Genomic DNA, 229916 nt, shown 5'->3' on the forward strand with positions numbered 1-229916 from the left:
ACCCGCGCACCGGAGAACTGCTGTCCACCGTGAAGTTCATGGTGCAGACCCTCGCCGCCGCCGGCGAACTCCAGCGCGACCTCCAGCGGGAGCTGACCTACGACGGACTACGGGCCGCCGAGGCCAAGGGCAACAAGGGCGGACGCCGCCCGGCCGTCCCGGCCGACAAGACCGCCGACGTACGCGCCGCGTACCTGGACGGTCAATCCATCGCCAGTCTCGCCCGTGAACACGAGGTCAGCCGCGGTGCCATCCGTACAGCCGTCGCCGACCTCATGCCCGAGCACACCGTCGTCGACCACGGCGCCCCGGCTCCGGAGCTGCCGGTCGTCCTCGACATGCCGGGCAAGGTCGCGGACTTCCTCCGAGCGGCCGAGCTGGAGCCCGCCGAGCGCGCCACGCTCGCCCAGGGCGTGACCGTACGGCGCGGCCAGGGCTACACGCTGCGCGTCAGCGCCACCCCCACGGTCCACCGCCAGCTCCTCGCCCGCTGCAAGCCCCTCGACGGCACCCCCAACGCCCCGGCGATCCCGACACAGCGCAAGGCCCGCCGCGAGTACGAGAACCGCATCAACGCCCTCAACAACGGCATCTGAAGGGAACGGGGAGTATCCCCAGGTCAGGGACTACTCCGTTGTTTTCTCGGCGAGTACTACTGGGACCCCTCCAGGGGGCCGTCGGCGAGAACCGTGTCGTGGTCATCGACCTCGGTGGGCTGACGTTCTGCGACTGCACGGGGCTGAGCGCGCTGCTGGCAGCTGCCCGCACCGCTCAAGCCGGTGACGTCGAGCTGCGGCTCTGTGCCGTCTCGCATTTCCTCGCTCGCATCCTGCGACTGTCCGGCACACACAGTGCGTTCACCATCGAAGAGGCACGGCCAGACATAGAGCCTGGCCTGGACCAGCACTACCGCCATCCGCTGCCCCGTCGGTCCCCACGGCCGGGCCCCCAGGTTGGTGAGCGCAGTCGGTACCGCCGCCTTGGCGCTACCGGGCGAGAAGGGCGCTTACGGTCTTGCCGCCGGACGGCTGGCGGGTCACTGCGGTGGCGCGGGCGAGGCGGTTGACCATGGGCCAGCCGAAGCCTCCGGTGCCGCCGTTGAGGTCGGGGGTGCGCATGCGCGGCGCCTGCGAGCTGGGGTCGTCGACAGCCACCTCGATGGTGTCGGGGTGGGCGGCCAGGCGGAGGGTATAGGTGCCGCCGCCGTGGCGTAGGGCGTTGGTGACGAGTTCGGAGACGACTAGGACGGCGGTGTCGGCCGCTTCTGGGTCGACGGTCGGCTGCCGGAGGGCTTCGAGGACGGCCCGGGCGGTCTCGCGCGCGTCGGCGACGGCGGTCGCGGAGCCGGATGGTCGTGGCGCCGACGCACATCGTGTCCATCAGGTTCACCCTGGCCTCTGGCTCGTCAATGCCCGGTCCTGCCTACCCGTCCCTCGTGCCCCGCCCAGCGCCCCAAACCCGGCAGGGCCCGATTACTTCACCGTCGAACACGCGGAAATCTATGTCGGCCGGAGTAGACATTGAGTGGTGGTGTGGTTATGGTTTCTCTCGTAGCCGAGATCAGCAAGGCCCGGCAGAGATGAACTGCCGGGCAGCAGTACACGCAGTTGCAGTGCGCAGGACGGTGCGGTGGTGGAGTTCCGAAGCCAGAGCGGTTGCAGGACGGCGACGGGACTGACGACCGGACCGGGTGGCCCGCAGTGATCAGGGGCCGCCGTGAGCAGTACCCGGCAGTGAAGAGTGAGCAGCACCTCGGTGAAGGCGTCGGCTGCGGACGCGCGCACCGGGAAGTTCGGCAGTGGGGTTCTAAGCCAGAGCAGACGCAGAACGGGCGACGGGGCTGGCTGCCGAAGAGTGGCGCTCTCACAGGCCACAGAGCAGTTCGCATCACCAGCAGTAGGTAAGTGATTGATCCCAGAGGGAAGAAACGGAGGAGCCAGGCGCCATCAGGATCGCCCGGGCGGAATCACTGAGCTCGGGTACCGCAGGACATCGATAGTGAGGTGGTCTCCGGTCAAGCAACCGCGATCCCCGCACCCCCGACAGCATTCAGGTCGGGTCTGCGGAAACAGAAGGCCGGCGCAGTACCAAGGTCGGCAGATGGTGTAGCAGTTCCTTCGGGGCCCTGGTGCCATTGGCGCCAGGGCCCCTCCAAGCGTTCCACAGAGAGGTGCAATGACAGCAGACGACTCGTACGACCGTCTCGATGACGACGACTACCCCGCCTACACCATGGGCCGGGCCGCCGACATGCTCGGCACCACCCAGGGCTTCCTCCGCGCCATCGGCGAAGCCCGCCTCATCACCCCGCTGCGCTCCGAGGGCGGCCACCGCCGCTACTCCCGCTACCAGCTGCGCATCGCGGCCCGCGCCCGTGAACTCGTCGACCAGGGCACCCCCATCGAGGCCGCCTGCCGCATCATCATCCTCGAAGACCAGCTCGAAGAAGCCCAGCGCATCAACGCCGAATACGGCCGGGCCGCCGAATCGGCGAATCCAGCGGCCCCGGCCTGAGACGGCTGGGACCTGCGGCTTTTGTCAAGCACTTCAGCCTTTGCCCTGGTTGACGGCGACGATCGGCAGGAGTGTCGCGGTCGCCGGAACGCCGATCTCGCGGGGTGTCGTCCCGGCCGGCGTGGGGACGTCGACCAGTCGTTCCAGCAGCTGGTCGAGCGCGGCCCGGCCGTCGTCGACGGCGGCGCGTTCGGCGTCGCTGAGCGGGACGCTGGCCAGCATTGCGGGTGCCGATAAATCATCCGCGCAGCTCAGGCGGCGTGCTGGTACTGGTGGAGGGTTCCGCCGAGCCGGTCTCGTCTGTGGACTTCCAGGTGGGTGAGCTGGGCTTGTTGGGTGATGGGTGCGGGTAGTGGGCGGCATGGGGCGGCGTTTTTCAGTGCCCGGTGCGGGCGGTGTTCGTTGTAGAAGGCCTCGTACTCGCGCAGGGCGTGGAGGAGGTGGCTCTGGTTCCAGATCAGGGTCCGGTCCAGGAGTTCGGTGCGGCAGGTCTGTATCCAGCGCTCGATGAGGGAGTTCATCCGGGGTATCCGAATGCCGGTGGTGAAGACCTTGAGATCGGCATCGGTCATGAGGGCGTCGAAGGCGGCTGTGAACTTTGAGTCGCGGTCGCGGATCAGGAACTGTGCCCTGCTGCCCGCGTCCTCGAGGTCCATGAGGAGGTTGCGTCCGAGCTGCACGATCCAGTCTCCGGTGGGGTGCGGGGTGGCGCCGAGGATCCTGATGCGACGGGTGGTGTGCTCGATGACGGCGAAGACGTACAGGCGCGCCCCCGTCAGCGTGCGGACTTCGAAGAGATCGCAGGCGAGAAGGGCCTCGGCCTGGCCGCGGAGGAAGTCGGCCCAGGTCGTGCTCTGCCGTTCGGGTGCGGGTGGGATGCCGTGCTCGCGGAGGATCTCCCAGACGGTGGAGGCGGCGACCTTGATCCCCAGTGCTGCGAGTTCGCCGTGGATCCGGCGATATCCCCACGAGGCATTTTCCCTGGCCAGACGCAGGACGAGGGCACGGATCGAGCGGATGGTGCGTGGGCGTCCACGCCGCTTGGGCACGCAGGTCGCGGCATGGCGCCGACTGAGCAGTTCACGATGCCAGCGCAAGACCGTCTCGGGGCGGACCAGCAGTAGAAGGTGCCGCAGTCTGTCTTTGGGCAGGTGGTGGAGCAGTCCGGCGAGGACAGCGCGATCACTGTCGGTGAAGGCAGGCTTGCCGACCTGACGCTGCAGGACCAGCAGTTGGTGCCGGAGTACGAGGATCTCGATGTCCTTGTCTCTGTCGCTCATCGGCAGGAGGCGTAGGAACGCCAGGGTGTTGGTCGCGGCGAGGTAGGCCAGGCGCAGCAGCACGACAGATCATGATGCCGTCGGGGCCTTGCACAGGTGAAGACGCCGGGGTGAGCGTCGGCCAAAGCCGAAGATCTCTGAACAAGCTCTCACCTGCGTGGATGATTTACCGGCACCCGCAGGCCTCGGCCAGGGCATCGCGGTCGCCCTCGGTGTCAAACTCGCCACCCGCGAGCGCCCGGTGGTGCTCACCATCGGCGACGGCGCCTTCACCTACAACCCGGTCATCCCGTCGTACGACGCGGCGAAGACGTACGAACTGCCGTTGCTGATCGTGGTGTTCAACAACCGTGTCTACAAGTCGATGAATCTCAACCATCGTCGCTTCTACCCCGAGGGCGCGGCGGCCGAGACCGGCGAGTGGCTCGGCACCGATCTGCACCGGCTGCCCCGGCTGGCCGCCTTCGCCGAGCCGTTCGGCATGCACACCGAGACCGTCGACGCGCCCCATGCCCTCGCGCCCGCCCTGGAGCGCGCCCTCAAGGCCGTGGCGGACGGTACGACCGCCGTCGTCGACGTCCTCGTCACCCGCTGACCCAGGAGACTTCCGCCACCATGTCCGACACCCCAGCACCCGAGCCAGCCAAGGTCGTTGTTCCTGCTGAGGACCTGCGTACCTTCGCCGCCACCCTCCTGGAGAAGGCGGGCCTCGGCCCGGAGCACGCCCGCACCACCGCCGACGTTTTCGTCTGGTCCGCCGAGCGCGGCATCGACTCCCACGGCATCGCCCGCGTCCCCGCCTACCTCGAACTGCTCGCCAAGGGCGTGGCCAACGCCCGGCCCGACATCAAGATCGAGTCCACCACACCGGCCGCCGCCGTCCTGGATGCTGACCGCGCGCCCGGCCCGGTCGCCCTCACCGCCGCCGCCGAGGAAGCCGTACGGCGGGCCAGGGTGACCGGCATCGCCTCCGTGGGCGTACGCCGCACCGTCCACACCGGCGCCATCGGCCACTACGTGTCGAGGATCGCCGAGCAGGGTTTGGTCGGCATCGGCTTCGTCGCCGGCATGCCCAACATGGGCTACACCGGCGTCAAGGGCGCCGCCGTGGCCACCAGCCCGCTCGCGATCGCCGTACCCGCCCGCGAGCACGCGCCGCTGCTCCTCGACATGGCCACCGCCACCATCGCCCTCGGCAAGATCCGCCAGGCCAAGGCCTCCGGCACCCCACTGCCGGAAGGAGCGGCCGCCACCGCGGACGGCACCCCCACCATTGACCCGGAGAAGGCGGTCATGCCCCTGCCGCTGGGCGGCGCCAAGGGCTCGGGCATGTCGCTCGCCTTCGAACTGCTCACCAGCGTGCTCGTAGGCGCCCCCATCCTCTCCGCGTTCCACTCCGACGACCCCCAAGGACGCAAGCACCGCCAGAACGCCCTGCTCATCGCCATCGCCCCCGGGGCGTTCGGTGACCCAGGCGGCTTCACCGAGGCCGTCGACACCACGCTGAGGACCCTGAAGGGGCTGCCGGTGGCGGACGGCGCCGCCGGCGTGTTCTACCCCGGTGAGCGCAGCGCCGCACTGGCCGAGGGCCGGGCGGCAGACGGGGTGCCCGTGGTGCCGAAGGTGTGGCGCGAACTGGTGCAAAGCGCCGATAAGTTGGGCATCACGCCGCCTAAAACCCACACGCCCGAATGAGAGCTCGGTGAACCCTGACTGGGAGCCGCCGTCTCTGCCGGCCGTTCGAGTAAGGACGGCCGGCGGCCCCCGCCGGGATCAGGCCGCATGGGGTGTCTCCGCATATGCAGCGGGTCACGCGGCTTTCGACGGCCAGCCGCTGAGGTGCCGTGTGCCGTGTCGGCGGGCCGGCTGACCTGCCCTTCCTGCCCAGGCTTTCCAGCAACGCGTTCACGCCGCCAGGGTCAGTGACGTCGAGGGCGGCGACGCGCAATCCGGCGGCGGCCAGGTCGGCCATGGCCACCGTCTTCAGCCCGGTCGCGTACACGGTGCGGCCACGGCGGTGCAACTCCCTGGCCAATCCCTTGTCGATGCCGGAGTCGCAGCCGGTCACCACGGCCACGCCTCACGTGTCGTCGGCGGCACGGCGCGGATGCGCACCGAGGGTGCTGGTCAACGTGACAGGCTCCCCGGCTCCCAGCTCGAGCTCGAGGCGAACCTCGTCGCCCGGACGGGGGAAGCGGCGCATTTCCAGCCCACAGCAGCCCGGCAGAGTGCCGCTGGACAGAACGTCGCCGGGGCCGAGGGACTCGCCGCGTGCGGCATAGGCTACGGCTGCCCCCAGGTCATGCAGGGGTGAGGCGGTGCTGTTCTGCGCCCATACCTCCCCGTTGACCAGCACTCGGCCGGTCAGCTCGCGCCATCGGGGCAGTACTTCGTCGGCCGTCACCACAACCGCCGACATGGCGCCAGCGAATGTCTTGGCCTTCACCACGCCGCCGAACGTGCCGCGGCGGGTGTCGTTTTACTGGGTGTCGCGGGCGCTCCAGTCGTTCATGACGACGAAGCCGCCGATGGCCGCCCGTCCCTCGGTCGGCGTGCAGTCCCTGGTCTCGCGGGCGATGACGACGCCCAACTCCAGTTCGAAGTCGAGGACCTGGGCGAACGACGGCCAGGCCACCTCGGCTCCGTCCGGCAGCACCGAGCGGTGGTTGCCCATGTAGAACTGCGGCTCGCGGTAGTAGTTGGCCCTGGGGCGCAAGGGGAGCAGGATGCGACCGGTCACTCTCTCGAATCCCCGCGCCAGCAGGCGGACGCCCGGGGAGCCGAACGCGGCGACCATGCCCCTCGCCCCATTGATCATGTGGGACTCCCACAGAGCGAACGCGCGCAGCGAAGCCGGCGCGAACGGCAGCCCGCTCCGCGCCCGTCCCGAGACCCGCTCCGGATCAGTGAACGTGTGCTCGGCATCACGCACCGCTTGTTCACCGTCGGCAAGGAAGGCCAGGAGGTCGTGATTCCACGGCTCACCGACTACGACCCACTCCTTGCCGTCGGGCTCCCACGCGACCAGCGACCCGCGATCCATGCCCAGTCTCAAGCGAGACTCCCAGTACAGCAAGGTTACGAAGGTGTCTCCATCGAGGACATCGCCCGTGCCGCCGGCGTCAGCCGCCCGGTCGTATATCAGCACCACGGATCACAAGAGGGCATCTTTGTAGCCTGCGTGCGAGAGCCCGGCAGGAATTCGAGAGCTCCCTTGTCACGGCGATCTCGACAGCCAGCGGAGACATGGACGAGTTGATCACCGCCGGAGGCCGCGTCTTGCTCGAACTCGTCGCCACCAGCCCACGACGGTGGGCGCTGCTGTTCACCTCCTCCTCCGGTCTCGGTGGCGACATGGCCGAACAGCTGATCAAGCTCCGCCGGCACACCATCGAGCGCATCGCCGACGTTGCCTCGCCCCATACCGTCGGTGTCGACCGACCAAGCCTCCTGGCAGCCGCCCACGTCATCTCGGGTATCGGCGAGCAGCTCGGCCACTGGTGGCTGACCCACCCCGACGAGGACCTTGACCACGTCCTGCGGATGTACGTCGCTGCCGTCGGCGGCGCGGTGCGCGGGTTGCTCACCGTGTACGAGGACCTCAACCGCCCCTGAGGCGCACCGGCGGCTGCGTCGGGCACGTCGAAGGGCCCCACCGCGAACGGTGGGGCCCTTCGACGTGCCCGATGAGGCACTGGCGGAGCGTACGAATCAAGGTGTACGTCAGTTGATGGCCTGGTGGGCGAAGGAACACCGCGGCGCCGAGCCCGGCTGTGCGGAGGGGCTCGGCGCCGTGCTGGATGGTGGATGGAGGGCTGCTCCTGGTGGGCTACTTTTTGTGGCCGGTGACCTTGGCGACCCACTTGATGAAGTCGCCGGGGTCTTCGTTGGTGGCGTGGCCCTGGTCCCAGTAGTACGAGTGGTTGACGTCGTCGCCGAGGTTGTCCACCGCGGCGGCGAGGTTGGCGGAGATGACGTGCGAGGTGTCGGTGTCGCTGGTGCCCAGGCGGATCCACCAGTGCTTCGAGCGGTTCGGGTTGCGCTTGACGAGCAGGTGGTACATCGGATTCATCAGGTTCAGCAGCTCGGGGATGTCGCTCGCGACCCGCTTGGTGCTGAGACCCGTGCTGTCGTTCTTCGCGCTGTACGCGGTGAAGTGGCGGGACTCGGTCGTACCGGTGCCGAACTCGTTGTTCTCGCCCGCGGACAGGTCGAAGGCGTCGAAGGCCGGGGTGGTCTTCTTCCGGGCGCCCACGTGGGTGAGGTAGTCCTCCCAGGTGAAGATCGCCTTGCCGCCGGACCAGGTGATGAACGTGTTCTTGGCCAGGTAGGTCTCGCGCTCGGAGTCCGACAGGTCGGTGAGGTACTTGGTCGCGGACGCCTGGAGGTAGGTCGTGAGCAGGTAGTCGTCGTAGTTGCGGGCCGTCAGGGCGCCGTAGCCGTTCAGACCGCGCAGCTTGAGGGACGCCTGGTACTCGGCGAACTGCGACTGGAGCTCCTTCGACACCGTGTGGTCGACGACCTTGCCGGTGGACTGGGTGACGTTGGTGCCCCAGTTCCACTCGTAGGCGCCGTCGGCGTGCTCCAGGTCGGTGATCGGGCACCAGGCGCCGGTCGCGAAGATCGAAGCGGAGGCGTCGGCGGCGCCCGCCTCCTTGAGGTACTTGGCGTAGATCTTGCTGTCGCCGGACGCGCCCAGCAGGGCGGAGACGGCGCCGCCGGCGCTGGTGCCGGTGGAGACGATCCGGTCGGTGTTGCCGGGGATGCGGCCCTTGTTGAACTTCACATACCGCACGGCCGCCTTGAGGTCGACGATGACCGCCGGGGCCGTGCCGTAGTACGCGCCGGAGGAGTCGGTCAGGCTGCGGCCGCGCGTGCCGGGCTCCACGGCGACGTAACCCGCCACCAGGGCCAGCTTCGCTAGGTTGACCATCCCGTTGATGGCCCCCGTGCCGCCCGACGGCATACCGCTGGGCATTCCGGAAGGCATTCCAGAGGGCATTCCGCCCGTCCCGCCGCCGATGGAGCCCATCTCCAGCGCGGCCTGGCCCACACCGGTCGCCTTCGCGACACTCGACGGCATGTAGGCGCCCACCGCGTTCGCCAGGACGATCGGTGCCTTGGAAGCGTCGACCGCCTTGCCATCGATCTTGACGGGGACGCTGACCACCAGGCTCTGGTGGTCGGAGTCGCTCGGGTTGGTGACGTAGTTGCGGGGCTTGTAGAAGTGGTACGTCACCGAGTGCTCGGCGCCGTCCGCGTCCGCGATCGTCTCCGTCAGCTTGGTGTAGTCGTCCTTGTCGAAGACCAGGGCGTCGGAGGACGTCGTGGAGTCCTTCTTTTCTCCGGACGCCTGAGCCGTCAGTGCGACGCCGCCGACCGCCGCGACACCGGCGGTCGCGCCGATCCCGATGACGACGTTCCTTCGCTTGATTGCCCTGTGCTGCACGGTCTCTCTCCTCATCACGCGGCTCACGCTGCCCTTTGTGTTGGCATTTGTGAACCTAGTGAAGTTTCGCGAGGATCGTTAACATACGCCGCACCAACCTGTCCCTCGTGCTCCGGTACATCGAGGCTCACGGCCCCTGTGCGCGCACCGAGATCGCCGCCGCCACCGGACTGGTCCACGCGTCGGTGACGGCGCTGATCGCGGATCTCGTCGGACGGGGTCTGGTGGAGGAGGCCGGCGCCACGGTCTCGGGCGGCCGGGGACGCCCGCGCCGTCTGCTGCGGATCGTTCCAGGGCGGGTGTGGACGGTGGCCGTGCAGGTGAACCGGTGGGATATCCGGCTGAGGGCCGCGGACCTCGCGGGCTCGGCCGTCCACACCGAACGTGCCCCGCACCGGGCTCCCGCCGGTGAGCCCGAACCGGTGGCCGAGGTGATCGCCCAGGTCGTCGCACGCGCCGTCGCCCAAGCCGACGGCGCGCACCTGGGGCGGGTGGTGATCGCGGTGCCCGGCCCGGTGATCGGGGGCTTGGTCGCCGCAGCCATCCCCTTCGGCTGGGGCACGACCGACCTGGCGGCCCTCGTCGCCGAGCATCTGCCCGACCTCCCGTGCCCGGTCGAGCTGGTCAACGACGCCAACATGGCCGCGCTGGCCGAATACCACGCCCTGGCCGTCGCGGGCACCACCCACCCCGACACCGTCGCCTACGTCAGGGCCGACGTCGGAGTCGGTGGAGGCCTGCTGATCGGGGGCCGCATCCATTCCGGCAGCCACGGCATGGCCGGCGAGATAGGACACATCCCGGTGTCCCTCGACGGACCTCCCTGCAAGTGCGGCTCCCGCGGCTGCCTGGTCACCTACCTGGGCCTCCAGGCCCTGGCCACCGCTGCCGGCCTGGGCGCATGCACGCCGGGCCAGGACGCCGCAGCCGTCCGTGTCGAACTGGATCACCGGCTCCGGTCCGGGGATCCGCGCGCGCTCGCGGCCCTCCACGACGCCGGCCACGCCCTGGGCGCCGCGATGCTGGCCGTCGCCAGCGCGGCCGACGCCGGCGAGGCCATCCTCGGCGGCTACCTCGCCGACTGGGCGCCCTGGCTGACCCCCGGCATCGACACCCGGCTCACCGGGCGCCGTACCGCTATGTCGGCCGTGGGGTTCGCCGTGTCCGTGGGCATCCTCGGCGCCGACGCCACGCTCCACGGGGCCGCCCAGGTGGGCCGAGACCGGATCCTCGACGACCCGACCGCCGTGCCGACAGGAGGCAGCGTCGCGCCGGCCACGGTTGCGCACTGCCTGTGAACATCGGCCACTGACCACCGGCCGTTGATTATCGGTCAATGTATCGGTCGACAGAATTTCAAGGTACCCGGCGCTCCCAATGGATACTCGCTCAACGAAATCCTGTGGGGACTGCCACTTTTCCCGTACATGGACATCACCGTCACGCCGCTCGCCCAGCATCCGTCCGCGCTCCACTGACATTCAGCGGAGTGGCGCCATCCCGCTCCATCACTTCGCACAGCGCAGCCCCCACTCCAAGGGGCTGCGCTGACGAGACTGCGGGTCCAACAACTGCAGACGATGCACCCGGCAGACCTCGCCCGGTACCTGGGCACGTACTCGGCCGTAAGTTCGCTTTCCGGCTCAGGCCCGTCCTCCGCGGTCAGGGAAGCGCAGGGGACGTGGACTATCTCGCGGTGTACGTGCTCAAGTACCTCGGAAAGGACAACAAGCGCACTCCGCAGTAGCGGATCACCAAGTGGATGCGAGCAATGAACGGCCTGTCTGCCGCAGGGCAGGCATGGGTGGAGGACGCCACCCGGACTGCATGGACCTTGGTCAAGCGCTATCAGCTTGCCACGCTGGCGGGCCTCCCGGAACACGCCCGGTGACGCCTGGCGCACAGCCTGACGACTGAGCCGCGAGACCTGCTCCGCGGACGCGGCCCGAGCGGATGGCGCCGTTCACCGGAGTATCCGGTACCGGCGCCTATGTTGGGTCGGTGAGCAGTTCTCCGGCCCCGGCGGGGCGACCCGCGCGCAAGGAGCGGGTCCGCACTCGTCGGACGGACTATGCGGGTGCGGTCTATGGTTCGCTGCTCGCGGCATCGGTGGTGGCCACCGCCGGTGCGGCCGGCGACTTCCCGCGGCTTCAGCTGATCGTGCTGCTGCTGGTGACGGGCGTGGTCTTCTGGGCAGCGCACGTGTACGCGCACGTAGCCGGTGAACGGATCGTCGGCAGGCCGATCAGCCGCCGGGAGGTGCGGCGCGTGGCCCGGCGCGAGTGGCCCATCGTGGAGGCCGCGGTGCTGCCTGCGGTGGCGGCGGCGCTCAGTCCGGTGCTCGGCCTGGGCCTGTCCGGCACGGCCTGGCTGGTGCTCGCCGTCGCGATCGCCCAGCAGGTGGCCTGGGCGACCCTCGGCGCGATCAACGCGGGCGCGTCCCGCCGGATGGCGGTCGGCGAGGGCGTCGTCAACCTGCTACTCGGTCTGGTCATCGTGGCCGCCAAGGCCGCTCTGGGGCACTGACCCCCGCCCGGCCTCAACGGCCATTCAATCTCGGCGGCACTTCCTCTACTGCAACTACTCACACCCGGCTATCGGGCGGCCCCTCCCGCGACAGTGGAGCGGGGGGTGCGGTTCAGGCGGCGCTGGTCGACCGCGAGCGTGGCGCCGAGGCCGAGGATGCGGTCGACCTTGGGGCGGTTGCGCTGGGTGATGTACTGGCGTACGAAGGGCGAAAGGCCCTCCAGGTACCGCAGTTGGGCCTCGCTGTGCAGGGTGTCGATGGCGAGTGAGGTTTTGCCGCTGCCGCTGCCGCTGACGCCGGTAAAGGCGACGAGCCGGCCTTTGGGGATGCTGACGGACACGTCGCGCAGGTTGTTGGTGCGGGCACCCACGACGTCGATGGTGTCGCGGGTCTTGCCGGCCCCGGCGGCGTGTGGGGCTGGCAAGCGCGTGTCCGGTGTCACGCCTCGTCCGCCTTCCCGCCGAGCTTGGCGAGGTTGGGGGCGAACACGGCCATCCACTGCGGATGCAGCCGGTAGAAGACCACGTCGTTGTCCCAGTCGAAGGCGTCGTCGCCGTAGAAGTCCCGGAAGTACGCGAGCAGGTCCGGCCAGTCGGCAGCCGGTTCGCCGCGGTGGGGGTTGAGGGTCTCCGCGGTGCCGTGTGTGAACACGCCCAGGTCCTCCCCGCGCATGTGCGCGGCGCTGACGGCGGGCCGGGCGGCGAGGTGCCGGGCCTTGGCGGCGCCGCGCGCGGTGCCGAAGTGCCATTTTCCGTGTAGGAAGTGCCCGTCCACGCCGCTGATCCGCGGCTCGCCCTTCGCCGTCACGGTGGACAGCGCGAGCGTGCACATGCCGGTGAGCACGCGAGTGAGCTGCTCGGCGGTGAGTGTGCGCTTGCTGCTGATGATCGACCGCAGGTGCGCCGTGGAGCGGGAGAGCGAGGCGTCAAGGAGGGCTTGGAGCCGGTGGAGGTCGTCGGGTGTTTCGCGCATGAGGGTCCTTGTCTGTCCGTTGTCCCGGCCCGCGCCACCACGACACCGACCGGCGCCCCCACTGTCTCCACAAAAACCGACATCCTCTGTCGTATTTCTTGCGGTGTCCTCTACACCCTGCCGCCAAGCGACGACCGGCTGCGCACGCCGCGCCCCTACGCCGCGCCTGCGGGGGCCACTCCTGGGCGCTGCAGGACGCGGGCACCGGCCCCGGGACTGGTGAGCTCGCATGTTGAGGTGTCGCGTATTCGCGGCCGCTGGACGCCCCGCACACGGTGAGTGATCGATTCGGGCAACGTGGCGGCGGTGAGCAACTACCAGAGCCAGCGATCGAGGAACTCGGCCCAAATGAACCCGATGTAGCCGTCGAAGGCAGGGGGATCGATCTTCTTGAGTTCGTCAGCCAGCACACCGAGCTCAGCCAGGGCTTCGTCCTCACGGTCATCCGGATCGCTGAGGATCTCGGACTCGCTGACGTGCAAGCCGTAGTGGTGCAGGGTCCGCAGCCACAGGCCGATGGAGGAGTTGGCGAACCATGCCTCGCCTTCGGGGAGAACGTAGTAGACCGTCCCCGTGCCGGGTTGGACGCCGAACGACCATTGCAGTCCGGGCACGAGGTCGCCATGGTGATTCTGGGTGAGGCGGTAGAGCCACCCGTCGGCTGACGTCTGAAGTATGGGGGCCGCCTCCACCTGGAACGGTACGTATTCGATCAACTGATCAACGATAGGGACCCCGACATCGACCAGTAGTGCCTTCTGCTCCTCGGGGATCCGCCAGCCCGACACGACCGCCGGGTCTGCTCTTGTAACGTTCCCGGCACCGGCCCAGGCGGTGAGCTCTTCATGCGGCGTCATGTGAGAGTCCTTCCGGGACTGGCTGCGGATGCGGACCCTCTCGAGCAGGGCTGACAGGCGGGTGGCCAGACCGTGGATGACATTGTGGGTGCCGAATCTTACGTCCATGCTGGTCAGCGTCGGCTGATGGTGCAGGGCAAGGACCTCCGCGTCCTTGTCCCGGTCGCTCATCGTGGGCAGGCGCGGCATTCCGAGCGCGTTCGTCGTAGTCGGATAAGCCAGTGGCGGCATTGCGAGCGATCATCGTGACGCCGCGACTCCGGCTGCGTGAGAGGGCCGACTCGACCGACCACGGTCGGCAATCGTGAGACCGGGTGCCCTGGGGCCCACCGGGACGGTTGGGATTTCCGGCAAGGCGGGGCCTCTGCGCCGGCGATGATTCTGCACCCCCTGGCGCAGTCTGTGTGCTGGCACGCCTTTCCTTGAATGGTTAAGGTTGACCTTAACGAAATTCGTTAGGGCAGACCTTAACTAGGTCGGAGGGTCGTTGGATGGGAGAGATCGGCAAGCCGGGGCGGCTGTTGGACCGTGATCATGAGTGGCGGCTACTGAACGGCTTTCTCGCAGATCCCTGTGGGGCTCGGTTATTCATCGCTGCTGGTCAAACGCCACCACCGGCGCGCAGAGAGCTGCAACCATGTGTGGATGATCGTGTCGCTTCTGTACCAGGTGACTCGACGTCTTCTCGCCGTCCCGGCGGTGCTTGTGCGGCGGGACACCTCGAAGGAGGCTGAGCTTCTCGTCCTGCGCCATGAAAACGCCGTGCTACGACGCCAGCTGCAAGGGCGAGTACGGTACGAGCCCGCCGACCGCCTGTGGTTCACGGCCCTGTCCTCGCTGATCCCCCGCCACCAGTGGGCCAAGGTCTTCCCGATCACACCGAGCACGCTGTTGGCCTGGCACCGCAAGCTCGTCGCCCGCGGATGGGACTACTCCCGACGACGCCGAGGTCCTGGACGGCCGCCCACCCAGGCCGCCATCAAGAAGCTCGTGCTGCGCCTCGCCCGCGAGAACAGCCGATGGGGCCATCGCCGGATCCAGGGCGAACTGGCCCGGCTCGGACACCCGATCGCCGCCTCGACCGTCTGGCAGATCCTCCACACCGCAGGCATCGACCCCGCACCACGCCGCACCGGCCCAACCTGGCGCGAGTTCCTCTCCGCACAGGCTACCGGCCTGACCGCCTGCGACTTCCTCCACATCGACACCATCAGCCTGCAGCGTCTGTACGCCCTGATCTTCCTCGAGCACCACACCCGGCGCCTGCACGTCGCCGGCGTCACCGCACACCCGACCGCTGCCTGGGCCACCCAGCAAGCCCGCAACCTCGCCATCGACCTGGGCATACGCATGGACTCGCTGCGGTTCCTCATCCGAGACCGCGACAGCAAATACACCGACGCCTTCGACGCCGTGTTCCAGGCCGAGGAAATCGAGATCATCAAGACGCCGGTCCGCGCACCCAAAGCCAACGCCCACTGCGAACGAGTCATCGGCACCCTCCGCCGGGAAGCCCTCGACCACATACTCATCCTCGGCAAGGCTCACGAGCGCCACGTCCTAGCCGAATACCAGAGGCACTACAACGCACACCGCCCCCACCGGGCCCGACGCCAACTACCTCCCCAAGCCCAGGAACAACCACCTCCAGTCCTGGAGCCAACCAGCCGCAAAGTCCTGCGCACCCACGTCCTCGGCGGCGTGGTCAACGAGTACAGGTATGCCTCTTGAGTAGGAGCAATGATTATTCGAGCCCCACAGGCGCTGATCGAATCGGGCCTCACCATGAATCGGGCGACAGAGTCGCTCAGGGCCCGCGCGGCGCTGGTGCAGGGCGTCGCCGTCAATCCTCCCTCGGCTACCTCTACCAATCGACTTCGAGCAGCAACTGATCACATCACGTAAGCTGCAACTCACCGCATGAAACGCGGTGTCCACCCCCGGGGATCAATCTCACCGTCTCCCTGGCATCCCTCCGGGTGTCACAGTGTAACCGCGCCGGTCACGACCGCCGCTATTCCGGTGAGCAGCAGGATGATGATAAAGCCGATGCTCTTCTCGCCGGAGCGGCGGTCGGTTGCGAGGGCGGTCGAGGGACAGACCCGGGTCGGCGATGCCGTCGAGGCACAGGGTAGTGACGTAGGTGCCCTCGTGGGTGGTGAAGGCGACGACGGGAGCGTGGTTGACGATGTCGTCGCCCTCCCCGTCGGTGTAGATGTCCTTGGTGACGGCCACGACACGCGCCGGGACGGCGAGGGCCGAGGCCAGCAGGGCGTCGCGGGCGCGCGCCAGGCGGATGTCGGGGCTGACCGCCGCGAGGGCGGTCAGCAGGCTGCCGAAGCCGAGCAGCGCCCACGGGTAGCCCCAGGCAACGGTCGCATGGATCACCAGCCCTACGAGCAGCAGGAAGACCGCGCAGTTCGGGCCGCTCCGTCCGCTCTTCTCGCCCACGGTGTTCATCACGATGCGGAACCGGTGCGGCTGCCCGGGTGGGTAGCGCACCTCAAGCTCCCGGCCCACCCAGGCTTCGCGGACCGCGTCACCGTGCTTGCCCGCGTTCGGCAGGGTGAACTCCTGCCCGGTGGCTGGGTCCTGGAAGGCGACCGTCACCGGTATCCCGGGCCTCTTGGAGTCGCCGTGGGTCGGCTGCTCCACCCGCACGATCCGCGCCGTCACCCATACCGCCCGCTGGGCCCGGGTCAGCCCGGCGAGGGAGAGCCCGTACCCGAGCAACGCCAGCCCTGCGGGCACCACCCACCACAGACCCAGGACCTCATGACCGCCCATCCGAATCCCTATCTCTCAGGCCGGCTTCGCGCCAGCCGGTCCGCGAGGGCCCGCAGGCCGTCGAGCCGGTGCGGGTCGTAGCCAAAGGAGTGGCATCCGCCCTGCCCCAGGACGATCGTCAGCCAGGGATGTCGGCCGTGGCTGAACTCCAGATGGGGTTCCTGCCAGATGTGGTAGCGGTGGGTGTCGGTGAGGCCGAACACCTCCAGCACCCGGCCGTCGAAGGTGAGCAGCACGGAATCGGTGGCCGGCGCTTCGTGTAACGGTGTCGTCACGGTGTCACGCCGTCCCCGGCGTAGAGGTAGTCGCCGGGCCGGGCGGGGTCGGAGAGCAGCAGCACCTCGTCGCCAGTGCGGGGGATCCGCAGTTTGGAGACGATGCTTTGGAGGGCGATCCGGTCGGTGGTTCCGGACGGCTGGAGGACCAGGTCGACGATCGGGTCGAAGTTGACCAGTTTGCCGGTGTCGCTGATCGATACCACGACGGCGGATATGGTCGGTGCCCCCATGGCGAGCAACTGCTGGACGTTGAGGCCGGAGCTGTACGCGCCGATCGACTGCTGGACCCTGGCGAAGTCCTCGCCGCCGAGGAACGCGCGCGTGGTGCGGCCGTAGAAACCTTTGCCGTCGGCCACCTTGCCGGCGATCTCGGCGGCCCGCTCTTCGCGGCTCTTGCGACGCTTCCTGAAGATTCCCATGACGGTTTTCCCTTCTGTTGATGTCCGGCGTGATTCAGGTGCAGGGGTTGGCGGGCAGCCGGAGGACGACCTTGTTCCCGGCGTCCGGCAGGTACGAGACGGTGACGACGCGGCCGGCCTGGAGGCAGCCGATCAGGCGGGCGGGGAAGAGCCGTTGGACGGCTACCTCGTACGCCTCGTACGACGATCCGCGGGTGCGGCTGATGAGGAGCGAGACCGGCAGCTCGGGGTTGCCGTCGGCGATCCGTCCGGTCGGGCGGACGGAGGCGATTGCGGCCGCGGCCCGCAGGCCGGGGGCGGCGATGTCGAGATCGCGACGGTTGCTGAGCCCCCGCCGGGCCCGGACCTCGTCGTGCACGCCCGACAAACACGTCCCGGTCGGTGCCGAGGTCGAGTTCGACCTGTCCGGTGCGCCCGGTCCGGTACCGCACCGGCAGAACGGCACCGGGTACGACGGCGGCCAGTTCGGTAAGGCGGACCAGTTGCTTGGCGACCGAGTCGAAGGTCTCACCGTCCACAGTGCGGACCGATGTTGTCCAGCCACGGACTGGCGTGCCCGGCAGCGGTTGGGTGAAGCCGAGGCGTACCAGCCGAGTGCGCCGGACAGTCCCGCGGGCAGTATCGCCCGGTTGATCGTCTTGGCCATGGATCCCCTCCTCGCCGTCGGCCCTGCCTGACGGTGTGGACGGTAGGCGGCCGGGTGGCGCCTACCGATCCCAGGTTTTCCCGCCCGTTCCCGGACGACGTAATCTCGTGTCATGCCGCCCCCGAGCCAGCCGACCGGCGAGCGCCGTCCGCGCGCCATGGTCATCGACAGTGCCTGGCGCGCCCTTGGGCCGGGGCTGGAATCGCTGAGCGGCCCCGGTGGCGCGCCGTTGACCCGGACGGTCAAGCTGATCGTGCTGCCGCTGATCGTCAGGCCGGCGCTGCGTCCGGAACTCGCGGCCGATTTCCTCACATCGCGGGAGGCCGCACGCCTCGACGCGCTGATCCGGGAGTCGGGTGCGCGCCTTGAGGCGACGGCACAGTGGTTCACGCTGCTCAAGAAGACCCGCCGGGCTCTGGGCATCGTGGCGGGCAACCCCCAGGATCTTTACTTCCAGCGCTGCTTCGAGCTGGCCACCGAACACGGAGCGCCCTCGGCCGGTGCGGACGCGGTGGCCAGGGCCGTACTTGCGGACGTCGCGGGCGCGGCCGGCGGACGCACGGTGGAAGCGCTGAAGGATCACCTGGCGGACGCCGACCGGCGCTCCCGGCTCGACGGGGAGCTGGCCACCGCGTGGGAGAACCGCCAGCAGGCCCCGGCCGCTGACGCGGCTGCGGCAGCCGCGTCAGCGGCCGAGGTCCTGGAAGCCTGTGGCGCGCCGGGTCCGGCGAGGAATTCCCCGGAATACACGTCCATGGTCAAGGACGGATACGGAAGCCTGCTCGGCCAGGCCCTGTGGGCGCACGCGAGCGGTGTCTGGGGACGCGACGATCTGCCGACGCATCTGGGGCTGACCGCGCGGCAGGTGCCGCCGCGTCCGGAGGTCGGCCGGGGCGCCTCGACCGCCACGCTTCCTGCGCCGCTCGACCGCACGCTCTTCGAGCGGCTCTTCGTCGTGCTGCAGTCGTCGGCCCGGCGCGAGGAACTGCCGACGGTGCCAGAGCTTGTCCGGCGGGAGATCGGCCGTAGTTGCGCTCCGCTCGGCCTGTACGACGAGAGCCTGCGCGTCGCCGTGGTCCTCGGCGGCCGGCTCGCGGTCGGGCTCGACCCACTGGGCAGCGGTGTATCCATGCTGGGGCGGACAGCGGCGCACCGCACCGTCAACAGCCGCTGGCAACGGGAGGCTTCGGCACTTCGCGCCCGCAGAATGACCGTTTCTCCCCACCCCGACCCGGACGGCGGCGTGCTGGACGCACTCGCCCAGGACCTCCGCACCCCATGGACCGCCTACATGCGGCGGCTCTGGGTGCGGCTGCACGGGCGGGATGTCCGCGAGGCACCGTTGGACGACATCGCGTCGGCCTGGGCAGTGCTCGACGGGGTCGCCCGCTCAGTGATGATGGACCACCGTGCCAGGGTCCGGTCGGCACTTCGCACACTGTCGACGACCGCCGCGGAAGCGGCCGAGCCGAGGAGCGCGTGATGGCGGAGGCCGATATGGACGTCCATGTCACGCAGGCCCAGGACGGCACGATCCGGGTCGCCGCCGGCCCCGTCGGCCCCGCCTTCACCCGGGCCGTTCTCGACGTCGCGGGCGCGGTTCTGGCCTGGCCCGTCCTCGGGGATCCGAGCTTGCCGGTGGCGGAGGTCCATGACGCGGGGCGGGCACAACAGTGGCTGTGGGCGGTCTACGGCGAGCGCACCGCTGCCGCCGTGCATGCCTGTGCGGCGGGGGAGCCGGTCGGCGTACGGGTGAGGGCGGACATGACCGCTCTCGCGGGCAGCGTCGCCCGGCTCGGCTTCGGGCACTGGGCGTTCCGGTGGTGGCCGGCGTCGCACATGGACGGGATCCCGGCGCTCCAACCGGACGTGCTCGGCCTGGAGCTGGCCGCGCTCACCCACCGGTGCCAGCAGCTGTTCGACGACTTCGGCGATCAACCCGATGACTGCGTGGCCGAACTGATCGAGGAGCATCAGACGGCGCTCGACCCGCTGATCCAGTGGTGGCGCGCGGCACCGCAGCCGGCGGATACGGCGCGCCACCTGGAGAGCGTTCTGCGGCTGATCGACGAAGCGGCGGACAGCGCCGGGCTGGACGGGCAGGCTCTGCGTCGCCTCCGGTCGTCCCTGGACGAGCGCCATCCGGTCGGCACGCCGGTCGACCTCGGCGCGCTGTTCGCACGGCACGGCGACTACGCCCTCGCGGCAGGCGATCCGATCGTCGCGGGCGGCCGGGTGATTGCGCGGGGCTCGGGGACCAACGACTGGCGCCGCTACCCGCCCGGCTTCGTCGACGCGGCCGAGAACGCGGTGTCCTGGACCGCTCGTGCGCTCGGCGCGCGACGGCAGATCGAGGTCGAGGTCGTCGCGGACGTCGCGGCACCTGCCGCCGGTGTGCCCCTCGTCGCGGAGGTCCGCGTGGACGGTGGCCAGGCGAACCGGGTGCCCCTCGCCCGACGGGACGATATGTGGGCCGGCCGGGCGGACCTGGACCTACCGGCTGCGGCGATGCCGCCGCGTATCGAGGTCGGTGTCCTGCTGCCCGGCTTCGACCCGGGCCCCGGCGCCTTTGACGAAGTCGAAGGCCGCGCCGACCGCGACGCGATCCGTGACCTGGTCCGGCGGCGGCTGGCGGCCGTGGCACAGCCTCTGCCGCATGATGCGTTCGCGGGGCCGTTCCTTGCCGAGATCGCCGCCGCTTCCACCGGTGAGGATTTCTAGCGGATGCCGGACGAGGAGGCGGTGGTTCCGCTGTACGGAGAGCCGTTCGACAGCGGCCTCGCCCTGGCCGAGCGCCATCAGCTGACCCCGGATCTTGCCGCCGCGCGCACCGTCTACGAGGAGTTGCTCACCGCGGCCGAGTCCATCGAGGACTCTCCCGACGTACGATTCCTGCGGGCGCACCTGCTGTCCAACATCGGGACGGTCCAGCTCACCGCCACGGACCTGGCCGGGGCGGCAGCCGTCATCGAGCGGGCCCTCGGCCTGCTGCGCGGCATCGAGTCCGTGCCCATGGGACCGCTCGGTCGGCAACTGTGGCTGGAAGTCCTGCTGAAGACGCTGCTCGGCAAGGCCGACCTGCTGCGCAGGACTGGGCGTCTGGACGAGTCGCTGGCATGTCTCGACGAGGCGGCGGCCCGGCTGCCTGAGTTCGACGATCCCGAGGGCATGCGCACCGCCGAACTCGGCCTGAGCCGGGTGCATCTGCTGATGGAACGGGGAGAGTGGGGCGCGGCCGAAGAACAGGCCTCGGCGATGCTGCCCACCACGCCCGCGACCGTTGTGCCGACCGCGCCGCGGCTGCTGACCAGCCTCGGGCTCATTTGCGCCTCGACCGGACGGTTCGACCTCGCCGAGGACTACTTCGCCCGCGCGGAGGACGGCTTCCGGGCTACGGGCGATATCGGTGAACAGCAGCAGTTGATCGCACACCGGGCATACGCCGCGATGCGCCGCGGTGACCTCGACCGCGCGGAGCGGCTGTACGACGAGGCGTCCGCGATCTTCGAACGACAGCGGCAGTTCGGCGACCTGGCGGTCTGCGAACAGGCCCGTGCCTTTCTCGCCGGCCTGCGCGGTGAGGCCACCGGCGCGGACGACCTGATGACATCGAGCCTGGCCCGCTTCGAGCGGTTCGGTGCCGAGATCGCCGCCGCCGACACCGTGCTGCTCGCCGCCCAACAGGCTTACCACCGTGGCGACATCACCGAGATGAAGCGCCTGGCCCAGGGAGCGCGCGATGTGTACCAGGCGAGGGGGGTGTACGAGCGGTGCGCACAGGTGGACCTGATGCTCGCGGAGACCCTTGAGGACAACCTGAACCGGACGAACCACGGAGACCACGAGAAGGCGTCCACCAGTACCGCGATCTCCCTCGCTCTGCCCGCCGCACTGGCCCTGGAGGCGGCACGCTACGACTTCGTCACCGCCCACGCGCGCAGCCAGTGGCTGGAACTGGCGGATGACGCCATGCGGCTGGTCTTCCGCCTCGCCGTACGCCGTCAGGATCAGGGATTGCTCTTCGAACTGGTGGAACACCGCTGCGCGGGCGCCTCGCTGGCGCTGAACCGTACGCCGCCGTCGGCGCCGCGTGCCCTGTCCTCGGTGGCCTCCGGGTCTTCCGAGGACGCAGCGACGGTCTTCCCGAGTGCCGCCATGAAGGCGTACGGGCACATCGGCGGCCCGATGATGCTCGGGGGTGTGGCGGCGGAGGCCGCCGCCTCCGTCGGCCTGCGCGTCGCGCCGCCGCCCAAGGTGCGGATGTCGCCGGAATCCGGCCGCACCGCGCTGCAGGAGTACATCGCGGCGGCCGAATTCCGCTATCACCGACGGATCGTGAGCGAGGAAGAGGTGCCGTTCTGGTCGCCGACGACCTGACAATCCGCCCGGTGGTCCAGGTCCGGCTGGCTGACGCCGGCGACCTGTTCATGACGTGGACGTGGACGAGCGGGGCCCGGGGGTTCGGCACCGGGCACGCACCCAGTGACGAGGTCGACCAGGCGGTCCGTGCGCTGGCCGCCGCGCTGCCGGGCGCGGGCGAGGGGATGCGGCGCGCGTTCGGCTCGGGAGCGATGGCCGATCACCGGACCGAGCACCGCCTCGCGCGCGTGCTGGCCGAGGCGCTGTGGCCGGTGGGGCTGACAGCGCAGATACGCCACGTCTCGGCGGACGGCGCCCGCCCGCTGATCCGGATCCAGCCGTCGCCCCGGGTCGCCCAGGTCCCCTGGGAACTGCTCGCCGTCGACGACGACGCCCGGATCATCGAACTCGCGGACGTCGTGACCACCACGCCGGTGTCGTTGCGTCCGCCGGGTCCCGCCGCGCGTCCGGCGCCGGACGCCGACGCGGACGCCGTCGTTCTCATCCTCGACCCCCGGGTGCCCGGATTCCGGGCCGACTCCCCGCTCGGTTCGGTTCTGGGACCGCCCGGCTCGGACCCGGAGCTGCTGTCGCTCGTCCAGAGCCGTCTCGACGCAGGCGCCGTCGAGCCGCGCCTCGCCACCCCGACGGAGGCATTCCGCCGCACCGACCTGGACCGGGACTGGCTGAGTGACGTGCTGCGCAAGGGGCCGCGCAGGCTGATGTACGTCGGGCACGTGAGCGGTGCGCCGGTCGAGGGCGGGCAGAGCGAGGACATAACTCTCCATCTGTGCTGCGGTCCACGGACCGTCGGCCTGGCCGAGGTGGTCCGCACCCATCGGCCGCTGTCGGCCAAGGACCTCCTTCTGGGCACTCTCCCCCTGCGGGCGGACGGGGCGCCGGGGGCGCGGATCTGGCCCGCGCCGCCGCGCGTTGCACTGATCGCCTGCGAGAGCGGCGGCGATCTGCGGTTCGCCGAGTCGTTCGGCCTGGCGACGGCGATGATCCATAACGGTGCGGAGCTGGTCACCGCTACCCGCTGGGCGCTGCCGACCAGCTTCGCGTTCCATCGGCTGGCCGGCCTGGCCGAGTCCGTACGCCCGCTGTCGGAGGCGATCATTGCCGTCGACGCCGCCCACGAGCACCGCGACCCCGTCCACCGGCTCGGCGTCTGGCAGCGGGAACAGCTGGACCGCTGGCGCACCGTCAACCGGATCGAGCACTCGCCCCTGTTGTGGGCGGCCATGACCTGCATCGTCAGGTGACCGGCAAGCGATCCGGGACGGGTATGTGCGGTGTCAATGGATCTGTCCCGTAATCGGCGGTGGCTGTGCGTCACTCTGTGCGACTCTGCTGGTCGATGTGATCTTGGTTTTTGTCGGTCAGGCCGCGTGGCTGAGGACAAGTTGTTCGTAGTGGGTGTGGGTGCCGGAATCTGGGCTCTTGCAAGATTTTCGTGATGCGGTGACGGTGGGTGAGCGTTGTCAGGTGAGTAGGGCTCGTTTGCGGAGGAGTGCGAGGCTGGCGCGGCCGTAGGTCTGGCGTTTGAGCATTTTGATCTTGTTTTCGGTGCCTTCGACCATGCCGGAGTTCCAGTCGAGGGTGAGGCCGGCGGTGACGGCGTTCCAGTCCTTGTCCAGTCCGGTCGCGAAGGCTTTGAGTGAGGGGAGGTCTTGGTTGCGGACCTGGTGCACCCAGGTGTTGAGGTGTCGGCCGTTGCGTCTGGTCATGATCTGGGCGAAGGCCTGGACGTGCTGGTGCAGGGCGTTCAGCTCGGGGCAGGCTGCCAGTGCGGTCTTAAGACGCTGCTGGTCATCGGGGTTCAGGGTGGCGGGGTGGCGCATGATCCAGCCGACGAGCCGTCGGGTTGGAGGCGGGGCAGGTTCCGGGGTGGGCAGGGCTCCGTTCGCTCGGAGGGTGCGCAGGTAGCGGGTGACCAGCCGGATGCTGCACTGCAGGCCCCGCTGGGTGAGTTCCTGGTGGAGTGCTGTGGGCGAGTGGCACCCTTCGGCCCATCGCTGGTGCAGGTAGTCGCGGTGTGGGTCCAGTTTGCTGGGGCGACGACCGGCGGCGTGAGCGAGGAGTTCTTCCACGTGTTCAGCCCGGGCGAAGGTCTGCACGGTTTTGTGGTTCAGCCGCAGCTCACGGGCGATCTCTTTCAGCGCCCAACCCTGCTCCAGCAGGGCATGGACCTCGCGGTAACGGCGGCGGGTGCGCGCCTCCAGCGCTCCTTGAGCGGACAGGGCCTGCGCAGGCAGATCTTCGAGTCCGGTCCGGTCTGCAGGTGTTCGGTCCGTGGCCGCTCGGTGCAGGCATCCGCGGTGGCGGGCGATGTCCTTCTCCACGTGTTGTCCGAGGTTGCGCCACAGGTGCCAGCGGTCCGCGACCTGCACGGCTGCCGGCGCGGCGCGGGTGGCAGCCTCGGCATAGGCACCTGCCCGGTCACGGCAGATGACCCGCACCCCAGGGTGATCCCGGAGCCACGTGGCCAGCGGCTCGGCGTCCCGGCCGGGCAGCAACTCCAGCACCCGCCGCGTTGTCCCGTCCACCAGCACCGTGTCCCACACTCCGCCCCTACGCAGAGCGAAGTCGTCGACACCCAGTACCCGGGGAACCTTCCAGTCCGGGTCCGGCAACGCCATCACCAGCGCTAACAGGGTCACCCGGCTCACCGCCATGTGCAGGACCGCCAGCAGCCTCGCCCCGGCGGACCCGGCCAGTGCCAGCCCCACCGCCTGGAGCAGCCCCAGCAGCAGCGGCGTATAGCGCCCATACCGCACGGACAGCCCGTCCACCTGCTCGGCGAACGTCTGCCGCGGACAGCCAGGCTCATCACAGAACATGCGTCGCACACCGAGATGGATCACGACGGGACGGCCACCGACCGCCACATCGGCCAGACGACGCCGATAGCGACTGTGCACCCGCGTCGACAACACCCCGCAGTCCGGACACGGCAACGCGACACCCTCCCGGGTACGCGCCCAAACCTCGACCTTCTCACCCTCAAGGCTCACCCGCTCCACCAGCACCTTCTCCAGGTACGGGAACACGATGCCCAGCAGCTCGTCACACACTCCGCACGATGACACCAAGATGACGCACTGTCACCCCATCACGAAAATCTTGCAAGAGCCGGAATCTGTGTCACCCTATGCGACCTGCGAGTATTCGTGGATGAGGCCGCCGAGTCGATCGCGTCGACTGATCGAGTGTTGTCCCTGGCGATGGGCGGCTCGGGGTCGGTGAGTCGGTCTGGTGCCCGTTGTCCGAGGGATCGATGCGGCCGGTGTCTGTCGTAGTGCTCCGCGTACTCGCCGATGACGAGGTGGAGGTGGCGTTCTCCGGTGATCAGGATGTGGTCGGTTGCCTCGCGTCGGCATGAACCGATCCAGTGTTCGGCGATGGCGTTCATCCGTGGCACGGCGGGCGGGGTAGGTATCACGCGTCTGCCGGCCGCCTGGAAGGCGTCGAAGCTGTCGGTGAAGTAGGGGCCGCGGTCCCGGATGAGGAATCTGGTCGACTCTGCGTGGTCACCGAGGTCCATGAGGTAGTTCCACGCTTGCTGGGTGATCCAGGGGCCGGTCGGGTGCCGGGTGACGCCGGCGATGTGCACGTGGCGGGTGCCGTGGTCGATGAAGAGCAGCACGAACCAGCGCCGCAGGAAGACCGTGTCGATGTGGAAGAGGTCGGTGGCCACGATCGCGGAGGCCTGGGCTTTGAGGAAAACGGCCCAGGAGCAGCCCACACACTGTGGCGATGGGTCGATCCCTGCTTGCTTGAGAATGGACCAGACGGTGGAGGCGGCGACCTTGCGGCCCAGGCCGAGGAGCTCTCCGTGGACGCGGCGGTATCCCCATCCCGGGTTCTCGCGCGCCAGACGCAGGACCAGTTGGCGCAGGGCCTCTGGTTTCGGTGGTCGGCCCGGACGACGGGATGGGTAGGTCCACTTCCAGGCGATGAGCCGTGCGTGCCAGCGCAGCACTGACCGTGGAGAGACCAGCAAAGCCAGCTGTGATCGCCGCTTTGCGCTGACGAGTGGGAGCAGTGCCGCCATGACGGCCCTGTCGCTCCAGGAGAAGCGGGGCCGTGGCTGGGCACGGCGTGCGATGGCCAGTTGATGCCGGAGCATCAAGATCTCTGTGTCCTTCGAGACATCCGAACGGGCGAGCAGGGCAAGCCATCGGAAAGCTTGGCAGCCGAACCAGCATGCCGCATGACCTGCACGGATGAGGTTATCGGCAAGCGCACCCTCAGCGAGAAGGAAAAAGCGCAGGGCGGCGAAGCAAAAAGCACGTGGGTGCTGCGTTCAATATGGGGGCGCAGGGATCAGCCCTCAGAGGCGTTCCATAGCTCGCTGAGTTCCGCCCAGTCCGGAGCCGGGCTCTGCAGCGCGGTGGGCCCGTCGGTGGTCGACGTGCGCAGTCCGGCGAGGATCAGGTCCAGGTACCGCAAGTGGAGCGTGGTGGCGCGTTCGTCGGTGACGGGGATCCGCGCGGTGAGGTGTTCGAGCAGCAAGGGGACATCGGCGGAGGTGAAGTCGGCGCGCAGCACGCCTGCGCGGTGGGCGCCGTCCACCAGGTCGTCGAGGGCGGCCCGGAGCCGGCTGGAGGCGGCCACGATCTCGTCGGTGGCCGGAAGCCGGCCGCCCACCAGCGGGAGCAGCGGGCCGCCCGCACCCTGGGCCGAGAGCGCGGTCCGCAGGAAGCGGGCGAAGGCCGCCCAAGGATCGAGCTCCTCGGCGAGGGCTGTGCGGGCCTGGGTGACGAGCTGTTCCATCCCCACGATCCGCATCCGCTGAGCCAGCAACGCCTTGTTGGGATAGCGGCGGTAGAGGCTGCCCATGCCGATGCCGGCCCTGCGGGCGATCTCCGAGACGGGGGCGTCCCAGCCGAGCTCGGCGAAGACTTCGCGCGCAGCCTGCATGAGGCGAGCGTCGTTGCGGTCTGCCTCCCGCCGGCGGCCGCGAGGTCTGCCGGTCTGCGTGTCACCCATGGACAGGCATTCTGCTCTACCGCCGTGCCACGCCGTGCCCACCGTCGACGGTGAGCACCTCGCCGGTGACGAAGCCGGCCTCCTCGCCGACGAGCATCGCGATCACCCGAGCCACGTCCTCCGGCTCCGCGACACGCCCCAGGGGCGTGTTGTCCGCCAGCCGCCGCTGGAACTCCTGCGGCATGCGCGCGCTGCTCTCGGTGCGGACGTAGCCGGGTGCCACGACGTTGACGTTGACGCCAAGGGGACCGGCCTCGTAGGCGACGAAGCGGGCGAAGGTGTTGAGGGCGGCCTTGGCGGTGCCGTGGGCGGCCATGCCCGGGGCGGGCGGACCGTCGGCCACGGCGCTGGAGACGTACACGATGCGTCCCTGTCCCTGGGCGCCCATGAGCTCCAGTGCCCGCTGGGTGAGCGTGTAGACGGATGAGAGTTCGCCCGTCACCTTTGTCCTGAAGTCGTCCCAGGCGAGGGTCTGCACGGGGGTGGGGGTGAAGCGGGCACCGGCATTGCAGACAAGGGCGTCCAGGCGCCCGTCGACCGCAGAGCGCTCCAGCAGCTCGGCCGCCTGGGCGGGGTCGTACACGTCGGCCTGCACGGCGAAGGCTTCGCCGCCGTCGGCCTCGATGAGCTTGACCACCTGGTCGGCCGCCTCGCGGTTGGAGAAGTAGTTGACGGCTACGCGGTAGCCGCGAGCCGCCAGTTCCCGCGACGTGGCAGCGCCGATTCCCCGGCTGCCGCCGGTCACCAGGGCCGTCGGCTTGGTCGTGGCGTTCATGTGTCCTCCCGCGTCGGCTGATCCGTCGCCCCAAACTTATCGGAGCGGAGCGCTCCGCTCAAAAAATTACCCGCGAGAGGGAATCGGTCCTTCCGGCACCGTGTTGTCCTCCGACATGAGCGAAGCAGTAGTAGCGCGTGCCTACGGTGGTCCCGAGGTACTGTCGGTGATCGATGTCGCCGTAGCGGAGCCCGGGCCGGGCCAGGTGCGCATCGAGGTCCGCGCCGCCGGCGTCAACCCCTTCGACCACAAGATGTACAGCGGCGCCTTCGGAACCGACCCGGCCAACATGCCGATGCGGCTCGGCGCCGAAGCGGCTGGTGTGGTGACCGCTGTCGGCGCCGACGCGACCGGCCCCGCCGGCCCGATCCAGATCGGCGATGAGGTGATCGCGTACCGAGCGCCCGGCGCGTACGCCGCCGAACTCATCGTCCCGACGTCCTCAGTGGTGCCCAAACCCGCTGCTCTCTCCTGGGAGCAGGCCGGAGGACTGATGGTCACGGGCGTCACCGCGGTGCACGCCCTCGCGGCGATCGGCGTGCGCGAGCACGACTCAGTGCTGATCCACGGCGCCGCGGGAGGCGTCGGCCTGATGGCCGTACAGCTGGCCGTCGAGCGCGGCGCCAGGGTGCTGGGAACGGCGAGCCCGGCCAAGCACGACGTACTGCGCGACCTGGGGGCGATTCCGATCGCGTACGGGCCGGGGCTGGCCGACCGGGTACGGGCCGCAGCGCCGCAGGGCGTCCACGCGGCTGCCGACCTGGTGGGCACCCACGAGGCGGTGGACGTCTCGGTGGAACTCGTCGCCGACCGGTCCCGCATCGCGACCGTCGCGGCGTTCGAACGCGGGGCCCGAGCCGGCATCAAGCTCCTGGGCGGCGGGCCTGGCGCGGACCCCGGCACAGAAGTCCGCGCCGCCGCGCGCCTGCAGCTCACCGAAGCTGCGAGGGCCGGGCGACTGCGCGTCCTGATCGCCGCCAGCCATCCGCTGCGCGAAGCCGCCGCGGCGCATCGGCAGATCATGACCGGGCATACGACGGGGAAGATCGTCCTCGTCCCGTGACCCGGCCCCTGACTGCACCGGCAACTTCGTTCGGATGACCGTGACCGGCCGACGCACGAGTCCCGACGGTGGTGTACCCGTGACGTCACGACGCAGTGAGAACAGAGGAGGGAGTGTCCGAGGCGGAAGCGGTGAGGCAAAGAAGCTCTGCCCCCTTGCTCGCGGTGGTGGGGACCGCTGGGATCTGCGGCACGCACCTGCTTCAGGCGGCAGGGCGCGCGGTTCAGTGCCGCCGTGCACACCGACCGGGCGTGGACGAGGTCGTCGTGCCGATGTCGACCTTGAGGCGAGGGCGGTGGACTGGGCGGAAGCACCGCTTGCGCCCGGCGTGGCCGGCTCTCTACTCGGTCCCTCGAGCGAGTGGTCGCTGCTTTCGCTGCGGCCTGAGCGGTGCCGCGGTCGGGCGGAACCCCGCTGGCGGCGGCATACGATGCGCCGAGACCGCCGGGGAGAAGCCGGCGTGCGCCGTGCCAAGGCCCCCGACGCGCAAGCGTGTCCTTGACCGGCCGACGGGCTCAGGCGTTGCGCACCGTCTTGCTCACCTGGTCGAGCAGCATCCGCAGCTGCGCGCTCTGGTCCGGTCCCAGGCCCTCGGTGATGTGACGCTCTATGTCGGCGATCACCTGGTCGGCGGCGCGCAGCGCTTCTCGTCCGACGTCGGTGAGGTGCAGTTCCTGCACGTGGCGGTGTCGCGGATGCTCGCGCCTCTCCAGCTGCCCACGGCCTTCCAGGCGTGCCACCAGCGAGGCGACGGCCTGGGGGGTCACATTGAGACGGCGGGCCAACTCGGCACCGGCCAGCCCTGGTTCGCTGTGCACCGACATCAGCAGGGTGTAGTGCGAGGCGGCCATGCCCAGCGGGCGCAGCCGCTGTTCCTTGAGTGTCTGCACCGCCAGTTCCGCGCGGCGCAATGCCCAGGTCACCCGGTCAAGCGCGCCGAGCCCGACAGGCTCCTCATCATCGCGTATCACCCGCCAAGGGTACGACACTTCATAAGTGTCAAGCGTTTGACGGTTAGCTAACGCTTGAGGCATGCTCGGGGCATGACTCGTGCTGTCGCGCTCATTACCGGCGCTTCCTCTGGCATCGGCGCCGAATACGCCCGTCTCCTGGCGGCCGACCACGACCTCGTCCTGGTGGCGCGCCGCGCGGACCGGCTCGGCGACTTCGCAGGGGAGCTCCGCGCCCGGGGTGCAGCCGTGGAGGTGCTGCCCGCCGATCTCGGCACCCACGAGGGCATCGCCGCTGTCGCCGGTCGCCTCGCCGCGGGGGACGTGCGCCTGCTGGTCAGCAGCGCCGGCGCCGGCGGCTACGCCCCGCTTGTCGACGTCGACCCCGCCGACATCGACCGCCTGCTCACCCTGAACGCCGTGGCCCCCGTTCAGCTGGTCCGCGCCGCGCTTCCCGGAATGCTCGCCGCCGGAGAAGGCGCGATCATCACGGTGGCCTCGCTGCTGGCCTTCAGCGGGGGTCTCAACGATCCCCGCGCACCTCGACGCACTCTCTACGCGGCGGCGAAGGCCGCCACCGTCGCCTTCACCCGGACCCTCGCAGGTGAGCTCGCCGACACGCCCATCCGTACGCAACTGCTACTGCCCGGCGTCGTGGCCACGGAGTGGAACGAAGGCGTCGGCCGCGACATCCCCTGGGCGATGACCCCGCAGGACGTCGCCTCGGCCAGCCTTGCCGGCCTGCGCCTGGGGGAGACCGTGTGCACACCTGGTCTGGAGGACCAGGCCGCAGCCCTTGACGCACTGCTGGCCGCGGAGTCCGCTCTGGTCACCGGCGGCAACCAGCCCACCCCCGCGGCTCGCTACCGCGGCCCGCAGGCGTAGAAGCGGGTGCTCCTCGGCGCTGCCCCGACCCGGCCGTGGGTCGCCTTCCGACGGCTGCGCTACGTCCGCCCGCCGAGGGCGCTTCCGGATATGCGGCTACTCGTGCCCAACTGTCAAACGTTTGGCATGGCACACGTTCTCAATGATCTCGTCCGTGCAGTCCCTCATGTCGGCGCGCGCCGACTGAGTCCAGCGGCCACTCGTGCCGAAGACCACGTCCGCCACCCTCACCTACGGGTGCGGCTCACGCGGGCGGCCGTAAGAAAGTAGGGGAAGACCTATGACCGACAACATTCCGACGATCACACGTGACGGCGTCATCGGATACGACGCGACCGAGATCGTCACCATCGACCAGGCCACCGGAGCCGAGTTCGCGCGATACCCCGTGGCCGGCAAGGAAGAGGCGGCCGCGGCCGTCGCCGCCGCACGCTCGGTCACCGGGGCCTGGTGGGACCTCGGCTTCGAGGGCCGTGCGGAGTGGCTGCGCGCGTGGCGGCGGCAGATAGCTTCGAGCGGTGAGGAGGGCGCCGCACTCATTCACGCCGAGAACGGCAAGCCCCTCGACGACGCCCGCGTGGAGGTGCTCGGGACTCTCGAGCACCTGCAGTACGCCGCTGACAACGCCGCGCGCGTTCTGGGACGCCGGGAGGTTCCGGCCAGCCCCACCACGCCCAACCAGCGTGCGTGGGTCGAGTACCAGCCCTACGGCGTGGTCGGCGTCATAGGCCCGTGGAACTTCCCCCTGCTCACTCCCGCGGCCATCCTCGCCGACGCGCTCGCGGCCGGGAACGCCGTAGTCCTCAAGCCCAGCCAGATCACGCCCGGCGTCGCTGACTGGCTCATCCGAACTTGGCAGCGTGCCGTTCCGGAGCTGCCGGCCGTCCTGCAGAACCTGAACGGATACGGGGCCACGGGTCAGGCGCTCATCGAGGCCGGCCTCGACAAGCTCGCGTTCACGGGCAGCGTTGCCACGGGCAGGACGGTGGCCGCCCAATGCGCGCAGACCTTGACCCCCGTTCTGCTGGAACTCGGCGGCAAGGACGGCGTCATCGTCGCCGAGGACGCTGACCTGGACGAAGCCGCCGCTCACATCGTGTGGGGCTCCATGCAGAACACCGGGCACGGTTGCATCAGTCTTGAAGTGGCCTATGTCGTCGAGTCGGTGCACGACGAGTTCGTTGAGAAGATCAGCGAGCTTGCCGGGCAGGTACGCGTCGGCAGCGACGAGGATGCGGAGATCGGGCCGGTTCCGCTGCCGAGCCAGACCTCGATCATCCGGGAACACATCCGGGACGCTCTGGAGCACGGCGCGACAGCCACCGTCGGCGGCCTCGACGCGGTGGGTGACCGCTATGTCGCGCCCACCATCCTGGTCGGAGTGGCCCCCGACGCCCTCGCGGCGACGGAGGAGACGTTCGGGCCGACGCTGGCGGTCATCAAGGTCGCCGACGCCGATGAGGCCGTCGCTCACATCAACGCCGGCCGGTACGGACTGGGCAGCGCCGTCTTCAGCCGCGACCGCGGCGAAGCCATCGCCCGTCGCCTCCGCGTGGGAATGACCAGCATCAACGATGCACTGGTGTTCTCCATGAACCCCGCGGTGCCTTTCGGCGGTCGCGGCGACAGCGGTTACGGGCGCAAGCAGGGGGAGGAGGGACTGCGGGAGTTCGCCTATGCGCACTCCTTCACCGCCAAGACCGGCCCCGCCCGGTTCTCCAGCTCGACCTTCGGCAGGCCCGCGGGTGCCATGGCGGGAGCCCTCGCCGGCGTCCGTAACAGGATCCTGGCCGAGAGCGGCGAGAAGTCGGACTGATTCAACTCACGGGCGCCGACGGACGTTCCGGGCCGAGCCCGGCCCGCCATACGTGCCCTCACGAGGCAGGCCATCGGCCCGCCCGGCACCCGGGTTCGAGACGCTGCACCGTCCTGGACCCGGGTCCCGGACGCCGCGCCGATGTCGGGGCGCATGGGAGAGCTGCTGCTCCTCTCCTGCAACGCGCGGTCGTTGCGTACCGAGCTGAGGATTCGCTTCAGGGTGCGCCGGATCGGACATCACTTCTTCAGGCGGCTCCCGAACGGCTTGGAGTTCGCCGCCTGCCCCGTTCAAGCGATTCGCCGGGTGCGGGCGCGGGAGGCGGGACCCCCACCACTTCCCTGAACCTCGACGCCTGACCCCCTTCGGTCCGGGCGTGGGTCTGCTCACCCGCGGGTCAGGCCCAACTCGCCCGCGCGCACCCTGGCCTTGGAAGCGGGAGTCCGCGCCCAGGGCGACGAGGAGTTCGGCGACTCTGCGGCGGTAGGTGCGCAGCGACATGCCCAGTTCGCGTGAGGCTGTCACGTCGGTCATTCCGGAGCCCCGTGCGTACAGCACCTCGCGGGATCGCGCGTCGATCCGGGGCCGGTCGGGGTCGAAGAAGGCCGCCAGGTCGGTGGCCGTCTCCCACGCGGCTTCGAACAGCGCGTACGCCCCGCTGACCAGGGTGGGTTCGGCACTCATCGTGTACGTACGGTGCCGGGGACCGTGAGCGGGCGAGGCGAGGACGCGGGATCGGTCAGGAACATGGTTCGCCGGTCGATGAAGACCGTTCCCTGAGGCAACGGGGTGGTGGTGATCCGCACCTGCATGCCGTGGGCGGCCATCTCGCGCAGTACCTCCCGGTCGCGCTCGTCGGCGAGCGCGGCGGGACTGTACAGCTTGCGGGCCTGACGTGCCCCGTCACGTCGAGTCCGCAGGCGGGCGGACTCGCGGGCTTGCCACAGCCTCGTCAGCAGGTTGCGCGCCGTGCAGGCTGGCCCCGTGAGTAATCAATTCCGTCTCGGAGGCGACCTGGCCGTGAACCGGCTCGGCTTCCGTACAATGCGCCTGCCGTCCAAGGAGGGCATGGGTGGGCCGGCCCGCGACCCCGAGACCGGCCGCGCCGTACTGCGCCGCGCCGTCGAGCTGGGCGTCAACCATATCGACACCGCCGACTTCTACGCCTCCGCACGGGGAGTCGCTCGCCGAGCGCTTCGAGGCGCTCGCCGCGCTGCGGGAGGAGGGCCTGATCCGTCACCTCGGCCTCAGCAACGTCGACACCGCCCATCTCGCGGAGGCCCGCGCGATCGCCCCGGTCGTGGCAGTGCAGAACCAGTTCTACGCCGCCAAGCGCGACGACACGGAGCTGCTGGCCGCCTGCGAGGAGGCCGACATCGCGTTCGTGCCCTTCTTCCCGATGGGTGGCGGCAGGGAACTCGACGACGCACGGCTGGCCAAGGTCGCGGCCCGTCACGGCGCCGCCGTGTCGCAGATCGGCCTGGCCTGGCTGCTGGCCTCCTCGCCGGTGACCCTGGCCATTCCTGGCACGGGCTCTCTGTCGCACCTGGAGGACAACATGGCCGTCGCCGGGATCACCCTCAGCGAAGATGACCTCGCCGACCTCTCCTGACATCCGAGGGCTGTCGAAACCCCTCAAGGAGAACCGCCACGAGCATCGTCGTGATGATGGGGGCGACCGCAGGAAACGGTATGTACGCTGCCCGTCAGCTCGCCGGCCGGTCCAGCACCGACCGGCGCAGTGTCGGTGACCATGGGGTGACCTTCGTCGTCGTCAACCCTCTCGTCCACTGCCTGTCGGCACGGCTTCTCCTCGCCATGGCGGACCGCGGACAGCTGCTCATCGTCAGGAGCGCCACAGACGACCCGGCCATGCCGCCGATGCCGCCCAGGACGCTCCATCCGCGGGCCTTCGCGCATCTCTCGCCCCGGGCCGTGGCGCACATCGTGCGTTCGACGACCCAGCAGCAAAGCCCATGTCGGTGCCGTGCGATTGTCCTCATTCGGCGATCGGAGGCCGGACGCCACGTTCTCGAGGAAGGACCGCGCCAGGTCGTGGTCATCGTCTTCTTCGTCATCGCTCAGCCGTGCGTGGTGGTGGGTCAGCTGCGTCCGTTCGAGCGCGGAGCGGGCCCAGTGCGCCGCGGACGCCGGGGCGCCGGGTGCGGCGTGGGTGGGTCGTCCTCCGCGGCGGCCGGATGCCTGCTGCGACCACGGCGGAGCCGACGAACACGGAAAGCACCGCAGGTGGCGCGTAGTACCGCGGTACCACGCGTACGGCGCAGATCAGCCTCCCGGTACCACCGGATCGGGGTGATTCGGCACCTAGCGTTGCCGGTGCGGCGTCGAAGTGACGGACGCCGGAGCCCGACAGAGAGAACGCAAATGATCGAGTCACGGCAGTTGACCAAGAGGTACGGCGAGAAGACAGCCGTCGACGGGCTGGACTTCGTCGTGAAGCCGGGCACGGTGACCGGCTTCCTGGGGCCCAACGGCGCGGGCAAGTCCACGACCATGCGCATGATCGTCGGACTTGATGCCCCGACGAGCGGCTCAGTCACCGTGAACGGCCACCGATACGCCTCGCACCGGGCGCCGCTTCAGGAGGTTGGTGCGCTCCTGGAAGCGAAGTCGATCCACCCCGGCCGCTCGGCGTACAACCACCTCAGGGCCCTCGCGCTGACGCATGGCATTCCGGGCCGCCGGGTCGACGAGGTCATCGACCTCGCCGGACTGGGCAGCGTGGCGAAGAAGCGGGCCGGCGCCTTCTCCCTCGGGATGGGTCAGCGGCTGGGCATAGCGGCGGCGCTGCTGGGTGATCCGCAGACGGTGATGCTGGACGAGCCGGTCAACGGGCTGGACCCGGAGGGTGTGCTCTGGATCCGCAACCTGCTCAAGGGGCTGGCCGACGAGGGCCGGACGGTGTTCGTGTCGTCGCACCTGATGAGCGAGATGGCCCTGGTGGCGGACCACCTGATCGTCGTGGGGCGTGGCCGGCTGCTGGCCGACACCACCGTCGCGGACCTGATCCGCGAGGCGGGCGGGGACACGGTGAAGGTGGTGACGCAGGACCCGGCGCGGCTGCGGGACGTGCTGGCAGGGCCGGGCATCGACGTCACCGGCCAGGTCGGCTCCGAGGAGCTCCAGGTGACAGGGCTGACCGCCCGCGAGATCGGGTTGAAGGCGGCCGAGCGCGGGATCGCCCTGTTCGAGCTGAGCGCGCGGACCGTGTCGCTGGAGGAGGCATTCATGGACCTGACCAGGGATGCCGTGGAGTACCACGGCTCCACGACCGGCATCGAGACCCTCGGGAGGCTCGCATGAGCACCCTCACCGCAACCGCCGAGGAACCCCGGACCACCCCCGCCCGCCCCGCCTACCGGGTGACCGGACGGCGCGTGCTCTCCTCCGAATGGGCCAAGTTGTGGTCCCTGCGCTCGACCTGGATCACCTTGGGCCTGGGCCTGCTGTTCGTGGTGGCCTTCGGCCTGATCGCCGCGAGCCGCTACAAGTCGGGGATCGACTCCGGCAACCTCGACTCGGACTTCGCCGATTCGACGACCGTGAGCCTGTCTCTGTTCGGTACGAACTTCGCCCAGCTGGCCCTGGGCGTGCTCGGCGTGCTGATCACGGCGGGGGAGTACTCGACCGGCATGATCCGCTCGACGCTGGCGGCGGTGCCCCGCCGACTGCCCGTGCTGTGGTCAAAGGCGGCCGTGTTCGGGCTGGTCGCGCTGGTGGTGGGGACGCTGGGGGCGTTCGTCACCTTCCTGATCGGGAGCGGAATCGTCTCGGGCACACCCGCGGCCATGAGCCTCTCGCACGCGGGTGTTCTGCGTAGCCTGCTGGGCGCAGGGCTCTACCTCGGCCTGGTCGGGGTGATCGGCGCCGCCCTGGGCGCACTGCTGCGGTCGGTGGCCGGCGGGATCTCGGTCCTGGTGGCCACCCTGATGCTGATCGCCGGACTGATCTCACTGCTGCCGAGCTCCTGGCAGAACGACATCAGTCCCTACCTGCCGTCCAACGCGGGGGAGGCGATGTTCGCCCTGACCCACGACTCCACGACCCTGTCGCCGGGCGCCGGACTGCTGGTGTTCCTGTGCTGGACGGCGCTGGCGCTGGGCGGCGCGGCGTACCGGCTCGTGCGCAGTGACGTCTGACGCCCGCACCATGGACAGGTGACGTCCGTGACCACCGATGACATCAGCGGAATGGGACCGCTGGTCGCCCGACTGTCCCGGGGTGGCCAGCGGCTGCGGCATGCCGACCGGACACATCCCTGGGTGCTGGACACCGCGGTCGTCGTCCTGGTCTTCCTGATGTTCTGCCTGCCCGACCTGATCCACGGCGGTGTGGACGACGGCGACAGCCCGCGCCGGTTCCGGCTCGCCTTCACCCACCTGCCCGTAGCGGGAATGCTGGCCCTGCAGGCTGGCCTGGTACTGCCCCTGCTGTGGCGGCGGCGCAAGCCCGCGGCGGCCTTCGCCGCCATCACGGCGGTGTTCATCCTCCAATGGTCCCTGGGCGCCGCACTGCGTGCGGACATCGCCCTCTTCGTCGCGCTGTACAGCCTGGCCCTGCACGGGCGACTGCGACAGCTGCCGTGGGCCTGTGCGGCCACGGCAGGCGCCATGGCGCTGGTCGCGGTCCGCGCGTCCTCGGCCGTGTCCGTCGGGGACGCACTGTTCTTCCTGCTGAGCACGGCGACCGCGGCCCTCGCGCTCGGCCTCATGGTACGAATCCGCCGGGCCCAGCTCGCCGGACTACGGGAGAGGGCCGCCCGGCTGGAAATCGAGCGCGACCAGCGCAGCAGGCTGGCCACGGCCACCGAACGCACCCGCGTCGCCCGCGAGATGCACGACATCGTCGGCCACAACCTGTCCGTCATCATCACGCTCGCCGACGCCGGCGCCTACGCCACGGACATCGCACCCGCACGAGGCAAGGAGGCCCTGCAGCTCATCGGCGACACCGGCCGACAGGCCCTCGGCGAGCTGCGACGCGTGCTCGGCGTGCTGCGCGAGGCCGCCGACGGTCCCCCGGACAGGCCCGAACTCAGCCCGCAGCCCGGCATTGCGGACATCGAAGCGTTGCGCGCCAAGGTGCGCGCAGCAGGACTGGAGGTTCTCTACCGGACCTCCGGCGACGTGAACGCCCTGGACAGCGGGGTGCAGCTGACGGTGTACCGCATCGTCCAGGAAGCCCTCACCAACACTCTCAAGCACGCCGCCCCCGACACCCGGGTACACCTGGCGATCCTCGTCGAGGACAGCCGGCTGACCATCAGGGTCCAGGACACCGGCCCGGCCGTATCGTCCGGACCGCCGAACGAGGAAGGACATGGCCTGGTGGGCATGCGGGAGAGAGCGGCCTTGTACGGCGGCACCGTCAGCGCGGGACCGGCGGGCGGCGGAGGATGGTGCGTCGAGGCCGTCCTCGACCTCACACCCGGAAGTGGCGGTGACCGATGACCACCGTGCTCATCGTGGACGACCAGCCTTTGCAACGCTACGGCTTCCACCTGCTCCTGGACTCCGTCCCCGAGACCGACGTCGTCGGCGAGGCCGCCCACGGCGCCGAGGCCGTCCGCAAGACGGCCGAACTGCGCCCCGACGTTGTCCTGATGGACGTCCGCATGCCTGGCATGGACGGCATCGACGCCACCCGCCGCATCGTCGCCGCCGGCGGCCGCTCGCGCGTCCTCGTGCTCACCACCTTCGACCTCGACGAGTACGTCCACGCAGCCATCCGCGCCGGCGCCAGCGGCTTCCTCCTCAAGGACGCCCGCCCCGAAGAACTTCTTGCGGGCATCCGCGCGGTCGCCTCCGGCGACGCCGTCATTGCACCCGCTCTCACCCGCCGCCTCCTTGACGAGTTCGCCCAGTACGTCCCCTCCCACAGAACTGACCCCTCCGAGGTCCCGAGGCTCACCTCCCTGACCGACCGTGAGCGCGAGATCCTCGTGGCTGTCGGCAAGGGCTGGACCAACGGGGAGATCGCCGCGCGGTTCGTTCTGTCCGAGTCCACGGTCAAGACGCATGTCGGCCGTGTCCTGACCAAGATCGGAGCCCGCGACCGCATCCAGGCCGTGATCTTCGCCTACGACCACGGCCTCGCCCGGCCCACCGTGGACTGAACCGACGAGCGGCGGCCGCCTGTGATCCGGGAGCCCGTCAGGTCGAGGGTGATGGGGTTCGCGCTCATCGGACGGTCCGGTATGGCCTGCCGCACCACCGGAGAGATCGTCGTCATGCCGTAACCCATCTCCGTGAGCCCATAAGGACCCATCTCAGGAGCCCGCCCGCGCGATGACCCCTGCCAGCAGGTACCGGATCAGCTCGTGGGCGGGGCGCTGACGGGAACGGGGCACGTTCGCGCCTTCGAACACGGCGACGGCCAGATCCGCGATCATCTCCCTGTCCACTGGGTGCGGGCACCGGTCGAGCACCTCGTACACCATCGACCGCATCCAGTGCAGGAACCGCTCGTGGGCCTCCCGCACGGCCGATGAGTGGTCGAGTCGCTCGTGCAACGCCCGATGCAGCGAGCGGAAAGTGGGCATGGCCACGAGACTCCGTGTTAGCGCGGTGAGCGGATCGCGGTCACGGAGTTCGCTGTCCAGCGCCTGGATCTCGCGGCTGAGCATCCCGTCCATCACCGCGGCGAATATGTCGTCCTTTGACGAGTAATACCCGTAGACATTACCTCGGGCGACACCTGCTGCCGCGCTGATGTCCGCCATTGCCGTGCCGGCATAGCCGCGGGCCAGGAACAGTTGCGTCGCGGCGGCGAGCAGCTCCGAGGCACGTTCCTCGCGCTGAACGCGCCGCCTCTTCCTCGGCAAAGGATCTCCAGGGACTCCTCGCCGGGGACCGGTGGTCACAGCACTCCTTCCTCCTGAGCAGGGCGCGGCCGGCCAGGTGTCTACACTCACGTGAGGTGTGGTGAACTCATGGGAGGAGTCGGGATGCCGCGGAACCGCCAACAGATCCCCCGGGAGGAGCGCACGGGTGATCTGCTAGCCGCGGCCACCGAGCTCTTTCTGGCGAAGGGCTACGTCAAGACCACGATGGCGGACATCAGTTCCGCCGCCGGCGTGGCCCGGGGCAACGTCTACTGGTACTTCGACTCCAAGGACCACATCTTCGCCGCCGTCATGAACCGCATGCTCAGTCGCGAGATCCGCATCCTGAACGAGGAGCAGGCCGGTGCCGACCCACTGAGCCGCCTGGTGCGCGGGCTGTCCGACATGCGCTTGTACCGGCCGCTGCACCAGGCCATGCACGACCGGCTTCCCCATTCGGAGGCAGTCCGCGAGGCCCACAACACCTTCCTGAACTGGATCGTGGGACTGGTCGACGAGCTCATGGCCGAGCGCGGCCTCGATCACGCCCCTGGCATCGATGCCGGGCTCGTCCGCGATGTTGCGGTCGCCGTGTTTGAAGGGGCGAACGTGCCCAACGACCGGAACAGACCGGCCCACGAGATGATCCGGTTCCTGATGGAGTCCGTCATGGCCAGGAGTGCGGGGGCCAAGGGACGAGAGCGCTGAGCGCGGTACCTCAGACGAGATGAGCCCCGACTCCCGTTGATACCGCCCGCGCCGCACCGGGCGCTTTCGCGTCCGGAGGCGGGACCGTCGCCCCGCGCAACACGTCGAGCACGGCGACGGGATCCGCGGGAGCCTGCCGGCCCCGCCAGCCGACGTGACCGTCCGGGCGGACGAGCACCAGCGGCCGCTCGTACAGCTCCGCGGCGGCCGGTTCGGCGAGGCGCAGCACCGTCAACGGCACTCCACCCAGGTGCGCGGCCTCCACCAAAGGCGTCGGGTCCGCGGAACCCGAGACCACGAGAGTGAACCCGCGCCCGAAGCGGTCGAGCACCGAACTGCCGTCGGGCAGCCAGACATGCGGTGCGCGGCAGCCGGGCCACGTCGACGGTACGTACTCGTCCGGCTCGTCGGGCGGCTCCGGACTGCCGTCCGGCACGCAGATCGGGGAACCGCTGTAACGGTAGCCGAGCTGGACACCCGTGCAGCGGAACTCCTTGGCCCTGGACCGGCGGATCTCCTCGCCCATCTCACGTCGGAGCCGTTCGCCTTCCGTGTCCATGCGTTCGAGCACTGGATCGGGGACGAGCTGCGCGTCGGCCCTCCAGTTGCTGGAGGCTTCCGTGACGTTGCGGGCGGCGATCGGCCGCCGCTCCTTTTCGTAGCTGTCCAGGAGCGCCGGGCCTCCCCATCCTTGGAGGGTCGCGGCGAGCTTCCAGCCGAGGTCCACGGCGTCGCCGATCCCGGTGTTGGCGCCGAAGCCTCCCTTGGGCCACAGCAGATGCGCCGCGTCGCCCGCGAGGAACACCCGCCCCTCACGGTAGGTGCGGGCCACGACGCAGTGTCCGCTCCAGGGCTGCGCTGCGAGGATCTCCACGTCGATCGGCGCACCGACGGCCTCGCGTATCCAGGCGACCGCGTCGTCGGGGTCGGGCTCCTCGTCCAGGTAGACCGAGAGCCGCCACTCGTCCACGCCGTTGACGACCGTGATGTACGGCCTGCGCACCGACGACAGGGTGTGGATCTGCACCGCGGGGCCGCCCAGCCGCTCCCGCAGCAGGTCCAGCAGCTGCGGCGCACGGAAGTGCACAGCGAAGTTGTGACCCTGGGCGAACATGCCCTCGAAGTCGATGCCGAGCGCCCGACGTATGCCGCTGCGGCCTCCATCACAGGCCACCAGGTACGTGCCGGCCAGCGTCTCGGTGGCACCGCTCGCCACGTCGCGCACCACGGCCAGGACACCCTCGGAGTCCTGCTCCAGCGTCTCCAGGCGGGCGCCGTACCTGATCTCGACTCCTGGCAGTTCACTGGCCGTGCGTGCGAGCAACGGCACGAAGGAGAACTTGGACAGAAACGCGGGACCCTCCGGCGTCAGCGGGGTGTACACGCCCGAAGACCGGTTGGTGACCCCGTAGTCGAAGTCGGTGAGGACGCGCCCCGTGGCGGAGGTGGCGAACACCGTGCGGTGCGGGTAGTCCGGGGCCGGTGCCGACTCCGTGCGAGCCTCTTCCGCGCAACCCCAGCGGCGCAGGTGTTCCATGGTGCGGGAAAAGATCGCCTCGCCTGCTGGAAAGGGCACGCGACCGTCGCCCTGATCGATCACGGTGACCGGTACACCACGCCACCCCAACTCGGTCGCGAGCGCGAGGCCCACAGGCCCCGCTCCCACGACCAGGACGCGCCGAGATCCGGCTCTCTCGTGCTGGTCAGACATAGAAGATCTGCCTTCCTGAGCAAGGGTCGGACCGCTCATGGCCCCACCTCTTGAACGGGAGTCAGAATTACACGCGCGTGTCGCTGTATGGAAGACCTGGAAAAACACAAGACTTTTGACCGATCATGTGCGGTGCTACGCTCATCTCAGGTTCAAGAGACAGGGAACGCCATGGCGACTCCTGCTGATCAAGACGATGCCGGGAGCCACTGCCTGGCTCTGGCTGTCGGATACCACCACGACGTCGACAGAGGCCGGGCCACTGCCGGGATCGACGTGTTCGCAGACGATGCCGAATTCGAGGCCCACGGCAGGGTCTTCCGTGGGCGCAGCGAGATTCTCAACTTCCTCCGTGCGCGGGAGGCCGACACGGCGCGGCAGACCGTCCACGTGCTTGCCAATGAGGTCACCACGGTCCAGGCCGGCGGGCCCCACGGTAAGTCCGTCCAGTTGGAGGCGCTGATCCTGCTGCACGTGCGGCAGCCCGATGGTGCCTACGTCCTGGACCGCGTCCTCAACACGACCCACCAGTTCCGCCGTACCGGCGGCAAGTGGCGCATCGCGCGCCGCGCCTCAAGGTCGCTGCACCCCACCGTTTGACGGGCAAGGAGGCCCTCACGATGACGACGACCCCCCAGACCGAGGCCGGGACAGGGGCCGGCGGGACGCAAGCCGTCGCGCTGCAGCTCTCCGAGCTGGTGCTCAAGACCGCGCGCTACGACGACATGGCCGCCTTCTACGCCCACGTCCTCGGGCACGGCCCGTTCTACGAGCGGACCCCTGACCCGGACGCCCCGCCGCGCCCCGCCGACATGCCCGAGCGGGCGGTCGACGTCCGGCTGGGCTTCTTCCGCATCGCAGACGCCCCGCACAGCCAGGTTTTCGCCCTGTTCGGCGTCGAAAGCCTGAGCGAGACGGAGTCCTTCGGACCCGGTCTGCACCACTTCCAGTTCGGCGTCAGCACCCTGGGCGAGCTCATCTCCCAGCACGAACACATGGCCTCCATCGGCGTGCGCCCGCACCGTGCGGCCAACCACGGACAGGCCACCAGCTTCTACTACCGCGACCCGGACCGGAACATCGTCGAGTTCTCCTGCCCCAACTTCGCCACGGTCGAGGAGGAGGTGGCCTTCATGTCCGGGCCCGTCTTCGCCGCGAACCCCTCCGGGCTGGAACTGGACCCCGACCGCTTCGCCGCCCGCTACCGCGCCGGTGACTCCGAGCGCGAGCTGCTGCGTCTCGACAACCGGGCGGTGGGCCTGTGACCAGGTTCGTCAGCACGGTCAAGGGAATCGGCAGGCTGGAGGACGACGGCGAGACCATCGCCTTCCTCGACGTCGATGCAACCGACCTCGGTACGGCTCTGCAGGGCGGCCCCGGCCTCGGTGCCCTGGCCATGGCCGCGGTCCGCGACCGTATGCCTACGACGCAGATCCAGCTCCTCGCTCCCGTCCCCCGGCCCTCGAAGATCTGGGCGGTGGGCTACGCCTACGCCGACCACCGCACCGAGGTGGACTACAACGGCGTGGCGGAGGAGCCGGTCGTCTTCCTGAAGGCGCCGTCCTCGGTCATCGGCACGGGCGAGCAGATCCGCTTCCCGAAGGCAGCCCCCGACGAGGTCGACTACGAAGGCGAGCTCGCGGTCGTCATCGGCCGACGCGCGACCGATGTGTCCGAGGCGGAGGCGTACGCGTTCGTCGCCGGCTTCACGATCGTCAACGACGTCAGCGCCCGTGACGTGCAGAAGGGCCGCATCCCCGGCCGTGCGGCCGATGTCACCGCCGCCAAGAGCTTCGACACCTTCACCCCCATGGGGCCGGCCCTGGTCACGCTCGACGAATTCACCGACCCCGACGACCTGCGTCTGCGCACCTGGGTCGATGACGAGCTGCGCCAGGACGCACGCACCTCGCAGCTCATCCACCCTGTTCCAGCGCTGGTCTCCTATCTGTCTCGGCAGACGACCCTTGAACCCGGCGACGTGATCAGCACCGGGACCCCGGTCGGCGTCGGCCACAGGCAGGGGCTCTTCCTGCGGTCCGGCACCGAGGTGCGCATCGAGATCGAAGGCATCGGCGCCCTTGTCAACATCTGCGCTTGATTGACCGGGCGCGTCGGGGCGGTATTCCAGCCGGAGGAACGGCGCCCTCACCACACGATTCCGGCAGGCTACGGAGGACATGACGACATGAGTACGGAAACCAAGGACAGCTTCGGTGGCGGAGACCCGTGGGGATACATCCAGCCGTGGGACGAGGAGCGTTTCGGCCCGGAGATCCGCGACATCAACCTGCGGGCGAAATGGGAAATGGCCATGGCCATCGCCGGTGGCCTGCCGTACATCTGGCAGGAGCTGGCCCGGCCGATCTCCGAGATCGTCTACGGTCTCCTCGAACTCCGTCCCGGGGACCGGGTTCTGCTCATCGGTGAGGGTATCGCGCCCTCTGGATGGGTCGAGGACATGCGGGCCCTGGTGGGACCGGAGGGTGTCATCGACACCGTGGAGATCATCAAGGACGGACGAAACGCCGTCCTCGGCAAGGTCCCCGGCCGGAACGGCCAGATCGGCTGCTGGCGCTGGTCGTACACGGAGTCGGTGGACGACGAGGCATACGACTGCGTCGCCGTGTTGCAGGCGACCCAACACTGTGACGACTGGCATGAGACGGCTGCGGACCTGCTGCGGGTGATGAAGCCCGGCCGGCGCATCGTGCTGGCCGAATCGGTCTTGAAGGGAGCGACGTTCTTCTCCCGTATCAACGCCGACGTCCACCTTCGGCAGTGGTTCGACAAACTCTTCGCGCACGTCCCCGTGGACGACATTCCCTACTACTCCGGAGAGCAGATCCGCGAGGCGTTCGGGGACAAGGTCGACAGCCCTCAGCTGATGGAATGGAAGGGCATCGAGATGTACTGGGGTCGAAAGAGGTGACCACTGCCACGGGCTTCAGGCAACAGGCTGCGGCACACGCCCCGTCACCCGAGTCGATCCACTCATTCGCCCAAGGACAAGGAGGTCCCCGTGAGTGTCGTTGAAGACGTCATGGTCTTGGGCTCCGACCATCCGTTGCGCAGCATCGTCCGCGACGAGCACCTGTTTCTCTCGCTGCCGCATCCCCCGAAGGTGCCCGTCAAGCTGTGGGCGGAGCACCCGCCGCTGACCGTGGTGCACTACCCGCAGCAGTACGAGCCGGAGGCATACGCCCCGCCGCGCGGCGTCTATGAGAACGACGAGATCCGCGTCGAGTGGCAGAAACTCGACGGCCGGCAGCCGTTCTACCATCGCAACTGCGACGTCGACGAGATCTCCTACCAGATCGGCGGCGAGCGGACGCTGATGTCCGAGCTCGGCGTGATCGAGTTCCAGCCCGGCGAGTTCTCCCGTATCCCGCGCGGCGTCGCCCACGACAACTACTGCCGCGAGGACAGCCACCTGCTGTTCTACATCCCCGCGCCGGTTACCGAGCTGGCGCCTGCCCAGCGGGAGTCCGGGGCCATGTTCCCGCCGTTCCCCGGCTGGCAGCCCGGCGAGGCCAACGAGGCGATCACTCAGTGCATGGCTGCGCTCGGCCACGACATCACCGTCTTCGGGGTCGACGAACAGCTCCTGCTCGAGCAGGTGCACCAGGAGGACCGGCGGATGGCGGTGCTGCGGGCCGATCCCGGTCAGGACGTCACTTGGCTGTACACGACGGATCGCATCCGCCTGGGCATGGTCACCACCATTCCTGGCGGACAGCGCCGCTACCGGCGCACCCTCGACGCCGACGAGATCCAGTACCAGGCCCATGGTCACCGCACGCTGATCACCCAGCGGGGCGTCGTCGACCTCGAGCCGGGCGACTTCGTGCGCATCCCGCTCGGCATCTCCCACACCAGCGTCGTGACCGAGCCCGGTGACTACGTCAGTCTCCTCTCGCACCAGGAACTGCCCCAGGTCGCCGAGACCACGCGTACGGCGGATGCCTACACGCCCGAACGGCTCCCGAGCCTCACCGTGGAGGTCCGCTGATGGCCACAATGCTTGCCCTGCGAGCGCACCAGGGCGCCGAAGCACTCGTCCTGGACGAGATGCCCGTGCCCGAGCCAGGTCCGCTCGACGTGGTCGTGAAGGTCGCCTCCGCCGGCCTGGCGCCGGGGATCATGCGCCTGCTTCGGATGGGGGCGCTCAAGCATCTGCCCACCACCCTCGGCCACGAGGCCGCAGGCGTCGTCACGGCCGTCGGCCGCGACGTCACGGGCCACGCGGTCGGCGACCGGGTGCGGGTCCACCCCCTGCTGAACTGCCGTGAGTGCGACTACTGCCGTACCGACCGGGACATGATGTGCGCCCAGCAGGCCATGCTCGGCCACGCCGCCTTCGGCGATGCCCCGATGCCACTGTACGAGCAGTACCACGACGGCGGACTCGCGGAGTACATCCGCGCCCCGCACTGGCTGATCGATTCCCTGCCGGACTCCGTCGGCTTCGACGTCGCGGCCAAGGTTCACGACCTGGCCAACGCCGTGCGCGCACTCAAGTGCGCCGACCTTCCGGAACGGGCCACCCTCGTGGTCACCGCCGCGACCGGCACCATGGGAACCGCGACGGTCAAACTCGCGGAGCACTTCGGAGTCGCCCGTCTGATCCTCGTCGGCCGCGACACCGAGCGCCTCCACCGCGTCGCCGGGCTCGCCGGCGGCATACCGGCCAGCGTCGTCGCACTCGACGAACTCCCTGAGAACTGGTCGACCGACGGCACTCTCACCCGTCGGCTGCGCGAGCTGGCACCCGAGGGAGCCCATGCCGTCATCGACTTCATCCCGGAGGGACCCGCCCTCGGCCAGACCATGGCCGGCATGGCCACCGGCGGCACACTCGTGCACATGGGCGGCAACTCCACCCCGCTGCCGCTGGCCCCCATCGCCCTGATGATGCATTGTTGGCGCTTCGTCGCCACTCGCGCCTACACCCGCCAGGACGCAACGGATGTCCTGCGTCTGCTCGCGGCGGGCACCCTCACCGCCGACGAGCTCATCACCCACCGGTTCCCGCTCACCGAAGCGCTCAAGGCCATGGACGCGATACAGCAACGTGCCGACAACCCCATGTGGATGACCGTGATCAACCCCTGACCCGACGCACGAGCGCGGCACGGCTCCGCGAAGCCACCTCAGAACAGCGAGAGGAAACCGGGAAAGTGTCCGAATCACAAGCCGTACGCAGCCAGGAGCCGCCCCTGATCGCGGTGATCGGCGCGGCCGGGCTCTGCGGTAGGTACGTGCTGGAGGCCGCGCTGCGAGCCCCCTTCCGGGTCCGGGCCGTGGTGCACGGCCCGGCAGGGCGGGAACGAGTGGCTGCCCTGGGCGTCGACGACATCGTCGAGGCCGACCTGGAGAAGCCGGACACCGTCCGTCAGGCGCTGCAGGACGCGGACTTCGTGTTCATGATCGCGCCGGCGTTCCACCCGGAGGAAGACGTGCTAGCGATCAGGGCGCTCGAGGCGGCTGAGCACGCGGGCGCGCGCCGATTCGTGTACCTGTCCGTCCTCCATCCGCACACCCCCGGGCTGCGCCACCACCTGCGCAAGGCGAACGCCGAGGCCGTCGTGCGGGCCTCGCGGCTGAACTGGACGATTCTCCAGCCCTCGATGTTCGCGCAGATCGTCCTGTCGACGTGGGGGAGGGCTCCGGCCGGCCCCGTCGGGGTGCCGTTCAACGTCGACAACGAGTTCTCGTTCATCGACTTGCGCGACCTCGGGGAAGCCGGCGTCAAGGTGCTCTCCGAGCAAGGGCACGACTCGGCGACCTACGAACTCGCTGGACCCGCCCTTACTTTGGCCGAGGCGGTGCGCTTCGCCGGGCGTGCCCAGGGAGTGGACCTGGAGGCGAGGACGGTGGACTGGGCGGACGCACCGCTCCCGCCGGGAGTGGCCGACTCTGCGTCCCGGGCCTCGGACATGCGCGCCATGTGGCAGGACTATGACCGGCACGGCCTACGCGGCAACAGCAACGTCCTGCGGATGCTGCTCGGCCGTGAACCCGCGTCCTTCGCGGAAGCGGCCACCGCGTTCGCCGCGCGAGGCTGAGCGCTCCCGACGCAGTCGGGGGGTGTCCCCCCAATGGAGGGGAGACACCCCGCGTAGGGACAACGGAAAACCACCACCGCGCCAACGGCTGCTCGGTATGCGGCGGCACGTGACCTGCGGGGTGACGCCGTCCAGCGAATGCGAATGTTCTCCTCAGACAAGCGGCCGGGGCGCACCACCATGTCGGGTTCGCGCGCCCACCGGGTGCGGTGCGGCGGACGCGGGTGGCAGCGGCCGCGCCCCCCGTGCCTACGCGTTCAACTGCGTGGAGAGCTGACAGGCCGTAGGCCATCGAGGACGGTGTCGACGATCTGTTCGGGCAGTCCATCCGGGAGGTCGGGGTCGTGGCGTACGAACGTGCGGATGAGCAGGGGGCCGACGAACATGTCGATGGTCAGTTCCAGGTCGATGCCCGTACGGAGTTCCCGGTTCAGCTGGCCTCGCCGGAGGATCTCCAGTCCGAGGTCGCGCCGGGGAGTGATCACGCCGGAGTGGTAGGCGGCCCATATCTTCGGGCTGCTTCTCATCTGGGTGTGTGCGGTGTGCAGGATCGCCGACGAGCGGCCGGCCAGGCTGCGTTGGCGCAGTGACTCCAGGAGAACGACCAGGTCGTCCCGCATCGACGTACCGGGGAGTTCGCGCTCAGAGGGCTCGGCGGCGCGGATGACGTCGATGAAGAGGTCCTCCTTGTCGCTCCAGCGGCGGTAGATGGCCGCCTTGCCGACGCCGGCGGTGCGGGCGATGTGGTCGACGGAGAGATCGGCCAACGGGACGCCGTCCTCGAGAAGCATCAGCACCGCTTCCAGGATGGCCTGTTCCACGGCCTTGCTGCGGGGACGACCACGGGTGGAACCGTACGACGGCGGACGGCTCTCGGTACGGCTCATGGCTTTCCGTCCTTTCGCTCGCGGCGCACCAGTGAACGTCGCGCGGTCCGCGTGGTGACTCCGTCCCCAGTGCAGCACTCACCTGCGCCTGACGACCTGTGTCCCGCTCGTCCTTTTCACGTCTCTTCCTCACGTCGACGCGCCGGATCCGGAAGTGGCATCCGCTGGACGGCCAGGGCTAGTTCAGTGATCGAGTGTCGATGGCGAGGGCGTCGGGGTTCAGTTCCTCGACCAAACGGTAGAGCAGACGGTGAATGGCGTCCTTGTCATCCGGAGAGAGCGGCGAGGTCGTCTCCCGTTCGATCCGCCTCGCGATCGACGTGGCACGAGCGGCCGCCGCGCCTCCCTCGGCGGTCGCGAACAGGCGCATGCTGCGGCGGTTGGTCGGATGCGGCTCCCGTCGCAGCAGTCCTCGCTCGACGAGCTGGCTCACCGCGGCTCCCATGGACTGAGCCGTGATGCCGGAGCGGCGCGCGATCTCCGCAGCGGACACCCCCGGCGTCCAGAGGACCTGCTGCAGAGCGTTGTGCTGCGCCAATGTGAGGTCCTCCGCGCGCAGTGCCCGCTCCAGTCGTCCGGCGATGATCTGGGAGAACTGCCAGGCGAGGTATCCGGTGGTGGGGAACGCGGCGTCGGTCACGGCCGCAGTCTACGAGAGTGAGGTGCGCTGCTTGCGAGTGTGTCACCGGTCAGTGGAGCTGGGCCTCCGCCGTGTCACGGACCGTGGGCCGATGCCGCCTTCCTGTCCCACAGGCGGCATGGGGGAACGGCACTCGGCAGGCTGACGGGTCAGTCGGCGGCCGCGCGACGTGGTCCGCGGGCATCAAGCCAGAAGAGCACCACGGCGGCGACGAGGATCCACGCCACCAGGACGACGACGCCCGCGGTGAGACCGTCGTTGTTGAAGTGGGACAAACCTTGGACGGCTCGTACGCCGACTCCCACCGGGAGGATCTCCGAGAGCGGATGCAGCCAGTCCGGCAGGTAGGCGGTGGGCAGCGTGCCACCGCTCGTGCTGTTGCCGAAGGTCAGCAGGACCACGGCGGCCAGCGACATCCCGGCGCGGCCGAAGAGGCGCATGAACATCATGGTCGCGCTGCCGACGGCCGCGGCCATCAGTGCGATGACCCCCGCGATGCCCAGGAAGGGGCCCGGCAGTGCCGAGAAGCCCAGGCTGCCGGCCATCGCCGCCACGAGGACGCCGGCGAGGATGCTGAAGGAGGCCAGGCTGGCCAACCTCCACCGGTACTCCAGTCGCGGAGCCATCTGGTAGGTCATCATGCCGAACAGGAATCCGGCCAGCACGACGCCGAACCCGGCGTAGAACACCGACATACCGCGTGTGTCGCCCGCCGAGGCCGGCACGACGTCCTGCACGGTCAGCCGGTCTCCGTTCTCCTTGGCGACACCGGAGAAGGCACCGGTGACCGTCGAGGTCACCGAAGGGCCGTTGGCTCCGGCATACAGCAGCTCGGCGGACTTCCCGGGGCTGGTGACATAGGCGGCGTACACCTTTCGGTCCTGCAGCGCGTGGCGGGTCGCATTCGCGTCGGGGTAGCGCTTCACCTCGAATCCGCCGGGCAGCCCGAGTTCCAGCCCGCCGGCGATCTGTTCAAGCCGTTGGGGCGTCCCGACTACGGCGACCGGTAGGTCGTGAGGCCGCGGGGCGTGAAATGCGGCCAGGAACACGCTGACGAAGATCGAGCCGATGACCAGCACGATCGCGACGGGGAGCAGAACCCCCTTCATCCCGGTGGCGCCCTGCGGCGCTGAAGCGGTGTCCATCGCGTGGTGATGGTGCGCATGGCGCGGCTCGGCGGAAGTGGTCGGTGGCGTGGACATGTGAGGGGCCCTCTTCATTTCTATTTGTAAGGTACCTTCTAAGGTACCTTCTATTTGTACCATAGAAGTATCAGGCACCTTACTTTTGGAGTTACTGATGGGGCGTCCTGACGCACAGCCCTCGACGCGCATGGGCTACCTGGCGTGGCAGGTGGTGCACGTGATGGGGACGCGTCTTGAGAGAGCGTTGCGCTCGCTCAACCTCACGGCTGCCCAGCACAACGCTCTGCAGCACGTCGTCTGGACCCCAGGCATCTCCGCTGCGGAGATCGCGCGTCGGACCGGCTTCACTCCCCAGTCCATGGGCGCCGCTGTCAACGCGCTGGTCGACCGCGGCCTTCTGGCTCGCCACGACCACCCTTCGAGCCGCAGGACCGTACAGCTGACCATCACCGACAGCGGCGCGAAGCTCGCCGAGCGGGCGCGGGGTGTGGTGGAACGTCTCGACGAGGACGCGCTTGCGGTCCTCGCCCCCGCCGAGCGGGCAGTCGTACATACCCTGCTGCTCCGGATGCTTGCCGAGCTCAATCCCGATGCTTTGCCGACGCGTGGCACGAGCTGAGCGCGCTGTGCCCACATCTGGGTGAGGGCCAGGCAGAGCCTGTTCGCACGGTCAGTGCAGCATTTCCGCGGCCTCTTCCCTGATCTGGCGAAGCAGGTCGCTCATGCGGCGGAGATGGGTCCGGCTCGTGTGGGTGACCACTGCCGGCCGCCGGTTACGTCGCCCTCGGCCCCTCCGGCACCGGCTGGCTCCTGCTCGATCGCCTTGTCCACCCGGTCCCAGGCCATCGCGGCCACCGCCACCGTGGCCATCGCGATGCGAGTGGGCGGCGCCTTTCGATGTCCTGCGCGCTGACCTCGCGCGCACGGTGCGCAGCCGGTCCTGACCGGCTGCAGCGTTGAGTCTCGGCGTGCCTGCCCAACGCGCCCTGCCCGTCCTGACCGGGCGTGCCCGGCGGTTCACCGGCCTGATCGGTGGCGCCGTCGAGGACAGGGCGTTCGGCCTGCCGGCATCGCCACCCTCGCAGACACGACCCCGTTCGCGGCGACGTGCCCGCGTTGCCTGGCACGGTGGTGGTTACCCTCGTCGTCGTCGTCGTCGACCTGTTGCTGGACAGCGTCTGAACGCACACCACGGGTGGGGCCACGCAGCGAACAGCGGCGGGCCCCACGACTGCCCGCAATCCCGCGGCAGGCGAAGGCATGATCGTCACCGTCGCCCAGCTCCCAGGGGGTGGCGGCCTTCGCGGCGACGTACAAAGTGCGCCGAGGTCCTCGCGGGTCCATGAGACCCGCGCTGGAGGCTGGTGGCCACCCACGGCAAAGGCGGTCTCCGCGGTGAGCAAGGCGTCCAGGGCGGGGGCTGACCCTTCAGGCCCGAGGCACAGACGGTCTCACCAAGGCGCAGCCCAGCCAGGCCGGCGAGGGTGCGGGTGAAGAGTCCACTCGCAGCTCGCTAGAAGGATCCGCGGGCTCAGGGCGGTAGCGGCCGAGGGGCATGCTCAGCCCGTGGAGTGTGAACTCCGCACACCGCGGACAGCTTGAAACCAAGTAACTCGGCTCCACCCAACCTGGGCAACTCACCTGTTCGGCGGTTGGCTGGGGTGTTGGGGCAGGAGGAGTACTTTGCCGGTCTGTTGGTGGCTTTCGAGGTAGGCGTGGGCTTCGGCGGTTTCTTCCAGGGGGTAGGCGCGGTCGATGATCGGGTTGATCTTTTTGTCTGCCAGCAGTTCCAGGCACAGTTGCTGGTCGCGCAGGGTGGCGCCGCGCACGCTGGCGATCCTCACCTGCTGGCCGATGAGGGCGAGTGCGTCCAGTTCGAGGCGGGATCCCTGGTCGGTCGGTGTGCCCAGGACGATGACGGTGCCGCCGAGCCGTGTGCAGGAAAGGGAGAGCTGGAAGAAGTCGTTGCCGCCGACGCAGTCCCAGACGGCGTCGGCGCCCAGGCCGCGGGTCAGCTCCCTGACCTGTGCGGGCAGTCGGGGATCGGTGGAGTGCACGATGTGGTCGTAGCCGAGCTTGCTGAGCGCTTCGTCGCGGTCCGGCTTGGTGGTGGTGCCGATGACGGTGGCTCCGCTCAGCTTGGCCAGTTGTGCGCAGGCGATCGCCATTCCGCCGCTGGCGCCGGTGATGACCACCGTGTCGCCGGGGCCGACGGGTGCTTGGCGCGCGCAGTTGAGGGGGGTGGTGTAGGTCCACATGGTGGCTGCGGCCGTCTGGAAGTCGACGTCGTCGGGGATGGGCAGGATGGCGTCCTGGCGGCGCACGACGTACTGGGCGTATCCGCCGAAGATCTGGTGTCCGGGGTAGGCGGTGTCCACGCACAGGTTTTCGAGTCCGCGTACGCACAGGGCGCAGTTACGGCACGGCGGGTGCGGGAGCTGCACCGCCCTGTCGCCGGGGCGCCACCGGGTGACGTTCTCGCCGGTGGCGACGATTTCACCGGCCGCGTCCCGGCCGAGCTGGAACGGCAGGGGCCACGGCGGCCGTCCCGGGAGAGGCTGCGGCAGGTTGCCCGCGCGGTAGCGGAGATCCCAGCTGTTGACGGCCGTGGCGTGGACGCGCATCAAGACGTCGTCGGGGCCGACCTCGGGAATCGGCGCCTCGATGTACTTGAGCACCTCGGGCCCGCCGTGTTCGAACAGGCGGACCGCCATCATGGTCTGTTCCACTTTCACGTTCCTTCAGATCGTTTACACGGTTCATCGGGGGCTTCATAGAGCCGTCCTGCGCCTCGCCCGCCCCGGTGGGCCCGTGTGCGAGCGGACCTCGATCAGGCGGCTTGCCAGGGTGGATCAGGAACTGAAGGGTCCGACGATCCGAGTGGCCGGTCGCGTGGCCTGACCGCGGCTGTCGGCCCAGGTTGGGAGACTACCCGAACTCTTGACTGCGAGTCATGAGAAGGGGCCCGGATACATCTGGCTTCCTTGCTCGTGTTGACTGGAAAGTACCCTGGAACTAGCTTGACTCTAGTTCAAGAGTGTAGAAGTGGGCGGCCCCGCATCACCCACCGCAGGGTCCCGCGCCGGCAGGCGGGCCGCGCCTGGCAACCGTGTCTCCACGACGGCCCGCGGCGTCCAGGGAACCGCCCACGAGCAGCCGACGTCAGGTCCGCCGACACGACCCGAAGGCGACGGCTCGAAGCACCACCGGAATACATCGGAGGAAAAGTGCGCATCGTGGCCGTGGAAGAGGCGTTCTCCATTCCTGGAGTCATCCGGCAGGAGGAGGCGATCCGTCAGCACATGGAGGTGCCGGAGGCGATCAAGCAGGAGTGGTTTCGGCGCTTGGACGATCTGACCGAGCTGCGGCTGGCGGACATGGACGCCAACGGCGTCGATGTCCAGGTCCTCTCGTATTCCACGCCGGGTCTGGAAGTGATCGAGGATCCGGCGGAGGCGGTGGCCGCCGCGCGGCGGGTCAACGACTATCTGGCCAAGGCGGTCGCCGGGCATCCGACGCGGTTCGCGGGCTTCGCGGCCCTTCCGCTGCAGGACCCGAAGGCCGCGGTCGTGGAGCTGCGTCGGGCGGTGGAGGAGCTCGGGCTCAAGGGCGTGCTGTACAACGACCATGTGCGGGGGCATTACCTGGACGAGCCGCAGTTCAGGCCGCTATGGGCCGAGCTGGAGCGCCTCGGAGTGACGATGTATCTGCATCCGGCTGTTGTTCCGGCCGACAACTGGCGTGTCTTCGACGGGTATCCCGTGCTCGTCGGGCCGTCGTGGGGTTGGACCGCGACGGTGGGTGCTCATGCGCTCCGGCTGATCTATGGCGGCGTGTTCGACGAGTTCCCGGGCGCCTCGGTGACGTTGGGGCACATGGGCGAGCTGCTGCCGTTCCAGATGGCCCGGCTCGACAGCCGCTACGACCAGGTGCCTGCTGGACACAGGGTGCAGCACCTGCCCTCGTACTACCTGCGGAACAACGTGTACGTCACCACCAGCGGAGTCATGTCGCATGCCGCACTTCTGGGAGCCGTCCATGCCGTCGGTGTCGACCGGGTGCTGTTCTCCATCGACTACCCGTTCGAGTCCAGCGCCGAGGCGGTGGGCTTCCTGCGTTCCGCACCGTACGCACCGGCCGACCTCGAGCGCATCGCGCACGGCAATGCCGATCGCATTCTGGGGCTGTGAACGACCGAAAGCCTGCGTAGACCCGCCTTCTCTTCACCCGCAGTGAGATCAGAGGAGTCACGATGGCGAAAGCAGTGCGATTCGCGGAGTACGGCGGTATCGACGCACTGAACGTGATCGACGTCGAACGGCCCGAGCCCGGTGAACGGCAGGTACTCGTCAAAGTGGTGGCTGCCGGGATCAACCCGGGCGAGGCCGCGATCCGGCAGGGGTTCCTGCACGACAGGTTTCCGGCGACCTTCCCGTCGGGCCAGGGCAGCGATCTCGCCGGGATCGTCGAGGAACCCGGCGCAGGAGTCACCGGGTTCGCCGTGGGCGATGAGGCGATCGGCTTCACTGACCAGCGGGCCAGCCACGCCGAGTACGTGATCGTCGACGAGGACCAGCTCATCCACCGACCTGCGGGCGTCCCCTGGGAGCAGGCCGGCGCGCTCTTCGTCGCCGGTACCACGGCGTACGCGGCGGTACACGCCGTCAAGGTCGGGCGTGGCGAGACAGTCGTCGTCTCCGGGGCCGCCGGCGGGGTCGGCTCTCTCGTCGTACAACTCGCGCGGCACGCCGGAGCCACCGTCATCGGTCTGGCGAGTGAGCCCCACCACGCATGGCTTGCCCAGCACGGAGCGATCCCGCTGACCTACGGAGAGGACGTCGGCGAGCGCATCCGCGCCGCGGCCCACGGCACGATCGACGCCTTCATCGACACCTTCGGCGCTCCCTACATCGAACTGGCGCTGGAACTGGGCGTACCCCGCGAACGAATCAACACGATCATCGACTTCCCGGGCGCGGCGAAGCACGGCACCAAGGCGGAGGGCAGCGCGGCGGCGGCAAGCGCCGATGTCCTGCGGGAACTCTCCACGCTGATCGCCGACGGTGATCTGGAGATCCCCATCGCCCATGTCTACCGGCTCGACGAAGTCCGCGAAGCCTTCCGAGAACTGGAACGTCGGCACACGAGGGGCAAGATCGTGCTCAAGCCCTGACGAACCCTCATTCCTGTTTATGACCTTCGCATACGAAGCATCCGCCCGAGGCAGATCCGAACGGAGCATGACGTGGCGGCATCATCCGATCCGGCAGGTGTTATCCGTACCCGGTGGTCGTCCGAGGACCTCGCTGATCAATTCACCCTCGAGAACCCGGCCACTGGTGCGCCGTTGGCCGTCGTCCACGGTGCCGGCGACAAGGAAGTCGACCTGGCCGTACAGGCGGCCCACGAAGCGCACTTCGCATGGAAGGCCCGCACGCCCCGCGAGCGTGGCAGCTGGCTGAGGAAGATCGCTCAGGCGCTGCGCGAGAACGCCGACGAGATAGCGGCCCTGGAAACCAGCGACATGGGCAAGCCCCGGTCCCAAGCGCGCTTCTTCGATGTGGAAGCGGCGATCGGGATCTTCGAGATGTTCGCGAGTCTGTGCGAGGCAATGCCGAACCAGCTCCGCGACGCGGGGAACATGCTGGACCTCTCGCTGCTCGAACCCTACGGCGTCATCGCCGCTATCGTGCCCTTCAACTGGCCGCCTGTTCACACCGCGAGCAAGCTCGCTCCGGCGCTGGCCGTCGGTAACGCGGTGGTGCTCAAGCCGCCGGAGCAGGCCCCTCTGTCGGCCATGCGTGTCGTGCAGATCGTCCAGTCGGTCCTGCCCGACGACGTCGTACACATCCTCCCCGGCACCGGCAGGATCGGCGCGCGGCTGGCCGGACACGATCTGGTCGGCAAGATTTCGTTCACCGGCTCACCCGTCACCGGTGCCACGGTCATCAAGACCGCGGCCGACCATCTGACCCCGACCCTGATGGAACTCGGCGGCAAGAACCCGTTCATCGTCTTCGACGACGCGGATCTCGACTCCGCCCTGACGTGGGCGGTCGAGGGCGGCTTCTTCAACCAGGGTGAGGCGTGTACAGCGGCGTCCCGCGTTCTCGTACAGGCCGACGTCCATGACGAGTTCGCGCGCCGCTACGCCGAAGCGGTACGAGGACTGCGTGTTGGCAACGGCGCCGCCCCGGACACTCACATCGGTCCCATGGTGACGGCCGCCCAGCAGAAGAGGGTGCTGGACTACATCGACATCGGTGTGAAGGAGGGCGCCACGATCGCCGCCCAGGCAGCGCTGCCGGACGACCCGGCGCTGGCCGACGGCTACTACGTTCCGCCGACCTTGTTCACCGGCGTGCACAGGAACATGCGCATCGCGAAGGAGGAAATCTTCGGACCGGTCGTGACTTTGATCCCCTTCCACGACGAGGAGGAGGCGATCAGCATCGCCAACGGCACCGACTTCGGTCTGCTCGCCGGCGTGTTCACGCGGGATTGGGAACGCGCCCTGCGGGTGAGCCGGGCAGTGCGGGCCGGGGCCGTCCTGGTGAACAACTACAACCGCGCCTTCACCGGGATGCCCTTCGGCGGCGTCGGTGCGAGCGGATACGGTCGCGAACTCACGGTGGAGACCCTGCACGAGTACGCCTACACGAAGAGCATCCGGCTGCCCTCCGGCACAGGCGAGATCCCCCGCTGGGCCCCCTCCGCCGAAGCCACGGGACGAGCCCAGTGAACAACCGGGTCCGGGAGGCCCTGTGAGGGTCCTCAAGGCCGGTACGGCGTGCGACGCCGGGTGGTCACGGTGTCGCACGCCGCTGTCCGTCACAGTCCCTGACCGATGTCCTGCACGGTGGCGAGCAGAGGTCGGGACAGTTCTGTTAGCCGCGCGCGGGTGCAGCGTACGGATGGAGCAGCAACGGCTACCGCGGCTACGGCCGTGCCCGTGCGATCGCGGATGCATGCGCCTACGGCGTGCACTCCGCGCTCGCTCTCCTGGAGGTTGACGGCGTAGCCGTGACGGTGCACTGACACCAGCTCATTCATGAGGCGCTCGACGTCCTCGGAAGCCTTCGCCCGGCCCCCGGGGAGCCCGTTGGGGTAGAGAGCCCGGAGCCGGTCCGCCGGCAGTGCTGCAAGCAGGGCCTTGCCGCCCGAGGCCACGTGGGCGGGAAGGAGTGTCCCGGTGCGGTAGCTCACGCGCAGAGCCTGCGGGCCCTCCACTCCGTCCAGGAAGCGGGCTCCGTTGCCCTCTAGCACCATCAGGTGGGTCGTCTCACGGACGGCGTCCGCCAGTCGTCGCAGGTGGGGGTGGGCGATGGTGATCAGATCGGGGGGCGGGGACGCCTGGCTTCCCCGGATCGCCTGTAGGGCCGGTCCTGGCCGGTACACCTTGTGGCGGTCCTGGACCGCGAATTCCTCGAAGACGAGCATCGCGAGGATCCGGTGCGCGGTCGAGCGCGCGACACCGAGCCGGTCGGCGACGTCCATCACCCGAAGCTCGTCGAGTTCGTGCAGCAGCCGGACGACGCGCAAGGCATTGCCGGCGGCGCTCACCGGATACGAAGGGCCGGACGCGAGGCCCACGGAATTCTCCATAGCAGAATTCTACCAGGCAAGAATTCCCCTCAGGGGAAACCTGAGCGTAGCTTCATAGCCAGCGCCGAATCGCGCGCTTCTGGCGGTCGCCGAACACACGACGTGGAGGTTTCCGTGACCGATACCACCAGCGAACAGATCGAGCAGAAGCTGCTCGACGAGCTGTACACAGACTTCGAGGACGCGGGCCTGATACCGCTGTGGACCCAAGTGGGCGACCTCATGCCGATGTCGCCCAAGCCTGCCGCCGTCCCGCACCTTTGGCGATGGGCGGAGCTGCTGCCCATCGCACAGCGCTCCGGAGAGCTGGTGCCGGTGGGGCGTGGTGGCGAGCGCCGCGCCATGGCCCTGTCGAACCCCGGACTTCCGGGCCTTCCTTACGCCACTCCGACCCTGTGGACCGCGATCCAGTACCTGGGGCCGCGTGAGGTCGCCCCCTCGCACCGGCACAGCCAGGGAGCCTTCCGGTTCGTGGTCGAAGGCGAGGGCGTGTGGACCAACGTCGACGGGGACGCGGTGGCGATGCGGCGGGGTGACCTGCTGCTCACGCCGAGCTGGGCCTTCCACGAGCACCAGAACGTCACCGATGAGCCGATGGCCTGGCTCGACGGCCTCGACATCCCGCTCGTCTCCCAACTGGACGCCGGTTTCTTCGAGTTCGGCCCCGACGAGCTCTCGACCCGGGACACCCCCGAGCGCTCTCGCGGCGAGCGGCTGTGGGGCCATCCGGGGCTGCGACCGATCAGCCAGCCGGATCGTCCCAACTCCCCGTTGGCCGCTTACCGGTGGGAACACACCGACGCCGCCCTGTCCGCTCAGCTGGAGCTGGAGAGCGAAGGAGTGCCTGGTGTGATCGAGCCGGGCCACGCCGGAGTCCGCTTCTCCAATCCCACCACCGGCAAGGACGCCCTGGTCACGATGCGCACCGAGATGCGCCGGCTGCGGGCCGGCACGCGGACCGTCCCGGTGCGCTCGGTCGGCTCGGCGGTCTGGCAGGTGTTCGAGGGCGAGGCGGTCGCCCACGTCGGCGACAAGGTCTTCGAGATTGCCGGGGGCGATCTGTTCGTCGTCCCGTCCTGGTGCGAAGTCTCGCTGTCCGCCCGCACCCAGGTCGACCTGTTCCGTTTCAGCGACGAGCCCGTCTACGAGGCCCTCGGCCTCGCCCGTACTTCCCGAGGAGAACACAAGTGAAGCTCGCCACCATCCGGGTCAACGGCACCACGCGCGCCGTCCGCGTCGACAACGAGAAGGCAGTAGACCTCGGCGAGAGCGACCTGGTGGCCTTCCTGCGCCACAGCGACTGGGCGACGCGTGCCGCGGACGCGGACGGTGAGACGTACGAAGACGCCCTGGACTACGCCCCCGTGGTCGTCGCGCCGGAGAAGGTCGTGTGCGTCGGCCTCAACTACCGCACCCACATTCTGGAGATGGGCCGCGAACTCCCCTCGCACCCCACGCTGTTCTCCAAGTTCGCGCGGGCGCTGGTCGGTGCGTACGACGATGTGACCCTGCCCGCCTCCTCCACGCAGATGGACTGGGAGGCCGAGCTCGGCGTCGTCATCGGTGCCGAGGTCCGGCACGCCGACACGGAGCAGGCGCGGGCCGCGATCGCCGGGTACACCGTGCTCAACGATGTCACCGCCCGCGACTGGCAGTACCGCACCACCCAGTGGGACCAGGGCAAGACCTTCGAGGCCACCACCCCCATCGGGCCGTGGCTGGTGACCGTCGACGACCCCGCGGTGTCCGCTCAGGGGCTGAGCCTGACCTGCAAGGTGGACGGCGACACGGTCCAGAAGGCCGACACCGGTGACCTCGTCTTCGACCCGGCCACGCTGGTCGCCTACCTGTCCGAAATCGTCACCCTGGTGCCCGGCGACGTGATCGCCACCGGTACTCCGGGCGGGGTGGGCCACGCTCGCAAGCCCGCCCGCTATCTGCAGGACGGTACGCGCCTCGTCACCCGGATCGAGGGAATCGGCGAGACCCGCAACACCTGCCGCCGGGAGACGCGGTGAGCGCACGCCCGGCCGCGATGCTGGAGCGGGCGGCCAAGGGCACGGCGGCCTTCGAAGCCGCCGTGCACTGGCTGACCGACCCGGGATTCACCAGGCCCTCGTACCTGCCGGGCTGGAGCAGGGCCCACGTCATCGCCCATGTCGCCCGCAACGCCGACGCGCTCGTCAACCTGCTGACCTGGGCACGTACGGGTGTGGAGACGCCCATGTACGCAAGTGGCGACCAGCGTGCGCGCGAGATCGAGGAGTGCGCCCGGCAGCCGGCCGAAGAGCTGCGTGCGGAGCTGCTCGCGGCCGACAGCCGTCTCGCCGAGGAACTCGCCGCGCTGCCCGACGAGTGCTGGGCGGCGACCGTGCGCACGGCGCGAGGGCGTGAGGTGCCCGCCTCTCAGGTGCCCTGGATGCGGGTGCGCGAGGTGTGGGTCCACGCCGTCGACCTCAACATCGACACCACTTTCGACGACGTCCCGCGCGAGGTGTGCGACGCGCTCCTCGACGACGTGACTGCCGCCTTCCGGGCCCGCCCGGACTGTCCCCTCGTCGAGCTGCGGGCCGAGGACGCTGACCGCACCTGGCTCCTGGGCCCGCCCGGCAGCGCGGAGCCGGTCGTGGTGAGCGGTGACCTGCCCAGCCTGGCCGCCTACGCGACCGGGCGCCCCGTGCCCGGCCCCCTGTATCCCGCCGGCGGGGGAGCCCTGCCGAAGCTGCCCGCGTGGCTGTGAGCGCGAAGGAAAGATGATGAAAGTTGCCTGCATCGGCGCAGGTCCCGGAGGACTGTTCTTCGCCACGCTGCTGAAGCGGAGCCGGCCCGGCGCCGAGGTCGTGGTCTTCGAACGCAACCGCCCCGACGACACGTTCGGCTTCGGCGTGGTCTTCTCCGACGCCACACTCGACGCGATCGACGCCGCCGACCCCGTCCTCAGCGAGGCGCTGGACAAGCACGGCAGGCACTGGGACGACATCGAGGTCCGTGTGCACGGCGCCCGGGAGCGCGTGGGCGGCATGGGCATGGCGGCAGTCGTACGCAAGACGCTGCTTAGCCTGCTGCAGGACCGAGCCCGCGCCGAGGGCGTGCACATGCGCTTCCAGCACGAGGTCCGCGATCCCGCCGAGCTGGACGACTTCGACCTGGTCGTGGTGTGCGACGGCGCCAACAGCCGCTTCCGCACCCTGTTCGCCGACGACTTCGGACCGACCGCCGAGGTGGCGAGCGCGAAGTTCATCTGGTTCGGCACCTCGCACATGTTCGACGGTCTCACCTTCGTTCACCAGGACGGCAGGCATGGTGTCTTCGCCGCCCACGCCTACCCCATCAGTGACTCGCTGAGCACCTTCATCGTCGAGACCGGCGCGGACTCCTGGGCCAGGGCAGGTCTCGACGCCTTCGATCCGTCGGCCCCGCCGGGACCGAGCGACGAGAAGACCAAGAGCTACCTGGAAGACCTGTTCCGCGAGCAGATCGAGGGGCACCCTCTGGTCGGCAACAACTCCCGCTGGGCCAACTTCGCCACGCACAGGGCCAGTTCGTGGCGGCGCGGGAAGTGGGTGCTGCTGGGCGACGCGGCGCACACCGCGCACTTCTCTGTCGGGTCCGGCACCAAAATGGCCATGGAGGACGCGGTGGCGCTGGCGGAGGCCCTGAGACAGGCGCCGCACAGCGTGCCGGAAGCACTCGACCTGTACGAGGAGCGCCGCCGCCCCAAGGTCGAAAGGATCCAGAACTCGGCGCGGCCCAGCCTGTCCTGGTGGGAGCACTTCGGCCGCTACGTCCGTACGCTCGACGATCCGACGCAGTTCGCCTTCCACTTCCTCAGCCGCAGCATCCCGCGCGGCAAACTCGCCGTGCGCGACGCGGCGTACGTGGACCGCGTCGACGCATGGTGGCGGGACCGTCATCAAGCGCTGCCCTTGGAGACACCTTTCCGCGGCGGGCCGTTCCGGCTTCCCTCACGCCGGGTGACGGTCGGCGACGACCTCCTGACCGGGACGGACGGCACCGACATCTCGATGCTCCCCTTCAGCGGTGAGTCGTCGCGCGCGGGCGTGTGGATCGACGCCCCGGACACGGAGGAGGGGTTGCCGCTCGCCCTCGACCAGGTGCGCGAGGCAGCAGAGGCGGGCGCCCCGCTCATTGGCGTTCGCGGTGGTACGGCGCTGACCCGTGTGCTCATCGCGGAGGAAGCCCGGCTCGCGCGCGGCCTGCCCGCCGCGGTCATCGGCGCGTACGACGACGACACCGCGACCACGCTCCTGCTGTCCGGGCGGGCCGACCTCATCGGAGACATCAAATGACTGCCTTGGACGCACTGTTGGCGCCCCGCGCCATCGCCGTGCTCGGCGCATCGGCCACGCCCGGGAAGCTCGGCGCGGCTATGACCGACTCCCTGGCCTACTTCCCGGGGCCGGTGATGAAAGTCAACTCCGGCCGCCCGCACCAGGATCGGGGCTTCTTCCCCACCGTCGGCGAGGCCGCCAAAGCCCACGGCGTCACGCCGGACCTGATCGTCTCCTGCATTCCGGCCGCCGTGACCGCCGACGCCCTGCGCGAGGCGGCAGCCGTCGGTGCCCGCGCCGCACTCGTCTGCGCCGGCGGGTTCGCAGAAGCCGGGGGTGACGGTGCGCTGTACCAGCAGGCGTTGGCCGAGGTGGTGAGGGACACCGGCATCCGTGTCCTCGGGCCGAACACCTCGGGCTTCCTCGCCCCCCATCGACGGCTGACGGCCAGTTTCGTTCCGGGCGTGGCCGACCTGGAGCCGGGTCCGGTGGCGGTCGTGGCGGCAAGCGGGGGCGTGAACCACGCGCTGGCCTTCGCTCTGGCCGAGGCCGGCGTCGGCCTGCGCCTCGGGGTGGGGCTGGGCAACAGCCTGGACGTCACCCAGGCCGACGTCCTGGGCCACCTTGCCGAGGACGACGCCGTACGGGCCGTCGCCCTGCACGTGGAGACCGCCGCGGAAGGCCGCCGTCTCACCGAGGCGGTACGACGCCTGACCGGTCGTGTCCCGGTCGTGGCCCTGGTCGTGGGCCGCAGCGACATCGGCGACTTCGCCCGCTCCCACACCGGCGCTTTGGCCACCTCTTGGCGCGTGACCAGGACAGCTCTGCGTCAGGCCGGAGCCGTCCTCGTCGACGACGAACGCGACCTCGTCGACGCCGTCACCGCCCTCAGCCGCATACGGCTCCCCGCCAACGCACGCCCGGGCATCGGCCTGGTCACCGCACAGGCCGGACCCGGACTGCTGCTCACCGACGACCTGCGCTCCCACGGCATCCAGGTTCCGCCGCTGGTCGAACGGACGGTGAAGGAGCTGCGCGAGCTGCTCCCGGCCCTCACCTACTTGAACAACCCCGTAGACACCGGCCGCCCGTCGCCCGTGCTCACCCAGGTGGTGGAGCGGGTCTCGGAGGACCCCGGCATCGACGTCACCGCCGTGTACGGGCTGTTGGAACCCACCGCCGTGGACATCGCGGCCGCGTTGGCCGCCGCCCGCACGGCCACCCCGCTCGTCGCCGTCGTCGGCGGCCCCGTGGAGCAGGCCCGGCAGAGCCGCCGCGAACTTGGCGAAGCAGGCATCCCCTGCGCGGCCACACCGGCCTCCGGATCGGTCATGGTCCGCGCGCTCGTCGAGGACGCGGCGGCCCGCGCCCGCCTGAAGGCCGCCGAGCTCACCGCGCCGGGTGCACCCGTACTGCCCGTGTCCGGCCCCGTCGACGAGCACACCGCCAAGGGCGTCCTCGCGGACCTTGGCATCCCTACGCCCGTACGCCGCGTGTGCGCCGACCCCGCCGCGGCGCACACGGCTCTCGACGAGCTCGGCGGACCGGTCGTCGTGAAGATCCTCGACGCGGAGGTCCTGCACAAGACGGAAGTCGGCGGGGTCCAGGTCGGCATCCGCACGCACGAGGAGGTCGACGACGCCCTCGCCCGCATGCCCGCAAGCCCCGCGCTGCTGGTCGAACAGATGGCCCCCGTGGGACCCGAACTCATCGTCGGCGTACGCCGCGACCCGGTCTTCGGCCCCGTGCTGGCTCTGGGCGCCGGGGGAACGGCCGCCGAAATCCTCGGCGACGTCTCCCTGCGCCTCGCGCCCCTGTCCCCGCACGAGGCCCACGCGATGCTCGACGAGCTCGCCACCCGCCAGATGTTCCTCGGCGCGCGCGGCGCCATCCCGGTCGACCGCGCGCGACTCACCCACGTGCTGCTCGCCCTCGCCTCCCTCGCCACCGAAAACGCCGTGGCCGAGTGCGAGATCAACCCCCTGCGCGTCCTGCCCGACGGCGACGTCGTCGCGCTCGACGCCGTACTGCTGTTGCGTGACTCCCGGGATCAAGGAGGATCCGACGATGCGTGAGGGATTCGTCCCCTGGCCCAAGGAAGCGGCCGACCGCTACCGCGAGGCCGGGTACTGGCGTGGCAGGCCGCTGGGGTCGTACCTCCACGAATGGGCCGAGACCTACGGCGACGCGTTGGCCGTCGTCGACGGACACACACGTCTGACCTACCGTCAACTCATCGACAAGGCGGACGGATTGGCATGCCGACTGCTGGACTCCGGCCTCAACCCCGGTGACGCGATGCTCGTCCAGCTGCCCAACGGCTGGGAGTTCGTCACGCTCACCCTGGCCTGTCTGCGGGCCGGAATTGTCCCTGTGATGGCGCTGCCCGCACACCGCGGTCATGAACTGCGCTACCTGGCCGCCCATGCAGAGGTCACGTCGATCGCCGTACCGGACGGGCTGGGCGACTTCGACCACGAGGCTCTGGGGCGGGAGGTCGCCGAAGCCACGCCGAGCGTCCGAAAACTGCTCGTCGCGGGCGGCACGGTCGGCCCCGATGCCACGGATCTGCGCGCGCTGGCCGACCCGGCCGACGACCCGATCGCCGCACGGGCCCGGCTCGACCGGATCGCCCCGGACAGTGGCGACATCGCCGTCTTCCTGCTCTCCGGCGGCACGACCGGACTGCCGAAGCTCATCACCCGCACCCATGACGACTACGAGTACAACGCGCGGCGCAGCGCCGAGGTCTGCGGCCTCGACTCCGACACCGTCTACCTGGTGGCACTGCCCGCCGGACACAACTTCCCCCTGGCCTGCCCCGGGATCCTGGGCGCCCTCATGAACGGTGGCCGCGTGGTCCTGGCCCGCACCCCGGACCCCGACAAGGTGCTGCCGCTGATGTCCGCCGAGGGCGTGACCGCCACCGCGGCCGTGCCGGCCGTCGTCCAGCGCTGGATCGAGGCCGTGGCCTCCGGCCGTCACCCCGCCCCGCCGGCACTACGGCTGTTGCAGGTGGGCGGCGCCCGCCTGGCCCCGGAGGTGGCCCGCCGCGCCGAACCGGTGCTCGGAGGCACGCTCCAGCAGGTGTTCGGCATGGCAGAGGGACTGCTGAACTACACGCGTCTGGACGACCCCGACGACATCAAGATCGAAACCCAGGGGCGCCCCATGTGCCCCGACGACGAGATCCTCGTCGTCGACGCCTCCGACAACCCGGTCCCGCCCGGCGAGATGGGCGCCCTGCTCACCCGCGGCCCATACACCCCACGCGGCTACTACCGGGCCGCCGAGCACAACGCCCGCGCGTTCACCCCCGACGGCTGGTACCGCACCGGCGACGTCGTCCGGCTGCACCCGTCGGGCAACCTCGTCGTCGAGGGGCGCGACAAGGACCTCATCAACCGGGGCGGCGAGAAGATCTCCGCCGAGGAGGTCGAGAACCTCATCTACCGCCTGTCCGGTGTCGCCCATGTCGCCGCCGTCGCGAAGCCCGATCCGGACCTGGGGGAGCGGGTGTGCGCGGTCGTGGTCGTCGAATCGGGGACCCACCTGACCCTCGAATCGGTCCGCGCCGCCCTCACCGCGATGCAGGTGGCCCGCTACAAACTCCCCGAGGACCTGCTGGTCGTGGACGAGTTGCCGCTGACGAAGGTCGGCAAGATCGACAAGAAGCGTCTACGGGATGTCGTCCGTGGCAAGGCAGACTCCGTCGAGGCGGTGTGACGGCGCTCCCCGCCGCGGAGGGCGGGCCGATGACGTTGCGGTGACGCTCCCGCTTCCCCGGAGGGAGTCAAACGGCTTTGCCGGCCTTCTGGCGGTACCTGGGGAAACAGCTCCAGGTACCGCCATCACCGTCGACCCGTCCCGACCGTCGCACCAACAACGGGAGGTGCCCTCTCCTGGTGACCAGCAATATGCGTCCTCGCGTACGTCCTGCCGCTGAGTTTCCTCTGCGCGGAACAGGCCGAGCACTTCGAGCAACCGGCCGGTCGGTCAGAGGAAACAGATCGGCGTCATCGGCACGAGCCGGCGGCTGACCAAGGACTGCACGTCGCCACACGTCGTGTGCGTGGCGAACGGCAGCCCGGAATCGCGTAGCGGTCGTCATTCCCCTTCGCAGACGCCCTCGACAGCGAACTTCTGGTACAGGTGCGGGTACGCGAGGGTGCCGGCAGGGTAGCGCCCCAGGTGCGAGGCGAACTCCGGCGTGCCGAGTGCTGCACGGAGGTGCTCGGTGGATTTCCAGACTGCGACGTTGGTGAAAAGCCGGCTGCCGCCGATGCCCCGGTACAGCTGCACCGAGAGGAGGCTCCCCGACTTCTTCATGTACTCCGCGTCGTCCGTCCAGGCGGCCACCACCTCGTCCTCCTTACCTTCCGGGGCGACAAAGGTGTTGATGATGGTGATCGGCCCCGCCTTCTCCTTCTGCTGGTCGTGGAAGTGGGTGGACTCGTCGAGGTGGCCGAACGTGAGCATGATTTCTCCAAGAAATCGAGGGGGAAGTGGGTCTACGAACCCACAGAGATGCAGGTGATCCGGGACCGGGAGGCGGCCCAGTTGGCTGTTGGTGAGTCGTGATCGATGGGCGGTCCGGGTGAGGGGCTACGCCGGTGTTCGCCGCGTGGCCCCGCTCGTGGTGTGCGTTCAGGCGTGGTGCTCGTCGAGGAAGTCGGTGATGAGCTGCAGCCACTCGTCGGTCCGCTCCAGCATCGGCAGGTGGCCGGTCGCGATTTCCGCGAGTTGGGCGTCGGGGATGGTCTCGGCGAGCTGGCGGTGCAGTGCGGTGGAGGTGAGCCGGTCGTCGGTGGTCGAGACGACCAAGGTGGGGACCTTGATGCCGGCGAGGTCGTCCCGGACATCGACCTGGCCGACGAGGTCGGTCTGCTCGGAGCTGCCGTCGGCCGCGGTGGCAGCCGTGTAGCCGAGGGTCTGCCGCAGCTGCTCGGCCGGCATCGACTCCAGCGCCTGGGCGCCGAGGGCCATCATGAGCAGGAATTCGGCGAGCAGCTCTCGGTCACCGGACGCGGCGATCTTGCTCCAGACCGAAGTGGCGAGAGCGAGCCGGTTGTCTCGGTGCGGGAAGGCGGCGGTCAGGACGAGTGCGGTGACGCGTTCGGGGTGGCGGGCGGCGGCTCGGATGGCGACCGGGCCGCCGAGGGAGAAGCCGGACACTGCGAAGCGGTCGAGGCTCTCTGCGTCGGCTGCGGCGATGAGCTGGTCGGCGAGGTCGTCGACGGACAGCGGGGTGGTGGAGCGGGGGGTGTCGCCACTGCCGGGGTAGTCGATGCCGACGACGGTGTGGCGGGCGGCGAGGGCTTCCAGGACGGGGCCGTAGGTGCCGGCCAGGCTGCTGCCGGCGCCGTGGGCGAGGAGCAGGCCGGGGCCGGAGCCGAGGCGAGTGCGGGCGAACGTGGGTGTGAGCAGGTTGTGAGGTGACATGACTGTCTGCCTTTCGAATGCGCCGACACGCGAGAATCATCCAGTGCGTGTGATTACCCTCCTAGGTCTATCACACGAGGCGTATGATTAGCGCCTGTGGCATCAATCACACGCGCCGTATGATGTACCGGTAGGGTGGGCGGCATGAAGCAACCCCTCCACCGCCGTCAGCCGACCCCGGGCAACCCGCGGGTGCAGCGCACCCGCAACCGCGTGCTGGCCGTCGCGCGAGAACTGCTGCCTCAGGTCGGACCGGCCGGGCTGACCTATGCCCTGCTGGCCGAGCGGGCAGAGGTCACCCGTCAGACCCTCTACCGGCACTGGCCCACCCGATCCGCGCTGCTCTTCGACCTCGTCCTGGAAGGCCCCGACCTCGGCACCTACCCGGAACCGGGCAGCGACGTGGGCGCCGTGGCCACCGCCTGGCTGAAAAGCCTGCGGGCCGGCGTAAGCGTGCCGGCCGTGCGAGCCGCGGCGCTGGCCGTCACCGCCCAGGCCGACCACGACCCCGACAGTGCGCGGGCGCTCGTCCGCATCGGCGAAGACCGCTACGTCGGCTTCAACAGGCTCCTGGAGCCTTCGGGCATCCAGATCAGCGACGACGAGTTCACCCTGCTGTACGGGCCCGTCCTCGCCCGGCTCTTCCTCGACCGCGGCCAGGTCACCGACGCCTTCATCGACGCCGTCGTGGCCCAATGGCTCACCACGCTGCAGCCTGCCGACACACCGCAGGACTCCCGGTAATAGTCACCGAAAGCTCCTGACAGAGGGGAACAACCGCGTTCAGGCAGCGAAACCGGACTCGTGTCAACCCGTCATCGCCCCCCGCCGAGTGAGCCTCGCCCGCCCCGCTGCCGAGCGCTACTGCACACCCGGCATGGCCTCCGGCCAACTGCCCGCGTCCACATGTGGAGCGCCGTCAGGTACTCCCGGACGTGCTCGCCGACCCTTGGTTGGCCGAGCCGGTGTGATCGACCACCGACCTGAGCGAGGCCCTGCACCGGTACGAAGCTCTCGAAGGCATGGGCGCCACTCCGGCGATTGGCTTCATGGAGGCTTCATGTGCTGAGTGGTACGTGCTTTATGAGGCGGCTGTTGTCTGGCGGTCATGCACGTACTCCTCGTCCCGCCGGCGGACAACGTTGATCACCCTGCTGTGCGGCACCTGACTACGGCGGTTGGCACCGCGCTGTCCGGTTCCGTCGTGATCGGCGCGTTCCTTGGTCTGGGGTCGGCCAGGCACGTGGACCCCGCTGGGCACGAGGTCGGCGATGACACGCTGCATGAAGAAACCGCCGGCCTGTTCACCTTGGTGGGGGCAGCGGCGGCGGGGTCGGCGGCGTTGCCCGCGGGTCCGCTCCCCAGCCGACCGCCGGCCGACGCGGCTACGTCGGCGCCATGGGGTTCCCACGCCTGAGCGCCGGATCGACCTGTTGGCGGCAACCGGCCCGGCCCGAGGGGCGACTTGGCCGCTTGCGCTCCCCGATCGGCCTGGACCGCGCGCACGCGCGCCCGTGGAGAGAGCGGTCTCCACTACCGAGGGGACCATCGCCCTCCTGCGCAGGCCCTGCCGGCCTGACGACGGCGCCGTGACGCACGCACATACGACCTGACTCGCACGCAGAATGAAGAGGGGAACTGAATTGAACCTGCGACGGAACATCTCGCGCCGAAGGATGATCGAAGGGGCATCGGCCGCGGCGCTTGTCACGACGGCTGCGGCCACGGTGCCTGCTGCCATGGCCAGTCCGGAGGCGGCAGCGTCCGGGCCGGGGCTGCCGAAGGGTAATTGGCGTATTGATACCCACGCGCACTACTCCCCCGACGTGTACAACGACTACCTGAAGCGCTACGGCCTCCTCGGCGCCATTACCGGGGCGTACGGTCCGTGGTCGGTCGATCGGCACCTGGCCTTCATGGACCAGTACCGAATCCAGGCCAGCGTCCTGTCGTTCGGCGACCTCCAGGTCACCGTCGGCCCGGTCGACGACCGGCGCGCCACCGCCCGCGCGGTCAACGACTACGCCCGCGAACTCGTGCAGACCCGTGGTGACCGCTTCGGGATCTTCGCGGTCACCCCGATGCCCGACATCGAGGGCTCGGTGGCCGAGGTGGACCGCGCGCTCGGCGAACTGGACCTCGACGGCATCTGCCTGCTCACCAACTACAAAGGCACCTACCTGGGGGATCCTTCCTTCGCGCCTCTGTACGAGATCCTCAATGACCGCGGTGCCTACGTCTACGTCCACCCGACGGGTCCGGAGGTGAACCCGGCCCCAAAGCTCTGCTTTGGTCCCGACATCCCAGCCGGGAACAACGTCTTCGAGTACACGTTCGATGCGACCCGTGCGATGACGAGCCTGATCTACAACGGTGTCCTGCGGGACTACCCGAACATCCGCTGGCACTTCACGCACAGCGGCGGGGCACTGCCGTTCCTGGCCTACCGGCTCGCAACCCGGCACTCGGCCTTCCCGCCGTTCAACGAGGTGCTGCCGGAAGGCCCCCTCACGTACCTCTCGCGGATGTACTTCGACGACGCACAGGCGTTCACCGCCGCGCAGTTGCAGCCGCTGTCGTCGCTGGTGCCCGCCGACCACATCATGTTCGGCAGCGACTGGCCGGCGACCCGCCACCTCTACGCGGCCGACAACGCCGAGACGATGCCCTTCCTCAAGGGCAGCCTGCCGCTTCTCAAGGCAGGCGACCCCGAACCGACCGTCGACGAGGTCTACAGCCGTCGCGAGCGGATCGCTCTCGAGCGGACCAACGCCCTCGAGCAGTTCCCGAAGCTGCGAGCGCGTATACGCCGCTCCGGCTCTCGCTGAACCGCGACCGTACACCGGCCCGGCCCGGCCCGCCGCCCGCTGCCCCGCCGAGGGGCGCAGACGGGGCTCTGTGCAAAGGCCGGCGCCGGCCGACGGGGGAGGCCAGCGACGGAGATCGACGTCGCCTGGCCGGGCGAACGCGGCACGCAGGACGGGGAAGCCGGTGCCTGATCTGCCCGGCGGCGGAGGCCGGTGCCGGGACCAGCGTGGAGAAGGGGATCACGGTGCACCGGCTGGCCGCCCACCGCACCTCGTTCCATCCCGCCTTCCGCGTCTGCTGGAGGAGATCGGCTCCGACGTCGTGCACATCCCGTCCCACTTCGCCGTCTGCCGGAGCCTGGCGGCCGCCCCGCGCCGACGAGGGACACCGGTGGCGGCCACGAACCACTTCATGCCGGAGAATTTCCTGGGCTACACCCGGCTTTCGGCCCGACTCGCGGGCGCGGCTTCCCGGTTGGACTGGCGGGACCTGGGGCACGTGGCCCGCCGCGCCCGCGGGGTCACCGCGCCCCCCAAGGGCGGTCCAACTGCTGCACACAACGGGCTGGCTTCCCCAGTCCGCGCCGTCCTCCTGCGGACTTGACCTGGAACGCTTCTCGAAGACGGCCAGGAACCATGACAAGACCCGCGCCTGCGTCCTGTTGGTGGGCCGACTCGACGGGGAGAAGAACGCCTACGAACTGCTGCACACAGTGGCGGTCCTGCCCCAGCACGCCTTGGAGCATCTGGCGGACGAGTTCGGCAGCCGGGACCGCGTCACCCTCCACGGCCTCGCAACCGACCAAGAGGTCCTGTACTTCTGTGTCCGCTGCGACGTCTTCTGAATGCCGGCACCGCGGAGCCGCAGAGCCTGGTCACCTTGAAGGCCATGGCCGCGGGCAAGCCTTCGTCGCGGCCGTCGCGACGGCGCTGCCACACCTCGTCCTCCCCCGGCCGCAACGGCTACCTTTTCCTGCCCGGTGCCGTGGGCGCCCTTGCTGACCCTCAGCTGCTCGGCGACCCGGCGGCGCGGCGCTCGTTGGCAGAGGCCGGCCTACAGAGCGTCGCCGACCACGACAGACACCGTACGCTGGCGGCATTCGAGGCCCTCTGCCTCCATGCCGCCGGTGCCCCCGCGGCCATGACGGCCTTCCTCCCCCCTCTTCTTATCTCGGCGATGGAAAGCGAGCACGATGAGTACGCAGCGCGTTCTGGTCGTCGATGACGAGCCCAAGATCCGCATGACCGTGCGCGGCTACCTGGAGGCGGACGGGTTCGACGTCGTCGAAGCCGCGGACGGACCGTCCGCTCTGCAGGCGGTCACCCGCGACCGGCCGGACCTCGTGGTGCTCGACGTGATGCTTCCGGGCCTGGACGGATTCCAGGTTCTGCGCCGCATCCGGGAGGCGAGCCAGATTCCGGTGATCATGCTCACCGCCCGGGACGAGGAGGTCGACCGGCTGATCGGCTTCACCACCGGCAGTGACGACTACGTCACCAAGCCGTTCAGCCCCCGCGAACTGGCACTACGGGTGCGCGCCATCCTGCGGCGCACCGACAGCCGGTCCGAGGCGGACCACGAGGACGGCGTGCTGCGCTTCGACGGACTGGCTGTCGATCGCGTGACGCGGACCGTGCTGGTCGATGCCGACCGGACGGTGGAGCTGTCCGCTCTCGACTTCGATCTGTTGTTCGCGATGGCCCGTGTCCCCGGACGGGTCTTCACCCGGCGCGGCCTGCTGGCCCAGGTGTGGGGCGATGACTTCTTCGGCGACGAGCGCGTCGTGGACGTGCACATCCGCACTCTGCGGCGCGCGCTGGGCGACGACGCGGGTGCTCCCCGGTTCGTGGGAACCGTCCGCACCATCGGCTACCGGTTCATCGGGCGCCCCGCCTAGCGGCCAGGAAGGACACCCACCCATGCCTGCCTCCCGCTTTCCGACCTACCACCGGTCTCGTGCGCGGCTGCGCCGAATCAAGGAGCGTCTGTCGCTCCGCAACCGGCTGGTGCTCTCGCACGTCATGGTGCTCCTCCTGGCACTGGCGGCCATGGCGGCGATCAGCGCGCTGATCGAGGTGTGGCTCGGTTTTGCCGACGTCGAAGGCGACGTGGTCCTGCAGGTCGGCCTTTTGTTCGGAGGGGCCGCGGCATTCCCGGCGTCCGTCGCCCTGTCCCGGTTTCTGCTGCGTCCGCTCGACAGGGTGCGCGCCGCCACGCGCCGGCTCGCCGAGGGACACTACGACGACGTCCTCGAACTTCCCAGCGAGCCGGGCCTGGCAGCGCTGGTCCAAGACGTCAACACGCTGGCGGCCGCCCTCGCCGACACCGAGCGCCGCCGCGCCCGGCTGATCTCCGAGGTCGCCCACGAGATGCGCACCCCCATCACCATCCTTCGCGGCCAGATAGAGGGCATCGCCGACGGCATCTTCACCCCCGATGAGGCGATGTTCGCCTCCCTCGCCGACGACCTCGACCGGCTGCAGCGCCTGGCCGGCGACCTCTCCAGCCTGTCCCGGTCGGAGGAGGGCGCCTTCGATCTTCGCCGCAAGCCCACCGACGTGGCCATGCTGGCTCGGAGCACAGCCGAGCGACTGCGCCCCCAGTACGACGACCAGATGGTGACCCTGGTCGTTGACGCAGGCACACCCGTCGCCGCTCTCTGCGACCCGGACCGGATCACCCAGGTCCTGGTGAACCTGCTCGGCAACGCACTGGCCGCGTGCGATCGGCACGGGCATGTGGCACTGTCCGTGCACACCGAACCGTCTCCCGCGCACCACGTGATCGTCCGCGTCATGGACGACGGCATCGGCATCGCCGAACACGAGCGGGAGCGCATCTTCCACCGCTTCGAACGCCTTGAGCATCCCGGCCGACCCGCTGCCGCCGGCGGCAGCGGCATCGGCCTGACCATCGCCCGGGGCATCGCCCGAGCTCACGGCGGAGACATCACCGCGGAATCCGCCGGCCTGGGCAAGGGAGCGACGATCACCTTGCACCTACCGCAGGATCACGTTCCCGGGGGCGACCTGCCTCCGGTCTCCCCCTGACCCATCGGCCCCGCAGCGGTTGTGACGAGCACGTCGCGGTCGCGAAACGCCGAGCAGTGCGCTCAGTGCGCCCTCGCCAACTCCGGAGACACGGCCGGTGTCTCACAGGACCCCGGCCGGCGACGCTCGGATCACATCAGCGATCGGGGCCATGACCACCAGCGGCGCCGGCCCGTCCCTCACTCCCGCTGTCCTTTCAGCCGCCAGAACCTACGAAGGACAGGGGGAGTGGCACCGCGCCTGCCGAAGATGGAGGCGTCGTCCGAAATCCCCCACGGTGGCGCTACGCACAGGACGGAAGGTGTCAGGCATGAAGACCATCCTGTACGAGGAATTCGGCGGCTCCGAGGTCCTGCGGCTCGCGGAGATCGAGGAGCCGCACGCCGGCCCCGCCCAGGTCCAGCCGTAGGCATGGCTGTCCGCGTCAACAGTTCGGACCGCGGAGTCGACAGCGGCTGGCTGCAGCCCTTGCTCCCCGCTAGCTTCTCCGTCACCCGGGCTCGGAATCGGTCGGCCCCGACGATCTCCGTGAGGGCGCCACCGGCTTCTCGGTCGGGAGAAGGGAGCGCCAGTGGGGAGAGCCCGGCTTCATGGAAGCTTCATACGCCGAGTGGTACGGGTTTTATGAGGCGGCTGTTGCCTGGTGGTCATGCAGCTTTCCTCGTCCCGCCTTCGATCACCATGTTGTGCGGCACTTGGCTACGGCGTTTCACACCGCGCTGTCCGTTTCCGCCCCGCTCGGTGTACTCCTCCCTCTTCCGTCGCGCGGACCCGGGGATCCGGCTCGACGCATGCTCAGCGAGTACGCGCTGCATGAGGAAACCGCCGACCTGCGCACGGTCTGTGCGGGGACGGCGGCGGATTCGCGGCGCGCTCGCGGGTTTGCTCCGCAGCCGACTGCCGACTGCCGACTGCCGACCGCCGACGTGGTCGCGTCGGCTGTGCCGAGCGTCGGGTGCGTCGGACTCGGTCCCTGTTGCGTTTCTGGTCCGGTCCTGGTGAGCCGCCTGGCCGGGATCCGCTCGCACACGGTGTCGCCGGGGCGGGTGGTGCGGGCGGCTGTGTGGAGCCTGCGGTGAACCGTGTAAACGATCTGAAGGAACGTGAAAGTGGAACAGACCATGATGGCGGTCCGCCTGTTCGAACACGGCGGGCCCGAGGTGCTCAAGTACGTCGAGGCGCCGATTCCCGAGGTCGGCCCCGACGACGTCTTGATGCGCGTCCACGCCACGGCCGTCAACAGCTGGGATCTCCGCTACCGCGCGGGCAACCTGCCGCAGCCTCTCCCGGGACGGCCGCCGTGGCCCCTGCCGTTCCAGCTCGGCCGGGACGCGGCCGGTGAAATCGTCGCCACCGGCGAGAACGTCACCCGGTGGCGCCCCGGCGACAGGGCGGTGCAGCTCCCGCACCCGCCGTGCCGTAACTGCGCCCTGTGCGTACGCGGACTCGAAAACCTGTGCGTGGACACCGCCTACCCCGGACACCAGATCTTCGGCGGATACGCCCAGTACGTCGTGCGCCGCCAGGACGCCATCCTGCCCATCCCCGACGACGTCGACTTCCAGACGGCCGCAGCCACCATGTGGACCTACACCACCCCCCTCAACTGCGCGCGCCAAGCACCCGTCGGCCCCGGCGACACGGTGGTCATCACCGGCGCCAGCGGCGGAATGGCGATCGCCTGCGCACAACTGGCCAAGCTGAGCGGAGCCACCGTCATCGGCACCACCACCAAGCCGGACCGCGACGAAGCGCTCAGCAAGCTCGGCTACGACCACATCGTGCACTCCACCGATCCCCGACTGCCCGCACAGGTCAGGGAGCTGACCCGCGGCCTGGGCGCCGACGCCGTCTGGGACTGCGTCGGCGGCAACGACTTCTTCCAGCTCTCCCTTTCCTGCACACGGCTCGGCGGCACCGTCATCGTCCTGGGCACACCGACCGACCAGGGATCCCGCCTCGAACTGGACGCACTCGCCCTCATCGGCCAGCAGGTGAGGATCGCCAGCGTGCGCGGCGCCACCCTGCGCGACCAGCAACTGTGCCTGGAACTGCTGGCAGACAAAAAGATCAACCCGATCATCGACCGCGCCTACCCCCTGGAAGAAACCGCCGAAGCCCACGCCTACCTCGAAAGCCACCAACAGACCGGCAAAGTACTCCTCCTGCCCTAACACCCCGAGCCGATCACTGAAGAGGTGAAGACGGCAGAACCCCGCCAGAGATCGGTGGTACCGCTGTTGTCGTCCGACTTGTAGGCGGCCCGCTCGGTGACCGAGAGCTTGTCGACCCACCCCGGATCCGCGGGCCGGGGAGCCGGCTCACAGCGGGTGATGCCCACCGGGCGTTGTACGCCCCTGCGCACCGCGACACGGCGACCGGCACCGTCCTGGCGGAGGTCCAGGCCACCATCCCGCGCCGGCGGTAGCTGCCGACCGCCTCGCGGGCTCAGCCCCCGCCAGCTTTATGGGCAGGGCGGGCAGGGGCTGGTCTTCGGAGGGCGTCGACGGTTACGTCCCCTACGCCGGCGACCTCGACGAGGGCCTCGCTGTGATCCACCGGCGTTCGCTCTCCTGAAGGGTGTCTTTATTGCCGTATGGTGGTTGACCTGGGGCTTTGGGCCGTCGAAGTATGGGCGTGATCACTGATCGTGGGTCTGCGACTGCTCTACCTGATCTTCTGCCGACTCCTGGGCTGCTTCCTTTTGCTGGGCCGATCGACCGCCGCGAACAACGCCGAGATCCTCGCGCTTCGTCATGAGGTCGCTGTGGGTCGCCGGCAGATCGAGCGGCCGCAGCTCTCATGGGCCGATCGTGCCGTGCTCTCAGCTCGCGCACGGCGCCTGCCATCCGCGTTGCGCCGCCATCGGCTGGTCGCCCCGGGCACGTTACTGAACTGGCACCCTGGCGGTGTAGCACCGCGTTCTCGTGCCGCAACGCCAAGACCTCCGCCTCCTTGGCCACGCGCGGCAGCGCAGCATGGCAGCGGGCACCTTGATCAGGTTCCGGACCGGCGCGGTGACGATTGAAAGTGGCATCGGCAGATCATCCCAGGCGCCGTGCAGGCCGCCACCCTGCGCGGAGAAGCTGCGGGCCAGACCCAGAATCGTATTTCCGAGTGGGACAGGTCGCGTCGTCGTATGCCGAGGGCTGACTTGTCTGGATCGTCGATCAAATGGGGCGACGGGTGCGAGGGCCGTCAGTGTGGAGAGTGCCACCGTCACGTGAAAGCCTGCCTGTGTGGGTGTCAGCTTTCTGTGGTGTGTGGTTGGGGCCATGTGGTCTGGGTGGCGTGGTCGTGGAAGTCGGCTCGCAGGGTCAGTTCGCCGCCGAGGGCGGTGATGTAGGCGGCCATGGTGTCGATCTGCGGGGTGCTGGCTCCGTTTTCGATCTGGGCGATCCGGGCCTGGCTGACTCCCAGTTCGCGGGCCAGTGCCCGCTGGCTCATTCCTCGGCTGCGCCGGGCCTTTTTCAGGAATGCCCCCAGATGTGGGTGGTGGTTTTGTCAGGCGGTGTCGCGTCGGTGTGTTTGGCCGGGTGTGTGGTGTGGTCCATGGTGGCCGTTGTCCTTGTCAGTCGACGCTGCCGCGTGGGGCGATTTACTGGTGGGGTTGTCCGGTCACTTTGGCGATGGTTTCGAAGTCCGCGTCGTAGTGCAGCAAGGTCAGTCCGCATAGTTCTGCGGTGGCGGCGGTCATCAGGTCGACCGCTCCTGGTCCCTGGTGCCAGCTTGTGGCGACGAGGAGGTCTTGCACGTGCCGGGCTCGGGTGAGTGCACGGTCGGGTACGGGGGTCCAGCCGAAGGCGTCGTGGAGGTAGCGTTCCAGTACGGCCCGCTCGTCGCGGCCGCCGGTGGCGCGGACCAGTTCGAGTTCGGTGATCTCGCACACGGACACTCGGCCCTCGTCCAGGATGGTGGCCCAGTGTCGTTCCACGGCGGGGGTGCGGAACAGGCGGTTGCAGGCGCTGGTGTCGATCAGGTAGTGGGACGTGCTCACGCCGGGCGGGCCTCGCCGAAGGCGCCGCCCTCACCCGCGAGCTCGCTCAGCCGCTGTCGGGCGGCGCGACGCTGGTAGATCGCACCGACCGCAATATCCACCGCCTTGGCCACGACCTCGGCGTTATCCTCGGTGTGCAGGAGTTGCTTGGCCTCGGCGAGGCGCTCCTCGTCGATCTCAATGGTGATCTTGGCCATCATGCCTGTGGGAAGGCGATCGCTTCGTCGTAGATGTGCCCGTGCTGGAGGCAGTGGAACAACATGCCCATGAAGCGGTTGAAGAGGTTCCCTTGTGCGGCGACGTGGCGGTCGCCGGACTCTCGACGGTGGTCGTAATGCGTCCTGGCATCTGGTGACCTGGTAAGGGAGACGAAGGCCCAGACGTAGCCGACTGCGGCCAGGCGCTGGTCAACCATGAACGCTGCCGTGCTGTGGTTGATCGGCCGGACTCGCGGCCCGGCGAGGCCGGACCGGAGCGGTTCTGTCAGCGAGCCTTGAGGGGCGTGAGTCCCGCCGGTAGTCCCTCCATCCGGTCCTGCACGACGTCGACGATGCTGGGTCCTGGCTGGGCCAGGGCAGCCTCGATCGCGGGCAGGAGATCGGCGTCGCGGGTGACGCGCACTCCGTGACCCCCGAGCATTCGCGCGAACGCGGCGAAGTCGGGGTTGTCGAGGAAGACACCGAGGTAGCGCTCGTCGTGGGCGAAGCGTTGCCGGTCACGGGTGTTGCCGTACGCGAAGTTGTTGACGACGACGTTGACGACGGGAATGCGCTCGCGCACGCAGGTCTCGAAGTCCTGGGCGACCATCCAGAAGCTGCCGTCCCCGCTCAACGCGATGACTCGCTCTTCCGGCCGAGCCAGGGCCATCCCCATGGCCGCGGGGAAGCCCCATGCCATCGCCCCGCCCGCGGAACCGTAGTAGCTGTGCGCCCGGTCGAAGCCGACGTGGCGCTGGACCCAGGGTCCGAAGGTGTGGACGTCCTGGACGAGGGCCAGACCGTCGCGGTCGGCGAGCCGCTGCACGGTCCAAGCCAGGGCGGCGGAGGACACCGTCTCGGAGGGGGGCGGCGGCGAGGGCAGAGTCGCCGCGTCGTCGTAGTCCTTGCGCAGTGCCTCCCGCCGCGCCACCCGCCGGGCGGCTCCGTCCGGGGCAGCGGCGACCAGCGGGGTGAGCGCTGCGGCAAGAGCGCGTGAGGCGGCGGCCGCGTCGGAGACGATGCCGACCTGCGGCGGGTAGATCCGGCCGAGTTCCATGGGGTCGATGTCGACGTGCACCAGGTCCGCCGAGGGCGGCACGATCGTCCACCGCTTGGTCGTGAATTCGGAGAACCGGCACCCCAGGGCCACCACGACGTCGGCGTCGCGCACCGCCTGGTCGGACACGTCGTGCGCGCCGTACCCGAGGGCGCCGAGGAAGGCGGGATGCCTATTGGGCACGGCGTTCTTGCGCAGCCACGTGGTGACGAGCGGGGCGCCGGCGGCCTCAGCGAGCGAGAGATGGGGCTCCGCGCCGCCTGTACCGCCACCGCCGACGATGATCACTGGCCGTTCGGCGGTGGCCAGGAGCCGTGCCGCTTCCGTGATTCCGTCGTGATGAGGTGCCGGAGGGTGAATGCGCACCCGGGGGCCGGGCGACTGCGTGGCCGGTTCCTGCAGTACGTCGAGCGGCAGCGAAACCACGACGGGGCCGGGCCTGCCGCTGACCGCGGTGCGGATCGCGCGCTGCAGCAGCTCAGGGATCCGGTCTTGCCGGTGGATTTCCACGGCCCACTTGCACAGGGGCCGGAACGCTGATACCACGTCCATCTCCTCGAAGGAGCGGCGTTCGGTGATGGAGCCTGGCACCTGCCCGATCAGGACGAGCATCGGGATCGATTCGTCGTGGGCGTTCTGTACCGCAATGGACAAGTTGGCCGCTCCCGGGCCGCGGGAGGCGAGACAGACGCCCAACGGTCCGCCCGCACGAGAGAAGCCGTCGGCCATGAACCCGGCGACCTGCTCGTGGCGGGTGGACAAATAGCGCACAGTGTCCTGCCGGGCGAGCGCGTCGATCAGATCCATCACGGTGGTGCCAGGCAGCCCGAAGACGTGGGTGACGCCCTCGACGGCAAGGCACTCCACGACAAGATCGGCGCCCCGGCGCGTCTTGTCAGACAAGGACGTTCACCGCCTTGAGTTCTGTGTAGCTCAGCAGTTCCTCGACACTCTCCTCACGGCCGAGACCGGAGGACTTGGTGCCGCCGAAGGGCATCCCCCAGAAGTGCCGGGAGGAGCCGTTGACCCAGGTGTAACCGGCTTCGACGCGATCGGCGAGGGAGAGCGCGGTCGAGACGTCACGGGTCCAGATGCTGGCGGTGAGACCGTAGTCCACGCCGTTGGCGATAGCGACGGCCTCGTCGAGGTCGGTGTAGGTGAGGATGGACATCACTGGACCGAACACCTCCTCCTGCGCGATCCGCATCTCCGGCCGTACGTCGGTGAAGACCGTGGGCTCCAGGTAATAACCCCATTCGAAGCCCTCGCCCTGCGGCCGCTGTCCGCCGTGGAGGAGTGTGGCTCCCTCAGCGAGGGCCATGTCGATGTAGTGGCGTGTTTTGTCGTACTGCGCCCGGGAGGCGAGCGGGCCCATCTGCGTGTCCGCAGCGACGGGAGAGCCGATCCGGATCGCGGCAACCCGGTCGCGGACCATGGGCAGGACCTTGTCCGCGATCGAGGCATGCAACAGCACCCGCGAGGTCGAGCCGCAGGACTGGCCCGCGGACCACGCGAAGTTCATGCCGCTGACGATCCCTGCGGCCGCGGCCTCCAGATCCGCGTCCGGGCACACGATCAGCGCATTCTTGCCGCCGAGCTCAAGACTGATGTCCTTGACGCCGACCTCGGCCGCGTCGCGCTGGATGACGCGGCCCACCCGGTCGCTGCCGATGAAACCGATCCGGCGGATCAGCGGGTGGCGTACGAGAGCACTGCTCGCGGCGGGACCGTTCCCTGTGACTGTGGACAGCACGCCGGGCGGCAGGACCTCGGCGGCGACCTCGGCCAGTCGCAGCGCGGACAGCGGTGTGATGTCCGAGGGTTTGAGGATCACGGTGTTGCCGGCCATCAGCGGCGCTGCCACCTTGCTCGCCGCGAAGAAGACCGGATGGTTGAAGGGCACGATCCGCGCCACGACTCCAAAGGGTGAGCGGCGGGTGAAGTGCAGGTTCTCGGGTGTGGCGGGGATCGTGGCCCCGCCCAGGTGGGAGGCGAAGTCGGCGAAGAGATCGATCACCTCGGCGCCCCACTCCACGTCGTTGCGCATGGCACTCACGGGATTGCCGGAGTCGAGCGCGTCGAGCAGGGCCAGTTCCTCGGCGTGCTCGCGCACCGCCTCGGCCAGTGCGCGCAGCCTACGGCCCCGTTCCCGGACGTTCAGAGCCCGCCACGAGGAGCCGGCATCGGCGGCCACGCGCACCGCTTCGTCGACGTCTTCGGCCGAGGCGTCCGGCGCCGCGGCGATCGGTGCCTCGGTCGCGGGGCATTCCACGCTGTAGGTATGCCCGCCCTGGGCCCGGCGTGACCGGCCCCCGACCGCGAAGTGCCACTCGCGGTCCGCCACCGCCGTGACCGCCTCCGCGATCGGTCCACTGGTTGCCGACACAGGTTCTCCCCTCAACGGAATTGTCTTCTGCTCTGCAGAAAACTACTTCGCCGACCTCCGCCGGTCAATGTCTCGGCGGGGGAGTTGACACGGGGCAGGGTGGGGATGTTTCTTCTAATCAGATAAAGCTTCTGCAAGGCAGAGAAATAGATCCAGCTGCGGGTTGGAGTCAGTCATGACCGATCAGGACCGTCTCCTCGCGGAGGTGCGGCAGGGGATGATCCCCGCGCACATCTACAACGACGAGGAGATCTTCCGGCTTGAACGCGAGCGGCTGTTCAGCCGTGCGTGGGTGTTCGTGGGGCATGAGTCCGAGATCCCCCAGGCGGGTGACTACGTCGTGCGGCGGGTGCTGGAGGACTCGTTCATCGTCGCGCGAGGCGAGGACGGAGAGGTGCGGGCACTGTTCAACATGTGTCTGCACCGGGGGATGCAGGTGTGCCGGGCGGAGATGGGCAACGCCTCGCACTTCCGCTGCCCCTACCACGGCTGGTCCTACCGCAACGACGGGCGCATCGTGGGGCTGCCCTTCCACAGGGAGGCCTACGGCGGCGAGGCCGGGTTCCGGCGCAAGGGCCAGACGTTGCTGCCGGCGCCGTCGCTGGACACCTACAACGGACTGATCTTCATCAGCATGGACCCCGCCGCTCCGCCGCTCCGTGACTACCTGGGGGACTTCGCCTTCTACTTGGACTACTACACCAGGCAGTCGGAGAGCGGGATCGAGCTGCGCGGTCCACAGCGCTGGCGGATCAAGGCAAACTGGAAGATCGGCGCGGAGAACTTCGCCGGCGACATGTACCACACGCCGCAGACCCACACGAGCGTGGTCGAGATCGGCCTTTTCCGGGAGCCGAAGGCGGAGAAACGCAAGGACGGCTGCACCTACTGGGCGGGCAACGGGGGCGGAACGACCTACAAACTGCCGCCCGGCACACTGGAGGAGAGGCTGGGCTACGTCGGCTACCCCGACGTCATGATCGAGAAGATGAAGAAGGTCTGGTCGCAGAACCAGCTCGACCTCATCGGCCGTGACGGCTTCATGATCTCCGCGGCCTCGTTGTTCCCGAACATGAGCTTCGTGCACAACTGGCCCAAGGTCGAGGACTCCGACGACGTACTGCCATTCATCTCGCTCCGGACCTGGCAGCCCGTCGGCCCGAACGAGACTGAGGTGCTGTCCTGGTTCGCGGTCGACGCCGAGGCGCCCGAGGAGTACAAGGCGCTGTCCTACAAGGCCTATCTGATGTGTTTCGGCAGCACGGGCATGTTCGAGCAGGACGACGTGGAGAACTGGGTCTCGCTGACCAACACCGCCGGGGGCTCCATGGCCCGTCGGTTGTTGCTCAACAGCCGCATGGGCCTGCTGGAGGACGGAAGCGCCGTCGTCCCCCCGCTGGCCGCCGAGCAGTACGCGGGTCCGGGGCATGCGTACGTCGGATACGGCGAGTACAACCAGCGCCACCTGCTGGAGCGCTGGGCGGACCACCTGGAGCGCCCGGCCGCTCCCGTGCGCCAGGTGCACGTCAGTGGTACCGGCGATCGCGACACGGACGGGACCACGGTCAACGGCGGCACGAAGGCGGTGCGGCGATGAGCACGTCGCGCGCGGACATCCATCCGACCGGCAACGGCGGCCCGTACTCCCGGGAGTCGGCGCTCGGCGGGCACGCATCGAGGATCCAACGGGCCGGCCGGTCGCTGCCGTTCTCCGACGAGCGGCATCTGCAGGCTCACCACTGGCTGGTCGAGGAGGCCTATCTCCTCGACGCGCAGCACTACGACGACTGGCTCGACCTGCTGTCTGAGGACATCCACTACATCATGCCGGTCCGAGTCACCACCGCCCTGGGCGCGGGTTACGACTCAGCGCCCGGCATGGCCCACTTCGACGAGAACAAGTACTCGCTGTCGCGGAGGGTCGCGCGGTTCGGGACCGAGCACGCCTGGACCGAGGATCCGCCCTCGCGACTGCGGCATTACGTGACGAACGTGCGCACCTTCGCCACCGAGGACCCGGACCACCTCGTCGTGGACTCGGCCGTTCTGCTCTACCGCAGCCGCGGCGACGTCCAGGAGGCAGCGGTCGTCTCCGCCGGACGAGAGGACCTCCTGCGTCGCTCCCACGACGGAGAGGGCTGGTTGCTCGCCCGGCGCTCGATCCTGGTCGACGACTCGGTGCTGCGCACCCAGAACCTGGCGATCTTCCTGTGAAGCCGCGCTGGGACGGGGAAGATGAGGACGCACGAGCCGCGGGCCGTGCGGCGGCCGAGCGCCGCACGCTCCTTGCTCACCAGCAGGGCGAGCCGATCGTGCTGGGCAACGAGTTCGCCGAGGTCCGGGTCTGCCGGGTGGAGACCCGCAACGGCTCGCGGCTGTTGATCGAGTCACCGAAGTCGGGTCAGTGGGTCGCGCTGTGTCCGCTGGAAGTCGAGGCGCTGACGTGGCAGAACCCGGCAACGTTCTCGCGGATGATCGGCAAGCCGTTCGGTCCGCTCGTCGAAGCGGGCACGGAGGAAGAATCATGACCGGATGGCTGGAGGGGAAGCGGGCCCTCGTCGTCGGCGCGGGTTCCGGAATCGGCCGGGCCGTCGTCGATGTCTTCCGGGGCGAGGGCGCGCGAGTGGCCGTCCTCGAACGGGATGCGGCCAAATGCGAGAAGCTGTCCTCCGAGGTCCCCGACACCCCGGTCGTCACTGGTGATGCCACGACGCGCGGGGCGAACGAGGAAGCGGTCGAGGCCGCGGTGTCCGCGTTCGGAGGCCTGGACGTCCTGGTCAACTGTGTGGGGGTCTTCGACTTCTACCGGGGCCTTGGGGAGCTCGACGCCGACCGGATCGACGATGCCTTCGCCGAGATGTTCGCCGTCAACGTCAAGAGCCATCTCCACTCCGTCAAGGCCGCCCTGCCCGCGCTGCGCGAGAGCCGCGGGTCGATCGTCCTGACCGAGTCGGCGTCGTCGTACTATCCGGGGCGCGGTGGCGTGCTCTACGTGTCGTCCAAGTTCGCGGTGCGGGGACTGGTCACCGCGCTGGCCCACGAACTCGCCCCGGACATCCGGGTCAACGGAGTGGCTCCGGGCGGAACCCTCGGCACCGACCTGCGCGGGCTGGGCAGCCTCGGACTCGACACCCGGAGCCTGGGCGACACGCCGAACCGGGCCGCGGACATCGCCGGCCGGGTACCGCTGCGAGTGGCCCTGTCGGGTACCGATCACGCGTGGAGCTATGTGTTCCTGGCCTCCGAGCGGTCGCGCGGCATCACCGGCGGGGTGGCGCATCCGGACGGGGGGATGGCGATCAAGGCGTGACGGGGCCGCGCATCACAGTGAATTCAGGAGGAACCGACATGGCCGTCATCAAGGCCGACCTGGAACTCTGCCAGGGCTACGCCAACTGCGTCGTCGCAGCCGACGATGCGTTCGACATCAGCGACGACGGGATCGTCATTGTGCTCAAGGCCGACATTCCGGAGTCCGACCGAGCACGTCTCGAAGAGGCGGCCCGAACCTGCCCGGCATCCGCGCTGAAAGTGGAGGATTCATGAGCCCGACCACGGTGGTCGTCGGCTCCTCGGTCGGGGGCGTGCGCACCGCGCAGGCACTGCGCGGTGCCGGGTACGACGGCGAGGTGGTGCTCGTCGGCGAAGAGGACACCCTCCCGTACGACAAGCCGCCGCTGTCCAAGGCCCTGCTGAGCGGAGACGCCACCGCCGGGAGCATATCCCTGCTGACCGAGCAAGCGGCGTCCGACGCGGGCATCCGTCTCCTCCTCGGCCGCGCCGCCACCCGCCTCGACACAAGGGAACGCTGTGTGGAACTCGCCGACGGCGAGCGCCTCGCCTACGACAGCCTCGTCATCGCCACCGGGGCTCGCGCCCGGCCCTCTCCATGGGGCCGGCCGCCCGGCGTGCACGTCCTGCGCACCCTGAGCGATGCCACGGCGCTCGGCCGCGACCTGCGTCGTGGCGGCCCTCTCGTGGTCATCGGGGCGGGTTTCGTCGGCGCCGAGGTCGCCGCCACGGCCCGCACCATGGGGGTTGCGGACGTCTCCGTCGTCGATCCCGTGCCGATACCACTGAGCCGGGTACTCAACCCCGCGATCGCGGAAGTGTTCACCCGACTGCACACCGACCGCGGTGTCATGACCCGCTTCGGCCTCGGCGTCACGGGAATCGAGGCCACCGCCGACGGCCTGACCGTGAACCTCAGTGACGGCTCGGCGCTGCCCGCCGCCACGGTCGTCGTCGGTATCGGCGCACTGCCCAACGACGAGTGGCTGCGCTCGTCCCCGCTGCGCATCGACGACGGCGTGGTCTGCGACCAGTACTGCCGTGCCGTCGGCGGGCCGGGTGTGTACGCCGTCGGCGATGTCGCTCGCTGGTTCCACCCCCGGCGCGGCCGGCTGACACGGGTCGAACACTGGACCAACGCTGTCGAGCAGGCCGCGTGCGTGGCCCACAACATCGCCCACCCCGAGCGACCGCGTGCTCACGAGCCGGTCGAGTACGTCTGGAGCGATCAATACGACTGGAAGATCCAGCTCACCGGCCGCACCGGCGCCGATCTGGACCACCTGACGGTCCACGGGCCGCATCCGGACCACTCGTTCGCCGTACTCTACGGCGATCCGGACGGCAGGTTCGCCGGAGCCATGACCGTGAACTGGCCACGCGCCCTGATCCAGTGCCGTCGCGCGCTGGGCGCGGCGCCCCCGTTGGACGAAGTGCGACACACCGTGGAGGCCATGGTGAAGCAGATAGCGAGGAGGGCCGGGTGAGCACCACGGCCCCACCCCCGAGCGCCGAACTCGACTCACTGCGATCGATGATCGCCCAGGCGTGCCGGGTGCTCGCGGCACGCGCGCTGGCCGACGGAATCCTCGGGCACATCAGCCTGCGCATCGACGAACGGCGGCTGCTGGTCCGCTGCCGCGGCCCACAGGAACGCGGTCTGGCGTTCACCACCGCCGCCGACGTCCGGCTGGTCGACCTCGACGGGCAGGCCGGTGCCCCGGGTGAGCTCGACGGCGGATACGCCCCGCCGAACGAACTCCCCCTGCACACCGAAGTGTTGCGCTCCCACACCGATATCTCCGCGGTGGTGCACGCCCACCCCCCGGACGTCGTCTCCGCCGACCTCGCCGGCATCACGATCCGCCCTGTCGTCGGCGCGTTCGACATCCCCGGCACTCGACTCGCCGCTGGCGGAGTGCCTGTCTATCCGCGCGGAGTGCTCGTGCGCAACCGGCGGCTGGCCGCAGAGATGGTCTCCGCGATGGCAGGACGCCCCGTCGTCGTGCTGCGCGCACATGGCCTGACCAGCGCTGCCTCGAGTGTGGAACAGGCCGTTCTGCAGGCCATCAGCGTCGACCAACTCGCCGGGTTGTCTCTGCGCATCGTCAGTGCCGGAGGAAAACTGGCCGATCTGCCGGAAGCGGATATGGCGGAACTGCCGGACCTCGGCAGAGCGTTCAACACCGAGACAGCCTGGCGCCACGAACTCGCCCGTCTTCCATAACCCGACGGGCGCGTCATCCCCGTCAGCTATGTGGAGGGCGTGTCGCCCCTCGGTCGGCGCGTGGCCCGGAGAGAAGGCGGTCCGCGCGCCGGAGTCCTCCACGTCGGTACCGGTGCGCGGGCACAGCCTGACGCGACCGGCTGGACGTGTTCTTCACCGCGTCGCCGTCGGCCCGTGCCGCCGTCTCCTCACTGATTCTTTTCGTGATCAGGCGTACGAAAACGCGTCCACCTGGTTCTTTGCCGACCTCATGGCCGGGTCCTTCCGCGCGGCTCCGCCGCGCTCGACCCGGCGCTGCCCGCTCCCCAGTCCCCGGCTCGACACGGTGTGCCTCGGGGCGGCGATGTCCGGCACGGGTCTTGACACCACCCAGCCGATCAAAAGAAAGTCCTTCTGCTCTACGGAATCTCATGCCGGTTTGCCTCGTTCCAGCGGGCGCTGCCGGTGGCCCCACCGTCGCGGCCAGAGGAAGTGCTATGTCCATTCACGTCATCGGAGTCGTGGCCCTTGCGCTCGTCTTCATCATCGGCACGCTGAGACCCGTCAACATCGGCGCCCTCGCGCTCATCGCAGTCTTCCTGATCGGGAAACTGGTGGCACACGACGATGCCGCCAAAATTCTGTCTGGGTTTCCGCCAGACCTCTTCGTCCTGCTCGTCGGCGTGACCTACTTGTTCGGCCTCGCGGCCGTGAACGGCACGCTGGAATGGCTCATCGAACGGGCGGTCGGGCTCCTCGGGGACCGGCCCGCGCTCGTACCCTGGCTGATCTTCTGCTTCTCGGCCGTGCCGACCATGGCAGGAGCGCTGGGTCCGGCCGGCGTGGCCATGCTCGCACCGCTGTGTCTCGGGCTCGGGGAGCGCTACGGCCTCGATCGCCGCATGTCCGCGCTCATGGTCATGCACGGCTCGTGCCTCGGGAACTTCTCACCGCTCAACGGGCTGGCGATCATCGTCCAGCAGGCAGCCAAGGCAAACGGAATCTCGGTCTCGGCAGCCGACCTCTTCTTCGGCAGCGCCGCATACAACCTCGGCCTGGCTGTCGTCGTCTACCTCTTCTTCGGCGGCCGTACGCTCTGGCGTCAGCGCCGCGCGCAATCGGCCGTGGCCGCGGTGTCCTCGCGTTCCGGAGCGGGCATCCCGGCGGCCGTCCGGGACAGCGCGACAGCCGGCAGCGGGAGCGTCTCCGTGACGGGTAGCGGAAGCACCTCAGGATCGGCAGGCGCCGGCAGCGGGGTCCCTGACGCGCCCAACGCCGCGAGCGCCACGCTGCGGCTGGACCAGGCGATCACCCTTGTGGTGCTGATCGCTGTGGCGGTCGGTGCGCTCGTCTTCGACCTGGAGATCGGCTTCCTCGCCCTGATAGCAGCGGCGCTCCTCCACACAGTGTTCCCCACCAGGTTCGCGAAGGCCGACACCCGGATCGTCTGGTCGGTTGTGCTCCTGATCTGCGGCGTCGTCACCTTGGTTGCGGCCCTGCAGCGCTACGGCACGGTCCAGGTTGTGGGCCGGGGAATCGCCGATGTGGGCGGGCCGCTGCTGGCGGCGCTCCTTTTGTGCCTGGTCGCGGCAGTCACCTCGGCTTTCGCGTCCAGTGCCGGTCTGCTTGGCGTGCTGATACCGCTGGCCGTGCCGTTCCTCGCCCAGGGCGACGTCGGCAGCACCGCCGTGATCGTCTCGCTCGCGATCTCCGCCACAGTCGTGGACTCGACCCCATTCTCGTCCGTGGGGGCGCTGACACTGTCCTACGCGCCCGAGAAGGAACGTCCGAGGCTGTTCCGGGCGATGCTCACATGGGGCCTCGGGATGGCAGTGACCGCACCGATGCTCACCTGGCTGTTCTTCATCCTGCCGAGCGCCGGCTGAGCCACGTTCTCACCGTCGGCGAAAACGGCATCTGCGTCCGGTTCGAAGAACGATGCGCAGATGACTACCGATGCGCGCGGACTCGTCACTTCTCACCTGCACGTTCTGGCCGCCGCGGGCCTGGGGACCTTGCTGGGGTCACGCTTCCATGCGTGACCCCAGTTGCAGGAGACGACCAACGCCCGGAACCGCCTGGCCCGTCCACTGGGCGTCCAGCCCGAACGTCCCCAACGTGTGACGGGCAGGACTTAAGATTTCTGCTATGAAGAAATCGTCACCTCTGGATCAAGGACTTGCCGTAGGAGCTCGGCCGCAGTACCCGATCGAGTCGGTCGACAACGCGATGCGGATCCTGTTGTTCATGGGCGAGCGCAGTGAGCTGCGCCTCACGGAGGTGGCCACGTACCTGGGCGTCGCTTCCTCGACGGCGCACCGACTCCTCGCGATGCTGCAATACCGGGGATTCGTCCGTCAGGATAACCGCACGAAGGCTTATGTGCCGGGACCCGCGCTGACCGGGGTCGCGTTCTCGATCCTCCAGCGGTTCGACGTGCGGGAGCCGCTTCGGCCATATCTCGAAGAGCTCAACCGCGAAACCTCGGAGACCGTCCACCTCGGCGTGCTGGACGGCACCACGGTGCGGTTCATCGACGCCATCGAAAGTCCGCGAGCCGTACGAGTGGCCTCGCGGCTCGGGCAGTCCATGCCTGCGCACTGCACATCGACGGGAAAGGCGATGCTGTCGACTCTGCCGACCGAGCAACTCCACCAGCTCTACCCGGAAGGTGAGCTGCCAGGGCTCACCGAGCACTCGTTGCGCACCCGCAAGGCGCTGGAGAAGGACATCGCCGATATCCGGCGCCGGGGCTACGCGACGAGTTCGGAAGAGAGCGAGGAAGGCGTCTCGTCCGTCGCGGTGGCCTTCCCGGCCGAGCTGCCCTCGTTGCGCATGGCGTTCAACGCCGCGGTCCCGGTCGGACGGATGAAGCGGGCTGATGTCCAGCGCATCGGCGAGTTGGTTCGCACGACCGTCGACCAGGCGTCCCGGGTCCTGCTCTGATCCATGGACGTGTGGCAGTACAACAAGCACGCGCAACGGGAACGGAGGTCCGTGCTGGTCAAGCGGCATGTTCGCGGCCTGATGGGTGGATCTAGGTCAGCGTCGCCTCGGTGCTGCGGTGCCCGGCGAAAGCGCCTTGGACCAGGTCCACAAGGTCAGCGACTGTCCGAAGCCGCGGCGCGACTTTGACAGGAACGGCGGCCTCTGGGCGCGGGCGATCGTGGCCCGATGCGAAAGACAGCCGGACAGCAGCCCCCCGGTCGCTGCGGAGTACGGAACGACGCGCTCCAGCAGGTCGAGCCAATGCTGTTCGCCTGAGACGCGGCCATGTGGAGCCGGTTCGCGGTGACCGGGTCGATCCTGTCGCGTTCGCAGACCAGCAGGTACTCGGCAAGTCCCCGCGCGTACACGTCGATCGTCCGGGGCGCCCGACCCAAGTCCGCCCACACCCGCAGCCACTCGGCTGCCCTCTCGTGTCGGCACAAGACCGCGACTTCTCTTCTGGCGCCATGGGCATGCCCAACAGTGCGGGTGCCGATATATCATCCGCGCAGCTCAGGCTGCGTGCTGGTATTCGTGGAGGGTTCCGCCGAGTCGGTCTCGTCGGTCGATTTTCAGGTGGGCGAGCTGGGCTTGTTGGGTGATGGGTGCGGGTAGTGGGCGGCATGGGGCGTGTCGGCGGCTCGCCGCGCTACCCAACGTCGAGCAACTTGCCTGACTTGCCTGACACGGCGATCAAGCTCTGACCTGCCACAACGGCGATTCACCCTAGATAAATGGGCCGGCGATGGCGAAGCAGGTCAGTCCGATGGACCGGTCGCGGATGCCGAGGCGGTTGTCGGGCGCGGCGACCACGGTGGCGCGCAGGTGCTCGGCGAGCAGGGCGGGCGCCGGCCCCCGGCCGCGGGTCTCCTGGCTCTTCTCCATCTCACGCACCTTGGCCCTGAGCACCCGGCGGGCGCGGGCGGCCACGGTCTTGTCGAGGACCAGGTGGTGGTCGGTACGGCCGGTGACGACCACGCCGGACAGGCGGCGGTCGATGGTCGAGGGCGCGGTGTACGTGCCCGGTGGTGGGCCGTGTCCACGCCGGTCCGCCCAAGCACGCCGACCTCGCCGGCCAGGTCGCCGATGACGGCCTCTTAGACGGGAAGGCTGTCCGAGGTTGCACTCCTCGGACGGCCTCCGAAGCATGGGCCCCGGTGCAACGGACGCGCGCCTGCTCGTTGCACCGCCCGCCATGGCCGGGCGGCCAACTCTGTGGGTGATCGTAGACCGGCGTCGTCGGGTTGTCTGTCACCGTCGGGGGTGATTTGCTCGGGCGCGCCCCGCGACAACGCCTGCGGATGATCCGTAAGACCACTCCTGGGCGGTCGATGGCTGCTCCCGGGGGGCGCGCAGCAGCCCTCGGCTACGTCACGGTCGCGGGGACCGGACGGCCTTGGCGGCGTTGGCTAGCCCGGCGCGCAGTTGCTGCCGCAGCTCGGCATGGGCCGTGCGGTGGCGGTGATCGCCCGCTCGGGACGGAGGCTTGGAGCCGCCCGAACCCCATTCCGCCCCCTGACACTGCCTGCTCCTGGCATCGTGCTCCGGCGGCACAGCATTCGGCCCGCCCGCCCCATAAGATTGGCGGGCTGTCAGCCCACACAGTTCCACCGCAGATGGCGGCGCCCTGCCCCGAAGGGCTCCTCCCGCACGTTTCTCTTTCGGTCCTGTGGTAATCCGCTTGAACGACGGTCGGGTGGACGTGGCAGGCTTGCGCGGTGATTGTCGAGCTGGCCCCCGTTTCCTGGCCTGGGACGATGTGGATCCTGCCCGTCATCCCTTCGACAGCGCGTCGGCACCGAAGGTGGTGCGGTCCCTCGGTCCCGCCCGGAGGGTTCCCAGCCACCCCGATATCCCTCTTGGCGACCCGGCGATGAGTGCCTGGAGCTGGGCCAACGGCAAACCCTGGGCCGACGCCATGTCGCACGCACTCGCCCAGCACTACGGCCGCTGGACTGTGGGCTGGCGCTGGGCGCACGACGAAGGGGACTTCGACGGTGGACCTGTCGGGAACTGGTGCTGCCCGCAGGACTCAATCACCACTCCTAAGGAGACGCTCGCCCGTGTCGTCGCGGCGCTGTGCGAGTGGCGCGAGTGGCTGGAGAGCCTTGCCAGGTGGTTCGAGGCGTACCCGCTGGACCTGGCCGACGTCGAGGACCGGCGGATCCTGTGGGAGCGCGCCGCCCGAAACCTGATCGTGCAGGTGGCCGACCGCACCGGCTGCGGCAGCGGCTGGCACGGACACTGCCATCAAGTGCTCGCCTGGTTCCTCAGTCGTTGGGGCGTCGCACCCGACCTCGCACAGGAACTGGTCGAGCAGGCGATCGGCGGGCGGTTCGCAAGCTGGACCGGACCCGACTCGGTACTGGTCGAGGACGTCGCGGAGCGGCTCGCACTGTCGCTGCGGCCGGACGACGGCGCACGATCCACCGGCCTTGCCCCGGACCATCTGTGCCGCTGGATCGCGGTGCGCAAGACCGTGCCATGGCAGGAGGCCCCCGGCGGCGGAGACGAACCGGTGACCCCGTTGCGCGATGGTGATGGCGATTCCTGAAAACGGCTCTGTCCGCAGTTCCGTGAATCCCCAGGTCAGATGCGGGAACGGGGGATCGTTTCAGCAGGGTGTTTCCTGCTATGGCGAGCAAGACGGTCGAGGATGTGCTGTTTCCCGGGATCGATGTGCGAGTGGAGCGTGTCAGCGACTCCTCCGGCGACATGGTGGTGGAGGCGGTGTCCACCAGCCGTCCAAGCCGGTGCCCGGACTGCCGGAAACCGGCGAGGCGCGTCCACAGCTCGTACCAACGCACCCTGAACGAGCGGCCGTTGGGCTCGCGCCGAGTCGTGGTCCGACTCCGGGTTCGCCGGTATTTCTGCGACCGCAGGAGCTGTTCCCGCAGGACGTTCGTCGAGCAGGTCGGCGGGCTGACCGAACGGCACCGCCGGTCGAGCGTCGAGCTGACCGGGTGGCTGCGGTCGATCGCGGTCGAGCTGGGCGGCCGTCCAGCCGCGAGACTGTGCCACCGTCTGCGGCTGACCGCGGGCCGGACCCGGCTACTCAGTTTGCTGAAGGCACCCGCGGTGCCGGTCCGCGCCCCGCGGGTGCTGGGGGTGGATGAGTTCGCCTTCCGCAAGGGCTGCACCTACGGCACCGTGCTGGTCGACGTCGAAGCCGGCCGGGTCGTGGACGTGCTGCCCGACCGCACCTCGGAGACGTTCACGGCCTGGCTGGCCGGGCATCCCGGCGCCGAGATCATCTGCCGCGACCGGGCCACCGCCTACACCAAGGCGGTCAAGGAGGCCGCCCCGGACGCCCTCGAAATTGCCGATCGATGGCATTTGCTCCAGAACCTGTCCGCGGCAGTGGAGAAGACGTGCCATCAGCACCGCAACTGCCTGCGCAAACACACCGAGGAGGAGACAGAGACGGCGACCAATGTGCCGGAGCCGCCACCGATGCTGTTACCGCCCACCGAGATGCCCCGCACCCAGATCATCGAACGGACCCGCCACCGCTACGAAGACATCCACCGCCTCCTGGAGAAGGGCTGGACGATCAGCGCCATCGCCCGGAGACTGAACCTCGACCGCAAGACCGTGCGCCGCTTCCGCGACACCGACCTCGACCAACTGCTGGTCTCCGCCCGCGACCGCCGGCCCAACGGCGTCCTGGATCCGTTCAAGGCGTATCTCAACGCCCGCTTCACCGAAGCACAGGGTCAGGTCAGCGGCACCCGCCTCTTCCTGGAGATCCGGGAACGCGGCTACCTCGGCAGCCGTCAGGTCGTCCGCAAGCACCTCGCCGCCCTGCGCGCGGGAACCGCCGAACCCGTCCGGGCCGACATCCCCAGCCCTCGGAAGATCACCTCGTGGATCATGCGCCCGCGCGACACGCTCACCGACAGCCAGGAGGAGCGGCTGCTTCAGGTCCGGCTCGCCTGCCCCGACATCACCCGGGCCTGCGACCTGGCCCGCGCATTCGCCGATCTGGTGCGTCACCAGCGCGGATACCTGCTCCAGCAGTGGATCCGCCAAGCCGAGCAGGACGCCCCGAAGCCGATGAGCGGATTCGCCGGCTTCCTCCGCCGAGACCTCGACGCCGTCACCGCCGGCCTCACCCTGCCATGGAGTTCCGGAGTCGTCGAAGGACACGTAAACCGGGTGAAAACACTCAAGCGAGCCATGTATGGCCGCGCCTCGTTCGAACTCCTCCGCACTCGCATTCTCACTCAGCCGTCTATGCCCGTACCGCTTCAGAATTGCTGCACGCTCTCTGACCTGGGGCGATGCCTGCAGGGCCGATCCGGCACCACTTGTGCTTGTACGAATGGTCTACCTGATCGCCACGCGGATCTTCACGTGGCTGGTTCTGCTGTCCCGAACCTCCGTGGCCAAGGAGGCCGAGATACTGACCTTGCGGCACGAGGTCGCGGTCCTGCGTCGGCAGGTCGCCGCTCCCAAGCCCACATGGCCCGACCGGGCGCTGCTCGCCGCCCTGGCCCGGCTCCTGCCGCGGGCGTTGCGCCGGCATCGCATCGTCTCCCCGCGCACCCTCCTGGCCTGGCACCAGCGTCTGATCAAGGACAAGTGGAGGCAACCCGCCTCGCCGGGACGCCCGCCTACGCCCGAGGAGCTGCGCGACCTGATCATCCGGCTCGGCGCCGAGAACCCACGATGGGGCTTCCGGCGAGTCCACGGCGAACTCCGTCGCCTGGGACACAGCGTCAGTCAGGCCAGCGTCCGCCGGACCCTGCGTGCCGCTGGCCTCGGCCCAGCCCCGCGGCGGCATCCGGTGCGCGGCGAATGGGCCGCCTTCCTCAAGACCCAGGCCCATGGCCTGCTTGCTACCGATCTCTTCCACGTCGACACCATCAGCCTGCGGCGGCTGTACGTTCTGTTCGTTATGGAGGTACGCACCCGCACGGTGCATATCCTGGGTGTGACCGCCCACCCCACCGCCGTCTGGGCCACGCAGCAGTGCCCTTGCCGGAAATCTCATCCGCCCTGGTGGAGGCTGGTGCATCGGGTTTCCCGAAATCTGGCGGCGGTCGCCCAAGCTGGCGCTCTCGCGCAGCTGCCGTCAGCGCGTCATGATGATCGATCGTGCTGCTGCGACTGGCTTACCTGGGTGTGTCGAACGCGTTTGCGATGCTTCGCCTGCTGCCGATGACCGACCGGGGCAAGGACGCGGATCCTCGCCCTGCGCCACCAGATCACCGTGCTGGAACGCCAACTCGGCAAGGGAAAGATCCGGTTCTCGCCAAGCGATCGGGCGTTCCTGGCGGCGCTGCTTCACCGGCTGCCACTGCACGTCCTGCGACAGTTACGGCTGCTCGTACGCCCCGACACAGTACTGCGTTGGCACCGCAACCTCGTCGCACGCCGCCATGCCGCCTCCTGCCGGCCCAAGCGCCCGGGACGGCCGCGCACGGTGCGCTCGATCCGCGTCCTGGTGCTGCGCCTGGCGAAGGAGAACTCGAGCTGGGGGTACCGGCGCCTGCACGGCGAGCTGCTTGTGCTGGGGGTGCAGGTGGGCGCGTCCACCGTCTGGGAAATCCTGAAGGAGGCCGGCATCGGCCCTGCGCCCGAGCGGAGCTCCAGTACCTGGGCCGACTTCCTTCGCTCCCAGGCTGATGCGCTGCTGGCCTGCGATTTCATGGAAACGGTCACCCTGTCGGGGGTGCGGATGTACGTGCTCGTGGTGATCGAACACGGCAGTCGCCGGATCCGCGTCCTGGGCGCCACCACGCATCCGATCGCCTCTTGGGTGGCGCAAGCGGCGAAGAACCTCGTCATGGACATCGAAGACCTCGGCTGCCGGGCACGATTCATGATCCGGGACCGGGACGGGAAGTTCCCCGAACTGTTCGATGCCGTCCTCAAGGACGCGGGAATCGACGTCGTGCTCAGCGGCATCCAGATTCCGAGGATGAACTCGATCACGGAAAGGTGGATACAGACCTGTCGCCGCGAGCTCCTGGACCGGACCTTGATCTGGAACCAACGGCATCTCCTCCACACCCTGCGCGAGTTCGAGCAGTTCTACAACGGACACCGACCACACCAGGGCATCGCGAACGGCAGACCGCTGCACCCCTTGCCCCCGCCGATCGACGATCCAGACACGTTAGCCCGCCTCGACATACACCGACACGATCGCCTCGGCGGCATCCTCCACGAATACCAACACGCGGCGTGACCTGCACGGACGAGGTTTCCGGCAAGGGCACAGTCGGACCACTTGGCCGCGACTCTCGCGCACTGCCGCACCGTCGTCCTGCCCGACCAGGGGCACTCGGTGCTCGTGGAGCGGCCCAGGGAGACGGCCGAACTGCTGCTGGAATGGCTCGAAGACGACATCCACGACGGCATCCACACACCGGTGAAGGGGGCCAGATGAGCCGCCGGTTCCTGTTTGTCGTACCGCCCCTGGTCGGCCACATCAACCCGGTGGTCGGGACCGCCGCCGCGCTCGCCGGGCGGGGCCACGACATCGCCTGGGCAGGGCCGGCCGACCTGGTGCGCCGGCTGGCCGGACCCGAGGCGCATGTGTTCCCCTGTGTGCAGGCCGACCCCGTGCCGGACCGCGTTGCGAAGATCGCCGACCGGACCGCCGAACTGAAGGGACCCGCGGCGTTCCGGTTCCTGTGGGAGAGCTTCCTGATCCCGCTGGCGGACCACATGGCTCCCCGGATACGGGCGGCCATCGAGGAGTTCGGCCCGGACCTCGTGATCGCCGACCAGCAGACCGTCGCCGGCGGTATGGTCGCCGAGTCTCTCGGTCTGACCTGGGTGACCTCCGCGACCACCTCGGCCGAGCTGGTCGACCCGCTCGCGGGCATGCCCAAGGTGGCGGCCTGGCTGGACGGCCTGCTGGAGGCGCTGCGCGGCCGGATTGCGGACGGCAGGGGCACGGCCGACCCGAGGATGTCCCCGCACGGTGTGCTCGCTTACACGACACGCGCCCTGCTGGGCCCGGTCGAACTGCCCGCTCGTGTCTGGCTGGTGGGCCCGTCCGTCACCGACCGCCCGGCGTCCGCGGACTTTCCCTGGCAGTGGCTGGAGGGAGCGGAACGCACCGTCCTGGTCAGCCTCGGCACCGCGAACGCGGACGCGAGCGGGCCGTTTCTGAACGCCGCGGTCCAGGCGTTGTCCGGCATGGCCGGGGTACGCGCCGTCGTCGTCGACCCCGCCGGCAGCGTGACCGGAGCGGGCGAGAACATCCTGCTGCGGCCGCACGTTCCCCAACTGCCGCTGCTCGCCCGCGTCGACGCCGTCGTCTGTCATGCCGGGCACAACACCGTCTGCGAGGCACTGTGGCACGGCGTCCCGCTGGTGGTCGCACCCATCAGGGACGACCAGCCCATCGTCGCGGGCCAGGTCACCGACGCGGGCGCGGGCGTCAGGCTGCGCTTCGGCCGCGCCGACACGCGGCGGCGCCGATGCCGTCGACACGGTCCTGGACGAGGCGTCGGGCCACCGCGCGGCGGCGCGGTCGGTCGGTCGTTCGTTCCGGGCGGCAGGCGGAAGCGGGGCCGCGGCCGACCGCCTCGAAGCACTCCTGACGCACTGCTCCTGAGGCACTCCACGCCCGCTCCCGGGCGTTGCGGTCAGGGGCCGGTGGTCCCGGTGACTGTCAGTCAGTGAGCGCGGACATGGCCCCGGTGCCCTGGTCGCCGCCGTCGAGACCCCAGAAACGGGTGGTGTGGTAGCTGGAGCAGATGGTGTCGAGGTAGTAGGTACCGGCGCTGCCGCACTGTTCCGTGCCGCTGCCCGGGTCGACCGCGAGCCCGTGTGTCATACCGGAGACGGAGTAGACCTCGACCGCGGGTCGGCCGGAGGCGTCGTCGTAGACGCTCAGCGTGGTGCCGCCGCTGAGATTCTCGGTGCGGGAGGGTGTCTGGCTGATGCCCCACGTGTCGGTCCACTGGTCGCGCAGCTCGGTGGCGTTGGCGGGCCGGACGGTGGTGTCGGCGGTGCCTTGCCAGATCGCGACGCGAGGCCAGGACGTGGTGCCGGCGGGGGCGGCGGAGCGCACCAGGTCACCCCACTGGGCGGGAGTCTTGTCCGGCGGACTGTACATGCAGGTGTACGCCGCGGCCATGGTGTCCGCGCAGCGGGCGGGCAGACCGGAGTCGATGGCCCCGCCCGCGAAGACGTCGGGGTACGCGGCGAGCATGTTCGAGGTCATGCCACCGCCGGCGGACAGGCCGGTGATGTAGACCCGCCGGGTGTCGCTGCCGTACTGCGAGACGGCCTTGTCGACCATCTGCTTGATGGACAGCGCCTCGCCCTGACCGCGCGCGCTGTCCCCCGGCTGGAACCAGTTGAAGCAGGAGTTGATGTTGTTGGCGCTGCTCGTCTGAGGGAAGACCAGGGCGAAGCGGTAGAGGTCGGCGAACTTCTGCCAGCCGGAGTGGGCGTAGTAGTCGCTCGCGTTCTGTGTGCAGCCGTGCAGGGCGATCACGAGCGGAGCGTCGGACGGCAGGTCGTCGGGCGCGTAGGTGTACATGGACAGGTTGCCGGGGTTCGTGCCGAAATCGGTGACCTGGGTCAGGTCCGCGGCGGATGCCTGCGGGCTCGCGGTGATCAGGCCGCCCGTGAGGGCCAGCGCCCCCGCGGCGGCGGTGAGCCAGCGGCGGAGGCCTCCGATGAGGCGGCGGCTCTTGGTGGAGCGTAACGGTGGGTACGGCTGTCGCATGTCGACTGCCTCCTCAAGTGGTGAACTCGCCGTGGACCGAGGCCGGGTGGGCCGGGGCGTCGGCGCGGGAGTGCATCATCGGGGCGCGCGCCCCCGACTTGGCATGGGCGCGACAACCAGCTTTGGTGGAGGCCCTGTGTGACGGTCGGCTATGGCCGGGCTCGCGAAACCAACGCCCGCCTTCCGCGAGACCCATCACCCGGGCCGGGTGGAGTTCCGAACCATCGCCAAAAGACGGATGGTGGTCGGCAGACCTATGTACCGAGGCAAGTCAGCGTCATAGCCTCCCGCGCATCCTTGCCCATCCTCGGAGGCACACTGATGCGTCTCTCTTCAAGCTCCACATCACGTATCCGGCAACGGAGTGTTCCGAGCGCCCTCGCGCTGGTCGCTCTCCTGCTCACACCCGCGGCGGCCACGGCCGCACCAGGAGACCCGGGCGGTCACTGCGCGCATCTGGCGCGGGTACGCGTACCGGTTGCCGAGCGTCAGCAGTCAGCTTGCCTGGATGAGCTGACCACGGCGGGCACGGTTGCCTCGGGACACACCGACCCGGCCGACTGGGCCGGGCTGACGCCGGAGGGTCTGGCCGTCCCGAGCGGGGTCCCCGGCATCCAGATCGATGGCTACTTCCCCGACACCTCCACCACCAACACCAACCACGGCTGGAGGCACGACGCCCAGTTCGTCATCCGCTTGCCCGACAGCTGGAACGGCGGTCTGGTGGTCGCGGGCACCCCCGGCAACCGTGAGCAGTACGCCAACGACCGGGCCATCGGCGACTGGGTGCTCTCCCGCGGCTACGCCTACGCCGCCACCGACAAGGGCAACACCGGCCCCGCCTTCTACCGGGACGGGAAGGCGCCGGGCGACGCCATCGCCGAATGGAACGACCGCCTCACCCGGCTCACCCGTGCCGCCCGCGCCACGGTCACCCAGCGCTATCGCCGTCCGCCCTCTCGCACCCTGGTGACGGGCATGTCCAACGGCGGGTATCTGGTGCGCTGGCAGTTGGAGAACCACCCCGAACTCTACGACGGGGGAGTCGACTGGGAGGGCACCTTGTGGCGCTCCGACGGACCCACCCTGCTGGGCTTCCTGCCCCAGGCGCTGCGCCACTATCCCGTGTACGCCGCCGGGGGCGGGGGCGCCCGGCAGGCGCGAGAAGCCCTGCACGCCGCAGGGTTTCCGGCCGGGTCGGAGTTCCTCTGGCCGTACCACTACCAGGTCTACTGGGATCTGACCCAGCGCATCTACCGCGAGGAACTCGACCCCGGCTTCGACGGGGCGGCCGAGGCGGGCACCCCGTACTGCCCGACGGGGACGCCGGCCTGCGACACCGACTACGACTACGCGGCGCGTCCGGACGAGGTCAGGCAGGCCGTGGAGAGGATCGCGCTCACCGGGCGGATCGGCAGACCGCTGATCACCCTGCAGGGCACGCTGGACGTTCTGCTGCCGATCAGCCAGGACTCCGACGTCTACGCCCGCATGGTGCGCGAGGCCGGCCGCGGCCAGCTGTACCGCTACTACCGCATCGAGGGCGGCACCCACACCGACTCCCTGGTCGACATGTTCCCGGATCGGCTCCGTCCCCTCACGCCGTGCCACCGTACGGCGTTCACCGCGCTCGAGAGCTGGCTCGCCGCGGGCCATCGACCGCCCACTTCCCGGACTGTCGCCCTGCCCGCCGGGGTGGACGCCGCGACCCTCCTGAACCACTGCTCCCTGGAGGGGCGGGACAGCACTCGTCAACCGGGATGACACTCAATCCGGGCTGCTGCGGACCCCAATCCGGTCTCCAGGAGACGTTGCACCGGATGGCGCGCGGCGAACAGTGCCAGGCCGATACCGATGCCGCACACGGAGGTGAGGGCGAGGTAGGAGGCGTTGTCGATCGCGGTGAACAACTGGACGAGAAGGCCTGCCAGGGAGGAGCCGAGGGTGAGTGTGAGTGAGAGAGTTCATCCGCGGCATCCGAATGCCGGTGGTGACGACCTTGAGTCCGGCATCGGTCATCAGGGCATCGAAGGTGGGTTGGCCGCGATCACACGGGTGCGCACAGCATGGCTGGGCGCGCTGGAGAAGGTGGCTCCGATCCGGTGGACGGCGGTGCGCCCGCGTCCGCGGGCGAGTTCGGCTTCACTCCAGGCGGTGATGTGCCGGGCCCGCAGATCGGTCAGGGGCAGCCGGCCGAAGGACGGGATGAGGTCGGCGTGCACGTGGTCGCGGTAGCGGTAGCGGGCGAACGTGGTGGGCTTGAGCGCCCTCTCCTTGAGACGCAGCCACTCGGCCAGATAGGTGGCCAGGGTGAGATCCTCGCTGCAGTCCAGGCCGGTGCGCCCGGCCTAACAGGTAGCTGATCATGGCGTAGCAAGGGCGACTGCCAGCACCCACACCTTCGTACCCGCGCCCAGTTCCTGTTGTCCCGGAGCCGGGGGAGTCCGAGCCGCAGCAGTGACTGCACGAGCGCATTCGATGCCTGGAGGGTGCCATGCCCGGAGCGTCAGGCTTCGTCGCGCTGTTCGTGTGTCATGGGGACGACGTGGTGGATGGTGTGGATGGCTGTTCCGGTGATCTGGCCGGTTTGGATGACCGGTCCATGCAGTACTCCGCCGTTGATTACATTGCTGACGCCGGGCGACTGCCTGAAGGGTGTCTTTATTGCCGCGTGGTGGTTGACCTGGAGCTTTTCGTTCGCCCAAGTATGGGCACGATCACTGATCGTGGGTCTGCGACTGCTCTACCTGATCTTCTGCCGACTACTGGGCTGCCTCCTCTTGCTGTGCCGATCGACCGCCGCGAGCAATGCCGAGATCCTCGCGCTTCGCCATGAGGTCGCCGTGCTCCGCCGGCAGATCGAGCGCCCGCGACTCTCATGGGCCGATCGTGCCGTGCTCTCCGCTCTCGCACGGCACCTGCCACCCGTCTTACGCCGCCACCGGCTGGTCACCCCGGGCACACTGCTGACCTGGCACCGCCGTCTCGTGCGCTGGAAATGGCGCCAACCCCCGACCGGACCCGGCCGGCCACCGCTGGCGGAAGAGATGGTCGCGCTTATCCAGCGCCTGGCGCGAGAGAACCCGACCTGGGGATACGTCAGGATCCACGGCGAACTCCGACGGCTCGGTCATCGGGTCGCCGCCGCCACGATCCGGCGCGTTCTGCGCCGCTTCGGTCTGCCGCCCGCACCGCAGCGAGCAAGCCAGCAGACCTGGCGTACTTTCCTCCGCTCCCAGGCCCACACGCTGCTCGCCTGCGACTTCATGCACGTGGAGACCGTCTTCCTCAAACGTCTCCACGTCTTCTTCGTCATGGAGATCAAGACCCGGCGCGTCCATGTCCTGGGTGTCACTGCCCGTCCCACGGGCGCATGGGTCACCCAACTCGCCCGCAATCTGCTCATGGATCTCGGCGACAGGGCTACGTGCTTCCGGTTCCTCATCCGCGACCGGGACAGCAAGTTCACCGCCGCATTCGACGCCGTCTTCGCCGGCAACGGCACAGCCGTCATCCCGACCCCACCGCAAAGCCCACGGTCCAACGCGTTCGCCGAACGATGGATACGCACAGCCCGCACCGAATGCACCGACCGCCTCCTCATCACCGGCGAACGCCACCTGCGCACCGTCCTCACCATGTATGCCCAGCACTACAACACCGGACGGCCCCACCGCAGCCTGGGCCTACGTGCCCCGGACGACCACCCGAACGTCATCCCCCTACCTGCTGGCACGGTCAGGCGTCGGCAGGTACTTGGTGGACTGCTCAACGAGTACCACACCACGCCACCCCGACTGCCTGACCGTCCACAAAGAACGCCCAGCTCAGCAGCCTGATCGGAATATTGACACCCTTCAGGACCGGTTGTGGTTCGCGGCGTTGTCCTCGCTGATACCCCAGCGTCGCTGGGCGCAGGTGTTCCCTGTGACACCAGGGACGTTGCCCGGCTGGCATCGACGTCTCGTTGCATGCAGGTGGGACTACAGCGAGTGCCGGAGCAGGCCGGGCCGGCCAGCGACAGCGGAAGCCGTGAAGGAGTTGGTGCTGCGGCTGGCACGGGAGAACCCGCGCTGGGGGTGCTGCAGGATCCAGGGGGAGCTCGCCGGGCTGGGCCATTCGCCGTCACGCTGCGCCCCCGTTTGGAGGCCATGCCTGATGCGGGTGAGTGTTGTGAACACAGATCAGAAAAGCCGCTGGGCAGGAGCGGGCCCCGGCAGAAACGCCGCGACGGCGCACGCGGTTCACCTGGCGCTGGGCGTTGGCTCCGTCACCTGCCTCCAAGTCCGCATCAGCTGGCTGAACTCCTTGACCTGGACGAGCACGTGGTCGCGGGCGGCGTTCTCCGCGGTGTCGGCGTCGCCGTCGGCGATGGCGTCGGCGATCTCGCGGTGCTCGGCCAGCGAGCGCCGCATGCGATCCGGGACGCGCAGCTGGAGCCGCCGGTACGGCTGGAGGGCTCGCTTGAGCGCATGGGCCTGCTGCCGCAGGTACTCGTTGCCGCAGGAGTCGTAGACAATGTCGTGGAACCAGGCGTTGGCGTAGTAGTAGCGGTCGGCGTCGCCGGCCGTGGCGTGCTTCACGCACTCCTGCAGGGCGCGTTCGAGGTCGTCCAGCGACTCCCGCTCGATGCGGCGGGCGGAGAGCCGTGCCGCCATTCCCTCGAGCTCGGCCATGACTTCGAAGCGTTCGGCCAGCTCGGAGATGCTCAACTCGGTGACGTACGTGCCGCGTTTGGGGAGGATCTGCACCAGTCCGGAGCGCTCCAGGGCCTGGAGGGCTTCTCGGATCGGCGTACGGGAGCATCCGTACTCCCGCTCGAGCTGTGCCGGATCCAGGCGTTCACCGGGTCGGTAGCGGCCGTCGACGACGGCGTTTTCGAGCGCGTCCCGCACGCGCTGTGATTCCGGGACTCGAGCCATGGACACCTCCGAGCCCAGATTATCCGACCTGGACAGGGGGTGGTGCATCTCACCTGGGCGCTGTTATATACATCAGACGTGTTTACGCATATGAAATGCGTCTGGAACCGGAGGCGGGACGAAGGAGCGGAGATGGGACGTCATGACGGCTGGCTGCTCACCGAGCTGTTCCAGGCGCTCGGGCGACGGCGTGGCGGCGACCCTGCGGCCGGCGAGCCGCACGACTCCCCGCTGGACCAGCTGCTCGCCGCCTGTGAAGTCCTGATGAGCGACGTGGGCGAAGCCTCGATGCGGGCGGTCGCGGCTCGGGCCCTGACCGCCTACGACGTGCTCGACGACATCGGCAGGTTCGCCTTCTTCACCCACGTCACCGAGACCTACGACGTCGACGCCGAGCAGGTCCGCGCCGCCTTCCACCGGTGGGAGGCGGCCAGGAGCTCCGGATCCGAGGGCGGCGAGGAGCTGGTCCGGCTCTTCGACGTGGTCGAGCCGGCCCGTCAGCAGCTGCTGCGCCGGATGAACCACGCGCCTGGCGCCACACTCGCCCTGGTCAGGATGCGCGCGGACCTGCGTCGGCTGACGCGCCGTCATCCGGGGCTGCGGTCACTCGACCACGACTTCCACCACCTGCTCACCTCCTGGTTCAACCGCGGCTTCCTCCGCATGGAGGAGATCACCTGGGACTCGCCGAAGGAGCTGCACGACCACCTGCTGCATTACGAGAAGGTCCACCCGATGGCGGGCAGGGCCGAACTCCGCCGTCGTCTGCAGCCCGAGGACCGCCGTGTCTACGCCTTCTTCCACCCGGCCACCGGGGACGTACCACTGATCTTCGTGGAGGTCGCCCTGATACGCGGCATGCCGGAGCGCATCGCCCCGCTGCTGGAGAACGGTCCGGCGCTGAGCCCCTCGCAAGCGGACACGGCAGCGCTCTACTCGATCAACAATGCCCTGGACGGCCTGGCCGGAGTCTCCTTCGGCAGCCTCCTCATCAAGCAGGTCATCGAGCAAGTGGGGGAGCAGCTGCCGCACCTGGCTCAGTTCGTCACGCTCTCGCCCATCCCCGGATTCCGGCGCTGGCTGGGCGAGCGGGCCGAGCAGGACGCCGACCTGCGGCTGCTCGTCCGGGAGCTGGACGCCGTGGCGGAACCGGCGAGCCTCAGCGCGGAGGACGCCGAGCGGATCCGTCCCCGGCTCTTTCCCGCCCTGGCCCGGTATATCGCGGTCGAACGGCACGACGACGGGCGCCCCTTCGACCCGGTCGCCCGCTTCCACCTGGGCAACGGGGCCACCGCCTGGCGGCTGAACTGGCCGGCGAACAGCTCACCGGAGGCCTGGCGGCAGTCCTACGGCGCGATGATCAACTACCGCTATGAGCCGGAGAAGCTGGAGCGCCGGCACGAGGACTTCGTCCGCAACCGCACCGTAGCTCTCGGCGGACCGCTGCGCGACGTCCTCCCGGATGCCCTGACGGCTTCCCTCACCCGAGACGCGTCCACCACCTTGGACGATGAGAGAGGAACACCCCCGATGGCGCCCTTCACGACCATCTACCGGTCCTTCGCCGAGCAGGCGGAGCGTCGGCCGGACAAGGCGCTCTTCGAGCTGCCCGACGGGCAGAGGATCACCTACCGCGAGACCGCCAAGACCGCGCGGCGGATCGCCGCCCGTCTCGTCGCCGACGGCGTCACCCCCGGTGACCGGGTCGCCATGCAGGTGGAGAAATCCCCGGAGGCCATCGCACTGTACCTGGCGACCCTGCGGATCGGCGGCGTCTTCCTGCCGCTCAACACCGCCTACACCGGTGCGGAGATGGACTACTTCATCGGCGACGCCCGGCCCCGCGTCCTCGTCTGCTCCCCCGACCGCCTGGCCGGCCACTCGCACCGCGCGGAGCAGGGGCTCGTCGTCGAGACCCTCGGCACCGCCGGCGACGGCACCCTCCTCGAGGGCGGTGGCCGTCATGAGGAGGTCTTCGACGCATCGGCCGACGACCCGGCGGCGATCCTCTACACGTCCGGCACCACCGGGCGCTCCAAGGGCGCGGTGCTCTCCCACGGCAACCTCGCCTCCAACTGCCGGGCGCTGCTGGAAGCCTGGCAGTACACCGCCGAGGACCGGCTGATCCACGCCCTGCCGATCTTCCACATCCACGGGCTCTTCGTCGCCGCGAACATGACCCTGACGGCGGGCGCTTCCATGTACTACCTGCCGAAGTTCGACGCCGAGACGATCGTCGACCTGCTACCCGGGGCCACGGTGCTCATGGGCGTCCCCACCTTCTACACCCGGCTGCTGAAGAACGACCGGCTCACCCCCGAGGCCTGCGCCTCGATGCGGCTGTTCGTCTCCGGCTCGGCTCCGCTGCTCGCGAGCGATCACCAGGCATTCGAGGCCCGCACCGGCCACGCCATCCTGGAGCGCTACGGGATGACCGAGACCGGCATGAACACCACCAACCCCTACACCGGCGGACCGCGCAAGCCCGGCACTGTCGGCATGCCGCTCCCCGGCACCGAGATCCGGGTGGCGGACGGCACGACCGGACGGCCGCTGCCCGACGGCGAGGTCGGCAGCATCGAGGTCCGCGGCCCGAACGTCTTCACTGGCTACTGGCAGTTGCCCGAGAAGACCGCCGCGGAGTTCCGCGAGGACGGCTTCTTCATCACCGGCGACCTGGGCCGCATCGACGAGGACGGCTATCTGTGCATCGTCGGCCGGGGCAAGGACCTCGTGATCTCCGGGGGCTACAACATCTACCCCAAGGAGATCGAGGAACTGCTCGACGCCCACCCCACGGTGCTGGAATCCGCCGTGATCGGCGTTCCCCACCCGGACTTCGGCGAGACGGCGGTAGCCGTCGTGGTACCGGTCCCGGACCAGAAACCCCAAGAGGCGGCGCTGCTGGACTTCGTCGCCGAGGACCTCGCCCGGTTCAAGCACCCACGCGCCGTGCGCGTCGTCGATGCCCTGCCTCGCAATGTGATGGGGAAGGTGCAGAAGGCCGAACTGCGCAAGCGTTACGCCGACCTGTTCGCCGGTGCGGACGCCTGACCCACCCGTCGTCCGCGGACAACAGCGGCGGTCGGCCCCTCTCTATCCCACCCTGCAAGTCCCCTGTTTCCCCCAATATCCCCCCATCCCCCCTATTCCCCCAGTGTCTCTCAGTGTGGAGAAGACGATGGTTATCTATGGAGTCGCAGCGCTGGCGGTGTGCGTGCTCGCGGGCGCACTCGTCGGTGAACTGCTCGGCGTCGCGGTCGGCGTCGATGCCAATGTCGGCGGAGTCGGCTTCGCCATGATCATGCTGGTGCTGGTCACCCACCAGCTCCGCCGGAAGGGCAAGTTTCCCGAGGCCTCCGAGCAGGGCGTGCTCTTCTGGAGCGCGATGTACATACCGATCGTCATCGCCATGGCCTCCGCGCAGAACGTGGTCAAGGCGGTCACCGGCGGTCCGATGGCGATCCTGGCGGGCCTCGGTGCCGTCGCCGCGGGGTTCGCCCTGGTACCCGCGCTGGCGCGGATCGGCGAACCGGGCGAACCACTGGAGACGCTGCAGACGCTGAGCGCGGACGAGAAGCAGGAGGCCTGAGATGGACCGGTTCACATCCGTCCTCGAAGACAACGGCCTGCTCGTGGCCTTCGGGCTGGTCGGCGCGCTGATGCTGGTCGGCGGGTGGTTGTCCAGGACGCTGACCCGCGGCCGGATGCAGGGCTCCGCCATTGCCATCCTCCTCGGCCTGGTCCTGGCCTACTGGGGCGGCACGGTGACCGACGGCGAGCACGGGCTCGCCGACTTCTCAGCGCTCTCCGGGCTGAGCCTGATGGGCGGCGCGATGCTTCGGGACTTCGCGATCGTCTCCACCGCCTATGGCGTCGACCTGAAGGTGATCAAGCGTGCCGGGCTGTCCGGCGGTCTGTCGATCCTGCTGGGCGTGCTCCTCTCGTTCGTGGTCGGGGCTGTGATCGCCGCTTTCTTCGGCTACACGGATGCCAAATCGCTGGCGACCATCGGCGCCGGTGCGGCCACGTACATCGTCGGGCCGGTGACCGGCACGGCGGTGGGCGCGAGTTCCGACGTGATCGCGTTGTCGGTGGCGGCCGGTCTGGTCAAGTCCGTGGTGGTGATGGTGGGGACACCACTCATCGCCCCACTGATCGGACTGAACAACCCGAAGTCCGCCATGGCCTTCGGCGGCCTGCTGGGTACGACCTCCGGCGTGGCAGGCGGCCTCGCGGCCACCGACAAGCGCCTGGTCCCCTACGGGGCCATGACGGCCACTTTCTACACGGGCGTCGGCTGCCTGCTCGGCCCGTCGCTGCTGTACATGGTGTTGCGGGCGATCGTCGGTGGGTGAGGGCGATCGCCGGTGGGGTGAGCGGGGCACCATCGGTGGTGCCCTCCTGACTCCTCAACCTGTGCGATCTCGCTGATCGGCACTCGCTTCGGCCGGGGGAGAGAGAAGCCGGCGGCGGCCTTCTGCGCATCGCGTTCTGCATCGCCGCCCACAGCAGCACGGATGTGCCGGTCGCCCGTCTCTTCGACATCGAGGATCTCGTCGGGATACCGGACGACGATGCGGGTGAGGACAAGGCGAAGCGGTTGCCGGGGCCGCGCCGGCGACGACCCGGATGGAGGAGAGCACGGATGCGCGCACGTGATCTGGCGGTGGAGTACCCGTCGGTGAGGCTGGACAGCGAGGCGCTGGACGCGGCCCGGTTGCTGGCCGAGCAGCGGCTGCCCGGGGTGCTGGTGATGGACGACGACGGGGAGCCGCACGCTCTGCTGCCGGCGTCCGCGCTGGTCAAGCTGCTGGTGCCCGGCTATGTGATCGAGGATCCGACGCTCGCGGCGGTGGTGGACGAGCCCCACGCGGACCGGCTGTGCCAGGCGCTCGCGGGACGACGGGTGGCCGACTGCCTGCCCAGGGAGCGCCAGAAGCCGCCCATCGCGGATCCGGATGACACGGCGCTTGAGGTAGCCGCGCTCATGGCGCGCGAACGCAGTCCGCTGATCGCGGTGGTGGAGCGGGAACCGGGCCGGGAGGGCGGTGGCTCCTGGCTGCTCGGTGTGATCACCGCTGCGCATCTGCTGGAACGACTTCTTGGGGTGACATGAGCGACTGGCACGGCTGGGCGGCGATCGCTGTCTTCGCGACCGCGTACGCGGCGATCATCAGCGAGCGTGTGCACCGTACGGCCGCTGCCCTGGCCGGGGCGGGGGCCATGCTCGCGATCGGCGCCACCGACGACAAGGCGGCGTTCTTCGACGAGCACTCCGGGATCGACTGGAACGTCATCTTCCTGCTGCTGGGGATGATGGCGATCGTCGGTGTGCTGCGGCAGACGGGCCTGTTCGAGTATCTGGCGATCTGGTCGGTCAAACGAGCCCGCGGCAGGCCCTTCCGGGTGATGGCGATGCTGACGTTGATCACCGCGTCGGTGTCCGCGCTGCTGGACAACGTCACTACGGTGCTGCTGATCGCGCCGGTCACCCTGCTGGTGTGCGAGCGCCTGGCCCTGCCCGCCGCACCCTTTCTGATCGTCGAGGTGATGGCCTCCAACATCGGCGGTACCGCCACTCTCGTCGGTGACCCGCCGAACATCATCATCGCCAGCCGGGGCGGGCTGACCTTCAACGACTTCCTGGTCCATCTGGCGCCGATCGCCGCGATCCTCACCGTTGTTCTGGCGGTGATGTGCCGGGTGATGTTCCGCAAGGTGTTCGTGTACGACGAGAAGCGCGCTGCCGAAGTGATGGCGCTGGAGGAGCGCGAGGCGATCCGCGACCACCGGCTGCTCTACCAGGGCCTGGGTGTGCTCACCCTGGTTATCGTCGGGTTTGTGGCACACTCGGTGCTGCACTACGCGCCGAGTGTGGTCGCCCTGCTCGGCGCCGGACTGCTGATCGCCGTTTCGAAGGTGGGGACGGGTGAGGCGCTGAAGGAAGTCGAGTGGCCGACGCTCGCCTTCTTCGCCGGGCTGTTCATCATGGTGGGTTCGCTGATCGAGACGGGTGTCATCGGGGAGATCTCCCGTGCTCTGGCGGATACGACCGGTGGCAGTGAACTCGGCGCGGCGGTGCTGTTGGTGTTCGGTTCCGCGGTGTTGTCGGGGATCGTCGACAACATTCCGTATGTCGCCACCATGGCTCCCATCACGGCCGACTTGGCGCACGGCTTCGGCGGGGGTGACGGTGTCCATGTGCTGTGGTGGGCGCTGGCGCTCGGGGCCGACCTCGGTGGCAATGCCACCGCCATCGGCGCCTCCGCCAACGTCGTGGTCCTGGGGATCGCCGAACGCAACCGCCAGCCCATCTCGTTCTGGCAGTTCACCAAGTACGGCCTGGTCGTGACCGCCGTGACGGTCACCATCGCCGCCGGATACCTATGGCTGCGGTACTTCGCCCTGAACTGACAGCGAACCCTGCCCTTGCCGGAAATCTCATCCGTGCAGGTCACGCTGCACGTCGGTATTCGTGGAGGATGCCGCCGAGGCGATCGTGTCGGCGTATGTTGAGGCGGGCTAACGTGTCGGGATCGTCGATGGGTGGGGGCAATGGGTGTAGTGGTCTGGCGTTCGCGATGCCTTGGTGTGGTCGGTGTCCGTTGTAGAACTGCTCGAACTCGCGTAGGGCGTGGAGGAGGTTTCGCTGGTTCCAGATCAACGTCCGGTCCAGGAGCTCGCGGCGACAGGTCTGTATACACCTTTCCGTGATCGAGTTCATTCTTGGGATCTGGATGCCGCTGAGGACGACGTCGATTCCTGCGTCCTTGAGGACGGCATCGAAGAGGGCGGGGAACTTCCCGTCCCGGTCCCGGATCATGAACCGTGCCCGGCAGCCGAGGTCTTCGAGGTCCATGACCAGGTTCCTCGCCGCTTGCGCTACCCAGGAGGCGATCGGATGCGCGGTGGCGCCCAGGATCCGGATCCGGCGACTGCCGTGTTCGATCACCACGAGCACGTACATCCGAGCCCCCGACAGCGTGACTGTTTCCATGAAGTCGCAGGCCAGCAGGGCATCAGCCTGGGAGCGCAGAAAACTGGCCCAGGTACTGGAGTTCCGCTCGGGCGCAGGATCGATGCCGGCCTCCTTCAGGATTTCCCAGACGGTGGACGCGCCCACCTTCACCCCCAGTACAAGCAGCTCGCCGTGCAGGCGCCGGTACCCCCAGCTCGGGTTCTCCTTCGCCAGGCGCAGCACCAGGACGCGGATCGAGCGCACCGTGCGCGGCCGTCCCGGGCGCTTGGGCCGGCAGGAGGCGGCATGGCGGCGTGCGACGAGGTTGCGGTGCCAACGCAGTACCGTGTCGGGGCGTACGAGCAGCCGTGACCTTCGCAGGACGTGCAGCGGCAGCCGGTGCAGCAGCGCCGCCAGGAACGCCCGGTCGCTCGAGGTGAACCGGATCTTCTCCTTGCCGAGTTGGCGTTCCAGGACGGTGATCTGGTGGCGCAGGGCGAGGATCTCCGCGTCCTTGTCTCGGTCGGTCATCGGCAGCAGGCGAAGCATCGCGAACGCGTTCGACACGCCCAAGTAAGCCAGTCGCAGCAGCACGATCGATCATCATGACGTGTTGACGGCAGCTGCGCGAGAGCGCCGGCTCAGACGACCGCGGCCAGATTTCGGGAAACCCGATGCACCGGCCCCTACCAGGGCGGATGAGGTTTCTGGCAAGGGCAGGGGCCTCTGCCGTCACGGTTGACCGGCAGGCCCCGCTGCAGCGCTCAGGCTGCGTGACCAGCACGGACGAGGTTTCTGGCACGTACAGAGCTGGCGAGGACGCTCGCCTGGGCGGTCGAGGACCCCGAACACCCCACGGCCGTCTGGCGGTTCACCCTTGAGCCGCAGGACGGCGGCACCCTGTTGCGGCAGTGGATGCAGATGGGCCGGCCCCCCCTCGGGCCTCTCTTTCGCCATCGACCGCATGCCGGAGAAGGAGCAGGAGATCGTCTTCGTGCGGATGCGGGAGACCGTGCGAAACGACACGGACGACACGGGCACCGCGGCCGACGACCGCGGGTTCGGCATTGCCGGCAGGCACATGTTCGCCGACGGAGCGTCAGGTCTTCTGCGCTGTGGCGTGCTGCCGGGGAGCGGCAGGATGGGCAAGCGGGATCCTCTGCGCGAGTTTGTCGCCTTCGACGTCCAGATCGGGCAGGAGGCGGTCCAGCCACACGGGAATCCACCAGGCCTTCTCCCGGGCGAGTGCCATAGTGGCCGGGATGAACGTCATGCGGATGACGAACGCGTCGATGAGGATGCCCGCCGCCAGCGCGAATCCCGCCTGTTTGATCATGGGCTGGGCATTGAAGATGAATCCGGCGAAGACCGAGACCATGATCGTGGCCGCGGCGATCACGACGGCGCTCGCCCGGGCGAAGCCGGAGACGGTCGCGTCGAGCGGGTCGGCTCCGTGCATGCGGGCCTCGCGCATCGAGGTGACCAGGAACACCTGGTAGTCCATGGCCAGTCCATAGAGCACGCCGGTGACGATGATGGGCAGCAGGCTCACCACGGGTGCGCTCGCCTCGAGTCCGAACAGCGCCTGCAACCAGCCCCATTGGAAGACGGCCGTGGTGATGCCGAAGGTGGCGGCGATGCTGAGCAGGAATCCGAGAGTGGCCATCACCGGGACGACGACGGAGCGGAAGACCAGGAGCAGGACGATCAGCGAAAGTCCGAGAACGGTGGCCACGTAGAGGGGCAGGACGTCCCCGAGGCGGTCGGACACGTCGATCGCGAGGGCGGTGAAGCCGGTGATGCCGATGGTGACGCCATGGGTTTCGCGGATCTCCCGGCTCTTGTCCCGCACGGAGGTGACGAGGTCCTTGGTGCCGTCGTCGTTCGGTCCGTCGCCGGGAATGAGGCTGAGGACGGCCACGGTGCCGTCGGTGTTCATACCTGCCAGAGAGATCGAAGTGGCGCCCTCCGTGTCCTTCAGTTCGGATACGACCGCGGCGAGGGCCGGGGGAGTGAGCGGACGCCCGCTGTCGGAGGAGCGGGCGACGAGCATGAGGGGGCCGTTGTAGCCGGGGCCGAAGGTGTCGCTGACCTCCTCGTAGCTCTGGCGCTGTGCGGTGTCAGGGTTGTAGCTGGCGCCGGACGGCAGGCCCATCCTCATGTCGAGGGCGGGGAGCGCCAGAACCAGGGGGATCAGGAACGCCGCTGTGAGAGCGGGGTACTTGTGGCGGACCAGGCGTGATCCCCAGCGGGTGGCCCGTGTCTGTGCGGCGGCGGAGGCCTGCTGCTGCGCCGCGCGTCGGGTCCTGGCCGAGCAGACGCGCTCCTTGACCAGGCCGAGGAGGGCCGGCAGCAGAGTCAGGGCGAGCAGGACGGTGATGGCGATCGTGGCCGCGGCGGCGAGGGCCATGGTGCTGAGCAGCGTGATACCGACCACCAACAGTCCTGCCAGGGCGATGATGACGGTGCTGCCGGCGAAGAAGACCGCGCTGCCGGCGGTGCCGATGGCGCGGCCGGTCGCCTCGTGCGCGTCCAGGCCGGTGTCCAGGATGAGCCGCCGTTGCCGGTTGACGATGAACAGGGCGTAGTCGATGCCGACGGCGAGCCCCAGCATCAGGGCCAGTACGGCGGTGAGCGAATGGATCTCGAAGACGGTGGAGAGAGTGAAGGCGCCGCCCACGCCCACCGTGACACCGACCAGAGCGATGACCAGGGGCAGGCCCGCCGCCGCGACCGATCCCAGGGTGACCAGCAGGACGATGGCCGCCACCACGACGCCGACGATCTCACCGACCCCCACGATCTCGGGTATCTCCATCATCGCCGCCGACGGCAGGACGTCGAGGTGGCCGCGATCAGCCTGCTGCTCGGCGGCCTCGACGGTGCTGTCGATCGTGCCGGAGGGCAGCTCATAAGTCTGCTCGTCGAACTGGAACTGCATCAGGGCGGTGGAGCCGTCGGCCGAGACGACGACCCCGGGCACCGGTCGGCCGTCCTGCATAAGCGGGACCGGCACCTTGCCCCCCGTCGGCTGCCCGGCGGCTTCGGCCACCGCCGCCTGGGCCCGCATCAGCGGACTCTTGTCCCCCTTGGACAGCTCGCCGGCGAGGACCTTGCGCGCGTCGATGACGTGGTCGTGGCGGTACACCGCGTCCACCGCAGCGATGAGGGCGGCGCGGCTGTCCTCGCCGTCGACCCGGGCTCCGTCCTGCGCGCGGAACACCAGCATGCCCTGCCCGCCGGACGCCTCGGGAAGGGACTTCGCCAGATCGTCGATGACCTCCTGGGCGGGGGTGCCGTCGATGCGTACCTCATTGCTCAGCTTGACGGGGTTGACCGCGAGCAGCACCACCACGGCGGACACCACCGCCAGCCAGCCGGCGATCACATACCAGGGCCTGGCGTAGGCGAAATGCCCCAACCGGTACAGCAGTACAGACACACCCTTCTCCCTTCTCCGGCGCACCCTGCTGGGCACGCACACCCGAACGAAGTGAGAGAGTACTACCAAACCGATAGGAGACTATCAAAGCGGTAGGGTGCTATCAACGCGCAGGCGATTGAGTAGTCTGCGGTGCAGAACGGAAGGGTCAGAGATGCCGAACGCCGCACCGCGCACACACCGGCTCCGCAGGGTTGACGCCCGCTCCAGCGTGGAGCGCATCATTGCGGCCGGACGCAATGTCCTCGGCGCGGGTGAGGGCTCTTTGGAGCAGATCGCCGCCGAGGCGGGCGTGGGCATCGCCACTCTCTACCGGCACTTCCCCAACCGGGAGGCCATCGTCCGGGCCGTCCTCGACGACATCCTCGAAACCGACCTCCTCCCACTGATCGACGACGCCACGGCCTCCCGCCACCCGCGTCAGACCCTCCTGGACATCGCCACCCGGCTACTCGACCTGATCACCGAGGAGCGGGGACTGGTCACCTTCGCCGCCAACTTCGCCGATGTCGCCGTGGAGGCCCTCCAGCGCCTCAGCGAGTCCCTCCGCCCCCTCCTCGAACACGCACAGGAGCAGGGCGAGATCCGGACCGACCTCACGGCGGACGACATTCCGCACTTCCTCGTCATGGGTATCGCCGGCCTCGCGCTCCCCGGCACCGCACCGTCCATGCGCGCACGCTTCATGGCCCTGCTCTTCGACTCGCTCGACCCCGCCAGCGCGTCCCCTCTCCCACCGGCACGCACGGAAACGGAAGACGACGACCTCCGCGCCGCGATCAGCAGCGTCGTCCGGGACTGACTCCCGGAGCCGAGGCTGCCCTCCAAGGGCGCCTGATCGTCGCGAGGCCGAGAAGCCGCTCTACGACGGAGTCCGGACTCCCGGGTGTGAGGAGAGGACGTGTCCGGGTTCGGGGCCGCACACCCTCGTTGCCGGGAAGCTGCATGACGGTGGGCGGAGAGAATGTCCTCAGGAAGCGGTGTCGTTGAGGAAGCGGGACGAACCGTCGATCGGCATGGTGCCGTGGCACTTTGCGGCCACGTTGCCGTTCCTGTCCCGGACGGTGACAGTCAGGAAGCCCATCGTCCTGCCACACCGGTCCACGACGGCTTCGAAGGTGAGGGGTGGGAACGCCGGTCGCAGGAAGTCCGTACTGAGGGTCGCAGTGGCCGGCATCGTTCCGGGCTCCAGCTCGGAAATCAGGGCGATGGCCATGGTGTGATCGGCACAGGCCATGACAAGGCCGCCGTGGACGGCTCCGTTGGGATTGAGCGGCCAGGGGCCGCGGTCGAGCACGATCTCGGCCCGTCCGGCCTCGATGAGCGCACAATGAAGTCCCATCACCTGCGAGACAGGCTGCTCGTTGGCCCAGTCGATCCATTTCCGCCAGTCGCCGCCATGGGGCGGCGGTGCGGCCTGTGGGCCTAGTGCCTGCTCCATGGTGTCAGCCCACCGTGTGGGGCTCGGTTATTCATCGCGGCTGGTCAAACACCCCGCCCCGGCCCGCAGAGTGCTGCGACCATATTTAGATGATCGTGTCGCTTCTGTACCAGGTGGCTCAACGTCTTCTCTCCGTCCCGGCGGTGCTTCTACGGCGGGACACCTCGAAGGAGGCCGAACGGCCAGGGAACTCCTCCAGCTGGTGGGTGACGTTCTCGACCTGGCCGATGGCGAGGTGACCTGGGCAATGGACATGACCGGTGGCGAACCCGGCCTGCTGATCGCACTGCTGGTCAACCATGGTCAAAAACTCCTCTACGTCCCCGGGCGTGTGGTCAACCGGGCCAGCGACGCCTACCGGGGCGAGGGAAAGACTGATGCCCGTGATGCTCTGGTCATCGCGGATCAGGCCCGCATGCGCCGCGACCTCCAGCCGGTCCGTTCTGGTGACGACGCCGCCGTCGAGCTCAGGCTCCTAACTGATCGCCGCACCGAGCTGGTCGCGGACCGCACCCGCACCGTCAACAGGCTGCGCTCCCTACTGACCAGCATGTTCCCCGCCCTGGAGCGGACGCTGGACGTGACCAACGCCGGCCCCTGATCCTGCTGTGCCGCTACCAGACGCCGGCCGTGATCCGCCGCACAGGCGTCAGCCGGCTGACGTCCTGGCTGCGCAATCGCAAGGTCCGTGGCGCCCAGGACCTGGCCCAGGCGGCTGTCGAGGCCGCTGGACGTCAGCACACCGCCGTGGCCGGCGAGAAGGCCATCGCGGCGATGGTTCACACCCTGTCGAAGGAGGTCATGGTCCTCAACGAGAAGATCACCGAGGTCGACAAGCTGATCGAGGGCCGGTTTCGCCAGCACGAGCTCGCCGAAGTGATCATCAGCATGCCGGGTATCGGGACCCTGCTCGGTGCCGAGTTCCTCGTTGCGACTGGCGGCGATCTGGCCGCCTTCCCGACGCCGGACCGTCTCGCCGCCTTCGGCGGGATGGCTCCCGCGCCTCGCGACTCCGGCAAGACCAGCGGCAACCTCCACCGGCCCCAGCGCTACCACCGGCGCCTGCAGCGTGTCTTCTACGCTTCCGCGCTCTTCAGCATCCAGCACGACCCCAACTCGCGCGCGTTCTACGACAGGAAACGTGCCGAAGGAAAACGACACGTCCAGGCCGTGATCGCGCTCGCCCGCCGACGCGTCAACGTTCTGTGGGCCCTCATACGTGACCGACGGTGCTACCACGTCACACCACCCGTCATGAACACCGGTTGACATCGACATTGGGAAGCACGTCATGCCGCATATCTGTACTCGTTGATGAGGCCGCCGAGGAGCCGGGTGCGCGACTCTGTGGGTGTTGAGGTCATGCGCTGCGGCGGGTTGTTCGTGAGCGTCGGGTGGTAGCTGGTTGCGGGCCTGGTGGGGTCGGTGCTGGTTGTAGTGCCGCTCGTAGGCCGCGAGGACGTGGCGGGCGTGGGCCCCGTTGATGATCAGGACGTGGTCGAGGGCTTCGCGTCGGATGCTGCCGATGATGCGTTCGCAGTGCGCGTTCATGCGGGGAGCTTGTGGCGTACTTTTGAGGATCTCCATGTCCTCGGCCTGGAAGGCGGCGTCGAATGCCTCGCCGTACTTGCCATCGCGGTCGCGCAGTAAGAAGCGCAGGGACTTTATGCGTGTGCCCAGGTCGGAGGTGAGATTCCTTGCTTGCTGCACCGCCCAGTCCTGTGTCGGGCGGGCGGTGACCCCGGTGATGTGCAGTCGCCGGGTGCCGTGCTCGAGGAACACCAGCGCGTACAGCCGCTTGCCGAGGGCGGTGTCGATGTGGAAGAAGTCTGCCGCGATGATGCCCTCGGCTTGCGCGGTCAGGAACTCGCGCCAGGTGGGGCCTGCGCGGCGCGGTGCCGGATCGACGCCCGCGGCATGCAGGATCTCCCAGACCGTCGATGCAGCCACCCGATGCCCGAGTCGAATCAGCTCCCCCTGGACCCGCCGGTGCCCCCACCTCGGATTCTCCCGGGCCAGCCGTAGGACGAGCTTCTTGATCGCTGCCGGGGTGGGTGGGCGTCCGGTGCGCCGGCGCGCGGTGTAGTCCCACTTCGCGGCGATGAACCTGCGATGCCAGGCCAGCAGGGTGCCGGGGGCGACAGGGAAGACCTCGCGCCAGTGGCGCCGGGGTATCAGCCCGGACAGGGCGGCGAACCAGAACCGGTCGGTGGACTCGTAGCGCACCGGTCCGGTCAACTGGCGGCGCAGGACCGCGTTCTCGTGCCGCAGCACCAGCAGTTCCGCGTCCTTCGCTGTCCCGCGACGTAGGAGCACCGATGGAACAGTCAGCAGCTTTCGGGTCACCTTGTACAGCAAGGGCACGATCACGGAGGACATGATCCCAGCGGACTGGCCGTACCACTCCCACCTGCGACGATGACTTTTCGAGCGGCACAAGTTGGACGTGTAGACCTCCTGGATCCGCTCTTTGAGTTCCTCATCGCGCACGGAACGGGCGGAGGGAGTTTCGAGGCGTTTCTTGTGGGCGTAGTACGTGGAAGGGGCGATCTTGCAGCCGTGCTGGGTGAGGGTTCTGCAGATCGGCTCGACGCCGCCGAAGCGGTCCCGGTGCTCGTCGATGAACGCTACGAGCGCGTGTGTGGCCGGTCGAGCTCGGCCGCGAAGAAACTTGCGGCGGCCTTCAGGATCTCGTTGGCCCGCTTGAGTTCGGCGTTCTCCTTCTTCAACGCCTTGAGCTGGGCGGAGTCCTCCGTCGTCGTCCCCGGACGCCGGCCCGCGTCGATCTCGTGCTGCTTCACCCAGTTCCGCAGCGTCTCGCGGGAGCCGATGTCGAGATTCCCTGCCACCGCCTGCAAGGCGGCCGTCTCGTTCGGGTAGTCGTCGCTCACCTCGGCGACCATGCGCACCGCACGGCGACGGAGCTCAAGCGGGTAACGGGAAGGCCGTGCCATGACTCGATCCTTTCATGAAATCGAGTCTCCATTCGATCCGGGGCGGTTCAGGTGGTGGTGCTGGACTCGTCACCATTGCCGTGGAGTGGCGCGGGCACGTGCAGGCGCTGGGCGAGATGAACCGTGAGCAGTGGCCGACGTATCAGCGGGGGTTGGGCGACCCGCCGATGGGTGTGGATCAGGATGGGGCGCCGGTCGGTGACCACCAGCGCTCTACCTGCACGCCTTGCAGTAACTGGAGATGCGCGCCTGGCTGGAGCTGGTGTCCGAGGACGTGTGGGAGCCAGCCGGGTACAGCGCGGACGGCTGGGCCCACAAGAAGTCGGCCCTTGTCGCCCGTTCCGAGGGCGGAGTCGCTCCGTCAGCTGCCCATTCCGAGCCGGGCGCCGCCGGCGACATCCAGGCTCAGGCCGGTCAGGTACCGGTTGGCCGGGTCGGTGAGGAAGGTGATGGTCGCCGCTACCTCCTCTGGCTCGGCGAATCGGCCCATCGGGATTTGAGCGGCCCGGGCCTGGCGCGCGCGCTGGTCTCCGTCGGGGTCGCTGCCGCCGGCGCGGGTGGCGAGCTGGTTCCACATGGCGGTGTTGACCGGTCCGGGGCACACGGCGTTGACCGACACGTTGTCCGGGCCGAGTTCCAGGGCGAGTGACCAGCAGATGTTCAGCACGGCCGCTTTGCTGGCGTTGTAGGGCACGTACGCGCGACGGGCCTCCTTCGCGGCGACCGAGGCCACCGCGACGATGGAGCCGGAGCGCTGGGCCTGCATGACAAGGCCGACTTCGCGCAGTACGGAGAAGGCCCCCGTGGCGTTGATCGCCATCACCCGGGCGAATTCGGAGCTCGGGGTGGTGAGCAGGTGCGGTTCGTTGCCGAGAATGCCGGCGGCGTGCACCAGGACGTCGATCGTCCCGAACTCCGCCTTGATCGCGGTCACGGTGTCGTGTACCGCTTGCTCGTCGGTGACGTCCAGCTCGCGGAATTCCGCGAGCCATTTCGGGCGGCTGTCCGGTGGCGTGCGGTCGCAGCCGATGACCACCGTGCCCGCTGCGTGCAGCCGTTCAGCAGTGGCGGCTCCGATGCCTCCGCTGGACCCGGTGACAAGGGCGATCTGGGACGGGGCGGTCATGGGGTGTCCTCCGTGGCTTTCATGGATTTTGTGGATGCAGGGCTGTGCTCGGTGTCGGATTCCGCAGCGGGTGGTGTGGTGGTGTGCGCGCCTGAGCGGCCCGTTTCCGGCAGGGTCAGATAGACGATGAGGCAGAGCAGCACGATGGCCGTCATGTATACCGCTACGCCCATGGGGTGGCCTGCCTCGATGAATGCGCTGGCGATGAGTGGGGCCGTTCCGCCGAGGGCTGCGATGACGATCTGGTGGGCGACACCGATGCCGGATACGCGAACGGCGGCGGGGAACAGTTCGGCCTGGATGGTCGGGTAGACCCCTTGCCAGATGGCCAGGACCACCCAGCCGGAGGCGGTCACCGTCACGTAGACGCCGAATCCGGGTTGCTGCAGCAACAGCAGCAGCGGATAGAAGAGCACCACCATGCCGATGGCCCCGATGATGGGGAAGGGCTTACGCCGGCCGATGCGGTCGGACAGGAAGCCGCACAGTGGCACGATGATCACCAGCAGGCCCAGTCCGATGGTGTTGCCGGCCAAGGCGGAGTCCAGGTCACGGCCGGTGGTCAGGTGCGCGTAGGTGGGCAGGAAGGTGGCCCACGTGTAGTAGGCGACGGCCGGGGCGGACAGAGCCGCGGTCTGCAGCAGTGCCTTGGGGTGCCTGCGCAGCAGTTCCCGTAGTCGCAGGTTCTCGGGTTGTCGGCCGGCGGCGGCCTCTTCGGCGGCGGCCTCGAACTCCGGGGATTCGTCCGCGTGCGAGCGCAGCAGCAGACCGACGATGCCGAGGAGGCCGCCGATGGCGAACGGGATGCGCCAGCCCCACGTCTCCAGGTCATGGGTGTTCAGGGTCGAGGTGACGATCGCCCCCATGCCGGTGGCGGCCAGCGTCGCAAGGCCGCTGGCCACATTCGACAACGAGCCGAACAGGCCGCGCCGGTCGGTCGAGCCGTTCTCCACCATGTAGGCGATGGCGCTCTGCATCTCGCTGCCGGCCGAGATGCCCTGCAGTACGCGGGCGAGCAGGAACAGCAGCGGTGCCGCGTATCCGATGGCGGAGAACGGCGGGGTGAGCGCGAGGATCAGGCTGCCCGCGGCCATGCCGCCGATGGTGGTGGCCAGGACGACGCGGCGGCCGTAGCGGTCGGCCAGGGGGGAGATGATGATGCCGCTCAGCGGACGCACCACGAACCCGACCGCGTAGGTCAGCAGGGCGCCGATCAGCGACATCGCCGGGCTGTTTCCGGGGAAGATCTGGCTGGAGAAGACGGCGGCCAGGAGGCCGTAGCTGTACCAGTCGTACCACTCGATGAAGTGGCCGACAGTACCGGCCAGGATGTTCAGCCGCCTTCCGCGGGGTGGGGTGGCCGGTTTGGCCGTTGCGGAGGGGGATTTCGGTGAGGTTATTCTTGGTGCGTTCGCCATTGAGCGCTCCTCAGTGCAGTGAGGGATGGGATCTGTGCGAACAGTCGGCGGGTCATGGCACCGCGGACCGGGTTGTGACGGTCGACGACGTCGGCGGTTCGGAAAGCCTTCTTCGAGAGGGGACGCCGCCGGCGCCAGCTCCGTGAGGGGCCGTTCGAGGCTCGCGGAGGGTCAGCGCGTCGCGTGGCTGGACCAGGTGCGGCCCTCCTGCTCCTTCACGGGCAGACCGGCGGCCTGCAGGATGTCGTCGAGGAGCGCCTGTGTGCGGGCGGCTTCCCGCCCTGACGTCAGCGGCGCTCCACGGTCTCGTACGCGGTCGAGGAAGTGGTGAACGGCGGCGGCGAACCCGAAGGTGTTCGTCGCCGTGGCCCAGCCGAATGCCTCGGGGCTCATCGAGCGCACCGTGCTCGCACCGTCCCGGGTGAGGGTCACCGTGTCCGGAGCGACCACCTCGGCCGAGCGCTCGGCGCCGTGGGCATCCAGTTTTTCGGCCCACGCACCAGCGGTCCGTGCCGCCGTCAGGACACCGGTGCCGCCGCCGGCGAACCGGACCAGGGCGGAGACGCCGTCCTCCTGCCAGGGGTCGTCACCGGCGGCGTGGGCGGAGACGTCGACCGGTTCGCCCGGGCAGAACCAGCGCAGCAGATCGACCATGTGGATGGCGTTCTCGAAGGTCGCGCGGTACTCGCTGCCGCGGCGGCTCTTCTGCGCGACGCAGAAGGCGGCACCGGCGTCCCCGAACTGGTCACGAGCGGCGACGTAGGTCGGCGCGAACCTGCGATTGAAGCCGACCATCAGCACGCGGTCACGCGCGTCGGCGAGGTCGGCGAGCCGCTCCGCGTCACTGGTCGCGGTCGCGAGGGGCTTTTCGCAGAAGACATCCACATCCGCCTCCAGCGCGCTGCTCACGCCGGCGACATGCTCTGACCTCGGGGTCAACACGAACAGGGCGTCCAAGTCACGTTCGAGTGCCTGCTCGACGGTCGGGACCGCCGTGGAGAACCCCCAGCGGCGGACCAGTTCGGAGGGGTCCTCGCGCCGGGACACCAGGACATCGAGGATGACGTCGTCCCGTGCTGCCAGGGTGGGCAGCTGCGCGATGTGTGCGATGTTCCCGGCGCCGACCACTCCGACACGCAGCGGCGGCCGGCTCATCGGGAGACCTCCGCGGGTGCGAGTCCGGCGGCCTCTTCGAGGAGTGAGCGCAGCGCGCGGGCGGACCGCGTGAAGCCCTCCGCCGGGGACGGGAGGTCCTGCGGGTGCCACCGGTACTCGTATTCGAGGCTGAGGACGTCGTCGTATCCGTGCTGCTTGACCGCCTGCAGGATGTCCGCCCAGGGCACGATGCCCTCGCCGACGACGCGGGAGCGCACCGCCCGCTCGTCCGCCTTCACCCGGGCCGTCTCGGAGGCGACGAAGGGTGCGTTCGGATCGGTGAAGACGAGGTCCTTCACATGAACGTGCCCGATCAGGTCGCCCTGCTCCCGCAGTGCTTCCGGCCATGCCTCGTCGTGGGTGAAGGTGAGGTTCGCCTGGTCGTAGAGCACTCGGACGGCAGGTGAGTCCACCTCGCGTATCAGCCGGGCGGTCTCCTTCGCCGATTGCGTCATGGTTCCGAAGTGGTTCTCCACGCACAGGAGTACTCCGGCGTCGGCGGCGAGCGGCGCCAGCTCCGAAAGCCCCGATTGCAGGCGCTCCCAGTGTGCGGCGTGATCGGTTCGATCCGCTCCCCAGGAACCCGCGTACACGCGGATCCGGGTGGCGCCCACGCGATGGGCGCAGTCGATGGCCGACCGCAGTTCATCGAGCGCGGCGAGTCGCTGCGCCGGGTCCTCGTGGTTGAGCCCCGTGGTGTACGGAGCGAGACCCACCACCGCTACGCCGAGATCGTCCGCTGCGCGGGCCGCCTCGGCAGCGGCGGCATCGTCCCCGATCGGCAGTCCGCTGCGGTAGTCGTTCTGGTAGATGACCTCCGCTCCGTCCAGACCGGCGGAGGCGAAGAGTTCCAGCGCCTCGGGGAGGGTCTGTTCCGGTGTGCCGAGGGTGTGGCCAATGATCCGCACTACAGGTCCTTTTCGGTTCGGGAGGGGGCAGTCCAGTCGGCAGGCCCGATCAGCGGTGGCGGGTTGTGGACGCGGGAGCGGTCGACCAGTTCGATCAACAGGCCCCAGGGCGCCCGGAGGTAGGTCCACCGGTTGCCCGCGACGCGCGGGCTGTCCGGGCCGACCTCCTTGGTTCCGCCCAGCACACGGGCGCCGTGCGAGCGGAGATGCTCGACGGCGGTGTCGACGTCCGCCACGGTGAAGCACAGGTGGTGGCCGCCGGCATCGCAGTGGCGCGGGTAGTCGCGGCGCTGGTCCGTGCTCCACCACTGGAACAGCTCCACGTTGAGGTTCGGCGGCATGCGCAGCATGGCGAGTTCCAGGTGGGCATCGGCCGGGACCTCGAAATGCGCGGGCATGAAGTCGGCGTCGGGCCCCCGCGTCGAGCGGTAGAGCTCCTCGGCTCCGAAGGCGTCCGTGAAGAAGGTGACCGCTTCGCCGAGGTCGGGCACCGTGAAGGCGACATGGTCGACGTGCTGGAACCCTGCGGGCAGGCTCATCGGGGCACCTCCGCGGTCGACTCACGGACCAGCAGGTCCGGGGCCAGAACGACATGGCTCGTCTCCCCGTCCTTAAGGAGTTTCTCGGCGAGGTCGATGGCGATCACTCCCATGTCGGCGATGGGCTGGCGGACGGTGGTCAGCCGTGGGTTGAACCGGGCGCCGAACTCCAGGCCGTCGAAGCCCATCACCGACACCTCGTCCGGGACGGACACACCGCGCACACCAAGAGCGGAGATGAGGGCGAAGGCGACCATGTCATTGGCCGCGATGATTGCTGTCGGGCGCTCTTCGCGTGTCATGTCCACCAGACGCTGGGCGGCCCGCTCACCCACGTCGGGCCCGGTGCCTCCGTCCAGGACCACCGCCGGCATGTCCAGCTCCGCGGCCAGCCCCTCGTAGGCGGCCAGGCGGTCCCTGGACGTGTACGCCCCGGAGATGCCGGACACATAGGCGATGCGCCGGTGCCCCAGGCCGCGCAGATGGTCCACGGCGAGTGCGATGCCCTCGGCGCTGTCCACCGTCACGGTCGGCACCTGCGCCTGTTCGACACGGTCGACCACAACGACCTTGCTGCCAAGCGCGACGTTCTGCAGCTCGTCGAGGTCCACAGTGGTCGACGGCGCGACGATCCCGAAGGGCGCGTACATCTCCTGCAGCGATGTCAGATACGCATTGGTCTGGGCTACCTCGCCGCCGGTCACGCACAACACCAACTGATAACCCCGGTCGGCCGCCGCAGCCGCCATGGTCCTCGCCAGCTCACCGTAGAAGGGGTTGGTGATGTCCGGGACGAGCAGCGGAACAAGCTTGCTCGCACGGCGGCGCAGAGCTTGCGCCAGCGGGTTCACCCGGTAACCGAGACTCTTCGCCACCTCCAGGACGTGCTTCCGGGTTTCGGCATTCACGGCTTCAGGCCGGGAGAAGGCGCGGGAAACCGTGGAACGATGCACGCCCGCTCGGGCGGCGACGTCGTCGATGCTCACCTCAGCCATGGCTGACCTCCACAGACGCAATGGGAGACCGCTTGTACGCGGCCCAGACGAGCCTCATTGTGTCGGCAAGGTCGGCCAGGGTAGGCAGCCCGGCGAAGCCGTCCGCCCAGGTGTCAGCCACCTGTCGAACGAACACGTCATACAGCGGGTCGCTGTCCACGTCGATGGCGCTCGACTCGGTGACACCGTCCGACGCACGCGTGAAGGAGACGTCGCCGGAGGTACCCACGTCGACGTATCCCCCCTCGCCGGCGCTGGTGTAGGAGCAGTACCGCTTCGCGGGACTCGACGGGAAGGCATAGCCGACCTCGATGATGGCCTCGCTGCCGTCGTCGCCCGCGAGCACCAGCGTGGCGTGATCCTCAACGGCCTCGCCGTGCAGGCTCGCGGAAAGGTTGGCGGCCACAAGCTCCACGCGCCGGGCCCGGCTCCGCTGTAGGAAGAGGTCGATGAAGTGCGGCGCCAGGTTCACCAGACACCCCCCGCCCGAGCGCGCGGGCTCGAGCATCCACGAGCAGCCTGCCGCGTGATAGCGCTCCGGTGGGCCGGCCACGAAGCTCGCCCGTTGGTACGTCGGCGCGCCGGCCAGGGACAGCGCGTGATCCACGGGGCCGCCACGCTGAACGAAGGGGACAGTCACCGCCACCCCTGCCGAGACGGCCGCATCCCGGATCCGCTCCACGTCCTCGGGCCCCGTGCCACCCGGCTTCTCCACCACGAAGGGAATGCCACGCTCGACCAGGTCCAGGCAGGTGTCCACCATGCGGTCGTGCGGCCCGAAGACGTAGGCCAGGTCCAACGGCCCGGCGTCCAGAGCCTCCCCGATTTCCCCGCAGACGGGCGCGTCGAGGCGTCGGGCGATGTCCGTGACCCCGTCGGGCTCCTCGTCCTGGACCAGCACGACATCGTGAGTGTCCGCCCAGGCGCTGACATACAGGGGTACGTGCCAGTGGCGGGCGCCTAGAACTGCCGTTCGCGGACGTCTCACGACGCGCCTCCTCACTTTCGGTATGGAGCAACTTCTGCCGATTGTCCCCTCTGAGGTCGGCCACTGCGATCGATTGCTGAGATCGATTGCATTACCGAAACAGAGGGTCCTAAGCTCTGTCAACACCCCCCGACAACGGATTTCCTTGAGGTGACTCGATGCGCAAGCTGCGCACGCTGAATGCCATCTGCGACACCGGAACGGTGCTGATCGTGCGCCTGCCCACCGCAGAGGCGTCGTACAAAGTGGCCTGCGAGGCCATCGCTGGAGGGATACGAGCGGTCGAGGTGACGCTCACCACGCCGGGTGCCCTGGACGTGATTCGCCGGCTGAGCGCGGAGTACCCCGAGGCCGAGATCGGCGCCGGCAGCGTACTCGACGCGACTGCCGCGTACGCCAGCATCCAGGCCGGAGCGCGCTTCCTGGTCAGCCCCCAGGTCGATTCCGGCATGCTGGAGACCGCCGGCCGATACCAGGCCGTCAGCATCTGCGGAGCCGCAACACCCACGGAGATCGTCCAGGCGGCCACGGCAGGAGCCGATCTCGTCAAGCTGTTCCCCTCCTCGGTCCTCAACCGCGACTACGCCCGTGCAGTACTCGAACCACTCGGCCACATCCCCCTGGTCCCGGCCGGAGGCGTCTCCCCGGACAACGTGGACGAGTGGTTCAATGCCGGAGTCGCGGCGGTCGGCGTCGGAAGCTTCATCACCAAGGCGGCGCAGCGAGAAAGCACAGAGCAGCACCCGGTCCGCGCGGCGGCCCGGACATTCCTCGAGGCGGTGGCCAATGCCCGCGCCTGACCCGCTGGCCCCCACGTCCGGGACACCACCGGTATTCGTCGCGATCGGCCCAGCAGGCTCGGGAAAGTCTCATGTCGCCCGCGAGCTCGCACGCCGGCTCCGCGCCGTCTACCTCGACAAGGACTCCCTGGCCGGCGACCTCGTGGACGCCGCACTCGAACTGGTCGGCCGGCGGGCCGGAGGCCGCGAAGACGACCCGACCTACATCGAACGGTTGATGCCGGCCGAGTACAAGGCGCTGTTCGCCACAGCGGCCGACAACCTGCGGCTGGGCCTCCCCATCGTCCTGGACGCGCCTTTCGCGGCGTACCTCGGCAACCCCGACTTCTTGACTGTCTCCGCCGACCGGGCCTCCTGGCCGGCGGGAACACCTGTCGTCGTGGTCGAGGTGCGGGCCTCCGCGGAGACCGTTCGTACGAGACTGACGCAACGAGGTCTGCCACGAGACCGGGCCAAGCTGGCCGACTGGCCCGCATTCTGGCAACGGCTGGGGACCCAGGACTGCGCCTGGTCCGGAGCCCGGCACATCGTCGTGGACAACGACGCCCAACCGAATCTCGACGCTGTCGTGCGGCTCGCGGGCAATATCGGGCAGGCACCCCTTCCCGCCTTCCACTGAGACATCGCTGCGCGAGTGTCATTTGACGGGCCTGAGGCGCCGAGCCCTGCCGGAAAATCGGCCTCACCCCGAGACGCAGCTCAAGACCAAGGCTCTCCGCGGGACCAACGTCAAACGGCGCTGTCACTCGCCTCCGGCACCGCCCCCCTCGGCCTGGCCTTGCGCGATGGCGATCTCGGCGACGCGGTGGAGAGCTCTCCGGTACGCCGTGGCGTTGCCCGGTTCTTTCTGCCAGGTGCGGATGCTGATGGTAGCGGAGTGCAGTGAGCCGAGAGGGATCCCGAGGTAGAGGGCCGCGGAGCGGCGGGAGCGGCCGGTGGCCATCTGGACGAGGCGGATGGCCGCGTCCCTGCGCAGTTGCCGTCTCGGTGCGTCGAGTTCGTCGAGCGGAACGGCCCAGTGCTCGGGCAGGGGCGTGGAGATGGTGCGTGGGTCAAGTCGGCCGCGGTGGGTGGCGGGCTGTGGGAAGAGGGCGGGCGGGCCGGCGGCCTTGCGGGGGAAGCGGACACTGCTGCGGATCACCGCCGTCATGGCAGGTGAGCAGTGCTGGGCGTGATGACGCAGGCGGATGTGGGCGGTGCTGGTCGAGGGCAGGGCGGACAGGAGGCGCGCGAGGGTGTGATGTCCGGACGGGTCGTCGAGGATGGCCACGGTGATGGCCATCAGGTCTGCAGCCGCGAGCGGGTCTGCGGGCGGGTGTCCGAAGGTCCGGGCCACCCGCCCGTCGCCCAGCGCCGTCGTGCGTTCCGGGCGCGGGCGGCGCAGAGCCTCAACGTGGGCAGCGACCGTGTCCATCGGCCCGAACTCGGCGATGAGGTCGCCGGCCATGGGCCAGGTTCCGCGTACGGCTGAGACGGTCGCGCGAACATCGTTGAAAAACCACTGAGCGGACACGTGCTGCCCCAGGCTCGTCACCTCGTGATCGGCCCCGGCGTGTGCCGCTCGAAAAGTCATCGCCGCAGGTGGGCTGGATGCGGTCAGTCCGCTGGGATCATGTCCTCCGTGATCGTGTCCTTGCTGTACAAGGTGACCCGGAAGCTGCTGACTGTTCCATCGGTGCTCCTGCGTCGCGGGACGGCGAAGGAGGCGGAACTGCTGGTGCTGCGGCATGAGAACGCTGTCCTGCGCCGCCAGTTGGTCGGACCGGTCCGCTATGAGCCTGCCGACCGGTTCTGGTTCGCAGCGCTGTCCGGGCTGATACCCCGGCGCCACTGGCGCGAGGTCTTCCCTGTCGCCCCCGGCACCTTGCTTGCCTGGCATCGCAGGTTCATCGCCGCGAAGTGGGACTACACCGCGCGCCGGGGCACCGGACGCCCACCCACCCCGGCAGCGATCAAGAAACTCGTCCTGCGGCTGGCGAGGGAGAATCCGACGTGCGGGCACCGGCGGATCCAAGGGGAACTGGCCCGACTCGGGCATCGGATCGCCGCCTCGACGGTGAGGGGATCCTCAACGCGGCCGACATCGACCCCGCGCCACGTTGCTCAGGTCCCACCTGGCGCGAGTTCCTGACCGCGCAAGCCGAGGGCATCATTGGTGAGCTGCAGCGTGTGCGGTGGACAGTTTGGGCCAGTGCTGGGTGTGGCATCGGGCGTATACTGTACATATGCGACGCCCGGTCACGATGCCAGTTCTCGGTCAACTGGGGACGCAGAGGCCGAAAAAGGTTGACCTGGGGGTCAAGACATCCGATGCGGATGATCTGTCAAGCGGCTGCTGCGGGGGCTGGGCTTGTGGGTGCGGGGAATGCGGTTGTTTCGTCGTAGTGAATGCCGTGGGTCAGGCAGTGGTGGAGGCACCCGAGTAGTCGGTTGAAGAGGTTGCGCTGGGCGGCGGTGTGGCTGTCTTTGGCTTTGCGTCGGCGGTCGTAGTGGGCTCTGGCGCCGGGTGAGGCGGTGAGGGCGGAGAAGGCCCAGACGTAGCCGGCGGAGGCCAGGCGTTGGTTGCGGCCCCGGCGAAGGCTGGGACGCCCGGGTGACCGGTGCGGCCCCGGCGAAGGCTTTGAGGCCTTTCGCGTTGGTGAAGCGGGATCGGTCGTCGCCGATCTCGGCGAGCACCCGGGCGCCGGTGAGTGAGCCGAGCCCTGGGAAGCTGGTGATGATCTCGGCGTCCGGGTGTGTGCTGAAAGATTCCGCCGCTACTTCGGCGAGGTCGTCTGTGCTGATGCAGGCGGCTTCCAGCTGGCGCAGCAGGGCGGTGGTCTGGCGTCTCATGGCCTGTTCGACCAGGGGGAGATGCCGCATCTGCGGGGCGCGGAGAGCGGTGTGGAGGCGGTTGGCTTCAGCGTCGATGCCGCGCTTGCGACCGGCCTTGGCCAGCAGTGTGCGCAGCTGGGCGCGGGTGAGCTTGGCTGCCTGGGCTGGGGTGGGGGCAGCGGCCAGAATCGTGCGGCCGATAGGGGAGAACAGCGCGGGTGCCGATAATTCATCCACGCAGGTCGGGAGCCTGATCACGGATCTTCGGTTCTCCTCGACATTCACCCAAGTGCCTTCATCCGCAAAGGGCCGGGGCGGCATCATGATCTGTCGTGCTGCTGCGCCTGGCCTACCTCGCCACGACCAATGCCTCTGGCGTTCCTACGCCTCCTGCCGATGAGCAACAAAGACAAGGACATCGAGATCCTCGTACTCCGGCACCAACTGCTGGTCCTGCAGCGCCAGGTCGGCAAGCCGACCCTCACCGACAGCGACCGCGCCATCCTCGCCGGCCTGCTCCACCACCTCCCCAAAGACAGACTGCGACCTTCTGCTGCTGGTCCAACCCGAGACGGTCCTGCGCTGGCATCGCGACCTGCTCAGGCGGCGCCATGCCGCGACCTGCGTGCGATCGATCCGGGCCCTTGTCCTGCGCCTGGCCAGGGAGAATGCCTCGTGGGGATATCGACGGATCCACGGCGAACTCGCCGCGCTGGGGATCAAGGTCGCCGCCTCCACCGTCTGGGAGATCCTCCGCGAGCACGGCATCCCACCCGCCCCCGAATGCAGGGGCATTGCATAATCGGGCTCTGTCCGGATTTGCCAGGTGAGGCCGAGGGTTGACAGGGGACGGTGGTAGTCGTGGGCGGCCATCGAGAGGCGAGTTTCGAGGAAGAGGCCGACGGCGCGGTCCAGCGCGCCAAGCGGGTAGATCCGGCCTCTACGGCCACGAGGGCCAGGCACCCGGTCCAGGAGTCATCACAGGTCAATGGCGTCGACCAGCGGTGCCGGGCCAGGGGCAGAGCGTCGCACTCCGCTTACGCGCCCGACGGTGCACCGGCTGCTGCGTCTGCGCAAGCCCGTGCTGGCCAACCACCGCACCAGGGGCCTGATTTCGCGAGCTGGCCACGACGCCGGGGCGCTGCGCGACAGCCTCCCCCTCCCCTGGACAGGTTGGTTACGCTGCCCGGTATGGATGAATCCACCGCGCACCCGTTCCTCGCGAGGCCGGTCACCGGGATCAATGGTGCTGTCGCCACCCTGCGTGCCCTGAAGAGCGGAGACGCCTCCAGTTTCGGGGAATTCCTCGAAGCACTCTCGGCGGAGACCAGGGAGCGCTACAGCCCACACCCGCTCGACCGGACCGAAGCGGAGCGGATCTGTGCTGCTCTCGACGACCCGACCGCCCTGCGTTTCGTGCTGGCGGATGCCCGTGACGATCGCGTGGTGGCGTATCTGCTGGCCCAGTTCGCAATCCCGGAGGGCGAGAAGGTGCGTTACCGGAATCTCGGGTGGACCATCGAGGACGGCGCGGACTGCCGCATCGCCCCCGTCGTCGCCGATCATTTGCAGGGCAACGGTCTCGGAACCGAGCTGCTCAAGGGAGCGCTCGGCATCCTGCGTCAGCGCGGATGCCGGCACGTCATCCTCTTCGGCGGCACCCGAACCTCCAACGCCCAGGCGATCCGCGCCTACGAAAAGGCGGGATTCAAGCCGGCCGGAGTCTTTCGCGAACGGGGGATCGAGAGCGTCGACATGTGGCTCTCCCTGAAGTAGCGGGCGGGCGGCATCTCAGGGCACGATCCGACCGGTCAGTTCGTCGGCTGGTGGGCCGGAGCTGGATGTGGTTGATGTCGACGCCGACGGGCTGGGTGAGGGCGAACAGGATGCTGTCGGCGACCTGTTCGGCGGTGAGGACAGGTGTCGGGCTCGAAAAGTCATCGCTGCTGGTCAAGCGGCATAGCGGTATTGGTTAATGACGCCGCCGAGGACATGTGTACGTAGGAGTTTGTGCGCGTCGGGGTTGTGCAGGGTGGTGGGCTGCTGGTGAGTGTCAGGAGGTAGCTGGCCTCGGGCCCGGTGAGGGCGGTGTGTGTTGTAGTGCCGTTGGTAGGCGGCCAGGACTCGTCGGGCGTGTGCCTCGTTCGTGATCAGGATGTGGTCGAGGGTTTCGCGCCGGATGCTGCCGATCACCCGTTCACAGTGGGCGTTCATTCTCGGTGTTCGTGGCGCGCTCTTGATCACCTCCATGCCATCGGCTTCGAAGACGGCGTCGAAGGACTGTCCGTACTTGCCGTCGCGGTCACGTAGCAGGAACCGCAGGGACTCCGTCCGCATGCCGAGGTCGGCGGCTGTGTTCTGGGCCTGCTGTACGGCCCATTCCTGGGTGGGATGGGCCGTGACGTTGGAGATGTGGAGGCGCCGGGTGCCGTGTTCGAGGAAGGCCAGCGCGTACAGTCGGCGTCCGCGCACGGTGTCGAGATGGAAGAAGTCTGCCGCGATGATGCCCTCGGCCTGGTTCGTGAGGAACTCGCGCCAGGTTGGGCCGGCGCGGCGTGGGGCCGGATCAATGCCCGCAGCGTTCAGGATCTCCCACACCGTGGATGCGGCGATCGGATGCCCGAGGCGAGCCAGCTCGCCCTGGATCCGCCTGTGGCCCCACCCCGTGTTCTCCCGGGCCAGTCGCAGGATCGGCTTCCTGAGCGCCGCCCTGGTCGGTGGTCGCCCGGTCCGAGCGCGCTGCGCGCTGTAGTCCCATTTCGCCGCGATGAACCTGCGATGCCAGGCCAGCAGGGTGCCGGGCGTGACCGGGAAGACCTCACGCCACCGGTAGCGGGGTATCAGGCCCGACAGCGCAGCCAGCCAGAACCGATCAAAGGGCTCATAGCGCACTCGGCCGTTGATCTGACGGCGCAGTACCGCGTTCTCGTGCCGCAACACGAGCAACTCCGCGTCCTTCGTGGCCTGGCTGCGCAGCAGTACCCGGGGGATGGACAGCAGCTTGCGGACGATCTTGTACACCAGTGAGACGGCCACGCGGACATGCTGCCAGCCGAGACCGAATACCTGACGTTACCTGCGACGACGACTTTCCGAGCCCCACAGGTCGATCGGCCCAGCAAGAGGAGGCAGCCCAGTAGTCGGCAGAAGATCAGGTAGAGCAGTCGCAGACCCACTGTCAGTGATCATGCCCATACTTGGGCGATCGAAAAACCCCAGGTCAACCACCGCACGGAAATAAAGACACCCTTCAGCGCCCGAAGTCGTCCGCTAGCCGGGTGATGTCGTCCTCGCCAAGATAGTCGCCGCGCTGGATCTCGATGATGGTCAGCGGCTCTTCTTCATTGTTGACGATGCGGTGGGGCTGCCCGATCGCAATGTCGACGCACTCGCCGACCCTGGAAACGACCGTCTCACCTTCGATGATCGATGATGCAGTGCCTGCGACGACCACCCAGTGTTCGGCGCGGTGCTCGTGGGTTTGGTAAGAGAGCCGCGCGTGGGGCTTGACATCGATCCGTTTGACCTTGAAACCGGCGCCTTCGTCGAGGATCGTCCAGGTACCCCACGGCCGGTCGTCGGATTCGCCGATCACAGCTTTCCCTTCACTTGCTGACAGGCGGCCCCACTCTAGCTAGGCGGGGATGGCGCCCGTACGGGTCGCGAACTCCCGCACGCCGGGCACGCGGGCCGGGGCGTAGAGCAGATCGGCGGTCAGCGCCCGGAGCGCTGGCCGCCGCACCTCCTGCGGCGCCTCGTGCTCGACGTGCCGCAGTGCCGCGAGGGTCTGCCGGCCGTCCCGGAGGGCGTGCCACATGCGGGCGGTGTCGGTCCAGGCGCGGGCGCGCCGCTCCGGCGTCGGCATGCTGTCGATGTTGATCCGCCGCGCCACGCTCACGCCCTCGTCCGGGGTGCCGAGCGCGTTGAGGACGCCGATGCGGTAGACGTCGACCTGCGCGCGCGTCGCATCGACGGTGAACAGCCCGGACGGTGTCGCCTCGCGGCGGGCGGTCTCCTCCTCGGCTGCGTCGAGGAGGTCCAGCGCGGTCGTGCGGTCCCTGCCCGTCGCCGCGCTGTACGCCGCGGTGAGCATGAGCGTCGTACGGACTGCCCCCGTCTGCTCCTGCCCGCCGTCGAGGGCTTCGGCCTCCCGAGTGAGAAGCCGCACGGCGGAGGGGCAGTTCCCCGAGCGGCGCATCGTGATCGCCAGCACTGCGGGTGCCGATAAATCATCCACGCAGGTCGGGAGCCTGATCACGGATCTTCGGCTTTCCTCGACATTCACCCAAGTGCCTTCATCCGCAAAGGGCCGGGGCGGCATCATGATCTGTCGTGCTGCTGCGCCTGGCCTACCTCGCCGCGACCAACGCCCTGGCGTTCTTACGCCTCCTGCCGATGAGCGACAGAGACAAGGACATCGAGATCCTCGTACTCCGGCACCAGCTGCTGGTCCTGCAGCGCCAGGTCGGCAAGCCGACCCTCACCGACAGCGGCCACGCCATCCTCGCCGGCCTGCTCCACCACCTCCCCAAAGACAGACTGCGGCACCTTCTGCTCCTGGTCCGCCCCGACACAGTGTTGCGCTGGCATCGTGAACTACTTCGGCGGCGCCATGCCGCAACCTGCGTGCCCAAGCGACGCGGACGCCCACGCACCATGCGATCGATCCGCGCCCTGATCCTGCGCCTGGCCGGGGAGAATGCCTCGTGGGGGTATCGTCGGATCCACGGCGAACTCGGGTGTTCACGAGTAGCCCTGACCAGAGTCGAGGCGACGCCCTGAAGATCGCTTCCCGTTCGCGAGGTGATCGTTTCCCACGATGGCGGTGGCTGTGGATGGTGGTGCGGTGACGAGCATCAGGGACGACCATGTGAAGGTCTGCTTCCGCCTGGAGGCGGACGAGGACGGCTGGCCGCCGGCGAGCGTGGAGAGCTTGTGGGCGGTAGACCTCGGCGACGGCACCGTCCGCTTGGACAACACTCCCTGGTTCGTACGCGGAGTCGCCAGCGACGACATCGTCCGGGTGGAGATCGACGATGAAGGCGTCCGCTGGGCTGGCGAGACGGTGCGGGCTTCGGAGAACTGCACCATCCGGTTGATCGTCATGAAGGACGGCGGCTCAGGTACCGCTCGGCAGACCGTGCTGGAGACCTTTCACCGGCTCGGCACGACCGGCGAGGGGATCGAGCAGTTCCGGATGGTGGCGCTCGATGTGCCACCGGATGCGGATCTGCCTCGGATTCGGAAGCTCTTGGAGCATGGAGAGGCCAAGGGGTGGTGGCACTGGGAGGAAGGGTGTGTCACCGCCGCGTGGCGGGCCACGGCAGCGGCGTGACTGCCATAAAAGCTCACACTTCTCACCGCGCAGAGGCAAGGAGGAAGGCGGTATGACCATCTTTCACTGCGGCAGCTGTCAGCATCCCCTGACAAGGGAGGTGGCGTCGGGGGAACCGCAGAGGGGGCCCGAACGGCCGGTGAGCCACGAGGTCGTCTCGCCCCGGATGACCCCGGGGGCCTTCAAGGTCAATTTCGATGCCAGCCTGCTGATCTTCCACCCGGATGACGTTCCGGGGACTGCGCTGCACCCCGATTCACGGCGTCTCGCTGGCTGCTGCGGACTCGCCGGCCAGGACGGCCCCAACCTCGTATGCAGCAGCTGCGGTGTCGAAGTCGCGACCAAGGGGTCTGACTGCTGGACCGACAACCTCGTGGCATTGATCGCCTCCGCCGTTACGGAGAGTGCCTCCTCGCGCCCCAGCCATCGGTGATGGGACCGGAGCACGTGGTCGCGGTACTGCTGGAAGCCGTGCCATCCGGACGTTTCCAGTGGAGTGATCAGGTCTCCTTCGGCGCAGTCCAGAACCTTGCAGCGCAGGGTTCCAGCGAGGCCGAAGACAGGGGTGAGGACGTCGTCGCCGGATCCGCGGATGTGGAGCGTGATCGAGTCGACCGGGTCTTCCGAGCTGATGTTGAGTTCCATGGACCAGGTGGGGCCGAGGAGTTCGCCCCAGGTGGGGTCGGAGAGGTCGGTGTCGGGGATGACCTGGGTGATGGCTGCGAGGACGTCGTGCCGGCTGCCGAGCGGGGCGGGGGTGTAGTCGTCGGGGATCTGCTGCACCGAGGTGACGTCATCGGGCAGGCGGAGTAGGAGCACGTCCCAGCTCATGGTGACCTTCGGGGATAACTCGTAGAGGGTGCGGGTGGTTCAGATCAGGCTGAGCTGTTCTCCGGGAGGCTGCGGCGTGAGCACGCTCCGCAGGTTCCGGATGTGCGCCCGCCAGGGACCGCCATCCGATTCATCCCAGAGTTCCGTCAGCTCGGACGGCTCGGTCATGACGCGGTCGAGGGCCTGGAGGGCGAGGTCGCGCATGCCGGTGAGGTCGGGAAGCGGCTCTTTCGGCCCGTAGACGGGATCGGCCGGCTCACCCTCGGGGCACTGCGCGGTGATGAGGGCGGCTGCGGCGATGGCTTCTTCGGATTCGGGTGCTTCGAGGTAGCCGGCGGTGTCGATCACGCGTGTGAGGGTGTCGTGGATGATGCCCGCGCGTGCGTCCGCGGCGGCCTCATCGAGGGTGCCGCTGAAGTCCGCTGCAGTGTCGTTGTCGAAAGGCCCGACATCCCAAGTGCCCATGTTGTTCTCCTGCATCGTGGCCGGTTCTGGGCATCTTGACAGCAGCCACTGACAGAAGCCCTGCCTGGGCGGTGGGCAGGAGTGGTCCCGCGTCGATTTCGGGTGAGCGGAAGGCGAACGTGTGCGGTCGGTTGCGGGCATCTGCGGTCGCGCTCTGCGATCTTGTTGCTGCTCGCCCTACGTTTGGCTCGGGCTTCGACTGCCGTTGGGGCCGTGGTGCAGGTGGCGAGAGGGCGGACCGCGATGACGTCGCTGTTCGAGCGTCTGGATCTGGAAGAGGCTGTCGTCCGTGGTGAGTTGAACGCGCTGCGGGAGAAGATCGCAGCTGCGGAGGAGCGGCTGGCCCACCTGACGATCACGCGGGAGACGCTCGTATCGCTGGTCGGCAGGGAGTACGCCGAGCACGAAGGTGAAGCGCAACAGCCGTCGGAGGATGTCGTCGACGAGCCCGCGCCGAATCGTGATCCCCACGGTTCGCAGCCCGGTGATTCCGTGGCGCCTGCCGACGGAGCTGCGTCTGCCGGCCCGCTGGAATGGGAGGCAGCCCGTGACCGGATGCTGGTGCTGCTGGCGGGGGCGGGGCGGGCGATGAAGGTGCAGGACATCACCGCGGCGATCGGAGAGGACGTCTCGGACACGTCGAAGGGGCGGCGGGTGGAGACCACTCGGTCCCGGCTGAAGCGGCTGGTGAAGGAGGGCCGGGTGGTGGAGGGCCCGACGGCCTGGTTCGCGATCGCCCCGGCCACTGCGGGTGAACAGCGGCAGGGGGATGCTCGGGAGTGAACCGGGGCCGCGAGCGCGCGGCAGGTGACGTGGCACCGCCGAGGGACTACCAATCGACTCGGCGGTGCCGGGTGCGTGAGCGCCCGTCTGGCAGGTGGCTCCCGCGCATCGAGGGTAGTAGAGGCTCTCTCCCCTCGATGCGCGGAGCCACGAACTTCGTCATGCCCGGTCGCTGTCGGGCGTCTTCGGGCGTAGATCGGGGCTCAATGCGCTCTCTTTCGATCGATGTTGATGCTGTGCGGCCACAGGTTGGTGCCGGTGAAGTGGGCGAGGCGAGCGACGGTGGCCACGTCCGGCCAGGACCGTCCCGCGAGAAGGTCGGCGACGCGTAGTGCTTCAGAATTGCTTCATCGGTTGTGGGCTGGGATTTTTCCTATGGTCAGCTGGCTCGGTGGTACTCGTTGATGAGGCTGGCGACGGCTTGTCGGCGTTTGATCCTGGCTGCTGGCAGGGGGATGACGTTCGGGTTGTCGGTGGGCGCGAGCTGGTCTCGGCCTTGGTGGGGTTGGCGAGTGTTGAAGTGGTGTGCGTAGTCGTGGAGGATCTTCTCGGCGTGGCCACGGTCGAAGAGCAGGACACGGTCGGTGCACTCTTCCCGTGCTGAGCGGATGAAGCGTTCTGCGTGTGGGTTGCAGTTGGGGCTGCGTGGAGGGATCTTGGCCACGCTGATGTCCTCGCTGGCGAACACGGCGTCGAAGGCGGCCGTGAATTTCGCGTCCCGGTCGCGGATGAGGTGAGTGAAATCTGCGGCGTGATCGCCGAGTTGCCACAGAAACTGTCGGGCCTGCTGAGTGACCCATGCGGCGGTGGGATGGGCGGTGACGCCGAGGATGTGGACGGTGCGGGTGCGCACCTCCATGACGAACAGCGCGTAGAGGCGCTGCAGGCTGATGGTGTCGACATGGAAGAGATCGGTGGCGAGCAGGCCGCTGGCCTGGGCCTTGAGGAAGGCAGCCCACTCACCGCGCGCCGGCTGGCGGCGCGGCGCGGGACCGAGACCGGTGGCACGCAGCACCCGCCGCACGGTGGCGGGGCTGACTTTGAGCCCGAGGCGGCGCAGTTCACCGTGCACGCGCCGGAATCCTGCGGGTGCCGATAAATCATCCACGCAGGTCGGGAGCCTGATCACGGATCTTCGGTTCTCCTCGACATTCGCCCAAGTGCCTTCACCCGCAAAGGGCCGGGGCGGCATCATGATCTGTCGTGCTGCTGCGCCTGGCCTACCTCGCTACGACCAACGCCCTGGCGTTCCTACGCCTCCTGCCGATGAGCGACCGAGACAAGGACATCGAGATCCTCGTACTCCGGCACCAACTGCTGGTCCTGCAGCGTCAGGTCGGCAAGCCGAGCTTCACCGACAGCGACCGTGCCATCCTCGCCGGCCTTCTGCGCCACCTGCCCAAAGACAGACTGCGGCACCTTCTGCTGCTGGTCCGCCCCGAGACGGTGTTGCGCTGGCATCGTGAACTGCTCAGGTGGCGCCATGCCGCGACCTGCGTACCCAGGCGACGTGGACGCCCACGCACCCTCCGGTCGATCCGCGCGCTGGTCCTGCGTCTGGCCAGGGAGAATGCCTCGTGGGGGTATCGACGGATCCACGGCGAGCTCGCGGCGCTGGGGATCAAGGTCGCCGCCTCCACGGTCTGGGAGATCCTCCGCGAGCACGGCATCCCACCCGCACCCGAGCGGCAGAGCACCACCTGGGCCGACTTTCTCCGCAGCCAGGCCAAGGCTCTTCTCGCCTGCGATCTTTTCGAAGTCCGCACGCTGACGGGGCGCGCCTGTACGTCTTCGCCGTCATCGAGCACACCACCCGTCGTATCAGGGTCCTCGGCGCCACGGCACACCCCACCGTGGAGTGGATCGTGCAGCTCGGACGCAACCTCCTCATGGATCTCGAAGACGCGGGCAGCAAGGTGAAGTTCCTCATCCGCGACCGCGACGCGAAGTTCACAGCCGCCTTCGACGCCCTGATGACCGATGCCGGTCTCAAGGTCGTCACCACCGGCATTCGGATGCCGAGGATGAACTCGCTCGTGGAGCGCTGGATACAGACCTGCCGCAGGGAGCTGCTGGACCGGACCTTGATCTGGAACCAGAGCCACCTTCTCCACGCCCTGCGCGAGTACGAATCCTTCTATAACGAGCACCGCCCGCACAGGGCCCTGGAGCAGGCGGCCCCATGCCGCCCGCTACCCACGCCCATCACCCAACAAGCCCAACTCGCCCACCTGGAAGTCCACAGACGAGACCGACTCGGCGGAACCCTCCACGAATACCAGCACGCGGCGTGAACTGCACGGATGATTTATCGGCACCCGCAGAGTCGTACCAGCATGAGGACTGATCATGCTGGAACCTGGTGGTCAGGTACGTTACCCCAGGTCAGGTCCGGTGAAGCCATTCTGGAACGCTACAGGCCTGATCAACGAGTACAGACACGCGGCCTGACCTGCCGCGACAGATTTCTGAACGGCACACCCTCATCGGCTGATGAGAGGGAAGGCGCGTGTGTGGACGCGTACTTGAGCGGTATGGGTGTCGTCCTCGTTGGCGGCCCGGTTGCGATAGGCGTCGACGGGCGCGTGCACCTTCCCGACGAGCTCTCGGGTGAGGTCGGGCGTCACCGTAGTGTTGCGCCGCTTATGTCTCAGGCGCGGTCCCACTCTGCCGGCCACGCGTGGCGGTTGCCGAGCCAGGTCGACAGCTCCAGGGCCTGAGCCGTCGCAACCTCGTGGAGGTGCATGCCGATGACCCCGCGTACGTCCGGGGTGGCGTGCGTGAGTATGGCGTTGGGGAGGGGCAGGCCCTAGCGGGCCGCCTTCCGAGGAGACGTGAGCACGGCCAGCTCACACCTGTGCTGCGACGGGCCGACATCCATCGCGAGTGCAGCGGCCAAAACAGATATTACCGGTCCTGCGATCCGTGGGTGGGCTTCGAAGATTCTCGCCCCCAGTGACTGTCGCACCGACTGTGCCCCTGTCACGGTCCAGGCAAGCTATCCCTAGCCGTGCCTCGTCAAGTCTCCTTGCGGTACGCCGGGGCGCGCTGAGGCCCTTGGGCAGGGCGGCTTTCCAGCAGGGGAAGAGTCCTGGGTGCTACGACCGTCGACAGCACGATGATGCTGGTGGAACGGACGACGGCGGGGGAGCGGTTGAGCGTGAGCAGACTTGTCTGAAGATCCTCGTGGGAGGAGGCCGCCAGCTTGCACAGTACGTCGGAGGAGCCCGTGGTTGCGTACGCCTCGGTGACGGCAGGCAGCGCGGTGAGGTGATCGGTGACCTCCTCGAGAGCTCCCTGGGCGATTTCGAGAGTCACGAAGGCATGAACAGGGAATCCTGCCGCTGTCACGTTGACGGCAGGCCCGTACCCGGCTACCACACCGGTGCGTTCGAGGCGATCCAGCCTGGCCTGAACGGTTCCCCGGGCTACCCCCAGGCTTCGGGACAGTTCTAGCACGCCGATCCGTGGGTTCTTCTGCAGCGTGCGCAGTAGATCGATGTCCAGTAGATCGAGGGACATCTTGTCGTCCATGAGGATCACCTTGCACCTTGCTTGGCTGTCTAGCTATGCAAAGTGTACAGCCAGACAGAATATGAGGTGGGCAAAATGGTCAGGATGAGCAGCTGAGAAGGTCACTCTTGCGTAAGGGGGAGGTGTTGTTGTTGCCTCGGCGTCCAGCGATTCAACAGCGTGAGCCGAGGAGGACAACGCGTGACCGTCGAAGAGACTCTCACCAGCCAGGAACGTCTTGCAGAGCTCGGCCTCGAGCAGCTTCAGCAGTTGGTCGGACTCGTCGAGTACGACGGGCAGCGCGACCCGTTCCCGGTCAGGGGCTGGGATGCGGTGGTGTGGTCGGTGGGCAACGCCACGCAGGCGTCGCTGTACTTCCAGACCGCCTTCGGCATGGAGCTCGTCGCCTACTCGGGCCCCCAGACCGGTAACCGTGACCACCACGCCTTCGTGCTGCGCTCGGGTGCCATCCGCTTCGTGCTGAAGGGGGGTGTCGACCCGGACAGCTCTCTGCTGAACCACCACCGCCGCCACGGCGACGGTGTCATCGACATCGCCCTCGAAGTGCCGGACGTCGACAAGTGCATCAGCCACGCCCGGGCGCAGGGTGCTGTCGTGCTGGAGGAGCCGCACGACATCAGCGACCAGCACGGAACGGTGCGGCTGGCGGCCATCGCCACCTACGGCGAGACCCGTCACACCCTGGTCGACCGCTCCCGCTACAGCGGTCCCTATCTCCCCGGATACGTTGCCCAGAGCTCTGGTTACGTCAAGCCTCAAGGAGAGCCCAAGCGGTTGTTCCAGGCGCTGGACCACGTGGTGGGCAATGTTGAACTCGGCCGTATGGACGAGTGGGTCGACTTCTACAACCGTGTCATGGGCTTCACCAACATGGCCGAGTTCATCGGGGACGACATCGCCACCGACTACTCGGCGCTGATGAGCAAGGTCGTCGCCAACGGCAACCATCGCGTGAAGTTTCCCCTCAATGAGCCGGCGGTGGCCAAGAAGCGCTCGCAGATCGATGAGTACCTCGACTTCTACCGTGGCCCCGGTGCCCAGCACCTCGCCCTGGCCACCAACGACATCATCACCACCGTCGACGTGCTGCGTGCCAAGGGCGTCGAGTTCCTCGACACCCCCCAGACGTACTACACCGATCCCGAACTGCGGGCCCGGATCGGGCAGGTGCGGGTGTCGATCGAGGAACTCGCCTCACGCGGCATCCTCGTCGACCGGGACGAGGACGGCTACCTGCTGCAGATCTTCACCAAGCCGATCGGTGACAGGCCCACCGTGTTCTTCGAGTTCATCGAACGACATGGTTCGCTCGGCTTCGGCAAGGGCAACTTCCAGGCCCTGTTCGAGGCCATCGAGCGCGAGCAGGCCAAGCGCGGCAACTTCTAGACACCGGAGATCTGCCGCCGTGCCTCACTACCGCAGCTTGGGCGTGATCCCGCCCAAGCGCCATACCCAGCACCGCCGCCCCGACGGGGGCCTCTACTACGAAGAGCTTGTCGGGGAGGAGGGCTTCTCCTCCGACTCCGCACTGCTGTACCACCTCGGGGTGCCCTCGGCCATCGTCGATGCCCGCGCCTGGGACCTGCCCGACCAGACCACGACGCCGAATCACCCGTTGCTGCCCCGTCACCTGCGACTGCATTCCCTCTTCCCGGACCACGGCGGTGGGCTCGGCGCTTCCACCGATGTGGTCACCAGCCGTCGCCTGGTCCTTGGTAATGGTGATGTTCGGATTTCCTATGTGGCGGCCAACAGCCCAAGCCCGCTGTACCGCAACGCCGTTGGCGACGAGTGCGTTTACGTCGAGTCCGGGGCAGGCACTGTCGAAACCACCTTCGGCGCGCTCCCGGTCCGCCAAGGTGATTACGTCATCCTGCCGCGTGCCACCACCCACCGCTGGCAGCCGGCCGCGGGGGAGCTGCTGCGCGCCTACATCATCGAGGCCAACAGCCACGTCGTTCCTCCCAAGAGGTATCTCTCGCGCTATGGGCAGCTGCTGGAGCACGCCCCCTACTGCGAGCGTGACCTACATGGTCCGGCGCAGCCGCTGATCGTCGAGGGCGGTGAGACCGAGGTCTACATCAAGCACCGAGGGTCAGGAGCCGGCGGCGTGGCCGGTACCGTGCACGTGCAGCAGAGCCACCCGTTCGACGTGGTCGGCTGGGACGGCTGCCTCTATCCCTACACCTTCAACATCAGCGACTTCGAGCCGCTCACCGGACGCGTGCACCAGCCACCGCCGGCGCACCAGGTGTTCGAAGCAGGAAACTTCGTGATCTGTAACTTCGTTCCCAGGAAGGTGGACTACCACCCCCTCGCCGTGCCTGTCCCGTATTACCACGCCAACGTCGACTCCGATGAAGTGATGTTCTACTGCGGCGGTGACTACGAGGCCCGCAAGGGCTCCGGTATCGACCAGGGTTCGGTCGGCCTGCACCCCGGCGGACACTCTCACGGCCCACAACCCGGCGCGGTCGAGAGGTCCCTGGGCCTTGAGTTCTTCGACGAGCTCGCCGTCATGGTCGACACGTTCCACCCCCTGGAACTCGGCGAGGCTGCTGCGGAATGCGAAGACTCCGGCTATGCCTGGACCTGGGCCGGCACGGGGGACCGATGACGAGCTCTGTCTTCGCGGACGTCTTCGAGACCTTTTTCGACGATGCTGCCGTTTTCCCACCCGGCAATATGCCGATGCCACAGGCTGTCACCGACCACGGCAGCCACCACAGGACCTGGTACGCCCCCACGCTGGGCCCCTTCGTCTGCCCGGCAGAGCGCCTGAACGAGCTCCGCGCCGTGTGGGACGGCCGACGGCCGCTACCGCTCAGTCTTCTCCTGCCGGGCCAGGCAGGCCTGACAGCACTGTTGCAGCAGGCAGAGCGCATATCGGCAAGCCCTCTCAAGGCTGTCGAGGTCGTCCTGCCCGTCGGCATGCCGCTGGCGGAGGCCCTGAGAATGCTCGATGACCAACTGCCCGAGGACGTGCCCTGCTATCTCGAGGTACCCCGAGGAGCACAGCAGGATTCGGTCCTCGACACGCTCGCTGCGACCCGTTACAGGGCCAAGTTCCGCACGGGAGGTGCGGAACCCGAAGCACATCCCGACGAGTGGGAACTGGCACAAGCCATCTTGAGCGCTGTCCGGCGTGGAGTGCCCTTCAAATGCACGGCAGGGCTCCACCACGCAGTACGGCACACCGACGGTGTCCTGGAACAGCACGGCTTCCTCAACGTCCTGCTCGCCACGGCGGCTGCCGCCGACGGGGCAGACCGTCTCGACGTGGCGGCCGTGCTTGCCCAGCGATCGTCCCAGGAGGTCACACGGCAGATCAGATCGGTCGATCCGCGCCGCCTGATGGTGGCCCGCGCCTGCTTCGTGTCCTTCGGAACCTGCAGCATCTTCGACCCGATCACCGATCTCGTCGCGCTCAATCTGATGCACCCCCTTGAGGAGAAGAACCGATGACCTGGCTCGATGTGCCGAAGGACTCCGCCTTCGGCGTGACGAACCTGCCCTACGGCGTCTTCTCCCGCACAGGCCCGGGCCGCCGAGTGGGTGTGCGGATCGGGCAGTGGGTGCTTGACCTGGCCGCGGCACTCGGTGACCCCGCGTTCGCCGAGCCCGCCCTGAACGGATTCCTCGCCCAGGGCCGTCGGCGCTGGAACGAGACACGCGCCCGCGTCACCGAACTGCTCACCGACGAACGCCACCGCGCAACCGTCACCCCAGCGTTGGTACCCATCCGCGAGGCACGGATGCACCTGCCGTTCACGATCGGCGACTACGTCGACTTTTATGCCAGCGAACACCACGCAAGCAACATCGGGCGGATGTTCCGGCCCGACTCCGATCCGCTGACGCCGAACTGGAAGCATCTGCCGATCGGCTATCACGGGCGGTCCGGCACCATCGTCGTCTCGGGAACTGCCGTGCGCCGTCCCCAAGGACAGCGCAAGCCCTCCCCGCAGTCCGCGCCGGTCTACGGCCCGTCGCAGCGGCTCGACATCGAAGCCGAGGTCGGATTCGTCGTCGGCACCGGCTCCTCACTTGGACGGCCGACCGGCGTCAAGGAGTTCACCGATCACGTCTTCGGCGTCTGCTTGGTCAACGACTGGTCGGCCCGCGATATTCAGGCCTGGGAGTACGTGCCGCTCGGCCCGTTCCTGGGCAAGTCGTTCGCCACGTCCGTCTCCGCCTGGGTCGTCCCTCTCGAAGCGCTCGACCACGCCCGGGTCACCCCGCCGCCCCGCCACCCGCAGGTGCTGGACTACCTGGCCGACACCGACCCGTGGGGGCTGGACCTGACACTCGAGGTCCGCCTCAACGGGCACGTCATCTCCCGGCCACCGTACGCCTCCATGTACTGGACACCCGCGCAGATGCTGGCCCACATGACGGCCAACGGCGCCTCGGTCCGCACCGGTGACCTGTACGCGTCGGGTACGGTCAGTGGCCCGGCCGAGGACCAGCGGGGCTCCCTGATGGAGCTCAGCTGGGGAGGCCGGCAACCGATCACTCTCCCCGACGGCACCAGCCGTACCTTCCTGGAGGACGGCGACGAGATCAGCATCTCGGCCACGGCACCGGGGTCGGCGGGAACCTGTATCGGCTTCGGCGAGGTCACCGGTCGTATCCTGCCCGCAGGTGGTGACGCCTGATGGACAAGGTGATCTCCTCCGCGGCCGACGCGGTCGTGGACGTGCCGTCCGGAGCGTCACTGGCGGTGGGAGGATTCGGGCTCTGCGGCATCCCGGATGCCTTGATCACCGCCCTGCACGCCCGCGGCATCGGCGACCTGCGTGTGGTCTCCAATAACTGCGGTGTTGACGATTGGGGCCTGGGCATACTGCTGTCCGCAGGACGCATCAGCCGGGTCACCGCCTCCTACGTCGGCGAGAACAAGGAGTTCGCCCGCCAATACCTGGCCGGAGAGCTCGAAGTCGAACTGTGCCCTCAGGGAACCCTCGCCGAACGCCTGCGGGCCGGCGGGGCGGGCATCCCCGCCTTCTACACCCCCGCAGGCGCGGGCACTGCGGTGGGCGAGGGAGGCCTGCCCTGGCGCTACGACAGCGACGGCCGCGTCGCCCTCGCCTCACCGCCGAAGGAGACCCGCCGTTTCGCCGGGCGCGAGTACCTGCTGGAGGAGTCCATCACCACCGACTTCGCACTCGTTCACGCCCAAATAGGGGACCGGCACGGCAACCTACGCTTCGCCCGGTCCGCGGCGAACTTCAACCCACCTGCGGCCATGGCGGGAAGCATCACCATCGCTCAGGTCGAGCATCTCGTGGAGCCCGGCGGCCTCGCCCCCGAGGATGTGCACCTGCCCGGCATCTACGTACAGCGCGTGGTGCCCGCCCGCGGCGTGCAGAAAAGGATCGAAAAGCGCACCGTGCGGGAGGCCCTGTGAGCTGGACACGCCCCCAGATGGCCGCTCGGGCCGCGGCCGAGCTGGCCGACGGCGACTACGTCAACCTGGGCATCGGCCTTCCCACGCTGATTCCCGACCACATCCCACCGGACGTACAGGTTGTCTTGCACAGTGAGAACGGCATCCTGGGCACCGGCCCCTACCCGGCGGCCGACGCGGTGGACCCCGACCTGATCAACGCAGGCAAGGAGACCGTCACCGTCCTGCCCGGCGCGGCGTTCTTCGACTCCGCCACCTCCTTCGGCATGATCCGCGGCGGTCACATCGACACCGCCGTCCTGGGCGGCATGCAGGTCTCGGCCGACGGGGACCTTGCCAACTGGATGGTCCCCGGGAAGATGGTCAAGGGCATGGGTGGTGCGATGGACCTGGTGCACGGCGCCAGCCGGGTCATCGTTTTGATGGAACACACCGCGAAGGACGGCGCCCCCAAGATCGTCAATCGCTGCACGCTGCCGCTCACCGGCCGCCGCGTGGTCCACCGGATCATCACCGATCTGTGCGTCCTGGACGTCACCGCAGGCGGTCTCGTCCTGAGTGAACTCGCCCACGGCGTTACCGAGGACGACGTACGCGCGCACACGCAGCCCCCCTTCGTCTCGGCCCTCGCCTGACCACCGCGCGCACGTCGCAGGCCAAGCCGCATCACCGCTGCTGCCATGACGTGCCGCCGGGCACCGCCAAGAGCCCGCCTGCACCGATCCGCCTGCCCGGCCGTCTGGCCGGGCCACTGTCACAGCCCGGTGTCTGCCATCGCGCTGTACCTCCCACCTGCACATCAGGAGCATCAATGAAGACCCTGCTCACCGAGTTCGAGGCGAAGGATCCGGAGATCGTCTTCGAGTGGCACGACTCCGAGACGTCTGCCAGAGGCTGGGTGGTGATCAACTCCCTGCGGGGAGGCGCCGCCGGAGGCGGAACCCGCATGCGCCGAGGGCTGGACCGCCACGAGGTCGAGTCACTGGCGAAAACGATGGAGATCAAGTTCACCGTCTCGGGGCCGTCGATCGGCGGTGCGAAGTCCGGTATCGACTTCGATCCGCAGGACCCGCGCAAAGAAGAAGTGCTGCACCGCTGGTACAAGGCGGTCGCCCCACTGCTCAAGGCGTACTACGGCACCGGCGGAGACCTCAACGTCGACGAGATCCAGGAGGTCGTCCCCCTCACCGAGGCCCACGGGCTGTGGCATCCCCAGGAGGGCGTGGTCCACGGCCACTACGGCGCCGCCAGCGCAGGCACCGTCCACCGTGTCGGTCGGCTCCGCCAAGGCGTGGCCAAGACAGTGGAGGACCCCCGCTACACCCCGGATTCCGTCCGTAAGTACACCATCGCCGATCTGATCACGGGCTGGGGTGTCGCAGAATCGATCCGGCACTACTACGCTGCTTACGGCGGCGACATCGTCGGCAAGCGGGTCATTGTCCAGGGATGGGGCAACGTCGGCGCTGCAGCCGCTTACTATGCCGCGCAGTCTGGCGCCAGCATCGTCGGAGTCATCGACCGCCACGGCGGAATCATCAACCCCGACGGCTACGCGCCTTGCGAGGTGCGGAACCTCTTCCTCGGCCGGCACGGCAACACACTGGACGCCGAGAACCTGCTGTCCTTCGACGAAGTCGATGCCCGCATCTGGGACATCGGCGCCGAAGTCTTCCTCCCCTGTGCTGCATCCAGGCTGGTCACCCGGGAGCACATCGATCGCCTGACCGCTCGAGGGCTGGAGGTCATCAGCAGCGGCGCGAACGTGCCCTTTGCAGACTCCGAGATCTTTTATGGGCCGACTTACGAGCACGCCGACAAGAGCGTCGCCGTGATCCCCGACTTCATCGCCAACTGCGGCATGGCCAGGACGTTCGCCCTGCTGATGGAGGCTGATGCGGAAATCTCCGACGAGGCGATCTTCCACGACGTCTCCGCCACCGTCGCCACCGCGCTCCATAGATGTCGCAGCCGGTCGCAGGCCACGACAGGGCTGGCGAGCACCGCCTTCGAGATCGCCCTGATGAATCTCCTCTGAAAGGCTGAGCCGTTCAAGGAGCTGAGTAGGAGACGCAACCCGATGGCTGCGCCGGGCGGTCGAAGGCGCGCTTGACGCGGGCTCGGACCTGCAGGGGACGCGGTTACCGCAGGGCAGGCGGCGAGGGACGAGGCGCCGGGTTCCCTGGTAGCCGAAAGACGGGGTGTTCGCCCAGCTCAGCGGCCTGCTGTGCGGCCTCGTGCGGCAGAAGGAGGGGCGCAACGCAGAACCATCGGCCTGTGTGATCGACGCGCAGCGCATCAAGACCTCCACGGGCGTGCTCACTGTGGACTAGAGCCTGTCCTGCCGATCATGTGGGCCAGATGACGGTCAAGCGGGCCAGGTAGATGGTGGTGGCCTCAGTGCTGGATCAGGCCGCCGACGGGGACGGGAGCGACGTGGCCGGCTGCCGGAAGGGTCTGCGCCAGGGCGAGGCCGATGTCGACCAGCGATGACCGGCGCAGGCCAGCGACGTCGGGGATCGGAGTCCAGACCGACTCGGCGGTTTCGCCGTTCGGCTCAGGCCGGAGTTGGCCGCCGGTGATACGGACTCGGTAGAAGATGCCGACATTCTGGTGCTCGGGTAGGCCGGGCAAGGGGCGGTCGGCCGCGGGGATCACCCTCGAGTCCACGCCCAGCAGGCGTTCGACCACCGCGTCGCAGCCGGTCCTTCAGCGACCTCCCGGATCACCGCATCGAACGGATCCTCCGCGTGCTCGACCCTGCCGCCCGGAAGGGTCCAGTTACTCTCGCCCTTCGGTGGTACGGACCGGGCGAGCAGCACCCGCCCGTCCTCGATGCACACGGCGTACGCCGCCAGCCGGAAACTCATCCCCGTACCTCCCCACCGGACGCTATCCCAACGTCCAAGATCCGCGCATCGCTGGGGCTGTCCCGCCGAGCGGCCGCCGGCCTTGTTGAGCAGGGTCACGTTGTCGCCCTTGGCCGTCAGATGCCAGCGCTGCGTGGCGTCTGCGGCATCCCGGGTTCGCAGGACGAGGTCGGGGACGTCCCCGGTGAGGTTCGCGTCCTGCGTCCTCCTGGCGTCGGGGCTGAGGGCCTGACCGGTCGCGCGGTTGACGAGGGTGATGTAGGCGCCCTTGGACCGGCCGAGGTCGACCCCGGCGTAGCGCACGGAGTCGGCGCCCCCGCCACCGAAGTCGGCCTGGAGGATGACGACGCGGCCCGTGCCCTCGACGTACTGAAGAGCGCGGCTGTAACCGGCGGCGATCGGCATCTGGTACTCCTTCCAGGTGCCGTCGCTTTTACCGGGCTCGTTCACCCAGACGCTGCCGTTGCCATTCGCGTTGTAGAGGATCTGACTTGCGGTGCCGTTGGGTTCTGCGGGGCATGCGGTTGTCCTGATGGGGGCGATGAGTCGGTAGATTTCGCGTGCGACGTATCGCTTCAGGCACCTGATGATCTCCCGGCGGCAGCAGATGCCGCTCCGCGCGGTGGCCGACAGATCAACAGAAGGGCACCAAAGCCAGTCTTTCCGCGGGTCAGGCCACCGCTCGAAGTGGTACCAGATCATCCTCACAGTCTTTCCAGTCTGGAGAGATGCGCGTCGAACGAGAGTCCCGATTGGGTGGTCGCGGGGCGCGACGCGCATCACCGGCCGGCCCTGGTCTGGGCCGACGGTGGCTACACCGGCAGCCTCATCGGGTACTGCCTGGCCGCGCTCGCGCTGTTCGTTGCGATCATCAAGCGCAGCGACGGCGACAAAGGGTTCGTGGTGCTGCCCAAACGGTGGATCGTCGAGCGGTTCTTCGCCCGCCTGATGCGCACCCGCCGCCTGGTGCGCGACTTCGGGCACCGCACCAAGAGCGCCGAAGCGATGGTCTACTGAGCTATGACGCTGCTCATGACCCGCCGCCTGGCTGCGACGCGACGCCGTCGGCCGGCATGAACCGGCCGGGCGCGGGCTCGGCGAGCCAGCCGCCCGCGACCAGCCGTTTCGCCTTCGATCGCAGTGCCTCCACCCGCGCCGGCACCGCGTCCATGCCGAAAGCGGCGGCTATTTCCTGGCAGGTCAGCGGCCCCTGCCCGGAGCCGGGACGGGTCCGTGAGCGCCTTGAGGATGCGCTGGTAGTCCACCGACAGCACCGACCAGACCAGCCCTTCACGCCACACCGGCACCTGCGACTTCGGCTTCGCCGCATCCCGGGGTGCCGACTGCACCTCCGTATCCCGCGGGCCCGGGGTGACCTCCGTGCTGGCGGTGTTGCCGCCGTCCGGAGACACACATCGACCCGCCTGCGGGAGATCGCCCACTCCTGCCATTCCTGCTCGGCCGCGGCCAGCTCGGCCGGGATGCGGTCGGCCTCCTCCCGTAGCTCGTCGACTCGACGGCGAGCGGCGAGCTCGTGCCGTTCCAGTATTCCGACGACCGACGGCATCCGCGACCTCCCAGGGAGTCACCGAACCTATGCCTGACCAGCGAAAACGCTACCCCCAGCTTCGGTACGACAACAGCTACTCACAAGCTGGATTCCCTTCCGCCAACAGCGCAGGGGGCAGGCATCCGGGATCCGGACACCTGCCACCCTAGCGCCGCCTGGCCCGGGACTACGAGACCCTCCCGGCCCGTTCCAAGGCCATGATCCAACTGGTGATGGCCAGCCTGATGGCCCGCCTCCTCACCGGCGAAACCGCCACTTTCTGGCGCAACTCTTCACCACGGGATCAAACGCTTATTGAGTCGCATTCCGAGCCGTCGTGACCAGCCTGGTGTTACATCAAGGCGCGGTCTCGGGCCTGCGGTCGATTTCGGCCGGCGCGTCATGCCCCACCGGGGAGGCGCTAGCGGATTCGATCCGTCCCGGCCGCTGACGGTGGACGCGGACGAGCCAGTAGCTTACGCCCGCCACCGTCCACACAGCCAGCAGTGCGTAGGGGCGCCAGTCGGTTTCGAAGCCCAGGACGATGAGTACGACAGCGGCGATCATGCCGGCCACCGACGCGATGACAATCAACGTCCGGCTGAATTGGAGCCGGGCACGGGCGTAGACGTCGGGACGGGAGCGAATGACGTTCAGGCTGGCGAGGCAGGTGCCGAAGTACTTCAGCATGGTGGGAATGTTGACGGCCAGAAGCAATGGCAGGATGTCCTGTGACACTGCTGTCCCGAGAACACTGGCGAGGAAGACGACTGTGGTGGCGACATGTGGTGTCTTCCAGCGGGGATGGACCTTCGCCATGCCGCTCGGCAGCACACCGGCTTGTCCCATGGCGAACAGGAACCTGGTGAACACCAGGAGTGTTGCGTTGAGAGACTTGAGCAGGGACAGGAAGGCCGCCGTGACGATGAGCGGGGTCGCCCACGTACCGAGGGCGTGACGAGCTGCGGTGAGTAGAGGCGCCGAACTGTCCGCCAGTTTCACGGGCCCGACCGCGCCCAGCGCGACGACGGAGATCGACAGGTAGACCAGTGCGGTCAGCCCCAGGGCCAGCACCAGCCCCAACGGGATGTTCCGTTCCGCGTTCCGTACCTCCCCTCCGATCTCGGTGTTGGATTCGATGCCGAGGAACAGGCTGACGAGCAGGGGGATGGCGGCGAGAATCGGGCTCCAGCCCGGGAACAGCGGCTCGAGCTGGGCGCTACTGAATTCATGTGCCCCGAAGCCGACGAAGAGGGCGAAGACAGCCAGGAGCAGGAGCATCAGGACCGTCTGAGCCCGTGCCGCGATCGAGGCGCCGAAGTAGTTGAGACCGAAGACCACAGTGAACAGACCCAGCATCACCGGCACAGTCGGAATGCCTGACCAGACCATGGACAGATAGGCGACGAGCACACGCGCCAGAAGCACCATGAGCGCCACATTGCCGACGATGCGCAGCCACACCACGACGAATCCGGCGAAGGGGTGGACGAACTCGCGCTGCCACTCGTAGGACGCGCCAGTCTTGGGCAGCGCCGAGGCCATGAAGGCGTAGACGAAGCCAAAGATCACCATGGGGAGTGCAGCCAGTACGGTCGCGATCAGCAGGCCCGAACCGGCGACCTTCGCTGCCGGACCGAGCACGGTGAAGATGGATACTCCGATCGCCGATCCGGCCCCGAGCATGACGAGGTCGGTCAGGCCGACCGACCGTTTCAGAGCCTTGTCCTCAGCCGCTGCTGCGCTGTGATCCTTCACCGAGTAGTCGCCTCCTTGACGCAATAATGGTGTGCTGGGAAAACCCGAGGAGCTCTGCGGTGTGGGGATGCCTCGGTGTACGAGGCTGCTCGCGTCACTCTGGACGATCGCGCCGTCCTATTGGATCGACAGCGCGCTGGATTCTCTGCCGCACCGCTGGCGGCCGTGCATGTATAGCCCGGGTGCGCGCGGGGTGCTTGCGCTTGACCGACCAAACCCGCTGTGGCGGCGCGGCCGAATACGCAGGAACGGTCGACGCCGCAGTAGGCGCGGCCGTTGCAGATGATGTTCAGACCGGCTTGTCGATGCCCGTGCTTCAACAAGTTCAGAGTGAAGCTACTAGGTGTTGAAGAGGTACACAAGAGATGTGATTTTTGGACTGCAGCCATGCCTGGGGTGGCGAGCCGCAGTAAGTGGGTGCCCGGGGGTCGTGTGTCGACTCAGCCGCTGACCAGCGTGGCAGAACGTCCAGGCGTGCCGCGTCATCCTGTGTCCTGGGTGGACGATCGGCATCGCGTGCTGGGCGAGGTGGGCCGTTCGTCGTCGAATTCGATGAAGTGTTGAACACTTCTACATTTTGCGGGAAACATCTGGCTGTAACGTCCACAGAAAGCGATGCCCCGCCATGACTGTGAAGACTCCCCGGCACGTGGTGCAGGGCCTGCTGCCCTCGCCGACACCCGTGCGGTTCGTGAGCGAGGAGGGCAAGGCGCTCAAGCCGCCGACCAGCTACACGCTCCCCGAAGACCAACTATTGCGCCAGGCGTACCGGCGGATGGTGGTCGGGCGCCGGTTCGACACCCAGGCGACTGCCTTGACCAAGCAGGGCCGGCTCGCCGTCTATCCCTCCAGTCGGGGGCAGGAAGCCTGCCAGGTGGCAGGCCCTTTGGTACTCGGTGAGAAGGACTGGCTGTTTCCCACCTATCGCGACAGCGTGGCTCTCGTCTCCCGTGGCGTGGACCCGGTGGAAGTGCTGACTCTGCTGCGGGGCGACTGGCACTGCGGATACGACCCGGTGGCAGTCCGAGTGGCACCCCAGTGCACCCCGCTGGCCACCCAGGTGATCCATGCCACCGGTCTTGCCGATGCGATGCGCCGCACGGGTGAGACCGGCGTCGTCCTCGCACTCATCGGCGACGGCGGCACGAGTGAAGGCGACTTCCACGAAGCCCTCAACTTCGCCGCAGTGCTGGGCGCACCGGTGGTGTTTCTGGTACAGAACAACAAGTACGCCATCTCGGTGCCGCTCGCGAAGCAGACCGCCGCACCCGCTCTCGCCTACAAGGGCATCGGCTACGGGGTGCGCTCCGAGCAGGTCGACGGCAACGACCTGGTTGCGGTCACCGCGGTGCTCCAAGCCGCCGTGACACATGCACGCACCGGACAGGGCCCCTTCCTTGTCGAAGCACACACCTACCGCATGGACGCGCACACCAACGCCGATGACGCCACCCGATACCGCGATCAGGAGGAGGTCGACCGCTGGTCGGCGGCGGATCCGCTGCACCGGCTGGAGACGTACCTGCGCGGCCGCGGCCTGCTCGACGACGCGGACATCACCGGTTTCCAGGAAGAGGCAGAGGCCCTTGCGACAGACCTGCGCGAGCGGATGAACATCGACACAGCACCTGATCTGCTCTCCCTCTTCGACCACGTCTACGCCGAACCCACCCCGCAGCTGCGCGCGCAGCGCGCGCAGCTCGAGGCCGAGCTGCGCGCTCAGGAGGACTGACATGCCCAAGGTCTCCATGGCGCAGGCCCTCAACCAGGCCCTGCGCGACGCACTGACCGAGGACGACCGCGTCCTCGTCTTCGGTGAGGACGTGGGCCCGCTGGGCGGCGTCTTCCGTATCACCGACGGCCTCACCAAGGACTTCGGTGAGGACCGCTGCTTCGACACCCCGCTCGCCGAGTCCGGCATCGTCGGCCTTGCCGTCGGGCACGCCATGGGCGGCCTGCGGCCGGTCGTGGAGATGCAGTTCGACGCCTTTGCCTACCCGGCGTTCGAACAGATCGCTTCGCATGTCGCCAAGATGCGCAACCGCACCCGAGGCCGACTGCCGCTGCCGATCGTGATCCGCGTGCCGTACGCCGGCGGGATAGGCGGTGTCGAGCACCACTGCGACTCCAGCGAGGCCTACTACGCCCACACCCCTGGTCTGAAAGTGGTCACCCCGGCCACCGCCGAGGACGCGTACTGGCTGCTGCGTGACGCCGTAGCTGATCCCGACCCAGTGGTCTTCCTGGAGCCGAAGAAGCTCTACTGGTCCAAGGAAGAGGCGGATCTCGCCGCGCGCCGGGCCGCCCCGTTCGGCAGGGCCGTCGTCCGCCGCGCCGGCCGGGACGCCACGTTGGTCGCTTACGGCCCCTCGGTCCCCGTCGCACTGAAAGCCGCCGAGGAGGCGGCCCAGGACGGCCTCGAGCTCGAAGTGGTCGACCTGCGCACCCTCGTCCCGTTCGACGACGAGACCGTCGTCGCCTCCGTTCGCCGTACCGGCCGGTGCGTCGTGGTTCAGGAGGCGCAGGGATTTGCAGGCGTCGGCGCGGAGATTGCGGCCCGGGTCCAGGAGCGCTGCTTCCACTCGCTCGCCGCCCCCGTGCTGCGCGTCACCGGATTCGACATCCCCTACCCGCCGCCGAAGCTGGAACACGCACACCTGCCAGGCGTCGACAGGGTCCTGGACGCCGTCGACCGCCTCCAGCACGACGACGCGCCGGACATCCTCCATATCGCGGAAAGGGTTGCCCGATGACGGCCATCGCCGCCGACACCCAGGTGTTCCTCCTTCCGGATCTCGGGGAGGGCCTGGCCGAGGCCGAGATCATCGAATGGCGGGTTGCGGTCGGAGACACCGTCGGCATCGATCAGATCGTGGTCGAGGTGGAGACGGCCAAGGCCGCCGTTGAGGTGCCCGTGCCCTACGCGGGCACCGTGGTGCACCTGTACGCGCAGGCGGGGGAATCCGTGAACGTAGGGGCGCCTCTGATCTCCGTCGGGCCGGCATTTCCTGCCGACGACGCCCAAGACCCTGCCGCCGACCGCTACCGCGAAGAGGAGCAGGCCGGCTCTGGCAATGTGCTGATCGGGTACGGCACCGGCCACGCCGTGACACGCCGCCGCAGGCGCCGCGGGCGCGTGAGCACGGACCAGCCGCTGGCTGCAGAGACCACCCCACGACCCACGGGGGCCGTGCCGCTGGTCATCTCCCCGCTCGTGCGCCGCCTGGCCCGAGACAATGGCATCGACCTCATCCGTCTTGCCCCCACCGGCCCGTACGGGGTCATTGTCCGCCGGGACGTCGAGCAGGCCATCGACCGCCTGCGCCCCACCGATGCATCCGTCGGCTCCGCGGTGCCCGAGCCGCCGTCGGCCCCTGCCCGTCCCTCAGCAGCCGGTGAGGAGCGGATCCCGCTGCGCGGACTGCGCCGTGCCGTGGCCGACAAGCTGTCGCGCAGCCGCACCGAGATCCCGGACGCCACCACCTGGGTGGACGTGGATGCGACCGGCCTGCTGCATGCCAAGGACGTCCTCAAGGCTTCCGAACGGGACTCGCCCATCGGCCTCATGGCGGTACTCGCCCGGATCTGCGTGGCCGGCCTGAGGCGTTTCCCCGAGCTCAACTCGTCCGTCGACACCGAACGAGCGGAGATCGTCCGCCACCCGGCGGTTCACCTCGGGTTTGCGGCACAGACCGAGCGAGGTCTCGTGGTTCCCGTCGTCCGGGACGCCGACAGCATGACCACCGCTGAGCTCGCGGCCGAGCTGGCACGCCTGACCGAGCTCGCCCGCAACGGAACACTGCCGCCGGCGGCCCTGACCGGAGGCACCTTCACACTCAACAACTACGGTGTGTTCGGGGTGGACGGCTCCACGCCCATCATCAACCACCCCGAGGCCGCGATCCTCGGCGTGGGCCGCATCGTGGACAAGCCGTGGGCGGTCGACGGCGCGCTCGCCGTCCGCAAGGTCACCCAGCTCTCCCTCAGCTTCGACCACCGGGTCTGCGACGGCGGCGTCGCAGGCGGCTTCCTCCGCTATGTCGCCGACTGCGTGGAGCGGCCCGTAACCCTTCTCGCCCGTCTGTGACCTGACCCAAGAGGTACACCCATGTCGCGCAAGACTTTTGAAGTTCCCCAGTCCTTCTTCGCCCGCCACCAAGCGCTCCTGACGCGGGCAGTGACCGCCATCCACAGCCGGGACCACTGGACGGCGTTCCCGGAATCGCCGAGCAAACAGGTGTACGGCGAAGACGCGGCGAAGCTCGGCGAGGCCGCCTTCCAGGAGCAGACGGGCAGCCCGTTCGATCTGCCAGGCCACCCTGGGACGGAACGGGTGGACCCTGGGGAGACCTCTCCCTACGGCTTCCCCCTCCACATCAGTTACCCCCTGCTCTCACCTGAGGCGGCCGTGTCAGCCGCGAAGGCCGCGGCCCGCGCCTGGCGGGACGCCGGACCGGACGCCCGCGCCGGAGCCGCTGCGGAGATCCTCACCCGGCTCAACGCCGCCAGCTTCGAAATCGCCCACGCCGTGCAGCACACCACCGGGCAGGCGTTCGTCATGGCCTTCCAAGCTGGCGGCCCGCACGCCCAGGACCGTGGCCTGGAGGCCGTTGCGTATGCCTGGTCGCAGCAGAAGCTGCACCCGGACACCACGCGCTGGACCAAGCCGCAGCGCAAGGGCGGCCCCGTGGTGATGGACAAGAGGTTCCAACCGGTCGGTCGAGGTGTCTCCCTGTTGATCGCCTGCAACACCTTCCCGACCTGGAACGGTTACCCGGGACTGTTCGCCTCCCTCGTCACGGGCAACCCTGTCGTGGTCAAGCCCCATCCCGGTGCGGTGCTGCCGCTCGCGATCACCGTCCGCATCGCCCGGGAGGTGCTCGCCGAGGCCGGCTTCGATCCCAACATCGTGGTGCTCGCCGCCGAAGGGCCCGCAGAGCGCAACGCGGGCACCCTAGCCCTGCATCCGGACGTGCGGATCATCGACTTCACCGGTTCCACCGAGTTCGGCGACTGGCTGGAGACCCACGCCCGTCAGGCAGCTGTGCACACCGAGAAAGCAGGCCTGAACACGGTCGTCCTCGACTCGACGGACGACTACCGAGGCCTGCTGGGCAACCTCGCCTTCTCCCTTGCCCTGTACAGCGGCCAGATGTGCACCACCCCGCAGAACCTCCTCATCCCCCGCCAGGGCATCACCACCGACCAGGGCACACGGACCGCCGACGAGTTCGCCGACGACCTGGGCGCCGCACTGGACCGGCTGCTCGCCGACCCCGCCCGCGCCGCCGGGACACTGGGGGCGATCGTCAGCTCAGGTGTCCGTGAGCGGCTGGAACAGGCGGCCCGGCTCGGCCGAACAGTCCATCCCTCGACACAGGTGCCGCACCCCGAGCACCCCCAGGCGGACGTCCGAACCCCGCTGCTCGCCCGGCTGGACGCACAGTCCGACAGGGAAACCTACACACGAGAGTGGTTCGGACCGATCTCCTTCGTGATCGGCACCGACTCCACCGAGCACAGCCTGCGCATCTTCCGGGAGACCGTGCGCGAACACGGGGCCCTGACCGCCGCCGTGCACTCCACGAGCGAAAGCGTGCTCGAGGCGACGGAGGAGGCAGCGCTGGACGCCGGCGTGCACCTGTCGGAGAACCTCACCGGCGGCGTCTTCGTCAACCAGTCCGCCGCCTTCAGCGACTTCCACGGCAGTGCGGCCAACCCGGCGGCAAGCGCCACCCTCTCCGACGCCGCCTTCGTCACCGGACGTTTCGCGGTCCTGCAGTCGCGCCGCCACGCCCCTGCACAGGAGTCCGCCGATGCCTGACGACATCTACCTGATCGACGGTGCCCGCACCCCGCAGGGCCGCTACGGCGGGGCCCTCGCTTCCGTACGCCCCGACGACCTGGCCGCCCTCGTTGTCGGGGAGGCCGTACGCCGTTCGGCGATCCCTGCCGAGGCCGTGGACGAAGTGATCCTCGGCGCGGCCAACCAGGCCGGTGAGGACAACAGGGACGTCGCACGCATGGCCGTACTGCTCGCCGGCCTGCCCCACACCGTGCCGGGCTACACCGTGAACCGGCTCTGCGCCTCGGGGCTGACGGCTGTTGCCTCGGCTGCTCAGGCGATCCGAGCCGGCGAAGCCGAGCTGGTCGTCGCCGGCGGTGTGGAGTCGATGAGCCGGGCACCGTGGGTGATGGAGAAGCCGGGAACCCCCTGGGCCAAGCCCGGAGCGGTTCATGACACCGCACTGGGCTGGCGCTTCACCAACCCGCGCTTCGCCGCCGCCGACAGGGCCCTGCCACAGGAAACCGGATCCGAAACGGCGAAGGTTACTCTGTCGATGGGGGAGACCGCCGAGGAGGTCGCAGCGCTCGACGGCATCACCCGCGCCGAGTCCGACGCGTTCGCGCTGCGCAGCCACCAGCGCGCGGTGGCCGCGCAGGAGGCGGGCCGCTTCGACCGGGAGATCGTGCCGGTCACCGCGAACGACGGCAAGGTCACCCGCGACGAAGGACCGCGCCCAGGCACCACCCTGGACAAGCTTGGGACCCTGCGCACCGTCTTCCGCCCGAATGGCATCGTCACCGCAGGCTCCTCCTCACCGCTGTCCGATGGCGCCGCCGCACTGGTGGTGGCCGGCGCAGCGGCTGTGGAACGCTACGGGCTCACCCCGCGCGCCCGGATCGTCACTTCCGCCTCGGCGGGCGTCCAGCCCCACATCATGGGACTCGGCCCGGTCCCGGCCACCGAAAAGGCCCTGGCCCGCGCCGGGTGGCAGGCATCCGACCTGGACGCCGTCGAACTGAACGAGGCATTCGCCGCACAGGCACTGGCCGTCATGCGCCGTCTGGAACTGGACGAGGAGAAGGCCAACGCCGACGGCGGCGCGATCGCCCTGGGACACCCGCTGGGCTGCTCCGGCGCCCGCATCCTGCTCACCCTGCTCGGTCGACTGGAGCGCGAGGACGCCCGCAGGGGGCTGGCGACCCTGTGCGTCGGCGTGGGACAGGGCGTCGCGATGCTGGTGGAGCGGGTATGAGCGGCACCGTGCACGAGACGCTCCTGGTCGAGGAGCTGGAGGACCGGGTGGTGGTCGCCCTGCACCGGCCCGAAGCCCGCAACGCCATCAGCGGACGCATGATCGCAGAGCTGCACGAGGTCTGCGCCGAGCTGGAGCGCGCCCCGAAACTCCTGCTGCTCACCGGGCACGGCGGTGTCTTCGCCGGCGGTGCGGACATCGCCGAGCTGCTGCAACGTGGCCGGGACGAAGCCCTGCAAGGCATCAACAGCCGCCTGTTCGAACGGGTCCGGCGACTGCCGATGCCCACCGTCGCCGCCGTCGACGGCTGGGCGCTGGGCGGCGGTGCCGAGCTGGCGTACGCATGCGACATCCGCATCGCCGGCCCCGACGCCGTCTTCGGCAACCCCGAGCCGGGACTGGGCATTCTCGCCGGGGCCGGCGCGTGCTGGCGGCTGCCGGAACTGGTGGGGGAGTCGGTCGCCAAGCAGGTGCTCCTGGCCGGGCGGAACCTCGACGCGACCGCGGCCCTGGCCGCCGGGCTGGTCATCGACGTCGTCGAGCCCGAAGAACTGCTCGGCGCGGCGCACACGCTGCTCGACCGCATGGCGCGTTCCTCGGTCACGGCCCTGCGCCTGACCAAGCTCGTCGTCGACGCGCCGGCCGCACACCCGGTCGTCGACGACCTGGCCCAGGCCGTGCTGTTCGAAAGCCAGGACAAGAACGACCGGATGACCCGCTTCATGGAGAAGAGGAACCGCGCATGACCGCAGCACCCGCAGCCGTCGGCGTCATCGGCGGCGGCCGCATGGGCGCCGGAATCGCCCAGGTCTTCGCAGCGGCCGGCTCGTCCGTGACCGTCGTCGAGAGTGACGCGCAGACCGCCGCCACCGCACGGAACCGTATCGCCGACGGCCTGCGACAGGCCGCGCAGCGGGCCCGTCTCACCGAACCCGTGGAGCACATACTGGCCCGCGTGAGCACCGCCGAATCGGTGCGGGACCTTGCTCCGCACGCCGATCTGGTCGTGGAGGCCGTTCCCGAGGACGCCGCACTCAAGATCCGCCTCCTCACGGAGGTCGAGACCGTCGTGAGCGCACAGACCGTACTGGCCAGCAACACCAGCTCGCTGTCGATCGCCGATCTCGCCGCCACCCTGACCAGGCCCGGCCGCTTCCTCGGCATGCACTTCTTCAATCCCGTGCCCGCTTCCGGCCTGGTCGAGATCGTCGTCCCCGACGGCACCACACCGGAGACCGTGGACCGTGCCCTCGGCTGGACGCGCTGCCTCGGGAAGAAGGACATCGTGGTCAAGGATTCCCCGGGCTTCGCCAGCAGCCGTCTGGGCGTGGCACTGGGACTTGAGGCCATTCGCATGGTTGAGGAGGGCGTTGCAGAGCCCGAGGCCATCGACGACGCCATGCAACTCGGCTACAGGCACCCGATGGGTCCCCTGCGCGTGACGGATCTGGTCGGCCTCGATGTCCGCCTCGCCATCGCAGAGTACCTGCACGCCACCCTCGGCGAACGCTTCGCTCCGCCCCGGCTGCTGAGGGAGAAGGTCGCCAGCGGCGAACTGGGACGCAAGACCGGGCAGGGGTTCTACCCATGGCACTGAGCGGAACGACACCCAGCACAGCGTCCGCCGACGAGCACAGGGTCGGCTACACCCTGCAGGACGGCGTCGCCGTCATCGAACTGCGCAGGCCCTCCGCCGGAAACGCTCTTGACCAGGCACTGCGCCACGGACTGCTGGCCGCCGTCCGGCAGGTACACGCCGACGGCGGACAGGCCAGGGCCGTACTGCTCGCGGCACACGGCAAGCACTTCTGCGTCGGCCAAGACCTCAAAGAACACGCCCATGCCCTGCGCACCAGTCCTGAATCCGCCTTCGACATCGTGCGGGCCGAGTACAACCCGCTGGTCGAAGAGGTGTACGCGCTGCCGCAGCCGGTGATCGCGGCGATCGAGGGCGCCTGCGTGGGGGCAGGACTCGGCCTCGCTCTGTGTGCCGACCTCCGGGTGTCAGGAGAGAACGCCCGTTTCTCGACCGCCTTCACAGGAATCGGACTGGCCGCCGACAGCGGCCTGAGCGGCACGCTGGCCCAGACGGTCGGCCCGTCGAGGGCCGCCGCGATGATGCTCCTGGGCGACCGCTTCGACGCCGAGTCGGCACACCAATGGGGCCTCGTCCACCAGCTCGTACCGGATGGCTGCGCCCTGGCAGAAGGCCTGACCCTCGCCCGCCGCCTGGCAGCCGGCCCCACCGCGGCGTACATCGAGGCCAAGGCACTCCTGAGGAACACGTTCGGCATGCAGCTGCCTGCAGTACTGGAGCGCGAGGCGGCAGCGCAGCAACGGCTCGGCCGAACCGTGGACCACCAGGCCGCCGTACAGGCGTTCCTCGGCGGACGGCAGCCTTTCTTCGCAGGGAGCTGAACAGGCCCCCGGCACACGTCGGCAGCAGAACGCACATCAGACGCACGATCAACAGACCAGGACGGTGCAGATGGACACGGCACACGCCGACCCAACAGCAGCAGATGGCACCACAGAGGATCTCCAGGCCCACTTCGAGGACACGATCCGCCGTGACCAGAGGATCGAGCCTCGTGACTGGATGCCCGACGGGTACCGCAAGACGCTCATCCGGCAGATAGCACAGCACGCGCACTCCGAAATCATCGGCATGCAGCCGGAAGGAGAGTGGATCACCCGCGCGCCCTCGCTGCGCCGCAAGGCGATCCTGTTCGCCAAGGTCCAGGACGAGGCCGGCCACGGCCTCTACCTGTACTCGGCCGCCGAGACCCTGGGCGCCGACCGCGCGGACCTCACCAACCGGCTGATCGAGGGACGCCAGAAATACTCGTCGATCTTCAACTACCCGACGCCGACTTTCGCCGACGTCGGCGTGATCGGCTGGTTCGTGGACGGCGCCGCAATCTGCAACCAGGTGCCGCTGTGCCGCAGCTCCTACGGCCCGTACGCACGGGCCATGGTGCGGATCTGCAAGGAGGAGTCCTTCCACCAACGGCAGGGTTACGAACTGCTGATGACGATGATGCGCGGCACCGACGCCCAGCGCGCGATGGTGCAGGACGCCGTCGACCGCTGGTGGTGGCCGTCGCTGATGATGTTCGGCCCGCCCGACGACAACTCACCCAACTCGGCTGCATCCATGGCCTGGAAGATCAAGCGGCACAGCAACGACGAACTGCGCCAGCGCTTCGTCGACATGACGGTCCCCCAGGCGCAGAAGCTCGGCGTGACCCTGCCCGACCCGGAGCTGCGCTGGAACGAGGAACGAGGCCGCCATGACTTCGGAACCCCGGACTGGAGCGAACTCCAGCGCGTGATCTCTGGAAACGGGCCGTGCAACACCCAGCGCCTTGAGCGGCGCGCGGCAGCACACGAGGAAGGCGCCTGGGTACGGCAGGCCGCCGCCGCACATGCCGCCAAGCGTGCCGCGCACGAACCGAAGGGAGCGGTGGCATGAGCGACACACAGACCCCGAAGGACAGATGGCCCCTGTACGAGGTGTTCATACGCGGAAAGCGCGGCCTGAACCACGTGCACGTCGGTTCGCTGCGCGCCGCTGACGACCAGATGGCCCTCACCCACGCCCGCGACCTGTACACCCGGCGCAACGAGGGCGTGAGCATCTGGGCCGTGCGATCCGAGCACCTCGTGGCCTCCACCCGCGACGAGAAAGACCCCTTCTTCGCCCCCAGCGCCGACAAGGTGTACCGGCACCCGACCTTCTACGACATCCCCGACGACGTCCCGCACATCTAGGAGCAGGGCATGAGCGACGATCACGTCTACTTGACCCTCGCCGAGGGACACGAAGACGACACACGCTGGGCCTATGGCACCGGCTTCGAGGACCCACTGCACGGCGTGGACGGCACCGTGCCCGAGGGCGTGGACGCAGCGTGGCTGGCCACGCTCTGTATGGCGCTCGCCGACGACGCCCTCGTCCAGGCTCAGCGTCTGGCCGAGTGGACCACCCGCGCCCCGGAGCTGGAAGAGGAGGTGGCCCTCGCCAACATCGGGCTCGACCTGCTCGGACAGGCGCGTCTGCTGTACGCCCGTTGCGGCCGGCTCGACGACACCGGACGAGGTGAGGACGCCTACGCCTATTTCCGCGACGCGGGCGACTTCCGCAACGTACGTCTCGCCGAGCTGCCCAACGCCGATTTCGCGTTCTCGATCGCGCGGCTGCTGGTGCTGTCCAGCTGGCGGCTCGCGCACTTCGAGAGACTCACGGCCGTTGGCGACCCGGTGCTCGAGGCTGTCGCCGCCAAGGGCATCAAGGAGCTGACCTACCACCGGCAGTACGCCGCAGAGTGGGCCATCCGCCTCGGGGATGGCACCGATGAGTCCCACCGCAGGATGCAGTCGGCGCTCAAACAGATCTCTCCCTGGCTGGAGGAGCTGTTCGCCGCCTGCGACGTCCGGCAGGACGTGATGGCCGTACTGGAGCCCGTCATGGAGGCAGCCGGGCTCGTGTTCCCTGAAGAACGGCCGCTGCGTGGAGCAGGCCGTGCGGGAGACCACACCGAGCACCTCGCTCCACTGCTGGCCGAGTTGCAGAGCGTGGCACGCGCACATCCGGACGCGGCATGGTGACCACCCCGGCGGACGTGCACCGCGCCCGGCAGGTCGCGGCGCGGGTGCCGGATCCCGAACTGCCCATGCTGACCCTGGCCGACCTGGGCGTGCTGCGCAACGTGACGATACTTACCGACGGCACGGTCGTCGCAGAACTCACTCCCACCTACTCCGGATGCCCGGCCATGGCGGAGATGCGCGCCGAGATGGCGGAGCGCCTCAGCAACGCCGGATACGAGCGGGTGGAAGTGCGTACCGTTCTCGCCCCGCCCTGGACTACCGACTGGATCACCCCCGCCGGCCGCCGCAAGCTCACCGAGCACGGCATCGCACCCCCGGGGCCGGCTCCGCGACCCGCTACCGGTCCAGTGCCCCTGGTGCTCTCGACGACCCGGCCCACGACGCCGTGTCCACGCTGCGGCTCCACCGACACGCAGGAAGCCTCCCGCTTCGGCGCAACCTCCTGCAAGGCGCTGTGGCGCTGCCGCGCCTGTCGCGAACCGTTTGAGTACGTCAAGGAGATCTGATGGAAGACCTGCCGATCCCCGGCACCGGTGCCCTCACCATGAGGCGGCGCGTACGCCGCCCGGCCTTCCACTTCCTGCGCGTGGCCGCCGTCCAGCGGCTGTGCACGGACGCGGTCGCCATCGCTTTCGACGTGCCCGACGATCTGGCCGAAGAGTTCTCCTTCGCCCCCGGGCAGTCGCTCACGCTGCGCCGGCAGGTGGACGGCCACGATGAGCGGCGCTCGTACTCAATCTGCTCCGCGACGGGGACACGACCGCGGATCGGGGTACGAGAAGTGCCCGGCGGCCTGTTCTCCTCCTGGCTGGTCCGAGAGGTGAAGCCCGGAGACCTGGTCGAGGCCATGGCGCCCACCGGTGCCTTCACACCCGACCTGACCACGCCGGGCCACCACGCCCTCGTCGCCGCCGGCTCGGGCATCACACCGATGCTCTCCATCGCCGAGTCGGTACTCGCCGCCAACGACGACTCCATAGTCACGCTCATCTACGGCAACCGCCGCACCGACTCGGTGATGTTCACCGATGAGCTTGCCGATCTGAAAGACCTCCACCCCACCCGGTTCCAGCTCGTCCATGTGCTGTCCCGGGAACCCCGCGAAGCGGATCTCCTGTCCGGGCGCCTGGACGCCGACCGGCTGGGCGCCCTTGTCGAGGGCCTGGTCGATGCCGGGGTCCCCGACCACTGGTGGCTGTGCGGCCCGCACGGCATGGTCCAGGACGCCCAGCGGGTGCTCACTGGACTCGGCGTTCCCACCCACCTGATCCACCAGGAGCTTTTCTTCGCCGAGGACGAACCGGTAAAGCCCGTTCGCCACGAGGACGGCACGGTTGACGGGCCGGTCAGCCAGGTCACCGTCGTCCTGGACGGCCGCTCCACGACCTCCTCCCTCTCCCGCAACGCCACCGTGCTCGACGCGGCCTCCCACATCCGCCCCGACCTGCCCTTCGCCTGCAAGGGCGGCGTCTGCGGCACCTGCCGAGCCCTGGTCATCGGTGGTACGGCAGTCATGCGCCGCAACTACGCGCTGGAACCTGCCGAGGTCGACGCGGGCTACGTGCTGACCTGCCAGACGTTCCCCGAGTCCGACACCCTGACGGTCGATTTCGACAGCTGAGGAAGAAGCCCATGAACCCCCGCTTCGAAGTCGCCGAGGGCGTCAGCACGCTGTGCCTGGACCGCCCGCCGATGAACGCGCTGAATACCGCGACGCAGGACAGGCTGAAGGAACTGGCCGAGGAGGCGGCCCGACGGGACGACGTGCGCGCCGTGGTCGTCTACGGCGGAGAGAAGGCGTTCGCGGCGGGCGCGGACATCAAGGAGATGCAGGCCATGGACCACACCGCGATGGTCCTGTGTGCCCGTGCGCTGCAGGACGCATTCACAGCGGTGGCAGCCCTGCTGAGGGGCGCGTGTCAGTTGCTCATCGACACGACCCCGGCATGGAGGTCGTCGCGGAGGCGGCCACCGGCCGCGAAGCCGTGCAGCGCGCCCGGCTGCACCATGCGGACGTGGTCGTCATGGACATCCGGATGCCCGACATGGACGGGCTGACCGCCCACCCGCCTGATCTGTGGTGACGAGGTGCTCGCCGGAGTGAAAGTGCTGATCCTGACCACGCTCGAGAATGACCAGCACGTCGCCCGGGCATTGCGGGCCGGCGCCAGTGGCTTCCTGGGCAAAGGAGTCAGTCCGCAGGAGCTCCTGGACGCCATCAACGTGGTGAGCGCAGGAGAGATGCTGCTGTCACCGGTGGCCACGCGATCGCTCATCCTCCGGTTCCTGGCGGAGCCGGAGAGCGGGGCCATGCAGGAGCACCTCTGGCGGCTGCAGGCACTTACCCCCGCGTGAGCGTGAGGTACTGGTGCTGGTGGCCCAGGGCAAGTCCAACCAGGACATCGCCGACGAGCTCGTGCTGAGCCCGGTGACCGCCAAGACCCATGTCAACCGGGCGATGACCAAGCTGGGCGCGCGTGACCGCGCCCAGCTGGTGATTTTCGCCTACGAGGCCGGGCTGGTGCGCCCGGGCTGGGGCACAGGGGAGGGTTCCCAGTGACCTGAGTCAGCGACTGGTCGGAGGTCGCCAAGCTGTGCGCGGCTCGGCAGGTCAGCGCGGGTCTGCCACCGACCGGCTGATGAAGAGCCGCAGGTCGCTGTTGAGGCGCACGCTGCTGCCCGGGTCGGTGTACATCATGTGGCCGCTCTCGTAACCGAAGCGGTGCAGCCGCTCCTGCGGGAGCTCGTTCTGCGCCACGAGGTGTTCGACCATGCCGACGGTGGTCAGGGAGTCGTAGTAGCCCGTGCCGATGAAGAGGTGGGCCGCCGTATTCGCCTTGAGATAGCCGGTGAGGCAGGCGGAGTCGTCGAAGATCGTGAAGGGGACGGGTCCGTTCCCGACGACCGGGTGGGGTGACATCGGGTCCTGCCACGTCCACCGGGAGGAGGCCTCGCGGTCCAACTGCTGGTACATCAGCTCCCCGTCCACGCCGAGCTCGTCCCTGAAGTACTGAGCCGCCGCCATGGTGAAGCCGGGGTAGAGCGTGGCGCTCGCGGGGTCCGTGCCCCCCTCACCCCTGCGAGGGTCGGGGGCCGGCAGGGTGTAGCGGGCATCGGCGTTGCCCAGCTCCTGCTGGCGATCCTCCAGCAGGAGCTGGCGGAACTCGTCCGTGTGGATGCGCAGGCGTGACCGCAGGAAGTGCTCGGTGGAGATCCCGGTCAGCTCGGTGAGCCGCTCGGCGACCTTGCGGCGCTCGTCCGCCGACAGTGAACCGCCTTGGACCAGGGCCGAGATGTATGTGGTGGTTGCGAACTCGTGGGCGAGTCGCGCGACTTCTTCGGCACTGGAGGCGGATACCTCGGACTTGCCGTGGTACCAGGCGCTCGCTGCCATGAACGGCAGGGCGGCCATAGAACCGATCGCGTTGGTGGGCCGCTGAACCGTTTCCTGGAGGTTGAGGGCCTGCCCGAGCAGAGCTATGCCGTTGAGGGCCACACTCATGCCCTGGCCCAGAAGGCGCCGCGCCACTCGCGGGGCGCGAACGGTTCCGTAGCTCTCGCCGAGGACGTACTTGGGGGAGCGGAAGCGGCCTTCGTGCTGAAGCCAGGCGGTGATCACCCCGGCAAAGCAAGCGGCGTCACCCTCGACCCCGTACACGCCCGAAAGATCAGCGCCCTCGTCGGCTGCTCCGTACCCGGTGTTGATGGCGTCGATGAACACCAGGTCGGTGGAGTCGAAGACGCTGTCGGGATTGGCTTCCAGCGGACAGGGGCCGAGCGGGCCGGCCGAGAGGTCCGTCGGGAACGCGATGCGGTACGGTCCGAGTCCTCCCAGGTGGAGCGCCGTGGACGCCGCGCCGGGGCCGCCGTTGAAGGCGAAGAGGACCGGTCTGGCGTCGGGCGATGCGCCTGCGGGAAGGTCGCGCAGATAGGTCGTCGTGGAGCAGGTGCCCACCCGCCTTCCCGAAGCGTCGACCGCGGGGAAGGTCCGTACCGTCACGGTGTATTCGAAGGTCTCGCCGCCTACGACGGCAGAGTGACGTGTCGTCACCGGGTCCACATCGAACTCCTGTTCCTCGGGTGCGGGTCGGATATCTGTGCCGGAGGGCACGTCGGGGCAGCCCTCGGACACCCGCGCCGGGAGGCCGACGACACGTGTAAGGGTTCAACAACTGATAGAGAAAATGTGAGGTGCGGGCGAACTGCTACCCGGCTGTCGCCGACTGCTCAGGGCCTTGGCTCGCCGAGATCTCGTTCAGGTAGTTGTAGATCGTGTATCGGCTGACGTTGAGCCGCTGGGCGATCACGTCCACCGCCTCGCGGATCGCGAAGAAGCCGCGCTGGTCGAGGTCGCGCACGACCTCGACCTTGTGGGACTTCTTCATCAGGTGCGCCGGTACGCCGACTGCCTCGATGGCTTGGCGGATGATGCCGTCGGCCAAGTCGTCCACGGTGGCGGGGAAGGTCTCCAGCGGCGCCCCGTCTGCGGTGCCGTGGTGTGCCTGCTCGCCGAATGCGGTCAGCGCCTCGAGGATCTCCTTGGCCCGCTGAAGGTCGTGGAGGTCGGAGTTGACGCACAGACATGCGACGGGCGTGCCGGAGGAGGTCCGGAAGAACATGCTCGACGACCGCAGAACCAGGCCCTCTGCGGTTTCCGTGCGGTAGTTGACCATGTCCTGCGGATATTCCGAGCGGAACGTGCGCAGGCCCAGATCGGTCGGAGGTCCGCCGACCTTGCGGCCGGTGATCGTGCCCGCAATGGCCGCGATCGTGTTCGGCATGCGGGTCAGGTCGTGCAGGACCACTTCCGTGCGTGGCTGCAGGGCGCTGGCCAGCACGGGGACGATGGGGGCGACGATCTCGACGACGCGTGCCGAGTGAGCCCGCTGGCTCAGCGTGAACTTCATTTCGCCGCCGGCAGGTGTGCCTTCGACTTCAGCTGGCCGGGTTCGACGTGTCTTGGCTGCCATTCCACAGAGTGTGGCAGTGGCGCAACCGAGAGGTCAACGCCAGACAGCGTGAGAAACCGCGGTTACTCGGGGGTTCCTTCCCGGCCACATCTGTGCAACATTGCGTTGATGACATCAACGTTCAGTTGATATTTCCACCGTGCTTGGCGCTGTTGGTTCGAATCGAGGTGCCCCATATGTCTCTCATGTGTAGTCCGGGGGGTGGTGTGCAGTGATTGCGGTGTTCGTGCTGAAGCGGCTCGGAGTCGGCCTTGTACTGCTTCTGTCGCTGAGTTTCCTCGTGTTCTGCCTGCTCACCCTGAGTCCGGGCACACCGCTCCAAGCACTGCTGGGGACCCGAACGGCGTCTCCGGAACTGATCGACGCGCTCAACACCCGCTACCATCTGAACGACCCCTTCCTGGTCCAGTACGGTCGGTGGCTCGCGGAGGTGTGCACCCTCAACTTCGGCGAATCGATCTCCGTGCAGAGCGACACCCCCGTCGGACACATCCTGGCCGAGCGGATGACTCTCACTCTGCAGCTGGCCGGATACGCGGTACTGCTGGTCATCGCCATCGGCCTCCCGCTCGGCATGACGGCCGGCATCCGGCGCGGCCGCCGCACGGACCGCGCGATCTCGCTGATGGCGACCGTCGCGATCAGCGCGCCCGCCTTCGTCATGGCGATCGCGATGCTGTACGTCTTCGGAGTGGCTCTGAAGTGGTTCCCGGTCTATGGGATCGGCACCGGATTCGCCGGCCGAGTCAGCCACCTCACCCTTCCTGCCTTCGCGCTGGCCACGGTGTTGTCCGCCATCCTCATCCGGCAGACCCGCGCCGCGATGTTCACCGTGATGGCTCAGGACTACATCACCTTCGCCCGGCTGCGTGGCCTCAGCCCTGCCCGGTTCCTCGTACGGTACGCACTGCGCAATGCCGCGCTCCCCGTCGTCACCAGCCTGGGCCTCATCGTCGTCGCGGCGCTCACTTCCACCCTCTTCATCGAGCAGGTCTTCTCGCTGCCCGGCCTCGGGACGCTGCTGCTGGGCGCGGTCACCAACAATGACGTTCCCGTGGTCCAGGCAACGGTACTGGTACTAGGAGGGACAGTCATCCTGATCAACCTCGTCGTCGACCTCCTCGGGATGGCGCTGGACCCCCGCACGCGCTTCTCGGTGAAGGACGGTGCCTGATGACCGAACTCGCTCTGGCCTCCCCTTCAGACCTTCCGCCGGGGGACGGCAGCCCGTCCGCGAAGCCCGCCCGTAAACGACCGCCCTTCTTGATCCTGGCGGCCGGTGGCGCGGCAGCGTTCATCGCCGCGCTCGTGGCATTCGGAACCTGGATCACGCCCCACGACCCCTCGCACCAGGATCTGATGAACACCGCGGCCACGCCGGGCAACGGGCATCTGCTGGGCACCGACAGCCTCGGCCGGGACGTCCTGTCCTTGTTGATCGCCGGTGCACGCATCGCGGTCGTGGGCCCCGTCATCGTCGCCACTGGTGCCGTCATCGTCGGAGCCACACTGGGCATGCTGGCGGGCTGGAGCGGGGGTCTCCTGGACTCGGTCATGAGCCGGGTCGCCGATCTGATGTACGCCCTGCCCGGTCTGCTGGTGATCGTCGTCGTGGTCGGCGTGCTGGGCGAGGGCTACTGGCTCGCCGTTGGCGTCCTCATGATGCTGTCGTTGCCCACGGTCTTCCGCCTGACCCGCAGCGTCGCCGCCGCACAGGCGCGCCTGCCCTATGTCGAGGCGGCCCGCACTTTGGGACTGTCGGCGCCCCACATCATCTTCCGCCACATCCTGCCGAACATCGTCCCGACGATCCTCGCCACCTTCCTGCTGGACTTCGTCGGCGCCCTCATCGGGCTGTCGGGCCTCTCCTTCCTCGGGCTCGGCGCGCCGCCCGGCACGCCTGACTGGGGCGCGCTGCTGGCGGACGGGCAGAGCATGCTCACCGTCAACCCTTGGGTCTCGCTCGCGCCCGGCCTGCTGATCGTCCTCACCGCAACCAGCGTCACTCTCCTGGGAGACTGGATGTACGACCGCTACTCCTCTCGCGGAGCCCAGCGGTGACCGCCACCGAGCCGCAGACCACCGCCCCCCTTCTGGTGGTGCGGAACCTACGGGTTCGGACGGCGCAGGGGCGGACCCTGGTCCGCGACTCGACCTTCGACCTCGCCCCCGGCGAGGTCCTCGGGATCGTTGGCGAGTCCGGCAGCGGTAAGACCATGACCGCTCGTGCCGTGGTGCGCGCGCTCGCGGACGGGGTGATCGCCGAGGGCGACGTCGCCTTCGACGGCAGCTCTGTGCTGGATGCCAAAGAGCGCGAACTGCGGGCCACGCGCGCCTCCGGATTCGCCATGGTCCTGCAGGACCCCTTCACCTCCCTCAATCCCCTCCAGACCGTCCGCGAGCACCTGCGCGAATCCCTCGCCCCCGACGTACGGCGGGACCGGGCCGCGGCGCGTACCGAGGTCGTTCGCCGGCTGGCCGAAGTGGGCCTCCAACCGGAAGTGGCCGATCGTTATCCCTTCCAGCTCTCCGGTGGTATGCGCCAGCGTGTCGCCATCGCGGCCGCACTCGCCCAGGACCCCGACCTGCTCATCGCGGACGAGCCCACCACCGCACTGGACGCCACCACCCAGGCCCAGGTTCTCGACTTGCTCCGCAAGCTTCAGCGTGAACGGGGCATGGCCCTCATCCTCATCACCCACGATCTGAGGATCGCCTTCTCCGTCTGCGACCGCATCATGGTCATGTACGCGGGCACCGTCCTCGAGCACGCCCCCGCGGAAATGCTCGAGCGGGCCCCCCGGCACCCGTACTCGCTGGGACTGATGCTGGCAGAGCCGTCCGTCACCCACTACCAGGAGCGGCTCAGCTCCGTCCCGGGCGGTGTACCGTCGGCTGACTCGGTGACCAGGCGCTGTGCCTTCGCCGACCGGTGTCAGTGGCGGCAGGATCGGTGCACCGACTCCGCACCACCGCTGGTCGACATCGGAAGCGGGAATGACGTCGCACGCCACACAGCCTGTGTGCGAGCAGAAGAACTGCACGACGACATGGACACGGCCCTGCACTCCCGGGCCGCCGCCGGTGACACCCCGCCCGCCCCGGTCCTGGGGGAACCACTGCTGCGGGTCGTCGGCCTCGGCAAGACCTATCGCACTGCCTCGTTGCTGGGTCGGAACAAGGAGACGACAGCCCTCCAGGGCGTCTCGTTCGACATCGCCCAGGGCGAGTCGCTGGGGCTGCTCGGTGAGACCGGATCCGGGAAGACCACCACGGCCCGCTGTGTCCTGGGTCTGTCCACGCCTACCACGGGATCCATCGAGCTGGCCGGGATCGACATCACCGACTACCGGCGCCTCGCCCGCAAACAACGCGCCGGAGTTCGCCGCCTGGTCCAAGTTGTCTTCCAGGACCCCTACGCATCCCTCAACCCCTCCCTGACCATCGGCAAGGCACTCGGGGAAGCGATCGCCGCCGGAACCGGCAACGAAAGCGCCGTCGGCTCAGTCGACGACCTGCTCGACCTGGTCGGACTGCCGCGTGCCTACGCCGCTCGCCGGCCGGGCGCCCTGTCCGGCGGCGAACGCCAGCGCGTCGCTATTGCCCGTGCCCTCGCCGTCGGTCCCAAGCTGCTCATTTGCGACGAACCTGTGGCAGCCCTGGATGTGTCCGTACAGGCGCAGATCCTAGAACTTCTGCGGGACATCCGGGCCCGTTACGGGATGAGCATGCTGTTCATCACCCACGACCTGGCGGTCGTCCGGCAGATGACCGATCGCACGCTTGTACTGCGTGGTGGGGAAATCGTCGAAGCCGGCGCCACTGAGGCCCTGCTCGATGCACCCCGGCACCCGTACACGCAGAGCCTCGTCGCTTCCGTGCCTGGCGCACATGCCGCCGCAGAACCGGCCGAGCCGGTCGCCGACGCCCGCTGAACACCCACTTGCCGGACTTCACACCATGCCGCGGAGCTGCCCACACGGGCGCCCTCCCCGGCATGTCACTCCTGGAAGGAACGCAGCTCATGACTCAGCGCAGGACGCGACCGACAACCCTCCGTGCCGCGATCGGCACCGTCCTTCTGCTCAGCCTCAGCGCAACAGCCTGCGCCGGATCCGACAGCGAGGGGGACACGAGGGCGGCGAAGCTGACCGACAACGACATCCCCTCCTTTACCATCGCGCTTCCCTCGCCGCCGCCCAGCTACGACCGGGCCACCAGCACCCAGCCCATCGTCACCGGGTCCTTCATGTCCCTGGTGACCGAGCCGCTGGAGCGGGTCACCGCCAACGGCGGCTTCACGCCGGCCCTGGCCGAGAAGGTCACCCAGCCGGACCCCACCACGATCGTCTACAAGCTCCGCTCCGGAGTGCGCTTCTCCGACGGCCGGTCCCTCACGGCCGAGGACGTCGCCTGGAGCATCACGCACACCGCGACCCCGCCCGCCCAGACGTCGGCGAGCGTGAGCGGCTTCAAGAGCGCGGCCGTCACCGGACCACTGGAGGTGACCGTCAAGCTCGCCGGGCCGCTGCCCAAATCAAGGGTCGACATCGCGGGAGCGACCCTCATCCAGGAGAAGAAGTTCGCCACCGCCCACGCCAAGAACCTCGGCACGCCGGACGCCATTCCCGTCGGCACCGGCCCCTACGAGATCGCCTCGGCCAGCGCCTCCGGGGTCACACTCCAGCGCAGAGGCACCTACTGGGGTGAGAAGCCCAAGGTGAAAACCCTCAACGTCAAGGTGATCACCGACGACAACAGCGCACAGCTCGCCATGCGGTCCGGCGAGGTCAACCTCCGGCAGCTGACCAACGTGAAGACGGCCGCTCAGTGGCGCTCCATCCCGGGCACCAAGGTGTACGCCTCACCCTCGGGTGTCGTGAACTTCCTCGCCATGGACGTCACCAAGGCACCGTTCGACGATGTCCATGTCCGCCGGGCGATCTCCCACGCCACGGACACCCCCGGCCTGGTCAAGGCGGCCTGGGCCGGCCAGGCCGCCGTCCTCAAGGGATTCGTGCCGGTCGAGAACCTGGCGCGCGTGGCCGGCGGCAAGCAGAACGCCCAGAAGTTCCTCGACTCCCTGCCGGACCACGCGCTGGACCTGGAGAAGGCAAAGGCCGAACTTGCCCAGTCCGGGCATCCGAAGGGCTTCAGCACCACCGTGGAGTACGTCGACGCCTTGCCGGCGAGCAAGGTGCTGGCCTTGTCGCTTCAGCAGAACCTGAAGCCGCTGGGCATCAGCATCACCCCCAAGTCCGTGACGCTGAACGCCTGGTCCGCCAAGTTCTACCAGCACAAGCTGACCGGACTGGTCCCCGCCTTCGGCTTCAGCACCTCCGCCCAGGACCCGTCCTCACTGCTCAGCTTGGTCGTCGGCAAGGAGAACATCGGCCCGCAGAAGCTCAACATAGCCAACTTCACCACCCCGGAGATCGAAAAGGCGCTCCCCGTGGTGACGACGGCCGGTGCCGACGCCAAGCGGTGGGCCGCCACCCAGACCCTGCTCTCGCAGATCGCCGACCAGGCGCCCTACGTACCACTCGCCTCGGAGAAGTCCATGGTCGCGATCGGCAAGGGATTCGCATCCGCCAGCGGAACGATCGTCCTCGACGACCTCTTCAACGGCAACTGGGCGCTGAACCTCAGGGCCACCCAGCAGTAACGAGGAACAAGCCATGACGCCATCCACGGATCCCTGCACCGACTTCACACAGACGTCGTTCCCCCTCAAGCCGCCCGTGGCTTATCTCGACACCGCGTCCATCGGTCTGGTGCCGCGCGAGGTACGAGCCGCCGTGGCCGACTGCTACAACGCACTGGGCGCCGGGACCCAAGGCATGGCACGTACCCGGTCCGCCGTGGAACGCGCCCGTACTCTGCTGGCCGAGGAGTTCGGGTGCGACGGTACGGACATCACGTTCACTTCCTCCACCGGTGAAGCGATCAACGCGGTCGCCCGTGCGGTCCCCTGGCAGCCGGACGACGAAGTCCTGGTGCTGGAGGACGAATTCCCCACGACTCTCCTGCCCTGGAGCAGAATTCCAGGTGTCCGCCTGGTCACCGTGGCACCCGGCCCGGACGACGACCGGCTGGGCGCGCTGCTCGCCGCCATCGGACCGCGCACCCGGCTCGTGTCCGTCTCCCACGTCAACTCGAGCACCGGAACGCTGGTCGATCTGGTCACGCTCGGCGGGGCATGCGCCCGCGGCGGCGCCCTGCTGCTGTGCGACGGCGCCCAGTCGGCCGGAGCCCTGCCGGTGGACCTGACCGGCGTCGACTTCTTCGTCGCCACCGGCTACAAGTGGATGCTGGCCGGATTCGGCATCGCTTTCGTGATCATGAAGGCATCGGTCCGTGACACGCTCACGCCCACACTCCTCGGACACGGCAACGTCCCGCCGTCACACCAGCTCGCCGTCGGCACCTCCAACCTTGCCGGCATCCACGCGCTGGGAGCAGCAGCGGACCTACGCCGCCGTATCGGCCGCGAAGCCATCATGCAAAGAGCCGGGGCGCTCGCCCGTCGCATCCGGGAGGAGGGCACGGCACTCGGATTGCGGCCCGTCACACGGGACGACGCTCACGGCACCATCATCAGCTTCGCTCCCCCCACCTCCACGGTGTCGGCCGCCGCCGTGGAGCAGCTGCGCCGCAGCGATGTCATCGTCGCCGACCGCGGCGGCACCATCCGTGTCTCCCCGCACTTCTACACACGGGACAGCGAAGTCGACGCTCTACTGACCGCCCTGTCCCACTCCGACATCACCTCTACCTGAAGGGACGACTGTGTCCAAGAAGATCATCCGGAACGGTTCCTCCATCGGCCCCTACTCCCAGGCCGTCATCGTGGGCAACCACTGCTACGTCGCGGGTACAGGCGGCTTTCTGCCGGGCACCGCGCAGCTGGTCGAAGGAGGCCTGGAGGCGGAGATCCGCCAGACCATGAAGAACCTCGAAGCCGTCATCAACCAGGCCGGATACCAGATGGACGACATCGTCAGCGTCACCGCCTTCCTGCGTGACATCGACGACTGGCCGACGTTCAACGACATCTACAGCACCTACTTCCAGCCCGATGCCACTCCCGCCCGTGCCGTGGTCGGTGTGGCGGAGCTGCCTGCGGGCGCCAACGTGGAGGTCACGTGCGTCGCCGTCCGCGAGGACGCGGCCTGATGCATGCGACGCTCAGCACCGAGCGGTTCTTCTACTTCGTTGGCGGCGAGCAGTGTGGGGATCTCACGGTCACTCACCACGACGAGCACGGCCTGGAGGTGGACTTCGCGGTCTCCAACAACGGGCGCGGAGCCAAACTCCGTGAGACGCTCCACTTCGACGAAAAGGCGCTGCCCGTCGAATGGACGGTGGAGGGAACGTCCCTCATGGGCGGTGCCGTCCATGAGCGGCTCACCAGGGACGGCGATACCCAGACGTGGGCGAGCCAGGCCGAGGACGGCACCCACACCGGCGAACACAAGCTGTATCTGCCCGCCGACTCCAGTCCTTATGCGACCTGGGTCGCGGCACGGGCCGCACTGACTGCAGGCGGCACCGTCGCAACGCTTCCGTCGGGTCAGGTCCGCGTTCAGCGACTTCGGCGCACAGAGCTCGACGGCGCCGAGGGCAGTACACCCGTCGACGTGTACGTCGTCCAGGGCGCCAGGCTGATCCCCGACTATGTCCTGGCCGACGCCCAGCAGCGGCTGATCGCCTGCCTCAGTATCGGCCGTGACCTGCTGGTCCGGGCCGGCTTCCAGGACCAGCATCGTGCTCTGGCCGCCATCGAAGCCGAACTCACCCGCACTCACCTGGAACAGGTGCAGACCAGGATCAGGCACCGCTTCGACTCCCCGGTACGCATCCGCGACGTCCGCGTCTTCGACCCTGAGCGCCTGACCCTCACTGAGCCCATGTCGGTAACGGTGTTCCGAGGCAGGATCACCACGGTGGAACCCGACGCCCAGGCGACCTCCGTCCCGGACGAGACACTCATCGACGCAGCCGGTGGCACCCTGCTCGCAGGCCTGCACGACATGCACGCCCATGTCCGTCCCATCGACGGCCTGTTCTACCTCGCCGCCGGGGTCACGACCGTCCGCGACATGGGCAACATGAACGATGCCCTGGTGCCGCTGACCGACCGCTGGGATGCAGGGATCACCGCCGGACCCACTGTCGTCCCCTCCGGTTTCATCGAGGGCCGCAGCGAGCACTCCGCACTCCTGGGCATCATTCCCGACACCCTGGACGAGGCGCTGGACGCAGTGCGCCAGTACGCAGCGCGCGGCTACCACCAGATCAAGATCTACAACTCGATGAACCCTGACTGGGTACCGGACCTGGCGGTCGAAGCCCACCGGCTGGGATTGCGCGTGGTGGGCCACATCCCCGCGTTCACCACTCCCAACCGCATGATCGAGGCCGGTTACGACGAGATCACCCACGTCAACCAGCTCATGCTCGGCTGGCTGCTGGAAGACGGAGAGGACACCCGCACTCCACTCAGGCTCACCGCCATGGCCAGGGCGAAGGACCTTGAGCTGGAATCGGAGGCGGTGCAGCGCACTCTGACACAGATGAAGGAAAGGAACATCGGCCTCGACACCACGGCTGTCATCGTCGAGCGGCTGATGCTCAGCCGGGCCCGCACGGTGCTGCCCGCCGACGAGCCGTTCCTCAGCCACATGCCGCCCGGATACCAACGCCAACGCCGACGTACCTTCGTCCCCTTCAAGAGCCAGGACGACCTCCGTGCGTACGACGAGTCCTTCCCGAAGGTCCTGCAGGTCATGAAACTCCTGCATGACCACGGCATCGCCCTGTGGCCCGGCACGGACGACTCGACAGGCTTCTCCGTCCACCGTGAACTCGAACTCTACGTTCAGGCAGGCCTGACCCCGGCCGAAGTCCTGCGCATCGCCACCCGAGACTGCGCCGCGCACCTCGGTCTCGGCCACAGCCACGGCAGCATCGAACGCGGCAAGCAGGCCTCGTTCCTGCTCGTGGACGGTGACCCCCTGGCCGACATCCGCGCCATCCGCAACATCCGCATGGTTGCCAAGGGCGGGGACTTCTACTACCCGCAGGAGATCTACACCGAACTCGGCATCGAGCCGTTCAGCCCTCCGCCCGCCGTGATGTCCCCGGAGCACCCCGTATGACTTCGTTCGTTCGCCGCACGATCAAAGTGGGAGCTGCAGAGGTCACCTATGACGCCCGCGTAGAACAGTTCACCATTGAGGACAGAGCCGGTCAGCCGGGCGCCCGTATCGTCTGCACCAGTTACACGAGATCCGAGGAAGCCGCAGCACGTGACGCCCGCCCCGTCGTCTTCGCCTTCAACGGAGGTCCGGGATCGTCCTCGGTATGGCTGCACCTGGGCCTGGGCCCTCGACGTGTCGCCCAGGCCGACCTCCTCAGCCCCCGAGCCACACCCCCCTATGAGATCGTCGACAACCACGAAACGCTCCTCGACGTCGCCGACCTGGTGTTCATCGACCCTCCGGGAACCGGGTTCAGCCGCGTGCTGACCCCGGAACAGGAGAGCGACTTCTACAGCGTCGAGGGTGACGCACAGGCCTCCATCCGGCTCATCTCCGCCTGGTGCCGCCGCCATCGCAGGGAGAACTCGCCCAAGCTGTTGCTCGGCGAAAGTTACGGAGCGGTGCGTGCCGCCGCCGTCTGCCGGATGCTGCCCGGTGGCCCGACCCGCACCGGCCGCCTCGAATGGGTCTCTCTGAGCGGTGCCGTCCTCCTTGGCGCCGCGGCCTCCTTCGCACCACTCGGCGACACTGCGCACCTCGTCGAACTGCCCACCCAGGCAGCCACGGCCTGGTACCACGACCGGCTTCCCGCAAGACCTGACAGCCTCGACAGTCATCTCCGGCGAGCACGCCGGTTCGCAGCCGAGGAGTACGGTCCCGCTCTCTTCGCGGGTACGGCGCTGCCAGCAGCGCGTCGGGAGGAGGTCGCACGCACCCTGCACGAGCTGATCGGCATCAGGCCCGAGGTGCTGATCCAACATCGTCTCAGGCTCACCCCGGCCCAGTTCTCACGCCTTCTCCTGGCCGAAACCGGCGGCCAGGTCGGCATGTACGACAGCCGCTATGCCCTGCCCCTGGGCCAGGCGGACCAGGACCCCGTCGGCGACGACCCCGCCATGAGCCAGTACGTCGGCATGTTCAGCGGAGCCCTCGTCCCCTACCTGCGGGACGAACTGGGCGCCAACTACGAGGAGGAGTACCGATTCATCGAGTTCGCCCGGGTCAACGGCCGCTGGAACTACGGCTCGGGACCCGGCGCCCTCCCCTCATCCGCGAGCATCCTTCCGGACTTCGCCGTGGCCATGTGCCGGGACCCGGAGTTCCAGGTGCTCGTCTGCCAGGGCTACTACGACCAGGTGACCAGTGTGGGAGCCCTCGACCATGCGCTCACCCGCGAACCGGTCGACGGCACCAGGTTCCAGGTCAGGCAGTACGAGTCCGGCCACATGCCCTACCTGGGGCAGGAGTCGCGTGCACTGCTGGCCGACGACATACGGCGGTTCATCGCAGAGACCACGTTCCACGCCGCCCAGGAGCACCGCTCGGGCTGAGCGGACTTCCCGAGCCGCAAGCGCCTCAAAGGAGAAGTCGCCATGGCAGACACACTGTGGGCCGGCCTCGACCAGCTCACCGACCGACTCGCGGACATTTACCGCGACCTGCACCAGCACCCAGAGCTGTCTCTCCAGGAACATAGCACCGCCAAGCTCGTCGCCGACTTCCTTCGCCCCCTCGGCTTCGAGGTCACAGAAAAGGTCGGCGGAACCGGTGTGGTGGGTGTGCTCCGCCGGGGCACGGGCCCCGTGGTGATGCTGCGTGCTGATCTCGACGCCCTGCCCGTCGAGGAGAAGACCGGCCTGTCCTACGCCAGCACCGTGCGGGCCACCGACGCAGACGGGCAGGAAGTGCCCGTCATGCACGCATGCGGCCACGACATGCACACCACCTGCCTCCTGGGTGCCGCGACACTGCTCGCGCAGGATCCCAGCACATGGTCCGGCACGCTCCTCGTCGTCTTCCAGCCGGCCGAGGAACTCGCGTGCGGAGCACGGGACATGGTCGACGACGGCCTCTTCCAGCGCTTCCCCAAGCCGGACATCGTCCTCGGACAGCACGTCGGGCCACTGCCCGCGGGGATCATCGCGTACGCGGCGGGGCCCATGATGGCGTCGATGGACACCGCCAAGGTCGTCCTCCACGGCAGGGGCGGCCACGGATCCCTCCCCGAGAGCACCGTCGACCCGGTGCTGATGGCCGCGCACGTCGTCACCCGGCTGCAGGGCATCGTGTCGCGAGAGATCGCCGCGTCCGAGAACGCCGTGGTGACCGTCGGGCGGCTCCAGGCGGGAACCAAGGACAACATCATTCCCGACACCGCGGAACTCGGCATCAGCGTCAGGAGCTTCTCGGAAACTACCCGCGACACGGTCCGCCAGGCCATCGAACGCGTCGTCCACGGCGAAGCGCAGGCCAGCTCCGCCCCGCGCCCGCCGCAGGTGGAGTGGACGGGGGCCGCACCTGCGGTGGTCAACACTCCTGACGCCACCGAGGCCACCGTTGCCGCCTTCGCCGAACACTTCGGCGAACAGCACCTGGTGAAGCAGGCGCCCGTCCATGCCAGCGAGGATGTCGGTGTCTTCGGACAGGCCTGCGGCGCGCCCACGGTGTTCTGGTTCTTCGGAGGCGTCGAGACCCAGGCGTTCACCTCCACCGATGAAGGCAACGGCTTTCGAAACGTGACGACAAACCACTCACCGTACTTCGCACCGGTGATCGAGCCCACCCTGACCACGGGGGTCCAAGCGCTCGTCGTAGCCGCCCGCAGGTGGCTCGGCACTCGGGCCGATGACCTCGACCAGCCCTGACCTCGCATGCGACCCGACTGAACTCGGCCTGGAGTTGACCCATCATGACCGCACCCAGCATCACCATCACCCTTGAACCTCAAGTGACCGGCGGCGCCGCCACGGGAGTCGGTGTTTCCTATGTGCTCTGCGGAGTGGACCTGGCCGAAGGGGACACACTGTGCCGGCTCCCGGAGATCGTCGTCGGAGTCGATGGTGCGAGGGTGGCCGACGAAGGTGTCCGTGCGAGCGACGAGGCGGGGCCGCTGAAACTGGTCCACCACAAGGACGAGGCCACGCCCGCCTACACGTATCGGCGCTGGCAGACGAACCGCGCCACCCAGGGCGACATCACAGTCGAATACTTCGCCCCCGTCCGCGTCGTCACGCCCGCCACCACCAACGGCCCCCTCTTCGATCTGAGAGTCGAAGGACAGGGCATCAGCGGTGGTGGCGTCACCTTCCTCGCGCTCCCCGAGCACGAAGGCGACTTCGACACGGAAGTCGGATGGGACCTCCGCCAACTGCCGCCCGGATCCAGGGGAGTCACCAGCCACGGCGAGGGGACCGTACGCCGGACCGCCACCCTTGAGTCCCTGACGTACACCTTCTACATCGCCGGCGGCATCGGGTCCTACCCGGCTGAGCCGGATGAGACGTTCGGGATGCTCTGGCTTTCCGAGCCCAAGTTCGATGCCGTTGATGTCGGGGCGCACATCAAGCGTCTGTACGACGAGATGTGTGCTTTCTTCCGGGAGCCGGCACCTGGCTACCGCGTCTTCGTGCGCAAGCACCCGTTCCCCGGAAATGGAGGCAGCGCCTTTCCCGGATCCCGGGGATTCATGTTCGGCTGGAGCGAAGCCGAGCAGCAGAGCACGGAGGCCTTGAAACGGCTGCTCGCCCACGAGACGGTGCACAACTGGCCGTTTCTTCAAGGAGAGCCCGCCGACATCAGCTGGTACACCGAGGGGACGGCGGAGTACTACTCCCTCGTGCTCCCGCACCGCTCCGGCGTCATAGACGACAACACCTTCCTCGAACTGCTCAATGCGCGGGCCCACGGATACTACGGAAACCCGCTGCAGACGCTCACCAACGATGAGGCCGCGACGCGGTACTGGGGCGACTGGCGGGCTCAGAAGGTCCCCTACGGTCGAGGGCTGTTCTACCTCATCGACCTTGATCACAAGATTCGGCGGACCAGCCAGAGGCGGCGTGGTGTCGACGACCTGGTGCTCGATGTACTGGAGCGTCAGCGCGCCGGCCAGGACGTCACCACGGAGGACTGGGTGGCGATGGTGGTCGAGGAGCTCGGAGAGGCTGGCCGCCTGGACTTCAAGGCCATGACGGCCGGACAATGGATTCTGCCCGACCTCGACTGCCTGGGCCCGCGATTCGTCGCCCAAGAGGTGGACATCCGCCAGCTGCACGTGGGATTCGACTACTCCAGCTTCAAGGCCGGTGCGATCTCCGGCCTGGTGGAGGACGGTCATGCCGCCCGGGCCGGTATACGGGACGGGGACATCATCGTGAAGGCACCAGCACCGCACAAGCTTCCCGGCAAGCCGGTGGGGGAGATCACCCTGATGCTGCGACGCGGTGAGGACCTCCTCGACATCACCTACAAGCCCCAGGGCGCACTGGTCACGGGCAGACTCTGGGATCTGAAGGCCACGTCCTGACCCAAACTCAAGACGGCGCTACCGGCAGTCTGCCGGTAGCGCCTCGGCCCTGGCGGCTTGCGCTGAGATCGGACACTGCGCTTGCCGAGAATGTCATCCGCCCTGGTCGGGGGCCCGCACCAAGCCTCACGGTCGTCGGTCGCGGTCACTCGAGTCGGCGCTCTCGCGTAGTGGGTGATCCGCGCGTCATGATGATCGATCGTGCTGCTGCGACTGGCTTACCTGGGTGTGACACACGCGTTCGCGATGCTCCGCCTGCTGCCGATGACCGTCCGGGATAAGGACGCCGAGATCCTCGCCCTGCGCCACCAGATCACCGTGCTGGAACGCCAACTCGGCAAGGACAAGATCCGGTTCACGCCGAGCGATCGGGCGTTCCTGGCGGCGCTGCTGCACCGGCTGCCACTGCACGTCCTGCGAAGGTCACGGCTGCTCGTCCGCCCCGACACGGTACTGCGTTGGCACCGCAACCTCGTCAAACGCCGCCATGCCGCCTCCTGCCGGCCCAAACGCCCGGGACGACCGCGCACCGTGCGCTCCATCCGCACCCTGGTGCTGCGCCTGGCGAAGGAGAACTCGAGCTGGGGCTACCGGCGCCTGCACGGCGAGCTGCTCGTGCTGGGGGTGAAGGTGGGCGCGTCCACCGTCTGGGAAATCCTGAAGGAGGCCGGCATCGATCCTGTGCCCGAGCGGAACTCCAGTACCTGGGCCAGTTTTCTGCGCTCCCAGGCTGATGCCCTGCTGGCCTGCGATTTCATGGAAACAGTCACCCTGTCGGGGGTTCGGATGTACGTGCTCGTGGTGATTGAACACGGCAGTCGCCGGATCCGCGTCCTGGGCGCCACCACGCATCCGATCGCCTCCTGGGTAGCGCAAGCGGCGAAGAACCTCGTCATGGACCTCGAAGACCTCGGCTGCCGGGCACGATTCATGATCCGGGAGGGGGACGGGAAGTTCCCCGAACTGGTCGATGCCTGAAGGGTTTCTTTATTGCCGCATGGTGGTTGACCTGGGGCTTTTCGATCGCTCAAGTATGGGCATGATCAGTGATCGTGGGTCTGCGACTGCTCTACCTGATCTTCTGCCGACTGCTGGGCTGCTTCCTTTTGCTGGGCCGATCGACCGCCGCGAACAACGCCGAGATCCTTACCCTTCGTCATGAGGTCGCTGTGCTTCGCCGGCAGGTAGAGCGGCTGCGGCTCTCATGGGCTGATCGTGCCGTGCTCTCCGGTCTCGCGCGGCACCTGCCACCCGTCTTACGTCGCCATCGGCTGGTCACCCCGGGCACGCTGCTGGCCTGGCACCGTCGTCTGGTGCGCTGGAAGTGGCGCCAGACGGCGGTCGGATCCGGTCGGCCACCGTTGCCGGAAGAGACGGTCGCGCTCATCCGGCGCCTGGCGAGGGAGAATCCGACCTGGGGGTACGTCAGGATCCAGGGTGAGCTGCTTCGGCTTGGTCATCGGGTTGCCGCCGCCACGGTCCGGCGCGTTCTGCGCCGCTCCGGTCTACCGCCCGCACCGCAGCGAGCAAGCCAGCAGACCTGGCGCTCCTTCCTCCGCGCCCAGGCCCACACGCTTCTGGCTTGCGATTTCATGCACGTGGAGACCGTCTGTCAACGGCCTCTTGATCGTCCCCGCTGGCGGCCTCGAGACATCCCCGCTGGTGGAAGGCATGATCGCCCCGCTCGCGGCCAGATATTCTCCCCACCCTGGGTCGGTGTGGATCAGCTGAAGGGCTTCACTCCCTTTCCGGTGGTGGCCTCGGTGAATCTGAATGAATCACCCTGAGTGACCGTGACGTGGGCATGATGGAGGAGCCGGTCGACGGTCGCGGTGGCCAGGGTCTTGGGCATGATCTCGTCGAATCCAGACGGGTGGAGGTTGCTCGAAACCGCGATCGAGCGCCGTTCATATGCGGCATCCACCAGGCGGTAGAAGCCCTCGGCGGCGTCCTCGGAGACGGGCAGCAGCCCGATGTCGTCGACGATGATCAGGTCCGAGCGGACGATCTTCGCCAGCGCCCGGGCGATCGAGTCGTCCGCGCGGTGGCGGCGGACCAGGGCGCCCAGGTCCTCGATGGTGAACCAGGCGACAGTCAGGCCGGCCTCGACCGCGGTTTGCCCGAGCGCCTCGGTGAAGTGCGACTTTCCCGTTCCCGACGGTCCGCAAATACAGAAGTTCTCCCGGCGGCCGACCCATTCCAGACTCTTCAGGGCGTCCTGGGTGGCCCTGGGTATGGACGACTTGGACTCATGCCAGTCCCCGAAGGTCTTCCCGGTGGGGAACCCGGCCCGCTTGCGGCGGGTGTGCAGGTTGGCCCGGTCGCGTCCGGCCGCCTCCTCGGCCAGCAGGACGCGGACGACCTCGGCGGGATCCCAGCGTTGGGCCTTGGCGGTGGGAATGATGTCGGTCAACGACCGGCGGATGTGCGGGAGTTTGAGCCGCTTGGTCAGCTCGATGGCCTCGGCGAGCGGGTCTCCGTTGGTGCCGGGAACGGTGCGCAGAGGGGTGGCCATCAGGAGTGGTCGCTTTCGTCGTACTCGGAAAGATCAGCAGTGCTCGGGGCGGCGGCGCCGAGGGCGGACCAGGCGGAGGTGCCAGGCTGCAGCGAGTGGGCCTCGCTGCGGCGGACCGGCTCGGCCAGGCCGTGGACGGCCTGATAGTCGAGGATCGACATGAGATCCTTGTCCGCGAAGCGGGCGGTGACCGCGGCGGTGCCGAGTGCGCGGTCAACTTCCGCTATGGAGTAGAGCTTTGAGAGGGCGACGGCCTCGGCCATCTTCGCCTTGATCCTGCGAACCCCGGCCGCCCCGGCCTCGATCAGCCAGCTCGCGGCACCGGGTCCGAGCTGGAGAAACGCGGCCTCCTCGGCGGAGGTCGCCCTCGGAGTGCGGTCGGCTTCCTTGTCCTCGCGCGGCGGATAGTGGGCATCCTCCAGGACCGGGCTGCCGGGCTCGCCGCGCGGGTGGCGGGCGACCTCGACCGCGGAGCCGGTCTCGTCGACGGCGGTGACGATCAGCTCGTCGCCGTGGAAACGGGCCCAGACCCGGGTGTCGATCAGCTGGTGCGGGACCGAGTAGCGGACCGCGTCGACCGAGATCGTCGATTCCCAGGAGACCCGCCGGGTGGTGCCGAAGGCCGCGGTGAACGGCCGCCGCGGCAGCGGGTGCAGCCGCTGCCGTTCTTCCGCGAGCCGCTCGACGGGCTTGCGCCGAGTCGCCTTGTGGGGGCGGGAGTTGACCTCTTCGCAGAACTGCCGGCAGGCGGCCTCCAGCTCACCGAAGGTCTTGTACTGCTCGCGCAGATTGACGTCCCTGGGCACCAGATCGGCCTTCGCGAGCTTCACCGTGGACTCGCTGCCGCCCTTCGTCTCCGGGTCCGCCGGCAGACATGTACGGATCGTCGTGCCGTAGTGCCGGGCGACCTCGACGACCTCCGGATTGCGGACCGCGATCCCGGCGACGTGGTCGGTGGTGACCGTCTTCTCGTTGTCGGTGAGGACGTAGGCCGGGATGCCGCCGATCCGGCGGAACGTGGTGTCCAGACATGCGGTGATCGTTGGCAGCGTCTTGTCCCAGATCGGAATGACGACGCGGAAACGCGACCAGGCCAGCCATGCGCAGAACAGCGTGGTCTTGCGGCCTTTGATCACCGGGCCGTCGCCGAAGTCGTACTGAAGCCAGAGCCCGGGCTCGGTCACCCACGGCCGATAGACACGACGCCGACCTGCCCTGAACTGGGCTTTTGCCTCGGCAACGGTGCGGCGGGTGGTGCGTTCCCCGCCGGTGAAGCCCATCGCAGCGATCCTCTTGTGGACCACGTCCGCGCGGATCTTGCCCTGCGAGCGGACCACCAGTTCCTCGATCTTCGGCAGATAGTCGTCGATCTGCCGGGCCCGGTGCCGGCGCTTGTCGGGCTGCTGGCCGGCCGCCCGCATCTTCACGTACCGGGCCACCGTGTGGTGGTCGCACCCGGCCAGCTCGGCCGCGGCACGGTAACTGCCTGTGAGGTCGTATGCCTCAAGGATCTCCATGATCTCCCTGCTGTTCTTCACCCGCTCCAGCGTCGCCGAGCGGGACTACTCGGGGCGAGCGGGGAGAAAACTGGCCGTACTCGGGGAAACCCGTGGCCACAAAATGCGCCGTATATGGCCGCCACCGGGGAGCTTACGGAGGCCGCCGTCAACCGTCTTCCTCAGGCGTCTCTATGTCTTCTTCGTCATGGAGATCAAGACCCGGCGCGTTCACGTCCTGGGCGTCACCGACCACCCGACCGGCGCATGGGTCACCCAACTCGCCCGCAACCTGCTCATGGACCTCGGCGACAGGGCAGGATGCTTCCGGTTCCTCATCCGAGACCGGGACAGCAAGTTCACCGTCGCATTCGACGCCGTCTTCGCCGGCAACGGCACAGCCGTCGTCCCGACTCCGCCGCAAAGCCTCCGGTCCAACGCGTTCGCCGAACGATGGATACGCACAGCCCGGGCCGAATGCACCGACCGCCTTCTCATCACCGGCGAACGACACCTGCGTACGGTCCTGACCAGGTACGCCGAGCACTACAACGCCGGACGAGCTCACCGCAGCCTCGACCTACGTGCTCCGGACGACGACCCGCACATCATCCCGCTGCCCGCCGCCACGGTCAGGCGCAAGCAGGTACTCGGCGGACTACTCAACGAGTACCACACCACGCCACCCCGACCGCCTCATCATCCACAGGAAACACCCAGCTCAGCAGCCTGATCGGAATATTGACACCCTTCAGGTGACGCCGCTCCGCGAACCCGCCTGCGGGCGATCAGCCACTCGTCCCACTCCGACTGTGTCGCCTCCAATCTCGGCCTGCAACTCCTCCACCCGCTTCCGGGCCGCCCGCTCCCGCTCCTCCAGCCGCCCCAGCACCGACGCCATCACACACCTCCAGCACGCCACCTCCAGGGACGCACCGGACCTCCCTCACCCACCCCGGCACTATGCCTGACCAGTACAAACCCAGCCCCACACTCGGTTTCGAGAAGCCTTCTTATGCCCGGAGCTTCACACCCCGCCGTTACCAGCGACGCATGTCCGGGTGGGGACAGGTCATCGGACACTGACCCGGGGCTACTCTGTCGCCGACGCCATCGCCGACCTCCTCTCCAAGAGAGCCCACTCAACCCACGCGACCTCGTGTCGCACCCTCACCTGGAAAGTGCCTCCGGCTGAAGCGCGAACAAGGACCTCAGCGATCCTCATTCTTGCAGGTCAGAGGCACTGTCAGCGGCTCTGATCACCTGTCGGACAGCCCGCTTCATGAAGCGCGAGGCCAGGGCCTGTCCGGTCGATCTCGGCGAATCAGCCCTCGGCGTCCAGTGCACCGCGTCGGACGCCTTGAGTCTTTCCGGCAGTCTCCTCCGGTCACCGCACCAGCGGCACGGCTAGGCCGGGCGGGAGAAGCCCTCAGGCGGTGCGCCCTCGGCGAACAGCATGGTCACCCGGGCTTTGTCCTTTCGTATCTCCCGGGCGCGCCGGTACTCGGCGGAGTCGTACCACTCCCGGATCCGGTCCATGTCGGGAAACTCGATGACCACGAACCCGGAGGAGTCCCAGGTGCCTTCGACGGGCTTGGGCGTGGGTCCCCCGACCAGGTAATGGCCGCCGTGGCTGAGGATGGACTGCTGGGCCACGGCCGCGTAGGCCAAGCCAGCCTCCTCGTCGAGCACATCGAAGTTGACGATGACGTAAGCGGGCGTGAGATTCCGTGTCCCGAACTGCGGGTAGAGCGCGCCGATGCCTCCGGACAGAGCCGCGAGCACGGTCTTGCTCGTCTCGTCGGCGATGATCTCAGGGGTGCCGGCAGCGACACCGTCGAGGGCGATGCGTGCGATGTCGGCGGGGTCGGCCTTCGGCGCGTCGAGGCCGGCGGTCATGTCGGTGTCCATGTACCCGACGTGCAGCGCCGAGACCCGGGTGCCCTGCGGGGCGAGTTCCTGGCGCAGCCCGTTCGTCATCGACCAGGAGGCCGACTTGGCGGCGCAGTAGGCACCGAAATCGGGGAAGTTGATCCAGGAGGCGACCGACAGGATGTTCAGCACCGCGCTGCTGTCGTGAGAGCCGAGCTGGGGGGCGAATGCCCGGGTGACCGCCAAGGTGCCGAGGTAGTGGGTGTCGATCTCCAGGCGGATGTCCGTCAGGTCGCCCGTCAGCAGCGACGCGTGGGTGGCCGAACCGGCGTTGTTGACCAGGATCGACACGTCGCCGGTCGCCTCTGCCGCGGTGGCGATGGAGGCGGGGTCGGTCACGTCGAGGGCGATCGGCTTCACGCCGTCGAGGTCGACGGCTGCGGGATTGCGGGCTGCCGCGTAGACGGTCGCGCCCCGGTCGCGCAGCTGCTTCGCCAGGTGACGTCCCAGGCCGCGGTTCGCCCCGGTGACCAGTGCGGTCTGTCCTTCGATCTGCATGACGCAACTCCCTGCTGGATAGGTTTTTCCAACTTAGGTCACCTGGGTTGGAAGAAGCAACTCAGGGTAGGCTTGCAGCATGGGCAAGATTCCGAATGACAGTTGCGCTATCGCCCGCAGCCTGGGCGTGCTGGGCGAGCGCTGGACGTTTCTGATTCTGCGCGAGGCCGTGGCGGGGTCGAGCCGTTTCTCGGAGTTCCGCAGCGGGCTCGGTGTGGCGCCGGACGTTCTCACCGCACGCCTGAACACGCTGGTCGAATACGGCGTGATGGAGAAGGTGCCCTACCGGGAACCGGGAGAGCGGGCCCGCTTCTCGTACGTGCTCACGGATGCGGGCCGGGAGCTCCTCGTCGTCCTGCTCGGCCTGCAGCAATGGGGCGACAAGTACCTGCCGTGGCCGGACGGGCCGAGCATCCTGCGCCAGGTCGAGGGCACCGAACGTCCGGTGCACGTCGGGTTCATCGACGATGACGGAAACGAAGTCGACGAAAGCTCCGTGGCACTGATTCCGACCGCCGCCTCCCCCGGCCGGAAGTAGCGCAGCTTCCAGCTTCAAGACGCGACCCTCCCCGGCTCCACGACTGGACGTGAACGAACGCCGCCAGGCCTTGCGGCCCGCTCCGTGCGGAGCGGGCGGCCTTCGCCGGAGGCGGCCGCGCCTGACGGCTGGCCGGCCGCTGTTCCCGCAGTGCCGTCCATGTCCGGCGTCCGCTGCGGATGCCCCCGGCTGCGCCTCCTTGACCGGTCACTGGCTCGCCGGTCGTACTGGCAGCCCGTCTCGCCTTCACATGCGCCAGGCCGGCAGCCGCGGCGTGCAATCGGCCCGGTCGGCGAGGGGATGCACGGTTGTCTCTGCTTACCTGCCGCGTCCCTTTGCCTGTGCGGGATCTTGCACGTGATGCACACCGTCATCCCGTGGCAGGACCTGCCCGAGTCGCCTGCTCCCGCCAGGCAGGCGTATGCGCCATCTGGTTAGTGATAGTAAACTCAGGTATACGGTGCAGGCTGCGGGGTGTATGTGGCCACCGGAACGAGTACCCGGCGTCGATGTGGAGGTGAGTTCTGTGCCGCCAGGAAGGCACGTGTCCGGCCCCATGGATGACGAGCCGGCCTGTTCCATGGAGCGGAGCCTGCAGATACTCGGCGAGCGGTGGACTCTGCTGGTGCTGCGTGAGGTCCTCTACGGCAGGCACCGGTTCGCTGAAATTCGGTCAGCTCTCGGCATCGCGTCGAACCTGCTCAGTGACCGACTCAAGGTTCTCGTCGACGCCGGAGTGCTGCGGACACTGGCGTACCAGGAGGCCGGCAGCAGGCACCGGCAGAGCTACCATCTGACGCCGGCCGGGCTCGAACTGCAGCCAGTCCTGGGTGCGCTGCAGCAGTGGGGTGACCGTCACCGTCCGCGGCCCGCAGGTCCCTCCGCCTCCCAGCGGACCCGCTCCACGGGGCGGGCCGTCCACGTGGGGTTCCTCGATGACGATGGTCGCGAGGTTCCCATGGAGGATGTGTCGCTGATGGCAGCACCTGACCCTCAGAGCTCACCCCTCAGCCAGTCCGACTGAACGCGTCCCCGCCAACGAGTTCCCGAATCCGCCCAGCCGACTGCAGCGGTATCCGGAATGCGGCGGAACGGCGGGGGAGCCGGCGGCCCACAGGACCCGCGCTGGGGCGGTACACAGAGAACCTGCCCGCACTCCAGTGAGCACTCCTGGGTCCATGGATCTCTTGAGGGTCCGGGCAGTCACCGAGGCTCCCTCCTGACACTTCTTGCTGCGGCGTCAGGATGCGCGAAAGCCTTCGCGGACTGCGCCATGAACAGCAGCAAGAACCCCACCCGCATCACCTCCTCCTCCGGCGGCTTGCGGCGCCATCCGCGCAGCCGGACGACGGACGTGCCTGCTCAGCACCGATGCGGTTGACACTCCGGCGCCATCGAACTCGCCGCTTCCCTCGAAAGTGGGGGCACAGTCACGTCCAGACTGGGTTGCATTTTTAAAGTCAGACCCCCTAAGGTCGCCCCATGAGCAATCACTCGCAATTTCATGTACATGCGGTGTCGCCGTCCTACTGGAAGGTGACCTTCGAGAACGCCCCGATCAACCTCATCGATCCGGACACCATCGAGCAGCTTGCCGATCTGGTGACCCGCATGGAGGAGGACCCCGATCTGACCGTCGTGGTGTTCCAGAGTGCCAACCCCGACTTCTTCATGGCACACTTCGACCTCCTGTCCGACATCGAGCGCGTGTACACCACGGCGCCGGGCCCCACCGGACTCCTCCCCTACCCGGACAGCCTTCTGCGCCTCAGCAAGGTCCCGGCTCTCACGATCTCGGCCATCAAGGGCCGTGTCCGAGGAGCGGGAAGTGAGTTCGTCCTGAACACGGACATCCGCTTCGCCGGTACCAACGCCATCCTGGGACAGCCCGAGGTGGGCTTCGGCGCCGTACCCGGTGGCAACCCGATGGGGCGACTGGCCGAGTTGGTGGGCCGGGGCCGCGCGATGGAGATCGTGGTGGGAGGAGACGACTTCCCGGCCCAGCTCGCCGCCGAATACGGCTACGTCAACCGCGTTCTTCCCGAGGGCGAGCTGGACGACTTCGTCGACACCTTCGCCCGCCGCATCGCCGGCTTCAGCAAGGCCGGGGTCTCCGGCGCGAAGGACTTCGTCGACGCGGCCACCGCAATCCCAGCGGGGGACTACGCAGCCGCTATGGCCGCCTTCAGGCGCACGTCGATGCGTCCGGAGAACGCGGATCACCTGCGCAGCCTCTTCGAACGCGGCTTGCAGCAGCCTCAGGGAATCGAACTCGATCTCGGCAAGCACGTCGCCGAGACGTTCTGAGCCTCTCGGGCGTTTGTGCCGTCACCTGCTCCATGGGGCATGCGCGGACGGATGCCCGCGAAGCGCAACGCAACCCTGCGGGGTTCCACAACACGGCTACCTGTGATGACCTGCGTTTCTACGCCGCTCGCTCGTATTCGTTGATGAGGCCGCAGAGGCGCTGTCGGCGCTTGATCCGCTCGTGGGAAGGATCGGCGATGGGGTGGTCGGGCCGTGGCGGGTGGAGTTGTTGTCCGCGGTGGGGTCTTCGTCCGTTGTAGTGCTGGATGTGCTCGTTCAGTACGGCGCGTAGGTGGCGTCGGCCGAAGATGAGGATCCGGTCGGTGACCTCTGAACGGATGGTGCGTACGAATCTCTCCGCGTACGCATTCGCTTGGGGCACCGCGGAGGGATCTTTACGACTTTGATGCCCTCGCTGGCGAGGACCATGTCGAACGACCTGCTGAACTGGCTGGCCCGGTCGCGTATGAGGAAGTCGAACTCGGATGCGCGGTGGCCGAGGTCCATCAGGAGACCGCGGGCCTGTTGCGTGGTCCAGGGGCCGTCCGGATGGCCGGTCACTCCGAGGACGTGCACGTACCGGGTGCCGACTTCTATCGCAAAGAGCACATACAGCCGCCGCAGGGTGACGGCGCGGTCCACGTGGAAGAAGTCGACGGCGAGTGTGGCCTGGGCCTGGGTGCGGAGGAAGTGCCGCCACGTTGTGTCGGTCTGCCGTTCAGGTGCCGGGGGTATCTTCCGGCGTTTGAGGACTCTGCGGATGGTGGAGGCGCCCGCGCGGTGGCCGAGCTTGAGCAGCTCGCCCTGGATGCGCTGGTATCCCCACGAGGTGTTCTCCCGGGCAAGTTGTTCGATGAGCGTGGCGATCGCCTGGTCGATCGGCGGGCGGCCGGTTCGGTTCGGGTACGTCCACGTCTTCGTCACCAGTCGGCGGTGCCACCGCAGAATCGTGTCGGGTGTGACCAGACGGTGCCGTCGCAGTCGCCGCGGCAGCTGTCGGATCAGCGGGGCGAGGTACGCGCGGTCTGCCCAGGTACAGCGCGGCTTGGGGTTCGTGCGGCGCAGCACTGCTACCTCGTGCCGCAGAACGAGCAGCTCGATGTCCTTGGAGGTGGAGGAACGGCAGAGGAGCACGCACCAGCCGAGCAGCCGGGTGAAGATCAAATAGAGCAGACGTAGCGGCACAATCCGAGTCCTTCCCAGCGAGTGCTACTCCACTCATTACCGCTGGTCATCGCGCCGGGCCGAGTTCTGGAACCCCGCAGGGGATCAGCGACGACAGCGCCGCGAACCACAGCCGATCCGCCGGCTCGTACCGCACAGGCCTCGTGAGCTGCCTGCGCAGCACCGCGTTCTCGTGTCGCAGTGCAAGCAGTTCCGCGTCCTTGGCCGCGTCCCGACGCAACAGTAACGCTGGGAACGCGAGCAGCTTCCGAGCCACCTGGTACACCAGAGAGACGATCACCCGGACAGGGTTCCAGCAGACCGTGATGGAACGCCAGACCCGCTCCGAGCAGCAGCGATGAGTTTCCGAACGGCACAAGATCCGCCGCCAACTCGACCGCGTCCACGTGGGCACCTTCACCGGCCCCACCGGCGTCTTCCGTCAGCGCACCGAACTCAGCAAACCCCAGCGCGACCTGTTCGCCAAGCTCGGCGTCACCCCACCCAAGCAGATCATCGAGCTCACCCCGCCGCCCCCCTGACCGCTTCACCCGCGCGCCTAGAGACACGCCCCACAGGCGTGCCCATACGCGTTTCCCCAGCTCAGAGCACCTTTCAATGCTCTAACCGCCACGAATTACGCGGAACGCAGGTTGTCGGGCCGCGTTTCCGAGGGGGGCTGGCGGCCAGGGTCCCCAAGGAGGTTCGACTGCTGTCGAAGGTGAGGGACCCAGGCAGCGTGCGCGGCCTTCCCCGCCAAGTCGGGACAGACCACCAGGCGCAGCGCTCCGCGTCGGTGCGCTCCGCCGCCTCGGTGCGGGTCGTACCGCCACCGGGAGGCCCAGCCGGTCAGGCGTGCGGCGCGGCGCGCAGCGAGTCGGTGAAGTCCCGGGCGCGTCTGGTGATTTCTGGCCAGTCGCCGGCGGCCACCGCGGCGGGTGGCACGACGTTGGAACCTGCGCACACCGCATGTGCTCCGGCCGTGAGAAAACCGGCGGCGTTGTCCGCGGTGATGCCTCCTGAGGCCACCAGCGGTACGTCCGGGAAGGGGCCGGCCAGGTCGCGGAAGTACTGGGGACCGACGGCGCGCGCGGGGAAGATCTTCACGGCGGCCGCGCCGAGATCGAGCGCCATCCCGACCTCAGTCGGGGTGAGGGAGCCCATGATGACCGGCACGCCGGCCGCTGCCGCCGCCTTGGCGACATCTGGGCGGCAGCCGGGGGTGACCAGGTACTGGGCCCCGGCGTCAATCAGTTCCTCGGCCTGTTGGGCAGTCAGTACGGTGCCCGCACCGACGCCGTCCTGGCTGTCGGCCACCGCGCGTCTCAGGTGTGCCGCGAGGTGGGGGGTGGTGCGGGTGAACTCGATCCAGTGGATGCCGCCCGCGCGCAGAGCCGCGCACAGCGCGGCGGCGTCCGGGATGTTCGGTGCGCGGATGACGGCGATCACGCGGTCCTTGGACAGTTGGGCGAGGAAGTCGGCGGTCATGGTCGGGGGTTCTCCTTCGGTGGCCGCGGCGCGGCGGTTGTGCCTGAGGCGGCGGCTTCGCTCAGCGCGGTGCGGCGGCGGCCCAGGTGTCGTCGTTCAGGGCGAGCAGGCGGTCGGTTTCCGTGCGCGCTGGAATGGCGGGCACGTCGTCCCTGGTGCGCAGCGCGGCGGCGGCGGTCAGGTGGCCGAGGCGCAGCCGGGACCGTTCGTCGCGGCTCTCCAGTACACCGGCCAGATAACCGGCCGCGAACGCGTCGCCCGCGCCGACCGGTTCGACCACCTTGGTGGGCATTGCCGGAACGAACGTCCGGGTGTCGTCGGCGTAGGAGGTCGCCCCGTGCTCGGCGTCCTTGACGACCACGACCGGCACGGGCGCGAGCAGTTCCGCGATGTCGTCCGGGCGGGTGGTGCCCCACAGGGCCTCGGCCTCGTCTCGGCCGACGAACACCAGGTCGGCGGCGCGGGCAAGGGCCAGCAGACTCCGCGCTGCCTCCGCGGCACCGCCGCGCCAGAGCGCGGGACGGTGGTTGATGTCGAAGGAGACGATAGGTCCGCCGGTGGACCCATCGTCGCCAGGGGCCTTCTCGCCGGCGACCCGGTCGACGAGGATCGCCTCCAGCAGCCGGGCGCAGCTGTCGGAGAGTGCCGCGGCCACGCCCGAGAGGTGCACCAGGCGGGCGCGGCGCAGTGCGGGCAGCCGCGCCAGATCCGGGCCCATCCCGGTGGCGGCCGATCCGCCGCGGTAGTAATGCGTACGGGTACGGTCCGGGCCCGGGTCCTTGAAATAGATCCCGGTCGGCCGGTCCGGGTCGGTCTCGACACCGCTCACATCGACGCCGCGCGCGGTGAGTTCGGTCAGGATACGGCGCCCGAACGGGTCGTCGCCCACGCGGCTGACCCAGGCGGCGCGGTGTCCGAGACCGGCCAGCCCGCATGCCACGTTGGACTCGGCGCCGCCGATGGCCATTCTGAGGGTGGACTGTTCGGCGAGCGGGCGGGTGTCCGACGGGCTGAGGACGGCCATCGTCTCGCCGACGCACACGACGTCGGCCGCCAGCCGCCGACTGTCAGCGGCACGGGGCGGGGTCAGCAGGGGCACGGGGATCTCCTGGCGGACGGTGGATGAGGGCGTACGTACGCGACGGCGATGACGGCGGCGACGGCGGTGACGTGGACGCCCTGGGACGAAGGGGTGACGTTCGGGGCGGGGGGAGCGGCGCGCCGGGCCTCATGCGTCGGCCAGCCGCAGCATGACCTTGCTACTGCCGCTTTGCGGGTCGGCGGCGAGGGCCAGTGCCTCCTCGGCTCGTTCCAGCGGGAAGCGGTGGGTGATCAGCGGAGTCACGTCCAGGCCGTCCCGCAGGGCGCGCAGGGCGTCGTCGATCTCGTCGACGAAGCGGTAGGAGCCGATCCAGGTGATCTCGCGGGTCACCAGATCCCCGAGGACCGCCAGGGCGGGCGTACCGGGCAGGTTGCCCACCTGGACGACGGTCCCGCCGCGGGCGGCGGCGCGCAGTACCGGGCCGAGCGCGGCCGGAGCGCCGGATGCCTCGAAGACGATGTCCACGTCCTGTGGCAGGCCGTCGCCGTGCGAGAGGTCGCGAGTCTCGTCGGCGCCCATGGCGCGGGCGACCGCGAGGGAGGACGCCGCCAGGTCGGCGGCGATCACCGTGCCCGCCTCGTGGTGCCGGGCCGCGGCGACGACCAGGGAGCCGATCGGTCCCGCCCCGTTGACCAGGACGGTCCGGCCGCGCAGGCCCTGGACCCGGCCGACGGCGTGCAGGGCGACCGCCAACGGCTCGGCCAGGGCGCCCTGTTCGGTGCCTACGCCGTCCGGCAGCGGCCGGATCTGGTCCGCGCGGACCGCCCGGTACTCGCTGAACCCGCCGTCGGTGTGGGGGTCGAAGGCGGCTGAGCCGAAGTAGCGGACACTCGGGTAGAGGTTGGTGCGTCCGGCGATCCGCTGCGGCAGTACGCCGTCGCCGACGAGCTGGGCCGGGTGGACGGTGACCGGCTGCCCTTCGCTGAGACCGGTGACCCCGGGGCCGAGCGCGGCGATCCGGCCCGCGACCTCGTGCCCGAGCACCAGCGGGTGCGTGAGCGAGGCCGTACCGGACGCCCCCTTCTTCCAGTAGGCGATGTCGGATCCGCAGATCCCGCCCCACTCCAGGGCCAGGAGGACCTCGCCGGGGCCCGGCACCGGCCGGGCCCGTTCGTCGACGCGCACGTCGCCGGGGCCGTGCACCACGACCGCCCTCATACGCTCTTCTTCTGCGAGGTTTTCCGTGACCGCATCGCTCACACGGCGCACGCCCGTGACCGCGCTCATACGGCGTCCTCCAGCCGGACCAGGTCGCGTCCGCGTGTCTCGGGCGCGAGAAGCGCGCTGACGAAGGTGATGAGTGAGTAGACGACGAGCATCGCCGCGATCGGCCACCAGCTGCCGGTGACGGCCGTGAGCGTGGCCGCCAGGACCGGGCCGATCGCGGTGGCGAGGATGCCGCCGATCTCCTTGGCGAGTGCGAGCTGGGTGAACCGGGCGCGGGCGCCGAAGAGTTCGGCCATCGTCACGCTCTCCAGCGAGAACAGCCCGAGGACGCCGATGTTCAGGGCGAGCACCATGCCGATCAGAACGCCCGGGGTGGAGCCTGAGGTGATGAGGAGCATCGCCGGGAAGGCCGCCGCCATGGTCAGCACCGTGAGCGTGAGGTAGAGCACCCGGCGTCCGAAGCGGTCGCCGAGCAGGCCGATCAGCGGCACGGTGGCGAAGCCCAGCAGTGAGCCGTACATGATCGCGTCAGTGGGGACGGCCTTGCCGACGGCGAGATTGGTGGCGATGTAGCCGACGAGGAACGTCTGGACGAGCCCGGAGTTGCCCGCCTGGCCGAAGCGCAGTCCGAGTGCGAGGAAGAAGGCCTTGCCCTTGCGCTGCCGGACACCGGCCGCCAGCACATCGCCCCGGTGGTCGTCGGCCTCGGCGATGGCGGACTCGACCTCGTCACGGCGCAGGGCCACGCCGTCCACCACGTCGGCGCGCTCGTCGAACACCGGGCTCTCCTTGAGGCCACGGCGCAGCCAGAACGCGAAGAGCATCAGCACGAAGCTCAGCAGGAAGGGCAGCCGCCAGCCCCAGGAGAGCAACTGCTCCTCGCTGAGCACGGCGAGCAGGAGGGTCCACAGGCCCGAGGCGGCGAGCGTTCCGGAGTTGGTGCCGAGGGAGACCAGCGAGGAGACCAGGCCGCGCCGGCGGGCGGGGGCGTACTCGGCGAGCAGCACGGTGGCGCCGGCGATTTCGGCGCCCGCGCCGAAGCCCTGCACCAGCCGCAGCGCGACGAGCAGGATCGGCGCCGCGATGCCGATGGCGGAGTAGGTGGGCAGGGCCCCGATGAGGGTGGTGGAGGCGCCCATCAGCAGGATGGTGAGGTACAGGACCTTCTTGCGGCCGATCCGGTCGCCCATCCGCCCGAAGAAGATGGCGCCGGCGAGCCGGGCGACGTAGCCGACGCCGTAGGTGGCCATGGCGGCGATGAGGCCGATGGCGGGGCTGACGTCCGGGAAGAAGATCTTGTTGAAGACGATCGCGGCGGCCAGCGAGTAGAGCTGGAAGTCCATGAACTCCATGGCTGTACCGAGCCAGCCCGAGACGGCGGCTCTGGCCAGGTCGCGCGTGGTGCGTTGCGCGGGGCGTGCCTGCTCCTCGGTCATGGTGCTGTCCTGCATGGTGAACTCCGTTGTTCGGGGACGGTGAGCGGTGTTCGGGGGAGGGGAGAGGTATGTGCGGTGTTCGGGGGAGGGGCGTTGTGCGGTGGGCGGGGCGGCGGCCGGGCTCAGATCTCCACGTGGCCCGAGCGGAGAGCGGGCAGCCGGTCCGCGATGGCGGCGACGAGGGCGTCGTCGTCCGCCAGGTCCGTCGCGCCGAGCAGGCGCAGCAGCGCCCGCACCGTCGCCGAGGGCTGGGGCGACTGTTCCCAGCAGGCGGCGAGCGCCTCGGCCGCAGGGTCGGCGAAGGTGCCGTGGGCGTGGCGGGTGGCGTGCGCCCAGGCGGCGAGGGCGAGCTCCAGCACCGGGGTGTCCGCGCCGCGGGCGCGCAGCTCGCGCAGGGCGGGCAGCCAGCGCTCCGCGATCTTCACAGAGCCGTCGGAGCCGATTTGCCGGAGCAGGTGGCGCATCGCGGGATTGCGGAAGCGTACGACGAGGTCGTCGGCGTACGCGACCGGATCGGGGCCGTCGGCGGGGAGGGTGGGGGCGACCTCCGCGCACAGCGCCCGGACCAGGCGCTCGCCCCAGTCCGCCGCCATGGTGTCGGCGACGGTGGCGCACCCGGCGGCCAGGCCGAGATAGGCCAGCGCCGAGTGGGAGCCGTTGAGCAGCCGTAGCTTGGTGAGCTGGTACGGCGCGACATCGGGGACGAACAGGGCGCCGTCCCGTTCCCAGGGCGGCCGGGGCGCGGCGAAGGAGTCCTCCAGCACCCACTGCCGGTAGGGCTCACCCGCCACGGGGAGGATGTCGTGCACCCCGAGCGCGGCCGCCGCGGCCGCCTCGTCGGCCTCGCTCGAAGCGGGCACGATCCGGTCCACGACTGTTGCGGGGAAGGCGACGCTTTCAGCCATTTTGGCCAGGATACTGTCGCGGTCCGCCCAGGCGGAGGCCCGGAGGAAGTCACGGACGACCCGGCTCAGCGCGGCGCCGTTGCCCGCCATGTTGTCGCAGGACACCACGCTGATCGGCGGCGCGCCAGCTCGCATCCGCGCGGCCAGCCCGGCGGCCAGCCGGCCCACCACCGTGGCGAGGGGACCGTCGGGGGCCGCCGCGAGGTCGGCGGCGACCGGTGCCGCCGTGGTGTCAAGACCGCCGGTCAGCGGCGAGCGGTGGTAGCCCTTCTCCGTGACGGTCAGGGTCACCACGGTCACCTCGGGGTCGGCGAGCAGGGCGTCCACGGCCGCGGCGTCCGCCCCCATCGCCAGCGCGCCGACGACCGAGCCCACGACGCGGGACACACTGCCGTCCGGTCGGCGTTCGGCGCACGAGTAGAGGCAGTCCTGATCCCGCAGCACACGCACGGTCCAGGCCGACCGGGGCGCGACGGCGGTGATGCCCCAGGGCTCGCCGGACCGGGCGGCGGCGCTCTCGGTGTAGACCGCCTGGTGCGCCCGGTGGAAGGCACCGAGGCCGAAGTGGACGACCCGGGCGCGCAGCTCGGCAGGGTCGACCGCAGGGCGCAGGCCCGGGGCGAGGCGGGAGAGCACCGCACGGTTCAGCGCGGGCAGGGCGGCGGCGCTCACCAGTCGTGCACCGAGCCGTCGAGGCGGCGCGCGACCGGCAGGTAGCGCCGCTGGTAGGGGAAGCGCTCGGCCGCCTTCTCGTCGTACTCCACGCCGAGACCCGGCTCCTCGGACGGGTGGAGCATGCCGTCGGCGAACGTGACCCCGCTGCGGAACACCTCATGGGTCTCGTCGGCGTGGCCCATGTACTCCTGGATGCCGAAGTTCGGCACCGTCACGTCGAGGTGCACGGCGGCGGCCATGCTGACGGGGGAGAGGTCGGTCGCACCGTGGGAGCCGGTGCGCACCTGGTAGAGGGCCGCGAGGTCGAAGATCCGCCGCAGGTGGGTGATGCCGCCCGCGTGGACGACGGTGGTGCGCACATAGTCGATGAGCTGCTCGGTGATCAGGTGCTGGACGTCCCAGATGGAGTTCATCACCTCGCCGACCGCGATCGGAGTCGTGGTGTGTCGGCGGATGAGCCGGAAGGCCTCCTGGTTCTCCGCCGGAGTCGGGTCCTCCATCCAAAACAGCCGGCAGCCCTCGACGCTCTTGCCGAACCGGGCCGCCTCGAGAGGGGTCAGCCGGTGATGGACGTCGTGCAGGAGGTGGAAGCCGAAGCCGAAGCGCTCCCGCACCGCCTCCAGATAGGTGGGCGCGAAGCCGAGGTAGGCCTCGGTGTCCCAGGGCTGTTCGTCGGGCAGATCGGTCGCGGCCGGCTCATAGACCTTGCCCTTGCGGACCCCGTACGTGCCGCCGACGTCGGGCACCGCGGCCTGCGCCCGCACCGCCTTGTAGCCCAGCTCTAGATAGCGCTCGACGTCGTCGAGCAGCGAGGGCACGTCGGCACCGCTGGCGTGCGAGTACACCAGGACGCCATCACGGGACCGGCCGCCGAGGAGCTGGTAGACGGGCAGCTGGGCGGTCTTCCCCTTGATGTCCCACAGCGCGGTGTCGACGGCGGAGATGGCCGTCATGGTGACGGGCCCGCGACGCCAGTACGCGCCCTTATACAGGTACTGCCACATGTCCTCGATGCGGGCGGGATCCTTGCCGATCAGCAGCGGGACCACGTGGTCGCGCAGATAGCTCGCCACGGACAGCTCACGGCCGTTGAGCGTGGCGTCACCGAGTCCAATCACCCCGTCCGAGGTGGTGATGCGCAGCGTGACGAAGGTACGCCCGGGGGAGGCGACGAATACGTCGACACGTTCGATCTTGCTCACGGAGGGCTCTCCTTGCGGCGGAGTGGGACACGGCTGCCGACCAAGCGTCCGCCACGCGGTCGGGCAGTTTCTGTCGCGCAGTGCTTGTATACAAGCACCTGTCGTGCTGCGCGGCAATACTCTCGTCACCACGTTTTTACGTGTGGCCAAAGCCGGTCCACAGCTCACCGACCGCCGCCGGGCGCGCTCCAGCGATACGTACGATGGGCGCATGGCTCAATCGAATCGCCGTCGGACGAGTCGGCGCGCTATCTACCTCCAGCTGCGTCACATGGTCCTGACCCTCGAACTCGCCCCGGGCGCCGCCCTGTCGGAGAACGAACTCGCGGCGTCCCTGGGCGTGAGCCGCACACCGGTGCGGGAGAGCCTGATCATGCTGGCCCAGGAGGGCCTGGTGCAGGTCTTCCCGAAGATCGGGTCATTCGTGTCCCGGGTGGACCCGGCGCAGGTCGCGGACGCGCAGTTCCTTCGGGAGGCTGTCGAGCTCGCCTCGTTGGACAATCTGCCCCCGCGGCTCGACCCTGCGGTCGTCGAGGAATTGCGGGACAACTTGAAACGCCAGCAGCGCGCGGACCTCGGCCTCGAGGAGTTCTTCGAGCTGGACGAGGCCTTTCACCAGGGTCTGATGCGGTTGAGCGGTCATGGAAACGTCTGGTCCACGGTCGCCGCGGCCAAGGGGCATCTGGACCGGGCACGGCGCCTCGGCCTCCACGAGAACGTGTCCCCTGCCGTCTTCATCGCCCAGCACCACGAGATCTTCGACGCGGTCGTCGGCGGGAACGCTACGCTCGCCCGCATCTCCATGCGCACTCACCTGCGAGCGGTCTTCAGCGACATCGAGCGCATCCGCACCCACTCACCCGAACTGTTCGCCACCGACCCCTCGGGAGTGCCGGTGCGGCGCAACGTCGTGGTCTGGGAGTAGCCCCGCTCCTGGCGCGCTCCCTCGTGCTGTGTCCGACTGAGGCGACCCCCGTGGTGTGGACACCCTCGTGTTTCGCACTTTTGGGATCACCGGGTCGGTGGACGGGTGTTCGTTGATGCGCTCGATTGGGTGGCGCGAGACCGTACTGGTCATGGAATGTGACGGGTAGACAGAAGCATCGGCGGTGTCTGTTTCACCCAGTTGAGAGTGATCCGCCGATGCTTCCAGTGGGCACGATACCGCCGTCCTTATCCGCTTTGCTGGCTGTCTGCCGTTCCTGCTTCACCGCTCCGACGTTCCGCACGTTCTGTGTTCTGCTGACCGGGCTGATCGCGCAGACGCGCCGCCGCACGGTGTGCGGGATGTTGCTGGGCACGGGGTTGGTGCGGGTGTGGCACCACGCCCGGTGTCACCGACTGTTCTCCACCGCCCGCTGGTCGGCCGACGAGGTTGGCCTCGCCCTGGCGGCTCTGGTCGTGGCACGTCTTCTCCCGGACGGTGCACCGCTGCAGGTCGCGGTCGATGACACCCTGTTCAAACGGTCGGGGAAGAAGGTGTTCGGCGCTGCCTGGCAGCACGACGGCGCCGCGAAAGGGCCGCGCCCGGCCGGTTTAGGGAACTGCTGGGTCATCACCGGGATCGTGGTGACCGTGCCGTTTTTGACCAGGCCGGTGTGCCTGCCGGTCCTGGCCCGCCTATGGCGCCCCAGACACACCGCAAAGATCGCCCTGGCCCGGGAGATGGTCGAACTGCTCGCCGCCCACTTCCCCGACCGCCCCCTGCACACAGTCGGGGATGCCGCCTACGTCGGCGAGCACCTGCGCGGCCTCCACCCGCAGATCACCTGGACCAGCCGCCTGAAGGTCACCTCCGTGCTGCACGAACTCCCGCCCCCGCGCACGGGCAAGAAGGGACGCCCGCGCACCCGGGGCCCACGCCTGGGGACACCCACCGATCTCTCCCAGCTGCTGGACTGCCACCGAACCAAGGTCCGCCGCTACGGACGCGTGGACACCGTCTTCCTCGCCGAGCGCACCTGCCTGTGGTACGGCTCCTTCCACACCCAGCCCGTCAGAGTTGTCCTGGTCTGGGACAGCAACTGCGGGCCCGGCACGAGCCGGGACCGCGGCTACGGCGCCGCCCTGGTCACCACCGACCTCACCACACCGGCCGAACAGATCGTGGAACGCTACGCATCCCGCTGGGCGATCGAGACCGCCTTCTTCGACGCCCGCCAGACCCTCGGCGTCGGCGAGGCCCGCAACCACACCCGCCGCGCAGTCGAACGCACCGTCCCCTTCGGCCTGCTCGCCTGCACCGTGGTCACCACCTGGTACGCGCTGGCCGGCCACCAGCCCGCCGACACCGACGAACACCGCGCCAGAGCCCGCTGGTACACCACCAAAACCCAGCCCTCCTTCGAGGACATGACAGCCAAGCTCCGCCGCACGATCATCGCCCACCGTTTTCGCGGCCCACACCCCCACCAGGCACAACCCGAAGAAATCCAGGCCGTTCTCACCGCCTGGGCCGCCGCCGGAACGTGATCACTCAAGACTGCGAAACACGAGGGACACCGTAGCGCTTCAGAATTGCTTCATCGGTTGCGAGCTGGTTTTTTCCCTGTGTTCAGCCGGCTCGGTGGTACTCGTTGATGAAGTTGGCGACGGCTTGCCGGCGATTGATCCTGGCTGCTGGCAGAGGGGTGATGTTCGGGTTGTCGTTGGGCGCGAGTTGGTCTCGGCCTTGGTGGGGTCGGTGTCTGTTGTAGAACTGCTCGAACTCGCGTAGGTGCGGGTGCCGATAAATCATCCGTGCAGTTCACGCGGCGTGCTGGTATTCGTGGAGGGTTCCGCCGAGTCGGTCTCGTCGGCTGACTTCCAGGTGGGTGAGTTGGGCTTGTTGGGTGATGGGTGTGGGTAGTGGGCGGCAGGGGGCGGCTTGTTCCAGGGCTCTGTGCGGGCGGTGTTCGTTGTGGAAGGATTCGTACTCGCGTAGTGCGTGGAGGAGGTGGCTCTGGTTCCAGATCAGGGTCCGGTCCAGGAGTTCGGTGCAGCAGGTCTTTATCCAGCGCTCGATGAGGGAGTTCATCCGGGGTATCTGAATGCCGGTGGTGACGATCTTGAGACCGAGGTCGGTCATCAGGGCGTCGAAGGCGGTTGTGAACTTCGAGTCGCGGTCGCGGATCAGGAACCGTGCCCTGCTGCCTGCGTCTTCGAGGTCCATGAGGAGGTTGCGTCCGAGCTGCACGATCCAGTGCCCGGTCGGATGTGCGCTGGCACCGAGGATCCTGATGCGACGGGTGGTGTGCTCGATGACGGCGAAGACGTACAGGCGCGCCCCGGTCAGCGTGCGGACTTCGAAGAGATCGCAGGAGAGAAGGGCCTTGGCCTGGCTGCGGAGGAAGTCGGCCCAGGTGGTGCTCTGTCGTTCGGGTGCGGGTGGGATGCCGTGCTCGCGGAGTATCTCCCAGGCGGTGGAGGCGGCGACCTTGATCCCCAGTGCTGCGAGTTCGCCGTGGATCCGGCGATATCCCCACGAGGCATTTTCCCTGGCCAGACGCAGGACGAGGGCGCGGATCGAGCGGATGGTGCGTGGGCGTCCACGCCGCTTGGGCATGCAGGTCGCGGCATGGCGCTGCCTGAGCAGCTCCCGATGCCAGCGCAAGACCGTCTTGGGGCGGACCAGCAGCAGAAGGTGCCGCAGTCTGTCTTTGGGCAGGTGGTGCAGAAGGCTGGCGAGGACAGCGCGATCGCTGTCGGTGAAGGCAGGCTTGCCGACCTGGCGTTGCAGGACCAGCAGTTGGTGCCGGAGCACGAGGATCTCGATGTCCTTGTCTCTGTCGCTTATCGGCAGGAGGCGTAGGAACGCCAGGGTGTTGGTCGCGGCGAGGTAGGCCAGGCGCAGCAGCACGACAGATCATGATGCCGTCGGGGCCTTGTACAGGTGAAGACGCCGGGGTGAGCATCGGCCAAAGTCGAAGATCTCTGAACAAGCTCTCACCTGCGTGGACGATTTACCGGCACCCGCAGGGCTCTCGTATTCAACTGTTGTCGGTTCCCCGGGGCGGCTCACCACCACCGCGACACGCCCTGGAGTAGCTCACCGCCCCGGGCGGGGTCGAACCGGCCGAACGCCGATCTGGAGAATGACCCAGTGGGCGCCGGCGGCCGGTACGGCCAGCCAGCCGAGGGCGACCGCCGCCGCCAGGGTCAGCGCGTAGGCGGGGCACCGGGCTCGCTCGCGGAAGTCGGCGAGGGCGAGCCTGCCGAGCCGACCAGCGATCGCGCCGGCCGTGCCCCGGGAGCCGGACCTCATCGCCGCACCCCCGTTATCTTCTCCACGGCCCCGCAACGGGGCTCCCGGCCTCCGGGCCCGGCATGATTTCTCCCCCCTGTTGAACCACATGATCTGGGGGGTGGTGTCACCGGTCCCGGAGGCACCGGTAGACCGCTGATAAGGGCAGGACCGCCGCAGTGTCGGCAGGCTCTTCATAGCGTGGATGCCGGAGATCGGTGCCGCAGGTGAGGCCGGGTGGGCAGAACCTCTCGCCGGAGGAATGCACGTGACCGAGCTCGACCAGGTGAACATCTTCGTGGGCCTGGACGTCGGCAAGGGTGAACACCACGCCACCGCCCTGACGCCGGCCGGGAAGAAAGCCTTCGACAAGCGGCTGCCCAACAGCGAACCGAAGCTGCGAGAACTGTTCACCAAGCTCCAGGCCAAGCACGGGACCGTACTCGTCGTGGTCGACCAGCCCGCTTCCATCGGGGCCCTGCCCCTGGCCGTGGCCTGTGACACCGGATGTCGCGTCGCCTACCTGCCCGGCCTGACGATGCGGCGGATCGCCGACCTTTACCCCGGCGAGGCCAAGACCGACGCCCGCGACGCCGCGATCATCGCCGACGCCGCCCGCACCATGCCCCACACCCTGCGCGACCTCGCGCCAACCGACGAGGCCGTCGCCGAGCTGGAGATGATCGTCGGCTTCGACGACGACCTCGCAGGTGAGGCGACCCGCATCAGCAACCGGCTGCGGGGTCTGCTGACTCAGATCCATCCCTCGCTGGAGCGGGTCCTGGGCCCGCGGCTGGACCATCTCGCGGTCCTGACGATGCTGGAACGCTTTGGATCCCCGGCCGAGTTGAGGAAGGCCGGACGCCGCAGGCTGATCAGCCTTGCCCGCCCGAAGGCCCCGCGCATGGCCGAACGCCTGGTCACCGACATCTTCACCGCACTCGACGAACAGACCGTCGTGGTCCCCGGCACCGACGCGGCCGCACTGATCGTCCCGAGCCTGGCCGGCTCCCTGCGGGCCGTCCTCGACCAGCGCAAGCTCATCGAGAAGCGGATCGAGGACCTGCTGGAGGCCCACCCTCTTTCCAAGGTCCTGATCTCGATGCCCGGCATCGGGGTCAGGACCGGAGCCCGCATCCTCATCGACGTCGGCGACGGCAGCACCTTCCCCACCGCCGCCCACCTCGCGGCATACGCCGGTCTCGCCCCGGTGACCAGGAGTTCCGGCTCCTCGATCCGAGGTGAGCATCCAGCCCGGCGAGGCAACAAGCAGCTGAAGAGAGCGTTTTTCCTCGCCGCGATCGCATCGCTGGCAGACCCCGCATCACGGGCCTACTACGACAAGAAAATCGCGCAAGGGAAGCATCACACCCAAGCCATCCTCTGCCTCGCCAGGCGACGCGTCGACGTCCTGTTCGCGATGCTCAGAGACGGCACCTTCTACGAGTCACGACCAGCCGTCCCGGCTTGACCAAACCCATAAGGGCACCCCCCCGCGGCGCGTCCGCCAGGGGGCCGGGGCCGCCCGGCCGGTGGATGACGGCGAGGTAGGCGTCCTCCAGGTCCGGGGCCACCGGTTCCGCGTCCGCGTACGGCGCCTGGGGCGCCAGCAGTCGCAGCCGTACCTCCTCCGCCGTGCGCACCGCGCGGCTGACCGAGTAGCGCGGCCTGCGTTGGCGGCGGCCAACTCGCCGCCCTGCGGGAGACGGTTGTCGGGCCGTGAGTGTGCCGACGGGTGAGCGGTCAGCCTTGGCGGGCCTTGAAGCGTGGGTCTTTCTTGTTGATCACGTAGGTCACGCCACGGCGGCGCACCACCTGGGCGCCGGGCTTGGTCTTCAGGGAGCGCAAGGACTTGCGTACCTTCATCGCGGTCTCCTTCCAGGATCGAACGGGTCCGGCCGTCAGTGGTGAAGGGGAGCGGTGCGGCCGTAGCGTCGCTGGAAGCGCTCCACCCGACCAGCGGTGTCCAGGACCCGCGAGGTGCCGGTGTAGAACGGGTGGCTCGCCGACGAGATCTCGACGTCGACGATCGGATACGTGGCGCCGTCCTCCCACTCGACCGTCTGCTGGGTGTCGATGGTGGAGCGGGTGAGCAGCTGGAATCCCGATGTGCGGTCGCGGAAGACGACGGGGCGGGAGATGGGGTGGATGCCGGACCTCATGGGTTGTGCCTCCTCAGGGGGCCTCCGTCGCCGGACGACGGAGGCAGGTGTCAGCGTTCTTCGCGGAACAGGACGTGCTCGCCGACCACCGGGTCGTACTTGCGCAGGACCAGCCGGTCGGGGTCGTTCAAACGGTTCTTGCGGGTCACGTAGGTGACTCCGGTACCGGCCGTCGACTTCAGCTTGACGACAGGCCGCGTGGTGCTGCGTGCCATGGGGGACTCCTTTCGCCACCACCCGAGTCTCGATTGACTCGGCCATGTCAGACGTCCCCTTCAACCACACGACCCGGCACCACATTCCCGGTGGTGACCGTCTCAGCGAGCACCGACCGCCGCGCGCTCTCGGGCGGCGCGCACGGCCGCCGACAGGCTGCCGGTGTCGTAGGCACCGTGATGCCTGCGCCCGTTCACGAAGAATGTGGGCGTACCCGCCACGCCGCTGAGGTCCGCCGACTCCACATCCTCGCCGATCCAGCGACGAGTTTCCGAACGGCACAAGGCCAGTCGGAGCACGATCGATCATTATCAGGCGTGTACCACCGGCCACGCTTGAGCGTCTGAACGGGCGATCGTCGCCCACGACCGCAGGATTCGGTGCACCCGCTCCGATCCGGGCTGATGACCTTCTTGGCAAGCACAGTTGTATGAACTGCAGACCCGCGAAATTCTGCCCACCCGGGCCCTCAGCGGCCTCGTCAACTGCGCTGGTACGAGTGGAACGTCATCCGTACCAGGTGATGTTGCAGATATAGATGCAGTGGTGGCGTGGTACTGAGAGGAAGCTGATGAAGCCGCGTCCGCCGAGAATGTCGAATTCTCGGAGTCCGCCTTCTCGGTCGAGGGGTCGACCCACCTTTGCCGCGTCGACTCCAAGCGCGGCGAGTTCGGTCGCCAGCCGTTCGACCTCTGCCACGACGCCTGGCGCAAGTCCGTCGGCGACGTGCTCCTCGCTCGGGTTGTACTCCCAGGTCCAGTCGGTCACAGCCCCGCCTCGGCCTCCGCGGCCATGCGGATCTGCTGAATTTCGTGGATGGCCGCCGTCGGGTCCTGTTCGGCCATATCGACAATCTGCTCAAGCTCACGGAGGCGGGCGGCGCGTTCCGGGTGCCGCTCGATGGCGACGAATACGGCCCATGAGTGGACGAAAGCCCGCAGGGGTGCGAGGCTCTGTGTCTGCTGTGCGTTTGTGGTCGCCTCGAACAAGTGCTGAGTGAGCGCAGGGATCCTGCTGGGAGCGATCCGAGCGACAGCCGCGCGCAGTGCGTCAGGGGTGAGGTCAGGCATGGGGATAAGGGGTCCGTACGGGCCGTCTGGCTGCGCGCTCACGATGACCTCCGGTACGTGGTTTGCTCGTCGCACCATACCGTGGGGGCGCGGCGGCCGTGGGTGACTCCGGTCCGCTCCGCACGCCGTCGCATGGCCTATCTGTCGCGATCGGGGAGTAGCTGATTGCCGCGTTCTCCGTAGCGCGCAAGAGCGCGGTTCGGATCCGAACCGCGCGCTACGGTCCGGTACGGATTGTTGCGGAGAGTGGTCACTGGGCTGGGGGTCAAGGGGTCGCAGGTTCAAATCCTGTCGTCCCGACCAGCATCATCGCAGGTCGGAGGCCGTTTCCGCGGGTAGCGGAGGCGGCCTTAACCGTTTCCGGGCTGGGAGCAAGTGGGAGCCCTCGTGCTCCCAACTCGCAGACGTGTCAACGGTGCCCGATTCGTCCGTCACTCGATCCGGTAGACCTGCAGCGCCGTACCGCGCCCCCACGCGCCGTCGTCATCCAGGGCCCCCGATGTCACCCGATCGATTCGGATGCTCTCTACATCGAGAGGCATAAGAACCTCTTGTCGGCTCTCGACCCCCTTTCGGGGTGGGAGCACGATCTCGTGCTCCCCATGCGACAGGGGGGAAGCTGTGGGCTGAGGGCCTCGGTAGGCGTGTTTCCGCAGGCAGCCGGTGCTCGGGTGTCCCGGTCGCAAGGTGCCTGCCGCGTCAAGACGAGGTAATGCCCCTTGGCGTCTGTCGGCAGACGGGGCACTCTCAGGGCGTGAGCGCTCTATCGGGCTCTGTAGCGCCGTAGCGAGACAGTCGGCAGGTGCGCTCGCCGTATGAAATAGTGTGCCAAGCGGCTGCGGGGCTGGCGGCAGAGGGTCTCCGCAAGGGGACAAGGCTCCGGCCTGGTCGTTCTTGGGCTGGAAGGTCAGCGGGATGGCCGGGCCGTGCCTGGACGGTGGCGCGGGAAGTGACGAGGCTGCTGGTCGGGGGATCGCGACAAGTCTGGTGTTGCCGTTACATGGTGACGGTCGGTTGAGGACGAGCACATGATCCGACTCGAACGTGTGGTGAGCCAGCTCATCACCTGTGCGACTCTGTCGCCCGAATCGTGGTGAGACCTAATTCGATCAGCCTCACCTGCGCGTTCGTCGTGAGCGGCCCACCGGTTTCACCAGGTCGACCGAATCGGGCGACAGAGTCGCACAGGTGTTGTCCTCTGCGTCGAGCATCGCTTCGACTGGCTCCAGCAGCCGAGTCAGCCCATCCGCCGGCCTGACACGCCCGCCTTCCGTTGGGTTGAGGAGAATTGTGGCTAAGATGCGCTTGCAGCGCTCAGGCGCTGATTTTTTGCAGCGTGGGCGGTGTCGGCGTGTAAATCGTGTCGGCATCGCCGCGCTGCGGTACAAATCTGCCGGTGCCGATAAATCATCCGTGCAGTTCACGCCGCTCGTTGGTACTCGTGGAGGGTTCCGCCGAGTCGGTCTCGTCGGCTGACTTCCAGGTGGGCGAGTTGGGCTTGTTGGGTGATGGGTGTGGGTAGCGGGCGGCAGGGGGCGGCTTGTTCCAGGGTTCTGTGCGGGCGGTGCTCGTTGTAGAAGGATTCGTACTCGCGCAGGGCGTGGAGGAGGTGGCTCTGGTGCCAGATCAGGGTCCGGTCCAGGAGTTCCCTGCGGCAGGTCTGTATCCAGCGCTCCATAAGTGAGTTCATCCGGGGTATCCGAATGCCGGTGGTGACGACCTTGAGACCGGCACCGGTCATCAGGGCGTCGAAGGCGGCTGTGAACTTGGAATCGCGGTCGCGGATGAGGAACTTCGCCTTGCTGCTCGCGTCCTTGAGGTCCATGAGGAGATTGCGTCCGAGCTGCACGATCCACTCCGCGGTGGGGTGTGCCGTGGCGCCGAGGACCCGGATGCGCCTGGTGGTGTGCTCGATGACGGCGAAGATGTACAGGCGCGCTCCGGTCAGCGTGCGGACTTCGAAGAGATCGCAGGCGAGAATGGCCTTGGCCTGGCTGCGGAGGAAGTCGGCCCAGGTCGTGCTCTGTCGTTCGGGTGCGGGTGGGATGCCGTGCTCGCGGAGTATCTCCCAGACCGTTGAGGCGGCGACCGTGATCCCCAGTGCTGCGAGTTCGCCGTGGATCCGGCGATATCCCCACGAGGAATTCTCCTTGGCCAGACGCAGGACCAGGGCACGGATCGACCGGAGGGTGCGGGGGCGTCCACGTCGACTGGGTACGCAGGTCGCGGCATGGCGCCGCCCGAGCAGCTCCCGATGCCAGCGCAACACCGTCGCGGGGCGGACCAGCAGCAGAAGGTGCCGCAATCTGTCTTTGGGGAGGTGGTGGAGCAGGCCGGCGAGGATGGCACGGTCGCTGTCGGTGAAGCTCGGCTTGCCGACCTGACGCTGCAGGACCAGCAGCTGGTGCCGGAGCATCAGGATCTCGACATCCTTCTCTTTGTCGCTTATCGGCAGGAGGCGTAGGAACGCCAGGGCGTTGGTCGCGGCGAGGTAGGCCAGGCGCAGCAGCACGACAGATCATGATGCCGCCCCGGCCCTTCGCGGGTGAAGCACTTGGGGCGAATGACAAGGAGAGCCGAAGATCCGTGATCAGGCTCCCGACCTGCGTGGATGATTTATCGGCACCCGCAGAGCTCGCATATGCGACCGTAGTCGGTCTCCTGCGGTCGAAGGTTGCGTTCACTTGAAAATAGTGTGCCAAACGGCAGTCGGCCCGGCCGTCACCGTGCGGTCGGGGGACGCCCCGGCGCTTGGGCTTGCGTCTTGAAACTGATCGGTTTACGGTGATAGAAACTGATCGGTTTCTCGCCGTGGGGGCGAGTTTGAAAAATAGACTCACTAGGGGATCGGATGAGTACCGCGCGCGACGCCGATCGGCAAAGGCCGGATTCGGAGCTTCCGGCGAAGCTGGCTGCGCACCCGTCGGTGCACGCCGTACTCGCCCGGCGCAGGGCTGGTGACGTCGCGAGCCCGCCGGCGGTGATCGACGCGGCCTGGCTGCGCGAACTATGCCTGGCGGCCGGTGCGGACGATGCGGCCGCGGTCAGCCTGGACCACCCCGACCTTGCCGGCGAGCGCGAGCACGCGCTGGCCGCGTTGCCCGGCACCCGCACCCTGATCGCGATGGCGGTCCGGATGAACCGCGACAACTGCCGCTCCCCGGCCCGCAGCGTGGCCAACCAGGAGTTCCACCAGACCGACGAGCAGGCCAACTACGCCGCCCGCAGCGTCACCCAGGCACTGCAGGACGCCGGCTACCGCGCGCTCAATCCGTCTGTCGGCTTCCCCCAGGAGATGGACCGCTTCCCCGGTGAGCGGATCTGGGTGGTGGCGCACAAGACGGTCGCGGTGGCCGCGGGGCTCGGCGTGATGGGCTTGCACCGCAACGTCATCCACCCGAAGTTCGGCAACTTCGTGCTGCTGGCCACCGTCCTGGTAAACGCCGAGGTGAGCGATTACGGGCAGGCGCTGGACTACAACCCCTGCATCGACTGCAAGCTGTGCGTCGCCGCCTGCCCGGTCGGCGCCATCAGCAAGGACGGGGCATTCGACGCGCTGGCCTGCACCACGCACAACTACCGTGAGTTCATGAGCGGGTTCACCGACTGGGCGCAGACGGTGGCCGACAGCGAGGACGCCGCCGACTACCGCTCCCGGGTCACGGATTCCGAGAGCGCATCCATGTGGCAGAGCCTGACCTCTCCCCCCGGCTACAAGTCTGGCTACTGCCTGGCCGTCTGCCCCGGCGGCGAGGACGTCCTGGGCCCCTACCTGGAGGACCGCAAGACCTTCATGGACATCGTGCTGCGACCGCTCCAGGAGAAGAAGGAAACCCTCTACGTCCTGCCGGGCTCACACGCGCAGGAATACGCCCAGCGCCGCTTCCCCCACAAGCCCGTCAAAGAAGTCGCCGGCGGCTGGCAGCCCCCGGCGAAACGCCCCTCATCCTCCTGACCGGGTGCACTGCGCCCGCACCCGTACTGGATCGCGAACGCCCTCGCTGTTGTCGGCGAACCCTGGAGCCTGCTCGTACTGCATGAGGTGTTCTTCGGTGTACGACGCTTACAAGTGCTCTGTACTCGCGCTCACGACGAACCCCTCACGTGCGAACGTTCCGAGGTCCGTTGGCCTGCAACGACGCCGTCCGGTCTCCTCCCGATGTCGCTGTGTTGTCCAGACCGGAGTAAGCCATGAATGGAATTCACCCCTTCCGCGTCCTGCGAGCCAAGCCGCTGTGGATCGCCAACGGCGTCATCACGGGTATCCTCGCGCTGCTGTTCACCGTGTTCTACGTCGGCGCCAACATCGATCCGGCCGATCACATGAAGAAGCTGCCCGTCGGTCTGGTCAACGCCGACACGGGGGCCGCTGTCGGTGGCAAGCAGGTCAACCTGGGGGCGCGGATCACCGAGTCGATCAAGAAGTCCACTACGAGCGGGGACAAGATCGACTGGAAGATGATGGACGAGAAGGAGGTGAAGGAGGAGCTCGGTGAGGGCAAGCTGTACGGCGCGCTCGTCGTGCCCGCCGACTTCACCTCCTCGACCACCGCACTGACCAGCACCGCAGGCACCAAGAGACCGGTTCGCCCGACGCTGACGGTGCTGACCAACCAGTCCGCCGGCAGCCTGGGCTCCAGCCTGGCTCGGGCGGCTTCGACTGCGGCGGCCGAGAGCGCCTCGCTCCAGGTGGGCAAGGAACTGACCGCGCAGAACGCGGCCGGGCAAGCGAAGCTGCCCGTCGCGGCGCGCGTCCTGCTCGCCGACCCGGCCGCCGTCACGGTTGAGGACGGGCATCCACTCGACTCGCACAGCGGTCTGGGCCTGACGGCGTTCTACTACGCGCTCGTCCTGGTGGTCTGCGGCATGCTCTCCGCCAATGTCATCAGTGGCCAGGTGGACCACGCCCTCGGCTACACCCACAACGACCTGGGCCCGCTGCGCCTGCACCGCCCGCTGATCCGGACGACCCGGGTGCAGACCCTCGCCATCAGCAGCACTCTGATGATCGGTCTTTCCCTGCTGATGGGAACCCTGGTCATGGTGGGCGCGGTCGGCATCATGGGGATGGACGCCTCCCATCTGCCGCTGCTGTGGCTGTACTCGGTGTGCGCCATCGCGGTCTCCGGGATCGGTGCGCTCACCCTCCTTGCCGTCTTCGGCACGCCCGGCATGCTGGTGGTCACGCTGGTCTTCATCGGGATGGCGGTGCCGACGGCTGGCGCCACCACCCCCATCGCGGCGCTGCCCGGGTTCTACCGCTTCCTCGCGGAGTTTGAGCCGCTGCGGCAGATCACCGGCGGTCTCCGTTCGATCCTCTACTACGACGCCCAGGCCGACGCGGGCCTGGCCCGGGGCTGGGTGATGATGGCCGTCGGCCTCGCGGTGGCCGCGCTGTTCGGCTTCGGCATGACCGGTTGGTACGACCGCAAGGGGTTGCACCGTATCCCGGTCGAGTCGAAGCCTGAGAAGACCGCCGTCCCGGCGTAGCGGAACGTCACCCCGGACGGGGCCCTTGTTCGGAGTGGCCCCGGTGTGTGTCGCCCCGTGGGGACGGGGGTGCGTACGCCATCAGGGCTCGGCGATGGTCTTTCCCTCAAAGTCACGCGGAGCCCCCTGGCGCAGTTCAGGTGTCCGCTCGGTTGTGCGCGGCGCCCGATATCGCCCCCGACACACCCTGGAAACCGATCGGTTTTTATTTCAACGGAATCGAGTTATCCTCCCAGTATGACCACCGAGGTGAAGCGAAGTTCCCGAGAGCGGCTGCTGGAGGCGGCGGCCGCGCTGACCTACCGAGATGGTGTCGGCATCGGTGTCGAGGCGCTGTGCAAGGCGGCGGGGGTGTCGAAGCGCTCCATGTACATGCTGTTCGACAGCAAGGAGGAACTGCTGGCGGCGAGCCTGGAGGAGCGCGCCTCTGCCTTCGTGGGGGGGCTCCTGCCTGCGGCGGACGATGGCCGTACATCCCGCGAGCGGATCCTGCACGTTTTCGAGAACGTGGAATCGCAGGCGGGTGCTCCCGAGTTCCGAGGCTGTCAGTACCTGGCGGTGCAGATCGAGCTCAAGGACCAGAGTCACCCTGCGAGCCAGGTGGCGCACCGGATCAAGGGAAACCTGACAGCCTTTTTCCGTGCCGAGGCCGAACAGGGTGGCGCGAGCGATCCGGAGCTGCTGGCCCGGCAGCTCAGCCTGGTCTTCGACGGCGCCAGTGCCCGTGCGGGGATCGGGGCCGACAACCTCACAGGGCTCATCGCGCCCACTGTGGTCACCTTGCTCGATGCGGCAGGCATGTGCTGACGCATCGACTCTTCGAGCAGGCTCGGTGACTGATGTGCTCTACGAGTGCGTGCCGGTCCCCTGCAGCCGGAGCAGCTCGCACGGCTTCACGCCTCCCGGCGCTCGGGAGGAAGCCCGAGAGCGGTAACGGTGTGGAAGCATGCTCTGTGCCAGGAAGGTCGTGGTCGCGTTGGCGTCGGCGCCCGGTGACGGGTGCACTGTTTCACAGAGCCTCATCCGGTCAGCCCGGAAGAGCTCGCTGATCTGGTCATCGCCCTGCACCTCGGCGGCTGCCGCGATGGCATATCCCGGCGCGTAAGCATTCGCGTTGAACAGAGGCTCTGCTCGCAGCACTTCCACCCCTTCGTCCGCGCACTCGAAAGCCAGGCGGGGGTGTTCCATACTCCAGTAGGCGCCGCGGAGCTCCGCACCGTACGGCGCCGGCTCAGGCGTGGACGCCTCTGGCCCCGACGACGGCCGAACGCGGACTCTCTGCCGGTGGATCAACCCGGCGACGCGGCCCGCGATCAGTCCCCCTCGAGCTTGTGCTTGGAAACCGATCGGTTTACGCTTGGAAAAACCGATCGGTTTCTCAATGGTTTCGGGAGTCCATGATGACGGCAAATCGGCCGGTGGCACTCGTGACGGGTGCGTCATCCGGCATCGGGAAGGCGGCCGCGCTCGCGCTGGTCGAAGCGGGTTTCGACGTGGTCGGCACAAGCCGCGACGCTTCGCGCGTCACCCCGCTCGACGGAGTAACCTTCCTCGACCTGGACGTGGCCAGTGACAAGTCGGTCACTGCCGCGGTCCAGCAGGTTGTCGACTGGTTCGGGCGGATTGACGTCCTGGTCAACAGCGCCGGTATCGGCTTGACGGGTGCGGCCGAGGAAAACTCCGTCGCGCAGGCCAAGGGCGTCTTCGACATCAACGTCTTCGGCGTCATGCGCATGGTGAAGGAGGTGCTGCCGCACATGCGAGCCCGGGGAGGCGGACGCATCATCAACCTCTCCTCCATCTTCGGGATCATCCCGGCGCCGTACCTGGCTGCCTACGCCGCGTCCAAGCACGCGGTCGAGGGATACTCCGAGTCCTTGGACCACGAGGTCCGGGAATACGGCGTGCGGGCCCTTCTCGTCGAGCCTGGCGGGACCAACACCGGGTTCGAGGCGAACAGTACGCAGCCCGACACGCCCCTGCAGGTCTACGACAAGCAGCGTCGCATCGCCGCTCAGGTGATCGCCACGGCCGTCAGGGACGGCGACGACCCGGCCACCGTCGCCAAGGCGATCGTGGCCGCAGCGACGGATACCAAGCCGAAGTTGCGGTACACCACCGGCCCGATGGCCGGGCGCATCAGCACGCTGCGCCGCATCGTTCCCTCCCGGATCTTCTACACCCAGATCCGCAAGTACAACCGGCTGGCCCGCTGACGCCCGCCCGCACCCAAGCACACCCACGAGAAAAAGACGCACACAGAGCGGCACATGGCGGAGATCCGGATCGAGTTTGATGTTCCGGCGGAGATGCGTGACGGCACGGTGCTGCGGGCGGATGTCTACCGGCCTGGCGGTACGGGGCCGTGGCCGGTGCTGCTGAGCCGGCTGCCGTACGGCAAGCAGAGGCCCATGATGGCCGTCATGCTCGATCCCCTGGCGGCGGCCCGGCGCGACTTCAAGGTTGTCATACAGGACACCCGTGGCCGGTTCGCCTCCGGACGGGGAGTGGGAGCCGTGGACGTACGAGGAGAGCGACGGTTACGACACCGTACGGTGGGCCGCTGCCCTGTCTGGCTCCAAGGGCTCCGTCGGCATGTGCGGCGGCAGCTACTTCGGCAACACTCAGTGGATGGGGGCGCTGTCGAAGCCGCCGGAGCTGAAGGCGATAGCGCCGTTGATCACGTGGTCCGATCCGGACGACGGCCTGTGGTGCGATCGAGCTCGGCATCACCGCGCCCTGGTCCCTCATGCAGGGCGCCGACGCCCTGATGCGCCGTCACCGCACCGACCTCGACGGCCTCATGAGCGGCATCACCGGGCTCCTGCGGGATCTGGACGGCCTGGCGAGCGGCGGTTACGGGGAGCTGCCCGCCGGGCGGTTTCCCGCGTTCGCCCGGCACGACCTTCCCGAGGTGGGCTACGAGCGTTCCCGGCGGGAGCCCGGCTGGGCGCGGTCCTGCCGCGTCGCGGGCCGGCACGAGGAGGTCGACCTGCCCACCTTCCAGCTCGGCGGCTGGTATCACATCTTCTGCCAGGGCACGCTCGACAACTTCACCGCCATGCACCGCGCCAGCCGGTCCGCCACGCTGATCATGGGCCCGTGGACCCATACCAACTGGCGGCACGTGGTCGGTGACTTCAACTTCGGGTTCGGCGCGAAATCCGAATGGGGATCAACCAGTGGCGCGAAGAGACGGAATGGCCCCTGCCGCGCGCGGTGGACACGGACTTCCACCTGCGTGTGCACGGACGCCTGACCCTTGAGTCGCCGTCCACCGCCGAGCAGCCCGAGGAGTTCAGCTACGACCCCATGGATCCGGTGCTCACCACCGGCGGCGCGCTCCTGATGTCCGACGAGTTCCGTCCCGGGCCGCTCGACCAGGCGGCCGTGGAGGCGCGCGAGGACGTCCTGGTCTTCACCGCCGAACCGCTCGCCGAGGACGTTGAGGTGACCGGCCGCATCCGGGCGGTGCTTTTCGCCGCCACGGACCGGCCCTCGACCGACTGGGTGGTACGCCTGTGTGACGTCGACCAGACGGGCGTCTCCCGCAATGTGGCCGACGGCATCCTGCGGGTGCGGGCGACACCGGGCGAGCCGGCCGAGCACGTCGTGAACCTGTGGTCGACCAGCATCGTCTTCCGCGCGGGTCACCGGATACGGGTCCAGGTCACATCCAGCAACTTCCCGCGCTGGGACCGCAACCTCAACACGGGCGGACCCGAGGAGAGCGCCATCACGGCCCGGGAGGCCCGGCAGCAGGTCTTCCGCCACGTTGCCCGGCCGTCCCGCATCGTCCTGCCGATGGTTCCGGCCCCATAAGAGCGCAGCAAGCGCCGACACCGCGCAATGGATGGGCAGAGACACCCGATCATGCACCACCTCTCGGCCGTCAGATGGCGCATGAGCCAACTGCGGATCACCAGCCCACGCCGACCCAGCGTCCGACTGACCGCCCCAAGGAACCAGACAGGGCCCCTATGGCCACCGACCGTGTCCCGCCAGCCGTCACCCCGTGTCGCAAAAGAACCGACCGCCCGACCATGAGGGGAGCGACGAGGCGGGGACAGTTCAGGCACGGCACCGCGCCTACATGTGGGCCGATCCCCAGCCGACTGCCGAAGCCACGCAGCAACTGAGCGGCCTGGAGGTCCTGCGGGGGATCAGCGCGGAAAAGCTGCCACGACCTCCGGCTCTGGACACCTTGGCGATCGACCCGTCGAAGTCGAACCAGGACGCGTCGTGTTCGAAATGACGCCGCCGCGGAATGGCACTACAACCCACTCGGCACCGTCCACGGCGGTGTGCTGGCAGCCCTCGCGGACACCGCACGGGGCTGCTCCGTCCACAGCCGTCGGCCCGCTGGAACCGGCTACACCGCGCAGGGCCTCAACATCGGCTTCCTGCACCCGGTCACCATCAGCACGGGCCGAATCCGCTGCGAAGCCACCGCCCTCAGCATCGGCCGGCGCACCGCCTGCGCCACAACCACCATCACCGACCTGACCGGCAGGCTGCTCAGCCACGCCACCACCACCTGCCTGGTCTTCCCGACCGGCGGCAAGCGGTCCGCCCTGACCGATCATCCCCCTGCCCACACCACCTGACTCGCGGCCGTCCGTTCCGCGCGGCGGAACGCGCCTGGCGGTCTCGCTGCCAGGGGACGGCAGCGACGGTCAGTTCGGCTCGGGGCTGCTCGTCGGAATGTGTCTGCCGGGTCCGATCGGCGACGGTGGCGGCTATGCCGTAGACGATGACGCGGGCGGTTGCGTCGCCGCCCGGTGATGGCGTCGGTGAGGTCCTCCAGCCCCGGCAAGCGGGTGCTGCGCATCGTGGGACAGGTCGCGCTCGTGGTCGTGGTCGCAGATCGGCTGTCAGCTGAGGCTGAGGATGGCATCGAGGTGTTGACCGGACTACCGAGCGACGCGCCGGGCCACGGCGCATCCCCCAGTCGGTCTAGTCGATAGATGTTGCGCATCCCGAACGAGCAAGGAGCGCAGCAAAGTTGGACGAATTCTCGCGTGATGTCCGATCGATTCGCCTGCCTCGGTGGGGGTATGTGGCCGCGAACCCGGGCGTGGTGCCGTGGCTGGTCTTCGATGAGGAGGGGCGGGCTGTCGAACCGGTACGCCGGTACCTGATCGATTTCGTCGCCCGGTACAACCGGCCCGGCAGCGTCCGCAGCTACGCATTCGACCTGCTGCGGTGGTGGCGGTGGCTGCGGGTGGTCGATGTTCCCTGGAACCAGGCCACTCCTGCCGAAGGGCGGGACTTCGCGTTGTGGCTGGGGGCGACAGTCAAGGTCCCCAGCGCCGCGCGGACGGTATCCACCGCGACGGCGGGCACCATCAACCCGATCACCAAGAAGCCCTACCTGGACGACAGCTACAAGCCCCGCACCATCCGGCACAGCAACGCTGTGATCCGCAGCTTCTACACCTTCTGGATCGAGACCGGCGACGGCCCGCTGATCAACCCGGTGCCGCTGGCGCGCTCCGAGCGCCGCCATCCCCACGCCCACCACAATCCGCTCGATCCGTATCGGGGCGAGGGCCGACTCCGATACAACCCGAAGGTCCCACGCCGCCGGCCCCGGCAGATGTCCGACGAGCGGTGGAACGAGTTGTTCGCCGCGCTCCGCTCCAACCGAGACCGGGCGATCGTCGCGCTCGCCATCAGCAACGGCGCCCGCGCCTCGGAACTCCTGGGCATGAAGGGGGTCGACGTGGACTGGGGCGACCAGCTCGTGCGTGTGGTGCGCAAGGGCGCCCTGACCGAGCAGTGGCTGCCCGCAAGCCCGGAGGCGTTCATCTGGGTCCGGCTCTACCAGAGCGAGGGCACGCCGCTGGACCCGCAGGCCCCGCTGTGGTGGACCCTGCGCCGACGTGACCGCGGGGCGGGTCTGATCTATCAGCCGATGAACTACGAGGCCCTGCGGGCGGTGTTCCGCCGAGCGAACGCCTTGCTGGAGACGAACTGGTCCATGCACGACCTGCGGCACACCGCTGCCCTGCGCATGGCCCGCGACAAGCGTCTTTCGCTGCGTGACGTGCAGACCATCCTTGGACACGCGCACCTGAGCACCACTGCCGACATCTACCTGGTTGAGGACGAAGAGCAGGTGATCGCACGCGTCCAGGAGTACCTCGCCGACGTGAAGGAACGTGCCGCCCTTCCGCCGCCCTCGCCGGCCACCGGCTACGAGGCGAGCGACCTGGACGTGCTGTTCGGCGGTGAGCTGGCATGACCCGGCAAGGATCGCGGCGGGCCAACTCCGTCCGGCTGGCGGGAACCGGACCGGTTCCGCCGCGGCCGTTGTTCGTCGACCACGAACTGAAAGCCGATGAGGGACGTGTCGGGCCCCACGATCACCTGACCCGCGCCGAAGTGCTCGCGCTGCTGCCCACCTCTCCGTCCTGGCCGTCCCGCGATTCCAAAGCGGACCGGGACCGGGGGCACATGCGGCTGCTGAACGCGGCCAAGATCCTTGACTGGCTCGCGGCTCATCCCGGCGATGGGTGGCAGGAACGCTGGCGGGCGGCCGGCGCCGACAGCGGGAAGGAGTTCGTACTCGCCGCCGTGCTGGGCGACGACCAGAGTGAGTCCCAGCGCAACGGGCTGGTGGCGGGGCTCAACTGCCTGATGATGAGTCGGATCGTCCTGCCGGGATACGCCTTTCTGCGCGGCTACAAGGCATTGCGGCTGTTCAAGGACGTCCAGCAGATGTTTCCCGACGGGGACCTGGACACCATGCGCGATCATGGCGCCGGGCTAGGCATGACGCCCCGACACGTCGATGAAGGCTTGCGCCTGATCTCCGCGATGGTCCTGCACACCGGCCGCGACCTGCATGAATTGACCGCCGAGGACCTCTTCCACATCCGGGCCCTAGGACGCCGACTGCGAGGTGAGGCGTTCATCGGGACCCACACTGCCTGGGAACTGCTGCGAGGCATCGGCGTCATCCAGTCCAAGGAGACCCTCAAAGACGCTCTGCGATTTGGCCAGCGGCCGACGGCCGAACTGGTCGACTCCTACAACATCCAATCCACTGCGATCCGGAACGTGTTGGTGCGGTATCTCGACGAACGCCGTCCCGGTGTCGACTACGGCAGTTTCCGCGGACTGGTACGGGAGCTGGTCGGTGTCTTCTGGGCGGACATCGAGGCCCACCATCCCGGCATCGATACACTCCGGCTCCCCGACGACGTCGTAGACGGCTGGAAACAGCGACTCGTGACCTACGTCCACAGCAAGAGCGGGGAGGTCAAGGAGCGACGGGGCCGCACCGCCGTGATGATGCGCGTCCGGGGCTTCTACCTCGATATCCAGGAATGGGCACACGAGGACCCGTTCTGGGCACAGTGGGCCGTCCCTAGCTCCATCACCCGGGGCGATGGAGCCGGGAACCACAAGATCTACAAGCAGACCACCGCACGCATGCACCAGCGGGTGCGTGAGCGGCTCCCTCACCTCCCGCTGCTGATCCAGACGGCCGAGCGAGTACACCGTGAGGCCGCCGCCCTGCTGGAGATCGCTTGCGCCACCCCGCTCAACGGGGTCTTCGAGCACGACGGGACGAGTTACATGCGGGAGTTGCTGAAGGTGAACCAGGTGCCCAGCCGGCTGGACCACGGCTCGCCGCACGTCTACATCAGGCCGGTCGGTGCCACCGGCCGCCGGATCAACCAGAGCCTCGTGGAAGACGACGCCTTCTGGTCCTGGGCGGTCATCGAGACCTTGCGCCACACCGGAGTGCGAGCGGAGGAACTGACGGAACTGACGCATCTGGCGCTGGTCTCCTACCGACTGCCTGAGACCGGAGAAGTCGTTCCGCTGCTTCAGATCGTTCCGTCCAAGAGCAACGAGGAACGGCTCCTACTGGTCAGCCCCGAACTCGCCAGCGTCCTGGCCACCATCATCAAACGCCTTCGCGACGCCAACGGCGGCAAGATCCCGCTCGTTGCCCGCTACGACTCCCACGAGCGCGTTACCGGCCCGCTGCTGCCCCACCTCTTCCAACGACGGCCCTACTGGCAGCCGCAGGTCATGAGCGAGGCCGCGGTCAAGCACAGACTCGATCGAACGCTGGAAGCCACCGGCCTGCGCGACCAAGCAGGCCAGCCGCTGAACTACACACCGCACGACTTCCGCAGGATGTTCGCCACCGAGGCGGTCACCGGCGGGCTGCCCGTCCACATCGCCGCCCGCATCCTCGGACACAAGACGCTGACCACCACTCAGGCATACCTTGCGGTCTTCCAGGACGACCTCGTGCGGACCTACCGCGGCTTCCTCGACCGGCGCCGGGCTGATCGACCGCAGGACGAGTACCGCGAGCCCACCGAGCAGGAGTGGCACGACTTCCAGCAGCACTTCGAGTTGCGGAAGGTGTCACTGGGCACCTGCGGCCGGCCCTACGGCACCCCCTGCAAGCACGAACACGCCTGCATCCGCTGCCCAGTCCTCCAAATTGACCCCCGTCAGCGATCCCGTCTCATCGAGATCATCCAGAACCTTCGCGAGCGCATTCGCGAGGCCCGCGCCAACGGCTGGCTCGGAGAAGTCGAAGGGCTCAAGGTCAGCCTCGATGCTGCGATGGCCAAGCTCAATAGCCTCAAGCGCACTCCCACCGATGGCCGACCGCAACTGGTCGACCTCGGCATGCCCGTCGTCACCGACTCGCCAGGCCCTCCCACGCCGCCAGGAGGGCAGATTGATCCTGCCGACTCCTGATCGCATCGAGGAAGAGGAAGTCGCGAGCGGCTCCGCGACTTGGTCGCCGCCCGCAACTTCCTCGACCTGACGGCTTCCACCCTCATGTCCAGGAGGTCGTTACGAGTGCAAGGCCGAGCACTTCGTTGCTTTCGCTGACATTGCCGCAGCCGTCATCTGCTATCGCTACCTTGCCGACTGATCAACCGGTGCAAGCTCGTTCCCTTCGTCGGGCAGGGCAGACAAGGGGGCCGGGCCGGTAGCCAGGGCGGTGCGGCGGGCGAGGTCGGGCAGGACGGTGGCCAGGCCGACCAGCGCCAAGGCAGCGCCGAGCCAGAGCGGAGCGCGCAGGCCCCAGGTTTCGATCACCAAAGCGCCGATGGAGGAACCGAGGATGATGCCGAGGGTGATGAAGGAGGAGTGCACGGTGTTGACCAGGGGGCCTGCGTTGCCGGTGCGCTGGACGCGGGTCACCATGGCCGGGTTCATGGTGACACCGACCAGGCCGATGCCCATCATGCAGATGACGGCCGGGGCGGGCACGTCGGCGAGAAGTGCGAAGCCGGTCAGGAACACCGTATTGAGGACGAGGCCGACGGCGAGCACCGGGACGGTGTGACCGTCTGCGAAGCGGCCGACGACGTTGTTGCCGATGACGGTGGCGGCGCCGTAGGCGACGAGAAGCAGGGGGACGGTGCCGGTGGGAAAGCCGGTGACGTCGGTGAGGATGGGGTTGAAGTAACTGAAGGCGGAGAAGGTGGCGCCGATGATCAGTGTGCTGCTGGACAGCACCAGCCACATCTTGGGCTTCTTGAAGACGCCGACCTCCTGGCGCAAGCCGCCGCCCTCCGCGCGTTCGATGCGGGGCACGCCGAACAGGGTGGTCCCGGCCGCGACCACGGTGATCAGGGTGATGGCCCAGAACGCGGCGCGCCAGCCGAAGCGCTCGCCGACCAGAGTGGAGATGGGCAGCCCGAGCAGGGTGCCGAGCATGAGGCCGTTCATCATGACGGCGATCGCGCGGCCACGGATCTCGGGGCGGGTGATCTGGGCGCACATCGAGATGCCCACACCGAAGAACGCCTGGGAGGCGATGCCGGTAATGATCCGCGCGGCCATCATCGTGCCGTAGCCGGTCGCGGTGGCGGCCAGTACGTTGCCGACGAGGAAGATGACGAACAGCACCATCAGTGCCGTCCGTGGTGGGAACTTCATCAGGGCCACGGTCAGGAACGGGCCGCCGGCGGCCATGGCCACCGCGAAGGCGGTGATGAGGTAGCCGATCTGAGGGATGGTCGCGTCCAGTCCTTCGGCCATCTGCGGCATCAGCCCGGCGACCACGAACTCACTGGTCACCATGGCGAAGATGCCGAGTGCCAGGACGTATACGGCACGAGGCACGGTTTGATCTCCTTCGCGGTCAGTTATGTATTGAACGGTCCAAAATTTGAGCAGGCGTGGACGCGGCCCCGGTTGCGTACGTCGTCAGCCGGTGAGTGCGTCCATGGTGATTTCGGCGATCGACTCCAGTGCGGCCCGGTCGGCACCGCCCTGACTGGAGATGCGCATGCCGCCGATCGCCGCGTTGACGAAGCGGGCAAGCGCTCCGGCGTCGCGGGGGGAGGTGATGCTGCCCTCCCGCTGTCCCTCCTGGAGCACCGCGCGCAGTGCCGTCAGTCGACGCCGTGTGTCGCGGTCCAGCATTTCCGCTGCCTGCGGGTCCCGGGCGACCAGCTCGACCGTGGTGTTCACGGTCAGACAGCCGAGGCCACGTCCGCCCGTCCGATGTTCCGTCTCCGTCTCGCCGTCGACGACCATGGCGAACAGGGTGCGCAGCCGGTCAGCGGCGCTGTGCCGGGTGTCCTCCAGGACGGCCAGCTGGGCGGTCGTCATGGAGTCGATGTAGCGGGCCAGTACACGCTCGAAGAGGTCGTGCTTGCTCTTGAACGTGTTGTAGATGCTGCTGCGTCCCAGCCCTGTGGCGTCACACAGGTCCTGTGTGGAGGTGGCCTCGTAGCCCTTCTCCCAGAACGTGCGCATCGCCGCATCCAGGGCACCTTCCTCATCGAATGTCCTCGGTCGGGCCATGGCGCGACCTTAGCCGTTTTGGATCGTTCGTTGCAATACTCTTTTGGAAGCCCACTCTTACCGCGATCTTGAAGCCTTGCTGGTGTGGCCGGTGCTGGAGGAGCACATCTGGCCATCGCCCCAAGGCTGTCCGTGACAACCGCACCGACTGCCGCTTACCGCCGAACGCAACAGCGCGTAGTCCGGAAAAGACCAGTAGGTCTGGCTGCTGCTCCTGCAGGAAGTGACCGGCGTCGGGCACCGTCACATGGTCCCGCCCCTGCGCACCTGGGACGCGGGCCTGGAAGATCCGCTCGAATGCGAGCGTGACGTCTTCGTGTTCGGCGAAGGCGGTGAGGAAGGGCTTTTCGAAGGCTGCCAGCCCGGCCCAGGCGCGGCGCAGCATCGAGGCGGGTGGGTCTGTGACGTCGAGCGGTACGAGCCGCGGGAACTGCCGGGCTCCGGCGAAGTGCCGCTCGGACGGGAAGGGAGCGTCGCAGGCAGCCGCGTCCTCCTCGGTGAGGACGTGGGCCGTCTGGTTGAGGGCGCTGTCGGGGCTGCCGACGGCCCACGAGGCGGTCAGGTTGGGCGACTCGGACTGCTCCCGCCAGTGCAGGAATGCGCTGGCTGCAGGCGCGAACTGCTCCGGGGTGAACGCGGCCATGACGTCCGGGGCGGCCAGGCCGGTGTTGGCGGCGACCACGGCCGCAAACCGGTCGGGTGTGAGCCCGACGTGCACAAGGAAGATGAACCCACCCCAGTCCTGACCGAACAGGGTGATGTCCGCGAGATCGAGCTGGTCCAGCCAGGCACCGGTCCAGGCGACGTGAGACTCGTAGGTGTACGCGGCCGGGTCGACCGGCTTGTCGGAGCGGCCGAATCCAATCAGGTCGGGAACCAGGACACGTCGGCCGGATGCCACCAAGCCGGGGATCATCTTGCGGTAGAGATAGCCCCAGGTCGGCTCACCATGAGCGAGGACCACGACCGGGCCGTCGGGCGGCCCCTCGTCGATGTAGTGCATGCGCAGGCCCTCACCGACCGTGGCGTACCGAGGCTTATACGGCCAATGGGCGAGGCCGTCGAAGCGCTCGTCAGGTGTTCGTTCGATGTCCATGCCGACGCAGCGTACACCGATCGGTTTCCTGCTGGGCTGGGCGCATTCGCGGAACAGCGCGGGCCGTTCTCGCCGGTCACCGGGCCTCGGTGGCGGCGTCGGTGCTGCGGCTCCCCCTTGCGGTCATGCGGTCGGGTCCTCCCCCTGTGTCGGTGCCGGCGCTTTCGGTCACTTGGCCATCACCAGCAGGAGTTCACCCCTGGACTGCGGCCCAGGCGCGTAGCTGAGGGACGCATGCTCTGGGGGCCTGCGCTACTCATGGGTGGTGTCGGGGGCTGTTGCCCGCACGACAGCCCCAGCGGTGGACGCCTCGGCCAGCCGGCCGGGCGTCGGCCCCGGCTTACTTGCCAGTGTCCCTTGCCGGTGGAGGAACTACTGCTCGTCGAGGACTCCGGGGGTCTCGTGCAGGACAACGCTCTGCTCAAGCGGGACTCGTCCCATGCGGAAGCTGTTCGCTGGTGCGGCCGGGTCGGCTGTGCCGAAGGAGATGCCGAACAGGAGCTTGAGCTCCTCGGGAACGCCCAGGAACTCGCGGACGGTGTCGGCGTAGAACCCGAGCATGGTCTGCGGAATGCCGTCGAGTCCCCGGGCCGTCAGCGAGAGCAGGAAGTTCTGCGCATACATGCCGATGTCACCGGCTGCCCGCACCCCGTCGCCGAACGCCGGCGTGAAGAGAAAGGCGACATGGGGTGCGCCGAAAAAATTCAGGTTCTCGCGGGCCGCTGCTTTCCTGGCTACCCGGTCCGAGCGGGGTATCTCCAGAGCCTGGTAGAGGGTCGCGGCATGGTTGTGCGCCCGGTCGAGGTAGGCGCCCTCGCCGAAGTCGGCGTAGTCGAAGGTGAAATCGTAGGAGAAACGCCCCTCCTCATCGGCCTGGAGCAGTCCCTTGCTCAGGGCGTCCCGCGCCGCGCCCGAGACGACATGCACCGTCCACGGCTGGGTGTTGCAGTTCGACGGGGCAGTTTGGGCATCTTCCAGCACGCCGCGGATGTCCGCCGGGGACAGCGGGGCGGGCAGGAACTTCCGAACGGAGCGCCGGGACCGCACGAGGTCGGTGAAGAGCGAAGCCGTGGTGGGCAAAACCATTTCTCTCAAGTGGGCTCAGTTCGCGTGATCGCGGCTGTGCCTCATGGGGTTAGTTGTGGCAAGGGGTGGCAGCGCCGGGTGTGTCAGCGGTGGACGGAGCGGTTGAGCTCGACGACCTCCTCCAGCGTGGGCGCGGTTGTAAAGGCGGCGAAGCGCTCCATCATGCGGTCACGGCTGAGCGGGGCCTTGGTCCGCTCGGCCGCCTCCAGGGCCGGTACCAGGTCCTCAAGGCTCAGCTCGGTGCAGTAGGCGGGCGTCATCGGCTGCTGGCGCCAGGAGTCGGCCAGCACCCCGGCATCGAAGGGATCGAAGCCACTTTCGTCCACCAGGCGCATGCCCACGCGCCGTGCCTCATCGGAGTCGGCGGCGACCGGGAGCGCAATGCGCCCGGGGGTTCCCGCCGGAACGCCCTTGGTCTGCAAGGCCCCGGGAGTTCTCCACCTGAACGTCGTGTCCGCCTGCGCTGAACGTGCGCGTCAACGTCTTCCCGATCACTCCCGTACCTATAACACCAATTCTCAAGATTTGCCCCTCTCGAAGTTACGCCACCCCGGGGGCGACGCCGAAGTGTGATGACTGTGCGGGGGAACGCCGCCGCCGGGACTTCCCGGCGGCTCCAGGGGTGTTCCGGCAGCCCGCTGTGAGGTGAGCGGCTGGTGGTCTACTCCTCGTTGTCCCGGTCGCGGTATCCGCTTTCGATGAGTGCGCGGAGACGGTCGAGCGACTCCTCGTCGGTGGCGCCGGTGCCTCTGATCCAGGCAACGGAAACGGCCGCGAGGAACAGGTCGTACCCCTCCACCGACGGGCGCGCTTGCCCCGAGAGCTGCGCGGCCCGCACGTACTCGTCTGTGGTGGCGATGAGGGTGTCGCAGGGCAGGGTGAGCGGGTTGCCTGGTTCCTGCTCCCTGGCCGCGGCCATGAGCGGTTCCGGCAGTCCGCTGAAGGCGCTGAAGTACTCCTCCATGGCCCGCAGCCACTGCCGCAGCGCCTCGGAGGCGTCGCCGAGCTGAGCGATGTCCGCCCGGCGGGCCACCAGTTCCTCGGAGCGCGTCTGCAACACGGCTGCCAGCAGCGCCTCCCGGGTGGGGAAGTGCCGGTACAGCGTGGCAGGCCCTACACCCGCCTCCTTGGCCACTGCCTCCAGGGAGGCGCTGACGCCATACCTCAGGAAGTGACGCTGCGCCGCTTCCAGGAGGGCCGCACGGTTGCGCTGGACGTCCGCACGGGGCCTGCGCCCCTGCTGTCCCCTGGCGCTCATATGTCCTCCTGCCTCATACGATCCTGCGACACCGAAAAAACGGAGGCTGACTCCGCGCGAAGTTGAGCATAAAACGGAGGCGGCATCCGGTCAATTCGACCCTCGCCTGGACCGCAGCCAGGCCTTGCCGATCAGTGCTGGCGGGCTCGCGGCGCTCTGGATCCGGCGGTTGCCGATCGGCGTCGCGTGCGGTGGTGCTCTGACCTCCTTGGATCAGTTCTCAAACCCAGATAGCGCCGGTGGTTCGAAGGCGAGGCTCGACTGACTTGCATGGCGAAACCGATCGGTTTACGGTAGAGGAAACCGATCGGTTTCTACTTCTGGAGGCAGTCGTGACGGCAGTCAAGGGCGCCACCGTCTTCGTCACCGGAGGCGGCCGCGGTATCGGCAAGGAGCTGGTCGAGGAGCTCTACGCGCGCGGTGCCGGCAAGGTCTACGCCACGGCCCGTGACCCGCGCACGGTGAAGCACTCCCATGCCGTTCCGGTGGCGCTCGAGGTCACCGACCCGGTGTCCGTGGCGGCAGCCGCCAAGCAGGCCCAGGACGTCACCATCCTGATCAACAACGCCGGCGCCTCGGTCGGCGCTTCGTACCTCGACTCCGCGATGGAGGACGTGCGCCGGGACCTGGAGACCAACTTCTACGGGCCGCTGCTGGTCACCCGGGCTTTCGTTCCGATCATCGAGCGCAACGGCGGGGGCCACATCCTCAACGTCCACTCCGCCCTGTCCTGGCTGGCTGACGGCACGCCCTACAGCGCATCCAAGGCCGCCCTGTGGTCGCAGACCAATTCTTTGCGCCTGGAGTTGCAGCCGCGCGGCATTGCGGTGACCGGGCTCCACGTGGCCTATGTGAACACGGACATGACGTCGGGTATCGACGCGCCCAAGGCCGATCCCCGCGACGTCGCCGTGGCCGCGCTCGACGGGATCGAGGCGGGGGCACACGAGGTGCTGGCCGACGACACCACCCGCTGGGTCAAGTTGCAACTGGCTGCTGATCTGGAAGTCATGTACGCGCAGTTGAACCAGTAGCACGCACTTACCGATTCAAAGGAAATCCTTGTGGAAGGTTCGCTCACCCACCGCTTCGTCGACGTGAACGGGGTCAGGCTGCACATCGCCGAGCAGGGGCAGGGGCCGCTGGTCCTGCTGCTGCACGGCTGGCCGGAGAGCTGGTACTCCTGGCGTCACCAGTTCGGGGCGCTGGCGGCGGCCGGGTACCGGGTCGTTGCCCCGGACCAGCGCGGCTACGCTCGCAGCGAGCAGCCGCCGGACGTCACCTCGTACACGCTGCTCCACCTCGTCGGCGACATGATCGCCCTCATCGAGGAGCTCGGGGAGGAGCAGGCGGTCATCGTGGGTCACGACTGGGGCGCACCCGTTGCCTGGACCGCGGCGATGCTGCGCCCGGACAAGGTCCGCGCGGTGGCCGGGCTCAGCATTCCGCCCATTCTGCCCGGCGGGATGGTCCCGCCCTCGATCACCCGCACCCAGTACGGCGAGGGCTTCTACCAGGTCTACTTCCAGCAGTTGGGAGTCGCTGACGCAGAGCTCGCCAAGGACATCCCGGACTCCTTCCGCCGCCTCCTGGTCGGTGCCTCGGGCGACAACCCGCTCGGCAAGGAACCCCGCCCGTTGGTCATACCCGACGGACTGGGCCTCCTGGACACCATGCCGGAGTCGCCCGCTCTCCCGGCCTGGCTGACGGAGGAGGACATCCAGGTATACGCCGAGGACTTCGCCCTGCACGGCGAGCAGGCCTTCACTGGAGCCTTCAACTGGTACCGGAACATCGAACGCAACAACGAACTGCTCGCGCCTTTCCGGGGGCGTGGGATCGACGTCCCCGCGCTGTACGTGGTGGGAGACCGTGACATGGTCACCGCATTGCGTGGCCCGGAGGAGGGCAGCCCGCTGAGCGCTCTTTTGCGTGGTCAGGGCGGGTCGGGCAACATGCTGAGCGCTCTCGCGCCACGACTGCACGACCCGGTGGTCCTACCGGGATGCGGGCACTGGACACAGCAGGAGCGTCCCGCCGAGGTCAACGCCGCACTCCTCGACTTCCTCGCCCGCATCGATGGCTCGGTGCTCCGATGACTCTACGCACCGAGACCCTGGTCTACTACCGCGGCATGGACGCCACGTTCAAGAACGGTTTCGAGCGGACCTTCGTACCCTCGTGCAGGACACTTCCTGCACCTGAGCAGCCCAAGAGGTCGCCGACCACACCCTGGGCTTTGTGAATAGCTGACCCACCCCAACCAGACAGAGGACACACTGATGCCAGAGCGCAACCCTATCCT

Annotated in this window: 210 protein-coding genes and 24 pseudogenes (2 of these 234 running past the window's edge); 143 read left to right on the plus strand and 91 right to left on the minus strand. The window is 68.5% G+C overall.

Annotated features, from left to right (window positions below):
• Together ACWY4P_RS43910 and ACWY4P_RS43915 are read left to right on the plus strand one after the other, a co-directional pair.
• Nucleotides 1–596 carry the 3' portion of a recombinase family protein gene (locus tag ACWY4P_RS43910; RefSeq protein ID WP_456206385.1) on the plus strand. Its footprint begins 328 nt before the window's first position, so the window shows 596 of its 924 coding nt (coding positions 329–924); the start codon falls outside the window, past its left edge; its stop codon occupies nt 594–596.
• A gap of 98 nt (nt 597–694) precedes the next feature.
• Nucleotides 695–1066, plus strand: coding sequence for an STAS domain-containing protein (locus ACWY4P_RS43915; RefSeq protein ID WP_456206386.1), 372 nt, complete (start codon nt 695–697; stop codon nt 1064–1066).
• On the opposite strand, the pseudogene ACWY4P_RS43920 reads toward ACWY4P_RS43915, so the two are convergent.
• Nucleotides 987–1380, minus strand: a pseudogene (locus ACWY4P_RS43920) (ATP-binding protein). The gene ACWY4P_RS43915 and the pseudogene ACWY4P_RS43920 overlap by 80 nt on opposite strands.
• A gap of 795 nt (nt 1381–2175) precedes the next feature.
• Between ACWY4P_RS43920 and ACWY4P_RS43925 the strand changes: the two are divergent.
• Nucleotides 2176–2514, plus strand: coding sequence for a MerR family transcriptional regulator (locus ACWY4P_RS43925; RefSeq protein WP_456206387.1), 339 nt, complete (start codon nt 2176–2178; stop codon nt 2512–2514).
• A gap of 33 nt (nt 2515–2547) precedes the next feature.
• On the opposite strand, the gene ACWY4P_RS43930 is transcribed toward ACWY4P_RS43925, so the two are convergent.
• Nucleotides 2548–2736 (minus strand): hypothetical protein, encoded by a 189-nt coding sequence (locus ACWY4P_RS43930; protein ID WP_456206388.1) that lies wholly within the window; start codon nt 2734–2736, stop codon nt 2548–2550.
• Nucleotides 2737–2765: 29 nt separating this feature from the next.
• The gene (locus ACWY4P_RS43935) at nt 2766–3857 is read right to left on the minus strand and encodes an integrase core domain-containing protein (RefSeq protein WP_456206389.1); all 1092 of its coding nucleotides are present in this window, start codon (nt 3855–3857) and stop codon (nt 2766–2768) included.
• Nucleotides 3858–3951: 94 nt separating this feature from the next.
• Between ACWY4P_RS43935 and ACWY4P_RS43940 the strand changes: the two genes are divergently transcribed.
• Together ACWY4P_RS43940 and ACWY4P_RS43945 are read left to right on the plus strand one after the other, a co-directional pair.
• Nucleotides 3952–4389 carry a thiamine pyrophosphate-dependent enzyme gene (locus ACWY4P_RS43940; protein ID WP_456206390.1) on the plus strand — a complete coding sequence of 146 codons (438 nt, stop codon included), beginning with the start codon at nt 3952–3954 and terminating at the stop codon, nt 4387–4389.
• Nucleotides 4390–4409: 20 nt separating this feature from the next.
• Nucleotides 4410–5489: an Ldh family oxidoreductase gene (locus ACWY4P_RS43945; RefSeq protein ID WP_456206391.1), complete on the plus strand. Its 1080-nt coding sequence runs from the start codon at nt 4410–4412 to the stop codon at nt 5487–5489.
• A 385-nt stretch (nt 5490–5874) separates the two neighbouring features.
• Here the strand turns inward: ACWY4P_RS43945 and ACWY4P_RS43950 are convergent.
• Nucleotides 5875–6837: pseudogene (locus ACWY4P_RS43950) on the minus strand (fumarylacetoacetate hydrolase family protein).
• Between ACWY4P_RS43950 and ACWY4P_RS43955 the strand changes: the two are divergent.
• Nucleotides 6763–7053 carry a helix-turn-helix domain-containing protein gene (locus ACWY4P_RS43955; RefSeq protein WP_456206392.1) on the plus strand — a complete coding sequence of 97 codons (291 nt, stop codon included), beginning with the start codon at nt 6763–6765 and terminating at the stop codon, nt 7051–7053. The pseudogene ACWY4P_RS43950 and the gene ACWY4P_RS43955 sit on opposite strands and share 75 nt — an antisense overlap.
• Nucleotides 7041–7409 (plus strand): hypothetical protein, encoded by a 369-nt coding sequence (locus ACWY4P_RS43960; protein ID WP_456206393.1) that lies wholly within the window; start codon nt 7041–7043, stop codon nt 7407–7409. The genes ACWY4P_RS43955 and ACWY4P_RS43960 overlap by 13 nt, the downstream gene beginning before the upstream one ends.
• A gap of 214 nt (nt 7410–7623) precedes the next feature.
• On the opposite strand, the gene ACWY4P_RS43965 is transcribed toward ACWY4P_RS43960, so the two are convergent.
• A complete protein-coding gene (locus ACWY4P_RS43965) occupies nt 7624–9243 on the minus strand; it encodes a subtype B tannase (RefSeq protein WP_456206394.1) in 1620 nt (539 codons plus the stop codon).
• A 107-nt stretch (nt 9244–9350) separates the two neighbouring features.
• Here ACWY4P_RS43965 and ACWY4P_RS43970 point away from each other — a divergent pair, with 107 nt between their 5' ends.
• The 3 genes from ACWY4P_RS43970 to ACWY4P_RS43980 all read left to right on the plus strand — a co-directional run bounded on the left by ACWY4P_RS43970 (nt 9351) and on the right by ACWY4P_RS43980 (nt 11769).
• Nucleotides 9351–10541, plus strand: a complete 1191-nt coding sequence (locus ACWY4P_RS43970; protein ID WP_456206395.1) for an ROK family transcriptional regulator — start codon at nt 9351–9353, stop codon at nt 10539–10541.
• A 24-nt stretch (nt 10542–10565) separates the two neighbouring features.
• Nucleotides 10566–10721, plus strand: a complete 156-nt coding sequence (locus ACWY4P_RS43975; RefSeq protein ID WP_456206396.1) for a muconolactone Delta-isomerase family protein — start codon at nt 10566–10568, stop codon at nt 10719–10721.
• 523 nt (nt 10722–11244) lie between these two features.
• Nucleotides 11245–11769: a hypothetical protein gene (locus ACWY4P_RS43980; RefSeq protein ID WP_361493012.1), complete on the plus strand. Its 525-nt coding sequence runs from the start codon at nt 11245–11247 to the stop codon at nt 11767–11769.
• A gap of 68 nt (nt 11770–11837) precedes the next feature.
• On the opposite strand, the gene ACWY4P_RS43985 is transcribed toward ACWY4P_RS43980, so the two are convergent.
• The 3 genes from ACWY4P_RS43985 to ACWY4P_RS43995 form a co-directional block, all read right to left on the minus strand.
• Nucleotides 11838–12194 (minus strand): hypothetical protein, encoded by a 357-nt coding sequence (locus ACWY4P_RS43985; protein WP_456206397.1) that lies wholly within the window; start codon nt 12192–12194, stop codon nt 11838–11840.
• 14 nt (nt 12195–12208) lie between these two features.
• Nucleotides 12209–12742 carry a pyridoxamine 5'-phosphate oxidase family protein gene (locus ACWY4P_RS43990; protein WP_456206398.1) on the minus strand — a complete coding sequence of 178 codons (534 nt, stop codon included), beginning with the start codon at nt 12740–12742 and terminating at the stop codon, nt 12209–12211.
• Nucleotides 12743–13056: 314 nt separating this feature from the next.
• Complete coding sequence (locus ACWY4P_RS43995) at nt 13057–13830, minus strand: SUKH-4 family immunity protein (RefSeq protein WP_456206399.1); 774 nt, start codon at nt 13828–13830, stop codon at nt 13057–13059.
• A 414-nt stretch (nt 13831–14244) separates the two neighbouring features.
• Between ACWY4P_RS43995 and ACWY4P_RS44000 the strand changes: the two genes are divergently transcribed.
• Nucleotides 14245–15330 carry an integrase core domain-containing protein gene (locus ACWY4P_RS44000; protein ID WP_456206400.1) on the plus strand — a complete coding sequence of 362 codons (1086 nt, stop codon included), beginning with the start codon at nt 14245–14247 and terminating at the stop codon, nt 15328–15330.
• A 222-nt stretch (nt 15331–15552) separates the two neighbouring features.
• On the opposite strand, the gene ACWY4P_RS44005 is transcribed toward ACWY4P_RS44000, so the two are convergent.
• From ACWY4P_RS44005 to ACWY4P_RS44020, 4 genes are read right to left on the minus strand one after another with little or no spacing between them, the layout of a single operon-like run.
• Nucleotides 15553–16386, minus strand: coding sequence for a DUF3592 domain-containing protein (locus ACWY4P_RS44005; protein WP_456206401.1), 834 nt, complete (start codon nt 16384–16386; stop codon nt 15553–15555).
• Between the two features lie 8 nt (nt 16387–16394).
• Complete coding sequence (locus tag ACWY4P_RS44010; protein WP_143667852.1) at nt 16395–16661, minus strand: hypothetical protein; 267 nt, start codon at nt 16659–16661, stop codon at nt 16395–16397.
• On the minus strand, nt 16658–17083 hold the full coding sequence (locus ACWY4P_RS44015; protein WP_456206402.1) for a hypothetical protein: 426 nt from the start codon (nt 17081–17083) through the stop codon (nt 16658–16660). The genes ACWY4P_RS44010 and ACWY4P_RS44015 overlap by 4 nt, the downstream gene beginning before the upstream one ends.
• A gap of 34 nt (nt 17084–17117) precedes the next feature.
• Complete coding sequence (locus tag ACWY4P_RS44020) at nt 17118–17441, minus strand: hypothetical protein (protein WP_456206403.1); 324 nt, start codon at nt 17439–17441, stop codon at nt 17118–17120.
• Between the two features lie 400 nt (nt 17442–17841).
• Here ACWY4P_RS44020 and ACWY4P_RS44025 point away from each other — a divergent pair, with 400 nt between their 5' ends.
• The 4 genes from ACWY4P_RS44025 to ACWY4P_RS44040 are packed head-to-tail and all read left to right on the plus strand — an operon-like array spanning nt 17842 to nt 23353.
• Nucleotides 17842–19212, plus strand: a complete 1371-nt coding sequence (locus ACWY4P_RS44025; protein WP_456206404.1) for a hypothetical protein — start codon at nt 17842–17844, stop codon at nt 19210–19212.
• Entirely contained in the window at nt 19212–20450 is a 1239-nt protein-coding gene (locus ACWY4P_RS44030; RefSeq protein ID WP_456206405.1) for a hypothetical protein, read from the plus strand. Before ACWY4P_RS44025 ends, ACWY4P_RS44030 begins: the two co-directional genes overlap by 1 nt.
• Nucleotides 20451–20453: 3 nt before the next feature.
• On the plus strand, nt 20454–22106 hold the full coding sequence (locus ACWY4P_RS44035) for a hypothetical protein (RefSeq protein ID WP_456206406.1): 1653 nt from the start codon (nt 20454–20456) through the stop codon (nt 22104–22106).
• 11 nt (nt 22107–22117) lie between these two features.
• Nucleotides 22118–23353 carry a CHAT domain-containing protein gene (locus ACWY4P_RS44040; protein ID WP_456206407.1) on the plus strand — a complete coding sequence of 412 codons (1236 nt, stop codon included), beginning with the start codon at nt 22118–22120 and terminating at the stop codon, nt 23351–23353.
• 219 nt (nt 23354–23572) lie between these two features.
• Here the strand turns inward: ACWY4P_RS44040 and ACWY4P_RS44045 are convergent, their stop codons facing one another.
• From ACWY4P_RS44045 to ACWY4P_RS44060, 4 genes are all read right to left on the minus strand, one after another.
• A complete protein-coding gene (locus ACWY4P_RS44045) occupies nt 23573–25165 on the minus strand; it encodes an ISL3 family transposase (protein WP_456206408.1) in 1593 nt (530 codons plus the stop codon).
• 38 nt (nt 25166–25203) lie between these two features.
• The gene (locus ACWY4P_RS44050; RefSeq protein ID WP_456206409.1) at nt 25204–26220 is read right to left on the minus strand and encodes an integrase core domain-containing protein; all 1017 of its coding nucleotides are present in this window, start codon (nt 26218–26220) and stop codon (nt 25204–25206) included.
• A 197-nt stretch (nt 26221–26417) separates the two neighbouring features.
• Nucleotides 26418–27014, minus strand: a complete 597-nt coding sequence (locus tag ACWY4P_RS44055; RefSeq protein ID WP_456206410.1) for a TetR/AcrR family transcriptional regulator — start codon at nt 27012–27014, stop codon at nt 26418–26420.
• An 85-nt stretch (nt 27015–27099) separates the two neighbouring features.
• A complete protein-coding gene (locus ACWY4P_RS44060) occupies nt 27100–27858 on the minus strand; it encodes an SDR family oxidoreductase (protein ID WP_456206411.1) in 759 nt (252 codons plus the stop codon).
• Nucleotides 27859–27973: 115 nt separating this feature from the next.
• On the opposite strand from ACWY4P_RS44060, the gene ACWY4P_RS44065 reads away from it, so the two are divergent.
• Nucleotides 27974–28921: a quinone oxidoreductase family protein gene (locus ACWY4P_RS44065; protein ID WP_456206412.1), complete on the plus strand. Its 948-nt coding sequence runs from the start codon at nt 27974–27976 to the stop codon at nt 28919–28921.
• Between the two features lie 515 nt (nt 28922–29436).
• Here the strand turns inward: ACWY4P_RS44065 and ACWY4P_RS44070 are convergent.
• Nucleotides 29437–29892 carry a MarR family winged helix-turn-helix transcriptional regulator gene (locus tag ACWY4P_RS44070; protein ID WP_456206413.1) on the minus strand — a complete coding sequence of 152 codons (456 nt, stop codon included), beginning with the start codon at nt 29890–29892 and terminating at the stop codon, nt 29437–29439.
• Between the two features lie 72 nt (nt 29893–29964).
• Here ACWY4P_RS44070 and ACWY4P_RS44075 point away from each other — a divergent pair, with 72 nt between their 5' ends.
• The 7 genes and pseudogenes from ACWY4P_RS44075 (at nt 29965) to ACWY4P_RS44105 (ending at nt 38708) form a co-directional block, all read left to right on the plus strand.
• Nucleotides 29965–30756 carry an SDR family NAD(P)-dependent oxidoreductase gene (locus tag ACWY4P_RS44075; protein WP_456206414.1) on the plus strand — a complete coding sequence of 264 codons (792 nt, stop codon included), beginning with the start codon at nt 29965–29967 and terminating at the stop codon, nt 30754–30756.
• A gap of 280 nt (nt 30757–31036) precedes the next feature.
• A complete protein-coding gene (locus tag ACWY4P_RS44080) occupies nt 31037–32572 on the plus strand; it encodes an aldehyde dehydrogenase family protein (protein WP_456206415.1) in 1536 nt (511 codons plus the stop codon).
• A gap of 984 nt (nt 32573–33556) precedes the next feature.
• Nucleotides 33557–34184, plus strand: a pseudogene (locus tag ACWY4P_RS44085) (aldo/keto reductase).
• Between the two features lie 773 nt (nt 34185–34957).
• Nucleotides 34958–35896, plus strand: a complete 939-nt coding sequence (locus ACWY4P_RS44090; protein ID WP_456206416.1) for an ATP-binding cassette domain-containing protein — start codon at nt 34958–34960, stop codon at nt 35894–35896.
• The gene (locus ACWY4P_RS44095) at nt 35893–36732 is read left to right on the plus strand and encodes an ABC transporter permease (protein ID WP_456206417.1); all 840 of its coding nucleotides are present in this window, start codon (nt 35893–35895) and stop codon (nt 36730–36732) included. Before ACWY4P_RS44090 ends, ACWY4P_RS44095 begins: the two co-directional genes overlap by 4 nt.
• Nucleotides 36733–36759: 27 nt before the next feature.
• Nucleotides 36760–38043 (plus strand): sensor histidine kinase, encoded by a 1284-nt coding sequence (locus ACWY4P_RS44100; RefSeq protein WP_456206418.1) that lies wholly within the window; start codon nt 36760–36762, stop codon nt 38041–38043.
• The gene (locus ACWY4P_RS44105; protein WP_456206419.1) at nt 38040–38708 is read left to right on the plus strand and encodes a response regulator; all 669 of its coding nucleotides are present in this window, start codon (nt 38040–38042) and stop codon (nt 38706–38708) included. The genes ACWY4P_RS44100 and ACWY4P_RS44105 overlap by 4 nt, the downstream gene beginning before the upstream one ends.
• A gap of 153 nt (nt 38709–38861) precedes the next feature.
• Here ACWY4P_RS44105 and ACWY4P_RS44110 read toward each other — a convergent pair whose 3' ends face one another.
• Nucleotides 38862–39455, minus strand: a complete 594-nt coding sequence (locus tag ACWY4P_RS44110; protein WP_456206420.1) for a TetR/AcrR family transcriptional regulator — start codon at nt 39453–39455, stop codon at nt 38862–38864.
• Nucleotides 39456–39539: 84 nt separating this feature from the next.
• Between ACWY4P_RS44110 and ACWY4P_RS44115 the strand changes: the two genes are divergently transcribed.
• Nucleotides 39540–40124, plus strand: coding sequence for a TetR/AcrR family transcriptional regulator (locus ACWY4P_RS44115; protein ID WP_456206421.1), 585 nt, complete (start codon nt 39540–39542; stop codon nt 40122–40124).
• A gap of 10 nt (nt 40125–40134) precedes the next feature.
• Here ACWY4P_RS44115 and ACWY4P_RS44120 read toward each other — a convergent pair whose 3' ends face one another.
• Nucleotides 40135–41874, minus strand: coding sequence for an FAD-dependent monooxygenase (locus ACWY4P_RS44120; protein WP_456206422.1), 1740 nt, complete (start codon nt 41872–41874; stop codon nt 40135–40137).
• 48 nt (nt 41875–41922) lie between these two features.
• On the opposite strand from ACWY4P_RS44120, the gene ACWY4P_RS44125 reads away from it, so the two are divergent.
• The 7 genes from ACWY4P_RS44125 to ACWY4P_RS44155 all read left to right on the plus strand — a co-directional run bounded on the left by ACWY4P_RS44125 (nt 41923) and on the right by ACWY4P_RS44155 (nt 47903).
• Nucleotides 41923–42435 carry a nuclear transport factor 2 family protein gene (locus tag ACWY4P_RS44125; RefSeq protein WP_456206423.1) on the plus strand — a complete coding sequence of 171 codons (513 nt, stop codon included), beginning with the start codon at nt 41923–41925 and terminating at the stop codon, nt 42433–42435.
• Between the two features lie 20 nt (nt 42436–42455).
• Nucleotides 42456–43100 (plus strand): VOC family protein, encoded by a 645-nt coding sequence (locus ACWY4P_RS44130; RefSeq protein WP_456206424.1) that lies wholly within the window; start codon nt 42456–42458, stop codon nt 43098–43100.
• Nucleotides 43097–43936, plus strand: coding sequence for a fumarylacetoacetate hydrolase family protein (locus tag ACWY4P_RS44135; RefSeq protein ID WP_456206425.1), 840 nt, complete (start codon nt 43097–43099; stop codon nt 43934–43936). The genes ACWY4P_RS44130 and ACWY4P_RS44135 overlap by 4 nt, the downstream gene beginning before the upstream one ends.
• Nucleotides 43937–44023: 87 nt before the next feature.
• Nucleotides 44024–44767: a hypothetical protein gene (locus ACWY4P_RS44140; RefSeq protein WP_456206426.1), complete on the plus strand. Its 744-nt coding sequence runs from the start codon at nt 44024–44026 to the stop codon at nt 44765–44767.
• A gap of 90 nt (nt 44768–44857) precedes the next feature.
• Nucleotides 44858–45847: a hypothetical protein gene (locus ACWY4P_RS44145; protein WP_456206427.1), complete on the plus strand. Its 990-nt coding sequence runs from the start codon at nt 44858–44860 to the stop codon at nt 45845–45847.
• A complete protein-coding gene (locus tag ACWY4P_RS44150; protein ID WP_456206428.1) occupies nt 45847–46950 on the plus strand; it encodes an alcohol dehydrogenase catalytic domain-containing protein in 1104 nt (367 codons plus the stop codon). Before ACWY4P_RS44145 ends, ACWY4P_RS44150 begins: the two co-directional genes overlap by 1 nt.
• A gap of 65 nt (nt 46951–47015) precedes the next feature.
• Nucleotides 47016–47903, plus strand: coding sequence for an SDR family oxidoreductase (locus ACWY4P_RS44155; RefSeq protein WP_456206429.1), 888 nt, complete (start codon nt 47016–47018; stop codon nt 47901–47903).
• A gap of 257 nt (nt 47904–48160) precedes the next feature.
• Here the strand turns inward: ACWY4P_RS44155 and ACWY4P_RS44160 are convergent, their stop codons facing one another.
• The 3 genes from ACWY4P_RS44160 to ACWY4P_RS44170 form a co-directional block, all read right to left on the minus strand.
• Nucleotides 48161–48790 (minus strand): TetR/AcrR family transcriptional regulator, encoded by a 630-nt coding sequence (locus tag ACWY4P_RS44160; protein ID WP_456206430.1) that lies wholly within the window; start codon nt 48788–48790, stop codon nt 48161–48163.
• A 178-nt stretch (nt 48791–48968) separates the two neighbouring features.
• The gene (locus ACWY4P_RS44165; protein WP_456206431.1) at nt 48969–49430 is read right to left on the minus strand and encodes a MarR family winged helix-turn-helix transcriptional regulator; all 462 of its coding nucleotides are present in this window, start codon (nt 49428–49430) and stop codon (nt 48969–48971) included.
• A 149-nt stretch (nt 49431–49579) separates the two neighbouring features.
• Entirely contained in the window at nt 49580–50632 is a 1053-nt protein-coding gene (locus tag ACWY4P_RS44170; protein WP_456206432.1) for an ABC transporter permease, read from the minus strand.
• 97 nt (nt 50633–50729) lie between these two features.
• Here ACWY4P_RS44170 and ACWY4P_RS44175 point away from each other — a divergent pair, with 97 nt between their 5' ends.
• Nucleotides 50730–51194, plus strand: a complete 465-nt coding sequence (locus ACWY4P_RS44175; protein ID WP_456206433.1) for a MarR family winged helix-turn-helix transcriptional regulator — start codon at nt 50730–50732, stop codon at nt 51192–51194.
• 1018 nt (nt 51195–52212) lie between these two features.
• Here the strand turns inward: ACWY4P_RS44175 and ACWY4P_RS44180 are convergent.
• Nucleotides 52213–53304, minus strand: a complete 1092-nt coding sequence (locus tag ACWY4P_RS44180; protein WP_456206434.1) for a quinone oxidoreductase family protein — start codon at nt 53302–53304, stop codon at nt 52213–52215.
• Between the two features lie 498 nt (nt 53305–53802).
• Here ACWY4P_RS44180 and ACWY4P_RS44185 point away from each other — a divergent pair, with 498 nt between their 5' ends.
• The 3 genes from ACWY4P_RS44185 (at nt 53803) to ACWY4P_RS44195 (ending at nt 57317) form a co-directional block, all read left to right on the plus strand.
• Nucleotides 53803–54765, plus strand: coding sequence for an amidohydrolase family protein (locus ACWY4P_RS44185; RefSeq protein WP_456206435.1), 963 nt, complete (start codon nt 53803–53805; stop codon nt 54763–54765).
• Between the two features lie 62 nt (nt 54766–54827).
• Nucleotides 54828–55748 carry an NADP-dependent oxidoreductase gene (locus ACWY4P_RS44190; RefSeq protein WP_456206436.1) on the plus strand — a complete coding sequence of 307 codons (921 nt, stop codon included), beginning with the start codon at nt 54828–54830 and terminating at the stop codon, nt 55746–55748.
• Nucleotides 55749–55820: 72 nt separating this feature from the next.
• Entirely contained in the window at nt 55821–57317 is a 1497-nt protein-coding gene (locus ACWY4P_RS44195; RefSeq protein WP_456206437.1) for an aldehyde dehydrogenase family protein, read from the plus strand.
• A gap of 89 nt (nt 57318–57406) precedes the next feature.
• On the opposite strand, the gene ACWY4P_RS44200 is transcribed toward ACWY4P_RS44195, so the two are convergent.
• The gene (locus ACWY4P_RS44200) at nt 57407–58180 is read right to left on the minus strand and encodes an IclR family transcriptional regulator (protein WP_456206438.1); all 774 of its coding nucleotides are present in this window, start codon (nt 58178–58180) and stop codon (nt 57407–57409) included.
• Between the two features lie 114 nt (nt 58181–58294).
• Here ACWY4P_RS44200 and ACWY4P_RS44205 point away from each other — a divergent pair, with 114 nt between their 5' ends.
• The 6 genes from ACWY4P_RS44205 to ACWY4P_RS44230 are packed head-to-tail and all read left to right on the plus strand — an operon-like array spanning nt 58295 to nt 66198.
• Nucleotides 58295–59371, plus strand: a complete 1077-nt coding sequence (locus ACWY4P_RS44205) for a cupin domain-containing protein (protein ID WP_456206439.1) — start codon at nt 58295–58297, stop codon at nt 59369–59371.
• A complete protein-coding gene (locus ACWY4P_RS44210) occupies nt 59368–60198 on the plus strand; it encodes a fumarylacetoacetate hydrolase family protein (RefSeq protein WP_456206440.1) in 831 nt (276 codons plus the stop codon). The genes ACWY4P_RS44205 and ACWY4P_RS44210 overlap by 4 nt, the downstream gene beginning before the upstream one ends.
• Nucleotides 60195–60920 (plus strand): maleylpyruvate isomerase family mycothiol-dependent enzyme, encoded by a 726-nt coding sequence (locus ACWY4P_RS44215; RefSeq protein WP_456206441.1) that lies wholly within the window; start codon nt 60195–60197, stop codon nt 60918–60920. The genes ACWY4P_RS44210 and ACWY4P_RS44215 overlap by 4 nt, the downstream gene beginning before the upstream one ends.
• Nucleotides 60921–60933: 13 nt before the next feature.
• Nucleotides 60934–62490: an FAD-dependent monooxygenase gene (locus tag ACWY4P_RS44220; RefSeq protein ID WP_456206442.1), complete on the plus strand. Its 1557-nt coding sequence runs from the start codon at nt 60934–60936 to the stop codon at nt 62488–62490.
• The gene (locus ACWY4P_RS44225) at nt 62487–64547 is read left to right on the plus strand and encodes an acetate--CoA ligase family protein (RefSeq protein ID WP_456206443.1); all 2061 of its coding nucleotides are present in this window, start codon (nt 62487–62489) and stop codon (nt 64545–64547) included. The genes ACWY4P_RS44220 and ACWY4P_RS44225 overlap by 4 nt, the downstream gene beginning before the upstream one ends.
• Nucleotides 64540–66198, plus strand: a complete 1659-nt coding sequence (locus tag ACWY4P_RS44230) for a (2,3-dihydroxybenzoyl)adenylate synthase (RefSeq protein ID WP_456206444.1) — start codon at nt 64540–64542, stop codon at nt 66196–66198. The genes ACWY4P_RS44225 and ACWY4P_RS44230 overlap by 8 nt, the downstream gene beginning before the upstream one ends.
• A gap of 381 nt (nt 66199–66579) precedes the next feature.
• Here ACWY4P_RS44230 and ACWY4P_RS44235 read toward each other — a convergent pair whose 3' ends face one another.
• Both ACWY4P_RS44235 and ACWY4P_RS44240 read right to left on the minus strand, forming a co-directional pair.
• Nucleotides 66580–66951: an antibiotic biosynthesis monooxygenase family protein gene (locus ACWY4P_RS44235; RefSeq protein ID WP_456206445.1), complete on the minus strand. Its 372-nt coding sequence runs from the start codon at nt 66949–66951 to the stop codon at nt 66580–66582.
• A 168-nt stretch (nt 66952–67119) separates the two neighbouring features.
• Nucleotides 67120–67914 carry an alpha/beta fold hydrolase gene (locus ACWY4P_RS44240; protein WP_456206446.1) on the minus strand — a complete coding sequence of 265 codons (795 nt, stop codon included), beginning with the start codon at nt 67912–67914 and terminating at the stop codon, nt 67120–67122.
• A 144-nt stretch (nt 67915–68058) separates the two neighbouring features.
• Between ACWY4P_RS44240 and ACWY4P_RS44245 the strand changes: the two genes are divergently transcribed.
• From ACWY4P_RS44245 to ACWY4P_RS44275, 7 genes are all read left to right on the plus strand, one after another.
• Complete coding sequence (locus tag ACWY4P_RS44245; RefSeq protein ID WP_456206447.1) at nt 68059–68658, plus strand: TetR/AcrR family transcriptional regulator; 600 nt, start codon at nt 68059–68061, stop codon at nt 68656–68658.
• Between the two features lie 995 nt (nt 68659–69653).
• Entirely contained in the window at nt 69654–70742 is a 1089-nt protein-coding gene (locus tag ACWY4P_RS44250) for an amidohydrolase family protein (RefSeq protein WP_456206448.1), read from the plus strand.
• A 301-nt stretch (nt 70743–71043) separates the two neighbouring features.
• Complete coding sequence (locus ACWY4P_RS44255; RefSeq protein ID WP_456206449.1) at nt 71044–71325, plus strand: hypothetical protein; 282 nt, start codon at nt 71044–71046, stop codon at nt 71323–71325.
• Between the two features lie 61 nt (nt 71326–71386).
• Nucleotides 71387–71566 (plus strand): hypothetical protein, encoded by a 180-nt coding sequence (locus ACWY4P_RS44260; protein WP_456206450.1) that lies wholly within the window; start codon nt 71387–71389, stop codon nt 71564–71566.
• 348 nt (nt 71567–71914) lie between these two features.
• Nucleotides 71915–72619: a response regulator gene (locus tag ACWY4P_RS44265; RefSeq protein WP_456206451.1), complete on the plus strand. Its 705-nt coding sequence runs from the start codon at nt 71915–71917 to the stop codon at nt 72617–72619.
• Nucleotides 72620–72641: 22 nt separating this feature from the next.
• Complete coding sequence (locus tag ACWY4P_RS44270) at nt 72642–73772, plus strand: sensor histidine kinase (protein ID WP_456206452.1); 1131 nt, start codon at nt 72642–72644, stop codon at nt 73770–73772.
• Nucleotides 73773–74881: 1109 nt separating this feature from the next.
• The gene (locus tag ACWY4P_RS44275; RefSeq protein ID WP_456206453.1) at nt 74882–75946 is read left to right on the plus strand and encodes a quinone oxidoreductase family protein; all 1065 of its coding nucleotides are present in this window, start codon (nt 74882–74884) and stop codon (nt 75944–75946) included.
• A gap of 1072 nt (nt 75947–77018) precedes the next feature.
• Here the strand turns inward: ACWY4P_RS44275 and ACWY4P_RS44280 are convergent.
• From ACWY4P_RS44280 to ACWY4P_RS44305, 6 genes are all read right to left on the minus strand, one after another.
• On the minus strand, nt 77019–77219 hold the full coding sequence (locus ACWY4P_RS44280) for a helix-turn-helix domain-containing protein (RefSeq protein ID WP_456206454.1): 201 nt from the start codon (nt 77217–77219) through the stop codon (nt 77019–77021).
• A 151-nt stretch (nt 77220–77370) separates the two neighbouring features.
• Nucleotides 77371–77769 carry a PIN domain-containing protein gene (locus ACWY4P_RS44285; RefSeq protein WP_456206455.1) on the minus strand — a complete coding sequence of 133 codons (399 nt, stop codon included), beginning with the start codon at nt 77767–77769 and terminating at the stop codon, nt 77371–77373.
• The gene (locus ACWY4P_RS44290) at nt 77766–77969 is read right to left on the minus strand and encodes a hypothetical protein (protein ID WP_456206456.1); all 204 of its coding nucleotides are present in this window, start codon (nt 77967–77969) and stop codon (nt 77766–77768) included. The genes ACWY4P_RS44285 and ACWY4P_RS44290 overlap by 4 nt, the downstream gene beginning before the upstream one ends.
• Entirely contained in the window at nt 77966–78184 is a 219-nt protein-coding gene (locus tag ACWY4P_RS44295) for a hypothetical protein (protein ID WP_456206457.1), read from the minus strand. Before ACWY4P_RS44295 ends, ACWY4P_RS44290 begins: the two co-directional genes overlap by 4 nt.
• A 68-nt stretch (nt 78185–78252) precedes the next feature.
• A complete protein-coding gene (locus ACWY4P_RS44300) occupies nt 78253–79926 on the minus strand; it encodes a thiamine pyrophosphate-binding protein (protein ID WP_456206458.1) in 1674 nt (557 codons plus the stop codon).
• A complete protein-coding gene (locus ACWY4P_RS44305) occupies nt 79919–81409 on the minus strand; it encodes an aldehyde dehydrogenase family protein (protein WP_456206459.1) in 1491 nt (496 codons plus the stop codon). The genes ACWY4P_RS44300 and ACWY4P_RS44305 overlap by 8 nt, the downstream gene beginning before the upstream one ends.
• 175 nt (nt 81410–81584) lie before the next feature.
• On the opposite strand from ACWY4P_RS44305, the gene ACWY4P_RS44310 reads away from it, so the two are divergent.
• The 9 genes from ACWY4P_RS44310 to ACWY4P_RS44350 all read left to right on the plus strand — a co-directional run bounded on the left by ACWY4P_RS44310 (nt 81585) and on the right by ACWY4P_RS44350 (nt 89852).
• On the plus strand, nt 81585–83006 hold the full coding sequence (locus tag ACWY4P_RS44310; RefSeq protein ID WP_456206460.1) for a Rieske 2Fe-2S domain-containing protein: 1422 nt from the start codon (nt 81585–81587) through the stop codon (nt 83004–83006).
• A complete protein-coding gene (locus tag ACWY4P_RS44315; protein WP_456206462.1) occupies nt 83003–83623 on the plus strand; it encodes a 3-phenylpropionate/cinnamic acid dioxygenase subunit beta in 621 nt (206 codons plus the stop codon). Before ACWY4P_RS44310 ends, ACWY4P_RS44315 begins: the two co-directional genes overlap by 4 nt.
• Nucleotides 83620–83937, plus strand: coding sequence for a hypothetical protein (locus ACWY4P_RS44320; protein WP_456206464.1), 318 nt, complete (start codon nt 83620–83622; stop codon nt 83935–83937). The genes ACWY4P_RS44315 and ACWY4P_RS44320 overlap by 4 nt, the downstream gene beginning before the upstream one ends.
• A complete protein-coding gene (gene hcaB / locus ACWY4P_RS44325; protein ID WP_456206465.1) occupies nt 83934–84719 on the plus strand; it encodes a 3-(cis-5,6-dihydroxycyclohexa-1,3-dien-1-yl)propanoate dehydrogenase in 786 nt (261 codons plus the stop codon). Before ACWY4P_RS44320 ends, hcaB begins: the two co-directional genes overlap by 4 nt.
• 38 nt (nt 84720–84757) lie before the next feature.
• Nucleotides 84758–84955, plus strand: a complete 198-nt coding sequence (locus ACWY4P_RS44330) for a ferredoxin (protein ID WP_456206467.1) — start codon at nt 84758–84760, stop codon at nt 84953–84955.
• Nucleotides 84952–86187 carry an NAD(P)/FAD-dependent oxidoreductase gene (locus ACWY4P_RS44335; RefSeq protein WP_456206469.1) on the plus strand — a complete coding sequence of 412 codons (1236 nt, stop codon included), beginning with the start codon at nt 84952–84954 and terminating at the stop codon, nt 86185–86187. The genes ACWY4P_RS44330 and ACWY4P_RS44335 overlap by 4 nt, the downstream gene beginning before the upstream one ends.
• Nucleotides 86184–86927 (plus strand): class II aldolase/adducin family protein, encoded by a 744-nt coding sequence (locus ACWY4P_RS44340; RefSeq protein WP_456206471.1) that lies wholly within the window; start codon nt 86184–86186, stop codon nt 86925–86927. Before ACWY4P_RS44335 ends, ACWY4P_RS44340 begins: the two co-directional genes overlap by 4 nt.
• A 476-nt stretch (nt 86928–87403) precedes the next feature.
• Complete coding sequence (locus ACWY4P_RS44345; protein WP_456206473.1) at nt 87404–88792, plus strand: SLC13 family permease; 1389 nt, start codon at nt 87404–87406, stop codon at nt 88790–88792.
• Between the two features lie 262 nt (nt 88793–89054).
• Complete coding sequence (locus ACWY4P_RS44350; protein ID WP_456206474.1) at nt 89055–89852, plus strand: IclR family transcriptional regulator; 798 nt, start codon at nt 89055–89057, stop codon at nt 89850–89852.
• A 768-nt stretch (nt 89853–90620) separates the two neighbouring features.
• Here the strand turns inward: ACWY4P_RS44350 and ACWY4P_RS44355 are convergent.
• The gene (locus tag ACWY4P_RS44355; protein WP_456206476.1) at nt 90621–90872 is read right to left on the minus strand and encodes a hypothetical protein; all 252 of its coding nucleotides are present in this window, start codon (nt 90870–90872) and stop codon (nt 90621–90623) included.
• 895 nt (nt 90873–91767) lie between these two features.
• On the opposite strand from ACWY4P_RS44355, the gene ACWY4P_RS44360 reads away from it, so the two are divergent.
• The 6 genes and pseudogenes from ACWY4P_RS44360 (at nt 91768) to ACWY4P_RS44385 (ending at nt 97538) form a co-directional block, all read left to right on the plus strand.
• Nucleotides 91768–92448: a hypothetical protein gene (locus ACWY4P_RS44360; protein WP_456206477.1), complete on the plus strand. Its 681-nt coding sequence runs from the start codon at nt 91768–91770 to the stop codon at nt 92446–92448.
• Between the two features lie 161 nt (nt 92449–92609).
• Nucleotides 92610–94061: pseudogene (locus ACWY4P_RS44365) on the plus strand (ISL3 family transposase); the annotation flags it as partial.
• Nucleotides 94062–94218: 157 nt separating this feature from the next.
• Complete coding sequence (locus tag ACWY4P_RS44370) at nt 94219–95061, plus strand: IS3 family transposase (RefSeq protein ID WP_456206478.1); 843 nt, start codon at nt 94219–94221, stop codon at nt 95059–95061.
• Nucleotides 94995–96090, plus strand: a pseudogene (locus ACWY4P_RS44375) (integrase core domain-containing protein). The gene ACWY4P_RS44370 and the pseudogene ACWY4P_RS44375 overlap by 67 nt, the downstream one beginning before the upstream one ends.
• Nucleotides 96091–96132: 42 nt before the next feature.
• Nucleotides 96133–96291, plus strand: a complete 159-nt coding sequence (locus ACWY4P_RS44380) for an alpha/beta fold hydrolase (protein ID WP_456206480.1) — start codon at nt 96133–96135, stop codon at nt 96289–96291.
• A 758-nt stretch (nt 96292–97049) separates the two neighbouring features.
• On the plus strand, nt 97050–97538 hold the full coding sequence (locus ACWY4P_RS44385) for a glycosyltransferase (protein WP_456213265.1): 489 nt from the start codon (nt 97050–97052) through the stop codon (nt 97536–97538).
• On the opposite strand, the pseudogene ACWY4P_RS44390 reads toward ACWY4P_RS44385, so the two are convergent.
• Nucleotides 97537–98592: pseudogene (locus ACWY4P_RS44390) on the minus strand (extracellular catalytic domain type 1 short-chain-length polyhydroxyalkanoate depolymerase); the annotation flags it as partial. The gene ACWY4P_RS44385 and the pseudogene ACWY4P_RS44390 sit on opposite strands and share 2 nt — an antisense overlap.
• Before the next feature lie 321 nt (nt 98593–98913).
• Between ACWY4P_RS44390 and ACWY4P_RS44395 the strand changes: the two are divergent.
• Nucleotides 98914–100356 (plus strand): 3-hydroxybutyrate oligomer hydrolase family protein, encoded by a 1443-nt coding sequence (locus ACWY4P_RS44395; RefSeq protein WP_456206481.1) that lies wholly within the window; start codon nt 98914–98916, stop codon nt 100354–100356.
• Here ACWY4P_RS44395 and ACWY4P_RS44400 read toward each other — a convergent pair.
• Together ACWY4P_RS44400 and ACWY4P_RS44405 are read right to left on the minus strand one after the other, a co-directional pair.
• Nucleotides 100344–100502, minus strand: coding sequence for a hypothetical protein (locus ACWY4P_RS44400; protein ID WP_456206482.1), 159 nt, complete (start codon nt 100500–100502; stop codon nt 100344–100346). The genes ACWY4P_RS44395 and ACWY4P_RS44400 overlap by 13 nt on opposite strands.
• Before the next feature lie 108 nt (nt 100503–100610).
• Entirely contained in the window at nt 100611–100925 is a 315-nt protein-coding gene (locus ACWY4P_RS44405; RefSeq protein WP_456213266.1) for a tyrosine-type recombinase/integrase, read from the minus strand.
• Nucleotides 100926–101318: 393 nt separating this feature from the next.
• On the opposite strand from ACWY4P_RS44405, the gene ACWY4P_RS44410 reads away from it, so the two are divergent.
• Both ACWY4P_RS44410 and ACWY4P_RS44415 read left to right on the plus strand, forming a co-directional pair.
• Nucleotides 101319–102431 (plus strand): integrase core domain-containing protein, encoded by a 1113-nt coding sequence (locus ACWY4P_RS44410; RefSeq protein WP_456213267.1) that lies wholly within the window; start codon nt 101319–101321, stop codon nt 102429–102431.
• A gap of 7 nt (nt 102432–102438) precedes the next feature.
• Nucleotides 102439–102750: pseudogene (locus tag ACWY4P_RS44415) on the plus strand (helix-turn-helix domain-containing protein); the annotation flags it as partial.
• An 86-nt stretch (nt 102751–102836) separates the two neighbouring features.
• On the opposite strand, the gene ACWY4P_RS44420 reads toward ACWY4P_RS44415, so the two are convergent.
• Nucleotides 102837–103514: a GntR family transcriptional regulator gene (locus tag ACWY4P_RS44420; protein ID WP_456206484.1), complete on the minus strand. Its 678-nt coding sequence runs from the start codon at nt 103512–103514 to the stop codon at nt 102837–102839.
• A 132-nt stretch (nt 103515–103646) separates the two neighbouring features.
• On the opposite strand from ACWY4P_RS44420, the gene ACWY4P_RS44425 reads away from it, so the two are divergent.
• From ACWY4P_RS44425 to ACWY4P_RS44445, 5 genes are all read left to right on the plus strand, one after another.
• Entirely contained in the window at nt 103647–106568 is a 2922-nt protein-coding gene (locus tag ACWY4P_RS44425) for an AMP-binding protein (protein WP_456206485.1), read from the plus strand.
• A 127-nt stretch (nt 106569–106695) separates the two neighbouring features.
• Nucleotides 106696–107106 carry a malonate transporter subunit MadL gene (madL, locus tag ACWY4P_RS44430; RefSeq protein WP_456206487.1) on the plus strand — a complete coding sequence of 137 codons (411 nt, stop codon included), beginning with the start codon at nt 106696–106698 and terminating at the stop codon, nt 107104–107106.
• Nucleotide 107107: 1 nt separating this feature from the next.
• The gene (madM, locus tag ACWY4P_RS44435) at nt 107108–107872 is read left to right on the plus strand and encodes a malonate transporter subunit MadM (protein WP_456206489.1); all 765 of its coding nucleotides are present in this window, start codon (nt 107108–107110) and stop codon (nt 107870–107872) included.
• Between the two features lie 290 nt (nt 107873–108162).
• On the plus strand, nt 108163–108633 hold the full coding sequence (locus ACWY4P_RS44440; protein WP_456206491.1) for a CBS domain-containing protein: 471 nt from the start codon (nt 108163–108165) through the stop codon (nt 108631–108633).
• Nucleotides 108630–109931, plus strand: a complete 1302-nt coding sequence (locus tag ACWY4P_RS44445; protein WP_456206493.1) for an ArsB/NhaD family transporter — start codon at nt 108630–108632, stop codon at nt 109929–109931. Before ACWY4P_RS44440 ends, ACWY4P_RS44445 begins: the two co-directional genes overlap by 4 nt.
• 40 nt (nt 109932–109971) lie before the next feature.
• Here ACWY4P_RS44445 and ACWY4P_RS44450 read toward each other — a convergent pair whose 3' ends face one another.
• Nucleotides 109972–111069, minus strand: a complete 1098-nt coding sequence (locus ACWY4P_RS44450) for an integrase core domain-containing protein (RefSeq protein WP_456206495.1) — start codon at nt 111067–111069, stop codon at nt 109972–109974.
• Between the two features lie 222 nt (nt 111070–111291).
• On the opposite strand from ACWY4P_RS44450, the pseudogene ACWY4P_RS44455 reads away from it, so the two are divergent.
• Nucleotides 111292–111496: pseudogene (locus ACWY4P_RS44455) on the plus strand (SRPBCC family protein); the annotation flags it as partial.
• A gap of 78 nt (nt 111497–111574) precedes the next feature.
• Here ACWY4P_RS44455 and ACWY4P_RS44460 read toward each other — a convergent pair.
• Nucleotides 111575–113917, minus strand: coding sequence for an MMPL family transporter (locus ACWY4P_RS44460; RefSeq protein ID WP_456206496.1), 2343 nt, complete (start codon nt 113915–113917; stop codon nt 111575–111577).
• 154 nt (nt 113918–114071) lie between these two features.
• On the opposite strand from ACWY4P_RS44460, the gene ACWY4P_RS44465 reads away from it, so the two are divergent.
• Nucleotides 114072–114719 (plus strand): TetR/AcrR family transcriptional regulator, encoded by a 648-nt coding sequence (locus tag ACWY4P_RS44465; RefSeq protein ID WP_456206497.1) that lies wholly within the window; start codon nt 114072–114074, stop codon nt 114717–114719.
• A gap of 168 nt (nt 114720–114887) precedes the next feature.
• Here ACWY4P_RS44465 and ACWY4P_RS44470 read toward each other — a convergent pair whose 3' ends face one another.
• Entirely contained in the window at nt 114888–115358 is a 471-nt protein-coding gene (locus tag ACWY4P_RS44470; RefSeq protein WP_456206498.1) for a PaaI family thioesterase, read from the minus strand.
• Nucleotides 115359–115545: 187 nt separating this feature from the next.
• Between ACWY4P_RS44470 and ACWY4P_RS44475 the strand changes: the two are divergent.
• A pseudogene (locus ACWY4P_RS44475) lies at nt 115546–116627 on the plus strand (IS110 family RNA-guided transposase); the annotation flags it as partial.
• A 183-nt stretch (nt 116628–116810) separates the two neighbouring features.
• Here the strand turns inward: ACWY4P_RS44475 and ACWY4P_RS44480 are convergent.
• From ACWY4P_RS44480 to ACWY4P_RS44520, 9 genes and pseudogenes are all read right to left on the minus strand, one after another.
• Nucleotides 116811–117737, minus strand: a pseudogene (locus tag ACWY4P_RS44480) (integrase core domain-containing protein); the annotation flags it as partial.
• Between the two features lie 261 nt (nt 117738–117998).
• A pseudogene (locus tag ACWY4P_RS44485) lies at nt 117999–118312 on the minus strand (transposase); the annotation flags it as partial.
• A 361-nt stretch (nt 118313–118673) separates the two neighbouring features.
• Entirely contained in the window at nt 118674–119438 is a 765-nt protein-coding gene (locus ACWY4P_RS44490) for an SDR family NAD(P)-dependent oxidoreductase (protein WP_456206499.1), read from the minus strand.
• On the minus strand, nt 119435–120856 hold the full coding sequence (locus ACWY4P_RS44495) for an MFS transporter (RefSeq protein ID WP_456206501.1): 1422 nt from the start codon (nt 120854–120856) through the stop codon (nt 119435–119437). Before ACWY4P_RS44495 ends, ACWY4P_RS44490 begins: the two co-directional genes overlap by 4 nt.
• A gap of 171 nt (nt 120857–121027) precedes the next feature.
• A complete protein-coding gene (locus ACWY4P_RS44500) occupies nt 121028–122011 on the minus strand; it encodes a Gfo/Idh/MocA family protein (protein WP_456206503.1) in 984 nt (327 codons plus the stop codon).
• A complete protein-coding gene (locus ACWY4P_RS44505) occupies nt 122008–122919 on the minus strand; it encodes a sugar phosphate isomerase/epimerase family protein (RefSeq protein WP_358646465.1) in 912 nt (303 codons plus the stop codon). The genes ACWY4P_RS44500 and ACWY4P_RS44505 overlap by 4 nt, the downstream gene beginning before the upstream one ends.
• Nucleotides 122919–123458, minus strand: coding sequence for a VOC family protein (locus tag ACWY4P_RS44510; protein WP_358646463.1), 540 nt, complete (start codon nt 123456–123458; stop codon nt 122919–122921). Before ACWY4P_RS44510 ends, ACWY4P_RS44505 begins: the two co-directional genes overlap by 1 nt.
• A complete protein-coding gene (locus tag ACWY4P_RS44515; RefSeq protein ID WP_358646461.1) occupies nt 123455–124453 on the minus strand; it encodes a LacI family DNA-binding transcriptional regulator in 999 nt (332 codons plus the stop codon). The genes ACWY4P_RS44510 and ACWY4P_RS44515 overlap by 4 nt, the downstream gene beginning before the upstream one ends.
• A complete protein-coding gene (locus tag ACWY4P_RS44520; RefSeq protein WP_456206505.1) occupies nt 124446–125354 on the minus strand; it encodes a Gfo/Idh/MocA family protein in 909 nt (302 codons plus the stop codon). Before ACWY4P_RS44520 ends, ACWY4P_RS44515 begins: the two co-directional genes overlap by 8 nt.
• Nucleotides 125355–125599: 245 nt before the next feature.
• Between ACWY4P_RS44520 and ACWY4P_RS44525 the strand changes: the two genes are divergently transcribed.
• Nucleotides 125600–126241, plus strand: coding sequence for a bifunctional 4-hydroxy-2-oxoglutarate aldolase/2-dehydro-3-deoxy-phosphogluconate aldolase (locus tag ACWY4P_RS44525; RefSeq protein WP_450485364.1), 642 nt, complete (start codon nt 125600–125602; stop codon nt 126239–126241).
• Nucleotides 126228–126860 (plus strand): AAA family ATPase, encoded by a 633-nt coding sequence (locus ACWY4P_RS44530; protein ID WP_456206507.1) that lies wholly within the window; start codon nt 126228–126230, stop codon nt 126858–126860. The genes ACWY4P_RS44525 and ACWY4P_RS44530 overlap by 14 nt, the downstream gene beginning before the upstream one ends.
• A 123-nt stretch (nt 126861–126983) precedes the next feature.
• On the opposite strand, the gene ACWY4P_RS44535 is transcribed toward ACWY4P_RS44530, so the two are convergent.
• Entirely contained in the window at nt 126984–127688 is a 705-nt protein-coding gene (locus ACWY4P_RS44535; protein ID WP_456206509.1) for a hypothetical protein, read from the minus strand.
• A 165-nt stretch (nt 127689–127853) separates the two neighbouring features.
• Between ACWY4P_RS44535 and ACWY4P_RS44540 the strand changes: the two genes are divergently transcribed.
• Nucleotides 127854–128372: an integrase gene (locus ACWY4P_RS44540; RefSeq protein ID WP_456206511.1), complete on the plus strand. Its 519-nt coding sequence runs from the start codon at nt 127854–127856 to the stop codon at nt 128370–128372.
• Nucleotides 128373–128565: 193 nt separating this feature from the next.
• On the opposite strand, the pseudogene ACWY4P_RS44545 reads toward ACWY4P_RS44540, so the two are convergent.
• Nucleotides 128566–129268, minus strand: a pseudogene (locus ACWY4P_RS44545) (transposase); the annotation flags it as partial.
• A gap of 119 nt (nt 129269–129387) precedes the next feature.
• Here ACWY4P_RS44545 and ACWY4P_RS44550 point away from each other — a divergent pair.
• Both ACWY4P_RS44550 and ACWY4P_RS44555 read left to right on the plus strand, forming a co-directional pair.
• A pseudogene (locus tag ACWY4P_RS44550) lies at nt 129388–129839 on the plus strand (integrase); the annotation flags it as partial.
• A 407-nt stretch (nt 129840–130246) separates the two neighbouring features.
• On the plus strand, nt 130247–130831 hold the full coding sequence (locus ACWY4P_RS44555) for an N-acetyltransferase family protein (protein WP_456206512.1): 585 nt from the start codon (nt 130247–130249) through the stop codon (nt 130829–130831).
• A gap of 174 nt (nt 130832–131005) precedes the next feature.
• Here the strand turns inward: ACWY4P_RS44555 and ACWY4P_RS44560 are convergent, their stop codons facing one another.
• From ACWY4P_RS44560 to ACWY4P_RS44570, 3 genes are all read right to left on the minus strand, one after another.
• Nucleotides 131006–132091, minus strand: a complete 1086-nt coding sequence (locus ACWY4P_RS44560) for an integrase core domain-containing protein (protein ID WP_456206514.1) — start codon at nt 132089–132091, stop codon at nt 131006–131008.
• 214 nt (nt 132092–132305) lie between these two features.
• Complete coding sequence (locus tag ACWY4P_RS44565; RefSeq protein WP_456206516.1) at nt 132306–132650, minus strand: phosphomannose isomerase type II C-terminal cupin domain; 345 nt, start codon at nt 132648–132650, stop codon at nt 132306–132308.
• A gap of 39 nt (nt 132651–132689) precedes the next feature.
• Entirely contained in the window at nt 132690–133292 is a 603-nt protein-coding gene (locus ACWY4P_RS44570) for a hypothetical protein (RefSeq protein ID WP_456206518.1), read from the minus strand.
• A 95-nt stretch (nt 133293–133387) separates the two neighbouring features.
• On the opposite strand from ACWY4P_RS44570, the pseudogene ACWY4P_RS44575 reads away from it, so the two are divergent.
• Together ACWY4P_RS44575 and ACWY4P_RS44580 are read left to right on the plus strand one after the other, a co-directional pair.
• Nucleotides 133388–133792, plus strand: a pseudogene (locus tag ACWY4P_RS44575) (integrase); the annotation flags it as partial.
• A gap of 109 nt (nt 133793–133901) precedes the next feature.
• Entirely contained in the window at nt 133902–134390 is a 489-nt protein-coding gene (locus ACWY4P_RS44580; RefSeq protein WP_456206519.1) for a DUF4265 domain-containing protein, read from the plus strand.
• Between the two features lie 78 nt (nt 134391–134468).
• Here the strand turns inward: ACWY4P_RS44580 and ACWY4P_RS44585 are convergent, their stop codons facing one another.
• Together ACWY4P_RS44585 and ACWY4P_RS44590 are read right to left on the minus strand one after the other, a co-directional pair.
• Nucleotides 134469–135209, minus strand: a complete 741-nt coding sequence (locus tag ACWY4P_RS44585; RefSeq protein ID WP_456206520.1) for a hypothetical protein — start codon at nt 135207–135209, stop codon at nt 134469–134471.
• A 51-nt stretch (nt 135210–135260) separates the two neighbouring features.
• Nucleotides 135261–135686, minus strand: coding sequence for a DUF4259 domain-containing protein (locus ACWY4P_RS44590; RefSeq protein WP_456213268.1), 426 nt, complete (start codon nt 135684–135686; stop codon nt 135261–135263).
• Nucleotides 135687–135929: 243 nt separating this feature from the next.
• On the opposite strand from ACWY4P_RS44590, the gene ACWY4P_RS44595 reads away from it, so the two are divergent.
• On the plus strand, nt 135930–136469 hold the full coding sequence (locus ACWY4P_RS44595) for a hypothetical protein (RefSeq protein ID WP_456206522.1): 540 nt from the start codon (nt 135930–135932) through the stop codon (nt 136467–136469).
• 379 nt (nt 136470–136848) lie between these two features.
• Here ACWY4P_RS44595 and ACWY4P_RS44600 read toward each other — a convergent pair whose 3' ends face one another.
• A complete protein-coding gene (locus tag ACWY4P_RS44600) occupies nt 136849–137598 on the minus strand; it encodes an integrase core domain-containing protein (protein WP_456206524.1) in 750 nt (249 codons plus the stop codon).
• A gap of 74 nt (nt 137599–137672) precedes the next feature.
• Between ACWY4P_RS44600 and ACWY4P_RS44605 the strand changes: the two are divergent.
• Nucleotides 137673–138763 (plus strand): annotated as a pseudogene (locus ACWY4P_RS44605) (integrase core domain-containing protein).
• 724 nt (nt 138764–139487) lie between these two features.
• On the opposite strand, the gene ACWY4P_RS44610 reads toward ACWY4P_RS44605, so the two are convergent.
• Nucleotides 139488–140003: an Lrp/AsnC family transcriptional regulator gene (locus ACWY4P_RS44610; protein WP_385140874.1), complete on the minus strand. Its 516-nt coding sequence runs from the start codon at nt 140001–140003 to the stop codon at nt 139488–139490.
• A 249-nt stretch (nt 140004–140252) separates the two neighbouring features.
• On the opposite strand from ACWY4P_RS44610, the gene hppD reads away from it, so the two are divergent.
• From hppD to ACWY4P_RS44650, 8 genes and pseudogenes are all read left to right on the plus strand, one after another.
• Nucleotides 140253–141389: a 4-hydroxyphenylpyruvate dioxygenase gene (hppD, locus tag ACWY4P_RS44615; protein WP_456213269.1), complete on the plus strand. Its 1137-nt coding sequence runs from the start codon at nt 140253–140255 to the stop codon at nt 141387–141389.
• A 19-nt stretch (nt 141390–141408) separates the two neighbouring features.
• Nucleotides 141409–142620, plus strand: coding sequence for a homogentisate 1,2-dioxygenase domain-containing protein (locus tag ACWY4P_RS44620; RefSeq protein ID WP_456206526.1), 1212 nt, complete (start codon nt 141409–141411; stop codon nt 142618–142620).
• Nucleotides 142617–143468, plus strand: a complete 852-nt coding sequence (locus ACWY4P_RS44625; protein WP_456206527.1) for a hypothetical protein — start codon at nt 142617–142619, stop codon at nt 143466–143468. Before ACWY4P_RS44620 ends, ACWY4P_RS44625 begins: the two co-directional genes overlap by 4 nt.
• A complete protein-coding gene (gene fahA, locus ACWY4P_RS44630; protein WP_456206528.1) occupies nt 143465–144661 on the plus strand; it encodes a fumarylacetoacetase in 1197 nt (398 codons plus the stop codon). Before ACWY4P_RS44625 ends, fahA begins: the two co-directional genes overlap by 4 nt.
• Nucleotides 144661–145413 (plus strand): CoA transferase subunit A, encoded by a 753-nt coding sequence (locus tag ACWY4P_RS44635; RefSeq protein ID WP_456206530.1) that lies wholly within the window; start codon nt 144661–144663, stop codon nt 145411–145413. Before fahA ends, ACWY4P_RS44635 begins: the two co-directional genes overlap by 1 nt.
• Entirely contained in the window at nt 145410–146048 is a 639-nt protein-coding gene (locus ACWY4P_RS44640) for a 3-oxoacid CoA-transferase subunit B (RefSeq protein ID WP_358708163.1), read from the plus strand. Before ACWY4P_RS44635 ends, ACWY4P_RS44640 begins: the two co-directional genes overlap by 4 nt.
• A 176-nt stretch (nt 146049–146224) precedes the next feature.
• Nucleotides 146225–147451 carry a Glu/Leu/Phe/Val dehydrogenase dimerization domain-containing protein gene (locus ACWY4P_RS44645; RefSeq protein WP_456206531.1) on the plus strand — a complete coding sequence of 409 codons (1227 nt, stop codon included), beginning with the start codon at nt 146225–146227 and terminating at the stop codon, nt 147449–147451.
• 157 nt (nt 147452–147608) lie between these two features.
• A pseudogene (locus ACWY4P_RS44650) lies at nt 147609–147737 on the plus strand (IS5 family transposase); the annotation flags it as partial.
• Nucleotides 147738–147810: 73 nt separating this feature from the next.
• Here the strand turns inward: ACWY4P_RS44650 and ACWY4P_RS44655 are convergent.
• Nucleotides 147811–148283: pseudogene (locus ACWY4P_RS44655) on the minus strand (NUDIX hydrolase).
• Nucleotides 148284–149039: 756 nt separating this feature from the next.
• Here ACWY4P_RS44655 and ACWY4P_RS44660 point away from each other — a divergent pair.
• On the plus strand, nt 149040–149300 hold the full coding sequence (locus ACWY4P_RS44660) for a transposase (RefSeq protein ID WP_456206533.1): 261 nt from the start codon (nt 149040–149042) through the stop codon (nt 149298–149300).
• A gap of 13 nt (nt 149301–149313) precedes the next feature.
• Here the strand turns inward: ACWY4P_RS44660 and ACWY4P_RS44665 are convergent, their stop codons facing one another.
• Entirely contained in the window at nt 149314–149454 is a 141-nt protein-coding gene (locus tag ACWY4P_RS44665; RefSeq protein WP_456206534.1) for a hypothetical protein, read from the minus strand.
• Between the two features lie 735 nt (nt 149455–150189).
• Complete coding sequence (locus tag ACWY4P_RS44670; protein WP_358708170.1) at nt 150190–151590, minus strand: APC family permease; 1401 nt, start codon at nt 151588–151590, stop codon at nt 150190–150192.
• Between the two features lie 625 nt (nt 151591–152215).
• Here ACWY4P_RS44670 and pdhA point away from each other — a divergent pair.
• The 17 genes and pseudogenes from pdhA to ACWY4P_RS44755 all read left to right on the plus strand — a co-directional run bounded on the left by pdhA (nt 152216) and on the right by ACWY4P_RS44755 (nt 165804).
• Entirely contained in the window at nt 152216–153322 is a 1107-nt protein-coding gene (gene pdhA, locus ACWY4P_RS44675; protein ID WP_456206535.1) for a pyruvate dehydrogenase (acetyl-transferring) E1 component subunit alpha, read from the plus strand.
• Between the two features lies 1 nt (nt 153323).
• Nucleotides 153324–154343, plus strand: a complete 1020-nt coding sequence (locus ACWY4P_RS44680) for an alpha-ketoacid dehydrogenase subunit beta (RefSeq protein WP_358708174.1) — start codon at nt 153324–153326, stop codon at nt 154341–154343.
• Nucleotides 154340–155677, plus strand: coding sequence for a dihydrolipoamide acetyltransferase family protein (locus tag ACWY4P_RS44685; RefSeq protein ID WP_456206536.1), 1338 nt, complete (start codon nt 154340–154342; stop codon nt 155675–155677). Before ACWY4P_RS44680 ends, ACWY4P_RS44685 begins: the two co-directional genes overlap by 4 nt.
• 21 nt (nt 155678–155698) lie before the next feature.
• Nucleotides 155699–157414, plus strand: coding sequence for a phenylacetic acid degradation protein PaaN (paaN, locus tag ACWY4P_RS44690; protein ID WP_358708178.1), 1716 nt, complete (start codon nt 155699–155701; stop codon nt 157412–157414).
• Nucleotides 157407–158630, plus strand: coding sequence for a thiolase family protein (locus ACWY4P_RS44695; RefSeq protein WP_358708180.1), 1224 nt, complete (start codon nt 157407–157409; stop codon nt 158628–158630). The genes paaN and ACWY4P_RS44695 overlap by 8 nt, the downstream gene beginning before the upstream one ends.
• The gene (locus tag ACWY4P_RS44700) at nt 158627–159376 is read left to right on the plus strand and encodes an enoyl-CoA hydratase/isomerase family protein (RefSeq protein WP_456206538.1); all 750 of its coding nucleotides are present in this window, start codon (nt 158627–158629) and stop codon (nt 159374–159376) included. Before ACWY4P_RS44695 ends, ACWY4P_RS44700 begins: the two co-directional genes overlap by 4 nt.
• The gene (locus ACWY4P_RS44705; protein WP_358708184.1) at nt 159373–160227 is read left to right on the plus strand and encodes a 3-hydroxyacyl-CoA dehydrogenase family protein; all 855 of its coding nucleotides are present in this window, start codon (nt 159373–159375) and stop codon (nt 160225–160227) included. Before ACWY4P_RS44700 ends, ACWY4P_RS44705 begins: the two co-directional genes overlap by 4 nt.
• Nucleotides 160218–161048, plus strand: coding sequence for an enoyl-CoA hydratase/isomerase family protein (locus ACWY4P_RS44710; protein ID WP_358708187.1), 831 nt, complete (start codon nt 160218–160220; stop codon nt 161046–161048). The genes ACWY4P_RS44705 and ACWY4P_RS44710 overlap by 10 nt, the downstream gene beginning before the upstream one ends.
• 70 nt (nt 161049–161118) lie before the next feature.
• Complete coding sequence (paaA, locus tag ACWY4P_RS44715; protein ID WP_456206540.1) at nt 161119–162105, plus strand: 1,2-phenylacetyl-CoA epoxidase subunit PaaA; 987 nt, start codon at nt 161119–161121, stop codon at nt 162103–162105.
• Entirely contained in the window at nt 162102–162404 is a 303-nt protein-coding gene (gene paaB / locus ACWY4P_RS44720) for a 1,2-phenylacetyl-CoA epoxidase subunit PaaB (protein WP_358708191.1), read from the plus strand. The genes paaA and paaB overlap by 4 nt, the downstream gene beginning before the upstream one ends.
• 9 nt (nt 162405–162413) lie before the next feature.
• On the plus strand, nt 162414–163241 hold the full coding sequence (gene paaC, locus ACWY4P_RS44725) for a 1,2-phenylacetyl-CoA epoxidase subunit PaaC (RefSeq protein WP_456206542.1): 828 nt from the start codon (nt 162414–162416) through the stop codon (nt 163239–163241).
• On the plus strand, nt 163235–163750 hold the full coding sequence (paaD, locus tag ACWY4P_RS44730) for a 1,2-phenylacetyl-CoA epoxidase subunit PaaD (protein WP_456206543.1): 516 nt from the start codon (nt 163235–163237) through the stop codon (nt 163748–163750). Before paaC ends, paaD begins: the two co-directional genes overlap by 7 nt.
• Complete coding sequence (gene paaE, locus ACWY4P_RS44735; protein WP_358708197.1) at nt 163750–164865, plus strand: 1,2-phenylacetyl-CoA epoxidase subunit PaaE; 1116 nt, start codon at nt 163750–163752, stop codon at nt 164863–164865. The genes paaD and paaE overlap by 1 nt, the downstream gene beginning before the upstream one ends.
• Nucleotides 164866–164876: 11 nt before the next feature.
• Nucleotides 164877–165176: pseudogene (locus ACWY4P_RS44740) on the plus strand (enoyl-CoA hydratase/isomerase family protein); the annotation flags it as partial.
• A gap of 14 nt (nt 165177–165190) precedes the next feature.
• Nucleotides 165191–165328 carry a response regulator gene (locus ACWY4P_RS44745; RefSeq protein WP_456206544.1) on the plus strand — a complete coding sequence of 46 codons (138 nt, stop codon included), beginning with the start codon at nt 165191–165193 and terminating at the stop codon, nt 165326–165328.
• Nucleotides 165329–165344: 16 nt separating this feature from the next.
• Nucleotides 165345–165599, plus strand: a complete 255-nt coding sequence (locus ACWY4P_RS44750; protein ID WP_456206545.1) for a hypothetical protein — start codon at nt 165345–165347, stop codon at nt 165597–165599.
• A gap of 13 nt (nt 165600–165612) precedes the next feature.
• Nucleotides 165613–165804 (plus strand): response regulator transcription factor, encoded by a 192-nt coding sequence (locus tag ACWY4P_RS44755; protein ID WP_456206547.1) that lies wholly within the window; start codon nt 165613–165615, stop codon nt 165802–165804.
• Nucleotides 165805–165855: 51 nt separating this feature from the next.
• On the opposite strand, the gene ACWY4P_RS44760 is transcribed toward ACWY4P_RS44755, so the two are convergent.
• Both ACWY4P_RS44760 and ACWY4P_RS44765 read right to left on the minus strand, forming a co-directional pair.
• Nucleotides 165856–167295, minus strand: coding sequence for a S10 family peptidase (locus tag ACWY4P_RS44760; protein ID WP_358708203.1), 1440 nt, complete (start codon nt 167293–167295; stop codon nt 165856–165858).
• 154 nt (nt 167296–167449) lie between these two features.
• On the minus strand, nt 167450–168151 hold the full coding sequence (locus ACWY4P_RS44765; protein WP_456206549.1) for a helix-turn-helix transcriptional regulator: 702 nt from the start codon (nt 168149–168151) through the stop codon (nt 167450–167452).
• Nucleotides 168152–168434: 283 nt separating this feature from the next.
• On the opposite strand from ACWY4P_RS44765, the gene ACWY4P_RS44770 reads away from it, so the two are divergent.
• The 12 genes and pseudogenes from ACWY4P_RS44770 to ACWY4P_RS44825 form a co-directional block, all read left to right on the plus strand.
• Complete coding sequence (locus ACWY4P_RS44770) at nt 168435–169388, plus strand: ABC transporter permease (protein WP_456206551.1); 954 nt, start codon at nt 168435–168437, stop codon at nt 169386–169388.
• Entirely contained in the window at nt 169388–170275 is an 888-nt protein-coding gene (locus ACWY4P_RS44775) for an ABC transporter permease (RefSeq protein WP_456206553.1), read from the plus strand. Before ACWY4P_RS44770 ends, ACWY4P_RS44775 begins: the two co-directional genes overlap by 1 nt.
• Nucleotides 170272–172149, plus strand: a complete 1878-nt coding sequence (locus ACWY4P_RS44780) for a dipeptide ABC transporter ATP-binding protein (protein WP_456206555.1) — start codon at nt 170272–170274, stop codon at nt 172147–172149. Before ACWY4P_RS44775 ends, ACWY4P_RS44780 begins: the two co-directional genes overlap by 4 nt.
• A gap of 89 nt (nt 172150–172238) precedes the next feature.
• Complete coding sequence (locus ACWY4P_RS44785; RefSeq protein WP_456206557.1) at nt 172239–173879, plus strand: ABC transporter substrate-binding protein; 1641 nt, start codon at nt 172239–172241, stop codon at nt 173877–173879.
• 13 nt (nt 173880–173892) lie between these two features.
• Nucleotides 173893–174993: an aminotransferase class V-fold PLP-dependent enzyme gene (locus ACWY4P_RS44790; RefSeq protein ID WP_358708215.1), complete on the plus strand. Its 1101-nt coding sequence runs from the start codon at nt 173893–173895 to the stop codon at nt 174991–174993.
• A 10-nt stretch (nt 174994–175003) separates the two neighbouring features.
• Nucleotides 175004–175390, plus strand: coding sequence for a RidA family protein (locus tag ACWY4P_RS44795; RefSeq protein ID WP_358708217.1), 387 nt, complete (start codon nt 175004–175006; stop codon nt 175388–175390).
• The gene (locus ACWY4P_RS44800; RefSeq protein WP_456206558.1) at nt 175390–177375 is read left to right on the plus strand and encodes an amidohydrolase family protein; all 1986 of its coding nucleotides are present in this window, start codon (nt 175390–175392) and stop codon (nt 177373–177375) included. Before ACWY4P_RS44795 ends, ACWY4P_RS44800 begins: the two co-directional genes overlap by 1 nt.
• 26 nt (nt 177376–177401) lie before the next feature.
• Entirely contained in the window at nt 177402–178808 is a 1407-nt protein-coding gene (locus ACWY4P_RS44805) for a S10 family peptidase (protein ID WP_456206560.1), read from the plus strand.
• 42 nt (nt 178809–178850) lie between these two features.
• Entirely contained in the window at nt 178851–180122 is a 1272-nt protein-coding gene (locus ACWY4P_RS44810) for an amidohydrolase (RefSeq protein ID WP_456206562.1), read from the plus strand.
• Nucleotides 180123–180166: 44 nt separating this feature from the next.
• Entirely contained in the window at nt 180167–181783 is a 1617-nt protein-coding gene (locus ACWY4P_RS44815) for a M61 family metallopeptidase (RefSeq protein WP_456206564.1), read from the plus strand.
• 201 nt (nt 181784–181984) lie between these two features.
• A pseudogene (locus ACWY4P_RS44820) lies at nt 181985–182758 on the plus strand (integrase); the annotation flags it as partial.
• Nucleotides 182759–182835: 77 nt separating this feature from the next.
• Nucleotides 182836–183393: pseudogene (locus ACWY4P_RS44825) on the plus strand (IS3 family transposase); the annotation flags it as partial.
• A gap of 113 nt (nt 183394–183506) precedes the next feature.
• Here the strand turns inward: ACWY4P_RS44825 and istB are convergent.
• Nucleotides 183507–184298: an IS21-like element helper ATPase IstB gene (gene istB, locus ACWY4P_RS44830; protein ID WP_456206335.1), complete on the minus strand. Its 792-nt coding sequence runs from the start codon at nt 184296–184298 to the stop codon at nt 183507–183509.
• On the minus strand, nt 184298–185836 hold the full coding sequence (istA, locus tag ACWY4P_RS44835; protein ID WP_456206336.1) for an IS21 family transposase: 1539 nt from the start codon (nt 185834–185836) through the stop codon (nt 184298–184300). The genes istB and istA overlap by 1 nt, the downstream gene beginning before the upstream one ends.
• Here istA and ACWY4P_RS44840 point away from each other — a divergent pair.
• Nucleotides 185814–186527 carry an integrase core domain-containing protein gene (locus tag ACWY4P_RS44840; protein WP_456206565.1) on the plus strand — a complete coding sequence of 238 codons (714 nt, stop codon included), beginning with the start codon at nt 185814–185816 and terminating at the stop codon, nt 186525–186527. The genes istA and ACWY4P_RS44840 overlap by 23 nt on opposite strands.
• A gap of 674 nt (nt 186528–187201) precedes the next feature.
• On the opposite strand, the gene ACWY4P_RS44845 is transcribed toward ACWY4P_RS44840, so the two are convergent.
• Complete coding sequence (locus tag ACWY4P_RS44845) at nt 187202–188224, minus strand: SDR family oxidoreductase (protein WP_456206566.1); 1023 nt, start codon at nt 188222–188224, stop codon at nt 187202–187204.
• Between the two features lie 79 nt (nt 188225–188303).
• On the opposite strand from ACWY4P_RS44845, the gene ACWY4P_RS44850 reads away from it, so the two are divergent.
• From ACWY4P_RS44850 to ACWY4P_RS44860, 3 genes are all read left to right on the plus strand, one after another.
• Nucleotides 188304–188762 (plus strand): winged helix-turn-helix transcriptional regulator, encoded by a 459-nt coding sequence (locus ACWY4P_RS44850; RefSeq protein WP_456206568.1) that lies wholly within the window; start codon nt 188304–188306, stop codon nt 188760–188762.
• A 544-nt stretch (nt 188763–189306) separates the two neighbouring features.
• Nucleotides 189307–189786, plus strand: coding sequence for a winged helix-turn-helix transcriptional regulator (locus tag ACWY4P_RS44855; RefSeq protein ID WP_456206569.1), 480 nt, complete (start codon nt 189307–189309; stop codon nt 189784–189786).
• Nucleotides 189787–190244: 458 nt separating this feature from the next.
• On the plus strand, nt 190245–191069 hold the full coding sequence (locus ACWY4P_RS44860; RefSeq protein ID WP_456206571.1) for an enoyl-CoA hydratase/isomerase family protein: 825 nt from the start codon (nt 190245–190247) through the stop codon (nt 191067–191069).
• Nucleotides 191070–191187: 118 nt separating this feature from the next.
• On the opposite strand, the gene ACWY4P_RS44865 is transcribed toward ACWY4P_RS44860, so the two are convergent.
• From ACWY4P_RS44865 to ACWY4P_RS44875, 3 genes and pseudogenes are all read right to left on the minus strand, one after another.
• On the minus strand, nt 191188–191451 hold the full coding sequence (locus tag ACWY4P_RS44865; protein ID WP_456206572.1) for an integrase core domain-containing protein: 264 nt from the start codon (nt 191449–191451) through the stop codon (nt 191188–191190).
• Complete coding sequence (locus ACWY4P_RS44870) at nt 191346–192254, minus strand: integrase core domain-containing protein (protein ID WP_456206574.1); 909 nt, start codon at nt 192252–192254, stop codon at nt 191346–191348. The genes ACWY4P_RS44865 and ACWY4P_RS44870 overlap by 106 nt, the downstream gene beginning before the upstream one ends.
• Nucleotides 192255–192333: 79 nt before the next feature.
• Nucleotides 192334–192534 (minus strand): annotated as a pseudogene (locus ACWY4P_RS44875) (integrase core domain-containing protein); the annotation flags it as partial.
• 106 nt (nt 192535–192640) lie between these two features.
• On the opposite strand from ACWY4P_RS44875, the gene ACWY4P_RS44880 reads away from it, so the two are divergent.
• The gene (locus tag ACWY4P_RS44880; protein WP_456206576.1) at nt 192641–192775 is read left to right on the plus strand and encodes a hypothetical protein; all 135 of its coding nucleotides are present in this window, start codon (nt 192641–192643) and stop codon (nt 192773–192775) included.
• Between the two features lie 307 nt (nt 192776–193082).
• Here ACWY4P_RS44880 and ACWY4P_RS44885 read toward each other — a convergent pair whose 3' ends face one another.
• From ACWY4P_RS44885 to manD, 6 genes are all read right to left on the minus strand, one after another.
• Entirely contained in the window at nt 193083–193721 is a 639-nt protein-coding gene (locus ACWY4P_RS44885) for a bifunctional 4-hydroxy-2-oxoglutarate aldolase/2-dehydro-3-deoxy-phosphogluconate aldolase (protein ID WP_358708549.1), read from the minus strand.
• 61 nt (nt 193722–193782) lie between these two features.
• The gene (locus ACWY4P_RS44890; protein WP_456206578.1) at nt 193783–194820 is read right to left on the minus strand and encodes a sugar kinase; all 1038 of its coding nucleotides are present in this window, start codon (nt 194818–194820) and stop codon (nt 193783–193785) included.
• A 129-nt stretch (nt 194821–194949) separates the two neighbouring features.
• The gene (locus tag ACWY4P_RS44895; RefSeq protein WP_358708553.1) at nt 194950–195981 is read right to left on the minus strand and encodes an L-idonate 5-dehydrogenase; all 1032 of its coding nucleotides are present in this window, start codon (nt 195979–195981) and stop codon (nt 194950–194952) included.
• 65 nt (nt 195982–196046) lie between these two features.
• Nucleotides 196047–197441: an MFS transporter gene (locus ACWY4P_RS44900; protein WP_358708555.1), complete on the minus strand. Its 1395-nt coding sequence runs from the start codon at nt 197439–197441 to the stop codon at nt 196047–196049.
• 107 nt (nt 197442–197548) lie between these two features.
• Nucleotides 197549–199003, minus strand: a complete 1455-nt coding sequence (locus tag ACWY4P_RS44905; RefSeq protein WP_358708557.1) for a mannitol dehydrogenase family protein — start codon at nt 199001–199003, stop codon at nt 197549–197551.
• Complete coding sequence (gene manD / locus ACWY4P_RS44910) at nt 199000–200208, minus strand: D-mannonate dehydratase ManD (protein WP_456206579.1); 1209 nt, start codon at nt 200206–200208, stop codon at nt 199000–199002. Before manD ends, ACWY4P_RS44905 begins: the two co-directional genes overlap by 4 nt.
• A gap of 211 nt (nt 200209–200419) precedes the next feature.
• Between manD and ACWY4P_RS44915 the strand changes: the two genes are divergently transcribed.
• Both ACWY4P_RS44915 and ACWY4P_RS44920 read left to right on the plus strand, forming a co-directional pair.
• Nucleotides 200420–201133 carry a GntR family transcriptional regulator gene (locus ACWY4P_RS44915; RefSeq protein ID WP_456206581.1) on the plus strand — a complete coding sequence of 238 codons (714 nt, stop codon included), beginning with the start codon at nt 200420–200422 and terminating at the stop codon, nt 201131–201133.
• 218 nt (nt 201134–201351) lie between these two features.
• A complete protein-coding gene (locus ACWY4P_RS44920; RefSeq protein WP_456206583.1) occupies nt 201352–202680 on the plus strand; it encodes an IS701 family transposase in 1329 nt (442 codons plus the stop codon).
• Between the two features lie 274 nt (nt 202681–202954).
• On the opposite strand, the gene ACWY4P_RS44925 is transcribed toward ACWY4P_RS44920, so the two are convergent.
• Both ACWY4P_RS44925 and ACWY4P_RS44930 read right to left on the minus strand, forming a co-directional pair.
• Nucleotides 202955–204046 (minus strand): integrase core domain-containing protein, encoded by a 1092-nt coding sequence (locus ACWY4P_RS44925; RefSeq protein ID WP_456206584.1) that lies wholly within the window; start codon nt 204044–204046, stop codon nt 202955–202957.
• Between the two features lie 189 nt (nt 204047–204235).
• Nucleotides 204236–204451, minus strand: coding sequence for a hypothetical protein (locus ACWY4P_RS44930; protein WP_456206586.1), 216 nt, complete (start codon nt 204449–204451; stop codon nt 204236–204238).
• A gap of 247 nt (nt 204452–204698) precedes the next feature.
• Between ACWY4P_RS44930 and ACWY4P_RS44935 the strand changes: the two genes are divergently transcribed.
• Nucleotides 204699–205901, plus strand: a complete 1203-nt coding sequence (locus ACWY4P_RS44935; RefSeq protein ID WP_456206588.1) for an IS110 family RNA-guided transposase — start codon at nt 204699–204701, stop codon at nt 205899–205901.
• Nucleotides 205902–206173: 272 nt separating this feature from the next.
• Here ACWY4P_RS44935 and ykgO read toward each other — a convergent pair whose 3' ends face one another.
• The 7 genes and pseudogenes from ykgO to ACWY4P_RS44970 form a co-directional block, all read right to left on the minus strand.
• Complete coding sequence (gene ykgO / locus ACWY4P_RS44940) at nt 206174–206296, minus strand: type B 50S ribosomal protein L36 (protein ID WP_358708567.1); 123 nt, start codon at nt 206294–206296, stop codon at nt 206174–206176.
• A gap of 35 nt (nt 206297–206331) precedes the next feature.
• Nucleotides 206332–206592 carry a type B 50S ribosomal protein L31 gene (locus ACWY4P_RS44945; RefSeq protein WP_456206590.1) on the minus strand — a complete coding sequence of 87 codons (261 nt, stop codon included), beginning with the start codon at nt 206590–206592 and terminating at the stop codon, nt 206332–206334.
• 50 nt (nt 206593–206642) lie between these two features.
• Nucleotides 206643–206807, minus strand: coding sequence for a 50S ribosomal protein L33 (gene rpmG / locus ACWY4P_RS44950; RefSeq protein ID WP_352129999.1), 165 nt, complete (start codon nt 206805–206807; stop codon nt 206643–206645).
• 102 nt (nt 206808–206909) lie between these two features.
• Nucleotides 206910–207065 (minus strand): annotated as a pseudogene (locus ACWY4P_RS44955) (DsbA family protein); the annotation flags it as partial.
• A 250-nt stretch (nt 207066–207315) separates the two neighbouring features.
• The gene (locus tag ACWY4P_RS44960; protein ID WP_456206592.1) at nt 207316–207576 is read right to left on the minus strand and encodes a hypothetical protein; all 261 of its coding nucleotides are present in this window, start codon (nt 207574–207576) and stop codon (nt 207316–207318) included.
• Nucleotides 207573–207920: a hypothetical protein gene (locus tag ACWY4P_RS44965; RefSeq protein ID WP_456206593.1), complete on the minus strand. Its 348-nt coding sequence runs from the start codon at nt 207918–207920 to the stop codon at nt 207573–207575. The genes ACWY4P_RS44960 and ACWY4P_RS44965 overlap by 4 nt, the downstream gene beginning before the upstream one ends.
• A gap of 1378 nt (nt 207921–209298) precedes the next feature.
• A complete protein-coding gene (locus ACWY4P_RS44970) occupies nt 209299–210390 on the minus strand; it encodes an integrase core domain-containing protein (RefSeq protein ID WP_456206594.1) in 1092 nt (363 codons plus the stop codon).
• Nucleotides 210391–210729: 339 nt separating this feature from the next.
• On the opposite strand from ACWY4P_RS44970, the gene ACWY4P_RS44975 reads away from it, so the two are divergent.
• From ACWY4P_RS44975 to ACWY4P_RS45025, 11 genes and pseudogenes are all read left to right on the plus strand, one after another.
• Nucleotides 210730–211833 carry a 4Fe-4S binding protein gene (locus ACWY4P_RS44975; RefSeq protein WP_456206596.1) on the plus strand — a complete coding sequence of 368 codons (1104 nt, stop codon included), beginning with the start codon at nt 210730–210732 and terminating at the stop codon, nt 211831–211833.
• A 236-nt stretch (nt 211834–212069) separates the two neighbouring features.
• On the plus strand, nt 212070–213368 hold the full coding sequence (locus tag ACWY4P_RS44980) for a DUF3533 domain-containing protein (protein WP_456206597.1): 1299 nt from the start codon (nt 212070–212072) through the stop codon (nt 213366–213368).
• Nucleotides 213369–213605: 237 nt separating this feature from the next.
• Complete coding sequence (locus tag ACWY4P_RS44985) at nt 213606–214175, plus strand: TetR/AcrR family transcriptional regulator (protein WP_456206598.1); 570 nt, start codon at nt 213606–213608, stop codon at nt 214173–214175.
• Between the two features lie 590 nt (nt 214176–214765).
• On the plus strand, nt 214766–215584 hold the full coding sequence (locus ACWY4P_RS44990; RefSeq protein WP_456213270.1) for an oxidoreductase: 819 nt from the start codon (nt 214766–214768) through the stop codon (nt 215582–215584).
• Nucleotides 215585–215677: 93 nt separating this feature from the next.
• A pseudogene (locus ACWY4P_RS44995) lies at nt 215678–215806 on the plus strand (CocE/NonD family hydrolase); the annotation flags it as partial.
• Nucleotides 215807–215849: 43 nt separating this feature from the next.
• Nucleotides 215850–216029 (plus strand): annotated as a pseudogene (locus ACWY4P_RS45000) (CocE/NonD family hydrolase); the annotation flags it as partial.
• 88 nt (nt 216030–216117) lie between these two features.
• The gene (locus tag ACWY4P_RS45005) at nt 216118–216627 is read left to right on the plus strand and encodes a CocE/NonD family hydrolase (RefSeq protein ID WP_456206599.1); all 510 of its coding nucleotides are present in this window, start codon (nt 216118–216120) and stop codon (nt 216625–216627) included.
• On the plus strand, nt 216537–217190 hold the full coding sequence (locus tag ACWY4P_RS45010; RefSeq protein WP_456206601.1) for a CocE/NonD family hydrolase: 654 nt from the start codon (nt 216537–216539) through the stop codon (nt 217188–217190). The genes ACWY4P_RS45005 and ACWY4P_RS45010 overlap by 91 nt, the downstream gene beginning before the upstream one ends.
• A 482-nt stretch (nt 217191–217672) precedes the next feature.
• Nucleotides 217673–217975 (plus strand): PaaI family thioesterase, encoded by a 303-nt coding sequence (locus ACWY4P_RS45015; RefSeq protein WP_456206603.1) that lies wholly within the window; start codon nt 217673–217675, stop codon nt 217973–217975.
• A 452-nt stretch (nt 217976–218427) separates the two neighbouring features.
• A complete protein-coding gene (locus tag ACWY4P_RS45020; protein WP_456206604.1) occupies nt 218428–219615 on the plus strand; it encodes a tyrosine-type recombinase/integrase in 1188 nt (395 codons plus the stop codon).
• Nucleotides 219612–222104 carry a tyrosine-type recombinase/integrase gene (locus ACWY4P_RS45025; RefSeq protein WP_456206606.1) on the plus strand — a complete coding sequence of 831 codons (2493 nt, stop codon included), beginning with the start codon at nt 219612–219614 and terminating at the stop codon, nt 222102–222104. Before ACWY4P_RS45020 ends, ACWY4P_RS45025 begins: the two co-directional genes overlap by 4 nt.
• A gap of 165 nt (nt 222105–222269) precedes the next feature.
• Here ACWY4P_RS45025 and ACWY4P_RS45030 read toward each other — a convergent pair whose 3' ends face one another.
• The 7 genes from ACWY4P_RS45030 to ACWY4P_RS45060 all read right to left on the minus strand — a co-directional run bounded on the left by ACWY4P_RS45030 (nt 222270) and on the right by ACWY4P_RS45060 (nt 227611).
• Complete coding sequence (locus ACWY4P_RS45030; protein ID WP_456206607.1) at nt 222270–223484, minus strand: MFS transporter; 1215 nt, start codon at nt 223482–223484, stop codon at nt 222270–222272.
• 84 nt (nt 223485–223568) lie between these two features.
• On the minus strand, nt 223569–224171 hold the full coding sequence (locus ACWY4P_RS45035; RefSeq protein ID WP_456206609.1) for a TetR/AcrR family transcriptional regulator: 603 nt from the start codon (nt 224169–224171) through the stop codon (nt 223569–223571).
• Nucleotides 224146–225267, minus strand: a complete 1122-nt coding sequence (locus ACWY4P_RS45040) for a haloalkane dehalogenase (protein ID WP_456206611.1) — start codon at nt 225265–225267, stop codon at nt 224146–224148. Before ACWY4P_RS45040 ends, ACWY4P_RS45035 begins: the two co-directional genes overlap by 26 nt.
• Before the next feature lie 372 nt (nt 225268–225639).
• Nucleotides 225640–226347 (minus strand): nitroreductase, encoded by a 708-nt coding sequence (locus tag ACWY4P_RS45045; RefSeq protein WP_456206613.1) that lies wholly within the window; start codon nt 226345–226347, stop codon nt 225640–225642.
• An 89-nt stretch (nt 226348–226436) separates the two neighbouring features.
• Nucleotides 226437–226694, minus strand: coding sequence for a hypothetical protein (locus tag ACWY4P_RS45050; RefSeq protein WP_456206614.1), 258 nt, complete (start codon nt 226692–226694; stop codon nt 226437–226439).
• Between the two features lie 10 nt (nt 226695–226704).
• Nucleotides 226705–226848, minus strand: coding sequence for a hypothetical protein (locus ACWY4P_RS45055; RefSeq protein WP_456206616.1), 144 nt, complete (start codon nt 226846–226848; stop codon nt 226705–226707).
• A 166-nt stretch (nt 226849–227014) separates the two neighbouring features.
• Nucleotides 227015–227611 carry a TetR/AcrR family transcriptional regulator gene (locus ACWY4P_RS45060; RefSeq protein WP_456206618.1) on the minus strand — a complete coding sequence of 199 codons (597 nt, stop codon included), beginning with the start codon at nt 227609–227611 and terminating at the stop codon, nt 227015–227017.
• Nucleotides 227612–227943: 332 nt separating this feature from the next.
• Here ACWY4P_RS45060 and ACWY4P_RS45065 point away from each other — a divergent pair, with 332 nt between their 5' ends.
• From ACWY4P_RS45065 to ACWY4P_RS45075, 3 genes are all read left to right on the plus strand, one after another.
• Entirely contained in the window at nt 227944–228645 is a 702-nt protein-coding gene (locus ACWY4P_RS45065; protein WP_456206620.1) for an SDR family oxidoreductase, read from the plus strand.
• A gap of 30 nt (nt 228646–228675) precedes the next feature.
• A complete protein-coding gene (locus ACWY4P_RS45070) occupies nt 228676–229710 on the plus strand; it encodes an alpha/beta fold hydrolase (protein WP_456206621.1) in 1035 nt (344 codons plus the stop codon).
• 183 nt (nt 229711–229893) lie between these two features.
• Nucleotides 229894–229916 carry the start of an NmrA family NAD(P)-binding protein gene (locus tag ACWY4P_RS45075; RefSeq protein ID WP_456206623.1) on the plus strand. It continues 952 nt past the right edge of the window, so 23 of the gene's 975 nt are visible here — the first part of the coding sequence; the start codon lies at nt 229894–229896; its stop codon lies beyond the right edge, outside the window.

This window comes from Streptomyces sp. LZ34 (assembly GCF_053890475.1).

Coding starts and splice junctions, on each gene's coding strand:
- ACWY4P_RS43925 (WP_456206387.1), top strand. CDS start 2,176: ATGACAGCAGACGACTCGTACGACCGTCTCGATGACGACGACTACCCC.
- ACWY4P_RS43930 (WP_456206388.1), bottom strand. CDS start 2,736: ATGCTGGCCAGCGTCCCGCTCAGCGACGCCGAACGCGCCGCCGTCGAC.
- ACWY4P_RS43945 (WP_456206391.1), top strand. CDS start 4,410: ATGTCCGACACCCCAGCACCCGAGCCAGCCAAGGTCGTTGTTCCTGCT.
- ACWY4P_RS43960 (WP_456206393.1), top strand. CDS start 7,041: ATGGACGAGTTGATCACCGCCGGAGGCCGCGTCTTGCTCGAACTCGTC.
- ACWY4P_RS43990 (WP_456206398.1), bottom strand. CDS start 12,742: ATGCGCGAAACACCCGACGACCTCCACCGGCTCCAAGCCCTCCTTGAC.
- ACWY4P_RS43995 (WP_456206399.1), bottom strand. CDS start 13,830: ATGCCGCCACTGGCTTATCCGACTACGACGAACGCGCTCGGAATGCCG.
- ACWY4P_RS44000 (WP_456206400.1), top strand. CDS start 14,245: ATGATCGTGTCGCTTCTGTACCAGGTGACTCGACGTCTTCTCGCCGTC.
- ACWY4P_RS44005 (WP_456206401.1), bottom strand. CDS start 16,386: ATGGGCGGTCATGAGGTCCTGGGTCTGTGGTGGGTGGTGCCCGCAGGG.
- ACWY4P_RS44015 (WP_456206402.1), bottom strand. CDS start 17,083: ATGGGAATCTTCAGGAAGCGTCGCAAGAGCCGCGAAGAGCGGGCCGCC.
- ACWY4P_RS44025 (WP_456206404.1), top strand. CDS start 17,842: ATGCCGCCCCCGAGCCAGCCGACCGGCGAGCGCCGTCCGCGCGCCATG.
- ACWY4P_RS44030 (WP_456206405.1), top strand. CDS start 19,212: ATGGCGGAGGCCGATATGGACGTCCATGTCACGCAGGCCCAGGACGGC.
- ACWY4P_RS44035 (WP_456206406.1), top strand. CDS start 20,454: ATGCCGGACGAGGAGGCGGTGGTTCCGCTGTACGGAGAGCCGTTCGAC.
- ACWY4P_RS44050 (WP_456206409.1), bottom strand. CDS start 26,220: ATGCTCCGGCATCAACTGGCCATCGCACGCCGTGCCCAGCCACGGCCC.
- ACWY4P_RS44055 (WP_456206410.1), bottom strand. CDS start 27,014: ATGCAGGCTGCGCGCGAAGTCTTCGCCGAGCTCGGCTGGGACGCCCCC.
- ACWY4P_RS44060 (WP_456206411.1), bottom strand. CDS start 27,858: ATGAACGCCACGACCAAGCCGACGGCCCTGGTGACCGGCGGCAGCCGG.
- ACWY4P_RS44065 (WP_456206412.1), top strand. CDS start 27,974: ATGAGCGAAGCAGTAGTAGCGCGTGCCTACGGTGGTCCCGAGGTACTG.
- ACWY4P_RS44075 (WP_456206414.1), top strand. CDS start 29,965: ATGACTCGTGCTGTCGCGCTCATTACCGGCGCTTCCTCTGGCATCGGC.
- ACWY4P_RS44080 (WP_456206415.1), top strand. CDS start 31,037: ATGACCGACAACATTCCGACGATCACACGTGACGGCGTCATCGGATAC.
- ACWY4P_RS44090 (WP_456206416.1), top strand. CDS start 34,958: ATGATCGAGTCACGGCAGTTGACCAAGAGGTACGGCGAGAAGACAGCC.
- ACWY4P_RS44095 (WP_456206417.1), top strand. CDS start 35,893: ATGAGCACCCTCACCGCAACCGCCGAGGAACCCCGGACCACCCCCGCC.
- ACWY4P_RS44105 (WP_456206419.1), top strand. CDS start 38,040: ATGACCACCGTGCTCATCGTGGACGACCAGCCTTTGCAACGCTACGGC.
- ACWY4P_RS44115 (WP_456206421.1), top strand. CDS start 39,540: ATGCCGCGGAACCGCCAACAGATCCCCCGGGAGGAGCGCACGGGTGAT.
- ACWY4P_RS44120 (WP_456206422.1), bottom strand. CDS start 41,874: ATGAGCGGTCCGACCCTTGCTCAGGAAGGCAGATCTTCTATGTCTGAC.
- ACWY4P_RS44125 (WP_456206423.1), top strand. CDS start 41,923: ATGGAAGACCTGGAAAAACACAAGACTTTTGACCGATCATGTGCGGTG.
- ACWY4P_RS44130 (WP_456206424.1), top strand. CDS start 42,456: ATGACGACGACCCCCCAGACCGAGGCCGGGACAGGGGCCGGCGGGACG.
- ACWY4P_RS44140 (WP_456206426.1), top strand. CDS start 44,024: ATGAGTACGGAAACCAAGGACAGCTTCGGTGGCGGAGACCCGTGGGGA.
- ACWY4P_RS44150 (WP_456206428.1), top strand. CDS start 45,847: ATGGCCACAATGCTTGCCCTGCGAGCGCACCAGGGCGCCGAAGCACTC.
- ACWY4P_RS44160 (WP_456206430.1), bottom strand. CDS start 48,790: ATGAGCCGTACCGAGAGCCGTCCGCCGTCGTACGGTTCCACCCGTGGT.
- ACWY4P_RS44170 (WP_456206432.1), bottom strand. CDS start 50,632: ATGTCCACGCCACCGACCACTTCCGCCGAGCCGCGCCATGCGCACCAT.
- ACWY4P_RS44175 (WP_456206433.1), top strand. CDS start 50,730: ATGGGGCGTCCTGACGCACAGCCCTCGACGCGCATGGGCTACCTGGCG.
- ACWY4P_RS44190 (WP_456206436.1), top strand. CDS start 54,828: ATGGCGAAAGCAGTGCGATTCGCGGAGTACGGCGGTATCGACGCACTG.
- ACWY4P_RS44200 (WP_456206438.1), bottom strand. CDS start 58,180: ATGGAGAATTCCGTGGGCCTCGCGTCCGGCCCTTCGTATCCGGTGAGC.
- ACWY4P_RS44220 (WP_456206442.1), top strand. CDS start 60,934: ATGATGAAAGTTGCCTGCATCGGCGCAGGTCCCGGAGGACTGTTCTTC.
- ACWY4P_RS44225 (WP_456206443.1), top strand. CDS start 62,487: ATGACTGCCTTGGACGCACTGTTGGCGCCCCGCGCCATCGCCGTGCTC.
- ACWY4P_RS44230 (WP_456206444.1), top strand. CDS start 64,540: ATGCGTGAGGGATTCGTCCCCTGGCCCAAGGAAGCGGCCGACCGCTAC.
- ACWY4P_RS44235 (WP_456206445.1), bottom strand. CDS start 66,951: ATGCTCACGTTCGGCCACCTCGACGAGTCCACCCACTTCCACGACCAG.
- ACWY4P_RS44240 (WP_456206446.1), bottom strand. CDS start 67,914: ATGTCACCTCACAACCTGCTCACACCCACGTTCGCCCGCACTCGCCTC.
- ACWY4P_RS44245 (WP_456206447.1), top strand. CDS start 68,059: ATGAAGCAACCCCTCCACCGCCGTCAGCCGACCCCGGGCAACCCGCGG.
- ACWY4P_RS44250 (WP_456206448.1), top strand. CDS start 69,654: ATGGCCAGTCCGGAGGCGGCAGCGTCCGGGCCGGGGCTGCCGAAGGGT.
- ACWY4P_RS44265 (WP_456206451.1), top strand. CDS start 71,915: ATGAGTACGCAGCGCGTTCTGGTCGTCGATGACGAGCCCAAGATCCGC.
- ACWY4P_RS44270 (WP_456206452.1), top strand. CDS start 72,642: ATGCCTGCCTCCCGCTTTCCGACCTACCACCGGTCTCGTGCGCGGCTG.
- ACWY4P_RS44280 (WP_456206454.1), bottom strand. CDS start 77,219: ATGAGCCAGCGGGCACTGGCCCGCGAACTGGGAGTCAGCCAGGCCCGG.
- ACWY4P_RS44290 (WP_456206456.1), bottom strand. CDS start 77,969: ATGATGGCCAAGATCACCATTGAGATCGACGAGGAGCGCCTCGCCGAG.
- ACWY4P_RS44295 (WP_456206457.1), bottom strand. CDS start 78,184: ATGGTTGACCAGCGCCTGGCCGCAGTCGGCTACGTCTGGGCCTTCGTC.
- ACWY4P_RS44310 (WP_456206460.1), top strand. CDS start 81,585: ATGACCGATCAGGACCGTCTCCTCGCGGAGGTGCGGCAGGGGATGATC.
- ACWY4P_RS44315 (WP_456206462.1), top strand. CDS start 83,003: ATGAGCACGTCGCGCGCGGACATCCATCCGACCGGCAACGGCGGCCCG.
- hcaB (WP_456206465.1), top strand. CDS start 83,934: ATGACCGGATGGCTGGAGGGGAAGCGGGCCCTCGTCGTCGGCGCGGGT.
- ACWY4P_RS44330 (WP_456206467.1), top strand. CDS start 84,758: ATGGCCGTCATCAAGGCCGACCTGGAACTCTGCCAGGGCTACGCCAAC.
- ACWY4P_RS44335 (WP_456206469.1), top strand. CDS start 84,952: ATGAGCCCGACCACGGTGGTCGTCGGCTCCTCGGTCGGGGGCGTGCGC.
- ACWY4P_RS44345 (WP_456206473.1), top strand. CDS start 87,404: ATGTCCATTCACGTCATCGGAGTCGTGGCCCTTGCGCTCGTCTTCATC.
- ACWY4P_RS44350 (WP_456206474.1), top strand. CDS start 89,055: ATGAAGAAATCGTCACCTCTGGATCAAGGACTTGCCGTAGGAGCTCGG.
- ACWY4P_RS44360 (WP_456206477.1), top strand. CDS start 91,768: ATGAGTGCCTGGAGCTGGGCCAACGGCAAACCCTGGGCCGACGCCATG.
- ACWY4P_RS44370 (WP_456206478.1), top strand. CDS start 94,219: ATGGTCTACCTGATCGCCACGCGGATCTTCACGTGGCTGGTTCTGCTG.
- ACWY4P_RS44385 (WP_456213265.1), top strand. CDS start 97,050: ATGGCCGGGGTACGCGCCGTCGTCGTCGACCCCGCCGGCAGCGTGACC.
- ACWY4P_RS44395 (WP_456206481.1), top strand. CDS start 98,914: ATGCGTCTCTCTTCAAGCTCCACATCACGTATCCGGCAACGGAGTGTT.
- ACWY4P_RS44420 (WP_456206484.1), bottom strand. CDS start 103,514: ATGGCTCGAGTCCCGGAATCACAGCGCGTGCGGGACGCGCTCGAAAAC.
- ACWY4P_RS44425 (WP_456206485.1), top strand. CDS start 103,647: ATGGGACGTCATGACGGCTGGCTGCTCACCGAGCTGTTCCAGGCGCTC.
- madL (WP_456206487.1), top strand. CDS start 106,696: ATGGTTATCTATGGAGTCGCAGCGCTGGCGGTGTGCGTGCTCGCGGGC.
- madM (WP_456206489.1), top strand. CDS start 107,108: ATGGACCGGTTCACATCCGTCCTCGAAGACAACGGCCTGCTCGTGGCC.
- ACWY4P_RS44440 (WP_456206491.1), top strand. CDS start 108,163: ATGCGCGCACGTGATCTGGCGGTGGAGTACCCGTCGGTGAGGCTGGAC.
- ACWY4P_RS44445 (WP_456206493.1), top strand. CDS start 108,630: ATGAGCGACTGGCACGGCTGGGCGGCGATCGCTGTCTTCGCGACCGCG.
- ACWY4P_RS44465 (WP_456206497.1), top strand. CDS start 114,072: ATGCCGAACGCCGCACCGCGCACACACCGGCTCCGCAGGGTTGACGCC.
- ACWY4P_RS44470 (WP_456206498.1), bottom strand. CDS start 115,358: ATGGAGCAGGCACTAGGCCCACAGGCCGCACCGCCGCCCCATGGCGGC.
- ACWY4P_RS44490 (WP_456206499.1), bottom strand. CDS start 119,438: ATGACCGCCCCGTCCCAGATCGCCCTTGTCACCGGGTCCAGCGGAGGC.
- ACWY4P_RS44495 (WP_456206501.1), bottom strand. CDS start 120,856: ATGGCGAACGCACCAAGAATAACCTCACCGAAATCCCCCTCCGCAACG.
- ACWY4P_RS44500 (WP_456206503.1), bottom strand. CDS start 122,011: ATGAGCCGGCCGCCGCTGCGTGTCGGAGTGGTCGGCGCCGGGAACATC.
- ACWY4P_RS44510 (WP_358646463.1), bottom strand. CDS start 123,458: ATGAGCCTGCCCGCAGGGTTCCAGCACGTCGACCATGTCGCCTTCACG.
- ACWY4P_RS44515 (WP_358646461.1), bottom strand. CDS start 124,453: ATGGCTGAGGTGAGCATCGACGACGTCGCCGCCCGAGCGGGCGTGCAT.
- ACWY4P_RS44525 (WP_450485364.1), top strand. CDS start 125,600: ATGCGCAAGCTGCGCACGCTGAATGCCATCTGCGACACCGGAACGGTG.
- ACWY4P_RS44530 (WP_456206507.1), top strand. CDS start 126,228: ATGCCCGCGCCTGACCCGCTGGCCCCCACGTCCGGGACACCACCGGTA.
- ACWY4P_RS44535 (WP_456206509.1), bottom strand. CDS start 127,688: ATGGCCGGCGACCTCATCGCCGAGTTCGGGCCGATGGACACGGTCGCT.
- ACWY4P_RS44540 (WP_456206511.1), top strand. CDS start 127,854: ATGTCCTCCGTGATCGTGTCCTTGCTGTACAAGGTGACCCGGAAGCTG.
- ACWY4P_RS44555 (WP_456206512.1), top strand. CDS start 130,247: ATGGATGAATCCACCGCGCACCCGTTCCTCGCGAGGCCGGTCACCGGG.
- ACWY4P_RS44590 (WP_456213268.1), bottom strand. CDS start 135,686: ATGGGCACTTGGGATGTCGGGCCTTTCGACAACGACACTGCAGCGGAC.
- ACWY4P_RS44595 (WP_456206522.1), top strand. CDS start 135,930: ATGACGTCGCTGTTCGAGCGTCTGGATCTGGAAGAGGCTGTCGTCCGT.
- ACWY4P_RS44610 (WP_385140874.1), bottom strand. CDS start 140,003: ATGGACGACAAGATGTCCCTCGATCTACTGGACATCGATCTACTGCGC.
- ACWY4P_RS44625 (WP_456206527.1), top strand. CDS start 142,617: ATGACGAGCTCTGTCTTCGCGGACGTCTTCGAGACCTTTTTCGACGAT.
- fahA (WP_456206528.1), top strand. CDS start 143,465: ATGACCTGGCTCGATGTGCCGAAGGACTCCGCCTTCGGCGTGACGAAC.
- ACWY4P_RS44635 (WP_456206530.1), top strand. CDS start 144,661: ATGGACAAGGTGATCTCCTCCGCGGCCGACGCGGTCGTGGACGTGCCG.
- ACWY4P_RS44645 (WP_456206531.1), top strand. CDS start 146,225: ATGAAGACCCTGCTCACCGAGTTCGAGGCGAAGGATCCGGAGATCGTC.
- ACWY4P_RS44665 (WP_456206534.1), bottom strand. CDS start 149,454: ATGGACGCGGTGCCGGCGCGGGTGGAGGCACTGCGATCGAAGGCGAAA.
- pdhA (WP_456206535.1), top strand. CDS start 152,216: ATGACTGTGAAGACTCCCCGGCACGTGGTGCAGGGCCTGCTGCCCTCG.
- ACWY4P_RS44680 (WP_358708174.1), top strand. CDS start 153,324: ATGCCCAAGGTCTCCATGGCGCAGGCCCTCAACCAGGCCCTGCGCGAC.
- ACWY4P_RS44685 (WP_456206536.1), top strand. CDS start 154,340: ATGACGGCCATCGCCGCCGACACCCAGGTGTTCCTCCTTCCGGATCTC.
- paaN (WP_358708178.1), top strand. CDS start 155,699: ATGTCGCGCAAGACTTTTGAAGTTCCCCAGTCCTTCTTCGCCCGCCAC.
- ACWY4P_RS44695 (WP_358708180.1), top strand. CDS start 157,407: ATGCCTGACGACATCTACCTGATCGACGGTGCCCGCACCCCGCAGGGC.
- ACWY4P_RS44700 (WP_456206538.1), top strand. CDS start 158,627: ATGAGCGGCACCGTGCACGAGACGCTCCTGGTCGAGGAGCTGGAGGAC.
- ACWY4P_RS44705 (WP_358708184.1), top strand. CDS start 159,373: ATGACCGCAGCACCCGCAGCCGTCGGCGTCATCGGCGGCGGCCGCATG.
- ACWY4P_RS44710 (WP_358708187.1), top strand. CDS start 160,218: ATGGCACTGAGCGGAACGACACCCAGCACAGCGTCCGCCGACGAGCAC.
- paaA (WP_456206540.1), top strand. CDS start 161,119: ATGGACACGGCACACGCCGACCCAACAGCAGCAGATGGCACCACAGAG.
- paaB (WP_358708191.1), top strand. CDS start 162,102: ATGAGCGACACACAGACCCCGAAGGACAGATGGCCCCTGTACGAGGTG.
- paaC (WP_456206542.1), top strand. CDS start 162,414: ATGAGCGACGATCACGTCTACTTGACCCTCGCCGAGGGACACGAAGAC.
- paaD (WP_456206543.1), top strand. CDS start 163,235: ATGGTGACCACCCCGGCGGACGTGCACCGCGCCCGGCAGGTCGCGGCG.
- paaE (WP_358708197.1), top strand. CDS start 163,750: ATGGAAGACCTGCCGATCCCCGGCACCGGTGCCCTCACCATGAGGCGG.
- ACWY4P_RS44745 (WP_456206544.1), top strand. CDS start 165,191: ATGGAGGTCGTCGCGGAGGCGGCCACCGGCCGCGAAGCCGTGCAGCGC.
- ACWY4P_RS44765 (WP_456206549.1), bottom strand. CDS start 168,151: ATGAAGTTCACGCTGAGCCAGCGGGCTCACTCGGCACGCGTCGTCGAG.
- ACWY4P_RS44775 (WP_456206553.1), top strand. CDS start 169,388: ATGACCGAACTCGCTCTGGCCTCCCCTTCAGACCTTCCGCCGGGGGAC.
- ACWY4P_RS44785 (WP_456206557.1), top strand. CDS start 172,239: ATGACTCAGCGCAGGACGCGACCGACAACCCTCCGTGCCGCGATCGGC.
- ACWY4P_RS44790 (WP_358708215.1), top strand. CDS start 173,893: ATGACGCCATCCACGGATCCCTGCACCGACTTCACACAGACGTCGTTC.
- ACWY4P_RS44800 (WP_456206558.1), top strand. CDS start 175,390: ATGCATGCGACGCTCAGCACCGAGCGGTTCTTCTACTTCGTTGGCGGC.
- ACWY4P_RS44810 (WP_456206562.1), top strand. CDS start 178,851: ATGGCAGACACACTGTGGGCCGGCCTCGACCAGCTCACCGACCGACTC.
- ACWY4P_RS44815 (WP_456206564.1), top strand. CDS start 180,167: ATGACCGCACCCAGCATCACCATCACCCTTGAACCTCAAGTGACCGGC.
- istB (WP_456206335.1), bottom strand. CDS start 184,298: ATGGCCACCCCTCTGCGCACCGTTCCCGGCACCAACGGAGACCCGCTC.
- ACWY4P_RS44840 (WP_456206565.1), top strand. CDS start 185,814: ATGATCTCCCTGCTGTTCTTCACCCGCTCCAGCGTCGCCGAGCGGGAC.
- ACWY4P_RS44845 (WP_456206566.1), bottom strand. CDS start 188,224: ATGCAGATCGAAGGACAGACCGCACTGGTCACCGGGGCGAACCGCGGC.
- ACWY4P_RS44850 (WP_456206568.1), top strand. CDS start 188,304: ATGGGCAAGATTCCGAATGACAGTTGCGCTATCGCCCGCAGCCTGGGC.
- ACWY4P_RS44860 (WP_456206571.1), top strand. CDS start 190,245: ATGAGCAATCACTCGCAATTTCATGTACATGCGGTGTCGCCGTCCTAC.
- ACWY4P_RS44885 (WP_358708549.1), bottom strand. CDS start 193,721: ATGACCGCCGACTTCCTCGCCCAACTGTCCAAGGACCGCGTGATCGCC.
- ACWY4P_RS44895 (WP_358708553.1), bottom strand. CDS start 195,981: ATGAGGGCGGTCGTGGTGCACGGCCCCGGCGACGTGCGCGTCGACGAA.
- ACWY4P_RS44900 (WP_358708555.1), bottom strand. CDS start 197,441: ATGCAGGACAGCACCATGACCGAGGAGCAGGCACGCCCCGCGCAACGC.
- ACWY4P_RS44915 (WP_456206581.1), top strand. CDS start 200,420: ATGGCTCAATCGAATCGCCGTCGGACGAGTCGGCGCGCTATCTACCTC.
- ACWY4P_RS44920 (WP_456206583.1), top strand. CDS start 201,352: ATGCTTCCAGTGGGCACGATACCGCCGTCCTTATCCGCTTTGCTGGCT.
- ACWY4P_RS44930 (WP_456206586.1), bottom strand. CDS start 204,451: ATGAGGTCCGGCTCCCGGGGCACGGCCGGCGCGATCGCTGGTCGGCTC.
- ykgO (WP_358708567.1), bottom strand. CDS start 206,296: ATGAAGGTACGCAAGTCCTTGCGCTCCCTGAAGACCAAGCCCGGCGCC.
- ACWY4P_RS44945 (WP_456206590.1), bottom strand. CDS start 206,592: ATGAGGTCCGGCATCCACCCCATCTCCCGCCCCGTCGTCTTCCGCGAC.
- rpmG (WP_352129999.1), bottom strand. CDS start 206,807: ATGGCACGCAGCACCACGCGGCCTGTCGTCAAGCTGAAGTCGACGGCC.
- ACWY4P_RS44975 (WP_456206596.1), top strand. CDS start 210,730: ATGAGTACCGCGCGCGACGCCGATCGGCAAAGGCCGGATTCGGAGCTT.
- ACWY4P_RS44980 (WP_456206597.1), top strand. CDS start 212,070: ATGAATGGAATTCACCCCTTCCGCGTCCTGCGAGCCAAGCCGCTGTGG.
- ACWY4P_RS44985 (WP_456206598.1), top strand. CDS start 213,606: ATGACCACCGAGGTGAAGCGAAGTTCCCGAGAGCGGCTGCTGGAGGCG.
- ACWY4P_RS44990 (WP_456213270.1), top strand. CDS start 214,766: ATGATGACGGCAAATCGGCCGGTGGCACTCGTGACGGGTGCGTCATCC.
- ACWY4P_RS45005 (WP_456206599.1), top strand. CDS start 216,118: ATGCAGGGCGCCGACGCCCTGATGCGCCGTCACCGCACCGACCTCGAC.
- ACWY4P_RS45010 (WP_456206601.1), top strand. CDS start 216,537: ATGGGGATCAACCAGTGGCGCGAAGAGACGGAATGGCCCCTGCCGCGC.
- ACWY4P_RS45025 (WP_456206606.1), top strand. CDS start 219,612: ATGACCCGGCAAGGATCGCGGCGGGCCAACTCCGTCCGGCTGGCGGGA.
- ACWY4P_RS45035 (WP_456206609.1), bottom strand. CDS start 224,171: ATGGCCCGACCGAGGACATTCGATGAGGAAGGTGCCCTGGATGCGGCG.
- ACWY4P_RS45040 (WP_456206611.1), bottom strand. CDS start 225,267: ATGGACATCGAACGAACACCTGACGAGCGCTTCGACGGCCTCGCCCAT.
- ACWY4P_RS45060 (WP_456206618.1), bottom strand. CDS start 227,611: ATGAGCGCCAGGGGACAGCAGGGGCGCAGGCCCCGTGCGGACGTCCAG.